Below are 223,687 nucleotides of genomic sequence, written 5' to 3'. Positions count from 1 at the left end.
GACCCTGACCGACAAGCTGTGTCTGCCCCTCGACACCGGCGGTGAGGTGTCCTGCCGCGTCGAGGACCGGGTGGTACTCAACGCGAAGCGCTGGATCTACGCGATCCCGGCGTACAACGGGAACGTGGAGATGTACCGCAGCTACCTGGTGAACCACGAGGTCGGGCACGCGCTCGGCCACGGCCACTCGACCTGCACGAAGGTGAAGACCCCCGCACCGGTGATGATGCAGCAGACGAAGGGCCTGGCCGGCTGCCTGCCGAACGCCTGGCCCACCATCAAAGCCACCTGAGAGACTGGGTACGACGGGAGGGAGCAGGCATGTCGTCACAGGACTTCCCGACGTACGGCCGGGACGATGAGCCCGAGCAGCAGCCCAGTGCGGACCAGCACCACTACGCCCCGCCGACGCCGTACGGCGGTGGCACCTACGGGTCCGGTCAACAGCCACCGGAAGCACCGGAGTACTACGCCGAGCCGCAGCGCTACGGCACGCCCCCCGGCCAGTACGGCGTCCCTCCTCAACCACAGCCACAGCAACAGCCGCACGGCCAGGGACAGATCACCGCGCCACACGCGCAGCCGCCGACCTACCGGCCCGGCACCCCGTACGGCGCCTCCGCGAGCCCCGAGCCGCACGAGCTCCCGACGTACGGCCGTGACGAACCTGCCGCACCGCGTGATCCGCGCGCCGCTCGGGTCGTCGGCCTCGCGACGGCGATCGCCGCGATCTACGGCCTGCTCGTCATCTCCGTCCAGCGGGTCTCGCTCCGCGACATCTCGCAGGCGCCCGGCTCGCCGCTCAACCATCCGCTGCGCACCGACGTGATCGACGCGGTCGGTCAGCTGCTGCTGCTCGTGGTCGGCGTGGTCGCGCTGGCGATGTGGATCCGCGACCTGCGGGCCCGGAGCCGGGCCGGTCAGCAGCCCGAGCCGGGCGAGGTGGTCGGACTGATCCTGGTCGCGGTCTCCGCGGTGCTCATCCTGGTCTGGCTGTTCATGGTGCTGTCCACGGGCCTGGGCGCCAACGACGAGTCGGTGCACCGGCTGCCGACGGCGTACGGCTGGGGTGGTTTCGGGCTGCTGGTCCTCGCCGCCGGCCTGTTCCTCGGGTACCGCGAGCTGAAGCCCGAGGTGCCGAACCCGGTCGTGCAGGGCCCGCCGGCCAAGGCTCCCTGGGAGTGAGCGCTCCTGTCGTCCTGGTGCCCGGCCTGGGTCTCGGCCCGGAGTCGTACACCAGGACGGTCGAACACCTGATCACGCCGTACCACGTGGTCACGCTGCCCGGGTACGGCGAACCCGCCGGCGCCCGTGAGGACCTGCACCCCCGTGCGCTCGCGGTGGGGCTGGCCGAGAAGATCCGCGAGCGGTCGGTGCTCGTCGGCCACTCGGCGAGCTGCCAGATCGTCGTCGAGACCGCGATCCGGTACCCCGAGTTGGCGCACGCCGTCGTCCTCGTCGCGCCGTCCGGTGACGCCCGAATGTCGAGCGTGGACCGAGCGGTGCGCTGGCTCGGGTCCGCCGTGCCCGACTCACCGAAGCTCCTCCGGGTCGTCACCCCGCAGTACGCCCGGACGACGCTGCCGACCATCGCCCGCGCCGGCGAGGCCTCCCGGCAGCACGACCTGGCGGCGGTGATCGCGCAGGTCAAAGCGCCGGTCCAGATCGTCCGCGGCCGGCACGACCTGCTGTCGACCGCCGAGTGGGTCGAGCGGCTCGCGACGCTCAGCAACGGCGAGTCCCGCACGCTCGACACCGGGGCCCACATGCCGATCGTCACCAACGGCCCGGAAGTCGCCGCTCTCATAGAACGAGCAGCCACTCTTCCCGAAGGTAGCTGACGCGTTAGAGTTGTCCCCGTCAAACCTATGCGGGAGCTCGCACCGACGTGCGCGGGCTGAGAGGGCGACAGCTGGGTCGCCGACCGCCTGAACCTGACCGGGTAATGCCGGCGTAGGGAGTGGGGTCACTCATGACCAGTACTGCTGTCCGTTCTGCGAGCACCACCGAGGCGCCGCTCGTCCTCACCACCGACGCGCCGCGGACGCTCGGGTTCTTCGACCAGTTCACGCTGTGGGGGAACTTCGGCATCTCGCTGTTCGGGCCGGTCACCGGTGCGCTGGTCGCGGCGTACACGGGCTCGCTCTGGCAGGGCCTGCTCGCGGTCGTGGTCGGCTGCGGGATCGGTGCGCTCGTCCTCGGCGGCGCGGCCGTGTTCGGCTCCCAGACCGGGGCGCCGGCGATGGCTTGTCTGCGCGGGCTGTTCGGCCGCCGCGGCTCGATCGCGCCGACCGTGCTGAACATCGCGCAGAACGTCGGCTGGGCGACGATGGAGATCATCGTGATCTCGCAGGCCGCGGTCGCGGTGACGAGTGAGCGCTGGCGCTGGGTGTTCGTCGTCCTCGCGGGAATCATCGCGACGACGATGGCGGTCCGGCCGCTCGGCAGCGTGAAGATCCTGCGGAAGTTCATGGTCTGGCTGGTCCTGGTCGCGTCGATCTACCTGTTCGTGCAGGTCCTCAGCAAGCCGGCGCATGCCTTGCCTCAGGACAACGTGTTCGGCTTCTGGCCGGCGGTCGACCTCGCTGCGGCCGGTGTCGTCTCGTTCGCCCCGCTAGCTGCCGACTACACGCGCCACTCGCGCACTAATAAGGCTGCGTTCGGCGGGTCTGCACTCGGCTACGGCCTGGCCGCGATCGGGTACTACGCCCTCGGTGTCGTCGCCGTCGCGACGCTGCAGACCAACAGCGAGGACGTGATCACCGCACTGGTCACCCTGCCGGCCGGCGCGATCGCACTGTTCGTCCTGCTGGTGGACGAGGTCGATGAGGCCTACGCGAACGTCTACTCGACCACGATGGCCGCCCACAACCTGATCGGCCACATCGACCGGCGGTGGATCTCGGTCGCGATCGGCATCATCGCCACCGGCATCGCACTGTTCATTGACCTGGGCAACTACACGCAGTTCCTTTACCTGATCGGCTCGGTCTTCATCCCGTTGTTCGCGGTCGCGATCGCGGACTTCTTCATCGTGAGCAAGATGAACTGGGACGTCTCCGATACGGCGAAGTTCCGCTGGCAACCGACCCTCGCGTGGCTGATCGGTTTCACGGCGTACCAGCTCGTCAACCCGGGCACCGTCGGCGGCTGGTCACCGTTCTGGACCGACCTTCAGCAAAGACTGTTCAACCACCAGCCGGTACCGACCTGGCTCGGCGCGACCTATACGTCGATCATCGTCTCGATGCTGGCCGCTGTACTTCTGGGCCGGATCGGTCGCCGACAGGCTGCCTGAGCAACACCAGCGCGACCGTTGGGAACACCAACACAGACAGCAACCCGGCGCAGACCAGGGCGGCGGCGGTGACCGGAGTCATCAGACCGGTGAGTACGCCGATCTGCGTCGCGGTGACGATGAACGGCAGCGATGTCGCCTGCAGCAAGGCCGTTGCGGCTGTCGCCCGGGATCCCAGCCTCCGGACCGCAAGGTACGCCGGTACTCCCCGGACCACGAGCAACGCGACCAGGAAGAGCGGGACGCGAACCAGCGCGGCCGGGTCGTCGAGCAGACCGCGAAGATCGAGACGCAGTCCGCTGGTCACGAAGAACACCGGAATCAGGAAGCCGTAGCCCAACGCCTCCAACTTGATCCGGAAACGTGGATGCGACTCGGCGTCGCGATCCACCAGACCGATCACCGCACCGGCCAGGAACGCGCCGAGGATCGTCTCCAGTCCGAACTGCTCGGCCAGCACCACGAAGGCGACCAGCAGCGCCACCGCGGCCCGGACCCGGATCTCCGCCGTCGTGTCCTGTAGTCGCAGCAACACTCCGCCGAGTCGCTGCGACCGTCCGGCGGTGGCGACGACCAGTCCGGTGACGACAACGAGCAATGCGAACAGTCCGACCATCACCAGCCGTTCGCCCGCGCTGCCGCCTTCGGTCGAGAACACCAGCGACAGCACCAGTACGGCGGCGAAGTCAGCAACTGACGCGGCGGCGATCGCGAACTGCCCGACGCTGCTCTCCGACTGGCCGGCATCCTTGAGCACCGGAACCACCAGCCCGAGCGAGGTCGCGGACAACGTCACTGCGAGCAGCAACGGGCTGTGCACCCACCCGGCCGCAGACAGGCCGAGTCCGGCGAGTGAACCGAGCAGCAGAGTCACGACGTACCCGAGGACCGCTAGCCGCAGTACCTGGCCGCGGAGCTTGTGTACGTCGATCTCCAGGCCGGCCAGGAACAGCAGGAAGCCGAGGCCCAGCACGGCGACGATCTGCACGGGCAGGTCGACCGCGACCAGTCCCAGTCCGTACGGCCCGACGATGATCCCGGCCACGATCTCCAGCACAACGGCAGGCACGCGGAGTCGCGGTGCGAGCCCGAGCAGCAGCGGTGCGAGCAACGCGATCACCGTGACCGCGAACAGATTGGTGAACTCAACGTGCGGCATACCGGATCAGTGCCGCCGCCGCGGCCGGACGTTACGCCTCAGCGGCGAGGAAAGCCGCGGAACGCGTCCATCAGGCCGTCGCGGGTCTCCGCGGATAGGTGCTGTGGCTCGACCTGACCGATCTCGGCGACGGTACGGCGGATCTGCTCGACGTAGATCTCGCAGCCGTCGCAGAGTTCGAGATGGTCGACGAATCGCTGCTCGGTCTCCGGGTCCAATGCATGGTCGAGGTACGCGGTGACCAGTTCGACCAGTTCGGCGCACGTCATGAGCCGGCTCCTCCGAAATAACGCTCGAGCCGGCCGCGGACGTTTACCCGAGCGCGGTGCAGCAGGACCCGCTGATTGGCCATCGAGATCTCCAGCAGGGCACATACGTCCTCGGCATCGTGGCCGTCGATGTCCCGGAGCGTCAGGACGACCTGCTGCCGGACCGGCAAGCCGTCGATCGCCGCCGCCACCGCCGCCCGGACCTCGTGTGCAAGGACCTCGGTCTCGGTGGTCGGCCAGCGCTCCGGGAACGTGCGCCACCCGCCCGGGTACTGGTCGCCGGCGCCCCGGAACCGCTTCGGGTCCATCGTCGGCCCGTGATCCGGGGCCAGGCTGGTCCACGGCACGGTGCGCTGCTCGCGGGCAGCCCGCTTCCGCGCGATGTTGACCAGGATCCGGTACACCCAGGTACGCAGTGTCGACCGGCCCTCGAAGCGCTCGATCCCTTCGAACACCGCCAGCCAGGTGTCCTGGACGACCTCCTCGGCGCTGGCCGTGGTCGACACGAACGACCGGGCCAGCCGCAGCATCGAGCCCGACCAGCCGTTCAGCAGACACGCGAACGTGTCCTCGTCCCCGGTACGCAGACCGGCGACGAGTACGTCGTCCGTCGGCACCACCACCCCCACAGGCCGACGGTACAACAGCGTGGTCAGCGGTACTCCGGGTTCTCGAAGTCGAATCGGCAGCCCGCATCCCACTCCGACCGCTGGTTGCCGTACGCCGGGATCCCGCCGGAATCCTTCATCATCCGGGCGAGATGCAGCAGGTTCCAGGTCATGAAGGTGGTGTTCCGGTTGGTGAAGTCGTTCTCCGGCCCACCCGATCCGGCATCCAGGTACGACGGCCCGGGTCCGGCCGCGCCGATCCAGCCGGCATCGGCCTGGGGCGGGATCGCGTAGCCGAGGTGCTGCAGCGAGTAGAGGACGTTCATCGCGCAGTGCTTCACCCCGTCCTCGTTCCCGGTGATCAGGCAGCCGCCGACGCGTCCGTAGTACGCGTACTGGCCGTGCTCGTTGAGAACCGACGAGTTGCCGTACAAGCGCTCGATCACCCGCTTGGTCACCGAGCTGTTGTCGCCCAGCCAGATCGGCCCGGCGATCACCAGGATGTCGGCCGCGAGCACCTGCTCCTGGATCGCGGGCCACGCGTCGACCGCCCAGCCGTGCTCGGTCATGTCCGGCCAGACCCCGGTCGCGATGTCGTGATCGACGGCCCGGATCACGTCGACCTGGACACCCTGTTTCTCCAGGATCTTCCGGCTGATGTCGACCAGGCCCTCGGTGTTGCTGACGGCGGGCGAGCGTTTCAGCGTGCAGTTGACGAACAGTGCGCGAAGGTCGGCGTACTCGGTCATCGGTGGCTCCTAAAGCAGTTCCGCGTCCTGCTCGATGCAGAGCAGGGCTGGTCCGGTGGCGGCGAACAGTTCGGTCATCGCGGCGTCCAGGTCCGCGCGTCGGGTGACCCGCAGGCCGGTCGCGCCGCAGAGTTCGGCGTACGACGCCCAGTCGGGGTTGTGCAGGGTCGTGTGCCAGACCGGGTAGTCGGCGGCGAGTTGTTCCTTGCTGATCTTGCCGAGCGAGTGGTTGTCGAGCAGGACGTGCTTGATCCCGATGCCGTACTTGACCGCGGTGGTGAGTTCGGCGGCGTACTGCCCGAAGCCGCCGTCGCCGGTGACCGCGACGATCGGCCGGCCGGGTGCGGCGGCCCAGGCGCCGAGTGCCGCCGGGTACCCGAAGCCGATCGACCCGAGGTAGCCGGACATCAGCACCGGTTGGCCCTTCGACTCCAGGTACCGGCCGAGCGAGTACGCATGGTTGCCGACGTCAACGGTCACGACGGCGTCCGCGGGCAGGTGCCTGGACAGCGCGTCGAAGATCGCGGCCGCCGACACGCCCTTGCCGCGATCGTCGGCGACCCGGCGCTTCTTCTCCGCCCGCCAGATCGCCCAGCGTTCGGCGAGGTCCGGCCGCTGGTCCTCGGCCTTGGTGTCGGCGAGCATCCTGGTGAGCGTGGCCAGCGCCAGTTGGGAGTCGCCCAGCACGTCCACGGCGACCGGGTCGAAGCGGCCGATGGCGGCGTGGTCGTCGTCGATCTGGACGATCGGCTTGTACGCCGCGATGCCGGTGTGGTTCGAGAACGAAGCGCCGACCACGATCAGCAGATCCGACTCGTTCATCAGCCAGCTCGCCACCGGCGTACCGCTGCGGCCGAGTACTCCGGCGCCGAGCGGATGAGTGTCCGGCACCAGCCCTTTGGCCTTGAACGTGGTCAGCACGGGTGCATTGAGACGCTCGGCCAGCTCGCGGACCTCGGTCTCGGCGCGGCGAGCACCGTGGCCGACGATCAGGACCGGCCGGCGGGCGTCGTGGATCATCGCGGCGGCCCGCGCCAGGGTGCCCTTGTCCGGCCGGATGAGACGCGGTGACAGCCGTCCGCCCGGGCGCGTGGCCGGTGCGTCGGACGGCTGGACCTGGACCTCGTCGGGCAGCACCAGGTGCGCGACGCCACGGCCGTCGATCGCGTGCTTGACCGCGAGCGCGGCCAGCTCGGCGTGATCACTGCCCGCGTGCACCGACGTACTCGAGACCGCGACGTCGCTGAAGACCGCGGTCAGATCGAGATCCTGGAACGCACCGCGGCCGCGCCACTTCGACGGCACCTGTCCGGAGACCGCGATCACGGGCGAGCCGTCGAGCTTGGCGTCGTACAGACCCGTGAGCAGGTTGGTCGACCCCGGGCCCGCGATCGCGAAGCACACGGCCGGCCGGCCCGTCAGCTTGCCGTAGGCGCTGGCCGCGAACGCTGCGGCGCCCTCGTGGCGGATCCCGATGTAGGTGAGTTCGCCGCGGTCCTCGGCGCGCCGCATCGCGTCGGCGAACCCGAGGTTCGAGTGCCCGACCATGCCGAAGACGTGCGTGATCCCGTGCGCCACCAACGTCTCGACCAGCACGTCCGCGACGGTCCGTACCTGCGTCGGCAGTTCCGGAAGCCGTACGTAGACGCCGTCGGCGCGCTCGTCCACGTCGTACGACGGAACGCCGTCGGAGAACCCCTCCGGTGGCTGACCGGTGATCGGGTCGTAGTCGTACCCGTGCCACGGACAGCGCAGCAGCCCCTTCTCGATCGAGCCCTCACCGAGCGGACCGCCCTGATGCGGACACTTGTTCTCCAGTGCGCCGAGTCGCGCCCCACAACGCGCCATCGCGATACTCCGACCGTCCACAGTGACGCTGCGGACCCGCCCTTCCGCCGGTACGTCGATGTCGTTCACCCGATGCCAATTCGCTGACATGTAACGTCTCCCGCCCCTCGCGACACAGACCGTCCAACAGATCAGTGCCGGCCACCGATCAGGCGTTACAGGAAGAGGGGCCACCATGGACGCACGTTCGCTCGCCGTAACCCGCCGATCCCTGCACGGCGTCGCCGAACTGCTGCTGGCCGGACCGCAGCACCGTCAAGGCCGCGGTATCAGGCTGCGCGTCGTACCCGGCGGCTTCGGCACCTTGGACGGCACGCTGCGGGTCGCCGGCGACTCGTTGGTCTCGCCGACGGTCTCGGTGCGGCTGACCGGCACGTACGCCGAACTCGCCGCGGCCGTCGGTGTCGAGGCGAGCCGACTCGACGACGAGTACTCCGGTGGTCCGAAGATCGCGCCGGACGACCACCTGGAGATCGAACCGGCGGCCACCCGGCTGCTCGAGGATGCCTTCGCCCGCGGTGACGCCGCGCTCCGGGACCTCGCGCCGGGTGAGACCCCGACGCTCTGGCCCGAGCACTTCGACGTCGGAGTCAGCATCGACAAGGTCAACTACGGCGTCTCACCGGGCGACGACCACCTGCCCGAGCCCTACGCGTACGTCGGGCTGCCGACGCCGCGGAGCGGTGAATTCTGGAACGCCTCGTTCGGCGCCGTGCGGCCGCTGTCCGAACTGGCCGAGCTCTCCGGCATCCGTGAGTTCTTCGGCACCGCGAGATCCCTGCTGGACAACTGACCCGGGGGTACCGGAATACTGACAGCATGCTGAATTCCGCACTGCGTAGCCGGGCCGAATATGCGGAACTCGGGGCCGACGGCCTGGCCGCGCGTACGACGCCGGAGCGGGACGCGCTGATCGTCAAGGCCGTCGAGGAGCTGCTCGCCGACCGGGAGACGGTGCTCGACCTCTGCTGCGGGTACGGCCGGGTCGCGCTGCCGCTGCGGCGGGCGGGCAAGGTCGTCCGTGCGCTGGATATCTCGCCGAACCTGATCGAGGCCGGCCGCGCCCGGGCCGCGGAGGACGAGCTCGCGGTCGACTGGGCGATCGGTTCGATGACCGACCTGCCGTACAAGTGGGACTCGTTCGACGCGGTGATCTGCCTGTGGACGGCGTTCCACGAGCTGTTCGCCGAGGACGAGCAGATCTCCACGATCTGCGAGATCTCCCGGGTGCTGAAGCCGGGCGGGATCGCGATCATCGAGGGCCCGGCCTGGGGACCGGCGACGGCCGCCGAGATCGCCAACGGCCTGCGGCAGGGACCCGAGCACCGGATCGTCACCACCGAGCACGCCGACGACACCAGCAGCGTGCATTTCATCCACGACGAGATCAGCTACGGACGGCTCTGCGCGGCCGCCGGAATCGACGACTACAAGGTCTACAAACGGGATTGGGGCGGTCGCCGCCGGCTGATCCTGGAGATCCACCAACCGTCGAATGACTGACGCGTCAGGAAATTCCGTCGCCCGCGCCGCCTGACCGGAAACAAGAAGCAGATCCCCACTCCACATTGGGGATCTGCTCCTTTGTGTATTCAGTCTAAATCCATTCCGGACGATTCCGGAAAACTCAGCTTTTTGCTTCGAGATTCAGCAAGAAGCGTTTCGCGTCGAGCCCACCGGCGTACCCCGTGAGGGCGCCGCTCGCGCCGACCACCCGGTGGCACGGCAGCACGACGCACACCGGGTTCGCCCCGAGGGCCGTCCCGACCGCGCGGGACGCCTTGGGTTTCGCGATGTCGGAGGCGACCGCGCCGTACGTCGTCGTGGCGCCGTAGCTGGTGTGGCTCGGGAGATCATTCAGGACCAACCGCTGGAACGGTGTCGCCAGCGTCAGGTCCACCTCGACGTCGAAGGCCCGGCGCTCGCCGGTCAGGTACTCGTCAAGTTGGCGGCGCAGGTCGTCCAGTGGGCGGGCCTGCCGCAGTACTCGCGGGGAGATCGCGCGGGCGAGCCGGTTGGTCATCGTCTCCTCGTCGCCGAAGGAGCTGGCCACCACCCGGCCGTGCGTGATCGCGAGCAGCAGGGTCCCGATCGGGGTGTCGTGCAGGGTGTAGGCGACGTCCGCCGCCGGGAGGATCGGTGGTTTCGGGTCGGGTGTGCTGAGCCGGGTCAGCCGGCTCTCGAGATCAGTCATCGTGTACTCCGAGTTTCGTGCGCAGGGTCGACAGCGCGTCGCTGACGAGCCGGCGCGACGCGGCGGGCGTGGTGTCCAGAGCGGCGGCCACGCCGTGGTGGTCCAGGTCGCCGACGTACTTGAGCGTGATCGCGAAGCGTTGCCGCTCCGGGAGTTGGTTGACCGCCTGCCACAGGTCGGGGTCCGGCCAGTCCGCGGCGTCCGGGCCCTCGACCGCGACCGGCGGCGCCTCGTCCAGGGGGCGCTGCGGTTTCCGCGCCCGGTAGACGTCGGTCGCGCACCGGGAGGTGATGGTGAGCAGCCAGCCGCGCAGGTTCTTCGCCGACGTCAGTGCCGGGTACGCCGCATACGCCTTCTCCCAGGCGCGTTGCGCGACGTCGTCGCCGTCCACCGGTCCGGCCAGCGCGCGCGCCAGCCGGCCCACGTCCCGCCAGTGCGCGTCGATCAGCGCCTGGAACGGCGGCAGTACGACCTTCTCCCGAGCCATCACGTAAGTAGAACGCATCACCGGTGGAGCGTGTGAGTCCGCATCACGAGATTGTCCACTTAGTTGGTAGACATTGATGCGAAGATATCTGACATGACGACGACCTTCCTCACCCGCCGTCGCGTCATCGATCTCCTGCGGACGGCGAGCGCCACCTGTCGGTGAGCCCTGTCCTCGTACTGCGCGTGGCTGTCCCGCTTCGCACTTCATGAGGCCTCTGCCTCTGTCTTCCGCCCGGTCACTGCTGCCGGTCGTCCCTGCCCCGATTCCGAGGGAGAGACATGTCTTTGCCTGCCCTGAACCGTCCTGCCCTGTCCGTCGTCCCCGACCATGCCCAGGAGCGGGTGGTGGACGCCGACGTCTACCGCACCGTCTTCCGTCGCCACGCCGCCGGTGTCGTGGTGATCACCGCGGACGCCGGTCACGGCCCGGTCGGATTCACCGCCACCTCACTCGTCTCGATCAGCCTGCTGCCGCCACTGGTCTCGTTCGCGATCGCGACCAGCGCCTCCAGCTGGCCGACCGTGAGTACGGCGTCCAGCGTGGTGATCAACTTCCTGTCCGCCGACCAGCACGGGATCGCCGGCCGGTTCGCGACCAGCGGGATCGATCGGTTCGCCGAGCCGACCCGATGGTCCCGACTCGACTCCGGCGAGCCCGTCCTCGACGACGCCCCGAGCTACCTGCGCGCGCACGTCGAGCACCGCTTCGCCGTCGGCGACCACTACCTGGTCGTCGCCCGCCTCGCCACCCATACCGAACGCCGTGAACACGAGCCGCTCCTCTACCACGACGGCCGTTACGCCACCGCCACCCCGAAAGCACACCATGCCTGAGATCCGTAAGTTCGCCGTCCTGACCGCTGCCCTCGCCGCCTTGTCCACAGTGGCCCTGCTGACCGGCTGCGGCGGTGATGCCAACGCCGGTGGCGACGCCGCCGCGAAGCTCTCGCTCGACGCGCCGCTGCCGACCACCGTCCCGGCCGGCGCCAAGATCGTGGTCGGTGACCCCGCCACCGAGGTCGCGCTGAAGCTCTCCGGTCAGTACGACGCGGTGTCGAAGTACGTCCAGTTCGCCAACCTGAGTGGCGGTCCGCAGACCACCGAGGCGTTCCGGGCGCATGCCCTCGACCTCGGTTCGGTCGCCGAGATCCCACCGATCAACGCGACCTGGACCGGGCTGCACGTGAAGATCGTCGCCTCCAAGTTCCGGCAGGACGCGATCAAGCACCCGATCTACAAGCTCGGGGTCGCGCCCGGGGTATCGGTGTCGACGCTCGGCGACCTGCGCGGCAAGAAGATCGCGTACAGCCCGGGTCAGGCGCAGGGCGCGCTGATCCTCAAGGTGCTGAAGAAGGCCGGGTTGACCAAGGAGGACGTGAAGCTGATCGAGCTGCCGAGCACCGGCGACGTGTACTCGAACGCGCTCTCCTCGAAGCAGGTCGACGTCGCCCCGATCGGCGGCGTCCAGATCAAGCGGTACCTGGCCAAGTACGGCAAGGACGGCGCGAGCGTGATCGACCACGGCCTGCGCGACGACGCCGGTCACCTCTACGGGCCGGTCGAGTCGCTGGAGGACCCGGGCAAGGCGGCCGCGATCCGCGCGTACGTCGCCGCCTGGGGGATCGCGCAGAACTGGATCGACAAGCACCCCAAGGAGTGGATCGCGGGGTACTACGTGAAGGACCAAGGCCTCAGCGAGGCGGATGGTCAGTGGCTGGTCGTCAACGCCGGTCACCCGGACATCCCGGCGGACTGGAGTGATGCGATCCAGCGGCAGCAGGAGACGATCGAACTGCTCGCCAAGGAGACCGGCAACCCGGTGATCCAGGCCAAGGACCTCTACGACCTGCGGTTCCAGACCGTCGCCGCGGACGCGATCAAGGGCGGCGCCAAATGAGCGCGACCACCCTGCCCGGGTTACGGACCCGGACCACCGCGAAACCCGTCGTACGCCGTCGGCGGCTCGGGCCCGGGAAGCCGATCAGGTTCGGGGCCGCGATCGGTCCGGTGCTGCTGCTGGTGATCTGGAGCATCGGATCCGCGGCTGGTTGGATCGACCAACGAATCCTGTCCGCGCCGTGGACCGTGGTGACCACGGCCGGCGACCTGATCGCGGACGGCCGGCTGCAGTCGAACCTGTGGACGTCGGCCCAGCGGGCGCTGGTCGGCCTCGCGCTCGGCATCGTACTGGGCGTCGTCCTCGCCCTGATCTCCGGCCTGTCCCGCCTCGGTGAGGCCGTCCTCGACGGGCCGATCCAGATCAAGCGGGCGATCCCGTCGCTCGCACTGCTGCCGCTGCTGATCCTCTGGCTCGGCATCGGCGAGTCGATGAAGGTCGTCACCATCCTGCTCGGCGTGTTCGTGCCGGTCTACATCCACACCCACAACGGCCTGCGCACCATCGACAGCCGGTACGTCGAACTCGCGCAGACGGTCGGGTTGTCGCAATGGCAGTTCATCCGCCGCGTCGTACTGCCAGGCGCCCTGCCCGGGTTCCTGCTCGGGCTGCGGTTCGCGGTGACCGGTGCGTGGCTGTCGCTGGTCGTCGTCGAGCAGATCAACTCCACCAGCGGAATCGGCTACATGATGGAGCTGGCCCGCACGTACGGACAGACCGACATCATCATCGTCGGCCTGGTCGTGTACGGCGTCCTCGGCCTGCTCTCCGACGCGGTCGTCCGCCTGATCCAGAGGAGGGCCCTGTCATGGCGCCGAACGCTAGCCTCGTGAGAACGGTCCAGGTCCGCGACCTGGTCCGCCGGTACGACGAACGCGCCGTCCTCGACGGTGTGGACCTGGACATCGAACCGGGCGAGTTCGTCGCCCTGCTCGGCAAGAGCGGTTCCGGCAAGTCCACGCTGCTGCGGGCGCTGGCCGGACTGGACTTCGACGTCGAGGGATCCGGTGACGTATCGGTCCCGGAGAACGTGTCGGTGGTCTTCCAGGACTCCCGGTTGTTGCCGTGGGCCAAAGTTCTCGACAATGTCGTGCTCGGGCTGCCCGACGCCGGCGAGCGTGGCCGGCAGAGTCTCGAGGAAGTCGGACTCGCCGGTCGGGAGAAGGCCTGGCCGAACGAGTTGTCCGGTGGTGAGCAGCAGCGGGTCGCGTTGGCGCGATCGCTGGTGCGGGAGCCGGAACTGTTGCTCGCGGACGAGCCGTTCGGCGCGCTGGACGCGTTGACCCGGCTGAAGATGCACGTGTTGTTGCGGAAGTTGTGCGCCGCGCACCAACCCGCCGTCCTGTTGGTCACGCACGACGTCGACGAGGCGATCGTGCTGGCCGACCGGGTGATCGTGCTCGACGCCGGGCGGATCGTCGCCGCGGAGACGATCGACCTGCCGGCGCCGCGGAGTGCGGCCGATCCAGGATTCGCCGCGGTCCGTGCGCGGCTTCTCGACGCCTTGGGAGTCTCGGTATGAGCAAGCAGTTGCACCTGAACGCGTTCCTGATGAGTACCGGGCACCACGAGGCGTCCTGGCGGCTGCCGGAGAGCGACCCGTTCGCGAACGTGAAGATCGAGCACTACCAGGAGCTGGCGCGGACCGCGGAGCGCGGGAAGTTCGACTCGATCTTCTTCGCCGATTCACCGGTGCTGATCGGGACCGTCGGCCGGCGTCCCGCGGGCGCGCTGGACCCGACGGTGCTGCTCGCGGCGCTGGCGGGCGTGACGTCTCGGATCGGACTGATCGCGACCGCGTCGACGACGTACAACGAGCCGTTCAACCTCGCGCGGCGGTTCGCCAGCATCGACCACGTCAGCGGTGGCCGGGCCGGGTGGAACGTGGTCACCACGGCCGGGCCGGAGGCGGCGCGGAACTTCAACCTCGCCGACCAACCGGCGCACGCGGAGCGGTACGAGCGGGCGGCGGAGTTCCTCGAGGTCGCGTACAAGCTGTGGGACTCGTGGCAGGACGACGCGGCGGTCGCGGACAAGGCCGAGGGGGTGTGGGCGGTGCAGGAGCGGGTGCTGCCGATCGACCATGTCGGCCGGTACTTCCAGGTGCGCGGGCCGCTGAACCTGCCCCGGTCGCCGCAGGGACATCCGCTGATCGTGCAGGCCGGGTCGTCGGAGGACGGCAAGGGCCTGGCGGCGCGGTACGCCGAGGCGGTGTTCACCGCTCAGCAGACGCTGGAGGACGCGCAGGACTTCTACCGGGACCTGAAGGCGCGCGCGCTCGCGCTGGGACGGGACCCGTCCGAGGTGAAGATCCTGCCCGGGATCGTGCCGGTGATCGGGTCCACGGTCGAGGAGGCGGAACGGCTGGAGCATCAGCTGGACGCGCTGATCCGGCCCGAGTACGCACGGCTGCAGCTCGCGAAGACGCTACGGGTGACGCCCGAGGACCTCCCGTTCGACCAGCAGTTGCCGGCCGAGTTGCCCGACGAGGACGAGATCGAGGGCGCGAAGAGCCGCTACACGCTGATCGTGTCCCTGGCCCGGCGCGAGCAGCTGACCGTGCGGGAACTGATCGGCCGCCTCGGTGGCGGACGTGGTCACCGGACCTTCACCGGTACGCCGGAGCAGGTCGCGGACGCGATCCAGCACTGGTTCGAGGCGGGTGCCGCCGACGGCTTCAACATCATGCCGCCGGTGCTCCCGTCCGGGCTCACCACGTTCGTGGACGAGGTGATCCCGATCCTGCAGTCCCGCGGCCTGTTCCGCACCGAGTACTCCGGTACGACGTTGCGCGACCACTACGGCCTGCCCCGACCGACCGGGCGTACGGCGGAACTCCAGGAGGCGACCGCCTGAGAACGTTGGGGGTCCCGTCAGGTGGCGGGACCCCCGACCCGCACCACCAGCTTCCCGACCGCCGTACCGTCCTGCATGATCCGGTGCGCCTCGCCGATCTCGTCCATCGTGAACACCCGGTCGATCCGGATCGGCAGCTTGCCCGCGGCCACGAGGTCGACGTACCGCTGGAACGCGGCCGCCGGGAGGTCCGAGCTCTCGCCGCCGTACGCCGTCAGCCGGACGCCGTTCGGGAGGTAACCGATCGGGTAGAAGTCCGGGATCGTCCAGGAATCACTCAGCATTCCGGTGAAACACACCGTGCCGTGGATCGCGGTCGCCTGCAGGGTGTCCGGAAGGACATTGGTGCCGACCAATTCGAGCGCCGCGTGCACGCCTTGCGGGAGAATCTCCCGGACCTTCGCCGCGACGTTGCCGTCGTCAACGATCGGGTGATCGACACCGAGCTCACGCAGTACGTCGGCCCGCTGCGGATTCCGCGTCGTCGAGAACACGGTCAGCCCGGCCTCCTTCGCGAGGACTGCGGCCGCCACGCCGACGGACGACGTACCGCCGCGGACGAGGAGCGACTGGCCGGGCTCGATCGCCAGCCCGGTGTGGAGCGATCCGTGGGCGGTCTGCAGCATCTCCGGCAGCGCGCCGAGCGTCGCCCAGTCCAGGTCGGTCGTCACCGGGATCACCGAGGACACGGGAACGACGGCGTACTCGGCGTACCCGCCGTCGAACTCGCGGCCCATCCCGCCCATCATCGCGACGACCTGCTGGCCTTCGGCGAACTCATCACCGGGCGCCAGGTCGATCGTCCCGGCCGCCTCGATGCCCGGGATGACCGGGAAGCGCGCGTTCGTCGCGAGGCCGGCCCGGAGGTGGTACTCCGACCGGTTCAGCCCGAACGCCTCGACCTTGATCCGCACCCAGCCCGGGCCCGGTTCGGGGACGGGGACCCGTCGCACCCGCAGTTCCTCCGGCTGCACCGGCCCGTCCAGCACGATCGCGCGCATGTCCATGGCGTGAGGGTATGTCTCGTCCCCCGATCCACCGGCATCGTGTGAAAGAGTTTCCTGCATGCGGAAGCTCCCGCGCGTCGTTGCCCATCGCGGCGCCAGTGCAGTCGATCCTGAACACACGCTCGCGGCGTACCGGCGGGCGATCGACGTCGGTGCGGACGGACTCGAGTGCGACGTCCGGCTGACCAAGGACGGGCATCTGGTCTGCGTGCACGACCGCCGGATCGAGCGCACCTCGAACGGCCAGGGCGTGCTGTCCACGATGACCCTCGAAGAGCTCGAGACCTACGACTGGGGCTCGTGGAAACACCAGGGGGCCGACGTCGACGAGGAGACCGAGCTGCCCGACCTCGACAGCCGGAAGGTGCTGACGCTCGACACGCTGCTGGCGACCGTCCGGGACGCCGGCCGCCCGGTCGAGCTGGCGATCGAGACCAAGCACCCGACCCGGTACGCCGGGCGCGTCGAGCGCCGCCTGATCGAGACCCTGGACCGCTACGGCTGGGCGCACCCGAAGCTCGGGACGGAGTCGCCGGCCCGGGTGATGAGCTTCTCCTGGCTGTCGCTGCGCCGGATGCGGGCGGCCGCGCCCGGGCTGCGCACCGTCCTGCTGATGGACCGCATCCCGCTGCGCTTCCGCGACGGCTCGCTGCCGACCGGCGTCTCGTACGCCGGCCCGAGCCTGGAGATCGTCACCGCGCACCCGGAGTACGTCGAGCGCGCGCAGAAACACGGGCACCAGGTTCATGTCTGGACCGTGAACGCCGAAGAAGACGTCCGGCGCTGCCGCGAGCTCGGTGTCGACGCGGTCATCAGCGACCGGCCGGACGTCGCGCTGCGGGTGCTCGCAGAAGGACCGGAAGATGTAGGACGCCGTACCTGACCTGCGGGTTTGTGACACTTCGGCACGGATTGTGTGGCTTGTGTCACGCTGGTATGGATACGTAGTGACGCGAATGCGGGCGGTTATTCTTAACGCTCAATCCGTCGATTTCATCACGGTTTCCCGGAGTTTAGGCGGGAACTCCGCGGTGGCTATGTAACGGAATACTTGCAGTGGTTTTCCGGGGCCGGATCGTGGGCAGATGTTCCTATGGCTGTTCCGATCATCGAGGAGACCCTGCTTGTCCTCAGCGACCTTGCCCGCCGACGTGAGCGTCGTGGACGTCGTACTCCCGCACGAAGTGTCCGCGGTAGCGGACGCACGACGCCGTCTGGCCACCTACCTGAAGCGGTACAGGGTGGCCGGAAATGCCTGTGAGGACGCCAAGCTCGTCCTCACGGAGCTGCTGTCGAACGCGATCCGGTACGCCCCGCCGCTGCCGTCGGGCGAGGTCCGTGCCGCTTGGTGGATCGACAAGGCCGGAATCCATGTCGAGGTCACCGACGGCCGTGGTGACACCGAACCGCAGCGCATCAGCGACACCCACCCGGAGTCGGTCGGCGGCCGCGGTCTGGCCATCGTCGAGATGCTCACCTCGGGCTGGGACGTCCGCACCGCCGCCCACCACCGCACGGTCCACGCTGTCATCCCGAACTGACCGGCGCCGGCAGCCCCGGGTGAGTTGGCTCCGGGGCGTGCTGGGCTGCAAGACTGCGTGGTTATGGGAAAGAAGTCGCGGCAGCGCGCGAAGAACACGACGACGACCGTCACGCTCGACCCGGCCGATCTGGTCGACGTCGGGCCGCGGGAACCCTGCCCGTGCGGTTCGGGCAAGCGGTTCAAGCAGTGCCACGGCAAGGACCGGGCGCAGGCGGCCGATGCGTTCGTGGTGCGGCCGTTCGAGGGGCTGCCGTCCGAGTGTGACCTGATCGCGTTCCGCGAGATCGTCCCGTCCGGCACCGTGCAGGTCGAGCTGGTCGGCGACAACGCCGGCAAGGTGGTCAACCTGGTCACGCTGCTGCCGATGGCGATGCCGGGTCTGGTGCGCGACGACGAGACGATCTGGATCGGCCTGCAGACGCACGCGTCGTCGGGTGACCCGAGCCGCGACCTCGGCCACGCGATCACCGCCGCGCTGCGGACCGAGCCCGGGAACCCGATCCAGCTCGGCGACCTGATGAAGGACGGACCGCGGCTGCAGGACCTGATCGACACCTCCAAGCCGCTGGAGATCAAGGTCCACGAGGGCTTCGACTACTGGGTCGGAGAGAACGTCGAGGACCCGACCGGTGAGGTCGCCGCCGGCCTGGAGCGCGCGAACGCCGCGGCCGCCCCGACCGTCCGGCTGGAGTCGGTGGACGCGGCGTACTGGACGCAGATCGGCGACCGCATCTACCTGCGCTGGGTGCTGCCGCACACCGAGGACACGGTGCTCGACGCGCTCGCCCGGCTGCACGCCGCCGGTTCGTCGGCGATCATCAACGGCAGCCGCCTGATCGGTTCCTTCCGCGCCCTCGGCGTACTGGCGCCGGTCTGGGAGCTCCCGGCCGGGACCGAGGCCACCGACGTCGAGAAGCCGGCCGCCGACTTCGCTGCCGCTCTGGAGAAGGCGCTCGCCACCGACGCGCCGCTCACCACCGACGAGCGCGCGGCCCGCGCCGGCCTGGCCAGCCGCCAGCTCACCATCCGCTGACCGCTTGAAACGACGAACGCCCACCCTGGCTGCTGCCGGGGTGGGCGTTTCGTTCACCCACAGTGGTCTAGGCCAACTGGCTCGATCTCACCGTGGAACGTGGACGGCCCAAGTCCTGCTGACGGGGGAGCAACAGGGCCTGGGCCTAGGCATGAAGAGTACTCAGGATGATGCCGGGCCACAAGCCCCGATTTCACTCCGCGTGTCGTTGGGCTTACGCGCCCACCGGTGCCCGCAGTACCGGGCACGACATACAGCGCGGTCCGCCGCGGCCCGAGCCGAGCTCGGAGCCGGAGATCCGGATGACCTCGATCCCGGACTCCTCGAGTCGTGCGTTCGTCTCCACGGTCCGTTCGTACGCGATGCACACGCGCGGCGCGACCGCCAGGGTGTTGTTCCCGTCGTCCCACTGCTCCCGCTCGGCCGTTACCGGGTCCAGCCCGGTGTCGATCCGGCGCAGCGTGTCGATGCCGAGTGCCTTTGCCGCCGCGACCAGGAACGGCTCCGGCTCCGCCACATGCAGCTCGGCGCCGTCGGTGGTGACCGCCAGCGCCCGCATCTCCTCGGCCATGTTCGGATACATCAGTACGGCGTCGGTGTCGACCATCGTGCACACGGTGTCGAGATGCATCGTCGCCCGCTGCTGCGCGATCGGTACGGCGAGCACGGTGTGCGCCAGCCGTTTCTCGAACACCCGCTGCGCCAACCGCTCCACACCGGCCGGAGTCGTCCGTTCGCCCACACCGACCGCGAGAACGCCGGGACCGAGCGCCAGTACGTCCCCGCCCTCCACGTGCTCCAACTGGTGGTCGTACACCTTGTCGGCGCTCGCGAACCGCGGGTGGAACGTGTAGATCAGCTCGGTCAGCTGCGTCTCGCGCATCCGGGCCGGCATCGCCAGTGAGGTGACCGCGACCGAGTCCCGGATCCAGACGCTGGAGTCCCGGGTGAAGAGCAGGTTCGGCAGCGGGTCGATCAGGAAGTCCTCGTGCGCCAGCAGCGACGTCACCAGCCCGCCCACGCGCACCTCGTCGTTCCGTACGCCGGCCATCAGCGCCTCGGCCAGCGCGGCCGGATCGAGCGCGCCGAGGGACGCCCGCAGGTAGTCGCGCAGGGTGTCGCCGAGGCGCAGGTCCTCGATGGCGCCCGCGACGGCCCGCGCCCGGGCCTCGGGATCGTTGAGCGCCTCCGTCAGCAGGTCGCCGAGGTACAGCACCTCGACGTCACGGTCCCGGAGGGCCTGGGCGAACGCGTCGTGCTCGTCCTGCGCCCGACCGACCCAGGGGATGCCGTCGAACAGCAGTTTGTCGTTGTTCCGCGGGGTGAGCCGACGGAGCTCGTTGCCCGGCCGGTGCAGCATCACCGTGCGCAGCGGGCCGACCTCGCTGTCGACGCCGTACGCCTTGACTCCGCCCGTCTCGGTCATCCGCCCAGCCCTTCTTCCGGTCGTGGTCTTCCACGCTACGGCACAGTCCGCCCAATCTGTCTGATTGTCCGACAATATGCCCCGGAGTGCCAACTTCAGGAGCGCACGCGGTCGTAGAGCAGGCAGAGCGCGCCGGACTCGGTCGGCGTCGCGTCGGTCAGCTTCCACGACGTGGCCGGCAGCCCGTCCTCGAACAGCCGGGCGCCGCCGCCGACCAGCTCGGGGTCCAGGGTGATGCTCAGCCGGTCGACCTCGTCCGCGGCCAGCAGCGCGCGGATCACGCTGGAGCTGGCCAGCACGATGATGTCGCCGTCCTCCTGGCCGCGCAGCTCCTTGACCACGTCCGCGGGCTCGCCCTCGGCGATCCGGGAGTTCTGCCAGGGGGCGTCGGTCAGCGTCGTCGAGAAGACCACCTTGTCGGTCTCGTTCAGCCAGCGTGAGAAGGCCCGGTCCTGCGGTGCCGCGGTCTCGTCATCGGCCACCGCCGGCCAGAAGCCGCCGAAGCCCTGGTAGTTCTTCCGGCCGAGCAGCACGGTGGTGGCCGGCTCGGTCACCCGGAGCATGTGGTCGCGGGCACCCTCGGTGATCGCGTGCGGCACGATCCAGCCCATGTCGAAGTCCCCGCCCGGTCCGTTCACCCGGCCGTCGAGCGAGAGCGAGATGTTGGCGGTCACTGTGCGAGTCATTTCGGTACCCCTTCGGTTCGGGTCGGCCGCTGCATCGGCCTGACACCAGAAATCCTGCCGCCGCGGGCGGACCGGAACATCTGCCACCTGGCTGATATCCGCGACCCGCCTGGCTGACCGGGCCGTCGTACGAAAGGACGAATATCCACAGGTGGACGGTACGGACGAGGTCGATCGGCTGGAGAGGAACTAGGCTGCGGTGCTGTGCCCGGTGATGAATTGTCCTCCGAACCGTTCGAGCGTGCCGTCGCCTGCGTGATCCCGGCGAAGGACGAGGCCGAGCGGATCGCGGCGACCGTCGACGCGGTGCACAAGATCATCGGTGTCGACCTGGTCGTGGTCGTCGACGACGGCTCCAGCGACGGTACGGCGGAATCCGCCACGCGCGCCGGAGCCGTAGTGGTCCGGCACGAGCGCAACCGCGGGAAGGCCGCCGCGATGGAGACCGGCGCGGCCGCGGTCGCGGAGCGCGACGGAGCCCGGCCGCGGCACCTGCTGTTCCTCGACGCCGACCTCACCGACACGGCGACCGCGGCGGGCCCGCTGATCCAGCCCGTGCAGACCGGGCGCGCGGACATGACCATCGGGACGCTGCCGGCCCAGGTCCGCACCGACGGCTCGAAGGCCGGCGGTCACGGGTTCGTGGTGCGCCTCGCGCGGGCCGGGATCCAGGAGGCGACCGGCTGGGCGCCGGAGCAGCCGCTGTCCGGCCAGCGCTGTCTGACCCGGGCCGCGTTCGACTCCGCCGTACCGCTGGCCGCCGGGTTCGGGGTCGAGACCGCGCTGACGATCGACCTGGGGCGGAAGGGCTTCCGGATCGTCGAGGTGCCGATCGAGGTCCGGCACCGCGCGACCGGGACGGATCTGCGCGGCCAACTGCACCGCGCGAAGCAGTACCTGCACGTCCGTCGTGCGCTCGCCGCCCGCAGTGCGCTGCCCGCGGACGGTGGTGGGCCGTCGCTGCGCAGTCTGTTCCCGCGGAAGACCGCGCAATGAGCACTGCTGACGCGCCCGACGTCGAGCTCGGCCGGAAGTACGGTCGCCGCGCCGTCGCTCTCTACCTCGCGTGTACGGCGCTGATCGTCGCGGTCGGGCTGCTCGGTCCGTCCGTGGTCGTGCTGACGCTGACCGGTCGGCACTCGTGGCTCCCGTCGTACTGGTTCACCACCAAGCCGAACGACTGGCTCGTATCGGTGATGATCTACGTCGCGATCCTGCTCGGCGGGTACGGCGTCTATCTCGCCACCAAGGCCCTGAAACACGGCTGGGCCCCGCGCATCGACCGTTTGATTGCCCTGGGCATCGGTACGACGGCGGCCGTCACGTTGGTACCCCCGATGGCCTCGGGCGACGTCCTGATCTATGCGGCGTACGGGCGGATCATGTCGCTCGGCGGCGACCCGTACACGGCGTCGCCGGCGGACACCATCCGGCTCGGGTACGACCCGGTGATCGCCGCGACCGAGCGGCCGTGGCAGGGCGCGCGCAGCGTGTACGGGCCGATCGCGACGTGGATCCAGTGGCTCTCGTCGGTGATCGGTGGCAACTCCGCGCAGCTCACCGTCTGGATGCTGCAGCTGTCGGTCGCGATCAGCCTGGTCGTCACCGGGCTACTGCTGCTGAAGCTGGTCGGCAAGGACCTGCCGGCCCGTCGGCGAGTGATCATGCTCAGCCTGGCGAACCCGTTGCTGCTCTGGGCCGTTCTCGCGGGCGCGCACAACGACGCGATCGCGGTGATGTTCGCGGTGATCGCGCTGGTGCTGTTCCGGCGGCACGTGTTCCTGGCCGGGATCATGCTCGGCGTCGCGGGCTGCACGAAGCTGTCCATCGGCCTGGTCGGCGTCGCGATGCTGTGGGCGCTGCGGGCCGACCGCCGCAAGTGCATCTGGTTCTGCGGTGGTGGTGCGCTCGCGATGGGCGGGCTGTACGCGATCGTCGGTCTGCAGGCGTTCCAGCAGGCGCGGTCGCAGACGTCGTTCATCTCCACGGGCACGCCGCACAAGGTGCTGCTGAGCTTCTTCACGCTGTTCCTGCCGAACGGCCTGGTGCGGACCGTCCTGGCGATCCTCGCGTGGGTCGGGCTGATCGTGGTCGCGATCCTCCTCACCCAGGTGATGCCGAAGTCGTTGGTGCCCCAAACGCATCCCGACGACCCGACCCCGGCCGCGATCCGCTACACCGCGATCTACGCGATCGCCTGGGTCCTCACCGCGATGTACTCCCTGCCCTGGTACGACGTGATCGCCTGGGTCGCCCTCGCCGCGGTCGCCGCGTCCAAGGTCGACGGACTGATGGTCGTGCGTACGACGATGCTCGCGATCGCCTACGTCCCCGGCCGGGACCCGAACGCGCGACAGGTCGCGGCGAGCCTCTCGGACTCGCTGGAGTTCTTCAGCGCGCGCCTGCGGGACACGATCTGCCCGGCGATCGAGCTGGGCGTGCTGATCGCGTTGATCGTCTGGGCCCGCCGCAACGGCGCCCAGTGGTGGCCCTACGACTGGCCCCGGCGCAAACCGAAGCCAGTCCCACAGAAGGCCGCCGAGGCGCACTAGCTCCAGAGGGACTCGGCGGCGGCGATCGCGCGGGCCAGGACGAGTTTGACCGGTTGGCCGAGTTCGGTGGCGGCGGCGACCACGTCGTCGTACTCCGGTTGCACGTTGACCACCTGACCGTCGTACCTGGCGATCTTCACGCTGATCGAGGTGCCGTCGAGCTTGATCGTGGTGAACTCGCGGTCGGCGGCGTGCTTGCTGATCGGGTACTCGCGCAGGCCGATCGCGGTCGTCTCGGTGAGGATCACCCGACGTACCGCGGCCGCGTTCTTGCCCGTGACCAGGACCGACAGGGTGTGGGCCGGGCGGCCCTTCTTCATCAGGATCGGTGTCAGCCAGGCGTCGGCGGCACCGGCGGCCAGCAGCTTCGCGAGGATCTGCGGCCACAACCGCGGGTCGAGGTCGTCGACGTTCGTCTCGTAGACCAGCTCGGTCGCGGGGCGGTCGGTGGACTCGCCGACGATGACGCGGAGGATGTTCGGCACCTCCACCGGGTCCCGCCCGCCGGCGCCGACACCGGTCGTGCTGACGCGCATCGGCGGCATCATCCCGTACTCGTCAGCCAGCGTGGCGAGCAGCGCGGCCCCGGTCGGCGTGGTCATCTCGTACGGCGCCGTACCGCCGATCACCGGCGCTTCGGCCTCGGCCACCAGGTGCAGGACCGCGGGGCCGGGAATCGGGATGCCACCGTGCTGCCCGCGGACCTGCGTCCCACCGCCCAGCGCGATGGTCGACACCACGACCCGCTCCAGCCCGAGACTCACCGCGGCCGCCGCGACCCCGACGATGTCCGCGATCGCATCCAGCGCGCCGACCTCGTGGAAGTGCACCGTCTCCGGATCCACTCCGTGAGCAGCCGCCTCGGCCCGAGCCAATCGCCCGAACGTGTCGAGCGCGCGAGCCCGCACCGGCTCGTCCAGCGCCGCCTCCTCGAGCAACCGCCGAACCTCAGCCCAAGCCCGCGTCGGCCCCGAATGCGTGTGCTGCGAGGAAGACCCCTGCCCGTCGTGCCCGTGCCCGGCGCCTTCCGCGTCACTCGCGTGGCCGTGCCCGTGCCCGGCGTCCTGCTCGTCGCCCGCGTGGCCGTGCCCGTGCCCGTGACCTGCGGCGTCGTCGTGACCGTGACCATGCCCGGCGTCGGGGAAGTTCTCCGGGTGTGGCGTGCCGTTGACCTCGACCGATGCCTTGGTGGCGGCGATCTGGTGGCGGGCGGTTGGGGCGACTGCGACGGCGAGCGACGGGTCGACGGCGGCGACCGCCGCGTTCACGTAGGCGAGGTCGGCGCCGGCCGAGAGGAAGGCGCCGAGGAGCATGTCGCCGGAGGCGCCGGCGGAGCAGTCGAGCCACGCGGTGCGCATCAGGCGTCCTTCGTCTCGCGCGGCACCGAACGACGCGCCACCCGGGCCGCGAAGACCCCGGCACCGAACCCGTTGTCGATGTTCACGACCGAGACACCGGGCGCGCACGAGTTCAGCATCCCGAGCAGCGCGGCCAGCCCGCCGAACGAAGCGCCGTACCCGACCGAGGTCGGCACCGCGACCAGCGGTACGCCGACCAGCCCGCCGACGACGCTCGGGAGCGCGCCCTCCATCCCGGCGACCACGATCAGGCAGTCCGCCGCGTCCAGCCGCTCACGGACCCCGAGGATCCGGTGCAGCCCCGCGACGCCGACGTCCGTGATCATCTCGACCTCGGCCCCGAACACCCGGGCCGTCGTCGCCGCCTCGGCCGCCACCGGCGCATCCGACGTACCGGCCGCCACGACCGCGACCCGCCCGCGCAGGGAGCCCGGCTCGCCGAGGACCGCCGTACGCCCGACCGGGTCGACGACCGCCTCCGGAAGCGCCGCGGTCACCGCCTCCTGCGCCTCGTCGGTCAGCCGGGTCGCCAGTACGGCGTGATCCGGGTGCGTGGCGTGCAGTGTGCGGAGCAGTTCCACCACCTGAGACGGCGTCTTACCGGCGCCGTAGACGACTTCGGCGTCGCCGGTGCGCTCCAGCCGGTCGGTGTCGAGGCGGGCGTAGCCGAGGTCGTGGACGCCCGGTTGTGGACCCTGATCAGGCAAATGTGTCACGCCGCGAATCTACGTTGCCGCGGCCCGAGGTACCGCATCCGTCCCGTCGACCACACGCTGTGCAATCGCTTGAATACTCAGGTATAACACCACATGCCTTAGGCTCTCGTGCGTGTCTTCGACGTTAGCCGGTGCCTTCGGGGTCGCCGCCCTGTTCGTGGCGGTGCTTGCCCTGGTGTTCGCGATCCAGGCCCTCCGGGCCCGGACTGACACGTCGGACCAGGTCTCACCCGCCGCACTCCCGGATCCGGCCCCGCAGCCGGAGCAACCCGAGGCGAAACCCGGCACGGTGAAGTCCGAGCTGCGCAGACTCGGCAAGGAACTCGACGCCACCCGCGGCGAGCTGAAGGAAACGCTGCAGCACCTCGCCGTCGTCCGGTACGACGCGTTCGGCGACACCGGCGGCAAGCTCTCCTGGTCGATGGCGATCCTGGACAGCAACGGCGACGGCGTCGTCCTCACCTCCATCAACAGCCGCGCCGACGCCCGCACCTACGCGAAGGAAATCCGCTCCTTCACCAGCGAGTCCAAACTCTCCCCCGAAGAACAAGAAGCCATCGACACCCTCCACAAAGAGTCGGGCCCAACGGTCGACTGACCACCCCGCCCGGGCCTGCGCCGGAGGAAAAACGGCAGCTCGACAGGATGTGTGCTCGGGATCGGGCCTGATGCCTGCCGCCGTGAGCGTGGCGAGCGGGCGGGAAAGCCGACACCTCCTGTCGAGATGCCGATTGTTCAGCGGCGTTTGGGGACTCGGGCGGTGAGGGCGCCGGGTTCTATCTCGGAGACCAGGTAGCGGCCGGGGCCGATGGGGTCTCCGTCGAGTTGGCGTTGGACGTCGACGGCGGCGTGGATCTCGACCTTTCGGCCGGTGAAGCGTTCCAGGTACATGTCGGTGCGGTTGGTGCGGGTCATCAGGCGCCAGACGACGATCGGCCACTGGGTCACCCGGCGGGGCGCGATCACCACGACGTCCAGCAGGCCGTCGTCTGGGCGGGCATTCGGGAGCAGTGGGATGTTCGCCTGCAACATCCCGACGTTGCCGACCACGACGGTCCGGACCCGACGCTCGATCGGCTCCGCGTCGTCGATGGTGAGCTGGACCCGCACCGACGGGTGGTTGATGTTCTTCGCCGCCGACACCAGGTACGCCGTCCACCCGATCTGCTTCTTCAGGTGCGGCGGCGCGTCCGAGATGATCGCGGCGTCCAGCCCCAGCCCGGCCATCACCGCGAACCGGTCGGTGTCCAGCTCGTCGCCGTACACCCGGACCAGGTCGATCCGCCGGTCCCGCCCTTCCAGGATCCGCTCCAGCGCATCATCCAGGTCCAGAGGAATGTGCAGGTTCCGCGCGAGCAGGTTCCCCGTCCCGGCCGGAATCACGCCGACCGGGATCCCGGTGTGCGCGAGCGCCGAGCACACCACGCGGACCGTGCCGTCGCCGCCCGCGACCAGGACGAGATCCGATTCGTTCTCGATCGCCTGCTTCGCCATCGCGTTACCGGCGTCGTCCTCGCGGGTCTCGAGCCAGAGCGGATCGTCGTACCCGCGGACCGCGAGCGCCCGGGTCACCTTGCGGCGGAACGCGACCCCGTCGCCGACCTTGATCGGGTTCACGATCACCGCGGCCCGCGGCGGAGCCGTCGTACCGTCGCCGTCGGACGGGGTACGGCGGCGGCGCCGGCGCAGGCCCGCACGCAGCCCGAACCCGATCGAGGTCGCGGTCAGGATCGCCAGCCCGAGCGCCCAGCCGCCGAGCACGTCCGACACGTAGTGCACGTTCAGCGCGATCCGGTCCGCGGACGCGATCCAGACCACCAGGAGCACCGGCAGCAGCACCAGCAGCCGGAACCGCCGCCGCCAGCCCCGCACCGACGGCAGCACGACCCCCAGCGCGCCTGCCATCACGAACGCGGCCGTCGCGTGACCCGAGACATACGAGAAGCCACTGGTCTCGACCAGCATCCCCGCCGGCCGATCGCGCTCGAAGATCGCCTTGACCACCTGGACCAGCACCAGCTCCGCGACCGCCGAGGTGAGCAGCCAGAACGTCAGCAACCGGGCCCGGCGCTGCCACAGGTACGCCGCCACGATCACGATCACCGCCCGCGACGTCCAGGGCAGGACGACGGCCCCGACGACCTGCCAGAAGTCGACGACGCTCTCGTGCGCGGTGCCGTACGACGCGGCGCGGGCGGCGACCGACTGGTCCCAGCGGGCCAGCGGTGACCAGTGCTCGAAGACCAGCAGGGTGATCACGGTGAACGGCAGCGCACCCAGAACGACCGTGAGCGCACGGCCGACCGGACTGGGTGGGTGGTGGTTCATCGCCCGCTCAGATCCCCCTCGACGATCGGCTGTTCACACCACATCATCCCGAATAGACTTCGCCGCCGCAGACACGCCCCGATACCCTCGTCGTGTGATTGACGCGAAACTGCTCCGTGAGAACCCCGACGTCGTCCGGGCTGCCCTGACCAAGCGCGGCGAAAGTACGGACCTGGTCGACCAGATCCTGGTGGCCGACGGGGAGCGTCGATCGTCCATCTCCGCCTTCGAGGCGCTCCGGGCCGAGCAGAAGACGCTCGGCAAGCAGGTCGCCCAGGCCAAGGGGGACGACCGGACCGCGCTGCTCGAGCGCACCAAGACGCTGGCTGCCGAGGTGAAGGCCAACGAGGCCGCCGCGAACGCGGCCGGGAACCGCTTCGACGAGCTGGCCCGCGCGCTGCCGAACCTGGTCTCCGACGAGGCCCCGGTCGGCGGCGAGGACGACTTCGTCGTGGTCGAGGAGGTTGGCAAGCCGCGCGACTTCGCCGCCGAAGGCTTCGAGCCCCGCGACCACCTCGCGCTTGGTGAGCTGCTCGGCGCGATCGACATGGAGCGCGGCGCGAAGATCTCGGGCTCGCGGTTCTACTTCCTCAAGGGCGTCGGCATGCTGCTCCAGCTCGGCATGCTGCAGCTGGCCGTCCAGCAGGCGGTCGAGAACGGCTTCACCCCGATGATCACCCCGACCCTGGTCAAGCCCGAGGTGATGGGCGGCACCGGCTACCTGTCGGCGCACGACGACGTCTACCGCCTCGAGGACCCCGAGCTCTACCTGACGGGTACGTCGGAGGTCGCGCTGGCCGGCTACCACATGGACGAGATCATCGACCTGTCCAACGGTCCGGTCCGGTACGCCGGGTGGTCGTCGTGCTACCGCAAGGAAGCCGGGTCGCACGGGAAGGACACCCGCGGGATCATCCGCGTCCACCAGTTCGACAAGGTCGAGATGTTCTCCTACTGCAGCCTCGAGGACGCGCCCGCCGAGCACCTGCGGCTGCTGGCCTGGGAGAAGGAGATGCTCGACAAGATGGAGCTGAGCTACCGGGTGATCGATACCGCCACGGGCGATCTCGGCATCTCGGCGTACCGGAAGTTCGACTGCGAGGCGTGGGTGCCGACGCAGGGCCGGTACCGGGAGCTGACCTCGACGTCGAACTGCACGGACTTCCAGGCCCGCCGGCTGAACATCCGGCACAAGGACGCCGACGGCAAGACGCAGGCGGTCGCGACCCTGAACGGGACGCTGGCGACCACCCGCTGGCTCGTCGCGATCCTGGAGACGCACCAACTGGCCGACGGCTCGGTCCGCGTGCCGACCGCGCTGCGGCCGTACGTCGGTGGCCGCGAGGTTCTCGAGCCGGTCGCCAAATGACGGCACTGATGCCACGACTCCGTCGTGGCGGGTCATGGGGCTGTAACTCCCGGCCTTCCCTCGTCGCTCCAGTCGCTACGCTCCCTCCGCTCCTCAGTCCAGGCCGGGAGGCCCCATGACCACAGGACCACGGCCGACGGCCGTTGCCCTGGACATCGATGGCACGCTGATCGATCACGACGAGAGATTGTCGCCTGCGGTCGTCGACGCGGTCCGGCGGGCCGCCGCGCAGGTGCCGGTCATCCTGGCCACCGGCCGGGCCTGGTCGACCACCCGGCCGGTGGCCGAGCGGCTCGGTCTGCCGGCCGGCGGTTTGGTTGTCTGCAGCAACGGCGCGCGCACGCTCCGCTACCCGGATGGCGAGGTCGTCGACGAGCGGACGTTCGACCCGTCGACGGTGATCGAATCGGTCCGCAAGTACGCCCCGAACGCCCGGATGGCGGTCGAGGAGTACGACGGCAGCTATCTGGTCACGGCACCGTTCCCGGACGGCGACCTCGGCCGGGACGCGCGGATCCGGGTGGTCGGCGACGAGGAGCTCGCGCCGCAACCCGTGACCCGGTTGATCATCCGCGACCCGGAGCAGTCCGAGAGCGATTTCGTCCACCTGGCGGAACGCCTGGGCCTGCACGGGGTCAGCTATTTCGTCGGCTGGACGGCGTGGCTCGACATCGCGCCCGAGGGCGTGGACAAGTCGACGGGCCTGAAGGTCGCGCTCGCGCAGTACGACCTGGACCCGTCCGGCCTGCTGGCGATCGGTGACGGACGCAACGACATCGAGATGCTCACGTACGCCGGTATCGGGGTCGCGATGGGATCGTCACCCGACGAGGTGAAGGCGGCCGCCGACGAGGTGACGAAGCCGGTCCAGGACGACGGTGCGGCCGCGATCCTCAACCGTTGGTTCTGATCGGGTCACCGCCCGACAACTTGCTGTCAGCAACAGAAAAGCCCAGGACCCCTGCAATTGCAGGGGTCCTGGGCTTTGGTCCCGATAGTCCGCTGGCGGGCCGAGTATCGGGTCAGGCGACGCGGGTACTACCGGTCCGGCGCGGCTGGGCGTGCTGGTGGTCGACCACGGTGTCGAACGCGTCCAGTACGGCGCCGACCTCGGGCCGCGGACGCGGCGTCTTGGCGGCCGGGCTCTGACCGCGGCGAGCACGGCGCAGGTGCCGCTTCACCGTGGACAGGGAGCATCCCAGTCGCATGGCCAGCGACTCCAGGCTGTCGTTCGGGTACTGCGTGCGCAGCCGCAGGACTTCTTCGTGGCTCACCGGCCGGCGCGTCCCCCGCGCGCCGGCAAGCTGGTCGAAGTCGTCCGCCTGCACCTCGACATCGAGCAGGTTGCGGATCGAACGCCGTTGCACCGCGGTGGTTCCGGCGACGAAGCCGCTCACGTCGTGTTCGGCGACGGCGCTGTACAGGCAGTCGGTGAACAGCGGGCACGAGGCGCACAACGTCTTGGCCTCGCGGGTCAGCTGTTCGTACCGCTCCCTGGTACGACGGGTCGCGGACGCGGGCGGCGGCTCTTCCATCAGGCGGTGCTGAAAGATGTCCGAGCGGGCGATGCAGCCGGTCATTGCCCCCTCCCTGCTGGAAGATGTGTCGACAGCCGCTCGGGAGCTATTGCCCCCCGGCCCCGCTAGATTGGCGCTGTTGACGGTCATCAAGGCTCCCCAAGTATCAAGACCTGAATGAATGAACAGTGAACGTCGTTCGTTCGCACAGATCCGCTAGCTGATGGACCTGCGAACTGTTGCCGGCCCACCGTTGTCGTCCCGGGCGCGGGACGCACCGATCCATAACTCTTGACGTCGCTGCCGAGGGTTTGGTTGCAGCCAATCCCACAACAGTTCTTCGACGTTTGTGTGTGCTTGTGCAGGTGGGGCGGATTCAGTCGCGCTGATCCAGAACACGCATACGACGCGGCCGAACAGCCCCCGGTTCCCCGCCAGACCTCCGCATGAAATCACGCACGCGCTGGGCGGCGCAGGGGAACTTGCTGCCTTTGCAGCATCCTGCCGTAACGGTCTGATGACGTTGTCAAAAGCTCAACGAGAAAAGTCAAAACCCGCTGAAACCGGTGTCGAACGGGTTGCGTCCAGGCCGTTGGGAGGAGTAATGCGGGACCGCCCACGACGAGGATACGGTGGCCTTGTGACGGCTTCGCAGTACCCCCGCCTGATTGCCACCGATCTCGACGGAACCCTCGTGCGTAGTGATGGAACCGTGTCCGACCGGACCTTGACCGCGGTGCGTTCGGCACAACGCGCGGGAAGTGTTTTCGTGATGGTCACCGCTCGTCCACCTCGCTGGCTGCACGACCTCACGGACCTGGTCGGCGAGCACGGTGTCGCGATTGTTGCCAACGGCGCCATTCTGTACGACGTCCCGCGCCGTAAGGCGATTCGGACCCGATTGATCGAACCCGCGGTCGCCCTCGAGGTCGCGCAGGCGATCCGCGCGGCGATCCCGGACGTGCAGTTCGCCATCGAGCGACCGGATCGCTACGGACAGGAACCGGTCTACCTGAACCGCTGGCCGAAACCTGACGACACGTTGATCGCAGCGGTCGAAGAACTGCTCGCGGAGCCGGCCGCGAAGCTGCTTGTCCGGCATCCGAGCCTGCACGCGGACGAGCTGCTCGCGCTGGTCTCACCGTTGGTCGGCCAACGAGTTACGGCCAGTCACAGTGGCGGGCACGGTCTGGTGGAGATCTCCGCGTCCGGAGTTTCGAAGGCCGCGATGCTGGCCGAATTCGCTGCGTCACAGGGGATCTCGGCATCTGAGACGATCGCCTTCGGTGACTCGGTCAACGATCTGCCGATGCTCGCCTGGGCCGGAACGTCGTACGGAATGGCGAACGCGCACCCCGATGTCCTCGCGGTGGTGGACAGAACGGCCCCGGCAAACGACGAGGACGGCGTCGCCGCCGTCCTCGAGGAGTTGTTCCAGCCTGTGAAATAAGGCGTTACAGATACATCCCGCCGCTGCCGGGGCCATCGGTCGTTCCGGCCTGTGGTGCACCGGGGAAGCCCGGGTGCTCGTCACCGGGGAGCTGCTGGCCGCCGGGCAGTGCGCGGCGCATCTGCTCCAGCTGCTGGCGCGCGGCCATCTGCTGCGCGAACAACGCGGTCTGGATGCCGTGGAACAGGCCTTCCAGCCAACCCACCAGCTGTGCCTGCGCGATCCGCAGCTCGGACTCGGTCGGCGTGCTGTCGTCGGTGAAGTCCAGGCTGAGGCGCTCCAGCTCCTCGACCAGCTCCGGCGCCAGGCCGCTCTCCAGCTCCTTGATCGACGCCTCGTGGATCGAGCGCAGCCGCGCCCGGGAGGCTTCGTCGAGAGGCGCCGACTTCACCTCTTCGAGCAGCTGCCGGATCATGTTCGCGACCCGCATCACCTTGGCCGGCTGCTCGACCAGCTCGGTGACCGAACGGGGTTCGTCGTCGTGCTCGTCGTGGTCGCCCTCGGAGCGCGGCGGTCCCTCGACGGCCATGCCGTCCGGCCCGACGATCAGCACCTTGCCGTCTTCGGTCCGCGCCCCGGCCATCGGTGTTCCCTGGCCCTCGCTGCTGCTCTCGGTCATCTCCCTATCGTAGGTCGAGCTCAACTGGTGCGGGCGCGGTGCCTCCGGACGGCATCGCGGTTGGCGCAGGCGGGGCTGCAGTACCGCTGACGGCCGGTGCGCGAGAGGTCGGCGTACACGTTGTCGCAGCCCTCGGCGGCGCAGCGTCCGAGCCTGCTGATGCCACGGCCGGCCAGGTGTAGCGCCGTACCGGTGCTGATCAGGGTCGCGACGAGGCGGCCGACCGGGACGTGGTCCGGCCGGTAGTGCATGTGCCAGCCGTCGCCCGCGTGGTTGGTGAGCCGCGGATGCTCGGTGTACTTCGCCAGCATCGCGTTCACCAGATCGACGCGGGTCTGCTCGTCCGTCGCGTCCACGACCGCGAGCCACTCGTCGAGCGCGACGCGGACCGCGGCCAGATCCGCGGCGGTGACATCCCGGTCGCGCACCAGGCGGTTCTCGACGCCGCTCTCCTCGCAGCGGTCCGCCAGCTCGGCCGGCGTGCTCGCGGGCCGGGTGGCCAGGTTCACCGCGAGCAGCACGGCATCGGCACCGTAAGGGTTGAGATGCATAATGCCATTACATCACGATGGATCCATGACAGATGCTCACCGGCACCGCTGGAGCGTGGTCTCCACCCATCAGGTCAGCGAAGGCCTGGTCGTGTACCAGCGGTGCGCCTGCGGCCGGTGGAGAGTCGCAAGCACACCGCCGTACCCCGTTGCCTATCCGGAGCTGGCCTTAGTCGATACGGCTGACCATCGGCAGGCGTGAGCGGGTGAGCAACCAGGCGAGCAGACCGGCGAACAGCGGTACGACGATCGCGATGCCGCCGATCTCCGCCCAAGGGACCGTGAAGTGCGGCGACCCGAAGGCGGCGTGGGCCGTGTAGCCGTACAGCGCGCCGACCCCCACGCCCAGCACGCAGCCCAGCTGACCGAGCACCCACGCCTGCGCGGCGGCCAGCGACCTCCGGCGCCGCGGTGGCGCACCGATCGCGGCGAGCGTCGCGAGATCGGCCCGTCCCTCGGCCGCCGACAGTGACACCGAGATCGCCACCCCGAGCAGCGTGACGACCGTCGCGGCCGCGAGGATCCCGATCAGGAACAGCCGCGCCGGACTCTGGTAGCCCTTCTCCACGCGCAGTTGCTCGTCGGAGCCGAGCATGCGGGCGACCGCGGCGAGCTCGTCCTTCGAGGGGTCCCTGGTCAGCTCGAAGTGCACCTCGGCGACCCGGATCGTGCCCAGTTTGCGGGCCGCGTCCTGGCTGATCAACGCCGTCTCCCGAAGGAACTGGACCTTCGGCGGTTGGCCCAGCGAGACCGCGTCCAGGTTCCGCAGGTAGTCCTGGCTGTCATCGTTGTGCATGGCAACTTTTTGCCCGGGCGTGAGGGCGACGTCCGGGAGCACCACCTGCCCGGTCCGGAGCGCGGCCGCCGCCTTCTCGCCGTACTCGCCGAAACGGGCGACGAACGCCGGATCGACCGCCTGCAGGATGAATCCGTTCATGCCTTCGGAGTTCTCCGGCGAGGCGACCGACAGTACCGGCGTGTAGCCGTACTGGTTGGGCTTGGCGTTCGGCAGCAGTACGTCGCCGAGCTCGTACCGGTGCCGGACCGGCAGCAGGCCAGTCAGCTGCGACACCACCTCCGGCGTGTACGAGACCGCGCCCGCGACGTCCTGGCCGAAGTGCAGTACGGCGTCACCGTGCCGACCGGCCGCGGTGTACTCCGCAGCGTCGGCCGCGATCGAGTTGGCTGCGGCGAACGAGACCGCGGCGGTACCGGCCACGGCCATCATGATCGCCGCGGTCGCGGGTCCCGTGCGGTGCCGGTGCCTTGCGGCGTCACGCATCGCCATCCGGCCGCTCAACGGCAGCACCCGGGCCAAGCCGGCGGTCTTGGCCACGAGACTCGGGAGCATCCAGACGAGCGCGGCGATCGTCGCCGTGATCCCGAGCAGCACCAGCGCGATCGCACCGGTCGGCGTCACGCTGGCCTGCTCACCCAATTGGCTCGACTGCCGAGCGTCCTTCAGCGCGACGCCGATCAGCGTGCTGCCGAGGAAGACGCAGAACAGTCCGGCGATCAGCAGTACGACGGTGGCGATTCGGATCCGCGCTGCCTTCGCGGTCACCGTGAACCGGCCCGCGAGCGCGGCCAGCGGCGCCTGCCGTCCCGCGCTGATCGCCGGTACGACGGCGGCGGCGAGCCCGGCGCCGAGCCCGAGAACCGCGATCCCGATGACTGTCCCCCACGGGACCTGCCACGCGGTGAAGATCGTGTCCGTCATCCGCTCCCACAACGGCTTCGCGCTGAACACCGCGATACTCGCGACGAGCAGACCGCCGGCCACTCCGACCAGTCCGGCGAACAGGCCTTGCATCGTGACGATCCGCCGTACGTCGCGCGGCGTACCGCCGGCGGCCATCACCAGGCCGAGCTCCCGGGTCTGACGCCGGGCGCCGACCGCGAACGCCGTACCGGCGAGCAGGACGATCTCGAGGACGCCGAAGCCGATCACCAGGGCCATCGCGGCGTACGCCCCGACTGCGCTGGGCTGGGTCAACGGGTCCGGCGGCGGGTCGACGATGGTTGCGCGGGGCAAGAGATAGAGACCCTGGTCGATCAGCTGCGCGCCGAGCTGGTCCGCGTCGACCGAGTCCGGCAGGTCGACGAGGTACTGGACCGTGCTTGCCGGATCGGTTTCGTGCAGCGTCGTGTCCGGTGTGGCGAAGACGGTCCGCGTGCTCTGCGTGGTGAGCATCCGGGCGATGCCGACGACGGTGTAGCTCTTCCCGCTGTCGCTCACCAGCGTGCCGTTCGGCCCGCTCAGTCCGACCTTGTCGGCGAGCGATGGTGAGATCGCGACCTCGTTCGCCGTTGCCGGGAGACGGCCCTTGTCGAGCTTGACGGTGCCTTCCGTCAACGGGTTCGAGCCGTCGCCGGTGACCAGGGTGACCGACGTCTTTCCGTCCTGACCGCGGACCTCGATCGGACCCGACTCGGCGAACTGACGAGCGAGCTTGGCGCCCGGCGGGAGCAGCGGTCGTGGATCGAACGTGGCCGGCGTCCGGACGGCCTTGTCCTCCCCGTCGGCCGGCGACGGTTCGCCGTACGTGATCTGACCGCCCTGCGGCATCTGGAGCTTGCCGTACTTCGTGACGTCCAGCTGCGCGTCCGCGCGGCCGATGGTGTTGTTGGCGAGCGTTTCGCCCTCAGGACTCTGGGTCTTGAGGATGATGCCCATCCAGGTCGCCGCCAGCACCGGCAGGCCGATCAGCGCCGCCACCAACAGCGTCCGGCCGAGCGACCTCCGCGTCGTACGGCGGGCGATACGCAGCGGCGGACCCCACTGGCCCATCAGCGGCTCTCCTGGAGCAGCGCATCGGCCTCGGACAACGGTCCGGACTGGCCGACCAGGACGCCGTCACGCAGGTAGACGACGCGGTCCGCCCATGCGGCATGCCGTGCGTCATGGGTGACGAGGACGCCGCCGATGCCATGCTGATCGCAGCGGTCCCGGAGCAGTCGGAGTACGGCCTCGCCGGTGTCGGAGTCCAGCGCGCCGGTCGGCTCGTCGGCGAGCAGCAGGCGGCGTTCACCGACGATTGCGCGCGCGATCGCGACTCGTTGCCGTTGGCCACCGGACATGTCGTCGGGGAACCGGTCGGCGAGGTCGTCGATCCCGACCTCCTGCAAAGCGGCGACGGCGGACTTGCGCGCCGCGCGGCTGCGGGTGCCGTCCAGCTCGAGTGGGAGCGCGACGTTCTCGGCCGCGGTCAGGGCGGGGATCAGGTTGAAGTCCTGGAAGACGTAGCCGATCCGGCGGCGCCGGAGTGCGGCGACCGCGTTCCGGCTGAGCGTCGTCAGGTCGTTGCCATCGACAAGTACTTCGCCGCTGGTCGGCCGGTCGAGACCGCCGGCGCAGGTGAGCAACGTCGACTTGCCCGATCCGGATGGGCCCATCACCGCGACCAGTTCACCGGGGGCGACCGCCAGGTCCACGCCGCGCAGCGCCTGTACGGCCTGTTCGCCCTGACCGTGCGTCCGGGTCAGCTTGCGGATGTCCAGGATCACGACCGCGCCTCCTGCTCATCCGGTACGTCGTACTTCTGCGGCACCGCCCGGGGCTTGCCGCGGTGGCGTAACAGCATCGACTCGCAGTGGTCGAGCCAGCGGATCTCGGCCTCGGCGCCGAAGATCATCGACTCGATGACCAGCTGCCAGGAGATCTCGCCGTCGGTGCTGTTGCGCTTCAGCCGGGTCAGTTCCTGCAGCGACTGCATGGTCGACATCCGCTGCCGCTGAACCACCGCGCTGACATCCACGCCGGGGACGGCGAGCGCCAGCGCGAGCTTGATCGCGAGCTCGTCCCGCGGCCGCGACTCGCGGGTCACCGGGGTCTCGAACCACTTCGCGAGCTCGGTCCGCCCGGCGTCGGTGATCTCGTACATCGACCGGCCGTCGCCCTCGGTGGACGCGGCCCGGACCAGTCCGTCGCGCTCGAGGCGCGTCAGCGTCGTGTAGACCTGCCCGATGTTCAGCGGCCAGGTGGCCCCGGTGGCGGCTTCGAACTCACCGCGGAGCTGGTAGCCGTACTTCGGTTCGTCTTGGAGCAGCGCCAGCAAACCATGCTTGATCGACATGAATACTGAGTATGCATACCCAGTATGCCAGCGTCAATCCTCACGGGTGAGCCGGCGGACCAGACGGGCGGTCGCCGCGTCGACGTCGTACGGGCGTCCGGTGCCGGGGGTGAGCTGGTCGAGGACGAGGCCGTCGATCGCGAAGTGCAGCAGCCGGATCTCCTCGGCGCCGCCGGGCAGGCCGGCGTGCGCGTTGTACGCGATGTCGGCGTCGAAGCCCTGCCGGAGGGTGCGCGACAGGATCTCGTGCAGGCCCGGGCGCCGGGCCGCTTCGAGGCGGAGCTCGAACAGGGCGAGCGAGAGTTCGGGGCGGCCGAGGAGGCGTTCGACGATGTAGCGCACGTAGTCGGTCATCAGGTCGACACCGGGTTCGCGCGCGACGAGTGGCTCGAGAACCGCCTCGTCCGGGGCGAGACGCTCGAAGATCCGCTCGCCGAGGGCGCCGAGCAGGGCGTCGCGGGTCTTGAAGTAGTTGGACGCCGTACCGGCCGGGAGTCCGGCGGCGGCGTCGACCGCGCGGTGGGTGAGGCCGCGGGCGCCGGCCTCCGCGAGCACGGTGAGACCGGCGTCGGCCAGCTGGGTACGGCGTTCCGGATTCCGGGGCATGTTGACAGGATAGCAGGCTTCCACTACAAATGTCGTACACAACAACGACAGTTGTAGTAGTCAGGAGAGCGTATGCAACCCGCAGTATTCGGCGCGACCGTGGTCACCGACCGGCCATCGGACGTCGCCGCGTTCTACACGCAATACCTCGACCTGCAGGTCGGGATCGATCTCGGCTGGTTCATCACGCTGCGCCGCGGCACGGCGGACTGGGAGCTCGCGGTCTGCGAGCGCGGCCATCCGACCGTTCCGGCGGCCGTGTCGGCGCTGACCGAGAGCTCGAACGTCTTCGGCTTCATCGTCGAGGACGTCGACAAGGTCGCCACCGCTCTGCGCGAGGGTGGCGTGCAACTGGAGAACGAACCGGTGACCGAGGTGTTCGGCCAGCGGCACTTCTTCGTCCGCGACCCGGCCGGCACCTGGATCGACGTGATCCAGCTCGTCGAACCCGACCCGGAATGGGTCGCGGCGAACCTGCCCACGGCGCCATGAGTCGTGGGTGCGGATCTCCAGCACTCACCAAGTCCGCCTGAGCGGTGCGTCCGCGGGTCGGCTGAGCGCGAGCCGCGGCCCGTGCGGCGGGTTGGTGAGTGTTGGGGGTCCGCCTCAGGTCGTGAGCAGGACTTTGCCGAGGTGGGTGGACTGCTCGACCGCCTCGTGCGCCATGGCCACGTCGGCCAGCGGGAACGTGGCGTGCACGACCGGGCGGACCTTCTTCTCCGCGATCAGCGGCCAGACGTGGCCGACGACCTCGGCCAGGATCCGGCCCTTGTCCTCGACCGAGCGGTACCGCAGGCCGGTGGCGATCACCGAGCCGCGCCGGCTCAGCAACCGGCCGAGATCGAGCTCGCCCTTCGCGCCGCCCTGCATCCCGATCACCACGAGCCGCCCGTCGAACGCGAGCGACTTCACGTTGTCGGTCAGGTACTTCGCGCCGATGATGTCGAGAATCACGTCGGCGCCCGCGCCATGGGTGGCCTCGTTGACCACCGACGGCCACTCGGCTTCCTTGTAGTTGATCGCGACGTCCGCGCCGAGCCGGGTGCAGAACTCCATCTTCTCGGCGCTGCCGACCGTCGTCAGCACCCGCGCGCCGTGGGCGACACCGAGCTGGATCGCCATCGTGCCGATCCCCGACGAGCCGCCGTGCACGAGCAAGGTCTCGCCGTCCTTGAGGTGCGCGGCCATGAACACGTTCGACCAAACGGTCGCCACCACCTCGGGCAGCGCGGCCGCGCTGACCAGGTCGACACCGTCCGGGACGGGCATCACCTGCGGTGCCGGTACGACGACCTTCTCGGCGTACCCACCACCGGCGAGCAGCGCGCAGCACTCGTCACCGACCGACCAACCCTCGACCTCGGCGCCGACCGCCGCGATCCGGCCGGACACCTCGAGCCCGATCGTGCCGGGCGCACCCGGCGGCGGTGGATAGAAGCCCTGGCGTTGCATCAGGTCGGCCCGATTCACGCCCGCGGCAACGACGTCGATCACGACCTCGTCGACGGCTGGTTGCGGGTCCGGGATCTCGCCGATCCCGAGAACGTCGATTCCGCCGGCTCCATCACACACGACAGCTCGCATGCTGCCCAACCTACCCTCAGCTCTCGACGAGCCGGACCATGTCCTGCGCGATCGAGTCGAGGTAAGTGGTCTCGCCTATCGACTGGAACCAGTCCCATAGTTCGAGCGAGTGGGAGAGCCGGTAGATGTCCATCCGGTCCGCCGGTACGGCGCCGTACCCGTCGGTGAGGCCCGCGAGTTTGCCGGCGTCGTCGTGGGCCGAGTACTGGATGGTCTTGGCGAGATCGATCAGCGGGTCGGCGGCGATCGCGTTCTCCACGTCGATGAAACCGGTGACGCGCCAGGTGCCGGTGTCGACGAGGATGTTGCCCTCGTGGAAGTCGTTGTGACACAGCACGGCCGTGGTGTTGTCCGCGAACAGGTGCGCGTGGTCGCGGACGTGCGTGGTGAGCTTGGCGTGCAGCTTCGCGTCACCACCGAGCTGCTCGAACTCCGCGAGCTTCTTGGCGAACTGACGCCGCATGTACTGGTCGTTGTCCGGCAGCGGGTCGAGGATCTGATCCGTCAGATAGCCGTACGTCGGTTGCGCGATGCGGTGGACGCGCTGCAGGAGCTCGCCGAGTTGGGTGTACATCGCTCGCCAGTCGGGCGGTTCGACCTCGGACAGCGGCGCACCGTCGAGCTTGGTGAGGATCGTGACACCGTCGCCGACGTGCACGACCCGGGGGATCGAGTCGCCGAGCTCGGGTTCGAGCATTCGGTAGACGTGCACTTCCTTGGCCTGTTTCCAGCGCCACTCGGGTGCGTAGACCTTGACGATGAGTGCGTCGCCGGAGGTGCGGACCTCGTACACGGTGCTGAGCTGGCCGCCGGTGCGTTCCAGCACCTCGACGACCTCGAGTCCGGCGACGTCGGACACCAGTTGGGCGACATCCATGGGTCGAACCTATGAGCGGCGTCCAGCGGTTTTCGTCTTCAGTTGTCGAGGTCGGACCAGGTGTCGACGTCGTCGCCGGCTCTGGTTGGTGGGGTCCAGGCGAGATCCAGCCCGGCGAGCGTCCGGCGTACCGACTTGTCCCGGGGGTCGCCCACCTGCCGGATCGCTTGCGCCAGGGCGGTGCGGCGGTAGGCCGTGGCGAGCTGCTGCTCCTGCCCGCCCGTGTCGCGCAGACCGAAACCGTCGTGCTCCCCGAGACCCTCCACCAGCGCCGTCACATCGTCACCAGTGATCCACGGCAGATCACAGCTCACCACGACAACCACCGGAGCCGTGCCCCGCGCCAACCCAGCCGCCAGCCCCGCTACCGGACCACCGGAGGGCGGATCCTCAACGGTCCAGTCCACCGAGCGGTACGTCGTACGCACCGGTCCGACCACCACTGTCGACGCCGCGGCGGCTGTCGCGGTCAGCACCCGGTCCAGCAACGAGACGCCGTCCAGCACGAGCATCGCCTTGTCCACACCACCGAACCGAGTGGACCCACCGCCCGCCAGCACCACCGCGTCGAAGTCCACGCTCGCAGTCTGCCAGCAATCGTCCTCTCAGTTCTCAGGCTGCGTGCGCCGCGTGGGGTTCAAGAGGTGGGGCACCATGGAGAGATGAGGATCGCCGTGGTGCAGACCGCCAGTAGTTACGACAAGGGCGCGAACCGGGACCTGGTCAGCCGCCTGGTCGCGGACGCGGCCCAGGGGCGGCCGGAGCTGGTCGTCCTGCCGGAAGCGATGATGTCGGACTTCGCGGTCGAAGGAGACTCGGTGGCCGAGGCCGCCGAGCCGCTGGACGGTGAGTTCGTCGAGACGCTGCGGAAGGCCGCGGTCGAGCACGGGGTGGCGATCGTCGCCGGCATGTTCGAACGCAGCTGTGACCAGCATCGTCCGTACAACACGCTGCTGGCCGTCGGCGCGGACGGCGCCCTGCTCGGGGCGTACCGGAAGATCCACCTGTACGACGCCTTCGGTTACAAGGAGTCCGACCAGCTGACGCCGGGAGACGTAGCGCCGGTAGTAGTGCAGGTCGGTGGCCACTCACTCGGTCTGATGACCTGCTACGACCTGCGCTTCCCGGAGCTGTCCCGCGCGCTCGTCGACGCCGGTGCCGAAGTGCTCGTCGTCCCGGCCGCCTGGGTCCGTGGACCGCTCAAGGAGCACCACTGGACCACGCTGCTCACCGCCCGCGCCGTCGAGAACACCTGCTACGTCGCGGCGGCCGCCCAGAACGGGAAGAAGTACTGCGGTCTCAGCCAGGTCGTGGACCCACAGGGCGTCGCGCTGGCGTCCGTAGGCGAGTCGGACGGACATGCGTTCGCTGAGGTCACCGCCGAGCGCCTGGCCGACGTACGCAAGCGCAACCCGTCACTGCAGAACCGCAGGTACTCCGTCACTCCACGGTGACCAGTGCGCGGACCGAGTGGTCCCAAAATCTCGCGGACCCGTTAGCCTCCTGGGCGTGGTGGATGGGTTTGATCTGGAGCATCACGGCGATCTCGAGGTCGGCGCTGGACTGGTCGACCTCGCTGTCAACGTGCGCGCGGGGACGCCGCCGGCCTGGCTGGTCGACGCGATCACCGCGAGCCTGACCGACTTGGCGGCGTACCCACGGCAGGACGCGGCGGTCGCGGCTGTCGCTGGGCGGCACGGTGTCGCGCCGGACCGGGTGCTGCTCACCGCGGGTGCGGCGGAGGCGTTCGTGCTGATCGCGCGGGCGTTCCGGCCGCGGCATCCGGTGGTGGTTCATCCACAGTTCACCGAACCCGAGGCCGCGCTGCGGTCGGCCGGGCACTTGGTCGACCGGGTCATCCTGCGCCCCGAGGACGGGTTCACGCTGGACCCTTCCGCCGTACCGGCTGATGCGGATCTTGTTGTCATCGGCAACCCGACCAACCCGACGTCGGTCCTGCACCGGGCCGACGACCTGCGGGAACTCGCGCGGCCGGACCGGATCCTGGTCGTCGACGAGGCGTTCATGGACGCCGTACCGGGGGAGCCCGAATCGCTCGCCGGGGCTTCGATCCCGGGGCTCGTGGTGGTTCGCAGCCTGACCAAGACCTGGGGACTCGCGGGACTTCGCGTCGGCTATGTGCTCGCGGGTGCGAGCTTGATCGAACAGCTCGCCGCGGTTCAACCGCACTGGCCGGTGTCCACTCCTGCGCTCGCGGCAGCAATTGCCTGCAGCAACGAGCGCGCCGTGACGGAGGCGGCTCAGGTGGCGTTGGACATCGACCGGCAACGTGACCATTTGCTTGACAGGCTGAGTACGGCGGGTGGACTTTCGACGTACGGCGTGGCGCGTGCACCGTTCGTACTTGTGCATGTCCCGGGTGCCGTGGAAGTTCGGGAATCCCTGCGTGTACAGGGATTTGCGGTTCGGCGTGGGGACACGTTCCCGGGGCTCGGGCCGGACTGGTTGCGGATCGCCGTGCGGCCCGAAGAGGTCACGGACGGGTTCGTGAAGGTGCTGTCCGACGTCCTGCGCTGAGTGGAGTTCTGCCGCTCAATCGAGTTGGCGCTGTAACGCGCGAGGGGTTTAGCTGAGGACGACTTTGCGCACAAGATGACCAGGTGCCCGTCTGCATTTGTCCCGGGCAACTTTCTGGCCATTCGTAAAGGAGCAGCGTCATGGGTCTCAGCGACGACGACATGAACACCTCGTCCGAAGGCGGCTTCGGGAACTCGGGCGGAGGCGGCTACTCGAGCGAAGGCAACGAGGGTTCGTCCGGCGGCGGGTACGGCTCTTCTTCTGAGGGTGGTTCCGGCGGCGGCGCGGGTGGCGGCGAAGGTCCGGCTGACGGTGGTGCGTCGCAGGGCTCGCAGGACGGCGGCGCTGACGGTGGTGCAGGCGGTGGCGGCTACGGCGGCGGCAACGGTGGCGGGGATGGCGGTTATGGCGGCGGCGACGGTGGCAACGGTGGTGGTGGCAACGGCGGCGGTTATGGCGGTGGCGGGGACGGCGGTGGCGGCGAGGGCCCGGCTGACGGTGGCGCGTCGCAGGGGTCGCAGGACGGCGGCGCCGACGGTGGTGCTGACGGCGGGTCCGGCGGCAACTACTCGGGTGGCTCCGGCGGTGACTCCGGTGGCGGCTTCGGCGATGATGGTGGGTCTGGTGGGTCTGGCGGCGGGAACTCGGGCGGCTCGGACAGTGGTGCCGATGGTGGCGCGGACCGTGGCGCCGGCGGGAACTCCGGAAGCTGGTGAGTGCCGTGCCGGAGGCCGGGCCCTTTCCCCAGAACTCGCAACCGCCGGCTGACGGCCGCGAGTCGCTGCGGAACGAACGCCCGGCACTCCGGCGCTGTGTAGCGGGAGACCTGGACGAGTTCGCCAACTTCCATTGGGGTTCGCGGGCGATGCTGTCCCACGCCCCCGACCTGCCCGCACCGTACGACGACCTGTTCAGCCTCGCGGCTGTGGACGAACTGCTGTCTCGCCGTGGACTGCGCACACCGTTCCTGCGGATCGCCAAGAACGGTTCGGTCGTCGGCGACAGTCAGTTCACCGGTCCAGCTGGTGCCGGTGCGGAGGTCGCGGACCAGGTGCGCGACGACAAGGTCGCCGCGTTGTTCGCGAGCGGACACACCGTCGTACTGCAGGCACTGCATCGCACGTGGCCTGCGCTCGTTGACTTCTCCACCCAGCTGGCGGCTGACGCGGGTCACCCGGTGCAGATCAACGCGTACATCACGCCCGCCGAGTCACAGGGCTTCTCGGCGCATTACGACGTACACGATGTGTTTGTGCTGCAGGTAGCGGGCGAGAAGCATTGGACTGTGCATGAGCCGGTGCATCTCGATCCGCTGCGCAATCAGCCGTGGACAGATCACTCCCAGGCCGTCGCGGCGGCGGCACGGGACCAGGCGCCGGTGATCGACGAGGTGCTGAGGCCGGGCGACGCGCTGTATGTGCCGCGCGGGTTCCTGCACTCCGCGAAGGCGCTGGGCGGCGTCAGCGCACACCTGACGATCGGACTGCACACTCTCACACGCTATCTCCTAGTCCAGGAGCTGGCCGCGCTGGCTGCAGACCAAGCGTCGCTGCGCACTGCTCTGCCGCTCGGTTTCGTCCTCGGCGACCCGGAACAACTGGCCGAGCTGCTGCCCGAGGTGGTCCAGCTCTTCACACAGGAGCTGCAGTCGGCGACGCCGGAAGAGCTGGCTGCTCGCCTCCGCCGCCGTACCTGGTCCAGCAACCGCCCAGCTCCGCTCCCTCCGCTGGCTCACGCTGCGTCGATCGCTTCGCTGGCGGTCGGTACGACGGTCCGGCTGCGCGCCGGTCTGCGCTGTCGAGTCGTTCCAGGCGACCCGGTCGTCCTGCAACTCCCGGACCGGACCATCACGTTCCCGCCCGTCACGGCAGCCGCAGTCGCCGAACTCGCCTCCGGCGCCGACTGCAAGGTCGGCAACCTCTCAGGCCTGGACGACGCCGACCAACTGGTCCTGGTACGCCGTCTGCTCACCGAAGCCGTGGTCGTCGCAACCGCACAGTGAGAGCGTCCGGATAGTTGAAGTGCGCAACAGTATCGTGAGGCGGTGTGGACCCAGGTGACGTCAGGTATCGACCGGAGACCGGCTGCGCAGCGCAGGCCGACCTCCGTCACGACTCACTGATCGCCACCGCTCCGCCCGCCGAGCGCTGGCTGCTCATCGAGTCGCACGTGGCATGGCCTCGTCAGGCACTCACCTCTCTCCAATCTGTCGGGGACGTCGTGACGCGCAGGTGCCGCGAGCTGGGGATCCGCCCGGTGTTGGTGCGTCGCTCTGGACGAGTGGATCGGACCAGGACTCGCCGCTGGGCCTTGGTGGACTGCCGGCCGGGGCGTGAGCTCGCACGCTGGGGTGACCTACCGACCGATGAGCATCTCCTCGAGGTCCTGGCCGGCAATGACGCCGGCGTGGTCAGTGATGAGCCGGTGTATCTCGTCTGCACGCACGGACGTCACGACGCGTGCTGCGCGGTCCGCGGACGCCCCGTCGCGGCGGCCCTCACCGCCGCGTACCCGGAACGAACCTGGGAGTGCAGCCACATCGGCGGCGACCGCTTCGCGGCGAACGTGGTCGTCCTGCCCCACGGGTTGTTCTACGGACACGTCCCACCGGCCCGCGCCGTCGAACTCGCGAAGCAGTACGACGAGCGTGCCGTCGTACCCGATCTCCTCCGTGGATCAGGTGCGCTCATCCCGCCCGTGCAGGCGGCTCAGCACTTCGCTCGCGCTGCCCGTCACTCGGCCCGCGTCGACAACCTCCTTCCGCAAACAGTCGAAGTCCTCGCTGAGCACCGCTGGCGAATCCTCCTCGCATCCACCAACGGACTGGTCGCAGTCGAGGTGTCGGCCCATGTCGACACGGTCGACGCCCGCCTGACCTGTGCGGGTTCCTCTCCCACGCAGGTCCGCCGGTTCGAACTCCACAGCCTGACCACGATCTGACCGCCCGCCTCACCATTCACCTGACCGCCCACCTGAGGGGTCAGGACGGGTCCACGGGCCGATCCGTTCCGTGCGCGCCGTAGTACGCCGACTGGCGCGCCATGATTTCGCGCATGGACGTGCCGCGGGGCACGCCGTACACCGTTCCCGGGAAGTCCAGCTCGCGTTGGACCTGCCACAGCTCTTCGTGCCGGTCAGGGGAGAAGAGCTGCGCCGGATCACCGGCCGCGATCCATCCGATCGGGAGGACCGCGCCTGCTTCCAGTCGCGAGTTCACGTGCAGCACGCTGTTGATCCGGAGCTCCGCGCCCGCGCAGGCGACGGAACCGGGGAACAACGCGGCGCCCGTGGCGATGAAGACTTCGTCCTCGACCGTGGCGCCGTTGACATGTGCATGGGGACCTACCAGGACCGCGTCGCCGATCAGCGCTGGATGGTCGGCCCGGCCTCGCACCAGGGCGTTCTCCATCACCACACTGTTCTCGCCGAGCCGGATGTCGCCGTTCTCCGCGGTCAGCACCGCACCGTGCAGAACTCTGCTGCCTTCGCCGAGTGTGACGGCGCCGCAGAGCACGGCCGATGGGGCGACGTACGCGGATTCGGGCACGACCGGTCGACGGCCGCGGTGTTCCATCAGCATGTGTCGGTGTCCTCTCCTAGCCTGATCACCTCCATTCTCGATGGCGTACCCGATCTGTGCGGACTCTCCACGGCCCGGGTCCTCACAACCCGGGCGGCGGTGTCCTCCGGGCCGTCCACGTCGAGGTGGGAGGCTCGGTCCGGCGGACAATCCGGGGTGGAGAACCGCGAACTGAGCCAACATTAGAACAGATGTTCGATCGAGTGCAACGCATCCTGACAGGTCAGGTACCGAGGGGTGGTGAGCGGTCAGATCCGCTCGGCGCTGAGCCGTGGCGCGACCCGCGCGAGGACGTAGATCGTCGCGCTGGCCACCAGCGCGACCACCGCGAGCGCCAGCCACGGCAGCTCGTGATGGACCTCGAAGAGCTGCGTGAAGAACGCCGGCGCCAGCACGCTCGCGAACGTGAACGAGTACTGCCAGTACGACAAGTACTTCCCGCGTCCAACGGTCGGCGCCACGGCCGCCGAGAGCGCGTTGTTCGTCGCCGCGTGCAGTACGTCGGCAAACGCATAACAGGCCGTCGCGAGCACCAGCACCGCCACGACCAGACCCGCCGGGATATGTACCTGCAGCGCCATCAGCACCGCCCACACCGCATAGGCGATCCCAGCGACCACCATGACGTTCGTACGGCGCCTGCGCTCGGTGTGCCGAACGACCAGCGTCTGACCGGTCGCCAGCACCAGCGCCGTCGCCGCGATCAGCACACCGACTAGCCACTTCGGTACAGAGAGCGCCTCGGTGACGTACACCGGTACGCCGACGCCGAGCATCATCGTGCAGAGCGCCAGCAACGTGTTGGCGCCGATCAGCACCAGGAACGTCTTGTCCTTACGCAACAGCGGCGCCGGCCCGGTGTCCTGTTTGGACCGCTCGTGGTGCGACGGATGCAGTCGCAGGAGCAGCAGACCGGCGGCGTAGAACGTCACTGCGTTCACAGCCATTCCGACCAGGAACGGTGCGTCGCCACCGATCGCCAGCAGCCAGCCGGCCGCCAGCGCGCCCAGTGCGACACCGCCGGCCTGCATCATCCCGCCCAGGCCGAACCACTTGTCTCGGTCGCCCTCGTCGGCGACGTCCGCGAGCAGACTGAAGATCGCCGACCAGAACACTCGCTGTCCGGTCGCCATCACCAGTGAGCACAGGAACAGCAACCAGACCGACCGGCCGAAGAAGAAGCCGGTGAACGCCAGCCCCTGGGCGAACTGTGCGCCCACCACGATGTTCCGCGGCCCGATCCGGTCGATCACCACGCCCACCGCGGCTGGGGCGGCGATGGAGAACAGCGTGGCGACAGTCAGGATCAGTCCGGCCGTCCCGAGCTCGATACCGGCGACCTTGTTGAAGAACAGCAGCAGGAGCGGACCGGCGCAGCCGCCACCGAACGAGTCGATCGCCAGACCGGCCAGGAGCGGTACGCGGCCCCGTACGTTCGGGAGGCCGAGTGACGCGGCTGCAGGCATGGCGAAGCGCTCCTATCGGTCGTCTCGGCGGCTGGCGAACACTAGCAAGCGTTCGCCAGCGCGCTCCAACCGATTTCAGTCTGTTGCGGACACCCGTCGTACCGCCACGTTCTGGAGGGGACGCCAGGCTGCCACTGTCATCACCACCATCGCCACAAAGGCAATCGCGAACGGGGCGGCCAGTCCGTAGCGCTGCGCCAGTACGCCGCCCAGCGCGGAGCCGACCGCTGCGCCGCCTACGGAAGCCAGCAGGTACACGCTGTTCACTCTGCCCATCAGGTTGTCAGGAGTGACCAGTTGACGCGTTGTAGTCGAGACGATGCCCCAAACCACCGCGTGGACGCCGAAAACCGCCATCGTCGCGCCGGCGACCCACGGGTTCCGGGTGAGCGCCAGGACGAGGTGAATCGTGGTCTCGATGACCAGTCCGGCACGCAGCATAGTCACCGAGCCAACCCGCGGCTCCAGGAAGTGGTACGCCGGCATACCGAGCACACCGCCCACGGCGCCGACTGAAACGAGCAGTCCGAACTGTGTCTCGGTCAGACCGAGCCGCTCGCGGGCAAACAACACCCAGGTGGCGAAAGCGGCACAGAACGTGATGTTCATGACCAGGATGGACAATGCGAGCGTCCGGACACCGGGGTGCTGCCACAGCCATCGGACTCCCTCCCGCACCTCGTGCAAGAGCGCTGCACGAGCGGCGTGGTCAGGCAGCGGTGGACGTACGGCGACCCGCGCGATGAGTACCGCAGCGGCGGCAAAAGTGACCGCGTCGAAGACCAGCGGGATACCTGCTCCTGCTGCGAACAGCAATGCGCCAAGCGGCGGACCGCCGAGTTGCTGGAGCACTGTGCCGCTGGCGAACAGCCGAGCGTTCGCTTTGCCGAGGTGGTCTTTCGGCACCGCACTGACGAGCAGTGCGCCAGACGCGTTGTCCGCAAGAGTTTCCGCCGTACCGAGGAGGAACAGTGCGAGGTAGACGGCCCAGAGCGGTGTGGTGCCGAGCAGTACGGCGACACCGAGGCCGGCCAGGACGATCGCGCGAAAGGTGTCGGCGGCAACGATCATCAGACGGCGGTCGAGCCGGTCGACCAGGACGCCGCTGAACAGCGCGAACAGCAACCACGGCAACTGCTGGACGAAGGCGGCCGCTCCCACCGCGGCCGGTTCGGTGGTGATCGAGGCGACGAGCAGGGGACCCGCGGCCAGTAGGGCGCCGTCGCCGAGGTTGGAGATGATCGAGGCCGGCCAGATCTTCCGAAAATCGGACCCGAGCTCGGCCGGGAACGCGAGTGCGTCGAGAGAACGCATGGAGGTGACTCCTGAGGGCATGACGGAACGACAGGACACCGGCGTACGCCGGCTCGTGCATCCGGTCAGTGCTTCTCAGCGCGTCAGCGTGCCGACCGGACGGTGTGTGCCATGACCTCGAAGGACCGAGACATTGCTCCCACCTCCGTCCGTACCCTCCGGCGGTCCATCCGCCGCTCCGGCGACCCTACCGGCCACTCCCCGCCCCCGCACTCCGATTCCTCCCGCCGCCCCTGCGCTATCCTCAACGCTCGGCGGCAACGCCAGGAGGGTTCGCATAGCGGCCGAGTGCGCTGGTCTTGAAAACCGGTATGGCGGGTGACCGTCATCGTGGGTTCGAATCCCACACCCTCCGCTCAAACTCCCCCGAAATTACGTCTGACCTGCGGAAACGCACACCTGTGCCCCGACGACCGGTTTGTCCGGCGGCGTACTGTCCTGGGCGGTCTCTTTCGGCTGACCTTGCAGAATGCGTGCAACGGTTCCCCGCAAAGTACGGGTGCGGTACGGGCAGAGACACGTCGGCGACGACTCGTACTGTCGCGACAGCTAGCGGGCAGGCGCATGCCAGCTCGAGACATCTCTCTCGGAGGACTGATGAAGGCACGTGCACTGGGGACACTGGTAGGAGCCGCAGCGATGCTGAGCGGGTTGTTGGTGGCAACTCCAGCGCAGGCCGCCACGACGTCGGTGTACTCGCCGGACGGCGGGGCGTTGGGACAGGTGTCCGTCGCGGCAAGCGGGACCGTCACCTTGATCGCCAGGGACAAGAGCTGTGACGGGCGAGGGGCGGTGCTGCACTTCAAGATCTCTGGCGTCCGGGGCACGCTCTCGGACGGCAGCTGCCACGGAGGCGCAGCGGTCCGTGGGCCCTTCATGCCGACCGGATCCCGGATCGACTTCTACGTGTGCAACACGAACACCCGCACCGGTTACAAGAGCTGCTCGTCGACGAAGACCGTCTACGCCTGAGCAACGCGACACCCGAAGCAATACGTGCAATGGTGACCGCATCGGAGTCTTGAGAAATTTCTGGCGGTGGGCTGTCGGATCTGGGGTGGGGCGTTCGTTGTAGGGGTGACGGGCGGCTAGCGAGAGGTCCCCGGACCGACAGAGAGGTGTGGCGGTATGCGGAAGCTGATCTATGGGATGAACTTGACACTGGACGGCTACGTTGCCGCGCCCGGGGACGACATCGGGTGGAGTACTCCGAGTGACGAATGGTTTCAGTGGTGGCTTGAGCAGGAGCTGGCGATCGGGCTGTTCTTGTACGGGCGCAGGCTGTGGGAGGGTATGAGTTCGCACTGGCCGACCGCCGACCAGCTGCCCGACGCCACCCCGGCGCAGATCGAGTTCGCGCGGAACTGGCGGGACACGCCGAAGGTGGTGTTCTCGTCGACGATCGACAAGGTCGACTGGAACGCCCGCCTGGTCACCGGCGACGCGGTCGCGGAGATCACCCGGCTCAAGACCGGCGACGGCAAGCCGATGCGGGTCGGTGGCGCCACACTCGCGGCTGCGGCCATGCGGGCTGGGCTGGTCGACGAGTACGAGATCGTCACTCATCCGGTGCTGGTGGGCGGCGGCAGACCGTTCTTCACCGCGCTGGACAGCTGGGTGAACCTGAACCTGGTGGAGACGCGGACGCTGCCCGGCGGCGTGGTCGTGACCAGGTACGAGACGAAGCGTTGAGCGCGATTCCCAGCACAAGCCACGAGAATTGTTTGTCCCGGGTGTCGGATCTGGCGGGTAGCGTTCGTGGGACGGGTGGAGGCGGTCGGGGAGCGGCCGTCGGACAAGGAGTGCTGAGATGGCGCATTACCTGATCTCGTTCGCGAACGGGGCGATGGACGTCCCCGTGGAAGAGCTGCCCGCGGTGGCCAAGGCCGGGCAGGCGGTGATCCAGGAGGCGAAGGACGCCGGTGTGTTCCGGTTCGCCGGTGGGCTGAACTACGGCGCCGAGGCCGCCACGGCGGACACCAACGGGGCGGTCACCGAAGGGCCGTTCGCGGAGAGCAAGGAGCAGTTGGGCGGCATCTTTGTCGTCAACGTACCCACCCGGGAGGCGGCTCACGAGTGGGCAGCGAAGGTGGCGGCCGCCTGCCGCTGCCCACAGGACGTCCGCAAGTTCATGGACGACCCGGAGTCCTGACCAGCCAACGGTCAGGTGGTTTCGCCCGACTCGATGGTGTCGAGGTCTCGGGTGGCGAAGCGGAGGTGTTCCCATTCCTCGCCGAGGATGACGCGCAGGCAGGAGCCGACCGTCTCGGCGTGCTCGGGTGAGTGCGGGTTCTTGCGGGTCTCTTCGAGGTCGGCCGGAGTGACCTTGGCGAGGTAGTCGCGGACCATCGTCAGGCGGCCGGCGCGGACCTCGAGGACCTCCGCGTACGTCGGGGTTGTCGAGGCGTCGGCGTCGCCGTACTTCAGGCCGATCGGGTGCAGCGGCTCGTCGAGCTCCAGGACGGAGCGGCCGAACCAGAGGTCGGTGGCGTGGACGAGGTGCCGCTGCGTCTGCGCGAACGACCACTCGCCGCCCACCGACACATCGACAGTGCCCTCCGGCATCGCGGCGGCGCGTGCCTGGGCGGCCGCCCACGCGTCCTCCACCTTCGCGTACGCCGCCCGGAGCCCCGCCGGATCCTGCGCCAGCCGCTCCGCCCGGCCCGGGAACCGCCGGTTGAGCTCGGCCTCGACGAGCGGCGCCACATCGACGCCGTTCACGATCAGGCTGCCGTCCTTCTCGGTCAGCCACGGCGAGTCGATGTCCGCACCTTGGATGTCGATGCCGCGCATCACCACGCCGGACAGGTCGGCCTCGGTGATCCGGGCGCCGCGCAGGTTCACCTCGTTGAACCGAGCCCCCTTCAGGTTCGCGTCAACGAACTCCGCGCCCTGCAAATCGTCGGTCCGACCGAACTTCGCCATGCCAACTCCCGTGGTTTCTCGATGTCGCGGCGAGCCTAGCCGTGACCTCGGACACAAAAGTCGTGCGCGCGGCACCCGGCCCGTGATGGGGTCGAAGGACCGGCGAAAGGAACTGGATATGGATGTCCTGGATGCGGCAGCACGGCTCGGCTACTCGGAGCGGGACCGGACACGGTTCGAGGGACTGCGGTACGGCGGCCTGCGGCTACCGGAGAACGCCGCGGACCTGATGGAGTACTGCGGAGTCGATCCGGCCGACCGCAAGGAGATGCTCGCCGCGCGGCCGGACCCGGAGCGCGAACCGGACTGGTGGGCGATCACCGCCGCGCTGGCCGGAGAGATCGAACGCGACGTCGACCTGCCCATTCCGCCCACCGGATTCCGCGGCTGGCCCGCCGTACCGCGGGATGCGTCCGCGGTGGGGTTGTTCGCGGCGGCGTGGGCATTGCTGGCCAGCCTGCCGCGGCTGCGCGAGCTGCACGCAAGGCGCGGTGTGCCGGAGTCGGTGACCAGAACGAGCGTCTCCGCGCTCGGAGGGCTGATGGGAACGCACCGGCACCTCTGCGGCCGTCCCGGAGTTGGACTGATGTCGATGTGGACGCCGCCGTTGCGGTTCCGTGGCGCCGACTACGAGTTCGGTCGCCACGCGTTCACTCGTACCCAGCTCGGCATGGGCGACGAGGTCTCCGGCCACGTCCTGTCTCTGCACATCCCACCGACCGGCCGGCTCGACGCGCAGGCGTCTGAAGAGTCCATTGCGACAGCCGTGGAGTCGTTCAAGCGCTGGTACCCCGAGGAGCCGGTGAGTGCGTTCGTGTGTCACTCATGGCTGCTGGACCCGCAGTTGGCCGAGTACCTGCGTCCGGAGTCCAACATCATGCGTTTCCAGAGTCGCTTCGACCTGCTGCCGTACCTCCCACCGGACGATCCCAGTGAGGGTGATCGCGATCTGATGCGGCTCGGGCTGCAGATCGCCGTACCAGACCATCCGCTGACCGAGGAGGACCTTTCTGCGGTCCCTCAGGAGACCACTCTGCAGCGTGCGTTCGTCGAGCACCTGCGCGCCGGTCGCCACTGGCACCACCGCACAGGCACCCTGAAGACATGGAGCTGAGGATCCCAGTCGGTCCGGACGAGGTCTGGGCCGACCATCTGGCCGGAGCCGGCGTACCGATCGTCCTGCTGCACCCGGAGACCGGGGACTCACAGGTGTGGGACCCAGTGCTGCCGGGGCTGAGCGGTCGACGCATGCTCCGGTACGACGCCCGCGGGTCCGGGCGCTCGTCGCGCCCAACCGGTGACTTCTCGCCGCTCGGTGACCTGGAGACCGTCCTGAGCCAACTGAACCTCGAGCGGGTGCTGCTGGTCGGCTGCTCAACCGGCGCTGGTACGGCGCTCAGTTTCGCGCTGGTGCACCCCGAGCAGGTCCACGGACTGGTGCTGTTGTACCCGGACGTGCCCGGCTTCCCGCGCCCCGAAAGCACGGGACCGGACGGGTTCGATGACGACGTGTACGACCAGCTGCACGAGCTCCGGGTGCCGTCCGTCGTGATGGTCGGTGACGAGGACAGCCCGGTCCACGCAGCCACGGCCGGTGCCGCCGCGGCGCGCATCCCCGGCTGCGAGTTCATCTGGACACCCGGCGCCGATCCGCTGCGCCACGCGGACACAGTGACCGACGCCGTCCAACGACTGGCCGGTGACTACGACGCCGGGTAGGACAGGTGCTGGTGGATCATCTGCCAGCCGGTTGCGGTCCTGCGGAACACACGGGTGGCTCGGGACGTGGTCTCGGTGCCGTTGGCGGTGATGTGGTCGATGGACCAGGCGACGGCGAGGTTGCCGGCGGACTCGATGATGGGGTTCGGGATGGTGAACGTGATCGGGTCAAGGCTGGACTTCAGGCCGGCCGCGCAGACCTCGCGGACGGCCGGCTTGCCGCTGTAGTTGCCGTCGATCTCGTACGAGACGACGTCCTCGGCGATCGGCTCCATCAACGCGTCCAGATCGCCGGCGGCGGTGTCCTCGCCCCACTTGTCGAGAACAGCGCCGAGGTCCGTCGCGTCGGCGTCCTCGTGCGGGAACGAGTGATGCTCGTGCGTGACGGTCCAGCGGTCGTCGATCTTGCGGAGCCCGATCGTGAGACGCAGGCGCTGGTCAGGATTGTCGTCCGGGGTGCCGCAGCGCAGCAATGCGAAGGCGAAAGCCACGTCCGAGCCAGCGGTCACGTCCAGCGACACCAGCTCGAACGACGCACCGGACCGCTGCCACTCGAAGAACCCGGGCCACGTCGCGCGGTACGCGTCCAGCCCGCGAACACCGTCGTACGGCGGGGGCACGTCGAACATCACCAGATCCGGGGCGTGGTCGGCCATCACAGTGTCCAGATCGCCCGCGTGCACCGCGGTGACCCAGTTCTCGATCAGCGTGCGGATCTCCTGCTCGTCAGTCATGTCTCTCCTCGGTCAGGCAGCTCGTCACCCTCTACAACCCGGGAGGATCCACAAACTCATCGGGCAGCCCGAAAGTCGGGAAATCCGCCTCCAGGTACGACACCACTTCGACGATGTCCGAGCCCCGCAGTACGACGACATCCAGCCCGCCGGGCACGTACCGGTCGCCCTTGAGCAGGTAGGTGCCGAAGGCGAGCTGACCGTTCGCGCGAGCAGGCAGGAACCGCCACTCGGAACGCAGCGGTCCGTCGAGCAGGAACGTCCGGATCGCGTCCCGACCGACGAACCAGTCCGGCAGCGGCGGCATCGAGTACTTCGCGTCCGCGGCCAGCATCGCCACGATCGCGTCGACGTCGCGGGCCTCCCACGCGGCCATGTAGCGCCGTACCAAGTCCCGCTCGCCTGACTCGCCCAGCGCGCGCAGAGTCTGCTGCTGACTCGGTACGGCGCTCACCACCGACCGTGCTCGCTGCAGAGCACTGTTGACTGCGGCAACCGACGTATCCAACAGCTCGGACACCTCACGGGCACTGAACGCCAGTACGTCGCGCAGCAGGAGCACTGCCCGTTGCAGCGCGGACAGGTGCTGCAGCGACGCGACGAACGCGAGCTCGACGGACTCCAGCGCCAGCAGCTGCGCCTCGGGAGTCAACGAGGCGGTCCACGTCAGTCGGCTCTCCGGATACGGATCGAGCGCCTCCTCGGCACGCCGTCCGCGGCGCTCGATCAGCGTCAGACATCGGTTGGTGGCGATCTTGTACAGCCACGGACGGATCGATCCGCGGTCCTCGTACCCCTGCAGGCTGCTCCACGCGCGGAGCAGTGTCTCCTGGACGGCATCCTCCGCGTCCGTGTCGGAGCCGAGCATCCGGTAGCAGTGCGCGTGCAGCTCACCACGCCACGGTTCGACCAGTTGTCCGAAGGCGTGCTCGTCACCCGCTCGCGCGGCAGCCAGCAGCTCTTGCATCACTGGCAGCTAACGACTGTCTGGTCCAGCGATCCAGCACCTGTGCCGCTCGACCACTGTCCACAGCCTCCACGCAGCGCGCAAAGCAGTCCGCCAGCGGTTCCAGCCCCCGTTCCAGCGTCAGCGTGGTCAGAGCAGCCGCAGCATTCAGCAGTACGACGTCCCGCACCGGACCGCGTTCTCCGTCGACCACGCCACGCATCAGCCGCGCATTGAACGCGGCGTCACCACCTCGCAGCTCAGCCAATGACGTCGGCCGCAGACCCAGTGAGCGAGGATCGAACATCACCTCCCTAGCAGAGCCGTCATGCACCACCCACAGCCGCGAATAGCCAGTAGTAGTGAGCTTGTCGAGGCCGTCGTCACCACGAGCGACCAGTGCGGACCTGCCTTGGTTGGCCAGCGCACCGGCCAGTACTGGCAGCATCTGCGGGTTGGCGACGCCGACTAGCTGGTGTGGCGGGTCAGCTGGGTTGAGCAGGGGCGCGAGCACGTTGAAAGCCGTGGGGACCGCGAGCTCACGGCGTACCACTGCGACTTGGCGGAGGGCTGGGTTGAAGCGCGGAGCGAACAGGTAGGTCAGTCCGACGTCGGTCGCCATCTGAGCGGCCTCTGTTGCGGACAGGTCGAGTGGGACGCCTAGGTGCTCGACCAGGTCGCTGGAGCCGGCTGCCGAGGAGGAGGCGGCGCGACCGCCGTGTTTGACGACGGTGACACCTGTGGCGGCTACGACCACTGAGGCCATCGTGGAGATGTTCGCTGCACCGGTGCGGTCACCGCCGGTCCCGACGATGTCCACGAACGTTCCAGGGATGTGGACCGGTGTGGCGTGCGAGCGGAGTGCGTCGGCCAGGCCGGTGAGTTCGTCGGCGGTCTCGCCCTTGGCGCGCAGGGCGATCAGGAAGCCGGAGATCTGGGCCGGTGACGCCTCGCCCAGCACCAGTTGGTCCATTGCCCACCCGGTGTCCGCCGCCGAGAGGTCGGAACCGGCCAGGAGCGCGGAGATCAGGCCGGACCAGGTCCGGAGCGTTGTTGCCATCGGCATTCCTCAGGGTGCGGGGCCGCCCACGAGGAGAACATGACAACGGCCGCCTCGCAGGAGACGGCCGGGTGGATGCGCGCGATCAGGCCGTCAGTTGACGGCCCACCACTGACTCACGCGCTGGAACATGACCCTGACAGTAGCGCAGGCAGTGCCTTGTCACATCATGGTGGGTCGATTCGTCAGAGCACTGAGGACAGGAACAGGAAGGGCTGCGGTGGACGGGCACGAGGAGCTGGCGGGGGAGTTCGAGCAGAACCGCGCGCATCTGCGTGCGGTCGCGTACCGGATGCTCGGATCGTTGGCCGAGGCGGAGGACGCCGTTCAGGAGGCTTGGCTGCGGCTGAGCCGGACCGACGTGAGTGATGTCGGCAATCTGGCCGGCTGGCTGACCACTGTGGTGTCCCGGGTTTGTCTGGACATGCTGCGCAGCCGCAAGTCGCGGCGGGAGGACTCGCTGGACACCTACGTGCCGGATCCGATCATCGGCCGGGTGGACGGGGAGTTGGGGCCCGAGGGCGAGGCCATCCAGGCGGATGCGATCGGGCTGGCGCTGCTCGTCGTCCTGGAGACGCTGTCACCGGCGGAGCGGCTGGCGTTCGTCCTGCACGACATGTTCGGCGTCGGGTTCGACGAGATCGCGACGATTGTGGACAAGTCGCCGGCGGCCACCAGGCAGCTGGCGAGTCGCGCCCGGCGACGGGTGCAGGGTGCGCCGGCGAGTGACGGGGACGCGAGCCGGCAGCGCGCGGTCGTCGAGGCCTTCATGGCCGCGTCGCGCGGCGGTGACTTCGAGGCGTTGCTCGAGCTGCTGGACCCGGAGGTGCTGCTGCGCGCCGACGCGGGTTCCGCGAGCGCGGAGTTCGCCGGGCCGGCGGTGTCCAAGCTCGTCCGCGGTGCGAAGGCGGTCGTCGAACAGGCGCTGCTGTTCAGCCGCATGGCGCCGTACAACCAGCTGGTGACCGTGAACGGTCTGCCGGGTGTGATCACCGTCGTCAACGACCGCCTGATGGGTGTCATGGCGGTCACCGTGGCGGACGGCAAGATCACTCAGATCGACATCCTTGCCGACGTCGAACGCCTGGAGATCATCCAGCTACCAGCCTGAGCACCCGCCGAGCCTGCGCCGCCGCGGTCCCCGGAGGATTGCGGTCGGCGCTGGGTCCGCCCGGCCCGATGAGCGTCAGCCAGAACCCGGCCCACAGACACCGCGCCGCCTGGAACCGCTCGGGGTCCACGGCGAAGCGCCGTACCAGTGGAGTCCAGTCGGTCGCGCGGCCCGACAGGTGCTCCACGAGGTTGGCGAGCTCGACAGCCCGGTCACCCAGCCCGGCGTCCTCGAAGTCGATGATGCGAACCCGGGCGCCGTCCCACAGGTAGTTGGCGACGTTGGGGTCGCCGTGCCCGACCACAGGATCCTGTACGTCGGTCACGTCCGCCGGCTCGTTCGCGAGCCAGGCGTGCGCAGCCGCGCCGACCACGCCGTCGATGCCCCGCAACGCGCTCAGCCCCGAGCGGGTGCGGGCGACGAGCGCCGGCAGATCAATGGGGGTCAGACCGGTGGGCGGGACCGACCACAGCGTCTCCAGCGCGTTGCCGAGGGCGGCCAACTGCGCGGCCGTGAGGTCAGCGGGCAGCGGTGCGCCGGGCAGGAGCGTCAGCGTCATCCACGGTGCGGGGTCGCCGGACGAGGTGAGTGGGGTTGGGACGAGCTCCGGGACGGCCTGCGAGAGCAGGGTGAGGGCGGCCCATTCGCGCGCCGGCTCGTCGCGTGACCAGGAGGCGTAGCGCTTCGTGACGGTGCCGCCGGTGACCTCGACCGAATGCGTCATCAGAAAAGTCTGGCCGGGGTGTCAATAACCGGCCTCCCTCTTCGACGTACAGGTAGAAGCAGCTACGTGAGGGAGCGGATCGGATGTCTACGCAGGCGATTGCAGCGGTTGCCACTAACGGCAGTGCCACCAGTGACATCGTGGCCGGGCTGTTGGGGGCGGGGTTCAACGGCGCCGTCCGGCTGCCGGGAGAAGCGGAGTACGACGAGCAGCGTCGGTCCGTGATCCCGTCGGTCGATTCGCGCCCTCTCGTGGTTGCTGAAGCGTTCACCCGGACCGACGTCCAGGCCGCCGTACGGACGGCCCGCGAGTACGGCCTACCGCTGGCCGTGCAGGCCACGGGGCACGGCACCCGGGTTCCGGCCGACGGCGGGATCCTGCTGAAGACCACCCCGATGACGGCGGTCCTGATCGACCCGGAGCGGCGGATCGCGAAGGTCGCGCCGGGTGCACGCTGGGGCGCCGTACTGGATGCGGCGCGGCAGTTCGGGCTCGCTCCGCTGTCCGGGTCGCACCGCGACGTCGGCGTCACCGGATACACGCTCGGCGGCGGGGTCGGCTGGCTGGCCCGCAAGTACGGGTTCGCGGCCGACAGCGTGATCCGCGCCGAGGTCGTCACCGCCGACGGTCGCACCGTCACCGCGAGCGCCGAGCAGCACCCCGAGCTGTTCTGGGCGATCCGCGGCGGCACCGGCAACTTCGGCATCGTCACGTCGCTCGAGTTCCGCCTGTACCCGGTCCGCCAGGTGCACGCCGGCATCGTGTACTACGGCATCGACCGCGCCACCGCGATCCTGCGCCGGTACCGCGACTGGACCGCCACGATCCCCAACGAACTCAGCACCGCGATCGTCCTGACTCGCATCCCCGGCACCGAGCAGCGCGCCGTCGCGATCAAGGTCCTGTATGCCGGCCCCGCGGACCTCGCCGAGCATCTCCTCAAGCCCCTGTTCGAGGTCGCCGGCCAACGCCTCGCCGGTGAGCTCACGACGATCGAGTACGCCGATGCCGCGATGGGTGGCACGCCCGCTCGGCACCTCGAGTTCCTGGACACGCTGACCGACGAGGTGATCGACGTGGTCACCGAACTCGAGGACGCGATGGTCGAGGTCCGGCACTGGGGCGGCGCGATGGCGCACCCCGGTCCTGGCGCCGGACCGGTCGGTCACCGCGGGGCGGCGTACTCGCTGATCGTTGACCGCGAGGTGGCCGGGCTGCCGAGCTCGGGACGGACGTTCGTGAACTTCCTCGGCGACCCGGGGCGCGCGGAGACGGCGTACGGCGCCGCGGACTTCGAGCGGCTGCGCGCGGTGAAGCGGAGCTACGACCCGGCGAACTTCTTCCACCTGAACGCCAACATCAGGCCATGAAGAAGCGGTCCGGTCCCCGGAAGGGCGGGGACCGGACCGCTCACAGCTAAGGCGCGTCTCCCAGTCCCCCGCCTACTGCGCGGGACTGGGAGACACACCCTAGGTCAGACCGTGCCGGAGTTCCCGTAGACGGTCACGTGCACGTGGTCGTAGTGGTTCGCGGTCGTGCTGCCGCGGTCCGGCATCGCGCGCCAGCCCTCGCTGCTGCGCTGGACCGTCCAGATGTGCTGCTGCCAGATCAGCTGGCTGACACCGAGCTTCTTGTAATTGGCCTTCAGCCAGTCCGCGACCTCCTGGCCCTCGGAGCCGCTGACCATGATGTCGAGTGCGTGGCCGGTCGAGTGCTCGGAGCCGCTGTCGCCGGACCGCATCCCGCCGTACGACGTGATGTCGGGGAACTTCGCGCAGATCGCCCGGTGCACCCGGATCGCGTCCTGGGTGATGCCGTCCTCGACGGCGGAACCCGACTTGCAGACCGTCTGGGAGATCGCCCCGACGACGGCCGCGACCGGCTTGGTGGCCGAGAGATACTGCGTCTTCACCCAGCGGGACTTGCCGTCGCTGACGACCTCGGCGTACAGGCCGTCGACCTTGCCGGTGACCGAGACCTTGGTGCCCTTCGGCAGCACGTCCAGCAGGATGCCGGTCAGTGGCAGGGTCCAGAGGTTCACGTCGGTGGTGGTGTACTTCGTGCCGGAGATCTTCGGCGGCGCCGCGTTCACCTCGGCGGAGGCGCGGGTCTTCGCCGCCGTCGGCTTCGGGATCGGAGCCTGCTTCTTGAGGTGCTTCGCCGTCGGGCTCGGCTTCGGCTTCGGCGTCGCGCTCGGCGTCGTCGACGGGGTGTTGATCGGCGGACGCAGAGCGTCGCGGCTGATCGTGGTGTCGCGCGACAGCTGCAGGGACGAGCTGGCGATCGACGGATCGAGGTTGACGTGCTGGCTGGGGAACGCGGCGGCCGAGCCGGTGGCCACCAGGGCTACTGCCGCTCCGGGGATCGCGACCTTCACGATGCCGGGCTGGATGCCCTTGAGGCGCGACTGCTTGTGCCGCGCCTGTCTATGCCGTCCTGCCACTTGTCACCCAATCTGCCGAGACCAAACCGTTATCGACCGGAGGAGTCAAGCACACATCGCTGCACGGGTTCGAATCGGCCTGGAGTCTTAACGCATTACGAACGTCCACAGGCGCGGCCGAGTCGTGATCTGCCCGGTATCCGGAAGTGATCGGTTCGAGATCAAACGCTTGGTGCAGGGACCGGCGTTGTGATCCAGGGCGCGGCGGTCACCGCGGTTCGTCTGGCATCCCCGATGAGATGAGCGTGCCGCGCAGCTCGACGCGGTCGCCCACAGCGGCCGACACCTGGCCGGCGATCGCCTGCGCCTGGTCGTCGTCGGCGGCGTCGATCAGGTAGAAGCCCGCCAGCTGCTCCTTCGACTCCCCGAACGGACCGTCGGTGACCACCTGCTCACCGTCCCGGATCTGCACGATCCGGCCGTCCTCGGGTGGTCGCAGCCCCTCGGAGCTGACCAGCTCACCGGACGCGGCCAGCTCGCGCTCCAACTGGATCAGCCGGGCCAGCGCTGCATCGTCCTCGACGGTCCAGACCCGGTCGAGACTCCGGAAGATCATCACGACGTACTTCATGGGGTCACCGTAACCAGCGGGACCGACAGAACCCCGCGAACCATCAAGGTTCGCGGGGCCCCGTGTGTTTCCTGCCAAGGCATCACTACCGAGGCATCAGTACCAGTGGCGTCGGCCACCGACCGCGCGGCCGGTCGCTCCGAGCAGCCACAGAACAGCTCCGACCAGGAGCAGGACGATGCCGATCGTCCACAGGATCGAGATGTGCAGCAGGAACCCGAGAAGCAGCAGGATCAGTCCGAGGACCAGCATGGAACCTCCTTCAACTGGGCCGCCTCACGGTGGCGGCCGCGGGCTCCCGGTTCCCACTCCCGGCCCCCTGAACCTCCAACAGTCGTTTGACCAGCAGGCATCCGGCCAGGCCGATCGCGATGAACAACCACACCGTCGCGAACGCGATCCGGTAGCCGTGCGTCAGTGCGGTCGGAGCGCTACCCGACGTGTTCGCGGTAGCCACGGCGGAGACGGCCGCGACGCCGACCGCGCCACCGATCTGGAAGCTGGCGTTCTGGAGTCCGGAGGCGACTCCAGCGTCCTCGCCGGCGACGTCGCTGAGCGAGGCGATCGAACCTGCGACCGAGCCGGCACCCAGTCCGGCGCCGAAGATCGTCAGACCCCAGAAGGCCAGCTCGAAGTACCCGGAGTCCACGGTCAGTCGAGTCATCAGCGTCGTACCGACTCCTGCGATCAGTAAGGACACAAAGGCGACCAGGCGCGGTCCGACGCGCGTGACGAGGTGCTGGCCGACCATGGACCCCACGACCGCTGCTGCCGCGAGTACTGCGGACATCAGGCCGTAGCGGATCGCGGACGCACCTAGAGCGAGCTGGGCGTACTGCGTGTACACGAAGTTGAGTCCGAACGCAGCCAGGCCCCAGGCGATCGTGATGAGGTTCCCGCCGACCAGCGTGCGCGATCGGAAGATTCGAAGCGGCACGAGGGGTGCTGCGGATCGCTTCTCTACAAGGACGAATAGAGCGAAGAGAACAGCCGAGAGCAGAGCTAGAAGAGCCGTCCGGATCGCTGACGACTCTGGTGCCTCGATGACGGCGTACACGAGGACGATGAGCGCAGCGGTGACAGTGGCGGCGCCTGCGAGGTCGAAACCGCGGCGTCCGGATCCACGGCTGTCCAGCAGCAGAACAGGCGCCAGTACAACGACAAGTAGGCAGACCGGCACGTTGATGAAGAAGATCCACTGCCAGCCGAGTCCGTCCGTGACCGGGCCGCCGACGAGCGAACCCGCCGTACCGCCGACCCCACTGGTCGCACCCCAGATCCCCAACGCCTTGTTGCGATCCGGTCCGGACGGGAACGTGGTCATCACGATCGACAGCGCGCTGGGCGCGAGTACGGCGGCCGCGGCGCCCTGCAGGCCGCGCGCGAGGACGAGAGCGTCACCACTCCACGCGAAGCCGCACAGCAGGGAGGACCCCGCGAAGAGCAGCAGTCCGGTGATGAAGACCCGTCGACGCCCCAGGAGGTCGGAGATCCGGCCGCCGAGCAGCAGCAGGCCACCGAACATCAGCGCGTACCCACTCGGCACCCACTGCACGCCACCGGTCGAGAACGTCAGCTCCCGCTCGATCGACGGTACGGCGACCAGCACGATCGAAGCGTCCAGGATGATCATGAACCCGGTCAGGCAGAGCAACGCCAGCGCGAGCCAGCGCTTCGATTCCGAAACCATCAGCCATCTCCAGTACGCCGGGACGCCCCGGCTGAGCGTCACTCGCCGGAGACGTCGGCGCCGACCTGGTGTACTTCGACATTCCGGAACTGTCGAAGTACGCCGGGTCTGTTTCGACGTACCTGTTAACTGGAGGTCACCGCGGCCTCCACTGGGGACAGGATGGTGTCTGTGAAGTACATGCTGCTGATCTACAGCAACCCCGAGAGCTGGGCGAGCCTGTCGGCCGAGCAACGCGACGGGCTGGTCGAGGCGCACGAGACGCTGTCCAGGGAGCTGACCGAACAAGGCCTGCTGGTCAGCGCGGCCGGTCTGGCCGACCCGATCACCACGCGGACCGTGCAGGTGCGGGACGACACCGCGACCACCACCGACGGGCCGTACGCCGAGGCGAAGGAACACCTGGCCGGCTTCTACCTGGTCGAGTGCGAGAACATCGACCAGGCGATCGGGTACGCCGCCCGGATGCCCGACGCGGAGTACGTCGCCGTGGAGGTGCGACCTGTGATGGACATGTCCGGGCTGGAAATGTGAGTAACTTCGACCTGCTGCTCCGGGAGCAGGCGCCGCAGGTGCTGAGTGCGCTGGTCCGGCACTACGGCCACTTCGACCTGGCCGAGGAAGCGGTCCAGGAGGCGCTGCTGGCGGCCGCGCAGCAGTGGCCGTCCGAGGGCGTGCCGGACAACCCGCGGGGCTGGCTGATCCGGGTCGGGTCGCGGCGGCTGACCGATCTGCTCCGCAGCGAGTCCGCGCGGCGGCGCCGGGAGGAGAACGCCGCGCAGCTCGCCGCTCCGGAGGAGTTCGTTGCCTCCGGCCCGGAGATCGACGATCCCGGCGGCCGGGACGACACGCTGACGTTGCTGTTCCTCTGCTGCCATCCGGCCCTGTCGCCGGCGTCCCAGATCGCGCTGACGCTGCGCGCGGTCGGTGGCCTCAGTACCGCGCAGATCGCGGCCGCGTTCCTGGTGCCGGAGGCAACCATGGCGCAGCGCATCAGCCGGGCGAAGCGGAGTATCAAGCAGGCGGGTAGTTCGTTCGAGATGCCGCCCGAGGCGGACCGGGACGAGCGGATGGGCGCCGTACTGCATGTGCTCTACCTGATCTTCAACGAGGGCTACACGGCGTCGTCCGGTACGTCGCTGCACAGTGCGGAGCTCACCACCGAGGCGATCCGGCTGGTGCGCGGCGTACGGAAGCTGCTGCCGGACGACGGTGAGGTGGCCGGACTGCTGGCGCTGATGCTGCTCACCGATGCGCGACGGCCGGCGCGGACCGGGGCTGACGGGACACTGATACCGCTGTCCGAGCAGGACAGAACCCTGTGGAACAAGACGCTGATCGTCGAGGGCGAGGCATTGGTGTCCGATGCGCTGTCCCGAACGCAGCTGGGTCCGTACCAGGTGCAGGCCGCGATCGCAGCGGTGCACGACACGGCTGCGCGCGCCGACGACACCGACTGGCGGCAGATCGTCGCGCTGTACGACGTACTCGAGCAGCTGGTCGACAACCCGATGGTGAAGCTCAACCACGCAGTCGCTGTCGGTATGGCGGTCGGACCGAAGGAGGGCCTCGCCGTGCTTGAGCCACTCGAGTCGGACGACCGCATGAACCATCGGCTGGAGGCTGTCCGCGCGCATCTGCTCGAGATGTCCGGGGACACCGCCGCTGCGCGCGAGAGCTACCTGCTGGCGGCCCGGCGTACGACGAGTGTGCCGGAGCGGAACTACCTGCAGTCGAAGGCGGACCGCCTGGACTGAAGTCGCGCTGGACCTCTGGATGTGTCAGGTTGGACGAGTGGATCTCACCAGGGCTTCACTCCTCCGGGAGATGCTGAGCGGCACCGAACTGGGTAGCCGCACCACCGAGTTCGGTTATGCGCTGCGGCGGTTCACCACCAGGCGCAGCGGCCTGATGTTGTTCGGACCGGTCGACGAAGAGCCCTGGCACCTGACCGCGCACCTGGACGACGAACTGCACCGCGCCGGCGTGGAGGACATGCGACCGTCCCTGGTTCGCTGGGCGCCGCCGCCGGATGCCCCGCCACACTTGGCGATTGGTCTGGACCGCCTACGGGACGCAGGTCGTGGTGAGTCGCTGCTGGTCGTGGCCGAAGAGAATCCGGCCACCACACTGCTCGAGCGGATCAACGACGTACGACGCCGCGGTACGACGATCTTCAGCATCGGGAACGGGGATCAGGAGCTGGCATCGCTCAGCCACGAGACGCTCGTCCCCGAGCTGCTGGTGCCGGACGGGTTCGGGTGGACGAGCCGGCCGATCGAGTACGACCACGACGAGCCGCAGTCGGCGCTGACCGAGGTGGAACCGCAGATCGCCGAGGGTTTCGAGACAGCGCAGCACCTGGTCAGCCTCGCCGCGGCGGACGAGGAGGCAGGCCGCTCCGGCTGGCGCAGCCGGCTGCGGAACGCCATCGAGCGACTTGGCGGAGAGCCGGCCTAAGCGTCCAGGTACAAGGCGGCGAGTCGCGGCAGGTGAGACTCGAGGTCGTCCGAGTCGTCGAAGTCGATCTCGTTGCCTGCGGGCAGATCCGGCGTGTCCGGCGCGTCCGCGTCGACCGCTTTCCAGTACGCCGCCGCGTCCCCGGTCACGTTCTTGTACGCGTGACTCCCGACGTGCAGGATCCCTTCGCCGTCGAACCCCTCGAAGCCCTCCGGCCGGTCCTCGTCCACCACGTCGGCGAGCGAGTCCGGGTCGGTCAGCGCGGCGTCCCACACCTCCCGGCCCTGGGCGATCAGCCAGCCACGGAACGAGTCGAACCCGTCCTCCGAGGCACCGGAGTTGATCAGGTACGCCGCCGCCCAGAGATCCCACCGGTACGACTCGACCTGCAGCCGCGCCAGCTCGACCCCGAACCCGGCGATCTCCCCGGTCGCGGCCAGTCCGAGCACCTTGGTCAACGCGTCCGCCACCCCGTCCGGATCCGCCACGGTGTCGTCCACCGTGGCCCGCGCATCCTCGACCAGCCCCCAGAAACCATCCCTGTCCACCCCCAAACCATCTCACCGACCCCGGGACAGCGGGAGCGCTGATCGCCGATGATTCTTCAGACGGACGGCTCGACCCTGATCGTCCAGTCCGTCGTCAGGCTTGGCACCGGCTGTTGAGGATTCTCTGGATCTGCCGGCAGCTCGCGCTGCTCGTCCTGCTGGACGGAACTCGGCTCCGATTCAGCTCCGTCCTGTGACGACAGCGCTGTGGACGTCAGCGAAGTTCGCTCATCCGGCTGCTCCGGGGCGTCGCGCAGCCGCGGCGGGGCGGCCGTCCACGTGCGCAGGTCCTGAACGATGTCACCGTAGAAGGCATTGATCGCGCCCTCGACCGAGTCGATGAACGACCCGCGGCCACGCCCCCGCTTGCTGCCGAGCGGTGATCCGAGCGCGACCCGGAACGAGCGCAGTTCCTTCTTCGGATCCTCGATCAGGAGCGCGGGTTGATCACGGACAGCACGCAGGAGTTCCGCAGTACCTGCCCCGCGACCGTGCATGACGAACGCCTCGATCCGGGTCGAGTCGGGTGCATGCCGGAGCTGGCGGAGCAGCCAGTTGACGCGCGTCGTGGCTCGGCCGTCGCGCGGCGCGGCGATGTCCACGTGACACGTGACAACGCCTGCTCGAAGGTCGGCCGTGACCCCGAGCGGGCCGACCGCGTTCGGGATGTTGATGGCGCCGTGCAAGGTTCCGTGCGTGCTCATCGCCTGTACCAGCGACTGTGAGCGCAGGGCGGGATCAGCCAGTTCCTTTCGGGACAGCGCGGGGGTCACGTCGTCACCCAGCTTCCGGCCGAGCTGCAGACTCACATACCTGAGCAAGGCGTCGAACCGGGCTGCGACCTCCGGTGCGCATTTGTCGCCGGGCCGGAGCGTGCCGGAGGCAACGGCCTCCCGGGTTGTCACCCAGGACGGGCCCATGTCGTCGAACTGCAGTGCACCGGACCGCGGGTGCTCGAGATACCGGATCAGCTCACCCAGGATCCACGCCTGGTCCGGGTCGGCGACGCCTCGATGTTCCTTCTGCAGTACCGCTTCCGCCAGGATCATCGACCAGGACCAGTGGTGCAACGCAACGCGCTTGAGCTTTCGCTTGTCGACCTTGGTGGGATGCAGACCTGCGACCGCCGGGATCTCGTTCGAGATCGTCACAACCGCGTCGAAGCCCTGTTCGCGAGCAATGTCGAGGTACGCCTCGAGTTGCTCGGCCTCCAGCGCGTTGACGCCGGTCTTGACCTCAACAAGCGCTGTCCACTCCTTCTGTCCCCGGCGAGCCCGCAGCAGGCCGTCCGGGTAGAGGCGCCGCTCACCCAGGTAGAACGGCACCTCTATGTAGGTCTCCAGCTGTCCAGCAGGTGCGCCGAGCGGTTGAGTCAGCACCCGGCCGAACTCCCGGACGGACGACATCACCGCGAGCAGGGCTGATGTCGCGCGACGCTCCTGCTCGTCGGCGCCGCTGATGCCCGAGGTCGGAATCAGGCGCGCCTGATGCCAGCTTTCTTCTGCCATCGCCATCCCCCACGGGCTTCGTCCCGGCAGACCCCCCACAGGTCCGCATCACCGTGATCACCCGTCGAACACGGCACCTTACGCCTCGCGTCACGCACCGTGAAGCACGGGACCGGATTCTGGTCTTTACCAGACCTCGTCGAGCTGGGTGCGCTGGTCGGGGGTGAGTGTGAGGCGGGTGCCGGAGAGGGCGGTTCGGAGGTATGCGGGAGTGCTGATGCCGACGATCGGGGTGATGGGTGGGGTGCCGGTGGTGAGCCAGGCGAGGACTACCTCGGAGCGGGTCACGCCGAGGGTGGTGGCGACGTCGGTCAGGGCCTCGAGGCGGCGGGTGGTGCCGGGGTGGTCGAAGGCCGGGTCGAGGGGACGGTCGGCGCGGTTCTCGTAGGCGCCCGACATCAGCGGGCTGTAGGCGAAGAGCTGCTGGTCGGGGTTGGTCGCGGCGTAGTCGAGGACCTCGTCGGTGATCCAGCCGAAGCGGTGGTCGTGGGCGTGGTCGCGGACGAAGGGCCGCGGCTGCAGGTACGAGTACCGCAGTTGCAACGCCGTCGGGCCCATTACGCCGAGGCCGGCGGCGATGCCGCGGAAGCGTTCGACGCGCCAGAGGGCGTAGTTCGAGAGGCCGATCCGGCCGATCGTTCCCGCCGCCGCGTGCTTCCCGAACGCGGTCGCGGTCTCCTCGAGTGGCGTCGCGCGGTCGTCGCGGTGCGCCCAGTACAGGTCGATGTGGTCGATACCGAGGCGGCGCAGCGAGGTCTCGAGCGCCGCGTCGATCGCCTTGGCGCCCAAGCCCTCCGAGTGCTCCGGGAAGCTACCGGGCCAGAGCGGCTCGCACCCGACCTTGGTTGCCAGCTTGACCCGGTCCCGTACGCCGGGACGCTGCGCGAACCACCGCCCGAGCAGCTCCTCGCTCTGTCCACCGTGACCGCTCGGGTGCTGCCAGAACGCGTAGCAGTTCGCCGTGTCGATCCACTCGCCACCCGCGTCGACGTACGCGTCCAGCAGCCGGAACGACGTCTGCTCGTCGATCCGGGTTCCGTACTCCATCGCCCCTAGCGCAAGGTTCGTCATGCGCCAGATTCAAACTGCTGGAGCGCGGTCTAGGTCAAGTCGGCAAACTCCCGGAGTACCGGTGCCAGCGTTGTCGGCTCGGTGCTGTGGTTCTCGCCAGGGACGACTCTCAGCGTGGCGGTCGGGAGGTGGGCAGCCATCGCCTCGGCGCCTGACGAGAGGGCGGGCCAGGTCTGGTCGCCGTGCAGGACCAGGACGGGGACCTTGACACCGGCCCAGCGGTCTTCCGGCAACGGGTTGCCGGACATGGTCGTGCCCATGATGCGGCCGTCGTACGCGATCGTGTGGGCGATCTCCTCGACGGGCGCCCAGTACGGCGACTGCTTCATCCCGGCGACTGCCTCGGTGGGCAGGCCGGCGGCCGCGGTCATGAACAGCTCGGCGGCGCGGTCGCGACGGCCCTCGGCGACGAACGCATCGAGCTGCTCGACGTAGTCAGCCGGCAGTGGCGGCCGGGCGTCGTCCACGACGACCGGCGGCTCGAACAGCACCAGCCCGGCGATCGGCAGCCCGGCGGCCGCGGCGTCCAGCGCCAGCAGGGCACCCGACGACCAGCCGAACACGATGGCCGGCTGCCCAGCGTCCGCGATCAGTGCCTCGATGTCCTCGATCTCCCGCTGGATCGCGTACGGCGCGGTGTCGCCGCTCGCGCCCCGCCCGCGCCGGTCGTACACGGAGGTCCGGAACGAGTCGCTCAGCAGCTTCCCGACCTCGGCGTTCGCCGGGTTGACGGCGCGGTGCGCGGTCGCCCCGTCGACCAGGATCAGCGGCCGGCCGGCGCCGTACGCGTCGAAGGCGATCGTCGTGCCGTCGGTGGATGTCACGGTGCTCATGATGGTTTTCCCTCCCTGAAGAACTAGACCGTACAGTACTCAATGGAGAACTGGACTGTCTAGTATGATTTCCGGATCCGATCGGAGGAGGGCTTCGTGGAGCAGCTGGAGACCGAGGGCCGGACGCCGCGCAAGCGCCGCGCCATCCTGGCCGCCGCGACCGAGGTGTTCCTGCAGCACGGGTACCTCGGCGCGAGCATGGACGAAGTGGCCGCGCGGGCCGGCGTCTCCAAACAGACCGTCTACAAGCAGTTCGAGAACAAGGAACGGCTGTTCGCCGAGATCGTCCTCGGCACCAGCGACCAGCTGATCGACGGCCTGCTCCAGGCGTACGTCGACACTCTCGACGGAGCCGACGACGCCCGGGAAGCCCTGCGTGCGTTGGCGTATCGCCTGCTCCAGAGCCTCACCGCCGACAGCGTTCTGCAGCTCCGCCGGCTCGTGATCGCGGAGGCGGACCGGTTTCCCGAGGTGTGCGGCGCCTGGTTCACCAGCGGTTTCGAGAAGTCCCTCGACGCGCTCGGGCAGGCGTTGGCGAAACTGAGTGACCGCGGTCTGCTCAAGGAGCTCGATGACCCGACGCTGGCGGCGTACCAGTTCGCCGGTCTGGTGATGTACAAGCCGATGAACCGGGCGATGTTCGCGGGCACCCGGCAGCGGCCGAAGCCGGACGAGCTGGACAAGCTCGCGGACCGGGCGACCGACGTGTTCCTCGCCGCCTACGGAGCTTGATCGCTACTGGTCGTCCACGGCGGACGGGGGCCGCTTCGCTCTCGACGGACGGGTGATGTGCAGATGGATGCGCCAGCCCGCCCAGGCGAACAGGCCGACCGGAATCGGCAGCCAGAAGGAGAACAGCCGATACAGCAGCGTCCCGATGAGCGCGGTGTCCGCGCTGACTCCGATCAGGACCAGTAGCGCGGTGAGACCGGCGTCGACGAAGCCGAGGCCGCCTGGCGTGATCGGGATCATCGCGAGCGCCTGAGCGACGACGTACGCCAGCAGCACCATGGACGGGCGGGCATGCGCATGGAGCGCGGCGAGCGCCGCGACGAGGGCGGCGTAGTCGAACATCCGGTTCGCGGCCGCCGACAGGGCCGCACCCCACCAATGGCCTTCGAAGGCCGCGGCCACGCGATCTCGCTGTGCGACCAGAGCAGCGGCGCAGCTGTCGGCGGTCACGCTCCGCTTGAGCACGTGGACGACGCGGCCGATCCCACGACCGACCAGTACGACGAACCGTTCCCAGGTCAGCGCGGTGAGCCCGAGGCCGACGATGACGATCGCCATGATCAGCGAGACCAGGACACCGAGCTCCAGTTGCTTCGCCGGCGGCGGGCCGATCAGTACGGCGGGCACCGTGAGGACCGGCAACAGCAGCAGCACGCCGGTCGTGATCAGGCCCATCGCGGTCAAGGCGGAGGTGACGACTGCCGCCGGCTGTCCGGCCTGGATCAGGAGTTTGCCTTGCAGGACTCCGCCGGTGGCCGGGCCGCCGGGGACGACCTTGGCGGCGGCGTTCCCGGCCAGTTGCGCCGTCGCGATCGTGCCCCACCCCGCGGGTGCCGGTGGCGGATCCTCGCTCGCGGGATGTGGGGCCAGAGCCAGTTTGGCGAGCCACCACAACGCGGCGAAGCTCAACGTTTCCAGGACGACGAGGACGGCGAACCACCACAGATCCACGTCCGCGAGGCGCGGCCAGGCACCGAAGAGGGACAGGATGCTCGGCGCGACGATGTACAGACCGACACCGGTGATGGCCAGGCCGACAGCGCGGCCGCCCCAACGCCGCACCAATCCCCCGAATCCCCCGCCAGCGACGCGCATCTCTCACCTCGCCCAGTGCACCACCCGCCTCGCCACCATACCGCGACCGGCTGAGCTCAGAGGGTGCCCCGGGTGGATGTCCGGACGACCAGCTCCGGTGTGAAGGTGACGCGCTGGTGCTCGTGGTCGGGGTTCGACGACTCGTCCAGCAGGAGTTCCGCGGCGGTGCGACCGAGCAACTGGCGCGGCTGACGCACCGATGTCAGCGGTACGGCGGCTGCCTCGGCGAACTCGATGTCGTCGTACCCGACGATCGCGAGATCCTCCGGGACGCGTAGCCCGAGGCTCACGCACTGTTGCAGCAGTCCCAGCGCCAGCAGGTCGTTCGCGCAGAACGCGGCGGTCGGCCGGCGGTCCGCGGGGAGGCCGGCGAGTCGTTGCCCGGCGCCCCTACCTTCGGCGACCGTGAGCGCGCCGGTGGTGAGCTCGACGAGATCCGTGGCGGGCTTGCCGGCTGTCCGGAGCGCGCGCCGGGCGCCGTCGCGCCGGTCGATGACCTGGCCGATGGTGTTCGGCCCGCCGACGTACGCGATCCGCTGGTGGCCGAGCTCGAGCAGATGCGCGATCGCGAGCTCCCCGCCGAGTACGTCGTTGACCGCGACCGAGCAGTGCTCCGCGTCGTCGATGGCCCGGTCCACCACGACCACCGGCGTACCGCGGGAGGGCAGTTTGCGCAGGCGGGACGAGTTCTGGTCGATCGGCGTGATCAGGATGCCCTGGACGCGCTGCTGCTCGAGCAGATCCAGGTACGCCGCCTCGCGGTCCGCGTCCTCGCTGCTGTTGCAGAGGAACACCGAGAGTCCGGCCGCGCGAGCAGCCTCCTCGACACCCTTCGCGACGTCGGTGAAGAACGGGTTGCCGGCGTCGAGCATCAGGTAGGCGAGGATCCGGCTGGAACCGGCGCGCAACTGCCGGGCCGACTCGTTGCGCACGAAGCCGAGCGAGGCCATCGCCGCCTCGACCTTCGCCCGGGTCAGCGGACTGACCACCTCGGGCCGGTTCAGCACGTTCGAGACGGTGCCCAGGGAGACGCCGGCCGCGGCGGCGACCGCCTTCACGCCGGCCGCGTGCGGCTTCGGGGCCCGGCGCCGCCGGGTCCGTTCGGGCAGGGCTTCGGCATCGTCCACGGACCCGAGACCTCCCTGCGCACTTGAAACGTCTTAGCTGCCGAAGAATACCCGGTGTCCGGCGAATCTCCGCAGCGCCGGTCCGGGATCGGCCGCAAAAGCTGGTCAGCCTCTTGACGGCTCAGGGGGCTCGCACTTAGCGTCAGGGGACGTCGTTGAAACCTTTCATCGACTCCGCCCGCCCCAGGTAGAGGTGACGCAGTGAATCGTTATTGCTTCTGCCTGCAGGTTCGGCCCGACCGCCTCGACGAGTACGTCGACCGGCACCGTGACGTCTGGCCGGACATGCAGGCGGCGTTGCGCGACTCCGGCTGGCACAACTACTCGCTGTTCCTCCGCGCCGACGGCCTGCTGATCGGGTACGTCGAGTCCGCGGACCTGGAGGCGGCGCAGCAGGCGATGGCGGCGACCGAGGTGAACACCCGATGGCAGGCGCAGATGACGGACTTCTTCAGCGGAACCGACGGCCGGCCGCCGGACGAGTCGTTCCAGCTGCTGCCCGAGATCTTCCACCTGTCCGCACAAGCTTCCTGAAGGGGACTGACACCATGACGACCGAAGCCGTGAAGGCCGCCCTCAGCCGCCAGGAGATCGAGCTGCCCTCGTGGGCGTTCGGCAACTCGGGCACCCGGTTCAAGGTGTTCTCCCAGCCCGGCGTCCCGCGGTCGCCGGAGGAGAAGATCGCCGACGCGGCCGTGGTGCACAAGTACACCGGGGTGGCGCCGAGCGTCGCGCTGCACATCCCCTGGGACAAGGTGGACGACTACGCGGCGCTGTCGGCGTACGCGAAGGAGCAGGGTGTCCGGCTCGGGGCGATCAACAGCAACGTGTTCCAGGACGACGACTACAAGCTCGGCAGCGTCACGAACCCGGATCCCGCGGTACGCCGGAAGGCCACCGACCACCTGCTCGAATGCGTCGACATCATGGACGCGACCGGGTCCCGCGACCTGAAGCTGTGGTTCTCCGACGGCACGAACTACCCGGGCCAGGACGACATCCAGGACCGCCAGGACCGGCTCGCGACCGCGCTGAAGGAGGTCTACGACCGGCTCGCTGACGACCAGCGGATGCTGCTGGAGTACAAGCTGTTCGAGCCGGCCTTCTACACCACGGACGTGCCGGACTGGGGTACGTCGTACGCGCACTGTCTCGAACTGGGGCCGAAGGCAACGGTCTGTATCGACACCGGGCACCACGCGCCGGGGACCAACATCGAGTTCATCGTGGCGTTCCTGCTGCGCACCAAGAAGCTCGGCGCGTTCGACTTCAACAGCCGGTTCTACGCCGACGACGACCTGATGGTCGGGGCGGCGGACCCGTTCCAGTTGTTCCGGATCATGAACGAGATCGTCCGCGGCGACGCGCTCGACCCGGACGCCGGGATCGCGTTCATGCTCGACCAGTGCCACAACATCGAGGAGAAGATCCCCGCGATCATCCGCTCGGTGATGAACGTCCAGGAGGCCACCGCCAAGGCGCTGCTGGTGGACCGGGACGCGCTGCGGAAGGCGCAGCAGGAAGGCGACGTCCTCGGTGCGAACGCGGCGCTGATGGATGCCTACAACACCGACGTCCGGCCGCTGCTCGCGGAGCTGCGCGAGTCCCAGGGCATGGACGCCGACCCGATCGCCGCGTACAAGCGCAGCGGCTACTTCGACCAGATCACCAAGGACCGTGCCGACGGTCAGCAAGCCGGATGGGGAGCCTGAACAGAGATGACCGACACGTCAGCCGAGCTCGTTGCGCGTAGCAACCGACTGGGTGCCGATCCACGCAACACCAACTACGCCGGCGGCAACACGTCGGCCAAGGGCACCGAGACCGACCCGGTCACGCAGCAGCCCGTGGACCTGGTGTGGGTGAAGGGTTCCGGCGGCGACCTCGGCACCCTGACGGCCAAGGGCCTGGCGGTACTGCGTCTCGACCGGCTGAACGCCCTGGTCGACTCCTACCCGGGCGTCGACCGCGAGGACGAGATGGTCGCCGCGTTCGACTACTGCCTGCACGGCAAGGGCGGCGCGGCGCCGTCGATCGACACCGCGATGCACGGGCTGGTCGACGCCCCTCATGTCGACCACCTGCACCCGGACTCCGGGATCGCGCTGGCGACCGCGGCGGACGGCGAGAAGCTGACCGCGGAGTGCTTCGGCGACCGCGTCGTGTGGGTTCCGTGGCGGCGCCCCGGCTTCCAGCTCGGACTCGACATCGCGGCCGTCAAGCGCGAGAACCCGCAGGCGATCGGCTGCATCCTCGGCGGCCACGGCATCACCGCGTGGGGCGACACGTCCGAGGAGTGCGAGGCGAACTCCCTCGACATCATCCGTACGGCGGAACGCTTCCTCGCCGAGCGTGGTGTCGCGGAGCCGTTCGGTGCCGTGGTGGCCGGCTTCGAACCGCTCGACCCGACGGAACGCCGCCTGAAGGCCGCTGCGCTGGCGCCGGTCATCCGCGGGCTGGCGTCGACCGACAAGCCGCAGGTGGGCCACTTCAACGACTCCGACGTCGTGCTCGAGTTCACCGCCCGGGAGAAGCTGGCCGAGTTGGCCGCGCTCGGCACGTCCTGCCCGGACCATTTCCTGCGCACCAAGGTCCGCCCGCTGGTCCTGGACCTTCCGGCCGCCGCGTCGATCGAGGACTCAGTCGCTCGGCTGAAGGAACTGCACGCCGCCTATCGCGAGGAGTATGCGGCGTACTACAACCGGCACGCCGAGGCGGACAGCCCGGCGATGCGGGGTGCGGATCCGGCGATCGTGCTCGTCCCGGGCGTCGGGATGTTCAGCTTCGGCAAGGACAAGCAGACCGCGCGGGTGGCCGGCGAGTTCTACGTGAACGCGATCAACGTGATGCGCGGAGCCGAGGCGGTCTCGACGTACGCGCCGATCGACGAGCGGGAGAAGTTCCGGATCGAGTACTGGGCGCTCGAAGAGGCGAAGCTGCAGCGGATGCCGAAGCCGAAGCCGCTGGCCACCCGGGTCGCGTTCGTGACCGGTGGTGGGTCGGGTATCGGCAAGGCGATCGCGCAGCGGCTCGCGGCCGAGGGCGCGTGTGTCGTGGTCGCGGACCTGGACCAGGCGGCGGCCGAAGCGGTCGCCAAGGAGATCGGCTCGTCCGACGTGGCGGTCGCGGTCGGCGCGGACGTGTCGTCGGCGGACGCCGTCGAGGCGGCGCTGCGCGAGGCCGTGCTGGCGTTCGGCGGTGTCGACCTGATCGTCAACAACGCCGGGCTGTCGATCTCGAAGTCGTTGCTCGACACAACGGACCGCGACTGGGACCTGCAGCACGACGTGATGGCGAAGGGCTCGTTCCTGGTCTCGCGGGCGGCCGCGCGGATCCTGATCGACCAGGAGATGGGCGGCGACATCGTCTACATCTCCAGCAAGAACGCGGTCTTCGCGGGCCCGAACAACGTCGCGTACGGCGCCGCGAAGGCGGACCAGGCGCACCAGGTCCGGCTGCTCGCGGCCGAGCTCGGCGAGCACGGGATCCGGGTCAACGGCGTGAACCCCGACGGCGTCGTCCGTGGCTCCGGCATCTTCGCCGGTGGCTGGGGAGCGAAGCGGGCCGCGGTGTACGGCGTACCGGAGGAGGAGCTGGGTGCGTACTACGCGCGGCGGACGCTGCTGAAGCGCGAGGTGCTGCCGGAGAACGTCGCGGCCGCGGTGTTCGCGTTGACCGGTGGCGACCTCACCCACACGACCGGTCTGCACGTGCCTGTCGACGCCGGCGTGGCTGCCGCGTTCCTGCGGTAGGAGCGCGGCCGTGAAGCGGGTTGCCGCGGTGGACCTGGGTGCGTCGAGCGGGCGGGTGATGCTCGGCGAGGTAGGTCCGCACGTCCTCGAGTTGCGCGAGCTCAACCGGTTCTGGAACGGGCCGGTCCGGGTGCGTGGGACGCTGCACTGGGACGTCCTGCACCTGTACCGCTCGATCCTCGAAGGACTGCAGCTGGCCGGCTCGATCGACAGCCTCGGGATCGATTCCTGGGCTGTCGACTACGGACTGCTCGACGCGTCGGGCGGCCTGCTGGGCAACCCCGTGCACTACCGCGACTCCCGCACCGACGGCGTGATGGACCAGGTCCTGCAGAAGATCCCCGCAGCGGACCTGTACGCCGCGACGGGCCTGCAGCAACTCCCGTTCAACACCATCTACCAGCTCGCTACCGAGACGCTGGACTCTGAAGACAGCCTGTTGATGATCCCCGACCTCCTCAGCTACTGGATGACCGGAGAGATCGGCGTCGAGCGCACCAACGCCTCAACCACCCAGCTGTACGACGTTCGCTCGCGGGACTGGAGTGACGACCTGATTTCGCGGATGGGATTGCCGCGCCGACTGTTCCCGGAACTGCGGGAGCCCGGTGATGTCGTCGGCACTGTGCTCCCCGACGAGACCGGGTTGGCGCCGGAGATCTCGGTCATCGCGGTCGGATCGCATGACACGGCATCTGCCGTGGTCGCTGTGCCGGCAGAGGGGGAGCGGTTCGCGTACATCTCGTCCGGGACCTGGTCGCTCGTCGGGCTCGAGCTCGACGCGCCGGTGCTGACCGACGAGGCGCGGGCGGCGAACTTCACCAACGAAGGCGGCGTCGACGGACGGATCCGGTTCCTGCGGAACGTGATGGGGCTGTGGATCCTCCAGGAGTGCCAACGGGTCTGGGGCGACGACGACGTCACCGGTCTGTTGCGCGCCGCGGCCGAGGCGCCGCCGTTCGCGGTGCTGATCGACCCGGACGCTCCCGAATTCCTTGCTCCTGGCAACATGCCGGCCCGGATCGACGAGCACTGCCGAGCGACCGGGCAGGAGCCGCCGCGGTCCCGCGGTGCCGTGGTGCGGTGCATCCTGGAGAGTCTCGCGCTGGCGTACCGCCGTACCCTGCGGTCGGCGCAGACGCTCGCGGACCGCGTGGTCGACGTACTGCACGTGATCGGTGGTGGATCGCAGAACGAGCTGCTGTGTCAGCTCACCGCCGACGCCTGCGGCGTACCTGTCCTGGCCGGACCCGTCGAGGCGTCCGCGCTCGGCAACGTTCTCGTCCAAGCTCGCGCCCTCGGCGAGCCGTTCCCGGATCTGCGCGCGATGCGTGCCCTGGTCCGGTCCACACATTCTCTGCGGCGCTACGACCCGCAGGGCAAACCGGCCGACTGGGACGCCGCCGAGTCCCGGATGTTCGGAACAAGGTGATTCGCATGACCGTCCTCCCCCAGGAACTCCGACCGCTCGCCCGCCGGGTACCGCCGCGCGAGATCAGCCACGACGACCTGCAGCTGCTCCGGCTGCTCGCCACCGGCCTCCCGGTCGACGGCGTCGCCCGCCGCCTCGACCTGTCCGAACGCACCGTCCGTCGCCGGACCCGCCTGATCTGTGACCGGCTCGGCTTCAGCACCGCCATCGAAGCCATCGTCTGGGCGGCCCGCCGCGGGCTCGTCTGAGGCAGGCGTTGGCTGCGGGGCGCCGGAAGCACGGCGTTTAGCGGGCGACGGCCTCCGGGTACCGGACGTTCTGATCATCGAGCCGAGGAGGACCGATGAACGGAATGACCATCGTCTGGATCGTCGTCGCCCTGGCCGTGCTGGTCATCGTGGTCGCGCTGATCGCCGGCACGATGTCGCGCAGGTCGCGGGATCGCGCCGAGCGGGCGGCGTACGAGCACGAGCAGCAGGCCCGCGCGAGCGCCGCGCAGGCCGAGAAACAGCAAGCCGTCGCCGACGAGGTGGACGCCCGGGCCCGCAAGGCGCAGGCGATCGCCGACGAGCAGGCGGCCGAGGCGCGCCGGCTGACCTCCGGTGCGAGCGAACACCGCGAGGCTGCCGCGCAGTCGCGCGCGGAGTCCGAGGAACACCGCGACCGCGCGCAGAACCTGTGGCCGGACGACAGCCGCGAAGAGACCGCGGAATCGCCCGACCAGCCGCCGAACTGGGACGACGGCAGTCACCCGCACGACCCGCGGCACGCGCGGCAGTCGCGGGCTGACTAGATCAGGTACCTGAACTCGGGGGAGTTCGGGTTGATGCGCTCGATGTCCAGCGGCGTGGCGGCCATCCGGGCCAGCAGGCCCGGGAGGTCGTCGCGGCTGCTGATCTCCAGGCCGACCAGCGCGACACCGGTCTCGCGGTTGTTGCGCTTCACGTACTCGAAGAGCGTGATGTCGTCGTCCGGGCCGAGCGCGTCGTCGAGGAACGTGCGCAAGGCGCCGGGCTCCTGCGGGAACGTCACCAGGAAGTAGTGCTTGAGGCCTTCGTACACCAGCGATCGCTCGAGGATCTCGCCGTACCGGCTGACGTCGTTGTTGCCGCCGGAGAGCAGGCAGACGACGGTCTCGCCGGGGCGCACGTCGAGACCGTTGCCCAGGGCACTGGTCGACAAGGCGCCCGCGGGCTCCGCGATCAGCCCGTCGGTCTGGTAGAGCGCGAGCATCTCCGAGCAGACCAGCCCCTCGGGTACCGACATCAGCTCGACACCCGCCCGCCGTACCAGCGGAAGTGGCACTTCACCAACACGTCGTACGGCGGCGCCGTCCACGAAACTGTCGAGCTGCGGCAACGTCACCGGCTCACCGGCCGCCAGCGCGGCCGCCATACTCGCCGCGCCACCGGGCTCGACGCCGACGATCCGTACGCCGGGATGCCGCTCGGCGATCCACGTTGCAACCCCCGCAACGAGACCGCCACCACCAACAGGGACGACGAGTACGTCGGGCGCGTGCCCGAGCTGCTCCACCAACTCGACGGCCACCGTCCCCTGCCCGGCCACAGTGCGCGGATCGTCGAACGCGGGCACCATCGTCGCCCCGGTCGCCGCACTCTCCGCGAGTGCCGCGGCGGCCGCGTCGTCGTACGTGTCGCCGGTGACGATCACCGTGATCTGCTTGCCGCCGAGCGCCGCGATCCGGTCCCGCTTCTGCCGCGGCGTCGTACGTGGGACGTAGACCTTGCCCCGGACGCCGAGGATGTGGCACGAATACGCCAACCCCTGACCATGGTTGCCAGCACTCGCGCAGACGACACCGGCGGCCTTGGCCGCGTCGTCCAGCTGGGCGATCAGGTTGTACGCGCCGCGCAGCTTGTAGGAACGCCCGATCTGCAGATCTTCGCGCTTCAGCCAGACCTGTGCGCCGGTGCGCTCGGAGAGCCGGAGGTTGCGCTGCAACGGGGTCCGGACGGCGACGCCGTCCAGGCGCTTGATGGCGGCCTCGATCGCCGCGGCGTCGACCCCGTCAACGAGCTCCGGAGGGGTTGGTCGAGCGCCTGAACTGCTGCCCTGCATGACGTTCCTTCCCGTGCATTTGCACGATCTTCGCCGATTCGCTCGCTGCACAAGACGATTCGCGTCCAGAGTCCGGACCGGTGGATAGCTTTGCGTATCAGACTCTTGCACCATGCGTGAAAGGGTCCTTCACTGGGCAGTCTAGTTTTCATACGCTCACTCGGTGTAACGACCAGGGCCTTGGAAGAGATGAGCAGTTCAAAGCCGGTCTAGTGAGGACTGGAGGGCACAGATGGAACTGATTCCGTTCAGTCTGTGGGGAGACGCGTTGTGGTGTGGTCAGGAAGTCGTGCGGGAGGCCCCGCACGAGCAGGCGATCCGTAGCCTGTTCCCGGACCCCATCCCGGCGCGTGGCGCAGATCTGGACACCGAGGCGGACCTCGTCCCGGAACCGCACAACCGTTTCGACCCGCGGTCGATCGCCGTCCGGGTGCAGGGCAAGGTTGTCGGCTATCTGCCGAGGGACGACGCGCACCGGTACCACCCGGTGCTGTCAGGACTGGTGGAGCAAGGCCTGCGACCGCAGGTGCCGTGCCACTTGTGGGTGAGCGAATGGGAGCCGGCGGACTGGGACGGCAAGGGCACCCAGGGCACCGAGTTCCACGCGAACGTCGCGGTCGCCCTCGGGCAGCCGCACATGCTCGTCCCGGTGAATCTGCCCCCGCCAGGCAGTTTTCACCTGCTACCGCCCGGCAGCGGCATCGTCGTCCCGGGCAGCGAGGTGCATCCCGACGTCCTGGCGCCGTTCTTCCGCGCGGAGGGCGAGTGCTGGGCGTACGCCACCATGCACGCGATCGAGGAGGAGGACAGCATTCAGGACCGGCACCGGATCGTGGTCGAGATCCGGCTCGACGACGAACCCGTCGGCCGGCTCAGCCCGCGGCTGAGCGCCGAGTTCCTGCCGGCGATCCACTACCTGTCCGACATGCGTGCCGAGACCGCCGCCCGCGTCGCCGTGCGCGGCGACCGGATCGCATCGGAGGTGATCCTCTACGCGGCACGGAGTCACGACCTGCCGGCCACCTGGCCGGACGGCCTGGCCCGCTCCCCAGTCGCGTCCCCGCAATGGCACTACTGGGCCACCAAGGAAGCGAACTAAGGCGGCTGCGCAGTACTGACCATGCCTCACCAGGCCGGTACTGCGGAGCTACTTCGACGAGGACAGGCCGACCGTGTCGGCGCACGCGAGATCAGGCTTCGCGAGCGCCGGAGCGGTCGGCTTTCGTTGCATCCAGGCGGTGGTCCAGACGCGGGTCGCGCGCGCCCGTCGACGTACTGTCCGGTCGTCCGGAACCGCCGGCCGGCGCGCCGGCGGCTGAGGCGACGCCCGACGAGGCGGCGGCCTGCGCGGTGTGGACGTCGACGGCCGGCGACACCAGCGGCTGGCCGGTCGGCGCCGGCGGATGCGCCATCCGGTCCACGGCCACGATGCCGGCCTCGGCGATGTCGCCGCCGAGCCTGCGCGTCTCGTCCAGAGTCTGCTCGAACGGGCGTGACGGGAGCCCGGAGTGTCCGAAGAGGTCCCGGGTCGTGTTGTCGAGCATCCTGGCCTCGTTCTCCATCGCCAGTTGGATGCTGGAGATCGCGTTCTGGTGCTGCTCGGGCGGGATCATGGCCTGCGCCTGCGGCGACGACTCGAAGAGCATGGTCGCGGCGGTCCGGATCGGGGTGGTCTGCGGTCCTGCGCCGCCCGATTCCGACAGGATGTGCCGGGCGACGGCCGGGGCGCCGGGGCTGTTGCCGAGATGGTTGCCGAGGGCCTCGGTGAAGCCGACGGCCGCGACCTGCCGGACAGTGTCGCGGATGTCGGCGGGCTGGGGCTCGCCGGCCGCCCGCTGATCGAGAATCGCTCGGTCGGCGTCGGGGACCTTGCTGGACGCGATCATGTTGTCGACATCCTGCACGGCCACCTGCCTGGCCATTCCCCGGACCAGACCCACATGCCTGAACTCCCCGGCGTAGACGTCGGCCATGGCGTCGCAGACGGCGGATCGGAGCACAGCCGGGTCGGAGCCGTGGAAGCGGTTCGCGTCGTCGCGCAGCGGGCGCCCGGTGTAGTTCTGCACCATCCTGGACATCCGGTCCCACCACTGACCACGGGCGTCCGCCGCCTTCTGCTCGGCCGACCTGAACCCGAAGAGCCTTGCCACAACCATCTCCCTTACCTCCGCCGACCCTCTGGCGGGCGAACCTCGATCGTACGTCGGCCGGGGTTGACGTACTTTGGCCGTATGGCGAACGCAGCGGAGTGCCCGGTCTGTGGACAACAGGGAGTGCCGATCCTGTACGGCCTGCCCACGCAGGTCGCGCGCAACGCGGCCGCGGCCGGCAAGGTTCGCTTGTTCGGCTGTGTGATCCCGCCGGAGCCCGACCAGTGGATGTGTGCGGAGCAGCACACCTGGCGCGGCAACGACGACCAGGCCCTGACCGCCGCCATCGACGCCGCTCTCCAGGACGCCAGGTGATCCAAGGCCACGTGATCCGAGCTTGGTGATCCGCGGCCGGTGAAGGATAGGCGGATGAGGCAACGGTGGAACCACAACATCCACTACCACCCGCGAATCCTCCAGGCCGTCCCGCCCGGCGCCGAGCGAGCGCTCGACATCGGCTGCGGCGAGGGCATGCTCGCGCGCGGGCTGCGCCGCGTCGTCCCCGAGGTCACGGGAATCGACCTCGATACGCCGAGCCTCGAGTTGGCGCGGGGATTCGGAGACGACATCCAGTACGTCGAGGGTGACTTCCTGCAGTACCCATTGGAGCCCGCGTCGTACGACGTGGTCGCGTCGGTCGCGACGCTGCACCATGTCGACGCGCGCGAAGGGCTGCTGCGGATGGCTGAGTTGCTGCGTCCCGGTGGAGTCCTGGCAGTGGTCGGACTCGCGCGCGAGACGCTGCCGAAGGATCTTCCGTACGCGATCGCGGGCGTCGCCGTCAGCCAGGCGCACCGAGCGGTCAAGGGCAACTGGCAACATCCCTCGCCGATGGTGTGGCCGCCGCCGGTGACATATCCGGAGATGCGGTCGCTGGCGAGCGACGTGCTCCCGGGGTCGACGTACCGTCGCCATCTGATGTTCCGCTACTCGATCACCTGGAGGAAGTGAGATGGTCGAGGTCGTCGTCCCCGATGCGGAACTGCTCGCGCGCGCCGTCCGCACCTTCCAGAACGGCGACGCCGACGTCGACTACCTGGACGCCGCCGGCACGCTGATCTTCGTTGCCACCGTGGACGACCAGGTCGCCGGCTGGTGCTGGGGATACCGGCTGCCGCGCCCCGACGGCGCGTCGATGCTCTACCTGCACAACCTCGCGGTCGTCGAATCCTTGCGCAGCCAGGGCATTGGGCGCTCTCTGGTGACCGCGTTCATCGGTGCGGGCCGGTCGGCCGGCGCGACGAAGATGTTTCTCACCACCGGCGCCGACAACGTCCCGGCCCGCAGGCTGTACGACGCCTTGGGTGGCGGGCTCGCCACCCAAGGCGCAACCGTCAACTACTGGTTCCTGCTGTAGTCGTCGGCCGGATGTTCTGGTTGAGGTTGAACAGGTTGGTCGGGTCGTAGGTGTTCTTCACCGCGACCAGCCGGTCGTACGTCGCCTTCGGGTACGACGCCCGCACGATGTCCTCGTTGGTCTCACCCGTGAAGTTCACGTACGACGCCGCGTCCGGGCCGAGTGATCCGGCGGTGGAACGGGCCCACTGGACTGCCTCGTCGTACCCCTCGGCATCGGGTGTCCGGGCGACGACGTTCAGGATGAACTCGTGGTCCCGCGTGCCGAAGGCGGTGGCGTCCGCGGGAACCCGGCCCATCGCGCCGCCGAGATGGTGGACGTGCACCTCGGACACGCCGTTGGGCACCTGGGCGTGCGCCGCGACGAGGGCGTCGACGGTCGTCGGCCCGAGATCACCGAAGAACGCGGAGCGGAAGTAGTTCCGCATGCCGCGCGGGAACAGCGGGTCGAGCAGCGTCTGCATCGCGGTGTACGGCATCGGCCCGAACAGATCGGCCACCACCGGAGCGAGTTCGCGGAACGGCTTGGTCGCCGCGTCCCCGTCCTCGGTCCGCCCCGAGTACATCCCGAGGACGGCGACGATCGGCTTGCCGTGGATCTCCTCGGGGAGGAACGGCAACGGAGGCGCGGTGGTCAGGTTGATTGCCAGCGACAACTCGTCCGGTGCGGATCCCGCCGCCGCACCGAAACCACGCAGTACCTGGGCTGCTTGGTCGCCGGGGTAGAAGACCAGGCCGGCGTGGACCATCGGACCGACCTCGTGGGCGCGGAACTCGAAGGACGTGACCACTCCGAAGTTTCCGCCGCCGCCCCGCAGCGCCCACAGCAGTTCGGGGTTCTCGTCCTCGCTGGTGTGCAGGTACCGGCCGTCCGCGGTGACGATGTCTGCGCCGACGAGGTTGTCGCAGGCGAGGCCGGCACGCCGTACGAGCCAGCCGATCCCGCCGCCGAGCGTGAAGCCGGCGACCCCGGTGGTCGACACCAGACCGCCGGTGACCGCGAGCCCGAATGCCTGCGACTCGGCGTCGACGTCGCCCCAGGTGCACCCGCCCTGCGCCACGATCCGGCGTCGGTCGGGGTCGATCCGGACGGTGTTCATCGGCGACAGGTCGATCACCAGGCCGCCGTCGGTCGTCGAGAAGCCGGGGATGCTGTGCCCGCCGCCGCGGACCGCGAGCGCCAGTCCTTCACTGCGCGCGAACTCGACCGCGCGGATGACGTCGGCGGCCCCGTGGCACCGCACGATCAGCGCGGGCCGTTTGTCGTGCGCGGCGTTCCAGATCGACCGAGCTTCGTCGTACGACGGATCGGTCGGGCGGACCAGCTCGCCACGGAGACCCTCTGCGAACTCACCGAGCGTGGCCTCCCCGAGAGCGTCCTGTCGCGCTTGCGTCGTTGTCATATCCACTCCTAAGCGTCGAACCAGGTTTTTCCTGGACACCAACGACGCTAGGAACGCCGCCTTCGCGGTGGCTTAGCGTGACTTAGCGGGCCATCAACGCCGCCGTCCGGGGGATCCCGATCCGGCAGCCCAGCCTCGTGAACAGCTCGGCGGCAACCCGCCCGTGGTTATCGCGTGCCTGGGTGTCACCGTCGTCCGCGGCGAGTTCGGCGGCCATCAGCCGCCCCCACGCCTCGAGCCGCAGGTAGCCCTGCGGGCGGAAGGCCGCGACGGCCTGCTCCACGAGCGCCCGAGCGGTACGGCGTTCGCCCGCGAACAGCTCGACGACGACCAGGTCCAGCAGTGCGCCCGCGGCCCCGGGACGGTCGTCGACCGCGTCGCCGCGATCGACGGCGATCCTGGTGAGGCGCCGGCCCGATTCGAAATCACCCGCGGCGGCGGACAGCAGACCGAGGTTCGCGAGGGTCAGATTCTCGCCCCGGCGATCTCCCAGCTGTTCGCGCATCCGCAACGCCTCGCGGAGATGCTCCTCGGCCGGGTCGAACAGGCCCTGATCACGCTCGATGCAGCCCAGGTGGTTGAGCGCGTGCCCGAGCCCGGCGGCGTCGTCGACCGCGGCGAAGGCGTCGACGGACCGCCGTACGGCGTCGAGCGCGCCGCCCAGGTCACCGGCCAACCGATGGGCGTCCGCGAACGCGGACCAGGCGTAGCCGCGGCCGCGCAACGCACCGACCCGGCGGCCGAGCAGGAACGTCTCCTCGAACACCGGAACCATCGACCCGGCCACCGGAGCCAGCGGCAGACACATCGTGACGGCCGGGAAGAACGGCGCCACCGCCGCGTCGATCAGGCTCAGTCGCCGCAAGCATTCGGCGAAGCGTCCCTGCGCGAGTACGCCGTCTTCGCGGAACAGGGCAACCATCGCGGCGAGCCCTGCCGCGGTGGCGGCCACGGCCGCGGCACCCAAGGCGTCGGCCTCGTCGAGCGCATCCGCGGCGGTCCGTTCGATCTCGTTCAGGTCGCCGCTGCCGAGCAGGAGCGTGCCTCGCAGTACCCGGGCGGACACCAGGTCGACCGGTTCGCCGGACTGTTCGGCGACCGCGACCGCCCGGTCGCCGAGGCCGGGCAGTCGGTCGCTCAGGCCGCTCCGTGCGTCGAGGATCGCGAGGACGAAGATCGCCCGGGTCCGTTCGCGGGACGGTTCGACGGCCACCGCGAGAATGCGTTCGAGCCAATGGGCGCCCTCGGCGAAATGACCGCGCGCCAGCCAGTACTGCGACAGGCCGAGCCCGAGCAGCAAGGCCTGGTCGTGATCGTTGCGCAGGGCCCAGCCGAGCGCGGCCCGGAGGTTGTCGTGGTCGACGTCGAGCAGTTGCGGTCGTTCGACGACGCCGGCCCGCTCGGGGTCCTGGTCGAGCGCCAGTTCCAGGAAGTGCCGGCAGTGCGCGGCCGCGAGTTGCTCGAGCTCCCGCGCCGCGACGAGCCGCTCCCGGGCGAACTGCCGAATGGTCTCCAGGAGGCGGTAGCGGGAGCGCGGACCGTCGTGATCGACCTGCAGCAAGGACTTGTCGACCAACCGGCCGAGGTGATCCAGCACTTCCGCGGCGGGAATCCGCTCGTCCGCGCACACCTCCTCGGCCGACCGGAGCGCGAAGCTGCCGGCGAAGACCGCGAGCCGCCGAAGTACCACCTGCTCGTCGTCCGACAGCAACGCGTGACTCCACTCGAGCACGGCCCGCAACGTGGCGTGCCGGGTGATCTCGCCGTGCCGAGTGAGCAGCGGGAGGGCGTCACCGAGGCGTTCCGCGATCTCCGCCGGCTCCAGGTGGGACGCGCGGGCCGCAGCCAGTTCGAGCGCGAGCGGGATGCCGTCGAGGCACCGGCAGATCTCCACCACGGCCGCGGCATTGTCCGCGGTGAGGACGAATCCGGGGCGCACGTCGCGGGCCCGCTCGACGAAGAGCCGGACCGACGCGAAGGTCTCCAGCCGGACCGGATCCGCCGCGTCGTCGGGCTCCGGGAGTTCGAGCGAGGGCACCCGGAACGTCACTTCGCCCTGCGCGTGCAGGGGTTCCCGGCTGGTCGCGAGGATCGTGATGCCGGGACAGGTCCGCAGTACGGCGCCGGCGAGTTCGGAACACGCGGCGAGCAGGTGTTCGCAACTGTCGAGCACCAGCAGAAGGTTGCGGCGGGCAAGGCGGGTGGTCAGGATCCGCAACGAGTCCGAACCCGCGGCGGGATCGAGCCCGAGTGCCGCCGCGACGGTGTCCGCGACCAGCCGGGGATCCGCGACCGGCACCAGGTCCGCGATCCAGATCCCGTCCGTGTACGAGTCGAGCAGCCGGCGCGCCGCCTCCTCGGCGAGCCGCGTCTTGCCGGCACCACCCACGCCGGTGAGGGTGACCAGCCGGCCCCGCTCCAGCAGGCGATGCACGTCCGCGATCTCCCGCTCGCGACCGACGAAGCTCGTCAACGCCGGCGCAAGGTTGTGCCGCGGTACCGTCGACGGCTCCTCGACGCTGCCGGTCAGCAGATCGCGATAGAGCCGCTGCGTTTCCGGATCCGGATCGGTGCCGTACGTCGTCCGCAGTTCGCCACGCAGTCGCTCGTACTGCGCCAGCGCCTCGGACGACCGCCCCATCGCAGCCAGCCGGCGCATCAGGCTCCGAACGCCACGCTCGTGCAGCGGATCGATGCCGAGCGCCCGCTGCAGAGCGTCGTACGCCTCCACCTCGTGTCCATCCGCGGCAGCCGCGTCGGCGAACTCGACCAGCAGATCGCTGAAGCTCGCCCGCAACTCCTCCCGCGGCCGCGTTGCCCAGTCCTCGAACCGATCCTCCGGCAGCAGGTCACCGCCGTACGCACCCACCGCCGCGCGCAGCTCGGCGAGCCGGCCACTCGCCCGCGCGGCCACCGCCAGCCGCTCGAAGGTCCGTACGTCGACCTCGACCGGCTCACCGGCCCGCAGCACGACGAATTCGTCCCGCAACTCCAGCAGGCCGTCGTTCGGGGCGTCACCCGCAAGCACCCGGCGGGCGACGTGCAAGGCCTGATGCAGGTTGTTCACTGCCGAGGCAGGGGGCCGATCCGGCCACAACTCCTCGATCAGCAGGTCCCGGTGCAACCGCTGATCGGGAGCCAACGCCAGCATCTTGACCAGCGTCCGGGCCTTCCGCAGCCGCCAGGCGCGGCCGTCGACCGGCACGCCGCCGCGATCGATCCCGAATCCCCCGAGCAACTGAATGCGCACAACACCCTCCCCCGACGAGGGTAAACCGGGTCAGCGCGCGGAGGGACGTGTCGCGCACACCAGAGCGACGAGGGCCATCAGGCCGAACGGGATCGCCTGGATCTCCTGGAACGCGATGAGTTTGAACGCCGTGAAGTAAATCATCCACGTCGCGTAGAGGATGACGCCCGGACGGCCGAGGCGGTGGCCGCGCAGGAACGCTGCCACGGCGACCAAGCCGGTCAGGGTCAGGAACTCGTACGCGACGACGAAGCTCTTCGCGATGCCGTCCCAGCCTTCCAGGCCGGTGAAGTAGATCGCTCCGTAGCCGCCGACCAGCGCGATCAGCCCGAGCAGGACCGAGGCGGTGACGACGGCCGCGGACGGCCGCCGGCGAGTAGTGGATCGTGTGCTTGTCATGGTGGTCATGGGGGTTGTCATCGGAGTACTCGCGGTGCTCGCCGGACTGGTGGGCGCCGGCCTGCATGCGGTGAACGCGGCGGCAGGGCGCGCGATGGGCCCGTCGTTCTGGTTGATGGAAGTGGCGGCCGCGGTCACGTACGGCCTCGTCTGCGTCGTGCTGCGGCGGGCCGATACTCGCCGGATCCAGATCGTGCTGGGTGGCGTCGCGCTGACTCAGGGTGTGGCCTTGCTGTGCTCCGAGATCGGGGCGCTGTCCGGCGACAACTGGACGACGTGGATCGGTGCCTGGCTGTGGGCGCCCGGTTACGTCGCGATCGCAGTCCTGCTCCCGGTCCTCCTTCCGGACGGTCGGCCGCAGTCGCGGTTCGCATTCCTGCTGAACGCGAGCGCGGTTGGCGTCATCACGGTGATCTGGGCGCTCACGCCGTACAACTCGCAGGACTTCCCGGAGGCGCTGCGGGGTGCGCGGAATCCGTTGGCCGTGCCGGCGGTCGGCGAACCTGTCACCGCGGCGATCGCCGGCGTGCTTCTCGTCGTCGCTGTCGTGACCGGCTTCGTCGCGCTCGTCGTCAGGTGGCGGCGGGCCGCGGATCTGGAACGGCAGCAGCTGAAGTGGGTCCTCGTCGGCTACGCGTGCACGGTGGTCCTCTTCGGTGTTGCGCGGCTGCTCCCGAACGCGAGTACGGGTGCCGTCGCCGCACTGGCCATGCTGCCGCTTCCGATCGCCATCGGCATCGCCGTACTGCGCTACGGCCTGTGGGACGTGGACATCGTCATCTCCCGAGCCTTGGTGTACGGCGGGCTGTCGACACTCGTCGTGGCCCTGTACGCCGTCACGGTCTGGCTGGTCGGCGATCGGCTCGGAGCCACCACCGGTACGCCGATCCTCGCGACAACGATCGTCGCGCTGGCGGCGCTGCCGTTGCGGTCCTGGCTGCAACGACACGTCAATCGGCTGGTCCACGGTGACGTCGACGAGCCGTACGCCGTACTCGCGCGACTCGGGGCCCGACTCGCGGCAGCCACCACGCCGGACGACCTGTCCGAGCGGGTCCTGCCATCGGTGGTCGAACAAGTCGCGCGATCCCTGCGCGCGCAGCGGGCCACGATCGCGCTGCGAGACGGATCGATCACGTCGTACGGCGGAGGCTCGCGGACTGGGACGACCGTCGCACTGGAGTACGCCGGGGAACGGTTCGGTGCGCTCACCGTCACTCGGTCGGCCGAGTTCGACGGCCACGAGCTCCGCGCGCTCGACGAACTCGCAACGCAGGCTGCCGTCGCGGCGCACACAGTCCTGCTCGCACGAGAAGCGCAGCGCGCTCGCGAGGCCGTCGTCGTCGCGCGGGAAGAAGAACGCCGGAGGTTGCGTCGCGATCTGCACGACGGCATCGGTCCATCGCTGGCGGCGCTGGCCCTGCATGTCGAGACCGCCCGCGACCTCGCGCCGGACGACCCCGAGGCCGCGGGCCGGTTGCTCGACCGTCTCGTGCCCCGGCTGAACGCGGCGGTCGCGGACGTGCGGGCGCTGGTGCACGAACTGCGGCCCCCGATGCTGGACGAACTCGGGCTCGCGGCCGCGGTCCGGGAACTCGGCGATCGGTTGTCCACGGCAACGACAAGGGTTCACGTCGTCACGGACGAGATCGCCGGATTGCCTGCTGCCGTTGAGGTTGCGGCGTACAACATCGCCGGTGAGGCGATCGGGAATGCGGTCCGGCACTCGGGCGCGGACTCGGTGGGCGTCCGGGTGTGCGACGCGGACGGCTACCTGCGGATCGAGGTCGTGGACGACGGTCGCGGCCTGCCTGATCGACCACGACCAGGTGTCGGTACGTCGTCGATGCGCGAGCGGGCCGAGGAACTCGGGGGACAACTGCTGATCGTCTCCGGGCCGCCGGGAACGACCGTGACCGCGCTGCTGCCGAAGGAGGCGTCATGACGGTTCGGGTGCTTGTCGTCGACGACCATCCGCTCTATCGCGAAGGACTCGTGACCGCGATCTCGACGATGCCCGGCAAGGAAGTGGTCGGCGAGGCCGCGGACGGCGAGCAGGCGGTCCGGCTGGCCGGTGAGCTGGTGCCGGACGTCGTCGTGATGGATCTGCACATGCCGGTGCTGAACGGCGTCGAGGCGACCCGCCGGGTGACCGAGCGGCATCCTCAGATCGCCGTACTGGTGCTGACGATGCTGGAGAACGACGAATCGGTGTTCGCCGCGGTGCGAGCCGGCGCCCGGGGCTACCTGCTCAAAGGCGCCGACCGTGCCGAGATCGGCCGGGCGCTGGACGGGGTGTCGCACGGCGAGGTCGTGTTCTCCTCCGCGATCGCCGGCCGCGTGCTGGCGTACTTCGCCGCCGGCCGCCCCGGCCCGGAAGTCGCGCCGTTCCCCGAGCTCACCGACCGCGAGCGCGAGATCCTGGACCTGGTCGCCCGCGGCCTGACGAACGCCGCGATCGCCCGGCAGTTGGTGGTCAGCGACAAGACCGTCCGCAACCACGTGTCGAACGTGTTCAGCAAACTGCACGTCGCCGGCCGGGCCGAAGCCTTCTCCCGCGCCCGGGACGCCGGCCTGGGAACCCGGACGGCGTCAGAGTTTGGCGCCGATTAGCTGGTAGATGTCGTCGTGCGCGCCCGGCAGGTCGTCGTGGCCGAAGTCGGGGTACTGGCGGTACTCCTTGACGGACTGGATCTTGTTGTACGCCGCGAACTGCGTCGACGGCGGGCAGATCTGGTCCTCCAGCCCGACGAACAGCGTCACCTCGCCCCGGATCCGCGGCGCGAGGTGCTGCACGTCGATGTATCCGAGGGTCGTGAACACCTCGTCCTGCCGCAGGTGCCGCGGGTCGCGCTTGCGGAACCAGGTGACGATCTCGTCGTACGGGCCGGTCTCCAGGTTGAGGTCCCAGGTCCGCTGGTAGTCGCACAGGAACGGGTAGACGCTGGCCGTGTACTTGATCGTCGGCGTCAGCGCGGCCGCCACCAGCGACAACCCGCCGCCCTGGCTCCACCCGGTCGTCGCGATCCGCGCCGCGTCGACCTCGGGCAGCGCGCCGATGATGTCGGCGAGCCGGCGGGTGTCCAGGAAGACGTGCTTGTACAGCAGTCCGTCCGGTCCGGCGTCGAGTCCGTGCACCAGGTGGTGCTGCAGCGAGAAGCTGTTGGCCTCCTGCGACGGAGTCCGGAACCCGACCTGCTCGCGCACGTCCAGCGCCGCCACGGTGAACCCGCGCGCCGCGTAGGGGAGCAGCTCGACCCACTTCGGCTGCTCACCGCCGTACCCGTGGAACAGCAGGACCGCGGGGCCGGTCGGCTCCGCGGGCCGCAGTACCTTCGCGTGCACGCGGTACCCGCCGGTCCCGGTGAAGTAGACGTGCTGGGCGACGGCGGTCGTCAGCGGGAAGTCGGTGGCGTCGACGAACTCCTCATCGGCCGGGACCGACTCGAGGTCGAGCAGCGCCTTGTCCCAGAACGCGTCGAAGTCCGCCGGTCGCGGATTCGTGCCCTGGTACGCCAGCAGCTCGTCGTACGACATCTCGAAGGACAGCACCCGGAACTCCTCACCTAGAACGCAGCTGACTCATTCTGCGCTGTCGGTGTCGTCCGGTGCAGTGCCGTCCCAGATGGTGTACCCGTGCGCCGCGTTCAGCTTGTCGCGCAGCGTGTTCTCCAGCGACGTGACCTGACCGGGCACCAGCCAGGAGACCGGCAGCAGGATCGGGTGCTCGGGCTGCTTGGTGCGCAGCACGATCGCCTCGCCGTGGGTGGTCTCCACCCGGCCGACCTCGGTGACGTCGGTCCAGGGGGTGCGGACGCCGCGGACCTCGATGTCGGTGTCGCGGAGCCGCGCGACCTTCGGCGGCCGGGCCAGGATGTACAGCCCGGCGATCGCGATCATTCCGCCGAGGGTGACGAACACCGACACCGCGACCGAGGGCAGCCCCAGTGCCCAGAGCACCGCGGCCACCCCGAGAATGATCAGCCCGGCAGCCAGGATCCCGAGGAACCGTCCTGCCCGCATCCGGTACGTCGTACGCATCGCCACAGGATCTCATCCAGCCCGGGCGGCCGGTTCAGAAGGCGTCGGTCTCGGACGTCGTCGCGTTGCCGAACGGCGTCTTCGACAGGCTGATCGTCCAGACGTAGCCGCTGTCCAGGCGCCGGTCGAACTTCGAGTACGAGCAGTCCTCGGTGAACCGGTGGTACTTCGCGTCCCAGTTCGTCCCGGTCTTGTAGTAGACCCAGAACGACCCGCGGATCCCGTTCAGGGTCGCGGACTTGTTCGCCCGGACGTAGATCGAGGCCTGCGGTGTCTTCGGGCTGCTCGCGGTCACCACGATGACCGCGTCCGCGCCCGCGTTGTTGATCTTGAGCGTGTTCGACCCGCGCGAACCGGACCGCTGGAACACGTCACCGTTCTCGCCCCGGCCGCCGATCACCGCCGGCGCCGAAGGCTTGGCCGGCACCGACACCGCGCCGAACTTCACACCGCGGCCGATCGACGTCTGCACGCTCTGCGCGAGCCCGGCGAACGCCGTCCGCACCCCGTCCTTCGCCTCGTACAGCCGCACCTCGGGGCCCTTCGGCAACCCGCACCCGGTGCGCGTCTCGCCGGCCTTGCCCAGATTGGTACTGACGTCCCCGGCATAGGCGTCGAAGGCATCCAGTACGGCGGGATGCGCCGACACCAGGCCGCTCGGCGGAGTGATCTTCGCCAGCTCGTTGCGCTCGATCAGGACGGCGCTCGCGAGCTGCGCGCGGGCCGCGTCGAAGGCCGCGACGGTCTGCGCGTTCATCACCCGCGCGACGGACGGCTTGAGGACCTTCTCGACGTTCGTCAGCGCGCGCTGGTACATCGGGACCGACAGCGCCACCGGGGTCGGCGTCGGCGTCGGGGTGGGTGCCGCCGACGAGGGTGGTGCACTCGACTGGGTCGTCGTACCGCCTGCTGCCGGCGCTTCGCCGCTCTCCGCCTTGCTCCCGCAGCCCGCGCAGGCCAGGACCGCAACTCCGACCACGACCGCCATCGAACGCCTCACAGCCACCCCCAGGTGTGACTCATCTTCACTTTGTCCCAATCCTTCCCCCGGAAGGGTTCACTTCGGGGGAAGGGCGGGACGTCAGTTGCCGGTCTGGCTGGGGTTGTAGGCGCAGGCGTCGGCCAGGTTCTCCGCGGCCCCCGGCGTCACGGTCGCCTTCGGCGTGGTGGGCTTCTTCGTGGAGGTGCTGGTGGTCGGCTTCGTGGTCGGCTTGGTCGTCGGCTTGGTCGCCGCCTTCGGGGCGATCGCCTTCTGGATGATCTGCCGCATCGCCGTGTAGTCCGGGTTCTTGCCGGTCGGGAAGTTCTTGTTCTTGTCCAGGTCGATGTTGGTGACCTTGGCGTTCTTCACCTTCAGGCCGAGCTGGATGAACGCGCCCAGGATCTCCTGCGGGATGTCGGTGCGCAGCAGCTCCTTGCCGGCCGCGGCGATCTGCTGGTACTTCGTCACCAGCGTCGCCGGGTTGGCGCTGCTCACCAGGGCGTGGATCGTGCAGCGCTGACGCTCCTGCCGGGACGGGTCACTGAGGCCGTAGCGGCCTCGCGCGAACCACAGCGCGTGGTACCCGTCGAGCTTCTGGTTCGGCCCCGGCTCGATGTAGCTGCTCGGCTTCTTCTCGCTGTTCGAGCCCGGGCCGGCGCCGTAGTCGCCGCCGATCGGGACCCGGTAGTTGACGTTCACGGTGATGCCACCGATCGCGTCGATGATCTGCTTGAAGCCGGCCAGGTTGACCTGCATGTAGTAGTCGATGTCCAGGCCGAGCGCGGCGCTCGCGGCCAGCTTGACCACGTCCGCGCCCTCGTTGTCGGTCTGGCCGAGGATGCCCGGGTGCTGCCTCGGGACGTTGTCGTACATCGCGTCCAGGTAGAACTCCGGCTGCTCGGTGTTGCCCTTGCTCGAGTCCCAGAAGCCGTCCGGGTACACCTTGTGCAGCGGCGAGTCCGCCGGGAACGGCATCCGCATCCAGTTCCGGCTGAGCGAGATCAGCGCGGTGTCACCGGTCTTGGTGTCAATACTCGCGACGATCACCGTGTCGGTCCGGACACCGGTCCGGCCGACGCCGTCGTCGGCACCGAGCAGCAGCAGGTTCAGCCGCGGGGTCTTCGCCCACGGGTCACTCGCGTTGCTCACCTTCGGCCGGGTCGCGGACTTCGAGTTGCCCTCGGACTGGAACACGCTGCCGACCAGGTCGCGCTGCGCCATCACGGTCTGCGCGGCCACGGTCGTCGGTACGGCGATCGCGAAACAGAGCAGTCCGACGAACATCGACCCCGCGAGCCGGCCGGTGTAGCTCATGCTCACCGGCCGGATCAATTTGTGGGAGGCGACCACCACCCAGATCCAGGCGACACCGAGCAGCACGACGGCCCCGGTCGCGATCAGCAGCTGGCGCGGCGAGACCGCCAGCGCGAGCACCGAGTCGCGATGCGTGAGACCGACGTACGCGGCGATCAGCAGCAGGCCGGCGCTGATCGTCAGGACGAACGCGCCGAGCTTCTTCCGGCCGCCGAGCAACAGTCCCGACCCCGGGAGCAGGGCACTGACCAGGGTCAGGCCGATGGCCTTCGACGCGGTGCGGGCCCGGTGCGAACGGGGGCGGGACCGGTTGGCACGAGGTGCCGCCCTCCGGCCGGCTGCGCGAGTGCTCCGCGACATGGCTCCGTTTCCCTGATCGACGACGTGACGACCTTTCCGCCGGCCGCACGCAGCGACCCACGGTAACTCAGACGCCCACGGCACCCAGTTGGTTGACGTGAAGCAGACGACCCCCGTCGATTGGTCGCCAGCGTACACATCCCCCGGTCGACACACCCAAGAATCCACTCGCCACGCACAGCAACCACCCGCGACAGCACCACAACCGGTCAGCGCTCACCGGCGGCCAAGGGGCATCCACGCGCGTTTGGGGGGTCCGGGGGGCGAAGCCCCGCCGGGCGGGTTCTGGGGGTTGCACCCCCAGAAAGCAACCGGAGCTCCCGGTCCGCGCTTTCTGCGGACGGGGAGCTCCCAGGAGCGGAGGCGGCGGGATTTGAACCCGCGAGAGGGGATTACCCTCAACCCGCTTAGCAGGCGGGCGCCATCGACCGGACTAGGCGACGCCTCCTCCGACGATCCCCCGGAGGGGACACGACGACGGCCAAGACTATCCGTTCGACCCGGTCGCCTGCAAAAGCGGGGTCAACTGGTCACAGATTGCCTCGCCGCGGCGATCAGTTCGACCGTCCGGGGCGTCATCGGCTCCGGCGAAATGATCACGTGCTCGACCCCCAGATCCTGGTACGCCGCCAGCGCCGCGGGCAGGTCCCGGACCTCGATCGCCTGCGGGGTGGGCTCTGTCACAGGCTGGTCCGGATCGCGGACGATGATCCCCACCGTCGCGGCGACCGACCCTTCCGGTCTGCCTGCCGTGTCAACAGCTTGGCGCAGTGTCTCGAGCCGTTCCTCGACCTGCTCGTTCGGAGCGCCGTACCAGGCCGTGTTCCAGGCGTCGGCCCATTCCGCGGTCAGCCGCATCATCCGCGGCCGCCTCCCGGCGATCAGGATCGGGATCCGGTGTGGCGGCGCGGGGTCGAGATTCGCCTCCTGGACCCGGTAGTAGGTGCCGTCGAAGGTGACGGTCTCGCCGCGCACCATCCGAGCGACGATCTCCAGCCACTCCGCGAACCGGCCGACCCGATGATCGGTGGGCAGCCCGAAGGCGTCGTACTCCGGGTCGTGCCAGCCGGCGCCGACGCCGAGGATCAGCCGGCCGCCGGACACCTCGTCCAGCGTTGCGGCCATCTTCGCGGTCAGTCCCGGGTCCCGGAACGATGCGCAGAGCACCATGTTCCCGAGCTCGACCCGGGAGGTGACCGCGGCCACAGCGGTGAGCAGGGTCCACGACTCGTGCATCCCGTAGACCTGGCCCTGCGGGTCCCGGTAGAGGAAGTGGTCCGCGAGCCACACCGAGTCCAGGCCGCCCTGCTCGGCCGCCTCGGCCACCGCCCGGACGTCTGCCCATTTGGGCATCGCGCCACCGGGGCCGTCGCCGGCGCCCAGCGGGAGCATCACACCGATCTTCAGGCCCACGGTCCGACACCGCCGATCGAGTCGACGGTGATGTGCGTGATGTAGCCGGGCGGCGGCGTCGCGCCGGGGAAGAACTCCGCGTCCGGCCCGATGTACGTCTTCGCGAGGTCACGCAGTACCTCGACCGCGCCACCCTCCGTGATCCGGGCGGTGCCGTTGATCAGCAGGTACTCCGTGAGACCCATCTCGTTCATCCGGTCGGTCTCGAGGGTGAGTGCCACCCGTCCGTCGCGCCGGATGTTGCGCACCTTGCGGTTGTTCGGGATGTGCGCGGCGATGATCTCGTCACCGTCGAGGCCGACCCAGACCACCGAGACCTGGGGGCTGCCGTCGGGGTTCAGCGTCACCAGATGCCCGAGGGCGTTGGATTCGAGCACGGTTCGCGCGCTCTCAGGGATTCGCATGCGGCCAAGGTAGTTGGATCATGGCGCCATGAGGAGGCCGTACCCGGATCGGGCGGCCGCCGGTGTGGCCGTGGCCGAGGAGCTCGGTCCGGTCACCGGAGCCGTCCTGGTCCTCGGGCTCGCACGCGGCGGCGTACCGGTCGCGGCGCCGGTCGCGGACGCCCTGGACGCGGACCTCGACGTCCTGATCGTCCGCAAGCTCGGCCTGCCCGGTCAGCCGGAGCTGGCGATGGGCGCGATCGCCGGCGTTGGTGAGGAACTGCGCGTGGTCCGGAACGAGCCGATCGCGGCCGAAGTCGATCCGGAGACCCTGGAAGCGGTCCGCCGCCGCGAGGTCGACGAGCTGCGCCGCCGCGAGCGCGAGTACCGCGGCGACCGCCCGCGGCTCGACGTCCGGGACCGGGTCGTGGTGCTGGTCGACGACGGCCTCGCGACCGGCTCGACGATGCGGGCGGCCGTCGAAGCGGTACGGCGCCAGCGGCCGGCCCGCGTGATCGTCGCGGTACCCGTGGGTGGGATCGAGAGCTGCCGTCGACTGTCGCGGGTCGCCGACCAGGTGGTGTGTGCGTGGATCCCGCGGTACTTCAGCGCGGTCGGCCAGGCCTACCGGGACTTCTCGCCGGTGAGCGACGACGAGGTCCGGCGGGTGCTCGCCGACAGCACAGCGCGGCGCCCCGGCGGATGACCCGGGGCGCCGCGCTGTCGTCCGGCCACTGGCTTCCGAAACAGCGGCCGGCGTTCGTCAGCCCAGACGGGCCTTCAGGTTGTCCAGCTCGACCTTGAGCGTGGCCGGGACGGTGTCGCCGAGCTTGGCGAACCACTCCTCGATCAGCGGGATCTCGGCCTTCCACTCCTCGGCGTCGACGCCGAGCGCGATCTCCAGGTCCTGGGCGGTCAGGTCCAGCCCGCTGACGTCCAGCGCGTCCGCCGCCGGCACCCGGCCGATCGGGGTCTCGACCGCGTCCGCCTGGCCCTCGAGCCGCTCGATGACCCACTTCAGCACCCGGCTGTTCTCACCGAAGCCCGGCCAGACGAACTTGCCCGCGTCGTCCTTGCGGAACCAGTTCACGTAGAAGATCTTCGGCAGCTGCGCCGCATCGTGCTGCTTGCCGACCGTCAGCCAGTGGTCGAAGTACTGGCCGGCGTCGTACCCGAGGAACGGCAGCATCGCCATCGGGTCGCGCCGGACCACGCCGACCTGACCGACCGCGGCCGCGGTGGTCTCCGACGACAGCGTGGCGCCCATGAAGACACCGTGCGCCCAGTCCCGGGACTCGGTCACCAGCGGGACCGTGGTCGCGCGGCGGCCGCCGAAGATGATCGCGGAGATCGGTACGCCGTTCGGGTCGTCGTACTCGTCGGCGATGATCGGGCACTGCTTGATCGGCGTGCAGAACCGGCTGTTCGGGTGGCTGGACAGCTCGCCGCTGTCCGGCGTCCACTCGCGGCCCTTCCAATCGGTCAGGTGGTTCGGCGGGGTCGGCGAGTAGCCCTCCCACCAGACGTCACCGTCGTCGGTCAGCGCGACGTTGGTGAAGACCGAGTTGCCCTTCTCGATGGTGCGCATCGCGTTCGGGTTGGTCTTCCAGCCGGTGCCGGGGGCAACACCGAACAGACCGAACTCCGGGTTCACGGCGTACAGCCGGCCGTCCTTGCCGAACCGCATCCAGGCGATGTCGTCGCCGAGCGTCTCGACCTCCCAACCCTCGAGCGTCGGGTCGAGCATCGCCAGGTTGGTCTTGCCGCAGGCGCTCGGGAACGCGGCCGCGATGTAGTGCACCTGCTTCTCGGGCGAGATCAGCTTGAGGATCAGCATGTGCTCGGCCAGCCAGCCCTCGTCGCGGGCCATCGCACTCGCGATCCGCAGCGAGTAGCACTTCTTGCCGAGCAGGGAGTTGCCGCCGTACCCCGATCCGTACGACCAGATCGTCCGCTCCTCAGGGAACTGGACGATGTACTTCTCGTCGTTGCACGGCCACGGCACGTCCTGCTGCCCCGGCTCGAGCGGCGCGCCGACCGAGTGCAGGCAGGGGACGTACGACGCGTCGTCGCCCATCTTCGCGAGTACTTCGGCACCGGTGCGAGCCATGATCCGCATCGACGCGACGACGTACGCCGAGTCCGTGATCTCGACACCGAACATCGGCTTGTCCGCCGTTAACGGGCCCATACAGAACGGGACGACGTACATCGTCCGGCCGCGCATCGAGCCGCGGTACAGCTCGGTCATCAGCGCCTTCATCTGCGCCGGGTCCATCCAGTTGTTGGTCGGACCCGCGTCCTTCTCCTCGACGGAGCAGATGAACGTGCGCTGCTCGACCCGGGCGACGTCGGAGGGGTCCGTGCGTGCCCAGAACGAGTTCGGCTTCTTCTCGTCGTTCAGCCGGACCATGGTGCCGGCGGCAATCAGTTCGTCGGTGAGCTTGGTGTACTCGGCGTCCGAGCCGTCCACCCAGTGGATCCGGTCGGGCTGGGTCAGTGCGGCGACCTCGGCCACCCAGGCCAGCAGGCCGGTGTGGCGGGTCGGGGCGTCGGTCAGGTCGGACGGCGCGGGGGCAGCGCTCGGGAGGGGGTCCGGGGTGTTCTGCGGTGCGGTGTCGGTATGGGTCGGGCTGGCGGTGGTCGTCATTCGCGGCTCATTCCCTCTCGGCTGGTCGGCCCGGCGCTCGTCCGGCCCTTCGACACTGAAAGGCGGTACGGCGACGGCCGCCGGGGTCTCCGGCGGTTCGATCGGCTGACTGGCGGTGTGATGTCTCGCAGACCAGTAGTTCCAGTGGATACATACCAGTGTGCAAGTGGTACTACGGTACGCGACGCCACCGGGGTCTGGGAACCGCCAGCACGTGAACCCGGTCACAAAGTGTTCGCGACAATCGCTTTCCGCTGTCGCTTGTGAAAAGAGAACGGCCCGCGCTGGTCAGCGCGGGCCGTTCAGGAGATTTTCCGGTGGATCAGCTGGTCTGCCGCCAGATGTCGTTGACCAGCCGCTGGATGTCCGGCGCCTCGACCGGCTGGCCGTAGGCCATCACGCCGACCAGCCACCACTGACCGCCGCTCTGGAACGCCCGCGTCATCGTGATCGTGTACGGCGCCTTCGTCGACACCGACAGCCAGGTCCGCGAGTCCTTCGCGGTCGCCGGCGCGGTCGTCTTGTAGGTCTTCGTCCACTCCTGGTCGAACGTCAGCCGGTCGGCGAGGCACTGCGCCAGGCTGACGCACGGGTGCAGCGCGATCTGCGCGCGGAACGCGTTCTTCAGACCGTTCGGGTCGTAGTCGTTCTTGGTCACGATGCGCCGCAGGATCAGCTGCGACGACTCACCCAGGAAGTCCACCTGCGGCGGACGCGGCCAGCCGATCGCGAACGGCAGCTCCGCGTTCGACACCACCTGGAGGTCGGTGCCGGCCGCATACGTCGCGCCGAAGATCCCGGGGGATCCGTCCGGCCGCTTGTACGGCGCCGTCGTCACGCGGTTGACCGGCGGCAGCAGCACGGTCTTCGGGATCGCCTCCGGACTGACCGCCGCTGCCGGGCCGGCCGCGGCCGGCTCGTCCTTGACCGCGCTGCCGATCGCGGTGCCGATCGAGTACGTGATGCTGAAGATGATCAGCACGACGATCGCGACAACGCCGTAGACCCATGCGCCGATCTTGCGGCGGTACTGCCGGGCCACGTCGATCTTCGACTGCGGTTGTCCTTGTTGTTGCCCTTGTGCTTGCGTCGCCGCGGGCTGCGCCGGGTGGTCGACGTACGACGGCATCGCCATCCGGCTCCGCTCGTGGTCGACCTCGGGGAGCGTCGGCGGCACCGCGCCGTACTGGCTGAGTTGCGCGCGGACCGCCTGCAGCGACTCGTCGTCGTTGCCGAGGATCCCGTCGAGCGGATCGATCAGCCGCTCCGCGCCGGTCTGGCCGGGGACCAGCTGCGTGATCGCGTACGGGCGGCCGGAGTTGAAGTTGGCCGCCCACAGCGGCGTCTCCTGCTGCCCCGGCACGAGCGCGGCGTCGCGGCTCGCGCGGGTCAGCCGGTCCACGACCGTCGGGTCCTGGGCGCCGTCCTCGCTCAGTACGAGCGCGACGATCTCCATCCCGGTGAACGTGCGGCCGTGCCACAACTCAGCCAACGGGTGCTGAAGCAGTCGCTGGTCCAGCTGGTAGCCGGGGATCTCCGGCGTACTGTTACTCACTTGCTCTCCCAGATCGCGCGATCCGCCAGCGCCAGCGCGGCCTGCTGCGCCACATCCGCCTGCACCGGGTTGGCCGTGTAGTCCACCAGTACGACGATGTCCGCGCGCTGCACCAGCACTCGCACGTTCCACGATTCGCCGGCCAGCCCCTTCGCCCTCTGGTCGACCTTCGTCGGGTACGGGCGGCTCTCGGTCAGCGCCTTCATCGGCGACCGCGTGAACGCCTTCTTCGCCGTCTGGTCCGGCGTGAACGGCGCATTGCCCGCGCCCGCGTCCTGCCCGGCGTACGGCGTGATCGTCACCTTCACACCCGCCGACGTGTACGCCCGTACCTTGGTCCGCGAGCTACCCGCCTGACAGGTGACCTCCGAGCTCCCGCCCTGGATCATCGTCGTCGGCCCACTCGATGCCTTCGGCAACAGCTGGGACACGTCCCCGATCCGCTGGCACAGATCCCCCGCCAGCGCCCGGGCCGGCACGACATCCTCGGGCGTCACCGGCTCGCCGACCGCGAACCCGATCCCACCCCCCGCGAGCGCGGCCACCCCGCACCCGAGCGCCGTACCCCGAACCAGTCGACTAGCCATGCCCGCGACCTTAGCCACGCGAAGGTCCTCCCTCTGCCATCCCCCTCCGACGCGTCCCCCCCACGCCCGGTTCCCACCAATCCCGCGAGCTTCTCCCGGGACCGTGCACACGCATTGGTGGCCTCGAACAAGCAATAACCTGTCCAAGGCAACCAAAGGGTGTCCACAGTCCCCACGCCGAGCCCCGGCGTACGGCGGTTGGGTCGGGCGTCGACGCCCGCGGCGAGCTCCGGCGTACGGCGGCTGGGGTCAGCTGAGGAGGGTCTGGACCGATCCGCCGGACTCGGTGAGCTTGCTGCCGAGACCCTTGAGCGCATCGCCGACGGTGGCGAGAATTCCGGACAGATCCTCCAGGTTGCCGGCCAGGCTCTCGATCTCGGTCGCGACCCCACCCACCTGGCCGCTCCCTTCATTCAGCCTCTTCGCCGCGGCGTCACCGATCCCAGGAATCTTGTCCAGCTCGCCCGCCAGCCCCGACAGCATCCCGGCCGCGTCATGCAACCGATCCTTCGCCGCGTTCATCGTCCCGGCACTCCCGGTCAGCGCCTTCCGCGCGCCACCTTCGCCGTCTTCCCCGACCAGCGCCCCAGCCGCCTTCGCCGCCTGCTCACCCGCCTCCGCAAGCCCCGACCCGATCGTCTTCAGCAACTCCGGCAACTTCCCGATCATCCCGACCGCATCGTCCGGCAACCCCCGCACCAGATTCAGCACCTTCTGAAAGTCGTCCGAGTTCTCCATCACGAACCCGACGGCCTTCTTCACATCACCCAGATCCCGCCCACCCAACATCTCCTCAAGTCCCATCCGCGGATCGTAGGGCTCCGCCCCACCCCACCCCGGTACGCCGCACCGCCAGTAACCACCCCACCCCAACCAGTCGCCCCGCCCCCACCCACCACCGCCAACCCCCCTCGCCCCAACCCCGCCTTTCGCGCCCCCGAACCAGCCCTCCACATCCCCGAAAACCCTCGCCCCGGAACCCCCGCCGTACCCTCCGCCAACCCCCTCAACGAGCCGATTGGCATACACGGCCCCCCGCCATGTATCGTTACTCGACGTTGTCCAGCGCTCGTAGCTCAACGGATAGAGCATCTGACTACGGATCAGAAGGTTGGGGGTTCGAATCCCTCCGAGCGCGCAAACCAAAAGCCCAGGCAGAGCATCTCTGACCTGGGCTTTTGCCTTCCCGGAGCCACCAGCGACTGTCGTGCTCGCCGCCCTCCCGGTCCCCCACGATTGACCCCCAACGTCACCCCGTCTGACTCCTCGAACAGGAACCCGAGCTCGTCCACGGCCTGGCATTGCAGCTCCCCGGCCACGTCGACGTAGATGACCTTCGTTGTACGGGGTCGGCGTGCTCGAGAATGTCCTGAATCTCCGGGGCCACTGGCGTGCGGTCTCACTGATGGAAGCCTTCTCTGCGCGGGGAGCGTAGATCCAAGCTCAACCCGCAATCGGTGCATGCGGCACCGCCGCAGGTCACCGGGCGTCGCACATCACCTGCCGGAGGACACCCGAGAGCCGTGCCCCTCTGCAGGATTGACCTCTATGGATCAAGGGCGCGCCTTCGGCGCGGACGGGCGAGCCCGTGCGGCCTGCCGGCCGAACCTCGCCCGCCCGCGCGTCGTTGGTTGCTGAACGGTTGGGTTCATGAGGTCACGGGCGAACTCAACCGGTCATGCCTCCGCCGCGTCGGGTCTTAGCCGACGAACGCGATTGCGTTGCCGTCTGGGTCTCGCACGATGAAGTCCGTGCCGCCCCACGCTTGTTTGGTCAGCTTTTGCACGATCTCGGCGTCAGCGGCCAGATATTCCGTGTACAGCTCACGCACGTTCGGCGTATCGACGAACGCCATGATGAGTTCTTCTCGTTCCGCGGCACCGGCCGCGAACACCGGCTCGTGTACGAGCTTCAGGTGCAAGGTCGCGCCGTCGCGCGACACCGATCCGTAGAACGGCGGGTTGCCGTGCAAGAAGTCGATCCGGAAGCCGAGCTGGTCCCGATAGAACGTGGCCGAGGCGTCGACGTCGGCGACGTACAGCACCGGTTTGGCGCTCGCGACTGCCGTGTCCTGAGTCTCCGGCTGCTCGCCGGTGGGCGCGGCCGCTTCCGTGCTCGTCTTGAGTTCGGCCCAGTTGGCGCAGCCCGCTTCGAGGGCGATGACCTCTTGGGCTTCGGTGAGTGGAAACTTCAGCGCGAGGGCTTCGCGGTCGGACAACGTGCGATAGCGCTCGAGCTGTCGGATGCGACCGCCGATCGAGAAGTTTCCTTCGCGGTGCCAGCGAACCAGCAGTTTCGCCTGTTTCTTGTAGGTTTCGAGCTTGGGCATGGCGCTCCCTCTTCGGTCTTGAAGTAGGTGGGCCTTGCCCTTTCGGCTTGTATGCCGTTGCGCCCTACGACCGGGGTTGAACCCGCGCCTGCGAGATTGAGATTACCACAGCGAATTGTTGGCCGGCGGCGCAACTGACGCGCTCGGCCGTGACTCCAGTCTGACTCGAACGGGCTCCTAACGAGCAGGGTGAGCTTCGGCGGGTAGAAACCCGTTGTCACCTTCAGCGTCGTACACAAAACTGCACGGGGAGGTGGTCACATGGCCGCAGTCGTACTTGATCTGACCGTCAGAGATCTCGCTCATGCCGATTTGGCCGCGTGCGGTTTTGCCGGCAGCAAACTGCACCTGACGCAGGTTGCCAAGGAACTCGACCGAGCGCGTTCTGGGGACGTTGACTACCTTGCAGTCTGCACAAAGACCGACGTACCCGTAGCTATCGGCGGGGTCGACTATTTGCCGCATCCGGGTGCAGGTTCGCTGTGGCAATTGTCCGTGCATCCGGCGTTGCAGTCCTGTGGGATCGGGACGGTGCTCATTGGAGCCGCTGAGCGGCGGATCTTGGCCCGAGGCCTTGATCGTGCCGAGATCGGTGTCGAGCTGAATAACCCCAGAGCCCGTGCCCTGTACGAGCGGCTGGGCTACGTCGCATACGACGAGGTGCTCGAAGCTTGGGACCAGCAGAACCCCGACGGCTCAATCACGCGGTACGAGACGATGTGCGCTCAGATGCGCAAGGTGCTGAGTTAGAGCTGCGGATCAGAAGTTGTGAGTTGGCACAGGCGGCGCCGCACGTATTTAGCGCGCTTCCAGGTCGAAGAACAGGAAGCAGATGAATGAGCGGCCGTCCGCGTTGGGGAGTAGTTCCGCCGGAGCGTTGGCTGCGGGCGGCGGCTCGGTGACCGTCTTGATGCCGAACCCCGCGGCGATGAACGTGTTGATGACGTCCTGCAGGGGGCGATGCCAGTAGGTCATCCACACGGTTCCTTCGCCGAAGTCGTAGTCCTCGGAGTACTGCGTCAGGGCGAAGTAGTCGGCCTCCGGGTACACCACCGCGTAGACCGTCGGATGGATGATCGAAACGATGAGCCGGCCGCCTGGCTTGAGCACACGTCGCAGTTCGGCCAGTGCCGAGGCCCAGTCCTCGATGTAGTGCAAGGACAGCGATGCGACGACGCGGTCGAACGCGTCGTCGGGATAGGGCAGGGGCGCACCAAGGTCGGCGACTTTCAGGTCCGCCTCCTGACCCAGCCTTTCGCGGGCGAGTTCGACCATGGCGGGGCTCAGGTCGAAGCCGGACACGATCGCGCCCTTGCCGCGCAGAGCGTCCATCAAGGGACCCGAACCACAGCCGGCGTCGAGAATCGCCTCGCCCGCGACGTCGCCCGCGAGACGAATCATCTCCGGACGCGCGTAGTACGCGTTGAAGAGGTTGTTCTCGTTGCTGGCCGAGTACGCCGCCGCGAAGCCGTCGTAGTCAGCGACAGGAGCACCGGACTTGCTCACCGAATCGGGCATGCCAGGTTTCTACCCCGAGGGCGGATGCACGCGCCAACCTGCCGGCTTCAAAACCGTGTGCGAGCGGGCCGAGTGCCCCATACCCTCCGGACATGGACCTTCGGGAAGAACTGCCGGCTGACAGGCAGGCCGTGCGGAACGTGCACATGCGGGCGTTCGGCGATCATGGCCTTGTCGTAGCCGACCTGGTCGACACCTTGCGGAACACCCTGGCCTCCGATGACGGTCTCTCGCTGGTCGCCGAGCAGGACGGACAGCTCGTCGGCCATGTCACGTTCACGCGCAGTCTCCTGGATGCCCCTCGACAACTGGTGGACGTGCAAGTCCTCAGTCCGTTGGCTGTACTGCCGGACCTCCACAAACGCGGCATCGGCTCCGCCCTTGTCCGGCACGGTCTCGAGATCCTTGCCGAGCGGGACGTACCCCTCGTCTTCCTGGAGGGCGACCCGGGCTACTACTCGCGCCTCGGCTTCGTGCCCGGTGGTGATCTGGGCTTCCGCAAGCCATCCCTGCGAATCCCGGACGCTGCCTTCCAGGCCGTAAAACTCCCGGCGTACGAGTCATGGATGACCGGGACGCTTGTCTACGCCGAAGCGTTCTGGCGGCACGACGCCGTCGGCCTCCGCGACCCCAACGCTCAGTGAAGCCGTCGCAGGCATGGGACGCAGATTCCAGCGAGTAGACCACGCAGTGCATGAGCCGCGCCGATGCCCGAGTACGCCGTATGTCGGCGTTGACGTACGCGAGCTTCGTCGTACGGGTGTCTGTGGGTGTCGCTAGCATCGGGGGATGGCTGCGACGGCGTCTGGGGTGTTCCGGCGAACTGCGATCGAGCGGGCCGATCAACGGGTTTCGTGGGAGCGGACGGATCAGGCGTTCTTCTCTAGCGGGGCGTGCCACGTGCTGGCCTGGACGTGTAGGGAGTTCTATCCCGATCAGGAGCTCGCCCTGGCGGCTTTGTACATGGCTGACTACGAGCATCCGCTGCACGTGTACGCGAAGTGGGGCACGTGGGCGTTCGATGCGTCGGGTTGGAACCCCGAGGCCGAACTCCTGCAGGTCAACAGCGACTTCGAGGGGCTCCCCGTCCGTGAGGTGGAGACGATCAGCAGCGACCTCCGGGAGTTCTGCGAAAAGCACGTGCATCGCCAACCGCACCAGTACTGGGCAGACCCGACAGAACGCGCTCGGGCCTACGTGTCCCAGTACACCCCGCCCTGGCGCTAGCCCCTTCGATCGTACGAACCGACGTGTGCCCATGACATCCGAGTGGGTCGGATGTCGCACGCATAGGCTGACGCCCATGCCCCAGGTGCAGAGCACAGATGACGACTTCCGAATCTGCGCGATCTCGCTTGATGAACTGGCGGAACTCCAAACCAACGCGGAGCAGAACGCCTTCTCGACCCGCTGGACATCCGTCGATGCGCTGCGCCGTCAGGTTCTCGATGCGCCCATTCTGCTCATGACCTTTCTTCGCGAGGAGCGCTTTGAGGCGTTGCGCGCGTACAGGTGTTTCTTGCTGTTCGAGGCGACGGCCGCGCACGCCGGGCCAGCGCTGGTCACGTTGGACATCGCTCCGGAGCGACTTGCAGGACTTCCCAGACTCGACCGCGAGGCCGACGTACGTGCCGCGTTGGTCCACACTTTCGAGATGGCGATCCGGTCGCACGACGTCGCGACGAAGGGCTAGAGCATGGCTGATGCCCCGGGGAAGGTTGATCAGTACTGCTACTTCTGGATCGTGAGCGACGTTCTTACCGCTGCAGACATCGGTGACGCGCTCGGCGTACTTCCTGATCGGATCAGCGTGATGGGGATCCGACGAACCTCGCCGCGGAATGTGCCGGCGGAACATCGGTGGGAGATCGTGTGCGACAGGCACGGTCGGATCGACGAGCAGGCGTCCGTGCTGCTGGCGCGTCTCGAGCCAGTTGCCGCCAGAGTGCGGACCCTCGTCGAGCGGGGCGACGTACGCGCCGGCCTGATGATGGTTCGGTACTTCGACGACGCGGCCGGCGGCTACGGCGCGATGAGCTGGTCTCTTTCGCGTCAGCAGGTCGCGCTGCTCGCGGACCTGGGTGCTGTGATCGACTCGGACGAATACGCAGGTGATTTCACTGCCCATTCGCCGGGCTAGGACTTGGCGGGTTGCAAGGGAGGGTCAGCCTTCGGTCACCTTGTAGTGCAGGCGTACGGGGCCGTTGGGGTCGGTGTGGACGGAGAGGAGTTGCAGCGGGGTTGGAGACTCGCCGACGGAGAGCGGTGGGCCGTCCATGACTGAGGGTGTGCCGAGTCCGCCGATTAGAGCGGGCGCCAGGGTTAGGTGGAGTTCGTCGATCAGGCCGGCCCGGAGTAGTGCGCCGTTCAGTCCGCCGCCTGCTGTGGACAGTACGCAGGTGATGCCGAGCCCGGTGCCCATCGCGGAGATCGCTTGGGTCAGGTCGACGCGGTCCTCGCCGACGACGAGGTAGCAGATGCGTTCTCGGCGGAGATAGCTGAGGTAGTCGGCTGGGGTTGATCGCGCCACCAGGACCAGGGCGTCCCAGTTCTCGTGTTTCTCGGTCCAGCGCACCCTTCCGCGGCTGTCGACGACCGTGAACCACATGTGCGGCGGGGATGGCTGTGCGGTGATGTCCGGCGGGAGGAAGTGCTGGTAGAGCTCGGCGATGTCACCGTCGTACGCCGGCAGCTCTTCCGGGATCGTGTCCTCGGTGACCAGGCTGCCGCTGCCCTCCAGGATCGCGTTGCAGCCGTACTGCTGCCGGAGCACCTCGAGGACGTCGAACGACGCCGGATCGGCGGCAGGCGGCGTCATCGCGGCCCACAAATCCGAACTCGGCTGGTGCATCAAGAGCGCGTCCCGGGCAAGCGCGACCTTCCCGTCGACACTGGCTCCCACACTGACCACCACACGCGGTCGCTTCGACATCGAAGCCTCCTTCGGCTGGCTGCACGACGGAAACCAGATCTACCAGCACCCACCGACAACGCCCGCAGGCCAACTCGGCGCAAAGCACATGACGACCTCAGGCGACCCGAGCACAATGGTCGCGATGACGGAGGAGTTGGGGGAGACGCCCACGCCGGCGCTGGTTGCCGCGTGGCTGGCTCTGGACATGCTGCGGCCGGAGTCTGTGCCGCTATGGGCAGCCGACTGGCTTGTCCAGGGATATGACGGTACATCGTTGGCGGAGCTCGCCGGCCTCAGCGGGCGGGACCCGGGTGAGGTCCGCGACCTCCTCCCGGCAGCTCTCGCGGACACGGGCTTTGCTCCTTTGTCCACGAGGCAGGCCGCCCTCAAGGTGGCCTACGACCACATCGCCACCATGCATCTCACCGGCAGGGTCCGCTGGACCTGGGCCGTCAACGAGGTCGCGGGACTTGTGATCGCCAACGGGTACGCCGAAGAGGCCTTCCAACAACCCCTGGGTGATCTGTGGTACGTCGACGATGAACTGGGCGAACCATGGAGCCGGTCGGAAGACGAGCTAGCCGGGATCGTGCGTCGGGCGTGCATCGAGCAGGTGCGGCAATGAAGGATTCGAAGCACTCCAAGCATCCAAGCGACCGTGCTACCTGTCTCTTGACGCCCACCGGGCTGCATCGTGGGCGAGGCGTCGTCGCAGGGCGATAACCCGGCGACGTCGGGGGTTGGTCTCGCCATACTGGGCGGCCATGGATGAGGTCAGCGTTGTGGTGGCGCATGCTGAGCGGGCGACGTTGCGGGTCGGGGATGTGTTTCTGAAGGTGGATGCTGATCAGGCGCGCATTGATCGTGAGGCTGAGGTGATTGGCCTGGTGCCGGTGCCGGCCCCGGAAGTCCTGTGGCGTGAGGCGTGTGTGCTCGCGATTTCCGCCGTACCGGGGACTGTGCTCGGGCGGTTGGGTACGCCGTCGACCGCATCGCCGACGGCGTGGGCCGCGGCCGGTGCTGCGATCCGGAGGTTGCACGACGCGCCGGTGCCGCCCTGGCCGGGTCGTGGCGGTCAGGGCCTGGAGGAGTTGACGGCGGAACTCGATGACGAGTGCGAGCGACTCGTCGCGTACGGCGTCTTGCCCGCCGACCTGGTCGCTCGCAACCGCGAGGTCGCAGAGGCCGCGCTTCGGCCGTGGACTCCGGTGTTCACGCATGGGGACCTGCACATCGCCCACGTATTCGTCGACGGGGACGAGCTCACCGGCATCATCGACTGGTCCGAGGCGGGCCAGGGCGACGCCCTGCGCGACCTCGCCACCGTGACGCTCGGACACCCGGACCGCCTTGACGATCTCGTCGCCGGCTATGGCACCGACGTCGACCTCGAGGTCATTCAAGCGTGGTGGTCGCTGCGAACCCTGCTAGGCGTCCGCTGGCTGATCGACCACGGCTACGACCCGTTCACACCAGGCGGCGAGGTCGACGTACTCAGAGCCCGGATGTAGGACCTGGGTTTCAGGCCTCTCGACGGCCGCCGTTTTCGGACAGGGCCGCGCGCCAGGGATGACTCGGGGCGGTGAGAGCGAGGGACTCGTCAAGCCATCGTCGCGCCTCGGAATCCAGTAACGGGAGGACGGCGGCGAAGTCGATCTCGTCTTTCGGCAGCTTGCGCTTCGACTTGTAGAACAACTGCACCTCCGGCGCCAGAACCGGTATCCCTCGATCGGTGCGAATGCCCAGCGACGCGACCGGTCGATGGATCCGAGCATCGCGGCGAGACGTCCACTCGCCACCATCGGCCTCGTCCAGCATCACCTGGATTCGCCAAGGACCGTCAGGGTGCTCCCGACACCAGATGTCCTGGATCCCGAACGGCAGCCACTCTCCCGCCGGCCACGGCCGAAGGGTGCCTGGAGGGTCGGCCGCCTGGATATCCCAACCGTCCAGGACCTCGTGCACGATCTGCTGGTCGCGCCGCAGGAGCAGGACATCGATATCGCCGTGGGGCCGAAGTGGGCGCCCCGCGAGCAGTTCGATCGCATATCCGCCGGCGATCCACCACGGCGTCGTCAGCCGGCCGAACAGCCCCGTGACCGACTCCGGGGAGAGCGGGTCCCAAGCCCCAAGATCGCTACTCATCCTGCGAGCATGCCCGAGAACGGTCCATCCCGCCTGGTAATTGGTGGCCCCACCGAGTGCGCACATCGGTCGTTTCCCGTGGCGTCAGCTTGCGAGGGTGGAGATCTTGGATAGGTAGGTGTGGGGGATTTCGGCGCGGGAGTGGAGTTCGATGGGGTCGGCGTGGGGGATTAGGCGGCGCCACGAGATGAGTTGGTGTACGCCGACGAGCGCCCCGGCTGCGTCGAGGTCTTTGCGGAGGATTTGGGGGTCGGCGTCGAGGTGATCGCGCCAGACTGTCAGATAGATGTCGATTAGTTCGTTGTGGTCCGCGCGGGACAGGGGTGCTCTGGTCCATTCGACGACCGATTCGAGGAAACCGTGCAGTGAGACGAACGGGTGGCCCCAGAGCGCGTTGCCGAAGTCGAAGAATCGCGGGCGGAGTACGCCGGTCGAGCGGTCGGCGAAGATGTTCGCGGGATACACGTCGTTGAGTTCCAGGTCGAGTGGAACGGTGTCGCTGAGGGACGCCGTACGTCGATCCAGTACTGCGGCGGCGGTCTCGGCTCGCTTCAGTAGTTCTGGCTCGGGGCGCAGCGGATGGCCGGGGTGCAGCGACGCCCAGTCCTGGACCACGTCGCGCACTCGATCGCCGGCAATGGTCGGCGGCAGGTCGATGATCCCTGGGTGCTCGGTCGGGTTGAGGCGGCCGAGGAGCGTGCATTGAAGGCGGGCCAGCGCGCGTACGACGATGCGACGCGTCGGCTGATCGCGTACGTCGGGATGCGTGAGCGTCGTTCCCTGATCGTCGGTGAGCAGCCAACTGCGCTCGCGATCTACCGCGATCGGCTCGATCACGTCCGCCGGGGCGAGTTGCGCCAGTACGGCGACCAATCCAGCCTCGAAGCGGTGGCCCGGATTGTTCTCCTTGAACCACACGAGTCCCTCGCCGGACGGATAGCAGCGGTTCACTGACCAGAAGCGGGCGCGGTACGTCACCGGTATGCCGCTGATCCGGCGGCCGCGCTCGGCGAGGCGAGCGCCAACCCACGCGTCCGCGGTCCGCGTCCACTCGGGTGATGTCCAGCGGCGGACCCATTGGCCCGCAGCGTCCGGTCCGAGCGGCCTCGCCGGCGGCGCGTAGTGCGGCATCCACGAGACGCTAGCCCGTCGTTCCGACAACCACGCGACACTTGCAAAACGCGCCGTACGAAAGACCCCGGCCGAGCGGTGTCAGCGGCTTGTATGTCGCTTACGCGCTCGCGCCGTCGAGGTACGCCAAGGCTTCCGTGACGCACTGTTCCAGTGGGCGGGTCGTGTCGAGGCGGAGGTACGTGTCGGGGCGCTTCACCTTCGCGATCCACTCGGTGAACAGCTCCGTACCGCGCTCCGGCTCAGTCCCCAGGTCGATCGGTGGAAGGTCGACGGCCGGCCGTTGACTGCGCAGTGCGGGTCGCGACCGCAAGCGGGTGTCGAGCAGGCCGATGTCCTCGGTGAAGCACTCGATGTAGCGGTACTCGACGCCGTGTTTGGCAGCGATCGCCTGCCCAGCCGCCAGCAACTCGTCGTAATAACACGGGCTGTCGATGATCACGCCGATTCCCTGCGCCAGTACGTCGTCAGCCATAGCCTTCACCACGTTGTAGCTGGAAACGCGGGCGAAGGCGAAGCTGTCGTCCTGCTCCAGATTGGCTCCGCCGTCAGTGTCCATCAGCGCGGTCAGAATCACGTCCCGGTCGACCGCGACGAACCGCCGACGGCGCACCAACTCACGAGCAATCGTCGTCTTCCCGGCACCCGGCGGACCCGACATCTGAACCACCGCGACATCACTCATACGACTCCCATCCAATCGACACACCAAAACCCGTAGCCGAGAACCTAGCGCGAGCAGGTTCAAGGTTGAAGGTAGGTACTAGCTCCGTTCGTGCGACGTGCCGCGGTCCCGACGACGTACGGCCGCCGCCTCGGTGTCCGCGCCTGGCGTCGTCGGCGTCGATCTGGATTGATGATTCGCCAGCATTTGTTCAGCCCTGGTTGCCAGGAGATGCACTTCGCGATTGGTGTCGTTGCCGTCCAAGATGAACTCGAGTGATTCCTCGTCGGTGTAGTACCGGCAGATCAGCTGTTCGAGGTCGTCCGAGGATGCGTTCTCCAGGTGCAGGCGTTTGGTGAGCGTGATGATGTCGCCCGCATCCTTGCGCCGTTGGGCGATCAGCTTGGTCGCCAACAGGAATTCGTCACTGGCGTAGGTGATGTGCAGACCGGGTACGTCGCTGTGACGCAGCGCTCGGTCACGCGGTCACCAGGTCTCGGGCTGGGATGAAGATGTTGGCCTTGGCCAGGTACTCCGGAGTTTGCGCGATGATCTCGTCGCGGTTCAGGAATGGGTGTTCGGGGATCCATGGTTCCGCGAGGGGCTCGACCTTGGTCCATTCGGGTGGGTCTTCGCCTGCTGCCTCGAATTCGTGCGCGGTCAGGACGGCCAACAGGGTGTCGAAGCCGGCCTGACCGGTCGTGCCCGGCGCGGCCTCCCACGCGGCTTCGGAGCCATCGTGACGGCGGAGCAGCAGGCACAGGTGGTCGCGGCCCTGAAGCACCATGCGCCACGCCCAGTCCTCGTCATTCGCGTCGCGAATAGCTGTCGCCGTTGCCGGCGCCGTCATGATCCGATGCTCGCGCGCGCCCTGAAGGGCATGGGCAATCCGTCCGGCCCGCAGCAAGAACTGCGCCGTCGGCTTGGTCCTGCCGGAACGGTAGGTGGAGAAGCGGGAAGCAGATGTCCCGAGCGCAGTGGCGAACGCGGCCTGCGACAGTCCGCTGTCGGCAAGCGCGTGGTTGAGCCTGTCGCTGACCGCCTGACTGTCCTTGTCCATCTCAACACTCCTCGACCCGTTATCTAATCAGATAATAGTCCGAGCTGACCGCCGAGCGGAATAACCGGTTGTCGGGCGTTACGCCGTCGTTGAGACTCACGGCGTATGGATGATGGTGAGCTTGGGGAATTGTTGCGGAATGGGCGGTATCCGCGGTCTGCGGCGTACGCGGGGCGGTGGATGGTTGATGGGGGGATGGGGCCGAACCCGGTCTGGGAGGCTGAGGCCTTGGCGGGGCTGATGACGCTGGAGCCGGGGATGCGGGTGCTCGACCTGGGGTGCGGGACGGCTCTGAGCTCGATCTTTCTGGCCAAGGAGTACGGCGTCGAGGTGTGGGCGACCGACCTGTGGGTCAAGCCCGACGAGAACCTGCGTCGCGCGGCCGACGCGCAGGTGGCGGACCGGGTGCATCCGATCTACGCGGAGGCCCACGCGCTGCCGTTCGCCGAGGAGTTCTTCGACGCGCTCGTCAGCATCGGCGCGTACCACTACTTCGGCACCGACGATCTCTACCTCGGCTACGTCTCCCGTTTCGTGAAACCCGGCGGCCAGATCGGCATCATCCAGCCCGGTCTCGACCAGGAGTACGAGACGCTCCCGCCGCCGAACCTCGAGCCGTACTGGAAGTGGGACTTCTGCGCCTGGCACAGCCCGGCGTGGTGGCGGCAGCACTGGGAGAAGACCGGCCTGGTCACCGTCGAGGTCGCCGATCGCCTGCCTGACGGGTGGCGCGACTGGCTGCAGTGGAACGACGCCTGCGACCGCGACAACGGTACGCCGGATCAGGAGGAAGCCCAGATGCTCCGCACCGACAACGGCCGCACCCTCGGCTTCTCCCGAGTCATCGCCCGCCGCGCCGACTAACTGTCGGACGGCGGCCGATAGAGCTCTTGTACGGCGGCGTCGATGTCGGACCCGCCCTCCTCGACAGGCTCCATGTACAGCCGCGCCCAGGTGATCTTGTCATCGCGTACGCCGAGCACGGTCACGCCTCGCATCTCGAACGGGGAACCGTCCCGATGGGCGCCGTACCAGCGCATTTCCGCCCAGACCGCGCCCTCGGACGCGGCCGACGAGATGCGCTCGGCGGCGAAGTCCGGGACGCCTTCGAAGACCGAGGTCCAGTTCGCCAGCACCTGACTGCTGCCGCCGAAGCCGCGGTTGGGGTGCAGCGGCTGCTCGCTGCGATAGTCGGCGGCGAAGAATCCCGCGACCGCCGCCGCATCGTGGCGGTTCATCGCCACGATCAACCGTTCGATGATGTCGTTCATGATCGGCCCCCTCCCCACTCCATCATGTGCCCGCCGACCCGGAGTACGCCACGTGGATGTGGACGGTGGGCAGGGCATGATGTCGGGGATGGAAGCCGAAGAAGTCCTGACGGGTGGGAATGTCGCCGCGCAGGTCGTCCGGGTCGGTTCGACTGTTCGGAAGCCCGCCCTGCCTCAGACGGCCGCGGTCGAGGCAGTGCTCACTCATCTGGCCGAGAGCGATTTCAACGGCGCGCCTGGGACTCTGGGGCGAGACGACCAAGGTCGACACGTCCTCGAGTACATCCCCGGCACCCTCGCCCACACGATGCCGCCGCTCTCGCTCGACGACCTCCACCGAGTAGGGCGGCTCATCCGCGAACTCCACGACGTGATGGAGACCTTCGAACCACCAGCAGACGCCGCCTGGCAGTCACTCGTCCCCGATCCAGCCGGCGGCACCTTGATCTGCCACAACGACCTCGCACCCTGGAACCTGGTCTGCAACGACGAGCGTTGGGTCTTCATCGACTGGGACAACGCGGCGCCCTCGTCCCGCCTGTGGGATCTCGGGTACGCCGCCACCGCGTTCCTTCCGTTCGTTCCCAAAGGCACCGTCGCGACCGACGCCCCGCGTTTGCGCGCGCTCGTGGACGGCTACGGACTCGACCAGGAGCAGCGCCTCGCCCTCCCCGCACAGATCGCGGCCCGCACCTGGGGATCGTACGAACTCCTGGTTCGCGGCCACGAGACCGGCGAGCAACCGTGGGCGCGGATGTACGCCGAGGGTCATGGGGACTACTGGGGCCCAACCGCCGAGTACGTCGAGCGCCACCACGACGCCTGGATCGACGCGCTCACGAGAACATGAGGTGGTTGGAGGCGGGGTCCGCTGAGGCGGTCGGCGCGGCGCTCCGGCAGGTCGCGCCCGAACTGACCGACGAACCGATCGCGGTTCGCGGAGGTCTGGGGGAGACCGATCCGCGGTGGTGGGCGGGGAGCGCCGTGGTTGGTGGGCGCTTTGTCGTGAAGTTCGCCTGGTCGCAGCCCGCCGCGGTTCGGTTGGCGCATGAGATTGCCGTCCTCGAGGCGTTGGGGCCCGTACTGCCGTACCTGCCCGATGTAGTTGCCAGCAGCACCGATCCGCTGCTGCTGGTGACGAGGCTCGTGCCCGGGTCTGCGCTCTTCGACGTCGTGGACTCTCTCGATCTCGACGACGCCGGCCGGCAACTCGCTCACTTCCTGGGTGCGCTGCATGATCCGGCGACCCGGGAGCGTTTCGAGACCCCGGCGACTCTCCAGCCCGCCACGACCGACACCTTGCGTGCCGGTTTTCCGAAGTGGGCACGTGCGGATCAGCGGTCCGCCGTACTGCGGTGGTGTGACTGGGCGGACGACGTACTGGCGACGCCGGGCCCGGGCGTGTTGGTGCATGCGGATTTGCACGGCGGCAATCAAGTGTGGGACGGCGGGCAGCTCCGCGTGGTCGTCGACTTCGAGACGGCCGGCCTGCACGAGCCGGAGTACGACCTGCGCTGCTTCCCCGGAACGGGACCGGGCGTCGAACTCGCCACGGCCACCATCCGTCACTACCAAACCACGACCGGGCGGCAACTGTCCGTCGACCGCGTGATGGCCTGGCATCTCCGTACCGCGCTGGGCGATGCCCTCTGGCGCAGCGAGGCAGGCGTGCCGCTCCCGGACCATCGAACTCCACCGGAATGGGTCGACGACCTCGCCGGCCGGTTCGCCGCCTTCGGTATCAAGTGACCCCGTTCGGACGCGAGGATGTGCGGACGAACTCGAAGCAATGACGGGGACTGCGGGTATGGCGAAGGCGCTCGGTGCGTGGCTTGTTCTCGGGGCGGTGCTGACGGCCGGTGTTGCCACGGGCATCGGAATGAACTGGCCGTTCCGGATCGACAGAGCCGGCGGTTTGACGGTGCCGTTCGTGCTACTCGGCCTGTGGTTCCTGATCTACCTGGTGCTCGGGATCGTCGTCGTCGGTGACGCGGTCCGATTGGTTCGGCGGCGCGACCTCAACGCGCTGCAGGACTCGGCGAACCTCGTGAAGCTCATCGCCGTTCCGTTCTTCGTGCTGAACTTCATCGCCCTGGCGGAAGTCGTCACGCTGGTCGGGTCGAACGATCAGGACCGGTTCGGTCTCGACGGGTTCCTGGTGGCGCTGCTGTTCGTCGTCCTCACGTACGTCGTGCTGCTGCCGACCTCGGCGTACGGCGTCGGCTGTCTCGTGGTGCTCAAGCGGGGTGACGGGATCGGGCCGATCACCTTCGGTCTCAACATGGTGCTGCACTTCCTGTACGTCGTCGACGTGCTCAGTGCGATCGTGGTGGTCGAGATCGCCCGGGACCGCCTCGGGATCGCGCGCCCACCGGGGCCGCTCTCCCGGAACCTGCTCGCCGGCGTGCTGATCGTGGGCTCGTCCCTCGCGGCGGTCTGGCTGGTGTTCACCGGGACCTTCTACTCGTTCCATCCGCTCGGAATCCCGATGCCGTACGGGATCAATCTCCTCGGCCTCACGTCGTCCGCCGAGTTCTTCCTGCTGGTGGTCGTCCCGGTGGCGCCGCTCGTGACGTTCCGGACGGCTGTTCGCTTCTATCTGGCCGAGGACGTCGATGCGCTGGCGCGGTCGGCCCGCCTCGTGAAGCTCGGCATGATCCCGCTGTTCATCCAGAACTTCGTGCTCTGCACAGCCGTCGTACTGGCACTGACCTTGATCCCGATCGCGATCTCGCGGGGGGCCGTACTGTTCTTCATGGGCCCAGGCGGCTACGCGCTGGTCGGCGCGTTCACCACCGCCGGGCTCGTCCCCGCCGTCATCGGCACGTACCTGATGCTGCTCCCGACCTCGATCTACGGTCTGACCTGCCTAGCCCTCCTGATGCGCCAACGCGCCATCACCCCCCGCTTCTGCGCCCTCCACGCCGCACTACAACTCATCTTCATCGCCGACATCATCAGCACCCTCGCAATCGCCCATCAGGTAAAACACCCGAACCGGTACGCCGTCAGTCCGGTGTGACCCAAGTCAGTCGAGCGGCGCGGGCCACGCGTTCTCGGGCAGGAGCGCGCTGAGCGGCGACGTACGGTCCCGACCCAGGACGACCTCGGTGGCGAGGTTGGCCGGATCGATCTGCCGAATGAACTCCCGACACCGCCCACACGGCGGCAGAACGTAGAGCCGGCTCTCGTCACCACAAACCGCGACAATCTTCGCGATCTTGTACTCCCGAGCCGTCACCATGGCTGCGATCGCCGCATGCTCGGCACAGAATCCCGTACCCGACGACGTGTCGATACAGACCCCGACGTACACGTTCCCAGCCTTGGTAACCAGCGCCGACGCCACATCCCCGAACACCCGCTCGTCCACATGATGAGGATGCAAAACAGCCGCAGCCGCCTCAATCAACCCGTCATTGCTCGGTGCATTCACCCTCGCGAACCTAGCAACCCGACCCACCACAGGTCACCGGACTTACCGCTACGCCGCGGCTCGGGCAGACTGCGACGATGGGCGAGTCAGGTGTGGTGCTCAACGGCATTCGGCACTGGGTCCGTGTCGTGGGCGATCTACGGGCGGGGACACCGCTGGTCGTCGTCCACGGCACCTCGACGTACCGCGGATGGTCTTGCTGGGGATCTCGTTCGGCGGCGATCTCGCGGCGGAGTATGCCGTCGCCTACCCAGAACGCGTCGACCGCCTGATCATTCAGGGCACCGGTCTGGCTGGGCCGCTCACGCCGTCGCCGTGGGCAGCCGGCTTCGAGGCAGTCGCCGCGAATGACGACATGCGTACGGCGATCCGGGCTGCGGTCGCCAGGTCGGGTCCACGCGCGGTCTGGGATGTTGCCGATCGGGAGACAACCGACCGTTTCCTCTTCCACCAGTCCGCGACCGCGAAGCTCGTGCGCGGGCTGTGGGAAGAGAGCGGGCTCGTCAACACAGGTGACATGTCCGCAGCGCTTGCCAAGCAGCCGTCGCGGCCGGTGCCTCTCGTCGACGAACTGGCCGGCCTCGATATTCCCATGCTGGTGCTGGTCGGTTTGTGGGATCGCAACGCAGGCGTCGACGCCTGCCGCGACCTGGTCACCCGTCTGCCGCGTGCCGTCCTCCGGGTGTTCGACAACAGCGCCCACTTCCCCAACGTCGAGGAACCCGACCGCTACATCACCGAGATTGCAGACTTCCTCGGGTAGCTCTGCAGTCAGTGAAGGGTTTCCTCGACGAGGTCGAGGTATGCGCTGGTGGCTGCGCGCGCCTTGGCATCGGGGAGCTGGGGGAGGAGTTCGCGGAGCGCGGCCAGTTGAGTGCTGCGATCGGCTTCGGGGAGGGGAGTGCCGGTGAGGAAGTGGATGGTTTGTGCGGCTGCTGGCGAGTGGCGGGCTACCTGCTTGCCGGCGATTGGGATTAGGGCGAGTCGGAGGGCCGCCTCTTCCTCCGGGGTTTTGGGGGTCGGCGGCTCGTGGTGGTCGTGGGTGGTTCGAGCTTGAGGGATGCCGTGGCGGTCGAACAGGACGGTGCTCTCGGGCGGCCAGGTCGCGAGGGAGAGTGGGACGACGTGCCAGTCGACCCACAGCGGTAGACCGTCGACGACGTACTGCGCGCTGAGCGCCCGAGTGCCGAGTGGGCCGTTGTGGCGGGCGTCGATGGTGAAGGTCCGATCGCCGGGCGGGAGATGGTCAGCGGTCGCGTGGCTGTTCAAGTGGGCGTCGTTGACGACGACGAGCAGGTCCACGTCGCTCCAGTCGTCGGCTCGGTCGGCGCCCAACGATCCGGTCAGGGCGGCGCCGAGTACGAGCGGGTCGTTGCGGAGGTCAGTCGTTGCAGCGCTCAACCAGCGGTCGCGGATCGCGGCCAGTCGGGGTGCGGGCGGACTGTTCACGCCGAGGACCTTAGGCGGTCGTGGAAGGCAGAATCCATGGAAATACCTGAGGTCGGTGGCGAGCGCTCACCGTTTCGGAGCCGGACCCGCTGCGTGAGGCAGGAACGGAACCGCGTCCCGTCGTACGGCGTGGTTCAGGTTGATCTCTCGTATGCCGCAGTGCTCGATGCCCTGCTGCTCGGTGAGGGACTCGATCAGCATGCCGTGGCAGACGGCGATGAAGGGGTCGGCGTCGAGGGCGGCCTGGCGGTGTAGCGCGTCGAGCGCGCGTCGGCGTACCGAGGACTGCGGTTCCCACGTCCGCGTTTCGCCGGCCGGCCACTCGCCGTCGTGTCGATGGAAGTCGTCCGCAGCGGCGAAGGCCTCGGCCGAGCGCCAGGACAGCGTCGAGTCCGGGAGCCATTCGCGCAGGTCGACCTCGACCGCGGTCAGTGGGAGCTGCGTCTCCGCGGCGATCAGGCTCGCGGTCTGCAGCGCCCGGGTCATCGGCGAGGCGACGATCCGCCGCGCCCCACTCCCGCGGAGCCGTCGGCCGACCTGCCGCGCTTGCTCGGCCCCAACCGTCGACAACGGCGCGAAGTCCCTCGCCGGACCCCACCAACCCTCGGCGTCGAGTTGCTCGCCGTCGACAGCGCCATGCCGAACCAGCAGTACCCGCGTCACTCTTCCCCCGAGAAGCGTTCCCACGCGGACTGCCGGCTGACCCCGAGCGCTTCGCCGATGCGCGCCCACGTGACGGAGCGGGAGCGGAGCCGTTGCACACGGTCCTGCACGGCCAGTTCCACCTGCCCGCGGGAGGCGTCGAGTCGCGCCACGTCGGCCAGCAACTCGTCGTCGCTCTTCCCGTCCAACGGCGGGAAGGTCGGGATCGGCTGGTCGGTCAACACGCGTTCGCACAGCCCCACGCACTCGTTGCAGATGAAGACCCCCGGCCCGGCGATCAGCTGCTGCACCTCGTCCCGCACCTTCCCGCAGAACGAACACCGCAACACGTTGTCAGCCATCACTCTCCTCCATTTCTGTCAGGTCCTCCCTGACACGCTTGTCAGGCTAGCCCTGACGCGAAGCGAAGGTCAAGGACTCGGTCGGCCGGTAGCGGGGCAGAATCGGCGCGTGAACGCTGAGGGGTATGTGAGGTACCAGAGTCCGGTCCCGGATCGGCGCGGGCGGCGGATCGGGATCTTCGGGCTGGTGAACACGTTGGGGCACCGTGGGCTGCTGAGCGCGGCGGAGGAGGAGTTCCGGCGTACGACGAACGCGTGGTACGACGCGGCGTACCTGAATCCCTCGACCGTCGACCCGGCGGTCTACGACCGGGACGTCAACCCGCACGCGGCGGCCTGGTTCAAGACGTCGGCGGTGCGGTTGTTCGAACCGATCCCGCAGTACCTGGCGATCCTTGCCGCACACAACCTTCCGTGCGAGCGCTACACCTCGGCCGCGCCCGGCCGGGTGATCTACGAGGACGAGGACCAGGTCGTCGTCGTGCCGCACCACCCGGACGATCCCGAGCAGTCAACCACCATCCTGTGGTTGCCCCCGGCCCCGAAGTGACGTCGACATGGTGACCTGGGCGTCGTACGACGACGCGTACGGACCGGCGGGGTACGTCGCGGCGCTGCACCTAGCCTCCGCGATCGTGTCGTCGGTCGACAGGCCCCGGGACGCAGGTGATGTACGGCCGCAGTACGCGCGCGAGATCGGCGTACTGCGGGATCTCGCGGAGCGGAATCTCGCTCTGGCGGAGTCCGACACCGAGTTCGTCTACGCGCTGCAGGCGTTGCTGGCTTTCGAGAATGGGGGCGTGTGGCAACGGAATCTGGACAGCATCGCGGCCGGCGAACTGTCGCTGCAGTGCCCGAACTGTGCTGAGGATCTGCTGCTGTCGCTGGACGAGTTCACGACCGGCACGTGGGGCGACGAGCGGCCCACCACGGTCGAGCCCGGCGATGCCCGTGGAAGCCGGATGCTCGAACTCGCGGACCGGCATGGCCGCCGGGAGGTCGCGGCGCAGATCCCGTACCTCCTCGGCCGCACCACCTGTCCTGCCTGCCGGCGCGAGATCTCCATTCCCACTGCGGTGATCTAGACGCATGGGATTGGTGCTGGTCAACGGCTCGTCGGGGGTCGGGAAGACCGCGGTCGGGGATGAGCTGCGGCGGCGGGGTACGGCGTTTTCGACGTCGATGGCGACCGCCTCGCGCGGTGGTTCGACAACGGGTCGGGCATTGAAGTGAGCATGCCGTCGTACCGGGATGACGCGTGGTTCGCGGAGCATACGTATCGGTTGCCGGTGGACACCGTACGGCGGGTCGCGGGTGCGGCCGGTGGCCTGACGTTCGTCTGCGGGACGGTGGGGAACGAGGGCGAGATCTGGGACCTGTTCGATGCGGTCGTGAGCCTGAGCGTCGACGCGACGACGTTGCGCCGGCGACTCGCGGGTCGGTCCGGCGGGTTCGGTTCGAGCCCTGCCGAGTTGGAGTGCGTCCTCGCCTGGCACGCCAACGTCGACGCCGACAACGCGCGGTACGGCGCCCTCCTGGTCGACGCAACCGGCACGATCCCCGAAGTCGCCGACCTGATCCTGACCACCCTCGCCGGGCAGACTCCCTCACATGATCAATGACTGGGAAGCGTCCGACCTACCGCGCGGGATCGTCGATTTGCTGCAAGTGCCGCAGTCGCTGACTGACTTCGCCGACGCGCTCGAGGTGACCGACGCGCGCGTCCTCTGGTACCTCGGAAGGCTCCGCGACACCGGCCGGGTCGAAGAGGATGCCGGCGTATGGCGTCGTACCCCAGCCGGCGCGGAGCTCGCACGGACGCCGGCGCCTGAGCGTGGCCCGCAGACCGACCTGCCCGGGTCGAGCGTGCAGGACTACGTGCAGGCCTATGCGGATGTGGCGGCCGGGATGTTCGGCACCGGCTTCGTGCAGGACAGTGGAGAGCATGCGGGTCGGGTGCCGGGGGAGCGGGTGGCGGAGTTTCACGAGCGGTTGTTGAGTCTGGTCGACGAGTACTTCGCGCCGGGCAAAGTGGACCGCACCGCAACGCCGAAGTACGGGTTCCGGTGGGTGCTCACTCCGGTTGATCTGCACCCGCTCGAGGCGGGCCGCGCCGGGTGAGGTGAAGTGGGCTGGTGGATCACTTACCGTGATCCCCATGGCGTTTGCTGCGAAGGGGAGCAAGGGGGAGTCGTTCCTTGCCGTGGTGGTCGGTGGCGGGTCGGCGTTCGGGCTCGTGGTGGTCACGTCGCGGGCGTGGAAGGCGTGCCGCGTGGACATCGCCGGGAGCATGCCGAACGGGCTGACGCTGCTGTTCCTCGGCCTGCCGCTCGCGTTGATCGTCAACCTGGTGCTGTTCACCGTGGTCTTCCGGTACGCCGGGAAGGCGTTCCTGTTCTCGCTCGTCGCGGCCGCCATCGCGCTCGCGATCGCCGACCTCGCCCTGTTCTCATGGCAAGGCACCCCGGCCTCCTCACCCGGGATCTGCCCGGGCAACGTCCCTCCGTGGTGGCCAGCCTGGATCCCGACCTGATCCGCGGCCGATTGCGCGCCCGGACCGGCGGCCGTTTCTCCAGGCCATCACAATCGGCCGTCGGCTGCCTGGCCAGGCGTGAGCGCGCGCGGTTCCGGCGATTGTGATGGCCTGGAGGTCCGGCACCCGCGGCTTCCGGCCGCTGCGGAACCTGAACCGCCCGCGTCTAGATCATTCGCAGCAGGGCAGCCGCGCGTTCCGGGTCGCCGATGGTGGCGGCGGCCGGGAAGAGCCGGCCCCACGAGCCCGCGCGGGTCAGCTGACCGAGGCGCCGGGCGAGCTCGGCCGCCCGCCGCAGCTCCGGCAACGCGTACCCGTCCGCCGTCCACGGCTCGAGATACGCGTCCTCCAACCGCGAGACGACGTCCGCGCCGTGCTCCTCGGCCGCCCGGTCGAGCGCGACCAGCAGGCTGCAGAACGGATGACCCACGTTCGCGTCACCCCAGTCGAAGAACGTGTACCGCCCGGCTCCCGCGACCAGGATCTGACCATCATGCAGATCCGCATGATCCAGCGAATCCGGTACGCCGATCTCCGCGAACTCCTCGCACCACGCCACCAACCGCGGCCGGAACCGCCGCAACCGCTCCCGATCCGCCCCGCTCAGACTCCGGTTGCCGTCCAACGTGGCATCGAAGAGACGTGGCAGCGCCGCAACTCGCGCATCAGGTACGCCGAGCGCCAGCAAATCCCCCGCCCGCGCGACGAGACCCCGCTGCAACTCGGCGTACTGCGGTAAGACCTCGAACCAGTGCCGAACATCCACCGGCTGGGTGCGAAGCATCGGCCCGCCGTCCGGCAGCAGTGACCAGCCGCGGGCAGTGTCCACGGCGTACGGCGTGAGCACCTGCCCGGGCGTCCATCGGGCGAGTGCCTCGGCGAGCGCGGGCTCGAAGGCGCTCCCGGGTGACGCCGCCTTGAACCACACCGGTCGCTCCGCCTCGACCCGGATGATCACCGACCACGGCCGGAGCCGGACCCGCCGCGGACCGGTCTCGCCGACGCCGAGCGCCGCCAGCTCCCGGTCCAGCCAGTCGAGCGCCGCCGCTCGCCACGCCGGTTCCTCCCAGGGGGTCTGCGCCTCCGGATAGGAACCGCGGTCGATCTTCAAGGTCATAATCGGAGGATGGCACAGTGGCCGGACACCCCGTACCGAGTCGGGATCTCCGGCTGGCGCTATCCGCCGTGGCGCAAGGTGTACTACCCCGAGGGCCTCCCGCAGCGCGCCGAGCTCGAGTACGCGTCCCACCGCCTGAACTCGATCGAGCTCAACGGCTCCTTCTACGCGCTCCAACGCCCGACGTCCTATCAACGCTGGTACGACGAGACTCCCGACGGCTTCGTCTTCTCGGTCAAGGGACCGCGCTTCGTCACGCACCTGAAGCGACTGGCCGACGTGGACGCTCCGCTGGCGAACTTCTTCGCCTCCGGTGTCCTTGCGCTGGGCAACAAACTCGGCCCGGTCCTCTGGCAACTACCGCCGAACTTCCAGTACGACGCCGATCGCTGCGCGGCGTTCTTCGCGCAGTTGCCACGCACCACGGTCGCGGCGGCCGAGCTCGCCAAAGGTCACGACGAGCGGATGAAGAACCGCGCGCTGCTCGAGGCGAAGGTCGACATCCCGCTCCGGCACGCGATCGAAGTACGGCACGACAGCTTCAAGACGCAGGACTTCGTCGAGCTGGCGAGGGCGCATGACATCGCCGTGGTCTGCGCGGACACGGCCGGCAAATGGCCGATGTTCGACGACGTGACCGCCGGCTTCGCGTATGTCCGGCTGCACGGCGCCGAGGAGCTCTACGTCAGCGGGTACGACGACAAGTCGCTCGACCGCTGGGCGCGCAAGATCCGCTCCTGGAAATGCGACACCTATGTGTACTTCGACAACGACGTGAAGGTGCACGCGCCGTACGACGCGGAGCGGTTGGCCGGCCGCCTCGGGATCGGTTCGGCCGCGACCGAAGCATGACGGCCTTAGCGTCAGCGGCATGAACCCTGGAGAGCTCGTCGAGCAAGCGGTGGAACGGTCGCTGAAGCTGGTCGTCACCTGGCCGGCGTGGGACGGCGTACCGCGGATTTCCGACGACGGTCGGACCTTCACGCCGCACAAGGCGGTCCGCCGGATCGCCGACCACATGATCGATCACCTGGCCGAGGTCGAGGCGCTGCTGGCCGGCGTTCCGACGCAGCCCGACGAGTGGCACGCGAGTGCGCTGCTGTCGGCCGCCGACCTCGCGCCGTTCGCCCCCGAGGACGTCCGCGAGGCCGAGCAGCGCCTCTGCCGACTCGGCCGCACGTTCACTCTCCGGTACGCCGCCCTCGACCGGGCCGAGTGGGACAAGGACCGCAGCCCCAACTGGACACTTCGCCAGATCGCGGAGCACCTCACCGAGCTGGACTGGTACGCCGAGCAGGTCGGCGACCTGAGCTGACGGGCGGACCTCCACCACTCACCAACCGCGACCCGCGGTCCTGCGGCACGCTCGCCGACGGTCAGCCGGGGCCCGCCCGCGCGAGTTGGTGAGTGGCGGAGGTCCGGTCAGAACAGCCGCGCTCCGACCGGCTGCTCGATGTCGAGCAGGAACTGCTTCCGCTTGAGCCCGCCCGCGTACCCGGTGAGCGACCCGTTCTTCCCGATCACCCGGTGGCACGGGATCACGATCGACAACGGGTTCTGCCCGACCGCCTTCCCCACCGCCTGCGCCATCTGGGCCGGCTCCCCGAGCCGCGCCGCGATCTCGCCGTACGTCGTGGTCTCGCCGTACGGGATCTCCTCGAGCACAGTCCACACCCGACGCTGGAACTCGTCACCCGCCAGCCGGGTCGGCAGGTCGAACGACACCCGCCGACCGGCGAAGTACTCCTCCAACTGCTCGACGACGAGCGTGATGAGCGGGTCGGTCGACTCGACCCGCTCACCCAGCGTCTCAACCGTCGGCTTCACCCAGTGGTGCGGAAAGTAGACGCCGACCAGCACGTCCCCCGACACCACCACCGTGAGCTCCCCGATCCGGGTGCTGACCACCGCATGCCTGTTCATACCGATAGAACGCGGCAACACCCGGACGTGTGAGTCCTACGACCCGATCCGCTCCCGCGTCCGCTGCCGGAACGCCCGCCCGACCTGCGTCGCCTCGACGTGATGCAGATCGGTCACGGCCAGCTCCGGTGATCCCTCCTTCGGCACCTGAGCCACCCACTCACCGCGAGGGTCGACCACGCCGGAGGTCAGCCCGTCGTCCGGGTTGGCCGGCACGGCGAAGCTGATCCAGCAGGTGTTGTTCACAGCGCACCCACGGGCCTGCACCCCCACGTGCTCGTGGTGCGAGACTCCGTGCGTCGCGTACGACACCAGCACGCCGTCGGCGCCGAGCTGGTCGTACTCCGTGAACAACTCCGGGAACAGCACGTCCAGCCCGAGCGCGAGCCCGAACCGGAACCCGTCCACGTCGAACGTCACCGGCTTCTTGCCCGCCGAGTACATCCACGTGACCTTGGTTGTCGACAGCGTGCGCTCGTCGTACCGTGCGACCACTTTCCCCTGGTCGGACACGACATACATGCTGTTGTACGGGCGACCCTCCGGCTGCTGGTGCACCGAGGGGATCACCACCCAGATCCCGAGCTCGGCGGCGAGCGCGTTGATCTTGTCGAGCTCGGACTGCAGCACCGACCACTCGGCCTTGGACCAGTCGGACGCGCCGATCTCCTCCGGGCCGAGCTCGGACAGCACCTGCTTGCTCGGGAAGCAGATCGCGCCCTCGGTGAAGTGCACCAGACGGGCCCCCGCGGCGGCGGCCTGGCGGATGAAGTCGCGGATCTCGGCGCCGGCCTCGCGGAGCTCGTCGGCGTTCGTCGGGTCGCGGTGCATCGACGTCTGGGCGACGGCGAACCGCAATGTCGTTTCTTCCGGCATGTCTTCTCCTGTCGGAGTCGGACGGAAGTGCCGGAGGGCAGTCGTGTAGGACTCGCCGGTTTTGGCGGCGCGGGCGCGAACCCGCTGTTTGAAGTTCCTGTGCGCTGTCATCTGGCCTTCCACGCACTCGCACGCGATCCCCCAGCGATCCGTCCGAGGCGACTGACCAGGACGAGCGGCCCGAGACAGGAAGTCCCTTTGCCTTCTCGTTGTGACCGAGCTGGGGCCGGTCGACGAAGGTGAGGCGCGGGCCGCGCCGGACCCACATCCTCGCCGAGCCGCCCGGCCGAGTCAATCAGCCTCGCGGCGCTTGTCGCGAGTCGTCTCGGGTCCGTGCGTCAGCGGCCCGCGAGTCAGCTCAGGCCCGTGCGTCAGCGGCGCAGGACATCGTCCGCGGCGTCCATGGCGACTCCGATCAGCTCCGGGTTGAGATCGACGACCGTGTTCCCGTCGGAGTCCAGTTTCCCGGTCTCGGTGATCGACAGACCGATCAGCGCGAGCGCCCCGGCACGCTGCCGCTGCAGGCGTGCGAACGTGTCCTCAGGACCCGCCGGGGTGCTCGTGTCGTCGTGCTCCCAGGCGGAGACGGCCTGCTCGGCGAGGGCGGCCGGCACCGTCACGCGGATCGCCGGCAGTCCGGCCGCGCGGAACGTCGTACCGATCAGGCCCAGCACTCGTGCGTCGTTGGCGTACACAGCCCTCGATGGTAGCGACCTCGGGCGGCATAAAGTCAGACCGTGACGCGGTTGTCATGGGGAGTACGCGAAGATGACGTTGGGAGCAGAGGGTGAGCATTCGAGTCGGGTACAAGGCGTCGGCGGAGCAGTTCGGGCCGCGGGACCTGGTGGAGTACTCCGTCCGGGCCGAGGAGCTCGGGCTCGACAGTGTGACCGTGTCGGACCACTTCCTGCCGTGGCGGCACGAGGGTGGTCACGCACCGTTCGCGCTGGCCTGGATGGCGGCGGTCGGTGAGCGGACCAACCGGGTGCTGCTCGGTACGTCGGTGCTGACGCCGACGTTCCGGTACAACCCGGCCGTGATCGCGCAGGCGTTCGCCACGCTCGGCGAGCTGTACCCGGGCCGCGTGATGCTCGGCGTCGGCACCGGCGAGGCGCTGAACGAGATCGCGGTGTCGGGGATGGAGTGGCCCGAGTTCAAGGAGCGGTTCGCCCGGCTGCGGGAGGCCGTGCAGCTGATCCGCGACCTGTGGACGAAGGACGGCGTCAGCTCCGAAGGGCCGTACTACAAGACCGTTGACGCGTTCATCTACGACCGCCCCGAGACCCCGCTGAAGGTGTACGTCGCCGCGGGCGGGCCGCTGGTCGCGAAGTACGCCGGCCGCGCGGGCGACGGGTTTATCGCGACGTCCGGCAAGGGCATGGAGCTCTACACCGACAAGCTGATCCCCGCCGTGAAGGAAGGCGCGGAGAAGGCCGGGAAGAAGTTCGAGGACATCGACCGGATGCTCGAGGTCAAGGTCTCCTACGACCGCGACCCGGCGGCCGCGCTGGAGAACACCCGGTTCTGGGCGCCGCTGTCGCTGACACCGGAGCAGAAGCACAGCGTGACGAGTGCGACCGAAATGGAGCGGCTCGCCGACGAACTGCCGATCGAGCAGGTGGCGAAGCGGTGGATCGTGGCGTCCGACCCCGAGGAGGTCGTGAAGCAGTTCCAGCCGTACGTCGACGCCGGGTTCAACCACTTCGTCGTCCACGGTCCGGGGCAGGATCAGGAGCGGTTCCTGACCCAGTTCACCGAAGACGTTCTGCCGTTGCTGCGCAAACTGTCTTGAGCCTGACGGTCGGGCGCCGGACAATCGGCAGGTGCCCGACTTTCAGATCGTTCGCGATGACGACCCGCGGTGCGCCGAGCTCGAAGCAGCCGGCTACCGCGTGGTCGGCGAGTCCTGGGCCGTGCGGTTGTTCGACCCGGACCGCGAGCTGCTGGAGTCCGCCGTACGCCGGGTGAGCGCCGGCGGACTGACTGTTCGGGAGCTCGGTCCCGAGTCGGCTCCGGTCCTGCACGCGCTGGAGAAGGCGAACGAGGAGGACTATCCGTACACGCCGGCGACGCATCGGGTGGTCGGTGAGCTCGCCGACGTCCAGGCGCTTTGGCCCGAGCACCGGGTCTTCGGAGCCTTCGACGGCCACCGGCTGGTCGGCGCCACCGTGATCCGCGACCACGACGGCTACGGCGACACCGCCTTCACGTCGGTGCTGACCACCCACCGCCGCCGCGGGGTCGCCCAAGCCGTCAAGGCGGCGTCGATCCTCGCCTTCCTCGACATCGGCATCACCCGCTTCAGCACCGGCGGAGCCGCCGCCAACCAGGCCAGCCTCCAAACCAACCAGTCCCTCGGCTACAAACTCACAGAACAGTGGCGAACCTACGCCCCCCAGTAGTCCCTCACCCACGGGCACCTGCCTCGCCTGCGCGGCGCGCCCCGCGCCACAACTCGGGACCTGAGACCGGCACTGGGGACCTGAGACAGGCAATAACAGGTCCCCTCCCACGATTGCCTGTCTCTGGCTCCGACAACAGGCGAGTGTCGGTACGACGGCGTACGGTCAGGCGCATGATTCGGCGGAGCCCGCAGCGCTACTCACACGGCGAACTGGTCGTGGTGGTGGATGTGTCGGACCTCGACCGGGCTGCGGTGTTCTGGACCGGTGTGCTCGGGTATGTCCGCGAGAGTGAGGCGGTGGGGACGTATCTCAGCCTGACGCCTGCGGACAGGCTCGGGGTGGAGGTGCTGCTGCAGCAGGTGGATGACCGGAAGCACACGAAGAACCGCGTGCACTTGGACCTGCGGACCGCGGATCTCGACGCCGAGGTGGCGCGGGTCCGAGGGCTAGGCGCGCAGCAGGTGACCGCCGTGCCGGTGACCGAGGCAGGTTGGCGATGGCACGTGCTCGCCGACCCCGACGGGAACGAGTTCTGCGTACTCCAGATGCCGGCCCCGAGCTAGTGGAGGTCCTCGGAGAGGGATTTGGCGGCTTGGGTTAGGAGGGGGACGGCGCGTTCTACGAGGTCTTCGGTCATGCGGCCGGCGGGGCCGGAGATGGAGATGGCGAGGTGGGTGGGGGCGTCGGGGACGGCGACCGCGACGCAGCGGACGCCGACCTCCTGTTCGCCTTCGTCGGTCGCGTAGCCGCTGTCGGCCGCCTGATGGAGCTGGGTGGTGAAGGCTTCGGGGGTGGTGAGCGTGTTGCCGGTGTGCTGGGGCATGCCGGTGCGGTGCAGGAGTTCGCGGACCTCGGCGTCCGGGAACTGGGCGAGGATCGCCTTGCCGACCGCGGTGCAGTGTGGGAGGACCCGGCGGCCGACCTCGGTGAACATCCGCATGGAGTGCCGGGACGGGACCTGCGCGAGGTACACGATCTGGTCGCCGTCGAGCATCGCCATGTTCGCGGACTCGCCGAGCTCGTCGACCAGGTGGGCCAGATGCGGCCGGGCGAACACACTGAGCATGTGCGACGAACTCTCCCCGAGCCGGATCAGCTTCGGCCCGAGCACGTACTGGCGCGACGGCTCCTGGCGCAGGTACCCGAGGTCGACCAGGGTCCGGACCAGCCGGTGGATCGTCGGCAGCGGCAGGCCGGAGGCCGTGGCCAGCTGGGACAGGCCCATCATCCCGCCCGCGTCGGCCATCGTCTCGAGCAGCCCGAACGCACGCTCGATCGACTGCACGCTGCCGGTGCGCGGCTTGCCGCCGTTCGTCTCCGCCATTGAAGCCCCTTTCCGGATGACGGAAGTTTAGCGCCAGATCCCGGAAGCGCGAATGCTTGTGCCTTCCGCAAAGTAGATATTAGTCTCCACAATACGGAAAGCTGAGGAGGCGGCCGCATGAGCCTGAATGACCCGTACGACCTGGCTGATCTGGTGACCGAGCTGGACCGGCGTTTGGCGGCCGCGGACGCGGCGCTGGCCGCGGACTACCGCGGCGATCGAGGGGTCCGCCAGCCGATCCACACTGTCTACGTCCCAGCCGATCGCTACGACGCGGGCACGGTGGCCGACTGGGGCGCCCAAGCGCGGGCGGCGCTCGACGAGCACGCCGGGTCCGCGGCAGCGTTCGCGAAAGTGCTCGACCTTCCGGCCGATCTGGCGGACGAGGTCTACGACCGGATCCGCGCGAAACTCGAGCGCGAGCCGATCGAGGACCTGCGCGTCGACTTCGAGGACGGCTACGGCAACCGGCCGGACGATGAGGAGGACGCCGCCGCGATCGCCGCTGCTCAAACGTTCTCCGCCCAGACGCCGTGCTACGGTCTGCGGATCAAATCGTTGGAGGCGCCAACCAGACGCCGCGCCGTCAGAACGCTCGACCTCGTCATCAAGAACCTCGGCACGATCACCGACGGCTTCGTCATCACGCTGCCGAAGGTGACCTCGGTCGAGCAGGTCGAGGCGATGGTGTTCGTCCTCGAAACGCTCGAGCGCGCCTACGGCGTACCGCAGTTGAAGTTCGAGATCCAGGTCGAGACGCCGCAGGCGATCCTCGGTGCCGACGGGACCGCGTTGATCGCCCGGATGATCAAGGCCGGCGGCGATCGCGTCACCGGTCTGCACTACGGGACCTATGACTATTCCGCGTCGCTCGGCGTCGCGGCGGCGTACCAGAGCATGGAGCACCCGGTCGCGGACCACGCCAAGGACGTCATGCAGCTCGCCGCGGCCGGCACCGGTGTCTTCGTGTCCGACGGTTCCACCAACGTCCTCCCGGTCGGCGACGCCGTCCACGACGCCTGGCGCCTGCACTTCCGGCTGGTACGGCGCTCACTCGCGCGCGGCATCTATCAGGGCTGGGACATGCACCCCGCCCAGCTCCCGACCCGCTTCGCCGCGACGTACCTGTTCTATCGGGAAGGGTTCGAGCAGGCCGCGCTACGCCTGCGGGCGTACCTCGGCGACGGTGAGTCCGGCTACCTGGACGAGCCCGCGACGGCGGCCGCGCTCGCCGGTTTCGTCCTGCGCGGCATCGAGTGCGGAGCGATCGACACGACCGAGTTCGACACCACCGGTCTCGCCAAGCTGGCCCGCCGAGCAGTGCCGGAGAGTTAGCCTCGCGGCATGCGACTGGTTGCGGAGTTCACCACGGAACCCTTCGAGGTCGAGGGTTCGCCACCCGCGCACGCCACCGAGGCGTTGCGTGCCGCCGAGGAGGCCGGGCTCGACTGTGAGTTCGGCCCGCTCGGCACACAGGTCAGCGGCGAGCAGCACCTGCTGCTGCCCGCGCTGCCGAAAGTGCTCGAAGCCGCGTTCGCCGGCGGCGCGAGCCAGGTGACGCTGCAGGTACGCCGCGATGCCTGAGCCGCACCCGCTGGTCCAGGCGATCGGCCCGTTGATCGAACGGCTGAACGCGGAACTCGTCGACCCGGCCGACGCCCGCGCGGACGACGTACCGCTGGCGTGGGACGGGGAGCCGGTGGTCGCGGTGCGGCTGCCGGCCAAGGGTGGGGTGCAGGGGCTGCTCGCGGAGGTGGCGGACGAACTGGGCGGGCCGCTCAATGAGCTCCCCAGGTCGCGGAAGCAGCAGGCGGTGCTGATGCTGGAGGCGCGCGGCGCGTTCGAGTTCCGGAAGTCGGCGGAGATCGTGGCCGAGGCGCTCGGCGTCACGCGCTTCACCGTCTACAACTACCTGAACCGCGCCCGCTGATTTTCAACAAACTGTTGACGACGAGCGGGGTGGGTGTCACGCTCTCGTCATACGGAAAGTCGATTTCGGGATTCGAGAAGGTGTGACCGTGGATCTGTTGGAGTTCAACTCCGCTCCGACCGACCGGCTGCGGCCGGAGCTGGCGGCCTGCTGTGACGTGCCGCGCTGGGTCGACGCGATCCTGGCCAAGCGGCCGTGCGGCGACATCGCCGCGCTGACCGCGGTCGCCGACCAGGCGCTCCGGGAGCTCGACGACGACGAGGTCGATCGTGCTCTGCAGGCGCACCCGCGGATCGGTGACCGGCCGCAGGGCGCGAGTACCGAGGCGGCCTGGTCGCGCACGGAACAGTCCGGTGTCGACCAGGACTCCCGGGAAGCTCTTGCCGAGGGCAACCGTCAGTACGAGGACCGGTTCGGCCGGGTGTTCCTGATCTGCGCCACCGGGCTGTCGGCGGCACAGATGCTGAGCAGTCTGCGGGAACGTCTGACGCACGACGACGCGACCGAAGCGGCCGTCGTCAACGAGGAGTTGCGCAAGATCGCGCTGCTCCGGCTGGCGAAAGTGGTGACCGCATGAGCAGCCTCAGTACGCACGTCCTCGACACCGCGCTGGGACGGCCGGCCCAGAACGTCCAGGTCCGGCTGTACCGCGGCGACGTCCTCGAAGCCCGCGGTACGACGGACCAGGACGGCCGGATCGGCGAACTCGCGCCCGAGCTCGAGCACGGCACGTACCGGCTCTGGTTCGACGTCGCGGCGTACGCGGAATCCACCGGCCAGGACATCTTCTTTCCCGAGGTCTCCGTGACCTTCACGGTCGCCGATGAGCGGCACTACCACGTCCCCCTGCTGCTCAGCCCGTTCGCGTTCTCCACCTACCGAGGGAGCTGATCCCGATGGCCATCCACCTGGGAGCCAACCAGTACGGCAAAGCCGAGAGCCGCGTCGTCCGCATCTACCGCGACACGCCTCGCCACCAGATCCGCGACCTCAACGTGTCGACCGCGCTGCGCGGCAACTTCGAGGCCGCGCACACCACCGGCGACCAGAGCGACGTACTGCCGACCGACACCCAGAAGAACACCGCCTTCGCGTTCGCCAAGGAGAAGGGGATCGGCGCGATCGAGGACTACGCACTCACCCTCGGCGCGCACTTCCTGGACGCGTCGGCCGCCGCGGAGGGTGCCCGGGTCGAGGTCGAGGAGTACGCCTGGGAGCGGATCCAGGTCGACGGCCAGGGCCACGACCACTCGTTCGTGCGCTCCGGCGGTGGCGTCCGGAACACGGTCGTCAACGTCGAGGGCCGCGGCGCCGACCGGAAGGCGTACGTCGTCTCGGGGATCAGCGACCTCGTCGTCCTGAAGTCGACCGGGTCGGAGTTCCACGGGTTCCTGAAAGACAAGTACACGACGCTGCAGGAGACGAACGACCGGATCCTGGCCACGTCACTGGTTGCGCGCTGGCGCTACGACCACACCGACGTCGACTGGGACAAGTCGTACGACGAGATCAAGGGACTGCTGCTCGAACAGTTCGCGAAGATCCACAGTCTCGCGCTGCAGCAGACGCTCTACGGGATGGGTCAGGCGGTGCTCGAGCAGCACCCGGAGGTCGCCGAGATCAAGTTCTCGGCGCCGAACAAGCACCACTTCCTCGTCGACCTCTCGCCGTTCGACGTCGAGAACCCGGGTGAGGTGTTCATCGCCGCGGACCGCCCGTACGGGCTGATCGAGGCGAGCGTGACCCGCGACGACGCGAGCGACGCCGGCAGCGCGTGGCACGCCGTACCAGGGTTCTGCTGACGCCATGGCGAGGATCGTGATCGAGGGCGCGCACGTGGCGACCCTCGATCCGGCCCGGCGCGAGTTCGTCGGGCATGTGGTTGCTGACGGCAATCGGATTGCCGCGGTCGGGCCGGGACCCGCACCGACGTACGACGGGGCTCGGGTGGTGGACGGGACGGGGTGCCTGGTCACACCCGGGTTCGTCAACACGCATCAGCACCTGTACCAGTGGGTGACGCGCGGGCTGGCCGTGGACTCCACGCTCTTCGGCTGGCTGACGACGCTCTACCCGGTCTGGTCCCGGATCACCGAGGAATCCGTGGACGTCGCCGCGCGGGCGTCGCTCGCCCAACTCGCGCGGACCGGATGCACGACCGCGGCCGATCATCACTACGTCTTCCCGCGCGGCGGTGGCGACATGCTCGCGGCCGAGATCACCGCGGCGCAGGAGATCGGTCTGCGCTTCCATCCCGCCCGTGGGTCGATGGATCGCGGCCAGAAGGACGGTGGCCTCCCGCCCGACTCGGTCGTGGAGGACCGCGACGAGATCCTCGCCGCGACCGAAGCCGCGATCGACCGCTGGCACGACCCGTCGCCGGACTCGATGCTGCAGCTCGTCGTCGCACCGTGCTCGCCGTTCAGCGTCAGCGGCGAGCTGATGCGCGAGTCGGCCGAGCTCGCGCGACGTCGCGGCGTACACCTGCACACGCATCTCGCCGAGACCATTGACGAGACCGAGTGGTGCCGGGCGACGTACGGCTGCACACCACTCGAGTACGCCGATCAGCTCGGGTGGACCGGCCCCGACGTGTGGTTCGCGCATGGAATCCACTTCGACGACGCCGAGATCAAGCACCTCGGCAGGACCCGCACCGGCGTGGCCCACTGCCCCAGCTCGAACGCCCGCCTCGGCGCCGGCATCGCCCGCACCGCCGACCTCCGCGCCGCCGGTTCCCCCGTCGGCCTCGGCGTCGACGGCACCGCCAGCAACGAGTCCGGCAGCCTCATCGAGGAACTCCGCCACGCCCTCCTCTTCGCCCGAGCCCGCGGCGGCCCCCAAGCCCTAACCGTCCGCGCCGCCCTAGAAATGGCCACCCTAGACGGCGCCCAAATCCTCGGCCGCGCCAACGACCTCGGCTCCCTGGAACCCGGCAAACTCGCAGACCTAGCCGTCTGGAACCTCAACACCCTGGACCACGCCGGCATCCCCGACCCCATCGCCGCCCTGGTCCTAGGCACACCCCCGCCGCTATCGCTCCTCCTGATCAACGGCCGCCCCGTCATAGAACACGACGTACTCCAAACCGCCGACCCGGATGCGCTGGCGAGCGAGGTCGCGCGAGTGCAGGCCCGTCTGACCGCGGACATCCGCTGAAGACCTCGGACAAGCTATTGGCTGTCCGAGGTCCGCGGGGGTTGTCCACAAACTGCCGAATCGGTCGTTCGGGGGTGGTGTGCTCGGTGCATGTTCTCCGGCATGAACAGGAGATTGGCAGTAGTCGCCGCCGCGCGGGGCGGCTGGTTCACCCGAGCCGACGCGCTCGCCGCCGGGTACAGCGCCAGCGGGCTGGAGCACCGGTTGCGCACACGGCAGTGGCGGCGGCTGGCCTACAACTCGTACGTCGAGCCTCGGGACTGGCCGTCGGACGAGCCGCCGTGGGAGCGCTCGCTGCGTCTGCATCGGTTGAGCGTGCGGATGGCCTACGAGCGCCTGCGTGATGTTGTGGTCAGCCATCAGTCGGCTGCGGTGCTTCATGGCTTGCCGATCTGGGGGATCGATCTCGCGAAGGCGCACTTCACCCGCCCGGTGACGGGTCGTGGGCGAGCAGGACGACACGTGCAGCTGCATCGGTCGCCGGTGGCCGCGGACGAGGTCGTCGAGTGCGCCGGTCTGCGAGTCACGCGGGTCGAGCGAGCGATCGTGGAGACGGTGGGCGGCACGTCGTACGAGGTCGGTGTGGTGCTGGCCGACGCGGCGCTTCGGCTCGGTCTGACGACACCGGAGCAGCTCGAAGCCGTCGTACGGCGTCATCGGCACTGGTCAGGTACGGCGGCGGCGCGTGCGGCTGTCCTGTTCGCGGACGGGCTGAGCGAGTCGGTCGGTGAGTCACGACTCCGCGTACTGATGGCGAACCACGGTCTGCCCGCGCCGGAGCTACAGGTCGAGATCCGTGACGAGACCGGCCGCCTGATCGGTCGCGTCGACTTCCTGCTCGCCGGGGTCCTGGTGGTGGAGTTCGACGGAGCTCTGAAGTACGACGCCGGCGCAGACGTCGTTCGCGCCGAGAAATGGCGCGAGGACCGTCTCCGCGAGCGCGGCTACGGCATGATCCGCGTCGGCTGGTCCGACCTCGACCAACCCCGCCGTACCGCTGACCGGCTCTGGCGGGGACTGCGTGGACAGGCGGCGAGGACCTCGGACACCCAATAGCTTGTCCGAGGTCCGCAATGGGGGTTCGTGGTCAGTGGTGGAGGAGCTGCCCATCGATCCAGACCGCCTGGACGTCGGCGGGGGTGCCTAGGGTGAAGATTCGGGCTAGGGCTTCTTCGGTGTCCTCCGCGTGGGTGATGGCTATGGACAACGGGGAGCCGTCGGTGGGGCGGAGGAGTTGGGCGTCGAAGCGGTGGCCGATCGAGAGGTGGCCGACGTCGGGGAGGTCGAGGACCTCGGCGCCGGCGGCTGTGGACAGGTAGAGCAGGTGCGCGGCGGTCAGCGGGCGGCCCTGGTCGCCGAGGAGTTGCTGGCAGAAGTACGCCTGCAGGCCCTCCTTGAGCAGGGAGAAGCCGGTGCCCGCGCCGACGTCCGAGCCGAGAGCGACGCGTACGCCGTGCTGGAGGTGCCGGTGCAGCGGGAACAGGCCGCTGCCGAGCGCCGCGTTGCTCGTCGGGCAGTGCGCGACCGCGGCTCCGGCGGCGCCGAGCAGCTTGAGTTCCACGTCGGTCGGGTGCACGTTGTGCGCGAGCACGGTACGGCGGTTCACCAAGCCGTGCCGGTCGTACGTCGTCACGTAGTCGCTGCCGCCGAACAGGTCGGCCACGCTCGCGATCTCGGCCTCGTTCTCGTTCACGTGTGAGGTGAACAGTGCGCCGGGGATCGCGTCCATCAGTTCGCGGCAGGTCGCGAGCAGTTCGTCGGTGCACGAGAGCGAGAAGCGGGGAGTCACGGCGTACCGGTTGTGGCCGACGCCGTGCCAGCGGTTCGCGAGCGCGAGCGACTCGGCGTACCCGCGGACCGGTGTGGTGAGCAGTTCGGGCCGGAGCAGGCGGTCACTCAGCACGAGGCCTGACGTGATGCGGAGGCCGACCTTCGACGCGGCGCTGAAGAGCGCGTCGACCGCGTCGGCGTAATGCGCGCCGAACACGAGCGCCGACGTGGTCCCGGCGGCCGCGAGCCCGCGGACGAACTCGTCGGCCACGCTCGCCGCATAGGACGTGTCGGCCATCCGCGCCTCCTCCGGGAGCGCGTACCGGTCGAGCCACTCGAGCAACGGCAGCCCAAGACCCCCGACGGCGCGGATCTGCGGGAAGTGCACGTGCGTGTCGACGAAGCCGGGCAGTACGACGCCGTCCCGCAGGTCCACGACCTGCTCGGCCGGGTGTGCCTGCCGGATCTCCAGGAACGGGCCGCGGGCAACGATCACGCCGTCCTCGACCAGTACTCCGGCGTCGACGGCGACCCGCAGGCCGGCGCCGGCGAACGGGTTCTCCGGGGTGTCGATGAACGTGCCACGGTAAAGAGTCATGCCTTCGCCTCACGATGAGCCGAGGTGGGGCGACGCTCGGCGGTGAACAGTTCGAGCAGCCAGGCAGCGACGCCGACCGCGATGACAGCCGGCTCTTTGCCGGTCACGCTGGGAATCCCGATCGGCGTGGTGATCCGCGCGATCGCCTCCGGGGAGTTGCCGTCCTCGGCGAGCTTGCGCTGGAACCGGGTCCATTTCGCGCTGGACCCGATCAGCCCGATCGTCGCGAGCTTCTCGTTGCGGATCGCGGCGTCGCACAACGCGGCGTCCTCGGCATGGTCGTGGGTCATGATCAACGCGTGCGTCCCGGGCGGCAGCTCCCCGACGACGAGCTCCGGCAGGACCGGCACGTTGTGGACGTGGACCTGCGCGATCGCGTCGTCGAGCACGGTCAGCCGATCGGCCGTCAGCTGATCCGGCCGCGAGTCGACGAGATGCAGTTCGATGTCGTGCCGCGAGAGGATCCGGGCGAGCTCGAGGCCGACATGCCCGACCCCGAAGATCGCTACCGAAGGCACCACCGGCAACGGTTCCAGCAACAACTTCACCTCACCCCCACAACACTGAACCCCATGCTGGTACGGCGCTTTGTCGGACAGCGCGGCCGTCAGCTCCTCGGGAACCGACACACCGCCCGCGATCATCGCCCGGGACCGCTCGACCGCCAGCGCTTCCAGATTGCCACCGCCGACCGTCGCCCAGACGTTGTCGGAAGCAACAACCATCTTGGCGCCGGCCTCACGCGGCGCATGCCCGCGCACCGACGTCACGGTGACGAGCACCCCAGGCCGACGCCCGGTCCTCAGCAGCTGGATCGCTTTTACCCACTCCATGACACACCGCCTCGTGCGCGATCGAGAGCCCAGTACACGGCCTCGGGTGTGGCGGGAGACGGCAGATCAACGCTCGTACCCGCCGGGCCGAAGGCCGCCGCGGCCTGCCGCAACGCCTCGCGGACCGAGAACGCCAGCATCAACGGCGGCTCGCCCACCGCCTTCGAGCCATAGACGGCGCCTTCCTCGTGAGCCTTCTCCAACAAGTGGACGTTGAAAATCGAAGGCATCTCCGAGAAGCTCGGCAGCTTGTACGTGCTCGCGGCCTGTGTCGACAGCCGTCCGCGCCGATCGCCCTGGCTCTCGTCCCACCGCAGGTCCTCGAGCGTCAACCAGCCGGACCCCTGGACGAATCCGCCCTCGATCTGACCGATGTCGATCAGCGGGCTCAGGCTGTCCCCGACGTCGTGGACGATGTCGACCCGGCGCAGCGTGTAGGAACCGGTGAACCCGTCGACCTCGACCTCCGACGCGGCAACGCCGTACGCGAAGTACTTGAAGGGTTCGCCGCGCATCGCGTTCGCGTCCCAGTGGAGTCCTTCGGTCCGGTAGAACCCGGCTGCCCACAGCTGCACGCGCTGCATGTAGGCCATCCCCACGACTTCGTTCCAGGCGAGCCCGTCGCCGGACAACCCGCGCACGATCCCGTCGGCGAACCGGACGTCGGACGGGCTGATCCCGAGCCGCCCGCCGGCGACCTGCGCCAGCCGCTCCCGAATCTGCTCGCAGGCGTTCTTGATCGCGGCGCCGTTCAGATCGGCGCCGGACGACGCGGCAGTCGCCGACGTGTTCGGCACCTTGTCGGTCCGCGTCGGCGCCAGCCGCACCCGCGACAACGGCAGCCCGAGCGTCGTGGCAGCGACCTGCAGCATCTTCGTGTGCAGCCCCTGCCCCATCTCGGTGCCACCGTGGTTGATCAGCACCGACCCGTCCTTGTAGACATGCACCAGCGCGCCGGCCTGGTTGAAGGCCGTCAGGTTGAACGAGATCCCGAACTTCACCGGCGTCATCGCCAGCCCGCGCTTCACATGCGCATGCGCGGCGTTGAACTCGGCAATCTCCGAAGCCCGCGCGTCGACCTCACCAAGAGCAAGCACCTGCGACCAGCAGGACTCCAGCCGGTCCGCGTGCCGCACCGGTTGCCCGTACGGCGTGGAGTCGCCCGGCTGGTAGAAATTGCGCCGGCGCAACTCCAGAGCGTCGTACCCGAGGAGGGGAGCGCAGCGACCGAGGATGTCCTCGATCACCAGCATTCCCTGCGGGCCGCCGAAGCCGCGGAACGCGGTCTGTGAGGTCTTGTTCGTCTTCGCGATCTGGCCTTCGACCCGGATGTGCGGGACCTCGTACGCGTTGTCGATGTGGCACATCGCCCGCGCCAGCACCGGCTCCGACAGGTCGAGACTCCACCCGCCGTCCGCGGTCAGAACAGCGTCCAGCGCCACCAGCTTGCCATCGTTGGAGAAGCCAACGGTCCACGACGAGTGGAACCCGTGCCGCTTGCCCGACATGGTCATGTCCTGCGTCCGGTTCAGCCGCAACCGCACCGGCCGCCCGGTCAGCGTAGCGCCGAGTGCGGCGATCGCGGCGAACCCGTGCGGCTGCATCTCCTTGCCGCCGAACCCACCGCCCATCCGCAGGCACTGCACCGTGACCGAGTGACTGGCCAGCCCGAGCACGTGCGCGACGATCTCCTGCGTCTCGGACGGGTGCTGCGTACTGGACTGCACGAAGATCTGCCCGTACTCGTCCACCAGCGCCAGCGCCGCGTGCGTCTCCAGATAGAAGTGCTCCTGCCCGGCGAACTCGAACTCGCCACTGAACACCTGCGCCGCGCCCGCCAACGCCTCTTCGACGTCGCCCCGCTCCAGGTGCCGCCCGATGCCCTGGAAGCTCTCGGCCTCGATCGCCTCGCGAACAGTCACCAATGACGGCAGCGGCTCGTACTCGACCTCCACCGCCAACGCCCCGAGCCGCGCCGCCTCCAGCGTCTCCCCGAGCACCCAGCACACCGCATGCCCGTTGAACATCACCTCACCCGGGAACAACGGCTCGTCGTGCTTCACCCCCGCGTCGTTCACCCCCGGTACGTCGTCCGCCGTCAACACCCGCACCACACCCGGTACGTCGTACGCCGGCTTCACGCGCAGCGCGGTCACGCGGGCGTGCGCGTGCGGCGACTGCACCGGCCACGCGTGCAGGACATCCCGGGTCCGCATCACCAGATCGTCGGTGTACAAGGCTGCTCCGGTGACATGCAGCGCGGCGCTCTCGTGTGGCAGTGGTACTCCGACCAGCGCGGCAGCCGGCCGTTCCGACAGCGAGCTCATGCGCCCACCCCCTCGAAGTAGAAACGCAGCAACGACTGACCGAGCATCGCCGAGCGGTACGACGAACTCGCGCGGTGATCGTCCATCGGCGTACCCTCCGCGGCCATCACGCCGGCGGCGATCCGTACCGTCTCCTCGGTCCACGGCCGGCCGATCAGGGCCGCCTCGGTCGCGCGGGCGCGCAATGGGGTCGCGGCGACCCCACCGAGTCCGATCCGGGCGTCCCGGACCACACCGTCGACGACCTCGACGGCGTACCCGATCGCGACGCTCGAGATGTCGTCGAAGCGGCGCTTGGCGATCTTGTGGAACGCCGTCATCGGTGCCAATGGCAACGGAATCACGATCGTCCGGATCAGCTCGTCGACCGCCTTCACGGTCTGCCGGTAGCCGGTGAAGTACTCCGCCAGCGGTACGACGCGCTCGCCGCGGCGCGAGGACAGGACCAGCGCGGCGTCGAGCGCGAGCAGCGCCGGCGGGGTGTCGCCGATCGGGGACCCGGTGCCGAGGTTGCCGCCGATCGTCGCGCCGTTCCGGATCAGCCGGGACGCGAACTGCGGGAACAGTTCAGCCAGCAACGGCACCCGGCCGGCCAGGCGGCGCTCGATCTCGCTCAGCGTCAGCGCGGCACCGAGCCGAACCTCGTCCGGCCCGAAGCTGAACTCGCGGAGTTCGGCCAGCCGGTCGATGGCGATCGTCAGCGGCGGGCGGGAACCGAAGATGTTCACCTGCACACCCAGATCGGTCGACCCGGCAACGATCTGCGCCTCCGGTCGCTCGGCCAGCAGATCGAGTACGCCGTCGAGCGACGCGGGCCGGACGAACTCGCCCTCGTCCGAGACCAGTCCGGTCGTTGCCGGGGCCGGAGGCGGCGAGTCCCGGCGTACCGCCAGGGCGTCGTTCTCCGTCGGGTCCTCCAGGGCGTAGGCGGCGTCGCGGATCGGGCGGTAGCCGGTGCAGCGACAGAGGTTGCCGCTGAGCGAATGCAGGTCGAATCCGTTCGGCCCGTGCTCGTGATCGCTCTCGCCGCCTGCCCGCCCGGGGCGGTAGTACTCCGCCGCCATGCTGCAGATGAAGCCCGGCGTGCAGAATCCGCACTGGGAGCCGCCGCGGACGGCCATCTCCTTCTGGACCGGGTGCAGCTCGGCCGGAGAACCCAGTCCCTCCGAGGTGATGAGTTCCTGGCCGTCCAGCGACGCGATCGGCAGCAGGCACGCGTTCACCGCGGTCCACTCGGTCGGCGCGTCGGTCCCGGGCCGGGCGACGAGCACCGAGCAGGCGCCGCACTCGCCTTCCGCACACCCTTCCTTGGCGCCGGTCAGGCCACGGTCCCGCAGCCAGTCCAGGACGGTGGTGTGCACCGGTACGTCGCCGATCGCGGTGACTTCACCGTTCACGGTCAGGGCAGAGGTACGAAGGGCTTGCGTGGTCATCGGTTGCTGCTCCAACGGGTACGGGCGCTGTGGATCGGGTTGGCGTCGGAGACGAAGTCGTCGAACCGATAGCCGGCGATCTTCGCGATCTCGAGCAGAGCCGCGGCGTGCTCCTGGTTGTCGCAGTTGCCGAGCCGCTCCCGGCCCTGCTCGACGATCCGTTCGAACGACTCCGCGTCCCGGACCGAGATCACCAGCGGGAAGCCGAACCGCTCGCGGTACGCGTCGGTGATCGTGGTCAGCTCGTCGCGCTCCGGCTCGCCGAGGAACGTGAGGCCCTTGTCGGACTGGTCCCGCAGCGACGCCTCGCCGTTCAGGCCGTCGGCGACGAACTGCGATCCGAGCTGCGGGTACGCCTGGATCAGTTCCAGTTGCTCGTCGCGGGACCCGGAGAACAGGGCCTCCTGGAACGACCGCCGGAGCGCGTGCGTGTCGGCGTACGGGCGCATGTCCCAGGCCCGCTCGACGGCCCAGCGCGGACCCTGGAACAGGCTGCCGAACGTCTCGACGAACTCCTCGCGGGTCATCTTGTTCACCTGGTCCAGCCGGATGGTGTCACCCGGTTGCCCCGCCACCGCCGGGCCGAAGTTCTTGCCGACGTGGTGGAACAGGATGTTCAGGAAGATCGCGGTCAGGCTGCCGAGCGTGATGCCGCTGCCGAAGATGATCTCGGCCCAGTGCGGCACCGCCTGCGAGACCTGCGGCTGTGCGGTCACGTACATCGCCAGGCCGACGCTGGTCGCCACGATCACCACGTTCCGGTGGTCGTGGAAGTCGACCTTGGCGAGCGTCTGGAACCCGACCACGGCCACCGTCGCGAACATCGCCAGCGCCGCGCCACCCAGAACCGGGTGCGGTACGCCGGCCACGATCGCACCGGCCTTCGGGACCAGCCCGATCAGGATCATGATCCCGCCGGCCGCTGCGACCACCCAGCGACTGCGGATCCGGGTCAGCCGGACCAGGCCGACGTTCTCGGCGAAGCAGGTGTACGGGAACGAGTTGAAGACGCCACCGATCGTGGTCGCCAGGCCGTCGGCCCGCAGCGCCCGGGCGATGTCCTCGCGGCCGATCCGCTTCTCGACGATCTCGCCGGTCGCGAACACGTCACCGGTGGTCTCCACCGCGGTGATCAGCATGACCACGACCATCGAGATGATCGCCGCGATCGAGAACTTCGGCCAGCCGAAGTAGAACGGCTGGGTGACGCCGACCCAGGACGCGTCGCTGACCGCGCTGAAGTGCGCGTCGCCGAACGCCCAGGCCACCAGCGTCCCGGCCACCAGCCCGACCAGGACGGCGATCGTCGCCATGAACCCCTTGAAGACGCGCTGGATCAGGACGATCAGCGCCAGCGTGCCGAGTGCGTAGGCCATGTTCTTGCCGCTCGTCGGAGCGGCATCCGGGCCGGCGCCGCCGACCGCGTCCCCGGCCGCGACCGGTAGCAGCGCCAAGCCGATGATCGTGATCACCGAGCCGGTCACCACCGGCGGGAAGAACCGGATCAGCTTGCTGAAGAACGGTGCGATGAAGAACGTGGCCAGACCGGCGACCAGGACGGCGCCGTAGATCACCAGCAGACCGTTGGTCCCGCCGCCGGCCGCGAGACCGATCGCGATCATCGGCGACACCGCGGTGAACGTCACGCCCTGCAGCAGCGGCAGCCGGACGCCGACCTTCCAGAAGCCGACCGACTGGATGATCGAGGCGATCCCGCAGGTGAAGAGGTCCGCGTTGATCAGGTGGATGAGCTGCTCGGTGCTGAGCCCGATCGAACCGGCCAGCAGGATCGGTACGATCACCGCCCCGGCGTAGAACGCCAGGACGTGCTGGGTGCCGTAGACGGCCAGCTTGCCGGGCGGCAGCACCTGATCGACAGGATGGCGGCTGGCGCGGCGGGACGGTCGCAGGACTGTCTTCATCGGGACACGCTCCTCGGGTTTGACCTGCCCCGAGCATCGGCTTCCTACGGCCCCGATGGCACCCGATGAACGTCCGAAGATGAACCGCTCATGAACTCCGGCTTTGTGCGATCACACAATCAGAGCGACTTGAGCGCCAGAAACACGTCCACCCGGTCCTCGAGGCTCGACAGATCGCGTCCGGTCAGTTGCTGAACGCGTTCGATGCGGTAGCGAACGGTGTTGACGTGCAGGTGCAGCGCCTCCGCCGTACGGGTCCACGAGCAGGAGCAGGCGAGGAACGCCTGGAGTGTGCTGAGCAGGTCGGCGTTGGTCCGGCGGTCGTGCTCGAGCACCGCCCCGAGGACACGGTTGGTGTAGGTACGCCGTACGTCGTCGGGCAACGTGGCGAGCAGGAGGACGTGGGAGGCGACCTCGTCCGAGGTCACGACCGAGACCGGGGCCCGGCCGGCGCCGGCGGCGCGTTGCGCGAAGCGGGCCTCTTCGAGCGCGCCCGCGAGCGCGTCGATGGCCGTCTCGCCGCTGACCCCGACAGCGAGCCGCGCCCGCTGGAGACCGGATCCGAGCCGGCCGAACGCCCGCCGGAGGTGCTCGGGAAGGCCCGGCGTGTACGGCAGGAAACCGACCAGCAGACCGTCCCGGCCGGGCGCGACGACGGCCGGCCCGACCGTCAGCGCGACGTCCTCCAGCAGGCTCAATGCGACCTCGCTCGGGCCGTCGTCCCGGAGCTCGGCGACCGCGACGGCCATCGGGCGTTCCGAGTGCGCACCCGCCTGCCGGAGCCGCGCGGCGACCTCGGCCTGTGGCGCGCCCGACTCGACCAGGGCCAACGCGTCGGCGACCAGCGGCCGCAGCGCGCGGCGGCCCTCGTCCCGCCGGGCCCGGTCCAGAGCGGCGATCGCGCACAACTCGTGCACGGCCTCGACATGGTCCCGCGACCACTCGGTGTGGTCACCTTCGATCACCAGCACCCACGCCGTCAGCCGGTTGCCCAGCCCCGACCCGACTGGGAACAGGCTGTACGACGCATCGATCGTCAGCGCGAGCGCCGGCGTACGGTCCGCGGTCAGGAACTTGCGCGTCACCGCGTCGACGTCCGCCGCATCGAGCTCACCAGGCCCCGGTACGACGTGGCGCCCGGTCGGAGTCAGCACGCGGCAGTCGTGCCCGATCTCGGCGGAGATCCGCGCCGCCAACTCGTCGAGACTGCGGCCGGCCGCGATCGACGACAGCAGTTGCCGCTGCCGCACCAGGCTCGCCGAGAGGCGCGCCCCGGTCTCGGCCGAGCCCGCCGCAGCGACGTACTCCGTGACGTCCGCGAACGCGATCTCGACCGGCACCTCGATCAGCGTCACCTCGTGCCGCTGACACGCCTGCACCAGATCCGCCGGTACGTCGCCGAGTTGCGCCTTCCCCGCGAGGATCGTGGTCGCGCCGCGCCCCGCCATCGAGCTCACGAACACTTCGCTGTCCATCGGCCGCCGCCGCCAGACGAGCCCGGTCAGCACCACCTCGCCGCCGTTCAGGTACCGCCCCGGCTCCAGCAGGTCGGTCGTCACCAGCCGCCCGATCGGGCGGTCCAGGGTCCCGCCGGCCGAGTGCAGCAGCCGCAGCCCGAGCTCCGGCGCATCCAGCAGTTCCGCCAGTAACACGCCGTACCTCCGAGCTCGGTCGCTTTAGAGGAACGTACAACGCGCGCGCTCGCGTAGGACAGGCCTCGACGCCGGCGGCCGGTCTTGACGGTCACTCGGCGCCCGCTTATGGTCATTTCGCAGAACAGAAACAAGATTCCGCAATACGGAAATTGGAGTCGGGATGAGTCACCATCTGCGGTTCACGGTGAACTGTTCGTTGCTGTTCACCGAGTTGCCCCTGCTGGAGCGGCCGGCCGCGGCTCGGCGGGCCGGGTTCGGCGCGGTCGAGTTCTGGTGGCCGTTCGTCGAGGCGGTGCCGCCGGACCGGCAGGTCGACGCGTTCGTCACCGCGGTGACCGACGCCGGCGTCCAGCTGACCGGCCTGAATTTCTTCGCCGGCGACATGCCCGGCGGCGACCGCGGCCTGGTGTCCTGGCCGAAGCGGTCCAGCGAGTTCCGGGACAACGTCGACGTCACCGTCGGCATCGGCGAGCGTCTCGGCACCCAGGGCTTCAACGCCCTGTACGGCAACCGGGTCGACGGCGTCGCCGAGCAGGAGCAGGACGACCTCGCGGTCGAGAACCTCGCCCTCGCCGCTCAGGCCGCCGCCCGGATCGGCGCCACCGTCCTGGTCGAGCCGGTCAGCGGTGCCGACCGCTACCCGCTGAAGACCGCGGCCGACGCTCTGACCGTGATCGATCGCGTCCAGGCGGCGTACGACGTACCGAACGTCGGACTGCTCGCGGACCTCTACCACCTCGCGGTCAACGGTGACGACGTCGACCGGGTGATCGCCGAGCACACCGACCGGGTCTCCCACGTCCAGATCGCCGACGCCCCGGGCCGCAACGAGCCCGGCACCGGCACGCTTCCGCTCGACCACCAGCTCACCGCCTTGGAGACCAACGGCTACGCCGGCTGGGTCGGGCTCGAGTACAAACCGTCCACCACCTCAGAAGCAAGCTTCGGCTGGCTGCCGTTCGAGCGCCGCTGACCTTTCCTAGGAGACGACGAAATGACGAATATCGCCTTCATCGGCCTCGGCATCATGGGCAACCCGATGGCCGTCCACCTCGCCAACGCCGGACACTCCGTGGCCGGCCTGGACCGCAGCCCGGAGCGCGCCGAGGCCCTGATCGCCGCCGGCGGCCGCGCGGCCGGCTCGATCGCCGACGCGGTCAAGGGCGCCGACGTGATCTGCGTGATGGTGCCCGACTCGCCCGATGTCCAGGACGTCCTCGAGGGTGAGAGCGGGGTCTTCCAGAACGCCGAGACCGGCGCGCTGATCATCGACTTCTCCAGCATCCGGCCCGACGTCACGCAGCAGCTTGCCGAGCAGGCCCGCGCGCTCGGGTTCCGGCTGCTCGACGCACCGGTCTCCGGTGGTGAGGCCGGCGCCAAGAACGCCGCGCTGTCGATCATGGTCGGCGGCGAGGCGGACGACTTCGCGGTCGCCAAGCCGCTGTTCGACGCGGTCGGCAAGACCGTCGTCCACGTCGGCCCGAGCGGTTCCGGCCAGACGGTGAAGGCCGCGAACCAGCTGATCGTGGCGGCGAACATCCAGGCGGTCGCCGAGGCGGTCGTGTTCCTGGAGGCGTACGGCGTCGACACCAAGGCCGCCCTCGAGGTCCTGGGTGGTGGTCTCGCCGGGTCCACCGTGCTGAACCAGAAGAAGGAGAACATGCTGTCCCGCTCCTTCGAGCCCGGGTTCCGGATCGATCTGCACCACAAGGACATGGGCATCGTCACCGCGGCCGCCCGCGAGGCGGGCGTCGTCGTACCGCTGGGTGCCCTGGTGGCGCAGCTGGTCGCGTCCGCGCGGGCGAACGGTGACGGCAAGCTCGACCACTCGGCGCTGCTCCGCGGTGTGGAGCGCCTGTCCGGAAAGGCGAACTCATGACCCGGATGCGCGCGGTCGACGCCGCGGTACTGATCCTGGAGAAGGAAGGGTCGACGCAGGCGTTCGGGCTGCCCGGCGCCGCGATCAACCCGTTCTACAGCGCGATCCGCGCCCATGGCGGCATCAAGCACGTGCTGGCCCGCCACGTCGAGGCCGCGTCGCACATGGCCGAGGGGTATACCCGGGCCGCGGCCGGCAACATCGGCGTCTGCATCGGTACGTCGGGACCGGCCGGCACCGACATGATCACCGGCCTGTACTCCGCCTCCGCGGACTCGATCCCGATCCTCTGCATCACCGGCCAGGCGCCGGTCGCGAAGCTGCACAAGGAGGACTTCCAGGCCGTCGACATCTCCGCGATCGCCAAGCCGGTCGCGAAGTGGGCGGTCACCGTGATGGAGGCCGCGCAGGTCCCGGGCACCTTCCAGAAGGCGTTCCAGGTGATGCGCGAAGGCCGTCCGGGTCCCGTCCTGATCGACCTGCCGCTGGACGTACAGCTCGCGCAGATCGACTTCGACATCGACACCTACGAGCCGCTTCCGGTCTCGCGCCCGGCCGCCACCCGCGCCCAGGCCGAGAAGGTACTGACGATGCTGAACGAGGCCGCGCAGCCGCTGATCGTCGCCGGGGGCGGGATCATCAACGCCGACGCCGCGGACCTCCTGGTCGAGTTCGCGGAGGTCACCGGAGTTCCCGTCGTACCGACGCTGATGGGCTGGGGCGCGATCGGCGACGACCACCCGCTGAGCGCCGGGATGGTCGGTCTGCAGACGTCGCACCGGTACGGCAACGCGACCATGCTGGCCTCCGACCTGGTCCTCGGGATCGGGAACCGGTGGGCGAACCGGCACACCGGCGGGCTGGACGTGTACCGCGGCGAGCGGAAGTTCATCCACGTGGACATCGAGCCGACGCAGATCGGCCGGGTGTTCGCGCCGGACTACGGTGTCGTGTCGGACGCCCGCGCCGCCTTGCAGGTGTTCGTCGAGGTCGCGCGCGAGTGGGCGGCCGAGGGCAAACTGGCCGACCGTACGGAGTGGGCCGCGGAGTGCCGCGAGCGCCGTACGACGTTGCAGCGCCGCACGCACTTCGAGAACACCCCGATCAAGCCGCAGCGCGTGTACGAGGAGATGAACCGCGCGTTCGGGCCGGACGTCCGGTACGTCAGCACGATCGGGCTGTCGCAGATCCAGGCCGCGCAGATGCTGCACGTGTACCGCCCGCGGCACTGGATCAACGCCGGTCAGGCCGGCCCGCTCGGCTGGACCGTGCCGGCCACGCTCGGCGTCGCGGTCGCGGATCCGGACAGCACCGTGGTGGCGCTGTCGGGTGACTACGACTTCCAGTTCCTGATCGAGGAGCTCGCGGTCGGGTCGCAGTTCAACATCCCGTACATCCACGTGGTGGTGAACAACTCGTACCTCGGCCTGATCCGGCAGGCGCAGCGGAACTTCGACATGGACTACTGCGTGCAGCTGTCCTTCGAGAACATCAACAGCCCCGAGGTGAACGGGTACGGTGTCGACCACGTCAAGGTCGTCGAAGGCCTGGGCTGCAAGGCGTTGCGAGTGTCCGAGCCGGACGGGATCCTGCCGGCGCTGGAGCAGGCCAAGAAGCTGATGGTCGAGCACCAGGTCCCGATCGTCGTCGAGGTCATCCTCGAGCGGGTCACGAACGTCTCGATGGGGGTCGAGATCGACAACGTGATCGAGTTCGAGGACCTGGCGGTGTCACCGGCCGACGCCCCGACCGCGCTCGCGTTGCTGGACTGATGACGGCCCCGACGTTCGAGGGGTTCGGCGTCCGGATGGTCGTTGCCTCGGACAAGTTCAAGGGGACGCTGACGAGCACCGAGGTCGCGGCAGCGGTCGGCGCCGGGGTACGACGAGTCTGCCCCGACGCCACCGTGATCTCGGTCCCGGTGGCCGACGGCGGCGACGGCACACTCGCCGCCGCCGTCGCCGCCGGGTATCAGTTGGTGCCGGTGGTCGCGTCCGGTCCCACCGGGCAGCCGGTGTCCTCCGGGTACGCGCGGTCCGGTGACACCGCGGTCGTCGAACTCGCGGACGTCTCCGGGCTGGTCCGTCTCCCGGACGGCGTCCCGGCCCCACTCACCGCGACGTCGTACGGCACCGGCGAGGTGATGGCATCCGCGATCGACGCAGGCTGCACCCGCATCGTGCTGGGCATCGGCGGGAGCGCGTCAACAGACGGCGGCACCGGCCTGATCCAAGCCCTCTGCGGCGCAGACCACCGGGCCGAATGGACCTTCGATCTGGCGATCATTCGCCGCCGGCTCCGGGGTGTGCAGGTGGTTGTTGCGTGCGACGTGGACAATCCGTTGACCGGGCCGCGGGGAGCTGCTGCTGTCTACGGACCGCAGAAGGGGGCGACGCCGGAGCAGGTGGGCGAGTTGGACCGGCGGCTGACGCGCTGGGCCGACCTGGTGGCCGAGGCGACCGGCAAGGACCTTCGCGATGTACCCGGCGCCGGAGCCGCGGGTGGTGTGGGGTTCGCAGCGCTCGCGCTGCTCGACGCCGAGCTCCGGCCCGGCATCGACCTCGTCCTGGACCTCGTCGGTTTCCGTGAGCAACTGATCGGCGCCGACCTGGTGATCACCGGCGAGGGTGCGCTCGACGAGCAGACACTGCACGGCAAGGCGGTCGCGGGCGTGGCGTCGGTAACAGCCGGAATTCCAGTTATCGCTGTGTGTGGCGTCAACCAGCTGGAACCCTGGCAGCTGCGGGAGATCGGGGTGATCGCGGCGCACGCGCTCACCGACCTGGAGCCGGACGTCCAGCGGTGTATCGCCGACCCGAAGCCGTTGCTCGAACAGCTCGGGGAACGGATCGCAGTGCAGCACCTTACGATGACACGGAGCGAGAGAGGCATCGCATGAACGCTGTGGATCTGGTGATTCGGGCTCGGCGGGTGGTGCGGGCCGTGGGGGAGCAGGCGTGTGCGGTCGGCGTCCGGGACGGGCGGATCGTCGCGATCTCGCCGTACGACGCCGAGCTCGACGCGGCCGTGGAGTTGCGGCTCGCCGACGACGAAGTACTGCTGCCGGGGCTCGTTGACTCGCACGTGCACGTCAACGACCCGGGCCGGACCGACTGGGAAGGGTTCACGTCCGCGACCAAGGCAGCGGCCCGCGGCGGCGTCACCACGATCATCGACATGCCGCTCAACAGCATTCCGCCGACCTGCGACGCGCCGGCCCTCGCTCTCAAGCGCAAGACCGCCGAGACCCAGGCGTACGTCGACGTCGGGTTCTGGGGCGGCGCGATCCCGGGCAACGTGCCGGACCTCCGCCCGCTGCACGACGCCGGCGTGTTCGGGTACAAATGCTTCCTGCTGCACTCCGGCGTGGACGAGTTCCCGCCGCTCGACACGGACCAGCTCGCGGCAGCGATGGCCGAGATCGCGAGCTTCGACGGCCTGCTGATCGTGCACGCCGAGGACGCGCACCGCATCGACGAGGCGACCCCGCCGAACGGCGCGAACTACGAGGCCTTCCTCAACTCGCGCCCACGCGCGGCCGAGAACGAGGCCGTCGCGCAGGTGATCCGACTGGCCCGCGAGTACGACTGCCGCGTGCACATCCTGCACGTCTCCAGCGCCGACGCCCTGCCGCTGATCGCCGACGCCCGCGCGTCCGGCGTACGGATCACCGCCGAGACCTGCCCGCACTACCTGAGCTTCGCGGCCGAGGACATCCCGGACGGCGCGACGCAGTACAAGTGCTGCCCGCCGATCCGCGAGGGCGCCAATCGCGAGCTGCTCTGGGAGGGCCTGCGGGACGGCACGATCACCCTGGTTGTGTCCGACCACTCGCCGTCGACGATCGACCTCAAGCACCTCGACACCGGCGACTTCGGCACCGCCTGGGGCGGCATCGCCTCCCTCCAGCTCGGTCTGCCCGCCGTCTGGACCGAGGCCCGCCGCCGCGGGTTCACGCTGGCCGACGTGGTCCGCTGGATGTCCACGGCCCCCGCCGAGCAGACCGGCCTGCGCACCAAGGGCCGGATCGAGGTCGGGTACGACGCCGACCTCTGCGTGCTCGCCCCCGACGAGACCTTCACCGTCGACGCGCACCAACTGCAGCACAAGAACGCCATCACGCCGTACGACGGACGCACGCTCACCGGCGTCGTCCGGAGTACCTGGCTCCGCGGCGCACCCGTCGACATCGACGTCGACCCACGCGGCCGCCTGCTGACCCGAGGAGAGCGATGAGTTTCTACGCGCCGAAGGGCGGCCTGCCCCCGCAGACCGACCTCACCACCGACCGCGCGGTCTTCACCGAGGCGTACGCCGTCCTGCCTCGCGGCACGATGCGGGACATCGTCACCAGCCGGCTGCCGTTCTGGGACGACACCCGGTTGTGGGTGATCGCGCGGCCGCTGTCCGGGTTCGCGGAGACGTTCTCGCAGTACATCGTGGAGGTCGCGCCGGGCGGTGGCAGCGACAAGCCGGAGACCGACCCGGCGGCCGAGGCCGTGCTGTTCGTTGTCTCGGGCAACCTTGTGCTGACGGTCGCGGGCGAGAAGCACACGCTGACCGAGGGCGGGTACGCGTACCTGCCGCCGGGTGGCGACTGGACGGTGCGGAACACCAGCGACGCGGCGGTGACGTTCCACCTGGTGCGCAAGGCGTACGAGCGGGTCGAGGGGATCGACGTACCGCCGGCGATGGTGACGAACGAGGCGGACGTCGAAGGCCGCGAGATGCCGGACACCGAGGGGCGGTGGAAGACGCAGCGGTTCGTGGACCCGGACGACGTACGGCACGACATGCACGTCAACATCGTCAGCTTCGAGCCGGGTGGGGTGATCCCGTTCCCGGAGACGCACGTGATGGAGCACGGGCTGTACGTGCTGGAGGGCAAGGCCATCTACCTGCTGAACAAGGACTGGGTGGAGGTGCAGGAGGGCGACTTCATGTGGCTCCGCGCATTCTGCCCGCAGGCCTGCTACGCCGGCGGGCCGGGGCGGTTCCGCTACCTGCTGTACAAAGACGTCAACCGGCACCCGAAGCTGACGCTCTAAACGCTGATCGTCACCGGGCGCTGGGGAGCGACGAGCGGGTCGGTGGCCAGGCGGGCGTGGCGTTCCACGTCGTACCGGGTGCCGTCGAAGGCGAGGCGTTCGCGTTCGATGCCCTCGGAGAGGAAGCCGGCGCCGGCCGCGACCGCGCACGAGGCCGGGTTGTTCAGCCGGTGCCCGAGCTCGAGCCGGTACAACCCGGCGTCGTGGTGCGCCCAGCCCGCCAGCGCGCGCAGAGCATCTCGCGCGACGCCGTGGCCGCGGACGTCGTGCAGCGTCCAGTACCAGGTCCAGCCGACCCGGTGCCGGTCGATGTTGGTGACCCCGACGCAGCCGATCGGGTGATCGTCGGCATCCGCGACGGCATACACGTGCCCGTTGTCGAGGTCCGCGACCCGCCCGATCCAGTCCACCGCGGACGCCCGGTCCACGATCCCACCCTGATGCGCCATCTCCGGATCGTCGTGCGCAGCGGCCAGCCGCAACGCATCACCCGTCCGCCACTTCCGCAGCCCCAGCTCCCCGAGCGCGTATCCCATCCCTCGAAAATACCCCCGCGGCCGTCACCCGAGCCCGTCCCTCGGCGCGTTCCCACCGGTCCCGATCGACTGGGAGAGGATAGGGCCCATGGGATATCTGGATTTCAGGGATCAGGTTGTCGTGGTGACCGGGGCCAGTAGCGGGATCGGGGCCGCGGCGGCGGTGGGCTTCGCGGAGACGGGAGCCACGGTCGCGCTGCATTACCACCGCAACTCCGACGGCGCGAAGCACACCGTGGGCGCGGTGCAGACAGCCGGCGGTGCGGCGTCCCTGCACCAGGCGGACCTCGCGGACCCGAAATCCGCCGACGCGTTCATCGACGAGGTACTCGCGCAGCACGGGCGGATCGACGTGCTGGTGAACAACGCCGGCGACCTGGTGAACCGGTCCGCGATCGCCGACGTACCGGACGAGGAGTTCCACCGGATCCTGGACGTCAACCTGACCTCGGTGTTCGCGCTCAGCCGGCGGATCGTGCCGGTGTTCCGCGCGCAGGGCAACGGGTCGATCATCAACGTCACCTCGATCGCCGGGCGGACCGGCGGCGCCGGCGGGTCGGTCGTGTACGCGACCTCGAAGGGCGCGGTCAGCACGTTCACCCGCGGTCTCGCCAAGGAGCTCGCCGCGGAGGGTATCCGGGTGAACGCGATCGCGCCCGGCGTGATCGCGACCCCGTTCCACGACCGCCACACCGCCGACGCCCAGATGCAGGCGATGCTGGCCACCATCCCGATGGGCCGTACCGGCACCCCGCACGAGTGCGTCGGCACGATCCTCTTCCTCGCCTCCGACCGGATGGCGTCGTACGTCACCGGTCAGATCATCGAGATCAACGGCGGCCAGCTGACGCCGTGAGCAGCGGCTGTCCGCCTACCGCGAGAGGGTGCGGAAGCGGTGGGCGGACAGTGGCAGGAAGACCGCGGTCAGCAGCAGCGGTCCGATGACCGCGGCCAGGCCGGCGTGGGTGCCGATCCAGGTCGCGGTGGCTGACGGATCAGGGTTGCCGAACAGGGACCGGGCCGCGGTGGCCGTGGCCGAGAGCGGGTTCCACTGGGCGATCGTGCCCAACCAGGCGGGCATCGTCGACGTCGCGACGAACGCGCTGGAGAGGAACCCGATCGGCCAGACCACGACCTGCACCATCGTGACGCTCTGCGCGTTCTTCACCGTCAGGCCGATGAAGATCCCGACCCACAGCAGCGCGAACCGGAGCAGGAGCAGCAACCCGAACGCCGCCAGCGCGGACGGCAGCCCCTCGTGCCAGCGCCACCCGAGCGCGAGACCGGTCCCGACCAGCACGACCAGCGTCACCGCCGAGTCCAGCATGTCGGCGATGCACCGCCCCAGCACCACGGCCGCCGAACTCATCGGCAACGACCGGAAGCGATCCGTCACGCCCTTCGACACGTCGGTGGTGACCGCGGTCATCGTGCCCTCCAGCCCGAAGAGCATCGCCAGCGCGAAGATCCCGGGCACCAGCAACTCGTAGTACGACGAACCCTCGGGGGACTCCATCGCTCCGCCGAGCAGCGCGCCGAACATCAGCAGCATCAGCACCGGGAAGAACCACTGGAACACCACCAGCCACGGCTGCATCCGCCAGTGCGTCAACGTCCGCCGCGCGATCGTCCAACTGTCCGCGAGCGCGTACCCAAGCCCCGTCATGCCGCCACCTCCGCTCCGGTCAGGTGCAGGAACACCTCGTCGAGCGTCGGCCTCCGCAACGTGATGTCCTCCGGTTCGATCTTTGCCTCGTGCAACGAGTTCGCCATCACTACCAGCGCCTTCGTCCGGTCCTTCACCGGCACACTCACCCGTACGTCGGCCACCCGGATCTCGCCGTCCGCCAGCGATCCCGCCAGCTCGACCACCCGCCGTACGTCGGCCGGATCGGCGAGCACCAGATCGAGCCAGTCCGACCCGAGCTGCGTCTTCAACTCGTCCGGTGTGCCCTCCGCGACGACCTTTCCCGCCTTGAGCATCGAGATCCGGTTCGCCAGCTGATCCGCCTCCTCCAGGTACTGCGTCGTCAGCAACACCGTCGTACCGCCGTCGACCAGCTGCCGTACGGCGTTCCACACCTCGATCCGCGCCGCCGGATCGAGCCCCGTCGTCGGCTCGTCCACGAACAGCACCCGCGGCGCCACGATCAGACTCGCCGCGAGGTCGAGCCGTCGCCGCATGCCGCCGGAGTACTTGCTCACCGCCTGCCCGGCCGCCTCGGTCAGGCTGAACTGCTCGAGCAGTTCGTCCGCCCGGCGCCTCGCGTTCTTCAGATGGTTCAACCGCCCGAACATCACCAGGTTCTGCCGCCCGGTGAGTACTTCGTCCACAGCCGCGTACTGCCCCACCAGCCCGATCCGCCGCCGTACCTCCGCTCCTTGCCGGCGTACGTCGTACCCCGCGATCGTCGCCGTACCGGAATCCATCTCCAGCAGTGTGGACAGGATCCGCACCGCCGTCGTCTTGCCGGCGCCGTTCGGGCCGAGCAGGCCCGTCACCGTGCCGGCCGTGACCTCCAGGTCGAAGCCGTTCAGCCCCGCACCCTCCGTGCCGCCGCGGTAGTTCTTCCGGACACCGGCGGCCTCGATCACTCGTTCCGTCGTCATTCCCACCTCTCGGGTCGTTGAGCCGTAGAGTGTACCGTACAATGTACGGCTCAGGTACGATGCGGTCAACGACGAGCGGCGGAAGAAGGTTCCGGTGGCGGGAAGAAAGGCGGCGGCGCCCGATCCGGCGCGCAGTCTGGCGCTGCTCTGGGGCAGCCACGCGAAGCCCGGCCGGTCCGGTCTCACCGTGCGCGCGATCGTGGACGCCGCGGTCGAGCTGGCGGACGCCGAAGGCCTCGAGGCGCTCTCGATGCGGATGGTCGCCGAGCGGCTGAAGGTCGGGACGATGTCGCTGTACACGCACGTCCCCGGCAAGGGCGAGCTGACCGACCTGATGTTCGACGAGGTGTACGGCGACCTGTACGCCGACGTCGACGAGCCGGCCGGTCAACCCGGCGGCTGGCGCGGCGCGCTCGAGTTCATCGCGCGCCGCAACTGGGAGACCCTGGCCGCGCACCCGTGGATCCACGAGGTCCCGACGATGCGGAACGCGTTGGGTCCGAACATCACCCGCAAGTACGAGGCCGAGCTCCGCCCGCTCGACGGTCTCGGCCTGACGGACGTCGAGATGGACTCGGCGCTGGCGCTCGTCCTCACCCACGTCCAAGGCACTGCCCGGGCCGGCGCCGAGCAACTCAGGCTCCAGCGGGACTCAGGCCTGAGTGACGAGGAGTGGTGGCGTCAGATCTCGCCGACCCTCACGACGGTGATGTCCGGCACGCACTTCCCCACCGCCGGCCGAGTCGGCACGGCGGTGGGCGAACACTTCCAATCCGCCCTCGACCCGGCCCACGCCCTCACCTTCGGCCTGGCTCGGATCCTGGACGGGATCGCCCTACTCATCGACGAGCGGGCCTGAGGATCCCCAGGCCATCACAATCGCCCGAATGCGGCGACGCCCCGCTCACCTGCGGTCGAGTGCTGGGATTGTGATGGCCTGGCGGTCCGCCTATCCGTTGAGCAGGTCCTCGAACGGGGTCGGGTTGGCGAACGGGTCCGTCTGTGCGGGCGTCTCGTTGTGCAAGGCCGCGACCAGCTCGCCGGCCGCCTGGCTGATGCGGGTGCGCAAGCCGCTGGCGTTCGGGCCCCAGTCGGTCGACGCGGCGTACACGGCGGTCGCGACCGGGAGCGCCTTCAGGTAGGCGAACAGCGGGCGCAGTGCGAACTCCAACACCAACGAGTGCCGCTCGGTCCCGCCGGTCGCGGCCAGCAGGACCGGCTTACCGGCCAGCGCCTTGTCGTCGAGCACATCGAAGAACATCTTGAACAGACCGGAGTACGACGCGCTGAACGTCGGGCTCACCACGATCAGTGCATCCGCGCCGGCGACTGTCTCCAGCACCTCGCGCAACGCGGCCGACGGGAAGCCGGTGAGCAGGTTGTTCGTCAGGTCGTGGGCGTGATCGCGAACCTCGATCAGCTCGATCCGCGAGTCGATCCCGCGCCCGGACAGCTCGTCCCGCACTGCGTCCGCCAGCTGGTCGGCGAGCAGCCGGGACGACGACGGCGTCGTCAGCCCGGCCGTCACGACGGCAATGACCTTCTCGTTCATCGGGTCCGCTCCTCGGCGGTCGGCTCGGCCACGGCCGCCGGCTCCGCGATCGTCTCCAGGTCGCGGGCCCGTTCGGCCGCGGCCTTCAGTGAAGCATGCGTCGGCGCGTCCGGTACGTGCGCCGGCTTCAGCGCGGCGAACTCCTTCCGCAGTACCGGAACGACCTCTTCGCCCAGGATGTCCAGCTGCTCGAGCACCGTCTTCAACGGCAACCCGGCGTGGTCCATCAGGAACAGCTGCCGCTGGTAGTCGCCGACGTGCTCCCGGAACCCCAGGGTCCGCTCGATCACCTGCTGTGGGCTGCCGACGGTCAACGGCGTCTCCCGGCTGAAGTCCTCCAGTGAGGGCCCGTGCCCGTACACCGGCGCGTTGTCGAAGTACGGCCGGAACTCGCGGACCGCGTCCTGGGAGTTCTTCCGCATGAAGACCTGACCGCCGAGTCCGACGATCGCCTGGTCCGCGGCGCCGTGCCCGTAGTGCTCGAAGCGGCGACGGTACAGGTCGATCATCTGCTTGGTGTGCGACATCGGCCAGAAGATGTTGTTGTGGAAGAACCCGTCCCCGTAGTACGCCGCCTGCTCGGCGATCTCCGGCGAGCGGATCGACCCGTGCCAGACGAACGGCGGTACGTCGTCCAGTGGCCGCGGCGTCGACGTGAACCCCTGCAGCGGCGTACGGAACTTGCCTTCCCAGTCCACAACGTCCTCACGCCAGAGCCGGCGGAGCAGCGCGTAGTTCTCGACGGCCAGCGCGATCCCGTTGCGGATGTCCTGCCCGAACCACGGGTACACCGGACCGGTGTTGCCGCGGCCCATCATCAGGTCCACCCTGCCGTCGGCCAGGTGCTGCAGCATCGCGTAGTCCTCGGCGATCTTCACCGGGTCGTTGGTGGTGATCAGGGTCGTCGACGTGGACAGAATGATCTTCGACGTCTGCGCCGCGACGTACCCGAGCTGGGTGGTCGGTGACGACGGCACGAACGGCGGGTTGTGGTGCTCACCCTGCGCGAACACGTCGAGCCCGACCTCTTCGGCCTTGAGCGCGATCGCGACCATCGCCTTGATCCGCTCACCCTCACTGACCGTGACCCCGGTCGTCGGGTCCTCAGTCACGTCCCCAACGCTGAACACCCCGAACTGCATCCGTCTCTCCTCGCCTAGGTAGTTCACTATTAAACTACTGATGCCACCCAGAACGCCAATCCCCGCCCCGGCATTCCGCCGGACCCCCACCACTCACCAAACACCAACGCCGACCCAACGCCACGCGGGGGCGCGGCGGGGTCGGCGTCGATTCGAGCGGTTACTGAGTGCCCGGGGTCCGGCTCAGTGCGGCTGGAGCAGTTCGTCGTCGCCGGTGAGGGCGGCGGCGATTCGGCGGTGTTTGGTGGCGTTTTCGGGGCGGGACTGGCGTTCGAAGGTTCGGGCCAGCATGAGGTGGGCGTAGTACTCCGTGGGTTCGCGGTCGATGATCTCGAGGAGGTGTTCCTCGGCGGGCTTCAGGAGCGCCGCGTGGTAGTAGGCCCGGGCCAGGAGCAGCCGCGTGCCGACGTCGTCCGGGGTCTCGTCGACCACCGGCCGCAGCGCGCGAATGGCGCCCCGGTAGTCGCGCTCCTCGAAGTACTGCCGGCCGAGGCCGTAGCTGAGTGCACGCATGTCTTCCATGCCCGCCTCAACGCGGCCCCGGCCTCAGTTATGCCGGGGCCTCGGTCCGGCCGGGGCCTCGGTCAGCCGCTGCTTCGCTCAGGCCGCGTCGAGGGTGGCGACCTGGTCGGGGGTCAGCGTGAAGTCGATCGCGCTGTACGAGTCGCGGATGGTCTCCGGGCGGCTGGAGCCGGGAATCGGGATGACGTACGGCGACTTCGCCAGCATCCACGCCAGGGTCAGCTTCTGCGGCGAGACGCCCAGCTCGGAGGCGAGGGTCTGGAAGGCCGGGTACTTCGCCCCGAGCTCAGCGGCGTTCGAGATGCCGCCGAGCGGCGACCACGGGAGGAACGCGATCCCGAGCGAGTCGCACAGTTCGAGTTCGGGCTCGCTCGACCGGAACTTCGGCGAGAACTGGTTCTGCACCGAGACGAGCCGGCCGCCGAGGATCTCGTTGGCCTGCTTGATCTGCGACGGGTTCGCGTTCGAGATGCCGGCCATCCGGATCTTCCCGGCGTCGAGCAGGTCCCGGATCGCGCCCATCGAGTCCTCGTACGGCGTCTTCGGGTCCGGCCGGTGGAACTGGTACAGCCCGATCGCGTCGACGCCGAGCCGCTTCAGCGACGCCTCGGCCGCGGCGGCCAGGTGCTTCGGGGAGCCGTCCTGCGTCCAGCTGCCGTCGCCGGGGCGGAGGTGGCCGCCCTTGGTCGCGACGAGCACGTTCGACGTGTCACCGCCGTACGACGACAGCGCCTTGGCGATCAGGGTCTCGTTGTGACCGTCGTCGGTCGCGGTCAGGTGGTACGCGTCGGCGGTGTCGATCAGCGTGATCCCGGCGTCGAGCGCGGCGTGGATGGTCGCGATCGACCGGTCCTCGTCCGGACGCCCCTCGATCGACATCGGCATCCCGCCGAGCCCGATCGCGGACACCTCGACGTCACCGATCCGGCGGGTCTTGTTCGTGTCAGCCATGGGCCCAGCCTTGCGCGACCGAACTCAGTACACCAACAGGAAAACTCAATCGCCCCGATCGGTGCGGCTTCTGAATCGCCGAGCCACGTCGCGTGACCCGGACAGCATGGCACCCTACCGGCGACCTCCCCCCGACTCGAAGGAAGCCGATGACGCAAATGCAGGACGGCCCGGCAGCGTCCGACCGGCCAACCGTCAAGTGGTGGCGGTCCATGCTTCGCGATGCGGCGGCCAAGGTCGCCGACCGTGGACCGGATCAGACCGGAGGGATTTCCTGGTACCCGGACGCGGTGCTGAACGCCAGCGCCGCCTTGCGAGCCGGTACCGGGCCTGACGAACTGCTCTACCTGCCCCACGCGGTCAGCGAGGTGTCTCGCGGTTTCGCGGAGGGACTCTCTCGGGACAGCTACGAGCACTGGGCGCCGATCCAGGATCAGATCGACCACGGCCGACTCATGACCACACTGGCCACGGGCCCCGTCGACGAGACGTTGGATCGCGCCGCAAACCTGATCGCCGAGGCCGCCGACCGAGCGGACGGTCGACTGGACGTGGCGCCTGATCCGGAGGTTGTCGCGCAGGTGCGGGGCCGGATGAAGTACACGATCGAGCAGGTACAGCTGGGGACCCAGAATGGCGGGCCGGCTCGATAAGTCAAGGGCTTACAAATCGCAGGGTGGTTACGTAAGAATATGGCGAAACTCGCCTGAGGAACGGAGCCGCCCGTGCCGTCCCGTCGTACCTTCCTCCAGTTGACCGGCCTGAGTGCCGCCTCGGTCGCGCTCGGCGTCGCCGCGCCGGCCAGTGCCGACGCCACGCCGGCCCGCCCGATCCCCGACGGCGCCTTCGCCCTCGGTGTCGCGTCCGGCGATCCGCGTCCGGACGGTTTCGTCCTGTGGACCCGGCTCGCCCCGAACCCACTCGCCACCGACGGCCACGGCGGGATGCCGGCCGCCAACGTCCCGGTGCAGTACGAGGTGGCCGAGGACGATCGTTTCCAGCACGTCGTACGGCGTGGGCTCGCGATCGCGACGCCTGACCTGGCGCACGCCGTCCATCCCGAGGTGCGTGGCCTCCGCCCGGGCCGCGAGTACTTCTACCGGTTCCGTGTCGGCAGCCAACTCAGCCCGGTCGGCCGCACGAAGACCCTGCCGACGAGCGGCGATCAGTTCACCTTCGCGACCGCGTCCTGCCAGGCCTGGTACCACGGGTACTTCGCGGCGCACCGCGACATCGCCCGCCGAGCGCCGGACGCAGTGTTCTTCCTCGGCGACTACATCTACGAGTACGGAATCGTTGCCGGGGACAACTTGTGGCGCGCGGGTGTCACCGTCGGCCCCGAGCACGGCGTCGAGATCGAGACGCTCGAGCAGTACCGCCTGCGCTACAGCCTCTTCAAGACCGACCCCGATCTCCAGGCGGCGCACGCGGCCGCGCCCTGGTTCCTGGTCTGGGACGACCACGAGGTGCAGAACAACTACGGCGCCGCCAACTCGCTGTACGGCGTCCCGCCCGAACTCTTCGTTCACCGCCGCGCGGTCGCGTACCGCGCGTACTACGAGAACGTCCCGATCGCCCTCGACAGTCTCCCGAACGGCCCCGACGGCCGGATCTACCGCCGGTACGACGTGGGCTCGCTGGCCCGGGTCCACCTGCTCGACACCCGCCAGTACCGCGACCCGCTCCCCGTCGACGAAGCCGACCGCGTCTCGGAGCAGCGCACGATCATGGGCGCCGAGCAAGAGGCCTGGCTGTACGACGGACTCCGCACGTCGCAGGCGCCGTGGAACATCGTGGCGGGCGGTGTCGTCCTGAGCGCCGTCACCGACGACCGCACCGAGCAGTGGGACGGCTACCCGGCCAACCGCCGCCGCGTGCTGGAGGCGATGAGCGGCGCCGGGACCTCGGTGATGCTCACCGGCGACATCCACCGTCATGTCGCGTCCGAGCTGCAGCTGAACGACCGCACGGTCGGCGTGGAACTCGTCTGCTCGTCCGTCGGCTCCAATGGCGACGGCACCGACACGGACACGTACGCCAAGGACTGGCTGCAGCACCCGTACATGAAGCTCTACAACGCCCGCCGCGGCTACGTGCACAGCACGATGATGCGCTCCGAACTGACCACCGAGTTCGTGAACTTCCCTTATATCCAAGCCGATGCGAACGCTCAGCCGAACGTGCTGGCGCGTTTCCGGACCGCCGTTGACGCTCCCAGCCTGGAGGCACTGTGACCACCCGTCCGCCGGCGATCACCGGCCTGCACGGCACCGGCTCCATCGGCATCGTCACCCTCGATTGGAAACCCGTCTCCTGGGCCACCGTCGTCGACCACTACGCGGTGTACGCCGACGGCGCGCTGATCGGCAAGACCGTCTACCCACACTTCGTCCACCGCGGCCTCGGCTTCACCGGCGTCACCAGGTCCTACGCGATCGTCACCGTCGATGCCACAGGCAACAAATCCGCCCGCTCCCGCGCCGCCGCGGTCGCCAACCAGACCTCGGTCACCGTCTCCGGTACGCCGGTCGCGACCGTCGGCACCTTCGACGGCAAGGGCTCGGAGCTGGCCCTCTCGCCGAAGGGCTACGCGCAGTACCCGACCGTCTTCCCGTCCGACGTCGACTACACGGTCGGTACGTCGACGCCCGCCGCCGACTGGTCCTACCTGCTGCCCGGGCCGGCCGACAAGTGGGCCGGGACGAAGAATCACCGCGCGACGTTCCGCTTCGACCTGCCCGCCGTACCGGAACAGGATCTCGACCTGGCGCTGTGGCTGATCGACAGTCATGCCAGTCTCGCGGCGTCGGCGCTGCTCACGGTCAACGGCACGGAGTTCGGCCGCCTGACGTTCGCGAACGGCGCGACGAAGGGGTCCACGATCGCGGACAGCACGTACCCGGGGTCGCCGCTGAAGCCGTCGTACCTCGAGGTGCCGTTGCCCAGGGCACTGTTCCGCGCCGGTCAGAACGTGCTTGAACTGTTCAAGGACCAGGGATCGTGGATCGCCTACGACGCGCTGGGGATCTTCGCGAGACGGTGAGGGTCAGCCGGGGAGGTCGAGCCGCTGGGTCCCGACGACGGACAGCAGGCGGAGCGCCTCCTCGGACGGGGAGCCCGGGGTCGCGGTGTAGATGATCAGCTGCTGGTCGCAGTCGGGGATCGCCAGGGCGTCGCAATTCACCGTGACCAGCCCCACCAACGGGTGCTGGAAGGACTTGCACAGCATCGGCTCGGCCGCGATCTCATGGGCCGCCCACCGCTCCGCGAACTCCGGGCTGCCGGCCAGCAGGTCGGCGATCAGCTCGCGGATCTCCGGATCGTCGGGGTACCGCGCGGCGGTCGCGCGCAGGTGGTTGACCGCGCTCCGGGCGAAGCGCTCGCCGTCCACCACGGAGTACACGTGCCTGTCGCCGCTGAGGAATGAGCGGCGGAGCAGGTTCCGCTCGGGGCGGGAGCGGGTCGAGAAGTCCTCCATCAGTGCCGCCGCGAGGTGGTTCCAGGCGATCACCTCGTAGGACGCCGAGAGCACGATCGCGGCCGCGTTCGGCAGCCTGTCGAGGAGGTCGAGGATGGACTGCCGCACCTCCCGCGGAGGTCCGACCGGCCGTACGGGTGGCGCGCCGGCCAGCTGGTGTAGATGGTCGCGCTCGGCATCGTTCAGCCGGAGCGCCCGCGACAGTCCGGCGAGGACCTCGCTGGACGGATGCGGCGCGCGGGCCTGTTCCAGTCGGGTGTAGTACTCCGTGGAGATGTACGCGAGTTGCGCGACCTCCTCGCGCCGCAGTCCCGGCGTACGGCGTCTGCGGCCGGCGGGCAGGCCGACGTCGCCAGGGGTGACCCGCTCCCGTCGGCTGCGGAGGAATGCCGCCAGTCCGGTCTTGTCCACGTCTTCCAGTGTGCCCGGTCGGGACGGCTCAACCAGGTACAACCGATGCCTGGTTACCGGTCCGCGGGACGCCAAGGCTCGAAGGCATGGACAAACTTCTCGACAACAAGGTCATCCTCGTCACCGGCGCCGGCCGCGGGATCGGCGCCGCGGCAGCCCGGCTGTTCGCCGCCGAAGGCGCGCAGGTGATGCTCGCCGCCCGCACCGAATCCGAGATCGCGGCCGTCGCCAAGGAACTAGACGCGCGGTACGTCGTCTGCGACCTCGCCGACCCGGACTCGGTCCGCGCCGCGGTCGACCGGACCGTGGCGGAGTACGGGCGTCTGGACGCCGCTTTCAACAACGGGGCCATCGGTCAGCAGCCGGGCCCGATGGACGGCCTCGGCCAGGACGCACTCGACCAGGTGTACGCCGTGAACTTCCGCGGCCTGTGGACCGCGATGGTCGCCGAGATCGCCGCGATCCGGGCCGGCGCCGGGCACGGCAGCATCGTGAACACGTCGAGCGTCGGCGCCTTCGCCGGCAATCCCGCGCTCCCGGCGTACGGGGCGCTGAAGCGGGCGGTGAACAGTCTCACCGAGTCGGCCGCGATCACCTACGCCCCGGAGAACATCCGGGTGAACGCGATCGCGCCCGGCACGACGCTGACCGAGATGCTGCAGGACTGGGACCGCGCGACGCCCGGCGTGATCGACGGGCTGATCGCGCAGACACCGCTCGGCCGCGGTGCCGAGCCGATCGAGGTCGCCCAGGCCGCCGCCTGGCTGCTCAGCGACCGGGCGTCGTTCGTCACCGGTGCCGTGCTGCGCGTGGACGGCGGCCTGGGCGTCTGACTCACATCTGGTGCACGTTGGCGCGGCGGTCCTCCACGACGTACGTCGCCCGCGTGCTGATCGGGGCGTTCGGCGTCTCGACATACGGGAGCACACGGAAGTCGGAGCGCCACTGCTTCTGGTCGACCGTGACCCGGACGTACCCGCGCTGCGAGTTGAAGAACTTCAGGTGCGGGTTCGCGGCCAGGAACTGCTGCCCCTGGTCGGTCGTGTCGGCACCGTTGCCGCCGCTGGTGACCGACGTCCCGACGAACTCGGTGCCGACCGTGGCGGAGTCCGGGTTCGCGAAGTCGCGCTTCAGCTCGAGGGCGTAGTTCTGGTGCCGGTCGCCGGTGATGACGACCAGGTTCCGGACGCCGCTGTCCTGCGCGGCCGCGAGCACCTTGTTGCGCTCGGCAACATAACCGTCCCACGGGTCCAGCCAGACGTGCGTCTCCGGGCCGGGCGTCCAGTCGGTCTGACCCATCGGGGTCTGGTTGCCGATCACCTGCCAGCGGGCCTTCGACTGGCGGAACCCGTCCAGCAGCCAGGCGCGCTGCTTGCCGCCCAGCATGGTGTTGTCCGGGTTGAAGCGGTCGTCACAGGTGGACGAGTCGCCGTCGCCGCACGGCTGGTCGGTGCGGTACTGGCGGGTGTCCAGGATGGTGAAGTCCGCGAGCCGGCCGTACGGGAGCCGCCGGTGGTAACGGATCTCCGGCCCGTTCGGCATCTGCTCGTGCCGCACCGGCAGGTTCTCGTACATCGCCTGGAAGGCCTGTGCGCGACGCAGCCGGAACACAGCCGGGTCCTGGTCCGGCTCGGTGTCGATCTGGGAGATGTCGCCGGCCCAGTTGTTCTCCACCTCGTGGTCGTCGAAGGTGTGGATCCACGGGTGTGCCGCGTGCGCGGCCTGCAGCGGCGCCTCGGTCTTGTAGAGCGAGTACTGCAGGCGGTACCGCGCGAGGTCGAACGTCTCGGTGTGGAACCGCGGGTCGGTCGTGACGCCACGCTTGTTCGTCTTCACGCCCGACTCGTAGATGTAGTCGCCGAGGTGGACGACGAGATCGAGGTCCTCCTGAGCCATGTGCTCGTACGCCGTGAAGTACCCGTCCTGCCACGCGTTGCACGACGCGAACGCGAACCGCAGCTCGCGCGGCGACGTCAGCGGGTGCGGTGTGGTCCGGGTCCGGCCGGTCGGCGACACCTCACGCCCGGTGCGGAAGCGGTAGTAGTACACGTGGTCGGGCAGCAGGCCGCGAACCTCGGGGTGCACCGAATGCCCGAGCTCCGGGGTCGCGATGACGCTGCCCCGCCGTACGACGTGCCGGAACGCCTCGTCGTACGCGACCTCGTACTCGACGCGGACCGGGCGCGCGGGCATCCCGCCCTTCCCGTCGACGGCGTACGGGTCGGTGGCGAGGCGGGTCCAGAGCACGACCCCGTCGTACTGCGGATCACCCGAGGCGACGCCGAGCGTGAACGGGTTGCCGGTGCCGGCCGGAGCGGCGTACGTGGTCGAGGCGTCCCAGACCCCGGTGCCGAGCAGTACGGCGGCCGAGCCCGCACCCCCGTAGCCGAGGAAGCGGCGGCGTGACAAGGACATGGTTCCTCCAGATGAAGGGCGGTCAGGTGGGGGAAAGCGCTGTCAGTGTTCAGTCGTCGAGTGGCGAGAAAGTTAACGGACGACGCCGGTGAATTAACGAATGGCGATGTTACGAAGGGGGTCTTCGCTAGGGTGGTCCGAATTGCTCGCTACCGGGGAGTCACCTCATGGCCTACGAACCGTGCCGCTACGCCCAACGCTGGCCGGATCTGTTCGACCAGCTCGACGACGACCAGAAGCAGCGCGTCAGCGACGCGTTGGCGAACAACCCGGTGGAGAACTGGGAGCCGGAACGCGACGACGTCGTCGACCTCGTCGACCGCGAACTCGGCCGCATCGACACCGCGGAGTACATCCGCCGCACGATGTCGAAGGTCACCCGCGGCGTGTGACGTCTACCTGTCCCACGCCGGGGCTGGAGCCGTGAGCCGCAAGGCAGGATAGGGCGCATGCAGATCGACGAACGGATTCGCCGTGCCCGGCTGGAGGACATCCCGGCGCTCGTGGAGCTGGTGTACGCGCTGGCGGAGTACGAACGGGCTCCGGAGGAGTGCCACCTGACCGAGGACCAGCTGCGGACCGCCCTGTTCGGCGACAGCCCCGCTGCCTTCTGCCACGTCGCGGAGCACGAGGGCCAGGTGGTCGGCTGCGCCATCTGGTTCCTCAGCTTCTCCACCTGGCGCGGCGTCCACGGCATCTACCTCGAGGACCTCTTCGTCCGCCCCGAGATCCGCGGTACCGGCCTCGGCAAGGCCCTCCTCACCGCACTGGCCCAGGAGTGCGTCAGCAACAACTACGAACGCCTCGAGTGGTCCGTCCTGAACTGGAACACCCCCGCCATCGACTTCTACAAGTCCCTCGGCGCCAAACCCCAGGACGAATGGACCGTCTACCGCCTCACCGACGAAGCCCTGACGAAGCTGGGTTCGTAAGGCGATCGGCAGCTCGACAGGAGGTGTCAGGTGCTGAGGTAGTGCACCTGAGCGTGATTGCTCTCCTGCGTACAGCGTCTCGCTGGTGCACTACCTGTCGAGATACCGACGGTTCGCGAAGAACTCCCGACGCAGCTCGTCGAGTAACCGCTGCTTGTCCGCGAACGGTCCGGTGGCCAGCCAGATCGTCTCGACCGCGGACTTGAACGGGTCCTCGGAGAAGGTGGAGGTGACCACCGTCGAGGTGTTCTCGAAGGAGTCGCGGTCGCCGAACCACCCGTGCATCCGGGCGACGAACTGGGAGGATGCACGGATCTCGGCCCCGGGTTCGACCGGCGGTTGCGGTCCGTTGAGTGTGTCGAGCCAGTCGGCGCCGCTGTCCATCCGGTCCAGGACGCCCGCGATCCGTTCCTCGGCGGCGTACCCGGCCTCCTCGCACGCGCGGCGCGCCGCCCAGCGCGCCATGTCGCGGAGGGTCGTCGGCTCGGTCTGCTCCAGGGCATCCACGAATGCTCGGTCCAGAGCCGACAGATCCAGGCCGTGCCTGGTGTTCTCGATCCGCTGGGTCGGCAGTGCACCGCCGTACGCCGCCGCCAGCTCGACGAGCCGCTGCTGTTCGGCCTCTCGAGCCTTCTGCTGTTTGCGTTCGGCGAGCTGCGCCGGGGTGGGCTGTTCCCGAGCGAAGCCGTGCCAGTACGCCGCCTGCCGGCTGGTCTGCTTCACCACTCGATCGGGTGCCGGCTGCGCGGGCCAGAACTGCAGCAGGTAGCGGTCGACCAACGGCTCGTCGTCCATCGGCGGTCCGGCCTGGTGGCCCGCATCCATGCCCCAGCCGGAGTACCGGACCCGGTAATCCACGAGGTCGAGTGGAAGCATCCACCAGTCGTTCGAGTCCAGCCCCGACAAGGTCGGTGGCTGAGCCGGTCGGTACGACGCCTCGACGATGTCCTCCCACGTGTCGTCGATCGCCGGTTCCTGATCGTGCAGCTCGGCGGTGAAGTCGACCTCGCCGGTGTGCAGCCCAGTCATCAGGGTCAGCCTGCCGGCGACCGCGGCACCACACAGTCCGTTCTGCTGTCCGCCGAAGCACTCGCCGAGATCGGCGAAATCTCCGCCGCTCTCAACGTAGATCTGTCCGTACGAGAGCCAGACCGGCCCGGTCATGAGTGTGCGCATTGAGACGTTCCCCCAGGTCGTTCGATTGCGTCCTTTCAATCACATTCAGCTGGACAGCACCAGGCCTGTGTTCCTACGGCCGGCGGTGTTTGGCGGCGTACATTGCTTGGTCGGCCTGGTGGAGGAGGGCGTCGAGGTCGCGGGTGGTGGGGGTGATGGCGACGGTGCCGACGCTGGTGGTGACCTTGACCGCGATGTTCGGGAGCGGGCGGCTGACGGCGGACTCGAGGCGGGTGATGAGGGCCGTGAGGTCGTCACCGGCGATGTCCTCCGCGAGAACGGCGAACTCGTCGCCGCCGAGGCGGGCCACGGTGTCCCCGTGCCGGACGGTCGCGCTGAGGCGGTTGGCGATCTCGCGGAGCGCGCGGTCGCCGGACTCGTGGCCGTAGCCGTCGTTGACGAGTTTGAAGTGGTTGAGGTCGCAGAACAGCAGCGCCCCGGGCCGACCGGTGACGCGAGTGCGCTCGAGCACCTTGGTAAAGCGGTGCTCGAGGAGCCGGCGGTTCGGGAGGCCGGTGAGCGGGTCGTGCGCGGCGTGGTGGCGGAGCTCGCGTTCGGCGTCCTTGCGGGCGGTGACGTCGTCGATCTGGACGAGCAGGATCCGCGGCTGTCCGCTGCCTTGCTCGACGAGGGCCGCCGTGCCGCCGAGCCAGATCTCGTTGCCGCTCGGCTGGGTGAAGATCCGCTCGAAGCGGTACGTGCCGCTGCTCGCGGCGAGGTCCTCGAGTTCGTGTCGGGTCTGGTCGGGCTCCTGGTCGCGGAGGAACGTCGCCATCCGCGCCCCGAGCAACTGTTCCGCGGCGTACCCGGTGATCCGGCAGAACGCGTCGTTGACCCGGAGGATCCGCCCCAGCTCGGGACCGTCGAAGGCGATCGTCGCCATCCCGTTCCCGGCGCCCTCGAAGACCAGCCGGAAGGTCGCCTCGCTGGCCTCCAGCCGGGTCTTCTCGGCGCGCAGCTGATCGGTCAGCCGGGCCCGGTCGATGGCCAGCCCGGCCTGGGTGGCGAAGATCTCCAGCAGCTCGCGGTGCACCGGACCCGGCCGCCGCTGGTCCTCCGGCAGGTCGACCGCCAGCATCCCGACCAGCTCACCGTCGGAGGAGTACAGCGGCGCGAACAGGGCGTCCAGCGGGTGCCAGGCGTCCGGGTCGTCGGACACCGGTACGTCGGGCACCCAGCCGGTCACCTCACCTTCCGGTAGCCGCTCGTGGGGCACGAACCGGAGCTTGCCCCACGCGTCCGCGATCGCGAACTCGGTATCGAAGATGTCCGGAGCGCTGATCCGGCCGAGCAACGCCGACCGGGCCTCCGGTGAGCCGGCCACCGCGATCACCTCGAACTTCCCGTCCGGGTGCCGCAGGTTCAGGACCGCGATCCCGAAGCCGAGGCCGTTCACGACCCCGTCGACGACCGCCTGGAGGGTCTCGGCCAGGCTCCGCCCGGCACCCATGCGGGTGCTCACCTCGTACAGGCGCCGGACGGCGGTCAGCCGGACCGTGGGATCGATCTGCACGGATCGAGCTTAGGCCGGTCTCACCGGGTGTGAGCCCCAGATCACAAAAAATGACCCGGTTAAGCGCGCGTTCTCACATCCTCGAGAGATTTCAGTACCGGAGTTCGGTCAGCCCGCGGTAGCTGCGTTCGGCCGACGTCCAGGCGTCGGTCGGCTTGTCGTGCTCGACCAGGTACTGCTCGACGCCACCCGACTCGGCGTGCGCGAACATCGCGCCGAAGTCGAGTTTCCCGGCGCCGACGTCCTCCCACGAGCCGTCCTCGGCCATGTCCTTGACGTGCAGCGCGGGGAACCGGCCCGGGTGGTCCTGGAACAGCTTCGCCGGGTCGTGCCCGCCGTCGACCGCCCAGTACAGGTCCAGCTCGAACCCGAGGAGTTCCGGATCCACCCCGAGCAGGATGTCGTACAGCACCTGTCCGTCGATCTCGTCGAAGTCGTGGCCGTGGTTGTGGAACAGCAGCTTCAGCCCGGCGTCCCGCGCGGCCTTGCCGGCCTCGGTGAACGCGGCCGCCGCGGTCTTGAAGCCCTCGACGGAGTGCAGATCACCCGGGATCGACGGTACGACGGCCCACTGCGCACCCAACGTCTTCACATCGGCGAGCGCACCCGCCCAGTCGTCACTCATCCGCGCGTACCCGACGTGCTCGAGCACGATCGCGAGCCCGGCGTCGTCGGCGAAGCCACGGATCTCCTCGGCACTGTGGTCGAACCGTCCGCTCACCCCCACCGTGCGGTAGCCGATGTCCGCGAGCCGCTTCAGCGTGCCCGGGTAGTCCTCGGCCAGTACGTCGCGCATCGTGTAGAGGTGCATCCCGATACCGTCGGCGGGAAGGGTTCGGTCTGTCATAGGTTCAGTCAGCTCCTTTAGATGACGTGTTCCTGGTACCTCGCCAGCGCCAGGTCGAAAACCTCCTGTCCCGGCGCGTCCCACAGCTTCTGGTTGAAGATCTCGACCTCGATCGGCCCGTCGTACCCGGCCGTGTCGCAGGCCTCGCGCAGCCGGCGCAGCTCGATCGCGCCGTCGCCCATCATGCCGCGCCCGAGCAGCGTGTCCTCCGGGAGCGGGACCACCCAGTCGCTCACCTGGTAGGACAGGATCCGCGCACCGGCGCGCTCGATCTGGCCGTACACGTCGGCGTCCCACCACAGGTGGTAGGCGTCGACGATCACGCCGACCTGCTCGACCGGGAACTGCTCGGCCAGGTCGAGTGCGCCGCCGAGCGACGACACCACGCATCGGTCCGAGCAGAACATCGGGTGCAACGGCTCGATCCCGAGTCGCACCCCCCGTTCGGCCGCGTACGGCGCCAGCTCGGCGAGCCCGTCCCGCACCATCGCGCGGGCGCCGTCGAGATCCCGCGAACCGGTCGGCAGGCCGCCGCTCACCAGTACGAGTACCGACGTACCGATGGTTGCGGCCTCGTCGATCGCGCGGCGGTTGTCCTCGATCTTCGCTGCTCGCTCGGCCGGGTCCGTCGCGGTGAAGAAGCCGCTGCGGCACAGCGACGACACCTTCAGGCCGGCGTCCGCGACCAGCCTGGCGGACCGCTCGACGCCGTACTCCTGGATCGGCTCCCGCCACAGGCCGATCCACTCCAGCTCGGCCTTCGCGCTGGCCGCGACGACATCCTCGAGCGGCCAGTACTTCGTGGTTGCCTGGTTCAAGCTGTACCGGTTCACGCTTCGATCCCACCCACGCTCAGGAGCTGCCGGAATCGCTCGACCGCCAGCTCGGGGTTCGTCAGTACGCCGGCCTTGTCGGCCAACCGGAACGTATCGGCCAGATGCGGCAGCGACCGTCCCGTCTGCAGCCCGCCGACCATCGTGAACCCGGGCTGGTGCCCGTTCAGCCAAGCCAGGAAGGCGATTCCGGTCTTGTAGTAGTAGGTCGGCGCCGAGAAGATCTGCCGCGCCAGCGGGACCGTCGGCGCGAACACCCGCTCGTAGGTGTCGAGATCGCCGTCGTCGAGCGCCTTCAGGGCCGCCGCCGCGGCCGGGGCGATCGCGGCGAAGATACCGAGCAGCGCGTCGCTGTGGGCGTCGCCGTCGCCCCGGATCAGTTCCGGGTAGTTGAAGTCGTCGCCGGTGTACAGCCGCACGCCCTCCGGCAGACGCTTGCGCAGCGCAACTTCCTTCGCCGCGTCGAGCAGCGAGATCTTGATCCCGTCGACCTTGTCGACGTTGTCGTTGATCAGACCAACGACCGTCTCCACGGCCGACTCGAACGATCCGCTGCCCCAGTAGCCTTCCAGAGCGGGGTCGAACATGGGGCCCAGCCAGTGCAGGACGACAGGCTTGGTGGACTGGGTGAGTAGACGGTCGTACACCTTGCGGTAGTCGTCAGGGGACTCGGCCGCCGCGCACAGCGCCCGACTCGCCATCAGAATCGGCTGCGCACCCGCGTCTTCCGCGACCGCCAGCTGCTCCTCGTACGCGGCAACAGCCGAGTCCAAGGTGTAGTTGCTGGTGGCAAGTTGATCGGTGCCGACTCCGACGGCGATCCGGCCGTCGGGTGCTTCAGCCGCCGAGCGCCTGATCAGTTCCTGCGTGGACTTCCAGTCCAGGCCCATCCCGCGCTGGGCCGTGTCCATCGCCTCCGCGACCGACAGCCCCAGCGACCACAGGTGCCGGCGGAACTCCAGCGTGTGCTCCCAGTCGATGACCGCGGGCGCGCCCGGCGAGTTGTCGCCGAGCGGATCCGCGACCACGTGCGCGGCCGCGAAGGCCAGCCGCGAGTTCGCCGGCGCATAGTTGCCCGACGCAACCGGCGTACCGGACAGCCGATAGTTCTCGAGCTGCCCGCCGCCGACCGGAAGTCTCAGGTCCATCAGTTGTCCTTCAGGCTCAGCTCGGGGACCTCGAGCTTGCGGCCCTCGTGCCAGGACTTCAGGCCGAGCTCGGCCAGCTGGACGCCCTTCGCCGCCTCGACGAAGTCCCAGGTGAACGGCGCGTCGTCGACGACGTGCCGCAGGAACATCTCCCACTGCACCTTGAACCCGTTGTCGAAGTCCTCGTTGTCCGGCACCGTCGCCCACTGGTCGCGGAACTTCTCGGTGACCGGCAGGTCCGGGTTCCACACCGGCTTCGGCGTCGCCGACCGGTGCTGCGCGTGGCAGTTCCGCAGGCCCGCGACCGCGGAGCCCTCGGTGCCGTCGACGTGGAACTCGACCAGCTCGTCGCGGAACACCCGCGTCGTCCACGACGAGTTCAGCTGCGCGACGATCCCGCCCTCCAGCTCGAACACGCCGTACGCCGCGTCGTCCGCGGTCGCGGTGTACTTGTCACCGTTCTCGTCGACCCGGGTCGGGATGTGCGTCGCGCCCTGGCAGTACACGGACTTGACCTCGCCGAACGTCTGGTCGAGCACGTACCGCCAGTGGCAGAACATGTCCAGGATGATGCCGCCGCCCTCTTCAGACTTGTAGTTCCACGACGGCCGCTGCGCCTCCTGCCAGTCGCCCTCGAAGACCCAGTAGCCGAACTCGCCGCGGACCGAGAGGATCCGGCCGAAGAACCCGCCGTCGATCAATCGTTTGAGCTTGCGCAGGCCAGGCAGCGAGAGCTTGTCCATCACGACGCCGTTCTTCACGCCGGAGCCGACGACCAGCTTGGCCAGGTCGACGGCGGCGTCCAGGTTCTCGGCGATCGGCTTCTCGCAGTAGATCGCCTTGCCGGCCTCGACCGCGGCGCGGACGCCCTTCTCCCGCAGCTGGGTGAGCTGCGAGTCGAAGTAGATCTCGACGTCGGGCTGGGCGAGCGCCTCGGCGAGGTCGGTGGTCCACCGCTCCAGGCCGTACCGCTCGGCGATCCGGCGCAGCTTGGCCTCGTTGCGGCCGACCAGGATCGGTTCCGGGATGATCATCGTGCCGTCAGCGGCGGGCAGTCCGCCCTGCTCCCGGATCGCCACGATGGAACGCTCGAGGTGCTGGCGCAGGCCCATCCGGCCGGTGACGCCGTTCATCACGATGCCGATGCGTCGCTCGTTCACAGTCTTGCCTCTCACGCTCGGGTCATGCTTGGGTGTCGTAGATGTCGAGGTGGCCGCACATGCCGTGGCGGCCGGCCTCGGTGGGTGTCGGAAGGTGGTGCAGCTCGGCGTCCTGCAGGTGCGGCGCGGTGCCGGCCTCCAGTGCGTCGAGGGCGGCGCCGGTCTGGTCCGCGAGTCGCCGGGCCCCTTGCTCCCAGCGTGCGCGCCAGTCGGCGAGTTGTGGCCGGACGATCCGGATCGCCGCTGCGAAGAAGTCATCCAGCGCCGACGGACCGTCGGCTTCGTACCGCTCCCGCAGTACGGCGTAGCCCTGCAGGGCAAGGTCGCGCCGGGCGATCGCGGACGCCGTCCGGTCCGGGCCTGTACCGGTGAGGGCGGTCGCCGTCAGGTACGTCGCTCGGTCGGCCAGGTGCTCCGGTGGCAGCGTCATCACCGCGTCGCCGGCCTCGGGGAGACCGGAGTTCGCCATCAGGGTGAGGATCTGCAGCTCGCCGTCGTTGACGAGCCGGTGGATCGTGCCGGGTTCGAACCAGACGACGGCGCCGGTCCGGAGCGCCGTCTCGGTGTAACCCTTCGTGGTCAGGGTCTGGACCGAGCCGGTCCCCGCGACCACGACGTACCCCTCGGAGCAGGCCAGGTGCACGTGGGGAGTACCGCCGGTGCGGCCGTCCGGAGCCTCGGCGTCGTACACCGTGAGCTTCGAGATGCCGATCCCGCCGGGCAGCGCCAGCGCGGCGCCGGACTCGAGCTCGCACATGTCGCCTCCCCTCGTTCGGGCTGGGAAAGGGCTTTCCAAGCCTGTGACGGGAAGCTTAGGTGCGGCATCACAACCAGTCAACCTGCAACGGAAAGCGATCTCCGCACGGTCTGGCCACCGTGGTACCGCGAGCGGGTGATGGCGCGCCGCGCCAAGCTCGCGCTGTTCTGGATCAAGCCGGCCGGACGCGCACCCCTGCGACGGCGGTCGCCCACTCGGCCCGGCGCCGAGCACGCTCGGTGTCGTCGAGGCTGGGATCGAAGCTGCGACTCGTCCGTTTCTGGGCCCAGCCGGTCGTTTCGCCAAGCGTCGTCCACGCCAGTTCGGCCGCGCCGAGCGCCGACACCTCGGCGACCTCAGCGGCCTGTACCGGCGCTCCGAGCAGATCCGCCTGCGTCTGCATCAGGAGCCCGGACACCGTCGCCCCGCCATCGGCGCGCAGACTGCCCAGTGATCCGGGGATCGTGTCGGCGATGTCGCAGATCTGATGCGCGACCGCGTCGACCGCAGCCCGTGCGATGTGCGCCCGGGTCGTCGAGCTGCTCATCCCGGTGAGCGCCGCCCGCGCCTCGCGATCCCAGTGCGGCGCGCCCAGCCCCGCGAACGCCGGCACGAGTACGACGCCGTCCGCCGACGGCACGCTCGCGGCCAGTTCGACCAAGGCGCCGACATCGGGCAGTCCGAGCATCGTCGCCGTCCACACCAGCGCCGCGCCCGACGAAACGATGTTCCCCTCGAGTGCGTAGACCGGCCGATCCGTCAACCAGGCAAGGGTGCAGCCGCTCGCGACGAACCCGTCCACCGGCGTCATCACCGACGACCCGGTCCCGTACGTCGCCTTCACCATCCCCGCCTGGGTACATCCTTGCCCGTACATCGCCGCATGCGAATCCGCGAGTACGGTGACGATCGGAAGCCCGTCGCGCAGCCCCGGAACGCCTTGTGTGACACCGAATCCGGCGTTGGAGGCACGCACGTCGGCCAAGGCGGACCGCGGTACGCCGAACGCGTCCAGCAGCTCGTCTGACCAGCCCAGCTCGACCGTGTCGTAGAGCAAGGTGCGAGAGGCGTTGCCCGCCTCGGTCAGGTGCTCACGGCAACCAGTCAGGCGATGGATCAGCCAGGCATCGACCGTCCCGACCAGTGCGTCGGAGGAGTGGTCCAGGAGCCAGCGCATCTTCGGCGCCGAGAACATCGCATCGACTCGCAGTCCGGTTCGGCGGCGTGCTAGGTCGTCGACACTCGGTGGGAGCTGGTCGCACCACTCGCTCGTCCGGACGTCCTGCCAGCCGAGCACCGGTCCGACCGGTTGACCGCTGCGGTCCCACCCGACGACGGACTCACGTTGCGTGGACAGCGCAATGCCCACGACATCGATGTCAGGGGCGCGGCAGGCCGAGATGGCCCGCAACACGCTCTGCCACAGATCTTCGGCGTCCTGTTCGACCCAGCCGGGCCGCGGTGTGGACAACCCGACCGGCGCCGAGCCGGTCGCCAGCACGCTCCCGTCGGCGCCCACCAGCACCGCCTTGGAGTTCGTCGTGCCTTGGTCGATCGCCAGTACCGCCTGGACCATTCGCCCTCCAAGTTTCAACCGAACTCTTGACGGGACTGTAGCGCCGTGGCGACACTCAGGGCGACAGGCTATGCACTACTGAATATCTATTCGTCCGAAGGACCGGAGGAGAGCCGCGTGAAGCCGAGCAGACGCCGGGTGATCATCAACACCGATGCCAAGAACGAGGCGGACGATCAGTTCGCGATCGTCCACGGGCTGTTGTCGCCGACCTTCGACGTCCGCGGCCTGATCCCCGCGCACTTCGGCACCCACCGGTCGAACCGGAGTATGGAGGAATCCCGCGAGGAGATCGATCTGCTCCTGGACCTGCTCGACCTGACCGGGAAGGTCACCGTCGCGAACGGCGCCGCCACCGGCATCCCGGACGAACAGACCCCGCTGGACTCACCCGGCGCGCGGCTGATCATCGACGAGTCGAAGCTGGCCGGCGATAACGACCCGCTGTTCGTGTCGTTCCTCGGCCCGCTCACCGACATGGCGTCGGCGCTCCTGCTGGACCCCGAGCTGGCGCACCGGAACGTGATTGTGGTCTGGATCGGCGGTCGCGGCTACAACGGCTACGCGGCCGACCACCGGATGGAGTTCAACCTGTCCAACGACGTCCACGCCGCCAATGTCGTGTTCGGCTCCGGGATCACCGTCTGGCAGGTCCCCAGTGACGTCTACACCAAGGTTTCGGTCAGTTACGCCGAGCTCGAGGAGAAGATCGGCGACGCCGGTCCGCTCGGCAAGTACCTGATCGAGCAGTTGATCGAGTGGAACGCGACGTACCACGGCGAGCCCATCGAGTCCCGCTCCCTCGGGGACTCGCCGGCCATCTCCTTGATGCTCTACCCGCACAGCGGCAACTTCCGGACCCGTCCGGCGCCGCGTTTCGGTGTCGACGGGTGGTACCTGCCCGGCACCGACAACCCCATCCAGGTCTGCGAGCAGGTCGACGTGCGCTTCCTGCTGGAGGACATGTTCGCCAAGATCCGCCGCTTCGCCCGCCAAAGGAGCAACACATGAGTTCGTTCAGCCGCCGGGGATTCCTCGGCCTCACGTCCGCCGCCGCGCTCGGCGCCGGTCTGTCCGCCTGCACCGGCGGTGGTACTTCGACCGGCGGGGGAGCCACTCAGGCGGCATCGAACAATCTGCGCCTGTTCACCTACGAGGACGACTCGACGATCGGCCTGCTGAAGGCGCAGGTGAAGAAGTTCGACGAGGCCAACGGTACGACGACCACGGTCGACAGCCTGCCCGGTTCGGGGGCCGCCGTGTACCCGGACAAGCTGCGCACCGAGCTGCTCGGTGGCAAGGGCCCGGACGTCTGGCGGATCTGGGGCGGGCAGATCGGCAGCCCGTTCGCGAAGGCGAAGCAGGCGCTCGACCTCTCGCCGTACTACTCCAAGTACGGCTGGGAGTCGAAGCTCAACACCACGGCGATCGCCGGGATGACGTTCGACGACGTGAAGTCCGGCGTACCGTTCGTGCAGCTCGGGTTGGGGGCCTGGTACAACAAGTCGCTGTTCGCCAAGGCGGGGGTCAGCGCGCCGCCCACGACGTACGCCGAGCTCGAGGCCGTGAACGACAAACTGGTGGCTGTCGGTGTCACGCCGTGTGGACTCGGAGGCAAGTACGGCTGGGACATCATGCGGCTGTTCGAGTACCTGCTCGAGCACACCGCCGGGCCGGACCTGCACGACAAGCTGCTGACCGGTGACGAGAGCTGGGACCGGCCCGAGGTGGTCGAGGCGTTCACGCTGTTCAAGAAATGGCAGGACAAGAAGTGGCTGCCGCAGGGTGCTCTCGGTCTGGACCCGTCCGACGTCGAGCCGTGGTACGTGCAGGGCAAGACGGCGTACACGATCGCCGGGCAGTGGACCGAGGCCGGCGCGATCCTGTCGGCGAAGAAGAGCCCGTCCGGCTTCGGGAACTTCGAGCTGCCGACCGACAAGTCCCCCGCGCGGCACTCGGGCTTCGTCGAGGGGTACATGATCAACGCCAAGACCGGGAACGCCGACAAGGCGGCCGCGCTGATCGACTTCATCGTCCAGCCCGCGAGTCAGAAGGCGATGAACATCACCGCCTCGACCGTGAAGGGCGCCGAGCCGGACCCGAAGGCGCTGCCGCTGTCGGCGGAGTGGTCGCAGAAGTACGGCAGCAACCCGTTCTACACGATCCAGGACCAGGCGTTCCCGAAGAAGCAGGCCGACCAGTACTTCAGCGTGCAGAGCGACCTGCTGCAGAGCAAGGTCGCCCCAGACGCGGCGGCGAAGAAGATGCAGGAGATCGTCTCCGCCTGGGCGAAGAGCTGAGCGCATGGCCACGACAGTCGCAGTAGCCAAGCCGAAACGTGGAGGCCGTTGGTCCCCCTGGTTGTTCGCCATCCCCGCACTGGCGGTGTACGTCGCGTTCCTGGTGTACCCGGCGTTGTCGTCACTGTGGTTCAGCCTGACCAACTGGGACGGCCTGAGCGCGACGTACAAGTTCGTCGGGCTGGACAACTACTTCAAGCTGCCCAGTGACCCGGTCGTGGTGACCGCGGTCCGGAACAACCTGATCTGGACCGTGGTGACGATCGCCGTCCCGACCGTGATCGGTCTGCTGCTGGCGATCGCGCTGAACGGCAAGGTGCACGGCAAACCGATCCTCCGGCTGGTCTTCTACACGCCCGCGGTGCTGCCGCTGGTGTCCATCGCGAGTATCTGGGGCTGGCTCTACAACCCGCAGTACGGCGCGATCAACTCGTTCCTGCGGATGATCGGGCTCGACGGGCTGGCGCAGGCGTGGCTCGGGCAGGACTCGACCGCGTTGTGGGCCGTGATGGTGCCGGCGATCTGGTTGCGGACCGGCTTCCCGATGCTGCTGTACCTGGCCGCGCTGCAGGGCATCCCTCGGGAGCTCTACGAAGCCGCGACGGTCGACGGCGCGACCAAGTGGCAGCAGTTCTGGCACGTGACGATGCCGAGCCTGCGGCCCGCGCACTACATCGTGCTCGCGCTGTCCCTGATCGACTCGTTCAAGGTCTTCGACATGATCTACGCGATGACGTACGGCGGCCCCGGTACGTCGACGCAGGTGATGGGGACATGGATGTACTTCAACGTCTTCCAGTACTACCAGGCCGGCTACGGCACCGCGATCGCCGTCGTGATCACGCTGGTGGCCATCGCCGTCGGCATCCCGTACGTCCGCTCCCAGACGAGGGAGGCGTCATGACCCTCACAGCCCAAGCCCCGGTCGAGCTGCCTGTGGAAACCATCAACTCCACCAGTTCTGGGCCCAAAGGACGTCGAGGCCTGGTAACAACACTCGTTCTGGCCGTCATAGCCCTCTTCTGGATCTCACCTCTTGCCCTCCTGGTGATCACTGCCGTCCGTCCGCTCGCCGACTTCATCGGGAACGGCCCGTTGTCCTGGCCCGCTCAGCTGACCTGGTCGAACTTCAAGGACGCGTGGGACATCGGCAACTTCGCCACGACGTACAAGAACAGTGCCGTGCTGGCGATCATCAAGGTGCCGCTCGGCGTCCTGGTCTCGGCGATGCTCGGGTTCGCGCTGGCCAAGCTGCGGATGAAGTTCCGCCGGACGGTGATGTTCTCGGTGTTCCTCGGGCTGACGATCCCGATCTACATCACGATCGTCCCGGTCTTCATCATGATGCGCTCGGCCGGTGCGACCGACAGCATCTTCGGGTTGATCGGGCCGTACCTGGCGTTCGGCATCCCGTTCGAGGTGCTGGTGCTGCAGTCGTTCTTCCGGCAGATCCCGGACGAGATCATCGAGGCGGCCAAGGTGGACGGCGCCGGCGACTGGCGGGTGTTCTTCATGATCATCCTGCCGCTGTCCGTGCCCGCCCTGGTCACGGTGGCGATCCTGGACGCGGTCGCGACCTGGAACGAGTTCCTGTTCGCGCTGATCCTGCTGAACTCCGACGCGCACAAGACGATCCCGGTGGGACTGCTGAACTTCCAGGGCCAGTTCGCGAACAACAACACCGGCCTCGCGGCGGGCATCCTGATCGCGGTGGTGCCGATCCTCATTGCCTACACCCTGCTTCAGCGCTGGATTGTCGGTGGCCTGACCGCCGGCTCTCTCAAGGGCTGACCTCACCGCCCCACACCAAGGAGATAGGAAACCATGACTGACCTACCGGTCTTCGGCGCAGGCATCTGGCACTTCGCCACCTACAAGGACCGCTATGCGACCGACGGGTACGGCGAACCCGTCGGCCTGCTCGAGCAGATCGACCGCGCCGGTGCGGTCGGCGACCTCTCGGTGGTCGACCTGAACTGGCCGTTCGCCGGGTACGACGGGACGCTCGACGAGGTGAAGGCCGCGCTGCAGCGGAACAACCTCAAGGCGATCGCGATCACGCCGGAGATCTACACCCGCGACTTCGTCAAGGGGTCGCTCACCAACCCGAACCCGGCGAAACGCAAGCAGGCCCTCGAACTGTTGCACCAGGCAACCGAGCTCGCCAAGGACCTGGGCTGTTCGTACGTGAAGCTGTGGCCGGGGCAGGACGGCTGGGACTACCCGTTCCAGGTGAACTACCACGACATCTGGAACCTGGCGCTGGACGGGTTGAAGGAGCTGGTGTCCGCGCACCCGGACATCAACTTCGTGATCGAGTACAAGCCGCGCGAGCCGCGGGTGAAGATCATCTTCCCGAACGTCGCCCGGACGCTGCTCGGGATCGAGAAGATCGGGCTGCCGAACCTGGGCATCCTGCTCGACTTCGGCCACTCGCTGTACGGCCAGGAGACGCCGGCCGACGCGGCGCAGCTGGCGATCGACTACGGCCGGCTGTTCGCGATCGACGTGAACGACAACCTGCGTGGCTGGGATGACGACATGGTGGTCGGCTCGGTGCACCTGGTGGAGACGTTCGAGTTCTTCCACACACTGCGGAAGAACAACTGGGAGGGCGTCTGGCAGCTCGACCAGTTCCCGTTCCGCGAGGACAGCGTGCAGGCCGCGAAGCAGGCGATCACCTTCCTGAAGGCGGTCTACCACGCGCTCGACGTACTGGACGAAGAGGCCCTGGCCGCGGCACAGGCGTCGCACGACGCGCTGGCCGCCCAGAAGCTGGTCCAGAAAGTCCTGCTGAGCTCGATGGCAGAGATCGCATGACGCTGACCATTGATCATGCGACGATGCCGGTGCTCGGCCGGCTGCCCGTGCATGCGGGACGATCCGAGCAGATCGCGCACATCGCCGAGGCCGCCAAGCAGATCCGGATCCAGGACCTCAAGCTGGTGCACCACGCCGGCGCCGGGCACATCGGTGGCGACTTCTCCGCGATCGACATCCTGGCGACCTTGTACGGCGCGGTGCTCGACATCACGCCGGAGACGGTGAACGACCCCGAGCGGGACCGGTTCATCCTGAGTAAGGGGCACGTCGCCGGAGCGCTGTACACGACGCTGGCCGCGTTCGGGTTCCTGCCGGTCGAGGAGCTCGCCACGTTCCTCAAACCGCTGTCCGCGCTGAACGGGCACCCGAACCGGAACAAGGTGGCCGGCGTCGAGGCCAACACCGGCCCGCTCGGTCACGGGCTGCCGGTCGCGGTCGGGCACGCCCTGTCGGCCAAGCTCGACGTCTCGCTGCGCCGCACGTACGTGCTGGTCGGGGACGGCGAGCTGCAGGAGGGGTCGAACTGGGAGGCGATGATGGCTGCCTCGCAGTACCAGCTGGACCGGCTGACCGTAATCGTCGACCGGAACCGGCTGCAGCAGGGTGCGACCACCAAGGAGACCAACGATCTCGACCCGCTGCCGGAGAAGGCGGCGGCGTTCGGGTTCGCGGTGGTCGAGGTGAACGGTCACGACCACGGCGAGCTGCTCGACGTGCTGTCCGCCGTACCGTTCCGGCCCGGGAAGCCGACGTTCGTGATCGCGCACACGCACAAGGGCCACCCGATCTCGTTCATGAGCAACAACGTCGCGTGGCACCACCGGGTGCCGGACGCGTCCGAGTACCAGCAGGCCCTGAAGGAGTTGGCATGACAGTGGTGGAGACCCGCTCGATCGCGGACCAGCCGCGGTACGACTGCCGGGACGCGTACGTCGAGACGCTCGCGCAGCTCGCCGAGGCCGATCACCGGATCGTTGGTGTCGTCAACGACTCGGTCGGGTCGAGCAAGCTGAACAGCTTCCGCAAGGCGTTCCCGGACCGGCTGATCAACGTCGGGATCGCCGAGCAGGACATGGTCGGCGTCGCGTCCGGGCTGGCGAACGGCGGCCGGATCCCGTTCGTGTCTGCGGCGTCCTGCTTCCTCACCGGGCGCGCGCTCGAGCAGATCAAGGCCGACGTCGCGTACTCGAACACCAACGTGAAGCTCTGCGGCATGAGCCCCGGTGTCGCGTACGGCGAACTCGGGCCGACGCACCACTCGATCGAGGACGTCGCCTGGCTGCGGGCGATCGCGGGGATCCGGATCATCGTGCCGGCCGACCCGATCGAGACCGCGGCGGCGCTGCGCTGGGCGGCCGCGACGGAGGGGCCGGTGTTCATCCGGGTCAGCCGGATGAGCGTGCCGAAGGTGTATCCGGAGGACTACGAGTTCCAGCTGGGCAAGGCGGTCACGGTCCGCGAGGGCAACGACGTGACCGTGATCAGCAACGGGACCGTGCTGTGGCGCGCGCTCGCCGCCGCCGAACGGCTCGCCGAGGAAGGGATCTCGGCGCGCGTGCTGTCGATGCCGACGGTGCAGCCGCTCGACACCGACGCCGTGGTCGCGGCCGCGCGGGAGACGGCCGGCATCGTGACCGCGGAGGAGGCCGTGCGGGGCGGTGGTCTCGGCGGGGCGGTCGCCGAGACCGTCGTACAGCAGCATCCGGCGCGGGTGTCGATCCTCGGGTTCGGCGAGTTCGCGCCCACGGGGTCGGCCGGCTACCTGCTGGACCGCTACGGCCTGTCCCCCGAGGGCATCGCCGACGCGGCCCGCAAGCTGGTCACGTCAGGTAGCTGACGAGATCCGCGATCGAGATCATCGCGAAGCCATGAGCGTCGGCGAACGCGCGCAGGTCGCTTCCGGTCATCAGCGTGCCGTCGTCGTTCATGAGCTCGCCGATCACGCCGACCGGCGGCAATCCGGCCAGCCGGACGAGTTCGACAGTGGCCTCGGTGTGACCGGGCCGCTGCCGGACTCCGCCGTCGACGGCGCGCAGCGGCAGGATGTGACCGGGCCGGATCAGGTCCGTGGGGCGGGCCGAAGGATCGGCCAGCACCCGGACGGTCCGCGCCCGGTCCGCTGCGGAGATCCCGGTCCCGACGCCGGTCGCCGCGTCCACCGACACGGTGTACGCCGTCCGCAGGCTGTCCTGGTTGTCGGGGACCATCAGCGGCAGCCGCAGCTGGTCCAGGACCTCCGGTGCGGCGGGCGCGCAGACGTAGCCGCTGGTGTGGCGGACGAGCAGCGCCATCAGTTCCGGTGTGGCGAGGCTCGCGGCGAAGGTCAGGTCGCCTTCGTTCTCCCGGTCCTCGTCGTCGACGACCACGACCGGGCGTCCGGCGGCGAGCTCGGCGACGGCGTGTTCGATGGTGTCCAGGCTGGTGATGGTGTTCACGATCGTTGTCCTCTCGGCTGTGAAATCACCAGCACTCCGGGGCAACGACAAGCCTCACGTCCCCCGTCAGGGAACGTGCGGCTGCCACGTGCGTCTTCCCATCCGGACTTTCACCGTCGGTCCCGGAGTTCCACCAGGTCAACCGCTTCTTCTTGCGAAGTCACGGGTCGCGGACTGTCACCGCCGGCTCGGAATTTCACCGACCCCAGAGCACGTGTGTTCTTCTCGTCCTCAGCTTAACGGCAACCAGCACCCCGGGAGTGTCATGTCCATCTCATCCGTCTGGCGGGAGATCGAGCTGCCCGCCACCACCGAGTGGGCCGAGTTCGCGCACGAGACCGGCGTCGTCCTGCGGCGGCCGACCTTCCTCGACGGCGACGCGGGCCGGAAGGTCCGCTTCGCCCCGCCGCTTCCTGGTCTGTGGACGTGGTCGGGCGGTGAGTTCGAGGTTTCGGTCGCCGAGGACGAAAGCAACCCGTTCTACGCGCACGGGTTCTGGAAGATGTCGCCGGGCTGCCGCAGCCTCGTGCACGCGGACGGCACGCCCGCGGTGCTGGTGGCCGACACCGCCTGGGCGCTGCCCTGGCGTGCCACCCCCGACCAAGTGCGTGAGTACGCCGCCGACAGACAGGCGAAGGGGTTCAACGCCGTCCTGCTGATGTCGGTCCAGCCGGACATGCGCGCCGTCGGCCCCCGCGACCGGACGCAGGACGAAGGCTTCGGCGTGGGCTTCGAGGACCTCGCCGACGGGCACCTGCTGCAGCCGAACACCGAGTACTTCCAGTACCTCGACGTACTGCTCCGGATCCTCGTCGACCACGGCATCGTCCCGGTCCTCCAGCCGGTCTTCCACGGCTTCGGCTGGAAGGGCCTCGACGTCGCCGGCACGGTAGTCCCACCCGAGGAGTACGCCGCCTACTGCCGCTATCTCGTCGCGCGGTACGGCGCTCAGCCGGCGATCTACCTGGTCGGAGCGGATGGCGCGGGCACCGAGCCGCAGATCGCAGCGGGCGGCGCAGAGGTCCAGGCCGTGGACTGCTACGAGCAACCGACAGGCATCCACTACCGGCCGCACATCCGGCCGGCGGCGCATCAGGACGCCGACTGGCTGGACTTCCAGTGGTGCCAGACCGGACACACCGGCGAGCACGTGCCCGAGCGGGTCGCGGACATGTGGCGCAACCAGCCCGTGAAGGCAGTCGCGAACGGCGAACCGACGTACGAGCACACCGGCCGGACCGGGGTCGCGGAGGGCTGGTGGCAGGGGCACGAGGCGTGGAGCAACCTGTGCGCGGGCGGCACGATGGGCGTCGTCTACGGGGCGGGCAGCCTGTGGCAGTGGCGCCTGCACCCCGAGGAGCCGGGCCACTCGGAGTTCTTCCTCGCCCCGGGCGCGGGCTGGCGCGAGGCGGTCGGCTTCGAGGGATCGGCGTACGTCGGACTGCTCGGGAAGATCCTCGCCGGCCTGCCGACGACGGACATGGTCCCGGACTGGACCCGGGTGATCTCCGGCCGGGCGCTGCGCGGAGCGAACGGGATGCTGATCGTGTACCGCGACACCGGCGGGCCCGTGATGGTGTTCGACGACAGCGTCCCGCTGGGCTACACGATCGTCGACCCACGGGACGGTTCGGTGGTCGCGAGCGGCGTACGGGACACGCCGGGAAGTCCGCTGCCTGACGCGGGTGGCGCGCCGCGGGTCTACATCTGCCTATAGTCCAGTCTGATCGTTCTCGTGAAGGGGGAGCCGGTGAACAGCAACCGCGCGGTGCGCCAGCCCGGGCTGGACGAGCTGCGGCTGCTCGCGAAGGTGGCCCGGATGTACCACGAGAAGGGCATCCGGCAGCCGCAGATCGCCGCCGAGCTGAACCTGTCCCAGGCGCGGGTGTCCCGGATGCTCAAGCAGGCCGTCGAGGTCGGCATCGTGCACACCGTGGTGACCATGCCGAGCGGCGTGCACAGCGACCTCGAGGACGAACTGCAGGGCAAGTACGGGCTGCGCGACGCAGTGGTCGTCGACACCGCCGGGATCGGCGACGAGGTGCTGCCCGCGCTCGGTTCGGGCGCGGCGGCGTACCTGGACATGACGCTCACCGGCGGGCACGTAGTCGGGATCTCGTCCTGGAGCGAAACGCTGATCAGCGCCGTCGACCGGATGCCGCGCAAGAGCGTGCCGGTGGTCGACAAGGTGGTCCAGATCGTCGGCGGTCTGGGCGACGCCGCGGTGCAGATGCAGGCCACCCGGCTGACCGCGCGGTTCGCCGAGCTGACCGGCGGGATGCCGGTCTACCTGCCCGCGCCCGGCCTGGTCGGGACGCCGGGCGTCCGGCGGGCGATGATGAACGATGTGTCCGTTCGGGACGTTCTGGGCACCTGGGGACAACTCACCGACGCCCTGGTCGGGATCGGCAGCCTGGAGCCTTCACCGCTGCTGCAGCGCAGTGGCAACGCGGTCGCGGAGGCGGACCAGGACGAACTGCGCCGACTCGGTGCCGTCGGGGACGTGTGTTTCCGGTTCTTCGACGAAGAGGGAAAGCTAGTGCGCTCGACGTTCGACCAGCGGGTCATCGGGGTGACCGCGAAGGAGTTGCTGGCGGTACCGCGGCGGATCGGGGTGGCGGGTGGCGACCGCAAGCACTCGGCGATCCGCGCTGCCCTGCTCGGTGGCTGGGTGAACATCCTGATCACCGACCTGGCCATGGCACACCGGTTGCTCGAAGAGTAGATGGAACCTGAAGAGCAGCGGGAGGTCTACGCCACCATCGACCTGGCCTTGCGGGTCGGTGAGGTGCTGCTGTCGAGCGGCGCCGGTACGGCGGACGCGACCGCGACGATCCTCGGTGTCACCGCGGCCGGCGGACTGCGCGGCTGCGAGGTCGACATCACGTTCACCTCGATGGCCGTCTCGTACCAGGAGGCGCCCGACGTCGCCCCCGAGACACACATCCGCCTGGTCCGGTACCGCTCGCAGGACTTCTCCCGGCTGACCGACGTCGACCGGCTGGTACGCCGGTTCGCCCGCGGTGACGTGACGCGCGAGGAGGCTTCCCGCGAGCTGGCCCGGCTGACGTCCGCGGGTCCGCCGTACCCGCGGTGGAGTGCGGTGCTCGCGTGGGGCGTGATGGCCGGTGGCGCGACGCTGCTGCTCGGTGGCGGCTGGCTGATCACGGCGGTGGCGATCCTCACCGCGGTCGTGATCGACCTGAACAACCGCTGGTTCAACCGGCAGCGACTGCCCGCGTTCTACCAGCAGGTCGCGGGCGCCTTCGTGGCGACCGCCGTCGCGCTCGTCCTGTACGCCGTGCACGCGCCGGTGAAACCGTCCCTCGTCGTTGCCGCCGGCATCATCATGTTGCTGGCCGGGATCGCCCTCACCGGTGCCGTCCAGGACGCCATCACCGGGTACTACGTGACCGCCGCGGCCCGAAGTCTCGAGGCCATGCTGCTCACCGGCGGCATCATCGCCGGTGTCTCGCTGGGCCTCGCGCTCGGGCTGAAGTTCGGTATGAACGTCGGAATCGAGCCCCAGACGATCCAGCTGGCGAACCTGCCGATCATGGTGATCTCCGGCTCGGTGATGGCCGTCGCGTTCGCCTACGCGTCGTACGCACCGCTGCGCGCTTTGTTGCCGGTCGCCCTGATGGGTGCACTGGCTTCGCTGGTCTTCACGTTGATGACCAGGGCCTCGTTCGGTCCGGCCTGGTCCACTGCCGCCGCTGCCTTCGTCGTAGGGTTAGGCGGCTACTCCAGCGGCCGGCGGACCGGCGTACCGCCTCTGGTCGTGGTTGTCGCGGGCTCGATCCCGCTGCTGCCGGGGCTGACGATCTACAAGGGCCTCTACGAGCTGATGGCCGTCGGCCAGTTGATCGGCATCGTCAGCCTCACGACCGCGGTCGCGATCGGCGTCGCCCTCGCCTCGGGCCTGATCCTCGGCGAGTACGTTGCCCAGCCCATCCGCCGCGAGGCGCGTCGTCTCGAGGACCGCCTGGCCGGTCCCCGCCTCGTCGGCCCTCGCCGCCCGGTACGGCGCCGTACTGCACGAACCACCCGCCGCCGGCGCCGCGCGAGCTAACGCCGCTCGACCCGCCAGATCTGCGGCTGGAGGTCGTTGCAGGTCCAGACCTGGACGTTGGCGCCCGGGGCGGTCGAGCCGCCGGCGACGTCCAGGCAGAGGTTGCTGTTCTGGCCGACGAACTTGAAGTACCCGCGGCCGACGTTCACCGCCTTCCAGCGCTGCCAGCCGCCGTCCTGGCAGGTCCATTGCTGAACGTTCGCACCGGGGGTGGACGAGTTGCTCGCGACTTCCATGCAGAGCTGGCTGTTCTGACCACGGAACCGGAAGAATCCGTTGCCCTCGGACGTCAGCTGGAAGTTCTGCGGACCGAGGTTGTTGCAGGTCCACTGCTGGATGTTCCCGCCCGGCTCCCGGGAGTCCGCGGAGACGTCGAGGCAGTTCGCGCTCTGCGCACTGACCAGCCGGTACGTCGCATCGGTCAGACCGCCCGCGTCCTGGGTGCCGATCGTGGACCCGGTGGCGAAGTACGTCTTGCAGACCGTGCCGTCGTAGTCGGAGGCGAGTTCCAGGACGCTGGTGCCATCGGGTGAGACGAGCATCGGCGAACTGTAGTTCGGGCAGTAGTTGTTGTAGGGGTTGGTGACCGCGACCGGCGCGGGCAGCTCGTACCAGTTGCCGTTGCCGCCCTCGGTGTTGGTGAGGATGGTGCGGCCGTTGTCGGCGGCGACGGATCCGTCGGCGTTCTGCAGGATCTGGCCGATCAGCAGCAGCTTGCCGTTCGGCGCCAGGGCGATCGTCGGGGCATGGGTGAAGTACTTGCCGTCGACCGTCTGCGCGCGGAAGCCGAGATCGGACGGCGAACCCCAGTTCCAGCCGTCGGTCGATTGGCGGGTGTGCGCCGCGCAGTCGTACTGCCCACCGAGACCGCAGATCTCGTACGACATCACGTACGTCCCGCTCGGCAATCGCCGTACGACGGGCATGCCGGGACGGTGCCCGAACGTCGGACTGGACACGGTGGGCGACGGGTCGGTCCAGGTGACACCGTCGGTACTGCGCACTTCCATCAGCTTCTGGCTGTGGGCCGAGTCGGTCTCGTCGGAGTAGTGGCAGACGAGATGGCCGTCGGCCGACACGGAGAACTCAGGCTCCCAGAGTCCCTTGGTGGTGGTTGTGGTCGCGCAGCTGGAGAGGTAGCTCCAGGTGCGGCCGACGTCGTTGCTCTTCCAGATCCGGAGCGACATCGGGCGCGCGTCGGCGCCGACCGATGCGGCCCACAGGAGCGTGCCGGCCGGTAGGGCGCCGACTGTTTGAGGGAGTTCGAAGAGGGTCGCGCAGCACAGGCCCTTGCCCGCTGAGGCTTGTGGGTCGGCGACAGTTCCGATCTGGGTGAAGCTGGTGCCGTTGGTGGTGCTCTCGTAGATCGCGCCGAGACCGTTGTTGCCGCTGAACGTCACGACGCTCGCGAGTACCCGCCCGTTCGCCGTACCGCTGTGCTCGAGGCGGATCGCGCGCGGGTAGAGGCCGGTCTCGTCGCGGAGCAGTTGGCCGGTGGCCGCTTGGGCTGTGGTTGGAGCTGTCAGGGCGCTGACGATGATCAGCAGGGCCAGCAGTAGTCGCTTCATCGGACCTCCTCCAGCACCACGTCATCGAGTTGCAGCCAGACATCCTGACCGTGCCCGAAGAAGCCTGCGTACACCTGGACCAGCGATTCCTTGCCGGAGTCGAAGTCGACGCTGACCTTCGTGTACTGCGGATGGGCGCCGCCGGTCTGCTGCGCAATCGTTTGTCCACGCAGTGTTCGGACCCCGAGCATCGTCTCGGAGTCGTTGTCAGTGGTCCGGATCCAGGCGGACAGCCGATAACGGTGATTGGGGCGCACTGCCACGGTCTGCTGGAGCTGGTGGGTGCCGATCGAGTCCCGGACGAATGCGTTGTTCGTTCCGCTGTGGCCGAGGTTCGTGCGGTCGATGCCGCCGGTGCCACTCAGTTGCCAGGGCGCGGACGGCGTACCGCTGGTCTGGGCCTCGAAGCCGGGATCGGTGATCAGGTTGGCCGGCTGGGCGTCGTCGGTGAGCTTGGTGTGCATCAGGAACACGTTGTACGGATCCCACTGCGCCATCGTGAAGTAGAGGTCCGATCCCGACGACCACGGGTGCATGAAGGATCCGTAGAGGCCCGGATAATCGGTGCCCTTGACAACGATCTGCTCGCCGCTCCAGGGGCCGGTCAGGTCCTCGGCCGAGCGCAGGACGAGCGCGGCGCGGTGCTCGTCGAGGTACATCATCAGCCACTTGCCGGTGTAGGCGTTCCACTGCACCGAGACCTCGCCGACCGGGCCGACCGCGATCGGTACCGCGGCCGCCTCCTGCGGCGACCAGGTGCGACCGTCCCAGTACCGCCAGGCCTTCTTCTGCAGCACCTGCCGTTCCGGGACCCTGGCGAGATACGCGCTGCCGAACCGGCCGTTCGGCGTACCGACCATGTAGACGTAGCCCTTGTCCTTGGCCAGCGCCGTCATCTGGAAGTTGTCGTCCCAGGCCTTGGTGTTCTGCCAGCGGGCCTCTGGGTCCTTGGTCCAGGTCTCGCCGTTGTCGTCGGAGTAGGCGAAGCCGGAGTAGTTCGTGAACCAACTGCCGGCCGGGCCCCAGTAGTTGACCGACATGTACTGCACATACTGCCGGTGGCCGACGGAGATTCCGGCGGTCGGGATCACGGTGTGCTCGTCGCGGTCGACCTTCTTGCAGGGCAGGAACTCCTTGGCGTGACCGGGCTTGTCCTCGGCCGCCGAGTCGAGCGTCATACCGTCGGCCAGCGCGCGGTCCTTGCTGCGGAACAGCAGGTTGCAGCGCCAGTCGATGGTCGCTTGGTCGCCGGCGCCGCCGCCCGGCCCGGTCCAGCCGCTCCCGTAGCTGTCGCCGAACGCGGTGAGGATCTCGCCGGACCCGTTGTCCCAGAGAATGCCGAGGTCGGTCGCCTTCAGTGCGAACCGGGCCTCGGTGTCGTTGATCGACTGCGGGCCGGTGAGTTTCGCGACGCGTTGCACCGGCGAGGGAGTGGGCGCTGCCTGGGCGGGAGTTGACCGGTCGGCGGGCACCACGGCCGCTGTGATCAGGGCAGGCAGGACTAGCAACCATCGTTTCCGCATCAGGGTCTCCTAGGGCGGTGGTCAGAGAGCCGGTCGAGAAATCGATTGCTCGCCACCGTAACCGCGGCTGTCGGCAGGGTCAACGGGTGGCGTGTGGTTTACTGCCGGGTGGTGCGATTCCACGGTGTGACGGTGGGAAGCGAACTGCTTCCGGGCCCGTCGGCTCTGCCGGAAGGCGGAGTGACCCGGTGCTACCGGGGCCATGCGGTGATACCCCGCTTCAGCTCGGACTCCGGTGCCCCGTCGGGCACCCGGGCGGTCCCTGGCCATGATCGAGTGGCGGAGAGCGAAGCATGTTCACAGGACGAATCGAGCACGTAGGCACCGTCGCCGAGGTCGCCGGCGACCTGCTCCGGGTGACGTCGGAGGTGCCGGTCGCGCCCGGTGGCGCGGTGTGCCTGGACGGGATCAGGTTCACTGCCGAGCCCGGTGACCCCGGCGAGATCCGGGTCGTGGTCACCGACGAGACCCGACGGCGTACGACGCTGGATCGGGTCGCCGGCGGGATGGCGGTGCATGTCGAACTGCCGGTGGCGATCGGCGACCGGATCGACGGGCATCTGATCCAGGGCCATGTCGAGGGTGTCGGCAAGGTGTTGCGAGTCGACGTTGAGCCCGGCGGGCATCGGGTCTGGATCAAGCCGCCGGAGCGGTTGCTGGCGCGGTTGGTGGCCAAGACCTCGGTTGCTGTCGACGGGGTGAGCATCACTGTCGCGGAGGTGTTGAAGGATCGGTTCACCGTGGTGCTGGTGCCGAACACGTTGTCCAAGACGAAGCTCGGTGGGCTCGTTGCCGGCGACCGGGTGAATCTCGAGAGCGACCTGTTGGTTCGGATGGCGCGGGACGGGCAGGGGGCCGAGCTGATGCGCGCGGTGGCGCAGTTGCCGTGGGCGGGGCAGTTGAGCGGGCAGGCCGGCGTACAGAAGGTGGTCGCGCAGATCGCGGCCGGTGGTGGGGTCGTCGTGTGGGATCCGACGGCTGAGGGCGAGGGGGATGTCGTGTTCGCCGGTGAGCGTTTCCGGCCGGAGGCGATGCGTTTCCTGCTCACCCAGGTTTGCGGTCACACCACGGTTCCGTGCGATGCCGACGTACTCCGGCGGTTGGCGATCGGCCCGATCCCGGGCGGCGGGGACCGTCAAGGCACCGCCATGCATGTTCCTGTCGACCTGGCGGCTTCTGGGGGGACTGGGGTGTCTGCGATTGAGCGGGCTGCGACCGTTCGGCGGTTGGCTTCGCCTGAGGCGGTGGCTGGTGACTTCTTGCGGCCTGGGCATGTGTTTCCGCTGGCGGCTCGGCCTGGGTTGCTGGCGGAGCGGCAAGGTCACACCGAGGCGACCGTTGCTTTGTGTAAGGCGGCCGGACTCGCTCCGGTGGGCGTCTGCTGCGAGGTGATGCGTGCCGACGGGGTGATGGCTGGCGCTGCCGACCTGGAACAGTTCGCCCTCCGCTGGGAGCTGCCGATGATCGACATCCACGACCTGGAGCGGTCGCTGTGAACGGCGCGGAGCTGTACGACGACCCTGCTTTCCTGCGCGGCTACCGCGAACTGCGCCGAACAAGCCAAGGCATCAACGACGCTTTGGAAATTCCCGCAATGAACGCGGCCTTACGCCAACTCTCAGTCGCGGGGGCCGCGGCCGCCGCGGACGGTGCGCTCGGTGCGGGCGACGTTCCAGCGTTGGCTGGGGTTCGGGTGGTGGATTTGGGGTGTGGGGAAGGGGGGTTGGGGGTTCGGCTTGTGGAGGCGGGGGTTGGTGAGGTGCTGGGGGTTGATGGGTCGGAGCAGATGTTGGCGGCGGCGGCTCGGCATCCTCGGGTGCGGTATCAGCGGGCCGATCTCGCCACGTTCGACCTCCCGCCGGCTTCCGTGGACCTCGTGGTCAGCAGCATGGCGCTGCACTACGTCGAGGATTTCGACGGCCTGGTCGCCCGCGCGGCCCGCTGGCTCCGCGGCTCGCCTGGGCGTGCCTCGAGTGGGCCTGGTTCGAGTGGGCGCGGCTCGAGTCGGCGTGGTTCGTGTGGCCGTGGTTCGAGTTGGCCAGGCGCGTTCGTGTTCACGATCGAACATCCGGTGATGACGGCTCCGCGAGTGGGCGCCGACTGTGTGGTTGACGACTACGCCGACGAGGGCCGCCGCGAGCGGACCTGGTTCGTGGACGGCGTCGTGAAGTACCACCGCACCATCGGCTCGATCGTCGCCACCCTCCGCCGGCACGGCTTCCACCTCGACCTGATCGACGAACCCGTCCCCACCCCGGCCCAGGTCGCCGCCCACCCGCACCTCGCCATCCACCGCCGCCGCCCACCGATCCTGCTCGTCTCGGCCCGCGCTTGACAGAAATTTAGCCACCTGAGTAACCCTTCACCGCGTGGCCGGCAATGCGGCGCACATCCCCGCGGCGAGGATCGTGGTGCGCCCGGACGGGTATGTGCAGTGGGCAACGGACGAAGTACCGCCGATTTCTGGTGTTTGCGACCTCCGGGTGACCGCGGCGGGCACGAGCCGCTAGAGTTACCGACTGGAAACATCGGCGGATCGCCGGGGTGGCCCGGCGGGCACCGTGCCGACGAGGAGGATCGACGTGGCACTGGGTAGGACGTCCCCACGGGACCTGCCGCTGTTCGCGGATCTGTCCGGACGAGACATCCGGGACATCTTCCGCGCCGGCGAGGAAGTCTCGGTACCGGCCGGGTGGTCGCTGATTCTGGAGCAGACCCCACCGGACGCGGCGTACCTGATCCTCAGCGGTACGGCGGCGGTTCGCGAGAAGGGCCAGGAGATCGCCGAGCTCGGACCCGGTGACATCGCCGGTGAGGTCGCGGTCCGGAAGAACACGTTGCGGACGGCAACCGTGACGGCGAAGTCTCGGCTGCAGCTGCTGCACTTCACCCGGGAGAAGTTCGACGACCTGACGCGTCGGCTGCCCGCGTTCCGGGACGCGATCGACGCCACCATCGCCGAGCGTCGTGGGACGTCCTGACCCTGCGGTCCGCGGACGACGGCGCAGGCGGCTGGGGGACACGTGGGCGTGAGCGCGTCCGATGAGCCTGCCGGCGAGCAGGTTGCCGCGGGACAGGTGGACCTGGGCGCGCTGTCGCGGGAGTTCGAGCAGACGCTGCTGGGCGGCGAGCGGAAGTTCACCCGGGTGCAGGTGTCCGAGCGGGCCGGGATCTCGATCCAACGGGCCGAGCGGATGTGGCACGCGCTCGGGTTCGCGACGGTGCCGGACGACGAGGTGGCGTTCACCGACGACGACGTCGAGGCGTTGCGGCTGGTCGCGGCGCTTGAGGACGACGGGTTCATCGAGCCCGAGATGGAGTCCTCGCTGGCCCGGAAGCTCGGCCAGACCCAGTCCCGGCTGGCGTCGTGGCAGTCGGCGATGTTCCTGGAGTTCCTCGGCGGGACCAAGCTGTCGGCGGACGAGGCGATCGAGGTCGCTGGCCAGCTGTTACCCGCGATGGAGCGGTTGCAGACCTACGTCTGGCGCCGGCACCTCGCCGCGGCCGCCGGACGGGCGGTCGCGGGGTCGGACGAGCTCGCGCGCGGTGTGCGAGCGGTCGGGTTCGCGGACATCGTCAGCTACACGCGGTTGACGCGGCGGTTGACCGAGGCCGAACTCGGGGAGCTGATCGAGCGGTTCGAGGGCATGGCCGCCGACGTGGTCGCGCTGAACGGCGGCCGGGTGATCAAGTCGATCGGCGACGAGGTGCTGTTCGTCACCGACACCGCGGCGCAGGGTGCCGCGGTCGCGCTGGCGCTCCAGGATGCGGTGAGCGCGGACGAGGAGCTGCCCGAGCTGCGGATCGGCCTCGCGTACGGGACCATCCTGATCCGCCTCGGCGACGTGTACGGCGAGGTCGTCAACCTCGCCGCCCGCCTCACCACCGAGTGCAAACCCGGCCGCGTGCTCGCTGACCGCGAACTCGCCGCCGCCCTCGACGGGCACCCCGCCTACGCCCTGCACCGCCTCCGCCGAGTCTCCGTCCGCGGCTACCGCCACCTCACGCCGTACGCAGTGCAGCGCGCCGACGGGTAGGTGGCGGACCGCCAGGCCATCACAATCGCGCTGCAGGCGCGGCACGCACGCTCAGCACCGCGGTGACTCGCGGATTGTGATGGCCTGCAGATCCGCATCGGACCTGCACCACTCAGCAAGGCCCGGCCGATCGCTGCCGTGTCAGGGGGCTGGCCTAAGGTTGAGCGTGTGCGTGAGATCGATGCGCCGGCTCAGCTGGAGTTGGTGAGTGGGGGCGATCCGCTGATCGCTTGGGCGGCTCAGGGATTCGCGGCTGGCGTGCGCGTTTGGTGCGAAGGGTCCTCGGTGGCGGTGGCCTCGCCGGAGGTGTCGAAACACGATCGGCTGGCTGTGGTCGGCTCGATCGACGACGCGGCGCGGTTGACGACGAGCGTGCTGGCCGAGGTCGGGCCGTCGTACCGACCGTTCGGCGACGAAGAGTTGATCCGCGGGCTGGCCGAGCGTGTGCCGGGGCTGGAGTTCGCGGCGGCGTTCGGGTGGATGGATGCGTCCGAGATCCCGGAGGTCACCACGACGGCCGCCTGGCTGGACGGGGACGCCGGCGTCGAGGCGTTGCTCACCGAGGCGTCGCCGTCGTCGTACGCGTGGCCCGGGCATCCCGGCGTACGGCGATGGGCCGCGGTGACGGGCGATCGTGGTGAGCTGCTGAGTATCGCGGCGGATGCGTGGAGCGCGCCCGGGGTCGGGTTCCTGGCCGGGGTGGCGACGCATCCTGTTGCTCGCGGCAAGGGATTGTCGCGGCAGGTATGCGCGTTCGTGACGGCCGAGCTGGTCAAGCGGCACGGGCGGGTCGCGTTGATGGTGAACGGTGACAACGCGGCCGTGATCGCGGTGTACGAACGGTTGGGCTACAGGTACCGCCGGGTGGCGGCGGCGCACCTGTAGCCGTTCACCGGGTGGGTTCGACGGTGAGCGTGACGCCGGGCTTGGAGGTGGCCGCGGTCGGAGGCCTGCTCGTCGTCGGTCCGGAGCTGGGCTTGCCCGTTGGGGTCGCGCTCGGGATGGGTGACGTGGTGATGGTCGCCGGCGCCGGCGGTGGGACGAACGGGGCCTTGGTGGTGTCCTTGCAGCTTTCCTGATCGACGGTGCCGTTCTCGTCCGGGGTGACCACGGCGAGCGGGAACAGGTTGGTGGTGGTGTCCCGCCGAGTGTTCGCGAAGTTGGCCGAGCAGTCCTGCAGGTCGAGGCTGATCGGGTTCCCTTCCTGGTCGTACAGCCGGACCGGGACCTGCTTGCCCTGGGCATCGAACGGGTAGATGTTCGTGACCTCGGTCCCGTTCAGCGTCAGGCCGTTCGACGGCGGGTTGTAGTGCGAGGTCCGGCCGCGGTAGTCGTTGTAGTTGCTGAGGAACCCGAACGACTGCCCGGCGTACGCCGCCGCCAGGAACGACGGGACCGCGATCGCCGCGACGACGTTCAGCGGTACGACGTACCACAGCCAGCGCCGGTCCTGCTGGGTCCGGCGGCCGATCCAGATCGACACCGCCGCGCCCGCGACCGACCCGACCACGGTCACCGACGCCGCGCCGAACAACGCGAAGAACCCGCCCGCGCCGATCACGCCGCGCGCGACCCACCAGACCGGCTGGCCGATCGTCGCCAGTTCGCGCCGGATGTGCGGCGGGATCTGGTCGATCCAGCCGCGGATCGTCTCCGCGCCGCGAGCCCCGCGCGGGGTGTCCAGGACGATCCGCGGGTCGTTCCCGCGCAACGCCCGGATGCCGAGGAACGCCGCCACGAACAGCACACCGAACCCGAGCAGCCCGAAGAACGCGGTCTCGTCCCGCGACCAGGCGAAGATCCCGATCGCGATGAAGAACGGTCCGACGGTGGCAGCGACCAGGCCCCAGCGCAGCGCCTTCCAGCCCGCGTCGGAGTGGCTCTGGCTGACGGGCGCGGGACGGGCCGGGTAGCCCGCGGCGGTGCGCAACTGGTCGGCGTACTGCCGCGGAGTGCCGAGGCGCTCCTGCAGGTCGGTGACGGTCGGCTCGGTGCCGAACTCGGCCGCCACCTCGGTGAGGTGACCGCTCACGTCCTCCAGCACGTCCTCGAGTTCACCCGGCGGCAGGTCGCTGAGCTCGGCCCGCACCTGGGCCAGGTAGATCGCGACCGCTCCGGTCAGGGTGCTGTTCACGCGGCCTCCTCCTCCAGCAGGACCGACATCGTGTCGGCGAAGTGGTTCCAGGTCTTGGTCGATCGGGCCAGCAGTTCCTGGCCGGTCTTGTTCAGCCCGTAGTACTTCCGGTGCGGGCCTTCCTCGCTCGGTTGCACGTACGACGTCAGCGCGCCGGCCTGGAACAGTCGCCGGAGGGTGCCGTACACGGATGCGTCCGCGACGTCCTCCAGGCCCGCGGCGCGCAGGCGGCGCAGGACGTCGTACCCGTAGCCGTCGGCGTCCCGCAGCACGGCCAGCACCGCGAGATCCAGTACGCCCTTGAGCAGCTGGCTCGTGTCCATCAGACCTCCTCCGGCACCGGTCACGCTCCCGGTGTTCCGCGGAGAACACTACTACATATTGCGGAGTACTCCGCTAACCAGTCAGAGGTTCCGCAATTTCGATCAAGTCGGAACGTCGCGAGTGGGGGCACAGTGGTGGGCATGGCGGATGTGTTCGAGGAGTTCGTGGGAGCGGTGGCGACGGGACTGGCCGGGCCGTGCGAGTCGGTGAACGGCACCGATCTCGCCGGGCGGGCGCATCTGTCGCGGTTCCACTTCGACCGGGTGATCGGTGCGGTGGCCGGCGAGTCGCCGTTCGCGTTCCGGCGCCGGGTGTTGCTGGAGCGGGCCGCGTACCGGTTGCTGGCCGAGCAGGTCGCCGTACTCGATGTTGCCGTCGAGGCCGGGTACGGGTCGAACGAGGCGTTCACGCGGGCGTTCGCCAGGGCTTACGGAATGCCGCCACGGGAGTGGCGGCGGGAGGCGTCGCGGGTGTTCTTCCTCGAGGCGCCGAGTGGAGTGCATTTCCAGCCGCCGGCCGGGTTACGGCTGCCGGCCCGACGAAAGGTGAGAGGGATGGACGTACTTGTCAGGATGGTCGAGCATCACGTCTGGCTGACCGGTGAGCTGATCGAACGCGGCGCCCGCCTGGACGCCGCCACCCTGGACCGCCCGATCGAACTGTCCGTCGAAGGTATCGACGACGACATCTCGATCAGGTACCTGCTCGACCGGCTGGTCTGGCAGGAGGAGATGTGGCTGGCCTCGGTCGAGGACCGCCCCTTCCAGGTCCCCGAATGCGGCCGGCAGGTCGTCACGCCGATCCCCGAACTCCGGGTCCGGCACGCCGAAGCCGGCGCCCGCTTCGTGGCCCTGGTCAACCAGTTGAACGAGGACGGCCGCTTCGACGAAAGCTTCGTCGACACCACCTGCGAACCCCCACGAGTCTTCACGTACGGCGGCATGGTCGCGCACGTCCTCACCTTCGCCGCCCACCGCCGCTCCCTCCTCGTCGGCGCCTTCCACACCGCCGGCATCACCGACCTGGCCTTCGGCGACCCCATGAACTTCGTAGCCGAAAGCAACTAATCCTTCGAGTCGTGGAATTTGGCCAGGATCGTCAGCCGATTCTCACGACTCGGCCTGGGGGCCGGGAGCCAAACGCCACGACTCGGCGGAACGATCATGCGGCGAGACGGGGATGGCGGCGGGTGCGGAGGTCCTCGGAGATGCGGGCGACGACGGTGCCGGGGGTCTGCAGGAGTTCGTACGCCGTGATGACGCGGACCAGCCAGCCTTCGCGTTCCAGGTTCTCCCGCCGGCGGATGTCCTGCCGCCATTGACGGGCGTCGCCGAGATGGTGCTGACCGTCGTACTCGATCGCGACCTTGAGCTCCGGGTAGCTCAGATCCGGCCGCGCAATCCAGCCGCCCGCGGAGTCAGTGACGACGTGACCGATCCGCGGCTCGGGCAGACCGTTGAGAACGATGATGAGCCGCAGCCGGGATTCCATCGGCGAGTCGACGCCCGACCGGACGAGCGCAGCCGCTTCGCGAGCGAGCCGGATGCCCCGAACGCCGATCGTCGCGGCCGCCAACTCGATCAGGTGCTCCGGCCGGAGATCGGACCGCCGTACAAGGGAATCTCCCGCTGAGACCAGCTCGACGAGATCGCAGTACGGCGCGAGGTCGAGGAACGTTCGCCCTGGCGGAGTCGTCAGCAATCCATCTCGCAGTACCCGCTCGAGGTGCTGTACTTCGTGAACGCGCAGGCCGCGCACTCGCGGAAGGCTCACCCGCGGATGGCGCTCGACAGTCACATGTACGACGGCGCCGGCGCGGTCGTCACCTGTCCACAAACTCAGTGCGGTCTGGTGGCTCGCGACGGCGCCGGGCGTCAGCAACAGCGCGGCCTCGGCCTGCACCCGGGACGTCACCGCGAGGTCCGCGCCGACGTACACCGACCCCAACACGCGCCGGTAATGCACTCCGCGCAGCACACCCCGAGACATTCCCGCGGCTCGAGCCTCCGCTGCCGTGACCAACACCCCACCATTGTCCAGATTTCTCCGACCGCGTGACTTCCGTTATCCACAACCCGCCGAGTCGTGGCGATTGGCTTCTGCCCCAAACCCCGAGTCGTGGATCGCGGCAGATGTTCAGAGCCGATTTTCACGACTCGGCGGGAGGGGCTAGTTCTTGGGGTCTCGGAGGTCGGGGCGTTGGGTGGGGGTGGTGATGTTCACGTCGATGGGCTGGATCTTGGTGGGGGCGGTGATCTTGCCGCCGGTGACGGGGATGTTGAGTTTGCTGCCGGCCAGGTCGATGTCGATGGTGGCGCCGGTGTCGTTGGGGCTGGTCCACTCGGTGTCGGACAGGGTGATCGCGAGGCCGAGGACGCGGCCCTTCGGGATGACCTGGTCCTGGGCGCGCAGCGGGACGTTGACCGTGGTCCACTGGCCGGGGGTGAGCGACGTCGGCTTGGACAGCGACTTGCTGTGGGCGGCGTCGATCCAGCCGCGGCTGACGATGCCGTGGTCGCTCTGGGTGGTCTGCTTCTCGACCGAGTAGTAGCAGCTGTCGTCGTAGTCCGTGCTCGAGCCTTCACACGTGCTCTCGTCGGTACGCCGAACTCCGGAGTACCGCTGCGCATCGCCGTACTCGACCAATCGCGCGGTCAGCGGCGTCGTCGCCGAGTCGGACTTCAGCCGCAGCGTCACCGACGACGTACCGCTGATCCGCATCGCGGCGCTCAACGGGGCGGACAGGAACATCTGCCGTCCGGCGATCACCTGGGACGGGTCCGCGACGATGTCGTCCTCGGTGAGGTCGGGGTCGTCGGTGATCTGCACCGAACCCTTGCCCGCGGCACCGAGTTTGCCGGCGGTCAGCGGGACCGCCACCGGACGGTTCACGGCCGGCCAGGTCTTGTAGTCGCGCCACACGTCGGGCGACGTCTCGATCGAGACCGCCGGCTCCTTCATCACACCGTTCTGCAGGCCCTGCAGCCAGTAGTCGAACCATTGGTGCAGTTCGTCCACCCACTCGTCGCGCCGGAACTCGAACGGGTCCACGTGGTCCTCGAGCCCGAGCCACAGCTTGCGCGGCACGTTGTTGCGGGACAGCGCCGACCACCACTGCGAGAAGTGGTTGGTCTGCACGTTGTAGTCGCTGAGGCCGTGCGTCATGAAGACCGACGCCTTCACCTTCGACGCGTTCTTCGTGTAGTCGCGCTCGGCCCAGAACGCCGTGTAGTCGCCGGTCTCGTCGTCGTCGTTGTCACCGAGCTCGCCGCGCACGTTGTCGCATGCCGGGCTGTCGTGGCCGACGTAGCCGCCGAGCCAGGGCATGTAGTCGTCTGAGTACGGGACGCCGCCGGAGCGGGTGTAGTCGTACCAGGACGAGATCGCCGAGATCGGCACGATCGTCTTCAGGCCCTTCACGCCGGTCGCCGCGACCCCGTTCGCGAGCGTTCCGTCGTACGACTTCCCGATCATGCCGACGGCGCCGGTGGTCCAGGACGCGCTCACCTTCTGCCCGTCGGCAGTATGTGCGGTGTTGCGTCCGTTCAGCCAGTCGATCACGTCGACGACGGACTGGATCTCGTCGCGGCCGCCGACGTCACCGCAGCCGGTGGAGCGGCCGGTGCCGACGATGTCGACGCCGACCATGGCGTACCCGCGGGGGACGAAGTAGTTGTCGTAGAACAGCGGCATCTTCCGGATCACGCCGTCGCCGTCGTAGGTCTTCTTCTCGTTCTCGTTCCCGCGTCCGCAGCAGGAGTAGTACGGCGAGGCGTCCATGATCACCGGGATCTTCGTCCCGGTGAGCGCGGGTTCGCTCGGCCGGACGATGTCGACGGCGATCACGTCGTTCTTGCCGTCGGAGTCGGTGTCCATCGTGGTGTCGACGTACACCGATTCGCGGATCGCTCCTGCGTAGTCGTAGACCGGCTGCGTGCTCTTGGTGCGCGCGTCGACATGCTGCGGCACACTGGGAGCTGCCGGGGCGGTTGCACCGGGCCCGTCCGGGAGCGGAGCAGCCACGGCGGGACCGGTGACGGTCGCGAGGCTGAGCACGGCGGACGAGACCAGGATCGTCACCCTGGCGCGGACGGTCGTCATGGCTGGGAAGGCTAGTCACTCGCGCGCCGCAACGCCAGGTTCTGCCGAGATTGGCAGCGACCTGCCCGATACTCAGCGTGAGGACGGCGTGAGGACGGGTGGTTCGATAGGGTGACCGCCACCGCCCACGGGGGGACGCACGAAAGGGTAGGCCAGTGAATCTGCGAGTACCAGTGACGTTGCTGGACGTTGCACAACGAGCGGGGGTCTCGGTCGCGACCGCCTCCCGCGTGCTGAACGGCGGGGACCGCGTGCCCCGTCCAGAACTGCAGGAACGGGTCAAGGCGGCCGCCGACGAGCTCGGCTACACGCCGAACGCGCAGGCCCAGGCGCTGGCCAAGTCGTCGACCAACCTGGTCGGCATCCTGGTGCACGACATCGAGGACCCGTACTTCGCCGCGATCGCGAACGGCGTGATGCGCGCCGCCGACGAGCGCAACCTGCTGGTGATGATGGCCAGCACGTTCCGCGACAACGAGCGCGAGATCGCTTACCTGTCGTCGTTGCGGGCGCAGCGCGCGCGGGCCGCGGTGATGATCGGTAGCCGGCGGACCGACACCGAGAGCCTGTCCCGGACGGCCACCGAGGTGGAGAGTTTTCTGAACTCCGGTGCGGGTCTCGCGCTGGTCAGCCAGTCCGGCATGCCGGCCCACACCGTCGAGCCCGACAACCGTTCGGGGTCGGCCGACCTGGCGCGGGAGCTGGTCAAGCTCGGGTGGCGGAAGTTCGCGGTACTGGGTGGTCCGGAAGGACTCGCGACGGCGCGGGACCGGCGCGACGGGTTCCTCGCCGGACTGGCCGAGGCCGGGTTGCGGCCGGTGGCTGTCGAGAACGGTGACTTCACCCGCGACGGTGGGTACGCCGCGGCGGAGCAACTGCTGGATCGCAAGACCGACGTCGACTGTGTGTTCGCGGTGAACGACGTGATGGCGGTCGGCGCGATGTCGGCGTTGCGGGCGCGAGGTGTCGACGTACCGGGGCAGCTCGGTGTGGCCGGGTTCGACGACATCGCGACGCTGCGTGACGTATGGCCGGGGCTGACGACCGTGCGGCTGCCGCTGGAGCAGATGGGCCGCCGGGCGCTGGAGCTGGCCGTCGAGGGCGGCGACATCGCGACCGAGACCTTCAAGGCCGAAGTAGTACTGCGGGAGAGCACGGCCAAGCGCTGAAATATGCTCTCGGGGTGACTGTCTCCGAGATCTTCGACCCTTCGGCCTGGAAGCAGGTGGACGGCTTCGAGCTGTCCGACATCACCTACCACCGCGCGGTCGACGCCGGTGTGGTGCGGATCGCGTTCAACCGTCCCGAGGTGCGGAACGCGTTCCGGCCGCAGACGGTCGACGAGCTGTACCGCGTGCTGGACCACGCCCGGATGTCGAGTGACGTGGGCTGCGTGTTGCTCACCGGCAACGGCCCGTCGCCGAAGGACGGTGGGTGGGCGTTCTGCTCGGGTGGTGACCAGCGGATCCGTGGCAAGGACGGTTACAAGTACGCCGAGGGTACGACGGCCGACACGATCGACCCGGCGAAAGCGGGGCGGCTGCACATCCTCGAGGTACAGCGACTGATCCGCTTCATGCCGAAGGTCGTGATCTGTGTCGTCCCCGGGTGGGCCGCGGGCGGCGGGCACAGCCTGCATGTGGTCGCGGACCTCACGCTGGCATCGGCGGAGCACGCGCACTTCAAGCAGACCGACGCGGACGTCGCGTCGTTCGACGGCGGGTTCGGATCGGCGTACCTGGCCCGTCAGGTCGGGCAGAAGTTCGCGCGGGAGATCTTCTTCCTCGGTGACGAGTACTCCGCCGAGGACGCGTACCGGATGGGCATGGTGAACAAGGTCGTCCCGCATGCCGAGCTCGAGGCGGTCGCGCTGGAGTGGGGCAAGAAGATCTGCGCCAAGTCGCCGACCGCGCAGCGGATGCTGAAGTACGCGTTCAACCAGATCGACGACGGTCTGGTGGGCCAGCAGTTGTTCGCCGGCGAGGCGACCCGGCTCGCCTACGGCACCGACGAAGCCGCCGAGGGCCGCGACTCGTTCCTGGAGAAGCGGCCAGCCGACTGGTCAGGGTACCCCTACGCCTACTAAGTGTCCTGAGTCGGAAGTTCGACGGCGCTTTCGGCGCCCAGGCACGCACCTCACGGCACGTGCCCAGCGCCCACGATGCTCCGCATCGAGGCCACTGACCACGCACCGCGATGCACGCACCTGACCACCGAAATCACTCGCCCAACTTCCGACTCAGGACACTAGGGCTTGTGCCACTTCTGGTTGGCGCCGCCGCTGCAGCCTCGTAGCGTGAGCTTGCCGCCGTTGCCCGGGGCATCGGCCGTGACGCACTTGCCAGAGCTGGGGTTGACCAGCTCGTGCTGGTTGCTCAGGGCAAACTTCTGCGCCCAGCCGCCGTTGCAGTTGACCAGCTGGACCTGAGTGCCGTCGGCGGTCGACGCCCAGGCGAGGTCCATGCACAGGCCCATCGAGCGGATCGTGCTGTCGGGCTGGAAGACCCATTCCTGGTTGGCGACTCCCTTGCAATCCCAGACCTGCAAGGGAGTTCCGTCCCGGCCGACGCCGTCGGTCGAGTTCTGTACGTCGATGCACCGGTTGGTGCTGTCGCTCTTCAGAACGGCGGGCGCCGCGGCCACTGCCGGCGGCCCTTGCGTCGTCGCGCCGCGCGGCTGCGTGGTCTTGACCGGCGGCTTCGTGGTCACGGTCGTAGTCGTCCGTGTCGTCGTGGTCGCCGTAGCCGTCTTCGTTGCGGTAGTGGTCGCGGTGGCCGTCGTGGTCGCGGTGACGGTCGCGGTCGGCGGCTTGCCGGCCAGCGGCGGTTTCGCGGTGACCGTGGTCGGCGGCAACGTGATCGTGACGCCCGGCATCACGACCGTCTTCACCACCTGCTGCGGGTCGCCCTTGACCGTCATCGTCTTGGTCGGGCCGGCCACCTTCTCGGGCGTCGGCGTCAGCGTGACTGTTGGTGTGACCGTCGGCCGGCTCTGCGGCACATAGGCCACATCGGTCGTGTACGTCGGCCCGGAGCCGCCGCCCGTGATGGCGGTCGCACCGATCGCGATCCCGCCCACGAGAGCAGCGACGACCACGGTCGTGGACCAGGCCCGCCGATCGGGCATCCGGGTGATCCGGGGTACTCCGGGGCGGCTGGCGAAGGTGTCCGCGAAACGGGACGAACCGGTGGATCGGCGTCGCACGTCTGCTCCTGTGCTCTGGGACGGAAGGGGCGTTGCGCGTGTCTGAGGCCGAGGATCACCCGGCCACCCCACTGACGTCAAACGTTGCGCGAAAAGGTGACACCGATCACCGCATGAGATCGAATTGTTGCTGAGAGTTCATCCATTGGCGTTGTCATGAGAGCGTTCTCAACCTATTTTGAAGCGCAGCCAGGTTCTCCACTTTGCGTCGCCCACGAGGGAGATCCATCATCGACGAGCGAGTCCGCCGGACGACCGTCATCGAACTGTGTCTGGCCGAACGGGAAAGCCTTCGCCGGTATGTCACCAGCATCCTCGGCCAGGACAGCCATGCCGTCGAGGACGTGGTCCAGGAGACGCTGCTGCGGGCCTGGCAGCTCGCGGAGCGGATCGAGTGGCAGGACCGGCCGGTGCGGATGTGGCTGTTCCGGGTGGCCCGCAACCTGGTCGTCGATCACCATCGCCGGTCCGGTCGCGCGGTCCCGGTCGGCCTCGGCGCGGGTGAGTTGCAGGGCTCCGTCAGTCAGCCGGACCCGTCCGAGCAGGTGGTCGACCGGCGGGTGCTGGTCGAGGTACTGCGCGGTTTGTCGCCGGCGCATCGCGAGGTCATCGCCCGGGTGCACCTGCTCGGGCACGCAGGCGAGGAGGTCGCCGCGGTGCTCGGCGTACCGGTCGGGACCGTCAAGTCGAGGGCGCACAACGCCGTCCGGCAGATCAGGGCGGAGCTCAGCCGCGTGGACTGGGCCGGAGTCGCAGCATGAACTCGGCGTTCGGGGGCGGCGGCGGTGTCCGCGGCGTGCTCGGCTACATCGGCATCGCCCTGCTGGTGATCATCCTCATCAACCTCGTCGTACGCCGGCTCGGTGGCTGGAAGAAGCTGTTCCGGTTCATCAAACGCGAGACCAAGCGCACCGTGCGGGCCTTCACGGAGCCGATCGCGGCCCGCCGGCGGTACAAGCGCCGCCTGCGGCTGCTGACCTCGGTACTGCGGGATCGCGAGCGCTGGACCGATGCGGAACGTGCGATCGTGGCCGCCGCCGCGGTCACTCCGGGAATGGCGCCGTACGCCGTCGCGCTGGCGAAGGAGCGGATCGGCGTACTGCTGGCCGGCGCCTCGGATCTCGAGCCGCCCGCGCCCTGGAAGGCCGACCCACAGGATCCGCGGCTGTGGTGGATCGCGCGCGCCGACGTACCGGAGACCGGGTCGGTGCGGGAGCTGCCCTTGCTGGTCTGTGCCGGAATCGACACCGGCGGCACGACCGTGATCATGCTCGACCTGCTCTCCGGCCCGCGCATCCTGTCCGTGTACGGCGTCGATCGGACCGCCCGCGCGGTGGTCCAGGCGATCGCCGCCCAACTCGACGTACGGCTGCCGGTCGGCGCGATCGAGGTTGCCGACGGCATCCATCCGCGGCACGACGGACTGCCGCTGGAGGAGGCCGCGCGCCGGCTCGGCGCGTGGTTCGTGGTCGGTGCCGGCCCGTTGTCCGGGCCGCTGCCGGCCGGGCGGCGGATGGTCAGCCTCGGGGTCGCGCGCGGTTCGAGCCGGTTGCTGGAGGCGCTGCCCGACCAGACGCTGCGGCTGCACGGCGGCGCGCCCTGGCTGCGGATCGATCCGTTGCCGTTGGCAAAGGCCGTCGCGCGCTCGATCCGGCGGCTGCCACCGCACGAGTTCGAGAGCGGCGTGCCGTTCGGCCCGGAGACCACCGCGACCGAAGACCTCGGCGACCTCGAGCTGCCGGCCGGATCGGTCGGCGTCTCGGCGCTGACCGCGGACGAGACCGCCACTGACCGGAAGGCCGCCTCGTGGAGCTGAACCTGACCACGGTCGACTCGCGCTCCGGCGCCCGGGCCGACAAGATCGTCCGGGTTCCGCGCGGCCTGTCGGTCGCCGGTCTCGCCGACGGCCTCGGCAAACCGGGTACGACGCTCTTCCTCGGCCGTAAACGTCTCGACCCGGGTGTGCCGCTGGCGAGGTCCGGGGTTCGTGAAGGTGGCGTGATCGGAGTCGGCGGGCCGGTCGACGTACCCGATCTGCTGCAGAGTGCGCCGAAGGGGCATGCGCCGGTCGTCGTCGAGCTGCACGCCGTGTCCGGTCCGCAGGCCGGGCGGGTGTGGCGGGTCGGGCCGGGCAGTCACGAGATCGGGGCCGATCCGCAGTGCGCGATCCGGCTCGAGGGGGACGACGTTCCCGCCCGCGGCCTGTGGGTCACGGTCGGGGCGAGCGGCGAGGCGTACTGGCACCGGACCGAGGACGTCGGCGGCGACGTACTGAGTCGGCGGATCGGACCGCCGGAGGACGACGCGGCGACCAGTGCGATCCGGCCGCAGGACGACGAGACGATGCCGGACCCGCAACCGCAGCAGCGGGTCGTCGATCCGGCGACGGCGCCGGTCGGTGAGGTGCGGTCCTGGCCGGCCGACGAGGACCTTGTGGTCGGCCCGATGCTGCTGCGGTGCAGCGGTGAGATCGAGCCGATCGCCGCGATCCGGGTCGCCGACGACGGGTTCGGGCTGGACTACAACCGGCCGCCGCGGCTCGCGCCGCACCTCGACGAGGAGAAGCTCCGGCTGCCCCCGCCGCCCCCGCCGCCGCAGAACCGGCCGTTCCCGTGGCCGGTGGTGCTGATGCCGCTGGTGCTCGGCCTGGTCATGGTCGGGTTGTTCAACTCCTACTACTTCCTCGTCTTCACGTTGGTCAGTCCAATGATGATGGGGATGAACTTCTTCTCCAGCCGGAAGTCCAACCGGCTCGACCACATCAAGGCCCGGCAGCTGTACTTCGCCCGGCAGGCGGCGCTCGACGAGGAGATCGCGGTCGCGGTCGCCCGCGAACGGGTGATCCGGAACCTGACCGCACCGGATCCGGTCCGGATCGCGCAGCTGGCGACCCGGCCGGGCAGCCGGCTGTGGGAACGCCGCCGGCACGATCCGGACTACCTGCTGCTGCGCGTCGGTACCGCGGACCAGGCGTCGCTGAAGGAGCTCGACGACCAAGGCCGTGAGGAGAACCACCGGACCATCCGATGGACGATCCCGGACGCGCCGATTGCCGTACCGCTGCGCAGTCATGGGGTGCTCGGGATCGCCGGCGAGGCGCCGACCGTGCGGGGACTGGCACGCTGGCTGACGATCCAGGCGGCCGTGCTGCATTCGCCGCAGTCGCTACGGATCGTCGTACTGGCCGAGTCCGACGACGCCGAGGACTGGGACTGGGTGCGGTGGCTGCCGCAGCTGCGTCCGGACAAGGGTCCGGCTGCGGTCCTGATCGCGAACGACGAGGCGACCACGGCGGCCCGGATCGGCGAGTTGGTGTCGCAGGTCCAGGGACGTCATCGGCGGGCGGAGGCCTCCAGCGAGCGCGAGACGGTGGTGGACTACGAGGTGATGGTGATCGCCGACGGGTCCCGGCGGCTGCGCGACGTACCCGGGTTCGTGCAGGTGCTCAACGAAGGGCCCGCGGTCGGTGTGTACGCCGTCTGTCTGGACAAGGACGAGCGGCTGTTGCCCCAGGAGTGCAGCGGGGTCGTGCTGGCCGAGGACGAGACGTTGCTGGTCCGGCGGCCCGGGATCCCGGACCAGAAGAACGTGCGGGCCGACCTGGTCTCGCCGCAGTGGTGCGAGCAGATCGCCCGCTCGCTGGCGCCGGTGCGCGACGTCAGCCCGGACCACGACGCCGGCCTGCCGAAGATGGTGAAGCTGCTCGACGAGCTCGGTCTCGAGCCGCCGGAGCCCGCGGACATCCTGACCCGCTGGGGACGCCGTCCGGCGAGTACGTCATTCGTGCTCGGCAGCGACTTCGACGGGAAGTTCACCGTCGACCTGGTCACCGACGGCCCGCACGGCCTGATCGCCGGTACGACGGGATCCGGGAAGTCGGAGCTGTTGCAGTCGATGGTCGCGTCGCTCGCGGTCGCGAACCGGCCGGACGAACTGACCTTCGTGCTCGTCGACTACAAGGGCGGCAGTGCGTTCAAGGAGTGCGCGGGCCTGCCGCACACCCTGGGCATGGTGACCGACCTGGACGCCCACTTGGTCGAGCGGGTGCTGGAATCGCTGGAGGCGGAGCTGCGGCGGCGCGAGCGGATCCTTGCCGCGGCCGACGCGAAGGACCTGCCGGACTACCAGGCCAAGCGGGTCGCGAACCCGGAACTGGCGCGGTTGCCGCGGCTGCTGCTGGTGATCGACGAGTTCGCCGCGATGGTGCGCGAGATCCCGGACTTCGTGCCGGGGCTGATCGGGATCGCGCAGCGCGGCCGGTCGCTCGGCATCCACCTGATCCTGGCCACGCAGCGGCCGGCCGGTGTGGTCACCGGGGACATCCGGGCGAACACCAACCTGCGGATCGCGCTGCGGGTGACCGACCAGTCCGAGAGCCAGGACGTGGTCGACGTGAACGAGGCGGCATCGATCAGCCCGGGGATCCCGGGGCGGGCGCTGATCCGGCGTGGGCCGCGGCTGGCGGATCTGTTCCAGACCGCCTGGGTCGGGGCCGAGCGGACCGAGGAGCAGGAGGAACCGGCCGGTCCGGTCGATCCGGCCGCCGTCCAGGTCACCGAGCTGCCGTGGACGGAGCTCGGCAAGACCGTTGACCGGGACAACGACCCCGAGCCCGAGGCCGACCGGCGCGCACCGGCGCCGACCGACTTGCAGGCGCTGGTCCAAGCCTTGCGTGCGGCGGCCGGCGAGTTGCCGGACTTCGCCGCCCAGCCGCAGCCCTGGAAGCCGGCGCTCGGGCCGCAGATCCTGCTGGACGAGCTGCCCGACACGAGCGACACACCGATGTTCGCGCCGTACGCGCTGGAGGACATTCCGGCGCTGCAGCAGCAACGAGTCGCCGGCCTCGACTTCGAAACCTTCGGGCATCTCTACGTGATCGGAGCGCCGCGGTCCGGCCGGACGCAGACGCTCCGCACGATGGCCGGCTCGGCGGCGAAGTACCTGAGTGTCGCCGATCTGCACATCTACGGGATCGACGCCGCCGGTGGTGGTCTCGCCCCGATCGAGAAGCTGCCGCACTGCGGTGCGGTCGTCTCGCGGCACGACATGGAGCGCATGACGCGGCTGCTGCGGCGGCTGAACCAGGAGCTGAGCGAGCGGCAGGAGCTGGCCGGGAAGCACAACGCGACCGGGCTGAACGAGCTGCGCAAGGTGTTGCCGAAGAACGAGCGACCCGCGCACGTGCTGGTGTTCGTCGACGGTTGGGACGCGCTGTCGGCGACGTTGGACGACAGTGACCACAGCCACCTGCTGCAGGACATCACGCGGCTGCTCCGTGAAGGCGCCGGTCTCGGCATCCACGTGATCGCGACGTCCGAGAGGTCCCTGCTCGGTGGGCGCCTAGCGTCGCACAACGACCACAAGCTGCTGCTCCGGCAGGCCGACCGGACCGACTACCAAGGGGTCGGTCTGCGGGTGAAGATCCCGCCGATCGTGAACCCGGGCCGCGGCTGGCACGTGCTGACCGGGACCGAGACGCAGGTCGCCGTACTCGCGACCGGCGGTGGCGCTGAACAGGTGGACGCGATCAAGGCGATCGCTGCCGAGGCCGTGCAACGGGACGCGAAGGTCCCGGCCGCGCGGCGGCCGTTCCAGATGGCGGAGCTGCCGTCGTCGATCGAGTTCGCCGAGGCGTACGAACGGGTGGCGGAGGCCGACCGGCGACCGCAGTGGGGCCTGATCGGCATCGGTGGGGACGAAGTCGGTCCTGTCGGCGTCGACCTGGGCGGCGTCGGATCGTCGTACGCCGTCCTCGGGTCGCCCGGGTCGGGTCGGAGCAACGCGCTGTCGTGTCTGGCTGTCTCGTTGCTGGCCGGTGGTTCCTCGCTGGCCGTGATCACGCCCCGCGAGTCGCCGCTGCGGATGCTGGCGCGGCATCCGCACGTGCTGCTGATGGAGCAGGCGGACCCGGCCGAGGACGTACTGCGGGGCGCGCTGGAGCAACTCCCGCACGGTCCGAAGGTGGTCGTGATCGACGACGCCGATCTGGTGATGACGGCGGCCGCGGACAAACTGCTGAAGGACATCGTGGTGTCGGGGCGCGACCAGGGGCTCGCGTTGGTGTTCGGCGCCACCACCGACGGCTTCCAGTCCGGCATGAGCGGCTGGGCCGGCGCGGCCCGGCGCGCACGACGCGGACTGTTGCTGGAGGCCCGTTCATTCAGCGACGGCGAGTTGATCGGCGTCCGCCTCGGCGCCAACATCACCCGAGCCGCCCCCCGCCTGGGCCGAGCATGGACCACCGGCCCTGGCGCCCAACCCATTCCCGTCCAGGTCCCCCTGACAGTCCTAAAACTCCAGCAATAGAGGACAGGACAGCGAAAGGTGCTCCAGGCTTTTGCCTGGAGCACCGCGTGGGGCGCGTGCGGTTACTTCTTCTGGTTCAGGCTGTCGCTGATGCCCTTGTCGAACTCCTCGGCGTTCTTCATGATGCTGTTGAACATCTCCTTGAAGTCCTCGATGCCCTTCACGGCGAGGTTCAGGCTGGTGTCGAACTGGTTGTAGGTGTTCCGGATGACCTCGCTGGACTGCTTGAAGACCAAGCCGTCCTCGACCAGGTGGTTCACCTTGTTGCGCAGGTTGACGATCAGCGGAACGATTTGCTCGTGGGCGTTGTGCAGGAGGTTGGCGACCTCGGTGATCTTGCCGTACTCGAGGTTGATGCCGTCGTACGCCATGACTGCGCTGCCTTTCAGTAGGTAACCGGGATGTAGGTGTCGTCCGGGGTGTTCTTGTCGATGCTCTCCTGCGTCTCGACCCAGTCGGCCGAGGTTCCGTCGGAGTTGTCCGGCCCACGGGTGTAGTCGTGTGTGGTGCCGTCGCTGTCGGTCGAGTGCTTCGTTCCGCTGCCGTCGGACTTCAGGGCGATGTCGGCGGTGTCCTTCTTGCCGTCGGAGTCGGTGCTGGTCGTGGTCGTCGTACTGCTGCCGTCGTCCTTCAGGTGCGTGTCGTCGTGCACGGTGCTGCCGTCCGGATACGTGCTGTCGGTGATCATGTGGTTCTTGCCGTCGTGCGTGGTCACCGACGTGTACGTCTTCCCGTCGTACGTGACCGTGGTCTCCTCCTTCACCACGTTGCCCTTGTCGTCCAGGGTCAGGTGGGTGTGGATGTTGCCGCGGTCCGTCGTGATGGTCTGGTCGAGCGGCTGCTGCCCGGGGTCCTTGGCGCTGCAGAAGTCCGGCGCCTTCTGGCCGGCCGGGATGTTCTCGCACTCGCTCTTGTGGGACTGGTAGTAGTCCCACTGGTCCTTCTGGTGCTGCCAGTTCGACAGCGCCAGGTTGGTGTTCGTGACGTTCATGCCCTGGGCGATCTCGGCGTCGAACTGCAGGAACGCCTCGCCGACCGACCCGAACGAGGTGGCCAGCTCCTTCAGGCCCTTCTCGGCCTTGGTCATCGTGCCTTGCGCGTTCGTGTGCAGGCTGGTGATCGCGGTGTCGATCTCGCTGCTGCCGAGAATGCTCGAACTGTCCTGCCCCGCCAGCGTGCTGAACAGGCTGTCGTTCAGGGTCGGCTCGATGTTGTTCGCCAGTTCTTCCAGGTTCCGCTTGGCGTCGTTCAGCAGGTTGTAGTTCATCTTCAGTTTGTCCGGCACGGCGTTGCCTCCTCGAACGCGACGGCTCCACCCTGACCACGCTCCAGCCCCGCCCGGGGTTCATTCCGATCATTCGAATGAACCTGACGGCCCGCTGCGGCGTGGTCAGGGTGGGAGAACGGATCACCAGGGAGGGTGCATGCCTCGGCCGACCGACTGGGACGCGATCGGACTCGGCAGCGACCCGACCCCGGGAGAGCCCGAGACGATCGGGCAGCTCGCCGAGGTGCTGCAGAAACTCGGCGGCAAGGCGCGGGACATCTTCAACGCCATCCAGTCGGTGATGAACACCAACAACGACAGCGTGTTCGTCGGTCAGGCCGCGGACGCGTTGCGCGGCAAGGTGGACGACCGGTTGCGCGGGCATGTCGAGGACGTGGCGAACGCGTTCGAGACCTCGGCGCAGGCGCTGCGGGACTGGCGCGGTGTGGTCGAGGAGCAGCAGCGCAAGGCCGACGCCGCGCTCGCCGCCGGGCGTGGCCTCAAGGAGGACGACCCGGAGCGGGACACCCAGAAGGGCATTGCGGAGCAGGCCGGTAAGGACCAGTCCGACCAGGCCTCGACGTACTCCGGACGGATCAACGGGGTCTCCGACATCCAGCTGCCGATCTCGTCCTGCGAGGCGTTCTGGGAAGCGTTCAAGTGGCTGGCGATCATCCTGATCATCCCGGCGCTGATCTTCGGCGGCCCGATCGCGCTGCTCGCCCTCGGCGTGAACCTGGCGCTGTTCATCAAGACCATCGTCGACGTCGCGAACGGTGACGCCAGCTTCCTCGACCTGTTCCTGGCCGGCCTCGGCCTGATCGCGCCGACCACCAAGGCACTGCCGATCTTCAGCATCATCAAGGGCATCGCGAGCGGGATCGGCGCCGGCGTCAAGGGCGTCGCGAACGCCTTCCGGAACATCTTCAGCAAGGACTTCCTGTTCAAGGCGATGACCGAGCTGAAGGGCCTGCCGTTCATCGCCACGCTGTCGATCAAGGAGACCGGGCTGTTCGTGGTCTCGAACATCCGGAACTTCGGCATCTCGGTGGGGAACTTCGGCGCCAACTTCGGCAAGATCTCACTCGGCGCCCTCGGCAAGTTCGGTACGGCGTTCACGCAGCTGCCGGCCACGATCGTCAGCGGCTTCAGCGCCCTCGGCAAGGGCATCGCCACGGTCTGGAACGGCAGCAAGCAGTTCATCTCGGCGCACTTCGGCGGCCTGCAGTGGACCCGGCTGATCCTGCCGGTCGCGGCAGACGAGATCCGGGCCTTCAAAGCGCTCGGTATGACGGACTTCCAGGCCTTCACCCAGGCTCTGAAGGTCGGCGTGTTCGGCCGCGGGATCGCCGGTCAGCACGTGTTCGGCCTGCCGATGGTGAGCGCGCTCGGCCACACGGTCAGCGCGATCCCGATCAACACCCCGAAGCTCAGCTTCATGGGGAACGTGAAGTCGTTCTTCGACGGCATGATGAAGCCGCCGCCCCTCGAGCCGGCGGTGCACGTCAACGGCTTCGGGCTGTCCATCGAGTCCGGGTTCACCGCCGGCAAGGCGTTCCAGGACCTGCACATGCCGCCGATGAACGAGTTCAACGGCAACATCATCGGGCAGAGCGTGAACCCGCCGACCGTGGTCACACCGGGCGGCGTACACCTGCCCGCGACCGCCGGGACGAACGGCTTCGCCACCAACATCCCGTCGCCGCACATCGGCCAGCCGTCGGTCAACGGGGTCAACGGCCTCAACGGGGTGCAAGGCGTCAACGGCGTCCAGGGGATCCACGGGCTGGTCGAGAACCTCCCGGCCGGTCACGTCGGCGTCCCCGGCGCGACCAACGTCTCAATCCCGGGTACGGCGATCTCGACCGCGCACCTGAACGGCGGCGTACACGTGAATCCGCCGGCCACCAACGTCGGCTCGCTCCACGTCTCGACGCCGCAGTCCACGAGTGTCAGTGACCTGGTCAGCTCCGGACTGCGGAACAACACCCCGACCATCTCGACGCACTTCGCGACCTCGATCAACGAGGGTGTCTCGCACGGCTTCCAGGCCAACCACCTCCGGCTCTCGCTGGACGAGCTGACCCGCCCGCCGACGCCGTCCGCGACCACCGGCGGCCACACCGTGAGTCCGCCGACCGTCGACCGGGTGAACGCTGCGCTGGACCTGGTCACCGGTGGGCCCGCGGACCTGAAGATCGGTGCCCCGGGCAACCTGCGGGCCGACGTACCGACGTTCAACGGGGTGCAGAACGTCGCGACGCCGCCGACGGCCCATGTCCAGCCGGTGACGCTGCCGAAGACCGACGTACCGATCCAGACGCAGATGCAGCCGGGGCACTCGTTCGCCACCGGCAAGACCGAGATCCCGCTGAACGGGCTGCCGGACCACCCGGGCCTCGCGGTGAAGGTGGAGCGGTTCGAGGGTGGGGTGACCCAGTTCAACCTGCACGGCGGCGGGCCGAACGGGCGCCTGGACCCGCTGAACGGCGGCGGGTTGCGGTTCACCGACACCTCGACCGGTGTCACCACCCGGTTCGACAGCAACGGGATCGTCGTCGACCACGGGGTGCGGCTGACCAAGGCCGACGGCCTGGCGCGGATCGACGACCGGGTGCTGATCAAGCAACCCGACGGTGGGTTCCGGATCACGAGCCTGGACGGCAGCGCCGTACCGGACCAGCTGACCATCAAGGCGCTCGACACCGGCGGCGTCAACGTGCTCGGCAAGGACGGCATGTCCTGGCACTACAACGCCAACGGCAAGCTCGAGAGCCAGTCGGTGAACGCGTCCTGGAACAGTGACCTCGCGGCCAAGGCCGGAGTCTTCCGCAAAACGGGCGACACCGACGCCGCCGTGAACGCCAAGATGGACGATTTCACCGGCGTCCAGCAGGCGCAGAAGAACCTCGACATCGCCCACGAGAACGTGGCGATCCACGGTGACCGGGTGGACGGTCCGTCGAACGCGCCCTCGGTCGGCGACCAGGTGCACATCGATCTGCACGGCGCGCAACACGATCTGGACCTGGCGAAGAACGCGTTCCAGGACAAGCACGGCCTGAGCGTCGACGGTCTGCAGAAGCAGCTGGACGACCTGACGACGGAGTCGCTGAACCTGCGCCCCCGGTTGCTCGGTTCGGGCCGGACGATGACGTACGACGTACCTGGCAACGCCGGTGTGAAGTTCGACATCAGCGGTGGTCAGGTCACGGTGCACGGTCCCGGCTCGGAGGAGTTCACCTCGTCGGTCGCGGGCAAGGCGCTGACCATCACCAATACCTCGACGGGAAACAGCTGGACGTACAGCCTCGGATTCGGTGGTCGCGCCAACCATGTGGGCGAGTCGTTCTCACTGCACGGCGGTCAGTTCAACGGCAAGCCGGTGTCGCTGGAGGGCAAGCTCGGCGAGTTCCATAGCGGAGTCGTGGACGGCAAGTTCCCGGTCAAGGTGACCGACGACGGGCTCGTGGTCGCGTCACCGCACGGCCCGATGAACTACACCCGCGACGGCGAGTTCCACAGCATCGGGTCGACGGCGACCGGCGACATGACGCGCCCGGTCCCGCCGCCGCACCTCGAGGGCGCCGACCTGGCCCGGTGGAACGCGCAGGTCGACCTGTCCCGGACGCACCTCACCGAGGCCGCGGGCAACAAGGGTGTCGAGACCCTGATGAAGGACGTGATGGGTGGTTCCTTCACGTCCAAGCGCGGCTTCGGCGGGTACGTGAACCCGACCGCGCTGGCCGACGGCACCCTGGTCGCGAAGGTGAAGACCTTCGACACCATCGCCAAGGACCTGCAGTTCAAGGGCGCGACCGACAACATCACCGTGTACCGCGGGGTGTCGATGGACCCGGCCAGCGCCCAAGCGGACGAGTTCCTCGAACGGCTGCCGATCTCGACCTCGAGCACGCTGAAGTTCCAGGACGACTGGGCGAAGAACGGCGTGGACTCGAACCGGGTCGTGTTCAAGATCGACTCCCCGCCGAACCACAGCAAGCTCTCGATGTCGTACCCGGAGGGCTACCACCCGGGTGGCACCGAGGCGAAGGCGTGGAACCAGGACCAGTGGGAGATCACCCTCGGGCCCGCCAAGTTCACCCGTACCGGCCCGGACTTCTTCGAGAACGGGCACCGGATCATCCCGGTCAAGGCCGAGCCGATCCCGGCCGGCCGGTTCGACGAGGTGATCACCGAGAAGTGGCCGGGGCTGTCCTCGGAGACCGCGTTCGGCGACTTCGTGAAGGCCTTCGACGCGCCGAACCTGCGGGGCTTCGAAGGGCTCGAGGACATCACCACCCGGGCCACCACCAGCGTCGACGGGCTGTCGCACACCGTCCACGTCGGCAAGCCGGGTTCCGTGGACGAACTGACGATCTCGGTACTGCGGGATCCGCAGACCGACTCGGTCCGGGTGATCTGGACCGTCGACGGGGCGAACAAGTTCGACAAGACCTGGAGCGGGCAGCAGTTCTCGAACCTGGCCACCGACCTGCGGGGCGGCGTACTGCACAACAACGACCAGTTCGTCGGGATGCCGAAGCCGGCGGCCTGGGACCAGGTGCCGGGCAAGGGCAAGGGGATCGCCAAGGCCTGGGACGACGACTTCGCGGCCCGGTTCGAGGTGTTCCGGTCGCCGGGCGACACCGACGCGATGGTCGGCGCGAAGATGGACGACTTCGTGAACGTCCAGAAGGCGCAGGCGAAGGTGGATGCCGCACTGCAGGACGTGCGGACGTACGGTCACCGCGCCGACGGTCCCTCGGACGGGCCGCCAGTCGGGGCGAAGATGTTCGTCAACCTGTGGAAGGCGCAGGACCAGCTCACCCAGGCGAAGGCGACGTTCGACGCCAAGTACGGGCTGAAGGCGGACGACCTCCAACTCCAACTCGGCAAACTCCTCGACCAGTCCCTGAAGGACCGCCCCCGCCTCGTCGGCGGCATGGACGGCCGCAGTACGCCGGACCTCACCGACACCACCGTCCACACGCCCCCGCCCACCACCCACACCACACCCACGCCCCTCACGACGCACGGTGGTGCGCCGCAGCCCAACACGCATGGGGCTGTGCCGGATCCTGCGGCTCCCGGTGCGCCTCCGCCGCCTGCTCCGCCTCTGGCGGCGCACCTTGCGCCGCCGCCTCCTCCGCCGCCTGTAGTGCACAGCGGGGGTTCTGGGCACGGAGCACCGCCGCCTCGCCCGCAGCGGGTGGTGGCGCCGGAGTTTCGGAAGGAGTTCGACAGCGCGTCGTTCGGGACCGAGAGCGAGCTCGGTGGGTTCGTGGTCGCGATGCCGGAGGGCACGCACCGGGTGTTCGCGTTCGTGAAGAAGGTCGACACCAACGAGTCGCTGGTGATGGTGACCAAGGACATGAACAACGGCGTCTACCGGAACCCGGGCGACCTGCCCGGTGCCCGCGCCGGCAACTGGACGACGCACACCGTCGAGCTGGTCAACTACCCGTCCCGCGTCGCCGACCAGACCGGTATCGCGCTCCGCGACGACGCCACCCAGTTCTTGCTGGACACGTTCAAGAGCCGCCTCTCCGGCGCGAACCACCACCCGCTGGAGTCGGTGGTCAGCCCCGACGGCCGCTTCAAGCTGGAGATCACGAACGGCCGCCACGTGATCGCCGGCGGCAACGGGATGAACCTGGACGACGTCGGCTCGGTGAAGATGCCGCTCGGCGGCCAGCAGATCACGGTCGGCGTGAAGGCGACGGACTTCGGCAGCGACCTGACCACCGAGCTGCGGCTGCTCCGCGACAACCCCTGGTACAACGCCGAGTTCCGCACCGACGACGCCGTACGGAACCTGGATCGCGGCACGCTCGACAATCCCGAGGCGGTCGAGTCGGCGTACACCTATCTGAAGTCGATCATCAGCTTCACGGCGAAGCAGGTGGACAAGCACAGCATCCCGATCGGCGCCTACCCGGGCGCCGCGCCGTTCCACAGCCTGACCGACCCGGTGGTGAAGAACGGCTGGTCGGTGCTGCCGCGGACCCGGCCGAACATCGTCCTGGAGGGCCTGTCGGACGTCGACAAGGCCGCGACGCTGAAGCTGCTCCGGGAGATGCCGGAGATCGGCGACGGGACGATCTGGCGCGAGTCGAAGTCGTACATCCTGGGCGGTGGCGAGGTCGCCGGGCACGGGATCAACGACGCGGTGATCGGCGGCCAGAAGGCGCTGCTGTTCGAGTTCCGCGAGGTCCCGGACGGCCTGAAGCACCTGGTCCCGACGCACAAGCTGCCGACCACGTCGATCACCGACCTGCTGGCCGATCTGGGCGGCGGCCGGCCCGCCGCGGTCCGCAACATCAACGGCTTCATCGGCAACGCGGACAACAGCGGCGACTTCGCCGGCTGGTTCCGGGACAAGTTCCCGAACCACGCGACGAAGACCGACCAGCGCGTGATCACCATCTCCACGGTCCAGCAGAAGGCCGAGTGGATGATGACGCACCAGCCGCAGGCCTGGGACCAGGTCCTGGCCGGGCAGGAGCCGGTGATCGTGCGGACCGTGCAGATGCCGCAGATCCAGCAGCACCCGCTCGGCGGGGCGTTCGACAACCACGTGGTCGTCCGGCCGGAAGGCGGTACGCCGCACGTCACCGGCCCGAATGCACAGCACCTCACGCTCAACGACTTCGGCGACGACGGCTTCCGCATGGTCGGCCCCGACGGACGGACCCAGCGGTACGACGGGAACGGCGTACTGCTCGGGGACGGGATCCGTCTGCAGCACCCGCAGGGCAACCACTTCACCGAAGACATCCCTGGCGGCGGTACCCGCCTGGTCGACGAGCACGGCGTACAGATCCCGAACACGCAGCTCGAGCGGTTGCCGGACGGACGGTTCGTGGTCACGGACGGCCGGAACGGGCTCGGTTTCGGTGCCGACGGCAAGCAGCTCGACGTACGAGTGCAGGTCGGCGGCAGGTTCGGCGACCAGTGGGTGGTGCACCCGCTCGAGGGTCGTCCGCACGTTGCCGGTGACAACCAAGGGCTGTACCGCGTGCTCGACCTGCCGGACAGTGGTTTCCGCCTGATCGGCCCGCGCGGCCAGATGGCGCGGTACGGCGCGGACGGCGGCCATCTCGTCGACGGGACGATGCTCAACGACCCGTTCCACGTCCGCGGCTCGTTCTTCACCGAACTCGACGGCGCCGGCGGACTCCGAGCGGTCGACCTGCACGGTACGCCGCTCCCGCACACCACCGTGGACCACCTGCCGAACGGTCAGTTCCGCGTCGCGGACAACGCGCTCGGCGACGTGCGCTGGTACGGCCAGGACGGCCTGTACCGCGGCTCCGGCATGCGCGTCGCCGACCCGGCGCATCAGGGCCAGGTCTTCCTGTACCACGGTCTCGGTCGCGATCCGGAGCTGCTCGACAACGCCGGCGCGCACCTGCCCGGCACCGTCACGACGCTCGAGGGCGGCGGCTTCCGGGTCACCGAGGCGAACGGGATCGCCCGGACCTTCGACGACGCGGGAATCTATCTGGACCGGCGAATTCCCATCGGGCATGAGGTTGTCGTCCACGACGCCAACAACCACCTCACCCTGCACAACCCGACCGGCCCCGGCCGGACGGTCGAACACGTCCAGGGCGGCGGCTACCGAGTCGTTGACGGCGGCAACTACCACGTGTACGACGCCGACGGCGCGTTCCAGGCGCACGGTCACACGGTGAACCTGCCGGGCCAGACAGGCTTCCTCGAGATCACGGGGACCGGCGCACAGCGGCTCGACGTCACCTACCAGCCGATCCCGGGCCGCAACGTCACGTTCGACGCGGCCGCCGGCGAGATCACCGTGACGCGCACCGGCGGTCACGACGTCTTCGACCTGAACGGCGGCCTGCTGCGCGAGGTCACCGACCTCGACGGTCACGGGCTCGGCGCCGGGCTCACGCGGGTCACCCGCGACCAGAACGGCGCGGTCACCTGGACCGACCGGAACGGCGTACCGGTCCCGACACCGCACCGGGTCACGGTCGACGCGCAGGGCGGCGTACGGCTGGAGATCGACCTGCCGGGCGGCCCGCGGAACGGGGAGTTCCACGTGTTCTCCCGCGAGGGGAACCTCACCGAGCAGGGCTTCCCGGTGGTCCGCAACGGCCAGGCCACCGAGTTCACGTACGTCGTCAACCGGACCGGCAACACGTGGCGCCGGGTGGACGGCGCGAACGTCGACGGGACCGGCGGCTTCCAGCACGGCAAGGTCGACATCGCCGGCCTGGACAACGGGCGGATCCGGCTGCAGAGCTCGACCGCCAAGGAGGTCGAGGTCTTCGAACGCCGGTGGCTGCCGGACGGCACGGTCCTGGACAGCTTCCGCAAGACCGACACCCTCGGGTACGGCTGGTTCGACCGGCGCACGACGTGGGCGACGTACGACGCCAACGGCGCGCTGACCAACTGGGGCAAGCGGCAGATGGACACCGGCGGGTCGGCGTGGCGCGACTACGACCACCACGGGAACACGGTGCGCGACTACCAGCAGGGCCTGCAGAAGTACGCGAACCCGATCGCCGAGCAGCCGACACCGCTGGGGAAGGCCGACAAGGAGATCACCGGTCACGTGCTGGCGATCAAGGACGGCCGGAACTGGACCTGGCACCGGTACGACGCGCAGGGCCTGCACGTCGCGCAGGGCGGCCGCACCCTGGAGACGATCGGCGACGGCTGGACCGACACCGTCCGGGTCATGGAGAACGGCAACGAGGTCTCCAAGGTCGCGCAGCAGAAGTGGGGTATGTGGCACGGCCCGGACAAGGCGCGGCAGTATCAGGAGTTCAAGCTCGAACCTGGCGCGAACCACCCGACCCGCTCGGGCGAGTTCGAGGTCCAGTCGCCGCAACTGAAGTCGGTCGGCAAGGGCGAACTGCTGGACAGCGGCGCGCTGCTGACGACCGTCCGGCAGGGTGACCAGCGGCCGCCGATCTGGGTCCGGCAGAACTTCCTCGACAACCCGCCGACCACCGGCAGCGTCGCGCACATCTCCGGCGACAACCGGTTCCAGGTCTTCCGTTGGCAGACCAGCGGCGACGGCATCGACGCGGGCCAGGGGGTCCGGTACGTCGGCACGGACGAGTCGATCGTCGACGTGACCATGAACGGCGACTTCGTCCGCTTCAAGGGCAAGCTGCACGACGGCACCGAGCTGAAAGTCGGCGACCAGGCCACCGCCCCGGGTACGGCGCACCCGACGTCGACGACACCGTGGACGGCCGGTGACCTGAACGGCTGGCGGGTGTTCGACAACAACAACGGCTGGCGGGACGTCGCGGAGGTCGACGGGCTCCAGGGCTGGACCGTGGTCCGGGAGAGCCACCCGGGCGGCATCGTCCGCGAGTACACGCAACCGGCCGACCGCAACATCTGGGTCCAGCGGGACGCGCACGGCAACCTGGTCGGCAGCTCGCACCAGACCCCGGCCCCGGTCGGCGGCAACCATCGGTACGTCGTGGCTACCGGCGACGCCGACTCCTCGCGCTGGCGCTGGCAGGAGCTCGACCACAACGGCGTACAGATCGCCGGCCGCGAAGGGGATCGGTTCCACTTCAAGGGGTCCAGGGACGAAGGGATCAGCTGGGACAACTCGTTCCGCGACTTCGATGCCGCGGGCAACCTGATCCGCGACCGGCACCTGCTGGACGAGCGGCGATTCATCGAGTCCTGGCAGGACGGGAACCAATGGCGGGTTGCGGAGTTCGACAAGACCGGCGCCGAGGTGGCCGGCAGCACCCGGCTGGACCGGCAGTGGCGCGCCGCGGACGGGACCTTGCAGCAGAACTGGACCCCCGGCGCGCAGCACTTCCGCGACAGCCTGCCGCAGAACGGCCAGGTCGGGCCGCAGGTCGTCCGCGAGACGCCGCCGCACGTCGGCGACGGGCGGCCGATCCGGGTCCGCGAGTACAAGGTCGAGAACGGGCAGAGCGATCTCGCGCAATGGAAGGAGTTCGACTTCGACAAGGTCGTCCGCGAGCGGGTGAAGTCGGGGGACAACTTCCTCGAGACCGACAAGGTGCACGGCCAGTGGAAGCTGTACGACGAGCACGGCGCGGTGATCGGCGAACGCTCGGACAACGGCCTGGTCTTCGAGATGCGGGATGGCAAGCTCACGCTGACCGGCAACGAGTTCGACTTCCGGGGCGCGATGACGGAGTACCGCGGCTGGAACACGCGGATCGGTGACACCCAGCGGCAGCCGTGGTTGATGCAGTCCGACTGGACCCTCTCCGACAGGACGCTGACACCGGGCGGCAACGCGTTCCGCGAAGCGAACTACGCGCCACTCTCGCGGCTGCTGACCCAGAAGGTGCTGATCCAGGCCGGGACCGAGTTCATCCTCGACTACGCGGCCAGTCTGATGATCGCGGGCATCATCGCCGAGGCGCAGA

General features: G+C 68.9%; 223 protein-coding genes, 3 tRNA genes, 1 pseudogene and 2 riboswitches (2 of these 229 cut by a window edge). Of the genes and pseudogenes, 119 read left to right on the top strand and 108 right to left on the bottom strand.

What is annotated here, in order from left to right:
- From AC0662_RS21610 to AC0662_RS21595, 4 genes are all read left to right on the top strand, one after another.
- Positions 1-292, top strand: the 3' portion of a protein-coding gene (locus AC0662_RS21610; RefSeq protein ID WP_452199111.1) for a DUF3152 domain-containing protein. The gene continues 581 nt to the left of window position 1, outside the view; 292 of the gene's 873 nt are visible here — the last part of the coding sequence; the start codon falls outside the window, past its left edge; it ends in the stop codon at positions 290-292.
- A 29-nt stretch (positions 293-321) separates the two neighbouring features.
- Positions 322-1,185 (top strand): hypothetical protein, encoded by an 864-nt coding sequence (locus tag AC0662_RS21605; protein WP_478302715.1) that lies wholly within the window; start codon positions 322-324, stop codon positions 1,183-1,185.
- Positions 1,182-1,841, top strand: a complete 660-nt coding sequence (locus AC0662_RS21600) for an alpha/beta fold hydrolase (RefSeq protein ID WP_452199108.1) — start codon at positions 1,182-1,184, stop codon at positions 1,839-1,841. The genes AC0662_RS21605 and AC0662_RS21600 overlap by 4 nt, the downstream gene beginning before the upstream one ends.
- Positions 1,842-1,860: 19 nt before the next feature.
- Positions 1,861-1,977, top strand: a riboswitch (TPP riboswitch).
- A complete protein-coding gene (locus AC0662_RS21595) occupies positions 1,973-3,298 on the top strand; it encodes a purine-cytosine permease family protein (RefSeq protein ID WP_478302712.1) in 1,326 nt (441 codons plus the stop codon). It overlaps the preceding riboswitch by 5 nt.
- Here AC0662_RS21595 and AC0662_RS21590 read toward each other — a convergent pair.
- From AC0662_RS21590 to AC0662_RS21570, 5 genes are read right to left on the bottom strand one after another with little or no spacing between them, the layout of a single operon-like run.
- The gene (locus AC0662_RS21590; RefSeq protein ID WP_478302710.1) at positions 3,237-4,457 is read right to left on the bottom strand and encodes a cation:proton antiporter; all 1,221 of its coding nucleotides are present in this window, start codon (positions 4,455-4,457) and stop codon (positions 3,237-3,239) included. The genes AC0662_RS21595 and AC0662_RS21590 overlap by 62 nt on opposite strands.
- A gap of 38 nt (positions 4,458-4,495) precedes the next feature.
- Positions 4,496-4,726 carry an anti-sigma factor family protein gene (locus tag AC0662_RS21585; RefSeq protein WP_452199102.1) on the bottom strand — a complete coding sequence of 77 codons (231 nt, stop codon included), beginning with the start codon at positions 4,724-4,726 and terminating at the stop codon, positions 4,496-4,498.
- Positions 4,723-5,355, bottom strand: coding sequence for an RNA polymerase sigma factor (locus AC0662_RS21580; protein WP_478302708.1), 633 nt, complete (start codon positions 5,353-5,355; stop codon positions 4,723-4,725). The genes AC0662_RS21585 and AC0662_RS21580 overlap by 4 nt, the downstream gene beginning before the upstream one ends.
- A 23-nt stretch (positions 5,356-5,378) precedes the next feature.
- Complete coding sequence (locus AC0662_RS21575) at positions 5,379-6,083, bottom strand: flavodoxin family protein (RefSeq protein ID WP_478302706.1); 705 nt, start codon at positions 6,081-6,083, stop codon at positions 5,379-5,381.
- A 9-nt stretch (positions 6,084-6,092) separates the two neighbouring features.
- Positions 6,093-8,021 (bottom strand): thiamine pyrophosphate-binding protein, encoded by a 1,929-nt coding sequence (locus AC0662_RS21570; RefSeq protein ID WP_478302704.1) that lies wholly within the window; start codon positions 8,019-8,021, stop codon positions 6,093-6,095.
- Between the two features lie 85 nt (positions 8,022-8,106).
- Between AC0662_RS21570 and AC0662_RS21565 the strand changes: the two genes are divergently transcribed.
- Both AC0662_RS21565 and AC0662_RS21560 read left to right on the top strand, forming a co-directional pair.
- Entirely contained in the window at positions 8,107-8,724 is a 618-nt protein-coding gene (locus tag AC0662_RS21565) for a hypothetical protein (RefSeq protein ID WP_478302702.1), read from the top strand.
- A 26-nt stretch (positions 8,725-8,750) separates the two neighbouring features.
- Positions 8,751-9,434 (top strand): class I SAM-dependent methyltransferase, encoded by a 684-nt coding sequence (locus tag AC0662_RS21560; protein WP_452199092.1) that lies wholly within the window; start codon positions 8,751-8,753, stop codon positions 9,432-9,434.
- A gap of 124 nt (positions 9,435-9,558) precedes the next feature.
- Here AC0662_RS21560 and AC0662_RS21555 read toward each other — a convergent pair whose 3' ends face one another.
- A complete protein-coding gene (locus tag AC0662_RS21555) occupies positions 9,559-10,125 on the bottom strand; it encodes a methylated-DNA--[protein]-cysteine S-methyltransferase (protein ID WP_478302700.1) in 567 nt (188 codons plus the stop codon).
- Positions 10,118-10,630, bottom strand: a complete 513-nt coding sequence (locus AC0662_RS21550; protein WP_478303425.1) for an RNA polymerase sigma factor — start codon at positions 10,628-10,630, stop codon at positions 10,118-10,120. Before AC0662_RS21550 ends, AC0662_RS21555 begins: the two co-directional genes overlap by 8 nt.
- Before the next feature lie 75 nt (positions 10,631-10,705).
- Between AC0662_RS21550 and AC0662_RS21545 the strand changes: the two genes are divergently transcribed.
- The 6 genes from AC0662_RS21545 (at position 10,706) to AC0662_RS21520 (ending at position 15,367) form a co-directional block, all read left to right on the top strand.
- The gene (locus AC0662_RS21545) at positions 10,706-10,777 is read left to right on the top strand and encodes a putative leader peptide (RefSeq protein WP_387771715.1); all 72 of its coding nucleotides are present in this window, start codon (positions 10,706-10,708) and stop codon (positions 10,775-10,777) included.
- 116 nt (positions 10,778-10,893) lie between these two features.
- Positions 10,894-11,448 (top strand): flavin reductase family protein, encoded by a 555-nt coding sequence (locus AC0662_RS21540; protein WP_452199088.1) that lies wholly within the window; start codon positions 10,894-10,896, stop codon positions 11,446-11,448.
- On the top strand, positions 11,441-12,511 hold the full coding sequence (locus AC0662_RS21535) for an ABC transporter substrate-binding protein (protein ID WP_478302697.1): 1,071 nt from the start codon (positions 11,441-11,443) through the stop codon (positions 12,509-12,511). Before AC0662_RS21540 ends, AC0662_RS21535 begins: the two co-directional genes overlap by 8 nt.
- A complete protein-coding gene (locus AC0662_RS21530) occupies positions 12,508-13,344 on the top strand; it encodes an ABC transporter permease (RefSeq protein ID WP_478302696.1) in 837 nt (278 codons plus the stop codon). Before AC0662_RS21535 ends, AC0662_RS21530 begins: the two co-directional genes overlap by 4 nt.
- On the top strand, positions 13,341-14,033 hold the full coding sequence (locus AC0662_RS21525; protein WP_452199083.1) for an ABC transporter ATP-binding protein: 693 nt from the start codon (positions 13,341-13,343) through the stop codon (positions 14,031-14,033). The genes AC0662_RS21530 and AC0662_RS21525 overlap by 4 nt, the downstream gene beginning before the upstream one ends.
- Positions 14,030-15,367, top strand: a complete 1,338-nt coding sequence (locus tag AC0662_RS21520; protein WP_478302693.1) for an LLM class flavin-dependent oxidoreductase — start codon at positions 14,030-14,032, stop codon at positions 15,365-15,367. Before AC0662_RS21525 ends, AC0662_RS21520 begins: the two co-directional genes overlap by 4 nt.
- A gap of 17 nt (positions 15,368-15,384) precedes the next feature.
- Here AC0662_RS21520 and AC0662_RS21515 read toward each other — a convergent pair whose 3' ends face one another.
- Entirely contained in the window at positions 15,385-16,374 is a 990-nt protein-coding gene (locus tag AC0662_RS21515) for a zinc-binding dehydrogenase (protein ID WP_452199080.1), read from the bottom strand.
- A 58-nt stretch (positions 16,375-16,432) separates the two neighbouring features.
- Between AC0662_RS21515 and AC0662_RS21510 the strand changes: the two genes are divergently transcribed.
- From AC0662_RS21510 to AC0662_RS21500, 3 genes are all read left to right on the top strand, one after another.
- On the top strand, positions 16,433-17,257 hold the full coding sequence (locus tag AC0662_RS21510; protein WP_452199078.1) for a glycerophosphodiester phosphodiesterase: 825 nt from the start codon (positions 16,433-16,435) through the stop codon (positions 17,255-17,257).
- 241 nt (positions 17,258-17,498) lie between these two features.
- A complete protein-coding gene (locus AC0662_RS21505) occupies positions 17,499-17,915 on the top strand; it encodes an ATP-binding protein (protein ID WP_452199076.1) in 417 nt (138 codons plus the stop codon).
- A 63-nt stretch (positions 17,916-17,978) separates the two neighbouring features.
- Positions 17,979-18,950 (top strand): DUF5926 family protein, encoded by a 972-nt coding sequence (locus AC0662_RS21500; RefSeq protein WP_452199074.1) that lies wholly within the window; start codon positions 17,979-17,981, stop codon positions 18,948-18,950.
- 214 nt (positions 18,951-19,164) lie between these two features.
- On the opposite strand, the gene AC0662_RS21495 is transcribed toward AC0662_RS21500, so the two are convergent.
- A complete protein-coding gene (locus tag AC0662_RS21495) occupies positions 19,165-20,376 on the bottom strand; it encodes an arginine deiminase (RefSeq protein WP_478302690.1) in 1,212 nt (403 codons plus the stop codon).
- Positions 20,377-20,471: 95 nt separating this feature from the next.
- Positions 20,472-21,062 (bottom strand): dihydrofolate reductase family protein, encoded by a 591-nt coding sequence (locus AC0662_RS21490; protein ID WP_452199070.1) that lies wholly within the window; start codon positions 21,060-21,062, stop codon positions 20,472-20,474.
- A gap of 204 nt (positions 21,063-21,266) precedes the next feature.
- Between AC0662_RS21490 and AC0662_RS21485 the strand changes: the two genes are divergently transcribed.
- Positions 21,267-22,058, top strand: a complete 792-nt coding sequence (locus tag AC0662_RS21485; RefSeq protein ID WP_452199068.1) for a glycosyltransferase family 2 protein — start codon at positions 21,267-21,269, stop codon at positions 22,056-22,058.
- Positions 22,055-23,614 carry an MptA/MptB family glycosyltransferase gene (locus AC0662_RS21480; protein ID WP_452199066.1) on the top strand — a complete coding sequence of 520 codons (1,560 nt, stop codon included), beginning with the start codon at positions 22,055-22,057 and terminating at the stop codon, positions 23,612-23,614. Before AC0662_RS21485 ends, AC0662_RS21480 begins: the two co-directional genes overlap by 4 nt.
- On the opposite strand, the gene larC is transcribed toward AC0662_RS21480, so the two are convergent.
- Positions 23,611-24,972 carry a nickel pincer cofactor biosynthesis protein LarC gene (gene larC, locus AC0662_RS21475; RefSeq protein ID WP_452199064.1) on the bottom strand — a complete coding sequence of 454 codons (1,362 nt, stop codon included), beginning with the start codon at positions 24,970-24,972 and terminating at the stop codon, positions 23,611-23,613. The two genes, AC0662_RS21480 and larC, sit on opposite strands and share 4 nt — an antisense overlap.
- Positions 24,972-25,688 (bottom strand): nickel pincer cofactor biosynthesis protein LarB, encoded by a 717-nt coding sequence (gene larB, locus AC0662_RS21470; protein WP_452199062.1) that lies wholly within the window; start codon positions 25,686-25,688, stop codon positions 24,972-24,974. The genes larC and larB overlap by 1 nt, the downstream gene beginning before the upstream one ends.
- 112 nt (positions 25,689-25,800) lie before the next feature.
- On the opposite strand from larB, the gene AC0662_RS21465 reads away from it, so the two are divergent.
- Positions 25,801-26,286, top strand: a complete 486-nt coding sequence (locus AC0662_RS21465; protein ID WP_452199060.1) for a DUF4446 family protein — start codon at positions 25,801-25,803, stop codon at positions 26,284-26,286.
- Positions 26,287-26,423: 137 nt separating this feature from the next.
- Here AC0662_RS21465 and AC0662_RS21460 read toward each other — a convergent pair whose 3' ends face one another.
- Positions 26,424-28,016 carry a bifunctional phosphatase PAP2/diacylglycerol kinase family protein gene (locus AC0662_RS21460; protein ID WP_478302685.1) on the bottom strand — a complete coding sequence of 531 codons (1,593 nt, stop codon included), beginning with the start codon at positions 28,014-28,016 and terminating at the stop codon, positions 26,424-26,426.
- Between the two features lie 94 nt (positions 28,017-28,110).
- Between AC0662_RS21460 and serS the strand changes: the two genes are divergently transcribed.
- Both serS and AC0662_RS21450 read left to right on the top strand, forming a co-directional pair.
- Positions 28,111-29,385, top strand: coding sequence for a serine--tRNA ligase (gene serS, locus AC0662_RS21455; RefSeq protein WP_478302683.1), 1,275 nt, complete (start codon positions 28,111-28,113; stop codon positions 29,383-29,385).
- Between the two features lie 115 nt (positions 29,386-29,500).
- A complete protein-coding gene (locus AC0662_RS21450) occupies positions 29,501-30,295 on the top strand; it encodes an HAD family hydrolase (protein ID WP_478302681.1) in 795 nt (264 codons plus the stop codon).
- A gap of 112 nt (positions 30,296-30,407) precedes the next feature.
- On the opposite strand, the gene AC0662_RS21445 is transcribed toward AC0662_RS21450, so the two are convergent.
- Positions 30,408-30,965 (bottom strand): WhiB family transcriptional regulator, encoded by a 558-nt coding sequence (locus tag AC0662_RS21445; RefSeq protein ID WP_452197370.1) that lies wholly within the window; start codon positions 30,963-30,965, stop codon positions 30,408-30,410.
- A gap of 577 nt (positions 30,966-31,542) precedes the next feature.
- On the opposite strand from AC0662_RS21445, the gene AC0662_RS21440 reads away from it, so the two are divergent.
- A complete protein-coding gene (locus tag AC0662_RS21440; protein WP_452197371.1) occupies positions 31,543-32,352 on the top strand; it encodes an HAD family hydrolase in 810 nt (269 codons plus the stop codon).
- A gap of 4 nt (positions 32,353-32,356) precedes the next feature.
- Here the strand turns inward: AC0662_RS21440 and AC0662_RS21435 are convergent, their stop codons facing one another.
- From AC0662_RS21435 to AC0662_RS21410, 6 genes are all read right to left on the bottom strand, one after another.
- Positions 32,357-32,971, bottom strand: a complete 615-nt coding sequence (locus AC0662_RS21435; protein ID WP_478302679.1) for a bacterial proteasome activator family protein — start codon at positions 32,969-32,971, stop codon at positions 32,357-32,359.
- Positions 32,972-32,991: 20 nt separating this feature from the next.
- Positions 32,992-33,522, bottom strand: a complete 531-nt coding sequence (locus AC0662_RS21430) for a CGNR zinc finger domain-containing protein (protein ID WP_452197375.1) — start codon at positions 33,520-33,522, stop codon at positions 32,992-32,994.
- A 169-nt stretch (positions 33,523-33,691) separates the two neighbouring features.
- On the bottom strand, positions 33,692-36,313 hold the full coding sequence (locus AC0662_RS21425; RefSeq protein ID WP_478302677.1) for an FtsX-like permease family protein: 2,622 nt from the start codon (positions 36,311-36,313) through the stop codon (positions 33,692-33,694).
- Positions 36,313-37,029 carry an ABC transporter ATP-binding protein gene (locus AC0662_RS21420; RefSeq protein ID WP_452197379.1) on the bottom strand — a complete coding sequence of 239 codons (717 nt, stop codon included), beginning with the start codon at positions 37,027-37,029 and terminating at the stop codon, positions 36,313-36,315. The genes AC0662_RS21425 and AC0662_RS21420 overlap by 1 nt, the downstream gene beginning before the upstream one ends.
- Positions 37,026-37,598: a helix-turn-helix transcriptional regulator gene (locus AC0662_RS21415; protein ID WP_452197380.1), complete on the bottom strand. Its 573-nt coding sequence runs from the start codon at positions 37,596-37,598 to the stop codon at positions 37,026-37,028. The genes AC0662_RS21420 and AC0662_RS21415 overlap by 4 nt, the downstream gene beginning before the upstream one ends.
- Positions 37,599-37,631: 33 nt before the next feature.
- Positions 37,632-38,204: a TetR/AcrR family transcriptional regulator gene (locus AC0662_RS21410; protein ID WP_478302675.1), complete on the bottom strand. Its 573-nt coding sequence runs from the start codon at positions 38,202-38,204 to the stop codon at positions 37,632-37,634.
- 72 nt (positions 38,205-38,276) lie between these two features.
- On the opposite strand from AC0662_RS21410, the gene AC0662_RS21405 reads away from it, so the two are divergent.
- Positions 38,277-38,696: a VOC family protein gene (locus AC0662_RS21405; protein WP_452197384.1), complete on the top strand. Its 420-nt coding sequence runs from the start codon at positions 38,277-38,279 to the stop codon at positions 38,694-38,696.
- A 114-nt stretch (positions 38,697-38,810) separates the two neighbouring features.
- Here the strand turns inward: AC0662_RS21405 and AC0662_RS21400 are convergent, their stop codons facing one another.
- Genes AC0662_RS21400 through mobA form a run of 3 tightly spaced genes read right to left on the bottom strand, consistent with a single transcriptional unit; the run spans position 38,811 to position 41,243 of the window.
- Positions 38,811-39,788 (bottom strand): NAD(P)H-quinone oxidoreductase, encoded by a 978-nt coding sequence (locus AC0662_RS21400; protein ID WP_478302673.1) that lies wholly within the window; start codon positions 39,786-39,788, stop codon positions 38,811-38,813.
- 16 nt (positions 39,789-39,804) lie between these two features.
- Positions 39,805-40,665, bottom strand: a complete 861-nt coding sequence (locus AC0662_RS21395; RefSeq protein WP_478302671.1) for a phosphotransferase family protein — start codon at positions 40,663-40,665, stop codon at positions 39,805-39,807.
- Between the two features lie 38 nt (positions 40,666-40,703).
- Positions 40,704-41,243 (bottom strand): molybdenum cofactor guanylyltransferase, encoded by a 540-nt coding sequence (gene mobA / locus AC0662_RS21390; protein WP_478302669.1) that lies wholly within the window; start codon positions 41,241-41,243, stop codon positions 40,704-40,706.
- Between the two features lie 84 nt (positions 41,244-41,327).
- Between mobA and AC0662_RS21385 the strand changes: the two genes are divergently transcribed.
- The 5 genes and pseudogenes from AC0662_RS21385 (at position 41,328) to AC0662_RS21365 (ending at position 46,143) form a co-directional block, all read left to right on the top strand.
- On the top strand, positions 41,328-42,119 hold the full coding sequence (locus AC0662_RS21385; protein ID WP_452197393.1) for a carbon-nitrogen hydrolase family protein: 792 nt from the start codon (positions 41,328-41,330) through the stop codon (positions 42,117-42,119).
- Between the two features lie 70 nt (positions 42,120-42,189).
- Positions 42,190-43,203: pseudogene (gene cobC, locus AC0662_RS21380) on the top strand (Rv2231c family pyridoxal phosphate-dependent protein CobC); the annotation flags it as partial.
- A gap of 140 nt (positions 43,204-43,343) precedes the next feature.
- Positions 43,344-43,919: a hypothetical protein gene (locus AC0662_RS21375; protein WP_478302667.1), complete on the top strand. Its 576-nt coding sequence runs from the start codon at positions 43,344-43,346 to the stop codon at positions 43,917-43,919.
- Positions 43,916-45,205 (top strand): cupin domain-containing protein, encoded by a 1,290-nt coding sequence (locus AC0662_RS21370; protein ID WP_478302665.1) that lies wholly within the window; start codon positions 43,916-43,918, stop codon positions 45,203-45,205. Before AC0662_RS21375 ends, AC0662_RS21370 begins: the two co-directional genes overlap by 4 nt.
- Positions 45,206-45,249: 44 nt before the next feature.
- Positions 45,250-46,143: a sucrase ferredoxin gene (locus AC0662_RS21365; protein ID WP_478302663.1), complete on the top strand. Its 894-nt coding sequence runs from the start codon at positions 45,250-45,252 to the stop codon at positions 46,141-46,143.
- 40 nt (positions 46,144-46,183) lie between these two features.
- Here AC0662_RS21365 and AC0662_RS21360 read toward each other — a convergent pair whose 3' ends face one another.
- The 3 genes from AC0662_RS21360 to AC0662_RS21350 all read right to left on the bottom strand — a co-directional run bounded on the left by AC0662_RS21360 (position 46,184) and on the right by AC0662_RS21350 (position 49,563).
- The gene (locus AC0662_RS21360; protein WP_452197402.1) at positions 46,184-46,783 is read right to left on the bottom strand and encodes a gamma carbonic anhydrase family protein; all 600 of its coding nucleotides are present in this window, start codon (positions 46,781-46,783) and stop codon (positions 46,184-46,186) included.
- A 248-nt stretch (positions 46,784-47,031) separates the two neighbouring features.
- A complete protein-coding gene (locus AC0662_RS21355; protein WP_452197404.1) occupies positions 47,032-48,249 on the bottom strand; it encodes an MFS transporter in 1,218 nt (405 codons plus the stop codon).
- 75 nt (positions 48,250-48,324) lie between these two features.
- A complete protein-coding gene (locus AC0662_RS21350) occupies positions 48,325-49,563 on the bottom strand; it encodes an MFS transporter (protein WP_478302661.1) in 1,239 nt (412 codons plus the stop codon).
- A 266-nt stretch (positions 49,564-49,829) separates the two neighbouring features.
- Here AC0662_RS21350 and AC0662_RS21345 point away from each other — a divergent pair.
- From AC0662_RS21345 to AC0662_RS21330, 4 genes are all read left to right on the top strand, one after another.
- Positions 49,830-49,918 (top strand) — tRNA-Ser (locus AC0662_RS21345).
- A 242-nt stretch (positions 49,919-50,160) separates the two neighbouring features.
- Positions 50,161-50,535, top strand: a complete 375-nt coding sequence (locus AC0662_RS21340) for a hypothetical protein (protein WP_478302659.1) — start codon at positions 50,161-50,163, stop codon at positions 50,533-50,535.
- Positions 50,536-50,691: 156 nt separating this feature from the next.
- Positions 50,692-51,255: a dihydrofolate reductase family protein gene (locus AC0662_RS21335; protein WP_478302657.1), complete on the top strand. Its 564-nt coding sequence runs from the start codon at positions 50,692-50,694 to the stop codon at positions 51,253-51,255.
- Between the two features lie 118 nt (positions 51,256-51,373).
- Positions 51,374-51,715, top strand: coding sequence for a YciI family protein (locus AC0662_RS21330; protein WP_478302655.1), 342 nt, complete (start codon positions 51,374-51,376; stop codon positions 51,713-51,715).
- A gap of 11 nt (positions 51,716-51,726) precedes the next feature.
- On the opposite strand, the gene AC0662_RS21325 is transcribed toward AC0662_RS21330, so the two are convergent.
- Positions 51,727-52,488, bottom strand: coding sequence for a DinB family protein (locus AC0662_RS21325; protein WP_478302653.1), 762 nt, complete (start codon positions 52,486-52,488; stop codon positions 51,727-51,729).
- Positions 52,489-52,606: 118 nt separating this feature from the next.
- Between AC0662_RS21325 and AC0662_RS21320 the strand changes: the two genes are divergently transcribed.
- Both AC0662_RS21320 and AC0662_RS21315 read left to right on the top strand, forming a co-directional pair.
- Positions 52,607-53,602: an acyltransferase domain-containing protein gene (locus AC0662_RS21320; RefSeq protein WP_478302651.1), complete on the top strand. Its 996-nt coding sequence runs from the start codon at positions 52,607-52,609 to the stop codon at positions 53,600-53,602.
- Positions 53,593-54,207, top strand: coding sequence for an alpha/beta fold hydrolase (locus tag AC0662_RS21315; protein ID WP_478302649.1), 615 nt, complete (start codon positions 53,593-53,595; stop codon positions 54,205-54,207). Before AC0662_RS21320 ends, AC0662_RS21315 begins: the two co-directional genes overlap by 10 nt.
- On the opposite strand, the gene AC0662_RS21310 is transcribed toward AC0662_RS21315, so the two are convergent.
- The 3 genes from AC0662_RS21310 to trpD are packed head-to-tail and all read right to left on the bottom strand — an operon-like array spanning position 54,192 to position 56,947.
- Positions 54,192-54,941, bottom strand: coding sequence for a YybH family protein (locus tag AC0662_RS21310; RefSeq protein WP_478302647.1), 750 nt, complete (start codon positions 54,939-54,941; stop codon positions 54,192-54,194). The two genes, AC0662_RS21315 and AC0662_RS21310, sit on opposite strands and share 16 nt — an antisense overlap.
- A 31-nt stretch (positions 54,942-54,972) precedes the next feature.
- On the bottom strand, positions 54,973-55,908 hold the full coding sequence (locus tag AC0662_RS21305; RefSeq protein WP_452197421.1) for a sigma-70 family RNA polymerase sigma factor: 936 nt from the start codon (positions 55,906-55,908) through the stop codon (positions 54,973-54,975).
- On the bottom strand, positions 55,874-56,947 hold the full coding sequence (gene trpD / locus AC0662_RS21300; RefSeq protein WP_478302645.1) for an anthranilate phosphoribosyltransferase: 1,074 nt from the start codon (positions 56,945-56,947) through the stop codon (positions 55,874-55,876). Before trpD ends, AC0662_RS21305 begins: the two co-directional genes overlap by 35 nt.
- 220 nt (positions 56,948-57,167) lie before the next feature.
- On the opposite strand from trpD, the gene sigJ reads away from it, so the two are divergent.
- A complete protein-coding gene (gene sigJ / locus AC0662_RS21295) occupies positions 57,168-58,058 on the top strand; it encodes an RNA polymerase sigma factor SigJ (protein ID WP_452197424.1) in 891 nt (296 codons plus the stop codon).
- Here the strand turns inward: sigJ and AC0662_RS21290 are convergent.
- A complete protein-coding gene (locus tag AC0662_RS21290) occupies positions 58,039-58,782 on the bottom strand; it encodes an aminoglycoside phosphotransferase family protein (RefSeq protein WP_452197426.1) in 744 nt (247 codons plus the stop codon). The genes sigJ and AC0662_RS21290 overlap by 20 nt on opposite strands.
- 83 nt (positions 58,783-58,865) lie before the next feature.
- Here AC0662_RS21290 and AC0662_RS21285 point away from each other — a divergent pair, with 83 nt between their 5' ends.
- Positions 58,866-60,152 carry an FAD-binding oxidoreductase gene (locus AC0662_RS21285; RefSeq protein WP_478302643.1) on the top strand — a complete coding sequence of 429 codons (1,287 nt, stop codon included), beginning with the start codon at positions 58,866-58,868 and terminating at the stop codon, positions 60,150-60,152.
- A 104-nt stretch (positions 60,153-60,256) separates the two neighbouring features.
- On the opposite strand, the gene AC0662_RS21280 is transcribed toward AC0662_RS21285, so the two are convergent.
- From AC0662_RS21280 to AC0662_RS21265, 4 genes are all read right to left on the bottom strand, one after another.
- On the bottom strand, positions 60,257-61,225 hold the full coding sequence (locus AC0662_RS21280; protein WP_452197430.1) for a VldE C-terminal domain-containing protein: 969 nt from the start codon (positions 61,223-61,225) through the stop codon (positions 60,257-60,259).
- 208 nt (positions 61,226-61,433) lie between these two features.
- Complete coding sequence (locus AC0662_RS21275) at positions 61,434-61,796, bottom strand: YciI family protein (RefSeq protein ID WP_478302641.1); 363 nt, start codon at positions 61,794-61,796, stop codon at positions 61,434-61,436.
- 96 nt (positions 61,797-61,892) lie between these two features.
- Positions 61,893-62,048: a DUF6131 family protein gene (locus tag AC0662_RS21270; protein WP_387767782.1), complete on the bottom strand. Its 156-nt coding sequence runs from the start codon at positions 62,046-62,048 to the stop codon at positions 61,893-61,895.
- Between the two features lie 10 nt (positions 62,049-62,058).
- Entirely contained in the window at positions 62,059-63,486 is a 1,428-nt protein-coding gene (locus AC0662_RS21265; protein ID WP_478302639.1) for an MFS transporter, read from the bottom strand.
- Between the two features lie 180 nt (positions 63,487-63,666).
- Between AC0662_RS21265 and AC0662_RS21260 the strand changes: the two genes are divergently transcribed.
- From AC0662_RS21260 to AC0662_RS21250, 3 genes are read left to right on the top strand one after another with little or no spacing between them, the layout of a single operon-like run.
- The gene (locus tag AC0662_RS21260) at positions 63,667-64,020 is read left to right on the top strand and encodes a YciI family protein (protein WP_452197833.1); all 354 of its coding nucleotides are present in this window, start codon (positions 63,667-63,669) and stop codon (positions 64,018-64,020) included.
- The gene (locus tag AC0662_RS21255) at positions 64,017-65,243 is read left to right on the top strand and encodes an RNA polymerase sigma factor (RefSeq protein WP_452197437.1); all 1,227 of its coding nucleotides are present in this window, start codon (positions 64,017-64,019) and stop codon (positions 65,241-65,243) included. The genes AC0662_RS21260 and AC0662_RS21255 overlap by 4 nt, the downstream gene beginning before the upstream one ends.
- A 37-nt stretch (positions 65,244-65,280) precedes the next feature.
- Entirely contained in the window at positions 65,281-65,946 is a 666-nt protein-coding gene (locus AC0662_RS21250; RefSeq protein WP_452197439.1) for a hypothetical protein, read from the top strand.
- Here AC0662_RS21250 and AC0662_RS21245 read toward each other — a convergent pair.
- From AC0662_RS21245 to AC0662_RS21230, 4 genes are all read right to left on the bottom strand, one after another.
- Positions 65,943-66,494, bottom strand: a complete 552-nt coding sequence (locus AC0662_RS21245) for a DUF4240 domain-containing protein (RefSeq protein WP_452197441.1) — start codon at positions 66,492-66,494, stop codon at positions 65,943-65,945. The two genes, AC0662_RS21250 and AC0662_RS21245, sit on opposite strands and share 4 nt — an antisense overlap.
- 56 nt (positions 66,495-66,550) lie before the next feature.
- A complete protein-coding gene (locus AC0662_RS21240; protein WP_478302637.1) occupies positions 66,551-68,002 on the bottom strand; it encodes a hypothetical protein in 1,452 nt (483 codons plus the stop codon).
- A gap of 126 nt (positions 68,003-68,128) precedes the next feature.
- Entirely contained in the window at positions 68,129-69,073 is a 945-nt protein-coding gene (locus tag AC0662_RS21235; protein WP_478302635.1) for an aldo/keto reductase, read from the bottom strand.
- Positions 69,074-69,102: 29 nt separating this feature from the next.
- On the bottom strand, positions 69,103-69,906 hold the full coding sequence (locus AC0662_RS21230) for an alpha/beta fold hydrolase (protein ID WP_478302633.1): 804 nt from the start codon (positions 69,904-69,906) through the stop codon (positions 69,103-69,105).
- A gap of 96 nt (positions 69,907-70,002) precedes the next feature.
- Here AC0662_RS21230 and AC0662_RS21225 point away from each other — a divergent pair, with 96 nt between their 5' ends.
- Positions 70,003-70,638 (top strand): TetR/AcrR family transcriptional regulator, encoded by a 636-nt coding sequence (locus AC0662_RS21225; RefSeq protein WP_452197444.1) that lies wholly within the window; start codon positions 70,003-70,005, stop codon positions 70,636-70,638.
- Positions 70,639-70,641: 3 nt separating this feature from the next.
- On the opposite strand, the gene AC0662_RS21220 is transcribed toward AC0662_RS21225, so the two are convergent.
- Both AC0662_RS21220 and AC0662_RS21215 read right to left on the bottom strand, forming a co-directional pair.
- Complete coding sequence (locus AC0662_RS21220) at positions 70,642-71,733, bottom strand: lysylphosphatidylglycerol synthase transmembrane domain-containing protein (RefSeq protein WP_452197446.1); 1,092 nt, start codon at positions 71,731-71,733, stop codon at positions 70,642-70,644.
- A 56-nt stretch (positions 71,734-71,789) separates the two neighbouring features.
- Positions 71,790-72,860 (bottom strand): LacI family DNA-binding transcriptional regulator, encoded by a 1,071-nt coding sequence (locus tag AC0662_RS21215; RefSeq protein ID WP_452197448.1) that lies wholly within the window; start codon positions 72,858-72,860, stop codon positions 71,790-71,792.
- 201 nt (positions 72,861-73,061) lie between these two features.
- On the opposite strand from AC0662_RS21215, the gene AC0662_RS21210 reads away from it, so the two are divergent.
- The 6 genes from AC0662_RS21210 (at position 73,062) to AC0662_RS21185 (ending at position 78,837) form a co-directional block, all read left to right on the top strand.
- Positions 73,062-73,394, top strand: a complete 333-nt coding sequence (locus AC0662_RS21210) for an L-rhamnose mutarotase (protein ID WP_452197449.1) — start codon at positions 73,062-73,064, stop codon at positions 73,392-73,394.
- Between the two features lie 14 nt (positions 73,395-73,408).
- A complete protein-coding gene (gene rhaI, locus AC0662_RS21205) occupies positions 73,409-74,572 on the top strand; it encodes an L-rhamnose isomerase (protein WP_452197451.1) in 1,164 nt (387 codons plus the stop codon).
- Positions 74,573-74,578: 6 nt separating this feature from the next.
- Complete coding sequence (locus tag AC0662_RS21200; RefSeq protein WP_478302630.1) at positions 74,579-76,612, top strand: bifunctional aldolase/short-chain dehydrogenase; 2,034 nt, start codon at positions 74,579-74,581, stop codon at positions 76,610-76,612.
- Positions 76,613-76,622: 10 nt separating this feature from the next.
- Entirely contained in the window at positions 76,623-78,044 is a 1,422-nt protein-coding gene (locus tag AC0662_RS21195) for a rhamnulokinase (RefSeq protein WP_478302628.1), read from the top strand.
- Between the two features lie 5 nt (positions 78,045-78,049).
- Entirely contained in the window at positions 78,050-78,292 is a 243-nt protein-coding gene (locus AC0662_RS21190; RefSeq protein ID WP_130386717.1) for a helix-turn-helix domain-containing protein, read from the top strand.
- Between the two features lie 95 nt (positions 78,293-78,387).
- Positions 78,388-78,837 (top strand): hypothetical protein, encoded by a 450-nt coding sequence (locus AC0662_RS21185; protein WP_478302625.1) that lies wholly within the window; start codon positions 78,388-78,390, stop codon positions 78,835-78,837.
- Here AC0662_RS21185 and ilvA read toward each other — a convergent pair.
- Positions 78,834-80,126 (bottom strand): threonine ammonia-lyase IlvA, encoded by a 1,293-nt coding sequence (gene ilvA, locus AC0662_RS21180; protein WP_452197458.1) that lies wholly within the window; start codon positions 80,124-80,126, stop codon positions 78,834-78,836. The genes AC0662_RS21185 and ilvA overlap by 4 nt on opposite strands.
- 232 nt (positions 80,127-80,358) lie before the next feature.
- Here ilvA and AC0662_RS21175 point away from each other — a divergent pair, with 232 nt between their 5' ends.
- On the top strand, positions 80,359-81,225 hold the full coding sequence (locus tag AC0662_RS21175) for an HIRAN domain-containing protein (protein WP_478302623.1): 867 nt from the start codon (positions 80,359-80,361) through the stop codon (positions 81,223-81,225).
- A 91-nt stretch (positions 81,226-81,316) separates the two neighbouring features.
- Here the strand turns inward: AC0662_RS21175 and AC0662_RS21170 are convergent, their stop codons facing one another.
- Positions 81,317-82,276 carry a hypothetical protein gene (locus AC0662_RS21170; RefSeq protein ID WP_478302621.1) on the bottom strand — a complete coding sequence of 320 codons (960 nt, stop codon included), beginning with the start codon at positions 82,274-82,276 and terminating at the stop codon, positions 81,317-81,319.
- Between the two features lie 81 nt (positions 82,277-82,357).
- Here AC0662_RS21170 and AC0662_RS21165 point away from each other — a divergent pair, with 81 nt between their 5' ends.
- The 3 genes from AC0662_RS21165 to AC0662_RS21155 are packed head-to-tail and all read left to right on the top strand — an operon-like array spanning position 82,358 to position 83,633.
- The gene (locus AC0662_RS21165) at positions 82,358-82,591 is read left to right on the top strand and encodes a hypothetical protein (RefSeq protein WP_478302619.1); all 234 of its coding nucleotides are present in this window, start codon (positions 82,358-82,360) and stop codon (positions 82,589-82,591) included.
- Positions 82,592-82,645: 54 nt separating this feature from the next.
- The gene (locus tag AC0662_RS21160; RefSeq protein WP_452197465.1) at positions 82,646-83,227 is read left to right on the top strand and encodes a class I SAM-dependent methyltransferase; all 582 of its coding nucleotides are present in this window, start codon (positions 82,646-82,648) and stop codon (positions 83,225-83,227) included.
- Position 83,228: 1 nt separating this feature from the next.
- Entirely contained in the window at positions 83,229-83,633 is a 405-nt protein-coding gene (locus AC0662_RS21155; RefSeq protein WP_478302617.1) for an N-acetyltransferase family protein, read from the top strand.
- On the opposite strand, the gene AC0662_RS21150 is transcribed toward AC0662_RS21155, so the two are convergent.
- The 3 genes from AC0662_RS21150 to AC0662_RS21140 form a co-directional block, all read right to left on the bottom strand.
- Positions 83,611-85,035 (bottom strand): FAD-binding oxidoreductase, encoded by a 1,425-nt coding sequence (locus AC0662_RS21150; RefSeq protein WP_452197469.1) that lies wholly within the window; start codon positions 85,033-85,035, stop codon positions 83,611-83,613. The genes AC0662_RS21155 and AC0662_RS21150 overlap by 23 nt on opposite strands.
- Before the next feature lie 82 nt (positions 85,036-85,117).
- Positions 85,118-88,285, bottom strand: a complete 3,168-nt coding sequence (locus AC0662_RS21145) for a BTAD domain-containing putative transcriptional regulator (RefSeq protein ID WP_478302614.1) — start codon at positions 88,283-88,285, stop codon at positions 85,118-85,120.
- 30 nt (positions 88,286-88,315) lie between these two features.
- The gene (locus tag AC0662_RS21140; protein WP_452197473.1) at positions 88,316-88,684 is read right to left on the bottom strand and encodes a hypothetical protein; all 369 of its coding nucleotides are present in this window, start codon (positions 88,682-88,684) and stop codon (positions 88,316-88,318) included.
- A gap of 7 nt (positions 88,685-88,691) precedes the next feature.
- Between AC0662_RS21140 and AC0662_RS21135 the strand changes: the two genes are divergently transcribed.
- Positions 88,692-90,629 carry a sensor histidine kinase gene (locus AC0662_RS21135; RefSeq protein ID WP_478302612.1) on the top strand — a complete coding sequence of 646 codons (1,938 nt, stop codon included), beginning with the start codon at positions 88,692-88,694 and terminating at the stop codon, positions 90,627-90,629.
- A complete protein-coding gene (locus tag AC0662_RS21130; protein ID WP_478302610.1) occupies positions 90,626-91,297 on the top strand; it encodes a response regulator in 672 nt (223 codons plus the stop codon). The genes AC0662_RS21135 and AC0662_RS21130 overlap by 4 nt, the downstream gene beginning before the upstream one ends.
- On the opposite strand, the gene AC0662_RS21125 is transcribed toward AC0662_RS21130, so the two are convergent.
- From AC0662_RS21125 to AC0662_RS21095, 7 genes are all read right to left on the bottom strand, one after another.
- The gene (locus AC0662_RS21125; protein WP_452197478.1) at positions 91,277-92,236 is read right to left on the bottom strand and encodes an acetylxylan esterase; all 960 of its coding nucleotides are present in this window, start codon (positions 92,234-92,236) and stop codon (positions 91,277-91,279) included. The two genes, AC0662_RS21130 and AC0662_RS21125, sit on opposite strands and share 21 nt — an antisense overlap.
- A 30-nt stretch (positions 92,237-92,266) precedes the next feature.
- A complete protein-coding gene (locus tag AC0662_RS21120; protein ID WP_478302608.1) occupies positions 92,267-92,725 on the bottom strand; it encodes a hypothetical protein in 459 nt (152 codons plus the stop codon).
- 34 nt (positions 92,726-92,759) lie between these two features.
- Positions 92,760-93,725 (bottom strand): hypothetical protein, encoded by a 966-nt coding sequence (locus tag AC0662_RS21115; RefSeq protein ID WP_478302606.1) that lies wholly within the window; start codon positions 93,723-93,725, stop codon positions 92,760-92,762.
- A gap of 81 nt (positions 93,726-93,806) precedes the next feature.
- Entirely contained in the window at positions 93,807-95,381 is a 1,575-nt protein-coding gene (locus AC0662_RS21110; RefSeq protein WP_452197483.1) for an LCP family protein, read from the bottom strand.
- A 358-nt stretch (positions 95,382-95,739) separates the two neighbouring features.
- Positions 95,740-95,829 (bottom strand) — tRNA-Ser (locus AC0662_RS21105).
- Positions 95,830-95,903: 74 nt separating this feature from the next.
- Positions 95,904-96,794 (bottom strand): LLM class flavin-dependent oxidoreductase, encoded by an 891-nt coding sequence (locus AC0662_RS21100; protein ID WP_452197485.1) that lies wholly within the window; start codon positions 96,792-96,794, stop codon positions 95,904-95,906.
- The gene (locus AC0662_RS21095) at positions 96,785-97,198 is read right to left on the bottom strand and encodes a TIGR03618 family F420-dependent PPOX class oxidoreductase (protein ID WP_452197487.1); all 414 of its coding nucleotides are present in this window, start codon (positions 97,196-97,198) and stop codon (positions 96,785-96,787) included. Before AC0662_RS21095 ends, AC0662_RS21100 begins: the two co-directional genes overlap by 10 nt.
- Before the next feature lie 28 nt (positions 97,199-97,226).
- Here AC0662_RS21095 and AC0662_RS21090 point away from each other — a divergent pair, with 28 nt between their 5' ends.
- A complete protein-coding gene (locus AC0662_RS21090; protein ID WP_478302603.1) occupies positions 97,227-97,883 on the top strand; it encodes a phosphoribosyltransferase in 657 nt (218 codons plus the stop codon).
- 57 nt (positions 97,884-97,940) lie between these two features.
- Here AC0662_RS21090 and AC0662_RS21085 read toward each other — a convergent pair whose 3' ends face one another.
- From AC0662_RS21085 to AC0662_RS21070, 4 genes are all read right to left on the bottom strand, one after another.
- Complete coding sequence (locus AC0662_RS21085) at positions 97,941-99,827, bottom strand: phosphoenolpyruvate carboxykinase (GTP) (RefSeq protein ID WP_452197491.1); 1,887 nt, start codon at positions 99,825-99,827, stop codon at positions 97,941-97,943.
- 322 nt (positions 99,828-100,149) lie between these two features.
- Entirely contained in the window at positions 100,150-101,382 is a 1,233-nt protein-coding gene (locus tag AC0662_RS21080; protein ID WP_452197493.1) for a hypothetical protein, read from the bottom strand.
- Positions 101,379-101,969: a hypothetical protein gene (locus AC0662_RS21075; RefSeq protein WP_452197494.1), complete on the bottom strand. Its 591-nt coding sequence runs from the start codon at positions 101,967-101,969 to the stop codon at positions 101,379-101,381. The genes AC0662_RS21080 and AC0662_RS21075 overlap by 4 nt, the downstream gene beginning before the upstream one ends.
- Positions 101,970-102,218: 249 nt before the next feature.
- Entirely contained in the window at positions 102,219-102,773 is a 555-nt protein-coding gene (locus AC0662_RS21070; protein ID WP_452197496.1) for a hypothetical protein, read from the bottom strand.
- Between the two features lie 261 nt (positions 102,774-103,034).
- Here AC0662_RS21070 and AC0662_RS21065 point away from each other — a divergent pair.
- Positions 103,035-103,107: transfer RNA gene (locus AC0662_RS21065), tRNA-Arg, on the top strand.
- Between the two features lie 561 nt (positions 103,108-103,668).
- Here AC0662_RS21065 and AC0662_RS21060 read toward each other — a convergent pair.
- Positions 103,669-104,298: a glyoxalase superfamily protein gene (locus tag AC0662_RS21060; protein WP_478302601.1), complete on the bottom strand. Its 630-nt coding sequence runs from the start codon at positions 104,296-104,298 to the stop codon at positions 103,669-103,671.
- 261 nt (positions 104,299-104,559) lie between these two features.
- Here AC0662_RS21060 and AC0662_RS21055 point away from each other — a divergent pair, with 261 nt between their 5' ends.
- Positions 104,560-105,048 carry a GNAT family N-acetyltransferase gene (locus tag AC0662_RS21055; protein ID WP_478302599.1) on the top strand — a complete coding sequence of 163 codons (489 nt, stop codon included), beginning with the start codon at positions 104,560-104,562 and terminating at the stop codon, positions 105,046-105,048.
- 48 nt (positions 105,049-105,096) lie between these two features.
- Here AC0662_RS21055 and AC0662_RS21050 read toward each other — a convergent pair whose 3' ends face one another.
- Positions 105,097-105,816, bottom strand: coding sequence for a class I SAM-dependent methyltransferase (locus AC0662_RS21050; protein WP_478302598.1), 720 nt, complete (start codon positions 105,814-105,816; stop codon positions 105,097-105,099).
- Positions 105,817-105,908: 92 nt separating this feature from the next.
- Between AC0662_RS21050 and AC0662_RS21045 the strand changes: the two genes are divergently transcribed.
- From AC0662_RS21045 to AC0662_RS21030, 4 genes are all read left to right on the top strand, one after another.
- Positions 105,909-106,460, top strand: coding sequence for a GNAT family N-acetyltransferase (locus AC0662_RS21045; RefSeq protein WP_478302596.1), 552 nt, complete (start codon positions 105,909-105,911; stop codon positions 106,458-106,460).
- A gap of 145 nt (positions 106,461-106,605) precedes the next feature.
- Positions 106,606-107,043, top strand: a complete 438-nt coding sequence (locus AC0662_RS21040; RefSeq protein ID WP_478302594.1) for a hypothetical protein — start codon at positions 106,606-106,608, stop codon at positions 107,041-107,043.
- Between the two features lie 76 nt (positions 107,044-107,119).
- Positions 107,120-107,509 carry a hypothetical protein gene (locus AC0662_RS21035; RefSeq protein ID WP_478302592.1) on the top strand — a complete coding sequence of 130 codons (390 nt, stop codon included), beginning with the start codon at positions 107,120-107,122 and terminating at the stop codon, positions 107,507-107,509.
- A 3-nt stretch (positions 107,510-107,512) separates the two neighbouring features.
- A complete protein-coding gene (locus tag AC0662_RS21030) occupies positions 107,513-107,956 on the top strand; it encodes a DUF4279 domain-containing protein (RefSeq protein ID WP_478302590.1) in 444 nt (147 codons plus the stop codon).
- 24 nt (positions 107,957-107,980) lie between these two features.
- Here AC0662_RS21030 and AC0662_RS21025 read toward each other — a convergent pair whose 3' ends face one another.
- Positions 107,981-108,748: a RibD family protein gene (locus AC0662_RS21025; protein ID WP_478302588.1), complete on the bottom strand. Its 768-nt coding sequence runs from the start codon at positions 108,746-108,748 to the stop codon at positions 107,981-107,983.
- Between the two features lie 124 nt (positions 108,749-108,872).
- On the opposite strand from AC0662_RS21025, the gene AC0662_RS21020 reads away from it, so the two are divergent.
- Together AC0662_RS21020 and AC0662_RS21015 are read left to right on the top strand one after the other, a co-directional pair.
- Positions 108,873-109,355, top strand: a complete 483-nt coding sequence (locus AC0662_RS21020; RefSeq protein ID WP_478302586.1) for a hypothetical protein — start codon at positions 108,873-108,875, stop codon at positions 109,353-109,355.
- Positions 109,356-109,494: 139 nt separating this feature from the next.
- A complete protein-coding gene (locus AC0662_RS21015; protein WP_478302584.1) occupies positions 109,495-110,241 on the top strand; it encodes a phosphotransferase family protein in 747 nt (248 codons plus the stop codon).
- Between the two features lie 10 nt (positions 110,242-110,251).
- Here AC0662_RS21015 and AC0662_RS21010 read toward each other — a convergent pair whose 3' ends face one another.
- The 5 genes from AC0662_RS21010 to AC0662_RS20990 form a co-directional block, all read right to left on the bottom strand.
- Positions 110,252-110,875, bottom strand: coding sequence for a nucleotidyltransferase domain-containing protein (locus AC0662_RS21010; protein ID WP_478302582.1), 624 nt, complete (start codon positions 110,873-110,875; stop codon positions 110,252-110,254).
- Positions 110,876-110,959: 84 nt separating this feature from the next.
- Positions 110,960-112,006, bottom strand: a complete 1,047-nt coding sequence (locus AC0662_RS21005; protein ID WP_478302580.1) for an aminoglycoside phosphotransferase family protein — start codon at positions 112,004-112,006, stop codon at positions 110,960-110,962.
- A gap of 100 nt (positions 112,007-112,106) precedes the next feature.
- Entirely contained in the window at positions 112,107-112,691 is a 585-nt protein-coding gene (locus tag AC0662_RS21000; RefSeq protein WP_478302578.1) for a P-loop nucleotide/nucleoside kinase family protein, read from the bottom strand.
- A 78-nt stretch (positions 112,692-112,769) separates the two neighbouring features.
- Positions 112,770-113,084, bottom strand: coding sequence for a hypothetical protein (locus AC0662_RS20995; protein WP_478302576.1), 315 nt, complete (start codon positions 113,082-113,084; stop codon positions 112,770-112,772).
- 64 nt (positions 113,085-113,148) lie between these two features.
- Positions 113,149-113,730, bottom strand: coding sequence for a helix-turn-helix domain-containing protein (locus AC0662_RS20990; RefSeq protein WP_478302574.1), 582 nt, complete (start codon positions 113,728-113,730; stop codon positions 113,149-113,151).
- Positions 113,731-113,910: 180 nt separating this feature from the next.
- Between AC0662_RS20990 and AC0662_RS20985 the strand changes: the two genes are divergently transcribed.
- Complete coding sequence (locus AC0662_RS20985) at positions 113,911-114,594, top strand: SAM-dependent methyltransferase (RefSeq protein ID WP_478302572.1); 684 nt, start codon at positions 113,911-113,913, stop codon at positions 114,592-114,594.
- Here AC0662_RS20985 and AC0662_RS20980 read toward each other — a convergent pair.
- On the bottom strand, positions 114,591-115,001 hold the full coding sequence (locus AC0662_RS20980; RefSeq protein ID WP_452197524.1) for a nuclear transport factor 2 family protein: 411 nt from the start codon (positions 114,999-115,001) through the stop codon (positions 114,591-114,593). The genes AC0662_RS20985 and AC0662_RS20980 overlap by 4 nt on opposite strands.
- Positions 115,002-115,089: 88 nt before the next feature.
- Between AC0662_RS20980 and AC0662_RS20975 the strand changes: the two genes are divergently transcribed.
- Genes AC0662_RS20975 through AC0662_RS20965 form a run of 3 tightly spaced genes read left to right on the top strand, consistent with a single transcriptional unit; the run spans position 115,090 to position 118,023 of the window.
- Entirely contained in the window at positions 115,090-115,851 is a 762-nt protein-coding gene (locus tag AC0662_RS20975) for a phosphotransferase enzyme family protein (RefSeq protein WP_452197526.1), read from the top strand.
- Positions 115,848-116,750 carry a phosphotransferase family protein gene (locus AC0662_RS20970; protein ID WP_452197528.1) on the top strand — a complete coding sequence of 301 codons (903 nt, stop codon included), beginning with the start codon at positions 115,848-115,850 and terminating at the stop codon, positions 116,748-116,750. The genes AC0662_RS20975 and AC0662_RS20970 overlap by 4 nt, the downstream gene beginning before the upstream one ends.
- A 40-nt stretch (positions 116,751-116,790) precedes the next feature.
- Positions 116,791-118,023 carry a DUF6652 family protein gene (locus AC0662_RS20965; protein WP_452197530.1) on the top strand — a complete coding sequence of 411 codons (1,233 nt, stop codon included), beginning with the start codon at positions 116,791-116,793 and terminating at the stop codon, positions 118,021-118,023.
- Between the two features lie 6 nt (positions 118,024-118,029).
- On the opposite strand, the gene AC0662_RS20960 is transcribed toward AC0662_RS20965, so the two are convergent.
- Positions 118,030-118,374, bottom strand: coding sequence for a cytidine deaminase family protein (locus tag AC0662_RS20960; protein WP_478302568.1), 345 nt, complete (start codon positions 118,372-118,374; stop codon positions 118,030-118,032).
- A 46-nt stretch (positions 118,375-118,420) separates the two neighbouring features.
- Here AC0662_RS20960 and AC0662_RS20955 point away from each other — a divergent pair, with 46 nt between their 5' ends.
- Positions 118,421-119,200, top strand: coding sequence for an alpha/beta fold hydrolase (locus tag AC0662_RS20955; protein WP_478302566.1), 780 nt, complete (start codon positions 118,421-118,423; stop codon positions 119,198-119,200).
- Between the two features lie 8 nt (positions 119,201-119,208).
- On the opposite strand, the gene AC0662_RS20950 is transcribed toward AC0662_RS20955, so the two are convergent.
- The 3 genes from AC0662_RS20950 to AC0662_RS20940 form a co-directional block, all read right to left on the bottom strand.
- Positions 119,209-119,886: a hypothetical protein gene (locus AC0662_RS20950; protein WP_478302564.1), complete on the bottom strand. Its 678-nt coding sequence runs from the start codon at positions 119,884-119,886 to the stop codon at positions 119,209-119,211.
- A 66-nt stretch (positions 119,887-119,952) separates the two neighbouring features.
- Entirely contained in the window at positions 119,953-120,549 is a 597-nt protein-coding gene (locus tag AC0662_RS20945) for a histidine phosphatase family protein (protein ID WP_478302562.1), read from the bottom strand.
- On the bottom strand, positions 120,546-120,890 hold the full coding sequence (locus tag AC0662_RS20940) for a ClpX C4-type zinc finger protein (RefSeq protein WP_452197540.1): 345 nt from the start codon (positions 120,888-120,890) through the stop codon (positions 120,546-120,548). The genes AC0662_RS20945 and AC0662_RS20940 overlap by 4 nt, the downstream gene beginning before the upstream one ends.
- A 109-nt stretch (positions 120,891-120,999) precedes the next feature.
- On the opposite strand from AC0662_RS20940, the gene AC0662_RS20935 reads away from it, so the two are divergent.
- From AC0662_RS20935 to AC0662_RS20915, 5 genes are all read left to right on the top strand, one after another.
- Positions 121,000-121,440, top strand: coding sequence for a hypothetical protein (locus AC0662_RS20935; protein ID WP_478302560.1), 441 nt, complete (start codon positions 121,000-121,002; stop codon positions 121,438-121,440).
- Positions 121,441-121,447: 7 nt separating this feature from the next.
- Positions 121,448-121,975 (top strand): hypothetical protein, encoded by a 528-nt coding sequence (locus tag AC0662_RS20930; protein ID WP_478302558.1) that lies wholly within the window; start codon positions 121,448-121,450, stop codon positions 121,973-121,975.
- Between the two features lie 204 nt (positions 121,976-122,179).
- A complete protein-coding gene (locus AC0662_RS20925) occupies positions 122,180-122,512 on the top strand; it encodes a hypothetical protein (RefSeq protein ID WP_478302556.1) in 333 nt (110 codons plus the stop codon).
- The gene (locus tag AC0662_RS20920) at positions 122,502-123,011 is read left to right on the top strand and encodes a hypothetical protein (RefSeq protein WP_478302554.1); all 510 of its coding nucleotides are present in this window, start codon (positions 122,502-122,504) and stop codon (positions 123,009-123,011) included. Before AC0662_RS20925 ends, AC0662_RS20920 begins: the two co-directional genes overlap by 11 nt.
- A gap of 37 nt (positions 123,012-123,048) precedes the next feature.
- Complete coding sequence (locus AC0662_RS20915; protein WP_478302553.1) at positions 123,049-123,423, top strand: hypothetical protein; 375 nt, start codon at positions 123,049-123,051, stop codon at positions 123,421-123,423.
- 166 nt (positions 123,424-123,589) lie between these two features.
- Here AC0662_RS20915 and AC0662_RS20910 read toward each other — a convergent pair whose 3' ends face one another.
- Complete coding sequence (locus AC0662_RS20910; RefSeq protein ID WP_452197551.1) at positions 123,590-124,540, bottom strand: phosphotransferase; 951 nt, start codon at positions 124,538-124,540, stop codon at positions 123,590-123,592.
- A 9-nt stretch (positions 124,541-124,549) separates the two neighbouring features.
- Between AC0662_RS20910 and AC0662_RS20905 the strand changes: the two genes are divergently transcribed.
- Positions 124,550-125,392 (top strand): DUF72 domain-containing protein, encoded by an 843-nt coding sequence (locus AC0662_RS20905; RefSeq protein WP_478302551.1) that lies wholly within the window; start codon positions 124,550-124,552, stop codon positions 125,390-125,392.
- 19 nt (positions 125,393-125,411) lie between these two features.
- Positions 125,412-125,855, top strand: coding sequence for a hypothetical protein (locus AC0662_RS20900; RefSeq protein WP_478302549.1), 444 nt, complete (start codon positions 125,412-125,414; stop codon positions 125,853-125,855).
- 107 nt (positions 125,856-125,962) lie between these two features.
- Here AC0662_RS20900 and AC0662_RS20895 read toward each other — a convergent pair whose 3' ends face one another.
- From AC0662_RS20895 to AC0662_RS20885, 3 genes are all read right to left on the bottom strand, one after another.
- Positions 125,963-126,463, bottom strand: coding sequence for a methylated-DNA--[protein]-cysteine S-methyltransferase (locus AC0662_RS20895; RefSeq protein ID WP_452197557.1), 501 nt, complete (start codon positions 126,461-126,463; stop codon positions 125,963-125,965).
- A 36-nt stretch (positions 126,464-126,499) separates the two neighbouring features.
- Positions 126,500-127,339: a carbon-nitrogen hydrolase family protein gene (locus AC0662_RS20890; protein WP_478302547.1), complete on the bottom strand. Its 840-nt coding sequence runs from the start codon at positions 127,337-127,339 to the stop codon at positions 126,500-126,502.
- A 371-nt stretch (positions 127,340-127,710) separates the two neighbouring features.
- Positions 127,711-128,034 carry a hypothetical protein gene (locus tag AC0662_RS20885; protein ID WP_452197560.1) on the bottom strand — a complete coding sequence of 108 codons (324 nt, stop codon included), beginning with the start codon at positions 128,032-128,034 and terminating at the stop codon, positions 127,711-127,713.
- A 92-nt stretch (positions 128,035-128,126) separates the two neighbouring features.
- Here AC0662_RS20885 and fgd point away from each other — a divergent pair, with 92 nt between their 5' ends.
- From fgd to AC0662_RS20870, 3 genes are all read left to right on the top strand, one after another.
- A complete protein-coding gene (gene fgd, locus AC0662_RS20880) occupies positions 128,127-129,131 on the top strand; it encodes a glucose-6-phosphate dehydrogenase (coenzyme-F420) (protein WP_452197562.1) in 1,005 nt (334 codons plus the stop codon).
- A 31-nt stretch (positions 129,132-129,162) separates the two neighbouring features.
- Positions 129,163-129,741: a GNAT family N-acetyltransferase gene (locus AC0662_RS20875; RefSeq protein WP_452197564.1), complete on the top strand. Its 579-nt coding sequence runs from the start codon at positions 129,163-129,165 to the stop codon at positions 129,739-129,741.
- A gap of 173 nt (positions 129,742-129,914) precedes the next feature.
- Positions 129,915-130,307, top strand: a complete 393-nt coding sequence (locus AC0662_RS20870; protein ID WP_478302544.1) for a VOC family protein — start codon at positions 129,915-129,917, stop codon at positions 130,305-130,307.
- Here AC0662_RS20870 and AC0662_RS20865 read toward each other — a convergent pair.
- Positions 130,304-131,068: an IclR family transcriptional regulator gene (locus tag AC0662_RS20865; RefSeq protein WP_452197566.1), complete on the bottom strand. Its 765-nt coding sequence runs from the start codon at positions 131,066-131,068 to the stop codon at positions 130,304-130,306. The genes AC0662_RS20870 and AC0662_RS20865 overlap by 4 nt on opposite strands.
- Positions 131,069-131,185: 117 nt before the next feature.
- Between AC0662_RS20865 and AC0662_RS20860 the strand changes: the two genes are divergently transcribed.
- The 8 genes from AC0662_RS20860 to AC0662_RS20825 all read left to right on the top strand — a co-directional run bounded on the left by AC0662_RS20860 (position 131,186) and on the right by AC0662_RS20825 (position 137,213).
- Positions 131,186-132,403, top strand: coding sequence for a DUF6986 family protein (locus AC0662_RS20860; protein WP_478302542.1), 1,218 nt, complete (start codon positions 131,186-131,188; stop codon positions 132,401-132,403).
- Between the two features lie 9 nt (positions 132,404-132,412).
- Positions 132,413-132,652: a thiamine-binding protein gene (locus AC0662_RS20855; protein ID WP_387767607.1), complete on the top strand. Its 240-nt coding sequence runs from the start codon at positions 132,413-132,415 to the stop codon at positions 132,650-132,652.
- Positions 132,645-132,998 (top strand): helix-turn-helix domain-containing protein, encoded by a 354-nt coding sequence (locus AC0662_RS20850; RefSeq protein ID WP_478302539.1) that lies wholly within the window; start codon positions 132,645-132,647, stop codon positions 132,996-132,998. The genes AC0662_RS20855 and AC0662_RS20850 overlap by 8 nt, the downstream gene beginning before the upstream one ends.
- An 88-nt stretch (positions 132,999-133,086) precedes the next feature.
- Positions 133,087-133,575 (top strand): 2-oxo-4-hydroxy-4-carboxy-5-ureidoimidazoline decarboxylase, encoded by a 489-nt coding sequence (uraD, locus tag AC0662_RS20845; RefSeq protein WP_478302537.1) that lies wholly within the window; start codon positions 133,087-133,089, stop codon positions 133,573-133,575.
- Positions 133,572-133,889: a hydroxyisourate hydrolase gene (uraH, locus tag AC0662_RS20840; protein ID WP_478302535.1), complete on the top strand. Its 318-nt coding sequence runs from the start codon at positions 133,572-133,574 to the stop codon at positions 133,887-133,889. Before uraD (AC0662_RS20845) ends, uraH begins: the two co-directional genes overlap by 4 nt.
- A gap of 5 nt (positions 133,890-133,894) precedes the next feature.
- On the top strand, positions 133,895-134,800 hold the full coding sequence (gene pucL / locus AC0662_RS20835) for a factor-independent urate hydroxylase (RefSeq protein ID WP_478302532.1): 906 nt from the start codon (positions 133,895-133,897) through the stop codon (positions 134,798-134,800).
- Positions 134,801-134,804: 4 nt separating this feature from the next.
- Complete coding sequence (locus tag AC0662_RS20830; RefSeq protein ID WP_478302530.1) at positions 134,805-136,157, top strand: 8-oxoguanine deaminase; 1,353 nt, start codon at positions 134,805-134,807, stop codon at positions 136,155-136,157.
- A 102-nt stretch (positions 136,158-136,259) separates the two neighbouring features.
- Positions 136,260-137,213 (top strand): type IV toxin-antitoxin system AbiEi family antitoxin domain-containing protein, encoded by a 954-nt coding sequence (locus tag AC0662_RS20825; RefSeq protein WP_478302528.1) that lies wholly within the window; start codon positions 136,260-136,262, stop codon positions 137,211-137,213.
- A 31-nt stretch (positions 137,214-137,244) separates the two neighbouring features.
- Here AC0662_RS20825 and guaD read toward each other — a convergent pair whose 3' ends face one another.
- The 6 genes from guaD to AC0662_RS20795 form a co-directional block, all read right to left on the bottom strand.
- Positions 137,245-138,525: a guanine deaminase gene (gene guaD / locus AC0662_RS20820; RefSeq protein WP_452197580.1), complete on the bottom strand. Its 1,281-nt coding sequence runs from the start codon at positions 138,523-138,525 to the stop codon at positions 137,245-137,247.
- The gene (xdhC, locus tag AC0662_RS20815; protein ID WP_478302526.1) at positions 138,522-139,358 is read right to left on the bottom strand and encodes a xanthine dehydrogenase accessory protein XdhC; all 837 of its coding nucleotides are present in this window, start codon (positions 139,356-139,358) and stop codon (positions 138,522-138,524) included. Before xdhC ends, guaD begins: the two co-directional genes overlap by 4 nt.
- Positions 139,346-141,685, bottom strand: a complete 2,340-nt coding sequence (xdhB, locus tag AC0662_RS20810) for a xanthine dehydrogenase molybdopterin binding subunit (protein WP_478302524.1) — start codon at positions 141,683-141,685, stop codon at positions 139,346-139,348. The genes xdhC and xdhB overlap by 13 nt, the downstream gene beginning before the upstream one ends.
- Complete coding sequence (locus AC0662_RS20805) at positions 141,682-143,118, bottom strand: xanthine dehydrogenase small subunit (RefSeq protein ID WP_478302522.1); 1,437 nt, start codon at positions 143,116-143,118, stop codon at positions 141,682-141,684. The genes xdhB and AC0662_RS20805 overlap by 4 nt, the downstream gene beginning before the upstream one ends.
- Complete coding sequence (uraD, locus tag AC0662_RS20800; protein ID WP_478302519.1) at positions 143,115-145,040, bottom strand: 2-oxo-4-hydroxy-4-carboxy-5-ureidoimidazoline decarboxylase; 1,926 nt, start codon at positions 145,038-145,040, stop codon at positions 143,115-143,117. The genes AC0662_RS20805 and uraD (AC0662_RS20800) overlap by 4 nt, the downstream gene beginning before the upstream one ends.
- A 119-nt stretch (positions 145,041-145,159) precedes the next feature.
- Positions 145,160-146,692 (bottom strand): PucR family transcriptional regulator, encoded by a 1,533-nt coding sequence (locus AC0662_RS20795; RefSeq protein WP_478302517.1) that lies wholly within the window; start codon positions 146,690-146,692, stop codon positions 145,160-145,162.
- Positions 146,693-146,855: 163 nt separating this feature from the next.
- On the opposite strand from AC0662_RS20795, the gene AC0662_RS20790 reads away from it, so the two are divergent.
- From AC0662_RS20790 to AC0662_RS20765, 6 genes are read left to right on the top strand one after another with little or no spacing between them, the layout of a single operon-like run.
- Complete coding sequence (locus tag AC0662_RS20790) at positions 146,856-147,668, top strand: hydroxypyruvate isomerase family protein (protein ID WP_478302515.1); 813 nt, start codon at positions 146,856-146,858, stop codon at positions 147,666-147,668.
- A 21-nt stretch (positions 147,669-147,689) separates the two neighbouring features.
- Positions 147,690-148,574, top strand: coding sequence for a 2-hydroxy-3-oxopropionate reductase (locus tag AC0662_RS20785; RefSeq protein WP_452197593.1), 885 nt, complete (start codon positions 147,690-147,692; stop codon positions 148,572-148,574).
- On the top strand, positions 148,571-150,346 hold the full coding sequence (gene gcl / locus AC0662_RS20780; RefSeq protein ID WP_478302512.1) for a glyoxylate carboligase: 1,776 nt from the start codon (positions 148,571-148,573) through the stop codon (positions 150,344-150,346). The genes AC0662_RS20785 and gcl overlap by 4 nt, the downstream gene beginning before the upstream one ends.
- On the top strand, positions 150,346-151,473 hold the full coding sequence (locus tag AC0662_RS20775; RefSeq protein ID WP_478302510.1) for a glycerate kinase: 1,128 nt from the start codon (positions 150,346-150,348) through the stop codon (positions 151,471-151,473). Before gcl ends, AC0662_RS20775 begins: the two co-directional genes overlap by 1 nt.
- Positions 151,470-152,810, top strand: a complete 1,341-nt coding sequence (gene allB, locus AC0662_RS20770) for an allantoinase AllB (protein ID WP_478302508.1) — start codon at positions 151,470-151,472, stop codon at positions 152,808-152,810. The genes AC0662_RS20775 and allB overlap by 4 nt, the downstream gene beginning before the upstream one ends.
- Positions 152,807-153,622: a bifunctional allantoicase/(S)-ureidoglycine aminohydrolase gene (locus AC0662_RS20765; RefSeq protein ID WP_452197600.1), complete on the top strand. Its 816-nt coding sequence runs from the start codon at positions 152,807-152,809 to the stop codon at positions 153,620-153,622. Before allB ends, AC0662_RS20765 begins: the two co-directional genes overlap by 4 nt.
- Here the strand turns inward: AC0662_RS20765 and AC0662_RS20760 are convergent.
- On the bottom strand, positions 153,619-154,158 hold the full coding sequence (locus AC0662_RS20760; RefSeq protein ID WP_452197602.1) for a GNAT family N-acetyltransferase: 540 nt from the start codon (positions 154,156-154,158) through the stop codon (positions 153,619-153,621). The two genes, AC0662_RS20765 and AC0662_RS20760, sit on opposite strands and share 4 nt — an antisense overlap.
- A gap of 88 nt (positions 154,159-154,246) precedes the next feature.
- Here AC0662_RS20760 and AC0662_RS20755 point away from each other — a divergent pair, with 88 nt between their 5' ends.
- A complete protein-coding gene (locus AC0662_RS20755; protein ID WP_452197603.1) occupies positions 154,247-155,014 on the top strand; it encodes an SDR family NAD(P)-dependent oxidoreductase in 768 nt (255 codons plus the stop codon).
- Between the two features lie 15 nt (positions 155,015-155,029).
- On the opposite strand, the gene AC0662_RS20750 is transcribed toward AC0662_RS20755, so the two are convergent.
- Both AC0662_RS20750 and AC0662_RS20745 read right to left on the bottom strand, forming a co-directional pair.
- Entirely contained in the window at positions 155,030-155,824 is a 795-nt protein-coding gene (locus AC0662_RS20750; protein ID WP_478302505.1) for an ABC transporter permease, read from the bottom strand.
- On the bottom strand, positions 155,821-156,768 hold the full coding sequence (locus AC0662_RS20745; protein WP_478302503.1) for an ATP-binding cassette domain-containing protein: 948 nt from the start codon (positions 156,766-156,768) through the stop codon (positions 155,821-155,823). Before AC0662_RS20745 ends, AC0662_RS20750 begins: the two co-directional genes overlap by 4 nt.
- A gap of 94 nt (positions 156,769-156,862) precedes the next feature.
- Here AC0662_RS20745 and AC0662_RS20740 point away from each other — a divergent pair, with 94 nt between their 5' ends.
- Entirely contained in the window at positions 156,863-157,627 is a 765-nt protein-coding gene (locus AC0662_RS20740; RefSeq protein WP_478302501.1) for a TetR/AcrR family transcriptional regulator, read from the top strand.
- Positions 157,628-157,717: 90 nt separating this feature from the next.
- On the opposite strand, the gene AC0662_RS20735 is transcribed toward AC0662_RS20740, so the two are convergent.
- The 4 genes from AC0662_RS20735 to AC0662_RS20720 all read right to left on the bottom strand — a co-directional run bounded on the left by AC0662_RS20735 (position 157,718) and on the right by AC0662_RS20720 (position 160,935).
- Positions 157,718-158,320, bottom strand: coding sequence for an FMN reductase (locus AC0662_RS20735; RefSeq protein WP_452197610.1), 603 nt, complete (start codon positions 158,318-158,320; stop codon positions 157,718-157,720).
- Positions 158,317-159,462 carry an LLM class flavin-dependent oxidoreductase gene (locus AC0662_RS20730; protein ID WP_478302499.1) on the bottom strand — a complete coding sequence of 382 codons (1,146 nt, stop codon included), beginning with the start codon at positions 159,460-159,462 and terminating at the stop codon, positions 158,317-158,319. The genes AC0662_RS20735 and AC0662_RS20730 overlap by 4 nt, the downstream gene beginning before the upstream one ends.
- Positions 159,463-159,645: 183 nt before the next feature.
- A complete protein-coding gene (locus AC0662_RS20725) occupies positions 159,646-159,975 on the bottom strand; it encodes a tetratricopeptide repeat protein (protein WP_478302497.1) in 330 nt (109 codons plus the stop codon).
- Positions 159,976-160,062: 87 nt separating this feature from the next.
- Positions 160,063-160,935 (bottom strand): aldo/keto reductase, encoded by an 873-nt coding sequence (locus AC0662_RS20720; RefSeq protein ID WP_478302495.1) that lies wholly within the window; start codon positions 160,933-160,935, stop codon positions 160,063-160,065.
- A 212-nt stretch (positions 160,936-161,147) separates the two neighbouring features.
- Between AC0662_RS20720 and AC0662_RS20715 the strand changes: the two genes are divergently transcribed.
- The 3 genes from AC0662_RS20715 (at position 161,148) to AC0662_RS20705 (ending at position 163,978) form a co-directional block, all read left to right on the top strand.
- Positions 161,148-161,588: a hypothetical protein gene (locus AC0662_RS20715; protein ID WP_478302493.1), complete on the top strand. Its 441-nt coding sequence runs from the start codon at positions 161,148-161,150 to the stop codon at positions 161,586-161,588.
- 99 nt (positions 161,589-161,687) lie between these two features.
- Complete coding sequence (locus AC0662_RS20710) at positions 161,688-163,169, top strand: alkaline phosphatase D family protein (protein WP_478302491.1); 1,482 nt, start codon at positions 161,688-161,690, stop codon at positions 163,167-163,169.
- Positions 163,166-163,978, top strand: a complete 813-nt coding sequence (locus AC0662_RS20705) for a polysaccharide lyase family protein (protein ID WP_452197621.1) — start codon at positions 163,166-163,168, stop codon at positions 163,976-163,978. The genes AC0662_RS20710 and AC0662_RS20705 overlap by 4 nt, the downstream gene beginning before the upstream one ends.
- 3 nt (positions 163,979-163,981) lie before the next feature.
- Here the strand turns inward: AC0662_RS20705 and AC0662_RS20700 are convergent, their stop codons facing one another.
- Positions 163,982-164,824, bottom strand: a complete 843-nt coding sequence (locus AC0662_RS20700) for a helix-turn-helix transcriptional regulator (RefSeq protein ID WP_478302488.1) — start codon at positions 164,822-164,824, stop codon at positions 163,982-163,984.
- An 86-nt stretch (positions 164,825-164,910) separates the two neighbouring features.
- Between AC0662_RS20700 and AC0662_RS20695 the strand changes: the two genes are divergently transcribed.
- Positions 164,911-165,657, top strand: a complete 747-nt coding sequence (locus AC0662_RS20695; RefSeq protein WP_478302486.1) for an SDR family NAD(P)-dependent oxidoreductase — start codon at positions 164,911-164,913, stop codon at positions 165,655-165,657.
- A 1-nt stretch (position 165,658) separates the two neighbouring features.
- Here AC0662_RS20695 and AC0662_RS20690 read toward each other — a convergent pair whose 3' ends face one another.
- Entirely contained in the window at positions 165,659-167,239 is a 1,581-nt protein-coding gene (locus AC0662_RS20690; RefSeq protein WP_478302484.1) for an alkaline phosphatase D family protein, read from the bottom strand.
- Positions 167,240-167,406: 167 nt separating this feature from the next.
- On the opposite strand from AC0662_RS20690, the gene AC0662_RS20685 reads away from it, so the two are divergent.
- Positions 167,407-167,631, top strand: coding sequence for an antitoxin VbhA family protein (locus tag AC0662_RS20685; protein WP_452197628.1), 225 nt, complete (start codon positions 167,407-167,409; stop codon positions 167,629-167,631).
- A gap of 57 nt (positions 167,632-167,688) precedes the next feature.
- On the top strand, positions 167,689-168,171 hold the full coding sequence (locus tag AC0662_RS20680) for a GNAT family N-acetyltransferase (protein ID WP_452197630.1): 483 nt from the start codon (positions 167,689-167,691) through the stop codon (positions 168,169-168,171).
- Between the two features lie 90 nt (positions 168,172-168,261).
- On the opposite strand, the gene AC0662_RS20675 is transcribed toward AC0662_RS20680, so the two are convergent.
- From AC0662_RS20675 to AC0662_RS20640, 8 genes are all read right to left on the bottom strand, one after another.
- On the bottom strand, positions 168,262-169,347 hold the full coding sequence (locus AC0662_RS20675) for a hypothetical protein (protein WP_478302481.1): 1,086 nt from the start codon (positions 169,345-169,347) through the stop codon (positions 168,262-168,264).
- Positions 169,348-169,420: 73 nt separating this feature from the next.
- On the bottom strand, positions 169,421-170,860 hold the full coding sequence (locus AC0662_RS20670; RefSeq protein WP_478302479.1) for a diguanylate cyclase domain-containing protein: 1,440 nt from the start codon (positions 170,858-170,860) through the stop codon (positions 169,421-169,423).
- A gap of 91 nt (positions 170,861-170,951) precedes the next feature.
- A complete protein-coding gene (locus AC0662_RS20665) occupies positions 170,952-171,707 on the bottom strand; it encodes a sugar phosphate isomerase/epimerase family protein (RefSeq protein WP_452197635.1) in 756 nt (251 codons plus the stop codon).
- Positions 171,708-171,724: 17 nt separating this feature from the next.
- On the bottom strand, positions 171,725-172,540 hold the full coding sequence (locus tag AC0662_RS20660) for a sugar phosphate isomerase/epimerase family protein (protein ID WP_452197637.1): 816 nt from the start codon (positions 172,538-172,540) through the stop codon (positions 171,725-171,727).
- A complete protein-coding gene (locus AC0662_RS20655; RefSeq protein WP_478302477.1) occupies positions 172,537-173,688 on the bottom strand; it encodes a dihydrodipicolinate synthase family protein in 1,152 nt (383 codons plus the stop codon). The genes AC0662_RS20660 and AC0662_RS20655 overlap by 4 nt, the downstream gene beginning before the upstream one ends.
- Positions 173,688-174,863 (bottom strand): Gfo/Idh/MocA family protein, encoded by a 1,176-nt coding sequence (locus AC0662_RS20650; protein WP_478302475.1) that lies wholly within the window; start codon positions 174,861-174,863, stop codon positions 173,688-173,690. The genes AC0662_RS20655 and AC0662_RS20650 overlap by 1 nt, the downstream gene beginning before the upstream one ends.
- Before the next feature lie 7 nt (positions 174,864-174,870).
- Positions 174,871-175,605, bottom strand: coding sequence for a cupin domain-containing protein (locus tag AC0662_RS20645; RefSeq protein ID WP_478302473.1), 735 nt, complete (start codon positions 175,603-175,605; stop codon positions 174,871-174,873).
- 172 nt (positions 175,606-175,777) lie between these two features.
- The gene (locus tag AC0662_RS20640; RefSeq protein ID WP_478302471.1) at positions 175,778-177,181 is read right to left on the bottom strand and encodes an FGGY family carbohydrate kinase; all 1,404 of its coding nucleotides are present in this window, start codon (positions 177,179-177,181) and stop codon (positions 175,778-175,780) included.
- Between the two features lie 117 nt (positions 177,182-177,298).
- On the opposite strand from AC0662_RS20640, the gene AC0662_RS20635 reads away from it, so the two are divergent.
- The 7 genes from AC0662_RS20635 to AC0662_RS20605 are packed head-to-tail and all read left to right on the top strand — an operon-like array spanning position 177,299 to position 184,141.
- Positions 177,299-178,192, top strand: coding sequence for a nucleoside hydrolase (locus AC0662_RS20635; protein WP_478302469.1), 894 nt, complete (start codon positions 177,299-177,301; stop codon positions 178,190-178,192).
- On the top strand, positions 178,189-179,481 hold the full coding sequence (locus tag AC0662_RS20630; protein WP_478302467.1) for an ABC transporter substrate-binding protein: 1,293 nt from the start codon (positions 178,189-178,191) through the stop codon (positions 179,479-179,481). Before AC0662_RS20635 ends, AC0662_RS20630 begins: the two co-directional genes overlap by 4 nt.
- 4 nt (positions 179,482-179,485) lie before the next feature.
- A complete protein-coding gene (locus AC0662_RS20625) occupies positions 179,486-180,385 on the top strand; it encodes a carbohydrate ABC transporter permease (RefSeq protein WP_452197651.1) in 900 nt (299 codons plus the stop codon).
- Positions 180,382-181,272, top strand: coding sequence for a carbohydrate ABC transporter permease (locus AC0662_RS20620; protein ID WP_478302465.1), 891 nt, complete (start codon positions 180,382-180,384; stop codon positions 181,270-181,272). The genes AC0662_RS20625 and AC0662_RS20620 overlap by 4 nt, the downstream gene beginning before the upstream one ends.
- A 33-nt stretch (positions 181,273-181,305) precedes the next feature.
- Positions 181,306-182,301, top strand: coding sequence for a sugar phosphate isomerase/epimerase family protein (locus AC0662_RS20615; protein ID WP_478302463.1), 996 nt, complete (start codon positions 181,306-181,308; stop codon positions 182,299-182,301).
- Entirely contained in the window at positions 182,298-183,176 is an 879-nt protein-coding gene (locus AC0662_RS20610) for a transketolase (RefSeq protein ID WP_452197657.1), read from the top strand. Before AC0662_RS20615 ends, AC0662_RS20610 begins: the two co-directional genes overlap by 4 nt.
- A complete protein-coding gene (locus AC0662_RS20605; RefSeq protein ID WP_452197659.1) occupies positions 183,173-184,141 on the top strand; it encodes a transketolase family protein in 969 nt (322 codons plus the stop codon). Before AC0662_RS20610 ends, AC0662_RS20605 begins: the two co-directional genes overlap by 4 nt.
- Here the strand turns inward: AC0662_RS20605 and ribB are convergent.
- On the bottom strand, positions 184,125-184,739 hold the full coding sequence (gene ribB, locus AC0662_RS20600; protein WP_452197660.1) for a 3,4-dihydroxy-2-butanone-4-phosphate synthase: 615 nt from the start codon (positions 184,737-184,739) through the stop codon (positions 184,125-184,127). The genes AC0662_RS20605 and ribB overlap by 17 nt on opposite strands.
- 84 nt (positions 184,740-184,823) lie before the next feature.
- Positions 184,824-184,957, bottom strand: a riboswitch (FMN riboswitch).
- A 47-nt stretch (positions 184,958-185,004) separates the two neighbouring features.
- Here ribB and AC0662_RS20595 point away from each other — a divergent pair.
- Genes AC0662_RS20595 through AC0662_RS20585 form a run of 3 tightly spaced genes read left to right on the top strand, consistent with a single transcriptional unit; the run spans position 185,005 to position 188,811 of the window.
- Positions 185,005-186,456: an apiosidase-like domain-containing protein gene (locus AC0662_RS20595; RefSeq protein ID WP_478302460.1), complete on the top strand. Its 1,452-nt coding sequence runs from the start codon at positions 185,005-185,007 to the stop codon at positions 186,454-186,456.
- 33 nt (positions 186,457-186,489) lie between these two features.
- Positions 186,490-187,464: a sugar-binding transcriptional regulator gene (locus tag AC0662_RS20590; RefSeq protein WP_452197664.1), complete on the top strand. Its 975-nt coding sequence runs from the start codon at positions 186,490-186,492 to the stop codon at positions 187,462-187,464.
- Entirely contained in the window at positions 187,465-188,811 is a 1,347-nt protein-coding gene (locus AC0662_RS20585; RefSeq protein ID WP_478302458.1) for a threonine/serine exporter family protein, read from the top strand.
- On the opposite strand, the gene AC0662_RS20580 is transcribed toward AC0662_RS20585, so the two are convergent.
- Positions 188,808-190,379: an RICIN domain-containing protein gene (locus AC0662_RS20580; protein ID WP_478302456.1), complete on the bottom strand. Its 1,572-nt coding sequence runs from the start codon at positions 190,377-190,379 to the stop codon at positions 188,808-188,810. The genes AC0662_RS20585 and AC0662_RS20580 overlap by 4 nt on opposite strands.
- On the bottom strand, positions 190,376-191,902 hold the full coding sequence (locus AC0662_RS20575; protein ID WP_478302454.1) for a DUF4185 domain-containing protein: 1,527 nt from the start codon (positions 191,900-191,902) through the stop codon (positions 190,376-190,378). The genes AC0662_RS20580 and AC0662_RS20575 overlap by 4 nt, the downstream gene beginning before the upstream one ends.
- Before the next feature lie 293 nt (positions 191,903-192,195).
- Between AC0662_RS20575 and AC0662_RS20570 the strand changes: the two genes are divergently transcribed.
- From AC0662_RS20570 to AC0662_RS20550, 5 genes are all read left to right on the top strand, one after another.
- On the top strand, positions 192,196-193,398 hold the full coding sequence (locus AC0662_RS20570) for a 3,4-dihydroxy-2-butanone-4-phosphate synthase (protein WP_452197671.1): 1,203 nt from the start codon (positions 192,196-192,198) through the stop codon (positions 193,396-193,398).
- A 98-nt stretch (positions 193,399-193,496) separates the two neighbouring features.
- A complete protein-coding gene (locus AC0662_RS20565; protein ID WP_452197835.1) occupies positions 193,497-194,237 on the top strand; it encodes a class I SAM-dependent methyltransferase in 741 nt (246 codons plus the stop codon).
- Between the two features lie 247 nt (positions 194,238-194,484).
- Entirely contained in the window at positions 194,485-194,883 is a 399-nt protein-coding gene (locus AC0662_RS20560) for a cyclic nucleotide-binding domain-containing protein (protein WP_452197673.1), read from the top strand.
- Between the two features lie 48 nt (positions 194,884-194,931).
- Positions 194,932-195,939: an adenylate/guanylate cyclase domain-containing protein gene (locus tag AC0662_RS20555; RefSeq protein ID WP_478302452.1), complete on the top strand. Its 1,008-nt coding sequence runs from the start codon at positions 194,932-194,934 to the stop codon at positions 195,937-195,939.
- A gap of 168 nt (positions 195,940-196,107) precedes the next feature.
- Positions 196,108-196,824, top strand: a complete 717-nt coding sequence (locus tag AC0662_RS20550) for a GNAT family N-acetyltransferase (protein WP_478302450.1) — start codon at positions 196,108-196,110, stop codon at positions 196,822-196,824.
- Between the two features lie 4 nt (positions 196,825-196,828).
- Here AC0662_RS20550 and AC0662_RS20545 read toward each other — a convergent pair whose 3' ends face one another.
- A complete protein-coding gene (locus AC0662_RS20545) occupies positions 196,829-198,073 on the bottom strand; it encodes a DUF1700 domain-containing protein (protein WP_478302448.1) in 1,245 nt (414 codons plus the stop codon).
- A complete protein-coding gene (locus tag AC0662_RS20540) occupies positions 198,070-198,396 on the bottom strand; it encodes a PadR family transcriptional regulator (protein ID WP_387767423.1) in 327 nt (108 codons plus the stop codon). Before AC0662_RS20540 ends, AC0662_RS20545 begins: the two co-directional genes overlap by 4 nt.
- Before the next feature lie 141 nt (positions 198,397-198,537).
- Here AC0662_RS20540 and AC0662_RS20535 point away from each other — a divergent pair, with 141 nt between their 5' ends.
- Positions 198,538-199,464 carry a helix-turn-helix domain-containing protein gene (locus tag AC0662_RS20535; RefSeq protein ID WP_452197681.1) on the top strand — a complete coding sequence of 309 codons (927 nt, stop codon included), beginning with the start codon at positions 198,538-198,540 and terminating at the stop codon, positions 199,462-199,464.
- Between the two features lie 94 nt (positions 199,465-199,558).
- Here AC0662_RS20535 and AC0662_RS20530 read toward each other — a convergent pair whose 3' ends face one another.
- Both AC0662_RS20530 and AC0662_RS20525 read right to left on the bottom strand, forming a co-directional pair.
- Positions 199,559-200,347: a DUF559 domain-containing protein gene (locus tag AC0662_RS20530; protein WP_478302446.1), complete on the bottom strand. Its 789-nt coding sequence runs from the start codon at positions 200,345-200,347 to the stop codon at positions 199,559-199,561.
- Between the two features lie 219 nt (positions 200,348-200,566).
- Positions 200,567-202,498: a Xaa-Pro dipeptidyl-peptidase gene (locus AC0662_RS20525; protein WP_478302444.1), complete on the bottom strand. Its 1,932-nt coding sequence runs from the start codon at positions 202,496-202,498 to the stop codon at positions 200,567-200,569.
- A gap of 155 nt (positions 202,499-202,653) precedes the next feature.
- On the opposite strand from AC0662_RS20525, the gene AC0662_RS20520 reads away from it, so the two are divergent.
- Both AC0662_RS20520 and AC0662_RS20515 read left to right on the top strand, forming a co-directional pair.
- Complete coding sequence (locus AC0662_RS20520) at positions 202,654-203,667, top strand: LacI family DNA-binding transcriptional regulator (RefSeq protein ID WP_478302442.1); 1,014 nt, start codon at positions 202,654-202,656, stop codon at positions 203,665-203,667.
- Between the two features lie 14 nt (positions 203,668-203,681).
- Positions 203,682-204,584 (top strand): 1,4-dihydroxy-2-naphthoyl-CoA synthase, encoded by a 903-nt coding sequence (locus AC0662_RS20515; protein WP_452197689.1) that lies wholly within the window; start codon positions 203,682-203,684, stop codon positions 204,582-204,584.
- 161 nt (positions 204,585-204,745) lie between these two features.
- Here AC0662_RS20515 and AC0662_RS20510 read toward each other — a convergent pair whose 3' ends face one another.
- Positions 204,746-205,702 (bottom strand): ricin-type beta-trefoil lectin domain protein, encoded by a 957-nt coding sequence (locus AC0662_RS20510; protein WP_478302440.1) that lies wholly within the window; start codon positions 205,700-205,702, stop codon positions 204,746-204,748.
- 203 nt (positions 205,703-205,905) lie between these two features.
- On the opposite strand from AC0662_RS20510, the gene AC0662_RS20505 reads away from it, so the two are divergent.
- From AC0662_RS20505 to AC0662_RS20495, 3 genes are read left to right on the top strand one after another with little or no spacing between them, the layout of a single operon-like run.
- Positions 205,906-206,463 carry a sigma-70 family RNA polymerase sigma factor gene (locus tag AC0662_RS20505; protein WP_452197693.1) on the top strand — a complete coding sequence of 186 codons (558 nt, stop codon included), beginning with the start codon at positions 205,906-205,908 and terminating at the stop codon, positions 206,461-206,463.
- Positions 206,460-207,518, top strand: coding sequence for a hypothetical protein (locus AC0662_RS20500; RefSeq protein ID WP_478302438.1), 1,059 nt, complete (start codon positions 206,460-206,462; stop codon positions 207,516-207,518). The genes AC0662_RS20505 and AC0662_RS20500 overlap by 4 nt, the downstream gene beginning before the upstream one ends.
- Positions 207,509-212,008: an FtsK/SpoIIIE domain-containing protein gene (locus AC0662_RS20495; protein ID WP_478302436.1), complete on the top strand. Its 4,500-nt coding sequence runs from the start codon at positions 207,509-207,511 to the stop codon at positions 212,006-212,008. Before AC0662_RS20500 ends, AC0662_RS20495 begins: the two co-directional genes overlap by 10 nt.
- Positions 212,009-212,070: 62 nt before the next feature.
- Here the strand turns inward: AC0662_RS20495 and AC0662_RS20490 are convergent, their stop codons facing one another.
- Positions 212,071-212,379 (bottom strand): hypothetical protein, encoded by a 309-nt coding sequence (locus tag AC0662_RS20490; protein WP_387767393.1) that lies wholly within the window; start codon positions 212,377-212,379, stop codon positions 212,071-212,073.
- 14 nt (positions 212,380-212,393) lie between these two features.
- Positions 212,394-213,293: a hypothetical protein gene (locus AC0662_RS20485; protein ID WP_452197699.1), complete on the bottom strand. Its 900-nt coding sequence runs from the start codon at positions 213,291-213,293 to the stop codon at positions 212,394-212,396.
- 139 nt (positions 213,294-213,432) lie between these two features.
- Here AC0662_RS20485 and AC0662_RS20480 point away from each other — a divergent pair, with 139 nt between their 5' ends.
- Positions 213,433-223,687 carry the 5' portion of an actin cross-linking domain-containing toxin gene (locus AC0662_RS20480; RefSeq protein WP_478302433.1) on the top strand. It continues 635 nt past the right edge of the window, so only the first 10,255 of its 10,890 coding nucleotides appear in the window; its start codon is at positions 213,433-213,435; its stop codon lies beyond the right edge, outside the window.

It is taken from the genome of Kribbella sp. NPDC043289 (assembly GCF_056436705.1).
Note: the sequence above shows the minus strand (reverse complement) of the source record. Positions and strands in the feature narration are given on the sequence as shown.

Excerpts from the sequence above, each read along its gene's own strand:
- AC0662_RS21160 (WP_452197465.1), top strand. The coding sequence starts at position 82,646 with ATGAGGCAACGGTGGAACCACAACATCCACTACCACCCGCGAATCCTC.
- xdhB (WP_478302524.1), bottom strand. The coding sequence starts at position 141,685 with ATGAGCTCGCTGTCGGAACGGCCGGCTGCCGCGCTGGTCGGAGTACCA.
- AC0662_RS21590 (WP_478302710.1), bottom strand. The coding sequence starts at position 4,457 with ATGCCGCACGTTGAGTTCACCAATCTGTTCGCGGTCACGGTGATCGCG.
- AC0662_RS20865 (WP_452197566.1), bottom strand. The coding sequence starts at position 131,068 with ATGGCGGAGACGAACGGCGGCAAGCCGCGCACCGGCAGCGTGCAGTCG.
- AC0662_RS21410 (WP_478302675.1), bottom strand. The coding sequence starts at position 38,204 with ATGCCCCGGAATCCGGAACGCCGTACCCAGCTGGCCGACGCCGGTCTC.
- AC0662_RS20735 (WP_452197610.1), bottom strand. The coding sequence starts at position 158,320 with ATGAACGAGAAGGTCATTGCCGTCGTGACGGCCGGGCTGACGACGCCG.
- AC0662_RS21340 (WP_478302659.1), top strand. The coding sequence starts at position 50,161 with ATGAAGGCACGTGCACTGGGGACACTGGTAGGAGCCGCAGCGATGCTG.
- AC0662_RS21305 (WP_452197421.1), bottom strand. The coding sequence starts at position 55,908 with ATGCAAGAGCTGCTGGCTGCCGCGCGAGCGGGTGACGAGCACGCCTTC.
- AC0662_RS20850 (WP_478302539.1), top strand. The coding sequence starts at position 132,645 with ATGCCTGAGCCGCACCCGCTGGTCCAGGCGATCGGCCCGTTGATCGAA.
- AC0662_RS21500 (WP_452199074.1), top strand. The coding sequence starts at position 17,979 with ATGGGAAAGAAGTCGCGGCAGCGCGCGAAGAACACGACGACGACCGTC.
- AC0662_RS21120 (WP_478302608.1), bottom strand. The coding sequence starts at position 92,725 with ATGCGTACGACGTACCGGATGCGGGCAGGACGGTTCCTCGGGATCCTG.
- AC0662_RS20970 (WP_452197528.1), top strand. The coding sequence starts at position 115,848 with ATGAGGTGGTTGGAGGCGGGGTCCGCTGAGGCGGTCGGCGCGGCGCTC.
- AC0662_RS21360 (WP_452197402.1), bottom strand. The coding sequence starts at position 46,783 with ATGCTGATGGAACACCGCGGCCGTCGACCGGTCGTGCCCGAATCCGCG.
- AC0662_RS20535 (WP_452197681.1), top strand. The coding sequence starts at position 198,538 with ATGGCGGATGTGTTCGAGGAGTTCGTGGGAGCGGTGGCGACGGGACTG.
- guaD (WP_452197580.1), bottom strand. The coding sequence starts at position 138,525 with ATGACTCTTTACCGTGGCACGTTCATCGACACCCCGGAGAACCCGTTC.
- AC0662_RS21325 (WP_478302653.1), bottom strand. The coding sequence starts at position 52,488 with ATGGCGAAGTTCGGTCGGACCGACGATTTGCAGGGCGCGGAGTTCGTT.
- AC0662_RS20900 (WP_478302549.1), top strand. The coding sequence starts at position 125,412 with ATGAACCCTGGAGAGCTCGTCGAGCAAGCGGTGGAACGGTCGCTGAAG.
- AC0662_RS21190 (WP_130386717.1), top strand. The coding sequence starts at position 78,050 with ATGACCGTCCTCCCCCAGGAACTCCGACCGCTCGCCCGCCGGGTACCG.
- AC0662_RS21430 (WP_452197375.1), bottom strand. The coding sequence starts at position 33,522 with ATGCATCTCAACCCTTACGGTGCCGATGCCGTGCTGCTCGCGGTGAAC.
- AC0662_RS21030 (WP_478302590.1), top strand. The coding sequence starts at position 107,513 with ATGGCTGATGCCCCGGGGAAGGTTGATCAGTACTGCTACTTCTGGATC.
- AC0662_RS20695 (WP_478302486.1), top strand. The coding sequence starts at position 164,911 with ATGGACAAACTTCTCGACAACAAGGTCATCCTCGTCACCGGCGCCGGC.
- AC0662_RS21290 (WP_452197426.1), bottom strand. The coding sequence starts at position 58,782 with ATGACGCATTCGGTCGAGGTCACCGGCGGCACCGTCACGAAGCGCTAC.
- AC0662_RS20585 (WP_478302458.1), top strand. The coding sequence starts at position 187,465 with ATGGAACCTGAAGAGCAGCGGGAGGTCTACGCCACCATCGACCTGGCC.
- AC0662_RS21445 (WP_452197370.1), bottom strand. The coding sequence starts at position 30,965 with ATGACCGGCTGCATCGCCCGCTCGGACATCTTTCAGCACCGCCTGATG.
- AC0662_RS20720 (WP_478302495.1), bottom strand. The coding sequence starts at position 160,935 with ATGGCTGACACGAACAAGACCCGCCGGATCGGTGACGTCGAGGTGTCC.
- AC0662_RS20570 (WP_452197671.1), top strand. The coding sequence starts at position 192,196 with ATGTTCACAGGACGAATCGAGCACGTAGGCACCGTCGCCGAGGTCGCC.
- AC0662_RS21575 (WP_478302706.1), bottom strand. The coding sequence starts at position 6,083 with ATGACCGAGTACGCCGACCTTCGCGCACTGTTCGTCAACTGCACGCTG.
- AC0662_RS21240 (WP_478302637.1), bottom strand. The coding sequence starts at position 68,002 with ATGGCAGAAGAAAGCTGGCATCAGGCGCGCCTGATTCCGACCTCGGGC.
- AC0662_RS21070 (WP_452197496.1), bottom strand. The coding sequence starts at position 102,773 with ATGGGACTTGAGGAGATGTTGGGTGGGCGGGATCTGGGTGATGTGAAG.
- AC0662_RS20990 (WP_478302574.1), bottom strand. The coding sequence starts at position 113,730 with ATGGACAAGGACAGTCAGGCGGTCAGCGACAGGCTCAACCACGCGCTT.
- AC0662_RS20490 (WP_387767393.1), bottom strand. The coding sequence starts at position 212,379 with ATGGCGTACGACGGCATCAACCTCGAGTACGGCAAGATCACCGAGGTC.
- AC0662_RS20915 (WP_478302553.1), top strand. The coding sequence starts at position 123,049 with ATGGCGTTTGCTGCGAAGGGGAGCAAGGGGGAGTCGTTCCTTGCCGTG.
- AC0662_RS20765 (WP_452197600.1), top strand. The coding sequence starts at position 152,807 with ATGAGTTTCTACGCGCCGAAGGGCGGCCTGCCCCCGCAGACCGACCTC.
- AC0662_RS20830 (WP_478302530.1), top strand. The coding sequence starts at position 134,805 with ATGGCGAGGATCGTGATCGAGGGCGCGCACGTGGCGACCCTCGATCCG.
- AC0662_RS21150 (WP_452197469.1), bottom strand. The coding sequence starts at position 85,035 with ATGACAACGACGCAAGCGCGACAGGACGCTCTCGGGGAGGCCACGCTC.
- AC0662_RS20675 (WP_478302481.1), bottom strand. The coding sequence starts at position 169,347 with ATGCGCACACTCATGACCGGGCCGGTCTGGCTCTCGTACGGACAGATC.
- AC0662_RS20725 (WP_478302497.1), bottom strand. The coding sequence starts at position 159,975 with ATGCGTGCACTCAGCTACGGCCTCGGCCGGCAGTACTTCGAGGAGCGC.
- AC0662_RS20760 (WP_452197602.1), bottom strand. The coding sequence starts at position 154,158 with ATGGGATACGCGCTCGGGGAGCTGGGGCTGCGGAAGTGGCGGACGGGT.
- AC0662_RS20655 (WP_478302477.1), bottom strand. The coding sequence starts at position 173,688 with ATGGACCTGAGACTTCCGGTCGGCGGCGGGCAGCTCGAGAACTATCGG.
- AC0662_RS21335 (WP_478302657.1), top strand. The coding sequence starts at position 50,692 with ATGCGGAAGCTGATCTATGGGATGAACTTGACACTGGACGGCTACGTT.
- AC0662_RS21110 (WP_452197483.1), bottom strand. The coding sequence starts at position 95,381 with ATGTCGCGGAGCACTCGCGCAGCCGGCCGGAGGGCGGCACCTCGTGCC.
- AC0662_RS20790 (WP_478302515.1), top strand. The coding sequence starts at position 146,856 with ATGAGTCACCATCTGCGGTTCACGGTGAACTGTTCGTTGCTGTTCACC.
- AC0662_RS20890 (WP_478302547.1), bottom strand. The coding sequence starts at position 127,339 with ATGCCGGAAGAAACGACATTGCGGTTCGCCGTCGCCCAGACGTCGATG.
- trpD (WP_478302645.1), bottom strand. The coding sequence starts at position 56,947 with ATGGCAACAACGCTCCGGACCTGGTCCGGCCTGATCTCCGCGCTCCTG.
- AC0662_RS20575 (WP_478302454.1), bottom strand. The coding sequence starts at position 191,902 with ATGCGGAAACGATGGTTGCTAGTCCTGCCTGCCCTGATCACAGCGGCC.
- pucL (WP_478302532.1), top strand. The coding sequence starts at position 133,895 with ATGGCCATCCACCTGGGAGCCAACCAGTACGGCAAAGCCGAGAGCCGC.
- AC0662_RS21200 (WP_478302630.1), top strand. The coding sequence starts at position 74,579 with ATGACCGACACGTCAGCCGAGCTCGTTGCGCGTAGCAACCGACTGGGT.
- AC0662_RS21235 (WP_478302635.1), bottom strand. The coding sequence starts at position 69,073 with ATGACGAACCTTGCGCTAGGGGCGATGGAGTACGGAACCCGGATCGAC.
- AC0662_RS20620 (WP_478302465.1), top strand. The coding sequence starts at position 180,382 with ATGACCCTCACAGCCCAAGCCCCGGTCGAGCTGCCTGTGGAAACCATC.
- AC0662_RS20775 (WP_478302510.1), top strand. The coding sequence starts at position 150,346 with ATGACGGCCCCGACGTTCGAGGGGTTCGGCGTCCGGATGGTCGTTGCC.
- AC0662_RS20630 (WP_478302467.1), top strand. The coding sequence starts at position 178,189 with ATGAGTTCGTTCAGCCGCCGGGGATTCCTCGGCCTCACGTCCGCCGCC.
- AC0662_RS21450 (WP_478302681.1), top strand. The coding sequence starts at position 29,501 with ATGACCACAGGACCACGGCCGACGGCCGTTGCCCTGGACATCGATGGC.
- AC0662_RS21260 (WP_452197833.1), top strand. The coding sequence starts at position 63,667 with ATGCTGCTGATCTACAGCAACCCCGAGAGCTGGGCGAGCCTGTCGGCC.
- AC0662_RS20645 (WP_478302473.1), bottom strand. The coding sequence starts at position 175,605 with ATGTGCGAGCTCGAGTCCGGCGCCGCGCTGGCGCTGCCCGGCGGGATC.
- AC0662_RS21230 (WP_478302633.1), bottom strand. The coding sequence starts at position 69,906 with ATGAGCACCGTGACATCCACCGACGGCACGACGATCGCCTTCGACGCG.
- AC0662_RS20500 (WP_478302438.1), top strand. The coding sequence starts at position 206,460 with ATGAACTCGGCGTTCGGGGGCGGCGGCGGTGTCCGCGGCGTGCTCGGC.
- ilvA (WP_452197458.1), bottom strand. The coding sequence starts at position 80,126 with ATGCAGGGCAGCAGTTCAGGCGCTCGACCAACCCCTCCGGAGCTCGTT.
- AC0662_RS21130 (WP_478302610.1), top strand. The coding sequence starts at position 90,626 with ATGACGGTTCGGGTGCTTGTCGTCGACGACCATCCGCTCTATCGCGAA.
- AC0662_RS20750 (WP_478302505.1), bottom strand. The coding sequence starts at position 155,824 with ATGACGGGGCTTGGGTACGCGCTCGCGGACAGTTGGACGATCGCGCGG.
- AC0662_RS20730 (WP_478302499.1), bottom strand. The coding sequence starts at position 159,462 with ATGCAGTTCGGGGTGTTCAGCGTTGGGGACGTGACTGAGGACCCGACG.
- AC0662_RS21045 (WP_478302596.1), top strand. The coding sequence starts at position 105,909 with ATGGACCTTCGGGAAGAACTGCCGGCTGACAGGCAGGCCGTGCGGAAC.
- gcl (WP_478302512.1), top strand. The coding sequence starts at position 148,571 with ATGACCCGGATGCGCGCGGTCGACGCCGCGGTACTGATCCTGGAGAAG.
- AC0662_RS21510 (WP_452199078.1), top strand. The coding sequence starts at position 16,433 with ATGCGGAAGCTCCCGCGCGTCGTTGCCCATCGCGGCGCCAGTGCAGTC.
- AC0662_RS20910 (WP_452197551.1), bottom strand. The coding sequence starts at position 124,540 with ATGACCTTGAAGATCGACCGCGGTTCCTATCCGGAGGCGCAGACCCCC.
- AC0662_RS21400 (WP_478302673.1), bottom strand. The coding sequence starts at position 39,788 with ATGCGAGCTGTCGTGTGTGATGGAGCCGGCGGAATCGACGTTCTCGGG.
- AC0662_RS20605 (WP_452197659.1), top strand. The coding sequence starts at position 183,173 with ATGACAGTGGTGGAGACCCGCTCGATCGCGGACCAGCCGCGGTACGAC.
- AC0662_RS20715 (WP_478302493.1), top strand. The coding sequence starts at position 161,148 with ATGCTTCGCGATGCGGCGGCCAAGGTCGCCGACCGTGGACCGGATCAG.
- AC0662_RS21140 (WP_452197473.1), bottom strand. The coding sequence starts at position 88,684 with ATGACAAGCACACGATCCACTACTCGCCGGCGGCCGTCCGCGGCCGTC.
- AC0662_RS21155 (WP_478302617.1), top strand. The coding sequence starts at position 83,229 with ATGGTCGAGGTCGTCGTCCCCGATGCGGAACTGCTCGCGCGCGCCGTC.
- AC0662_RS21520 (WP_478302693.1), top strand. The coding sequence starts at position 14,030 with ATGAGCAAGCAGTTGCACCTGAACGCGTTCCTGATGAGTACCGGGCAC.
- AC0662_RS20565 (WP_452197835.1), top strand. The coding sequence starts at position 193,497 with ATGAACGCGGCCTTACGCCAACTCTCAGTCGCGGGGGCCGCGGCCGCC.
- AC0662_RS21075 (WP_452197494.1), bottom strand. The coding sequence starts at position 101,969 with ATGGCTAGTCGACTGGTTCGGGGTACGGCGCTCGGGTGCGGGGTGGCC.
- AC0662_RS21385 (WP_452197393.1), top strand. The coding sequence starts at position 41,328 with ATGAGGATCGCCGTGGTGCAGACCGCCAGTAGTTACGACAAGGGCGCG.
- AC0662_RS21330 (WP_478302655.1), top strand. The coding sequence starts at position 51,374 with ATGGCGCATTACCTGATCTCGTTCGCGAACGGGGCGATGGACGTCCCC.
- AC0662_RS21050 (WP_478302598.1), bottom strand. The coding sequence starts at position 105,816 with ATGCCCGATTCGGTGAGCAAGTCCGGTGCTCCTGTCGCTGACTACGAC.
- AC0662_RS20825 (WP_478302528.1), top strand. The coding sequence starts at position 136,260 with ATGAACAGGAGATTGGCAGTAGTCGCCGCCGCGCGGGGCGGCTGGTTC.
- AC0662_RS21490 (WP_452199070.1), bottom strand. The coding sequence starts at position 21,062 with ATGACTCGCACAGTGACCGCCAACATCTCGCTCTCGCTCGACGGCCGG.
- AC0662_RS21530 (WP_478302696.1), top strand. The coding sequence starts at position 12,508 with ATGAGCGCGACCACCCTGCCCGGGTTACGGACCCGGACCACCGCGAAA.
- AC0662_RS21395 (WP_478302671.1), bottom strand. The coding sequence starts at position 40,665 with ATGGATGTCGCCCAACTGGTGTCCGACGTCGCCGGACTCGAGGTCGTC.
- allB (WP_478302508.1), top strand. The coding sequence starts at position 151,470 with ATGAACGCTGTGGATCTGGTGATTCGGGCTCGGCGGGTGGTGCGGGCC.
- AC0662_RS20595 (WP_478302460.1), top strand. The coding sequence starts at position 185,005 with ATGTCCATCTCATCCGTCTGGCGGGAGATCGAGCTGCCCGCCACCACC.
- uraD (WP_478302519.1), bottom strand. The coding sequence starts at position 145,040 with ATGAAGACAGTCCTGCGACCGTCCCGCCGCGCCAGCCGCCATCCTGTC.
- AC0662_RS21375 (WP_478302667.1), top strand. The coding sequence starts at position 43,344 with ATGGGTCTCAGCGACGACGACATGAACACCTCGTCCGAAGGCGGCTTC.
- AC0662_RS20665 (WP_452197635.1), bottom strand. The coding sequence starts at position 171,707 with ATGACAGACCGAACCCTTCCCGCCGACGGTATCGGGATGCACCTCTAC.
- AC0662_RS21095 (WP_452197487.1), bottom strand. The coding sequence starts at position 97,198 with ATGCGAATCCCTGAGAGCGCGCGAACCGTGCTCGAATCCAACGCCCTC.
- AC0662_RS21435 (WP_478302679.1), bottom strand. The coding sequence starts at position 32,971 with ATGACCGAGAGCAGCAGCGAGGGCCAGGGAACACCGATGGCCGGGGCG.
- AC0662_RS21020 (WP_478302586.1), top strand. The coding sequence starts at position 108,873 with ATGACGGAGGAGTTGGGGGAGACGCCCACGCCGGCGCTGGTTGCCGCG.
- AC0662_RS20755 (WP_452197603.1), top strand. The coding sequence starts at position 154,247 with ATGGGATATCTGGATTTCAGGGATCAGGTTGTCGTGGTGACCGGGGCC.
- AC0662_RS21315 (WP_478302649.1), top strand. The coding sequence starts at position 53,593 with ATGGAGCTGAGGATCCCAGTCGGTCCGGACGAGGTCTGGGCCGACCAT.
- AC0662_RS21025 (WP_478302588.1), bottom strand. The coding sequence starts at position 108,748 with ATGTCGAAGCGACCGCGTGTGGTGGTCAGTGTGGGAGCCAGTGTCGAC.
- AC0662_RS21320 (WP_478302651.1), top strand. The coding sequence starts at position 52,607 with ATGGATGTCCTGGATGCGGCAGCACGGCTCGGCTACTCGGAGCGGGAC.
- AC0662_RS20975 (WP_452197526.1), top strand. The coding sequence starts at position 115,090 with ATGGAAGCCGAAGAAGTCCTGACGGGTGGGAATGTCGCCGCGCAGGTC.
- AC0662_RS21220 (WP_452197446.1), bottom strand. The coding sequence starts at position 71,733 with ATGCGCGTCGCTGGCGGGGGATTCGGGGGATTGGTGCGGCGTTGGGGC.
- AC0662_RS21060 (WP_478302601.1), bottom strand. The coding sequence starts at position 104,298 with ATGCCCAAGCTCGAAACCTACAAGAAACAGGCGAAACTGCTGGTTCGC.
- AC0662_RS20965 (WP_452197530.1), top strand. The coding sequence starts at position 116,791 with ATGACGGGGACTGCGGGTATGGCGAAGGCGCTCGGTGCGTGGCTTGTT.
- AC0662_RS21310 (WP_478302647.1), bottom strand. The coding sequence starts at position 54,941 with ATGACTGACGAGCAGGAGATCCGCACGCTGATCGAGAACTGGGTCACC.
- AC0662_RS21055 (WP_478302599.1), top strand. The coding sequence starts at position 104,560 with ATGGCCGCAGTCGTACTTGATCTGACCGTCAGAGATCTCGCTCATGCC.
- AC0662_RS20625 (WP_452197651.1), top strand. The coding sequence starts at position 179,486 with ATGGCCACGACAGTCGCAGTAGCCAAGCCGAAACGTGGAGGCCGTTGG.
- AC0662_RS20615 (WP_478302463.1), top strand. The coding sequence starts at position 181,306 with ATGACTGACCTACCGGTCTTCGGCGCAGGCATCTGGCACTTCGCCACC.
- AC0662_RS21185 (WP_478302625.1), top strand. The coding sequence starts at position 78,388 with ATGAACGGAATGACCATCGTCTGGATCGTCGTCGCCCTGGCCGTGCTG.
- AC0662_RS20580 (WP_478302456.1), bottom strand. The coding sequence starts at position 190,379 with ATGAAGCGACTACTGCTGGCCCTGCTGATCATCGTCAGCGCCCTGACA.
- AC0662_RS21135 (WP_478302612.1), top strand. The coding sequence starts at position 88,692 with ATGGGGGTTGTCATCGGAGTACTCGCGGTGCTCGCCGGACTGGTGGGC.
- AC0662_RS21270 (WP_387767782.1), bottom strand. The coding sequence starts at position 62,048 with ATGCTGGTCCTCGGACTGATCCTGCTGCTTCTCGGGTTCCTGCTGCAC.
- AC0662_RS21405 (WP_452197384.1), top strand. The coding sequence starts at position 38,277 with ATGCAACCCGCAGTATTCGGCGCGACCGTGGTCACCGACCGGCCATCG.
- AC0662_RS20540 (WP_387767423.1), bottom strand. The coding sequence starts at position 198,396 with ATGGACACGAGCCAGCTGCTCAAGGGCGTACTGGATCTCGCGGTGCTG.
- AC0662_RS20525 (WP_478302444.1), bottom strand. The coding sequence starts at position 202,498 with ATGACGACCGTCCGCGCCAGGGTGACGATCCTGGTCTCGTCCGCCGTG.
- AC0662_RS21560 (WP_452199092.1), top strand. The coding sequence starts at position 8,751 with ATGCTGAATTCCGCACTGCGTAGCCGGGCCGAATATGCGGAACTCGGG.
- AC0662_RS21085 (WP_452197491.1), bottom strand. The coding sequence starts at position 99,827 with ATGACGACCACCGCCAGCCCGACCCATACCGACACCGCACCGCAGAAC.
- AC0662_RS21535 (WP_478302697.1), top strand. The coding sequence starts at position 11,441 with ATGCCTGAGATCCGTAAGTTCGCCGTCCTGACCGCTGCCCTCGCCGCC.
- AC0662_RS21565 (WP_478302702.1), top strand. The coding sequence starts at position 8,107 with ATGGACGCACGTTCGCTCGCCGTAACCCGCCGATCCCTGCACGGCGTC.
- AC0662_RS20680 (WP_452197630.1), top strand. The coding sequence starts at position 167,689 with ATGCAGATCGACGAACGGATTCGCCGTGCCCGGCTGGAGGACATCCCG.
- AC0662_RS21265 (WP_478302639.1), bottom strand. The coding sequence starts at position 63,486 with ATGGTTTCGGAATCGAAGCGCTGGCTCGCGCTGGCGTTGCTCTGCCTG.
- AC0662_RS20985 (WP_478302572.1), top strand. The coding sequence starts at position 113,911 with ATGGTTGATGGGGGGATGGGGCCGAACCCGGTCTGGGAGGCTGAGGCC.
- AC0662_RS21550 (WP_478303425.1), bottom strand. The coding sequence starts at position 10,630 with ATGCGTTCTACTTACGTGATGGCTCGGGAGAAGGTCGTACTGCCGCCG.
- AC0662_RS21355 (WP_452197404.1), bottom strand. The coding sequence starts at position 48,249 with ATGCCTGCAGCCGCGTCACTCGGCCTCCCGAACGTACGGGGCCGCGTA.
- AC0662_RS21015 (WP_478302584.1), top strand. The coding sequence starts at position 109,495 with ATGGATGAGGTCAGCGTTGTGGTGGCGCATGCTGAGCGGGCGACGTTG.
- AC0662_RS20940 (WP_452197540.1), bottom strand. The coding sequence starts at position 120,890 with ATGGCTGACAACGTGTTGCGGTGTTCGTTCTGCGGGAAGGTGCGGGAC.
- AC0662_RS21035 (WP_478302592.1), top strand. The coding sequence starts at position 107,120 with ATGCCCCAGGTGCAGAGCACAGATGACGACTTCCGAATCTGCGCGATC.
- AC0662_RS21285 (WP_478302643.1), top strand. The coding sequence starts at position 58,866 with ATGTCTACGCAGGCGATTGCAGCGGTTGCCACTAACGGCAGTGCCACC.
- AC0662_RS21010 (WP_478302582.1), bottom strand. The coding sequence starts at position 110,875 with ATGAGTAGCGATCTTGGGGCTTGGGACCCGCTCTCCCCGGAGTCGGTC.
- AC0662_RS21165 (WP_478302619.1), top strand. The coding sequence starts at position 82,358 with ATGGCGAACGCAGCGGAGTGCCCGGTCTGTGGACAACAGGGAGTGCCG.
- AC0662_RS21605 (WP_478302715.1), top strand. The coding sequence starts at position 322 with ATGTCGTCACAGGACTTCCCGACGTACGGCCGGGACGATGAGCCCGAG.
- AC0662_RS21460 (WP_478302685.1), bottom strand. The coding sequence starts at position 28,016 with ATGAACCACCACCCACCCAGTCCGGTCGGCCGTGCGCTCACGGTCGTT.
- AC0662_RS20920 (WP_478302554.1), top strand. The coding sequence starts at position 122,502 with ATGATCAATGACTGGGAAGCGTCCGACCTACCGCGCGGGATCGTCGAT.
- AC0662_RS21495 (WP_478302690.1), bottom strand. The coding sequence starts at position 20,376 with ATGACCGAGACGGGCGGAGTCAAGGCGTACGGCGTCGACAGCGAGGTC.
- AC0662_RS20855 (WP_387767607.1), top strand. The coding sequence starts at position 132,413 with ATGCGACTGGTTGCGGAGTTCACCACGGAACCCTTCGAGGTCGAGGGT.
- AC0662_RS21350 (WP_478302661.1), bottom strand. The coding sequence starts at position 49,563 with ATGCGTTCTCTCGACGCACTCGCGTTCCCGGCCGAGCTCGGGTCCGAT.
- AC0662_RS20690 (WP_478302484.1), bottom strand. The coding sequence starts at position 167,239 with ATGTCCTTGTCACGCCGCCGCTTCCTCGGCTACGGGGGTGCGGGCTCG.
- AC0662_RS20640 (WP_478302471.1), bottom strand. The coding sequence starts at position 177,181 with ATGGTCCAGGCGGTACTGGCGATCGACCAAGGCACGACGAACTCCAAG.
- AC0662_RS20905 (WP_478302551.1), top strand. The coding sequence starts at position 124,550 with ATGGCACAGTGGCCGGACACCCCGTACCGAGTCGGGATCTCCGGCTGG.
- rhaI (WP_452197451.1), top strand. The coding sequence starts at position 73,409 with ATGACGACCGAAGCCGTGAAGGCCGCCCTCAGCCGCCAGGAGATCGAG.
- AC0662_RS20930 (WP_478302558.1), top strand. The coding sequence starts at position 121,448 with ATGGTGACCTGGGCGTCGTACGACGACGCGTACGGACCGGCGGGGTAC.
- AC0662_RS21555 (WP_478302700.1), bottom strand. The coding sequence starts at position 10,125 with ATGACTGATCTCGAGAGCCGGCTGACCCGGCTCAGCACACCCGACCCG.
- AC0662_RS21040 (WP_478302594.1), top strand. The coding sequence starts at position 106,606 with ATGGCTGCGACGGCGTCTGGGGTGTTCCGGCGAACTGCGATCGAGCGG.
- AC0662_RS20685 (WP_452197628.1), top strand. The coding sequence starts at position 167,407 with ATGGCCTACGAACCGTGCCGCTACGCCCAACGCTGGCCGGATCTGTTC.
- xdhC (WP_478302526.1), bottom strand. The coding sequence starts at position 139,358 with ATGGAGTGGGTAAAAGCGATCCAGCTGCTGAGGACCGGGCGTCGGCCT.
- AC0662_RS21585 (WP_452199102.1), bottom strand. The coding sequence starts at position 4,726 with ATGACGTGCGCCGAACTGGTCGAACTGGTCACCGCGTACCTCGACCAT.
- AC0662_RS20805 (WP_478302522.1), bottom strand. The coding sequence starts at position 143,118 with ATGACCACGCAAGCCCTTCGTACCTCTGCCCTGACCGTGAACGGTGAA.
- larC (WP_452199064.1), bottom strand. The coding sequence starts at position 24,972 with ATGCGCACCGCGTGGCTCGACTGCTCCGCCGGCGCCTCCGGCGACATG.
- AC0662_RS21175 (WP_478302623.1), top strand. The coding sequence starts at position 80,359 with ATGGAACTGATTCCGTTCAGTCTGTGGGGAGACGCGTTGTGGTGTGGT.
- AC0662_RS21595 (WP_478302712.1), top strand. The coding sequence starts at position 1,973 with ATGACCAGTACTGCTGTCCGTTCTGCGAGCACCACCGAGGCGCCGCTC.
- AC0662_RS21570 (WP_478302704.1), bottom strand. The coding sequence starts at position 8,021 with ATGTCAGCGAATTGGCATCGGGTGAACGACATCGACGTACCGGCGGAA.
- AC0662_RS21480 (WP_452199066.1), top strand. The coding sequence starts at position 22,055 with ATGAGCACTGCTGACGCGCCCGACGTCGAGCTCGGCCGGAAGTACGGT.
- AC0662_RS20860 (WP_478302542.1), top strand. The coding sequence starts at position 131,186 with ATGAGCCTGAATGACCCGTACGACCTGGCTGATCTGGTGACCGAGCTG.
- AC0662_RS21415 (WP_452197380.1), bottom strand. The coding sequence starts at position 37,598 with ATGTCGATCAAGCATGGTTTGCTGGCGCTGCTCCAAGACGAACCGAAG.
- AC0662_RS20745 (WP_478302503.1), bottom strand. The coding sequence starts at position 156,768 with ATGACGACGGAACGAGTGATCGAGGCCGCCGGTGTCCGGAAGAACTAC.
- AC0662_RS21005 (WP_478302580.1), bottom strand. The coding sequence starts at position 112,006 with ATGCCGCACTACGCGCCGCCGGCGAGGCCGCTCGGACCGGACGCTGCG.
- AC0662_RS21540 (WP_452199088.1), top strand. The coding sequence starts at position 10,894 with ATGTCTTTGCCTGCCCTGAACCGTCCTGCCCTGTCCGTCGTCCCCGAC.
- AC0662_RS21000 (WP_478302578.1), bottom strand. The coding sequence starts at position 112,691 with ATGAGTGATGTCGCGGTGGTTCAGATGTCGGGTCCGCCGGGTGCCGGG.
- AC0662_RS20785 (WP_452197593.1), top strand. The coding sequence starts at position 147,690 with ATGACGAATATCGCCTTCATCGGCCTCGGCATCATGGGCAACCCGATG.
- AC0662_RS21275 (WP_478302641.1), bottom strand. The coding sequence starts at position 61,796 with ATGAAGTACGTCGTGATGATCTTCCGGAGTCTCGACCGGGTCTGGACC.
- AC0662_RS20870 (WP_478302544.1), top strand. The coding sequence starts at position 129,915 with ATGATTCGGCGGAGCCCGCAGCGCTACTCACACGGCGAACTGGTCGTG.
- AC0662_RS20610 (WP_452197657.1), top strand. The coding sequence starts at position 182,298 with ATGACGCTGACCATTGATCATGCGACGATGCCGGTGCTCGGCCGGCTG.
- AC0662_RS20980 (WP_452197524.1), bottom strand. The coding sequence starts at position 115,001 with ATGAACGACATCATCGAACGGTTGATCGTGGCGATGAACCGCCACGAT.
- AC0662_RS21425 (WP_478302677.1), bottom strand. The coding sequence starts at position 36,313 with ATGGGCCAGTGGGGTCCGCCGCTGCGTATCGCCCGCCGTACGACGCGG.
- uraH (WP_478302535.1), top strand. The coding sequence starts at position 133,572 with ATGAGCAGCCTCAGTACGCACGTCCTCGACACCGCGCTGGGACGGCCG.
- AC0662_RS21090 (WP_478302603.1), top strand. The coding sequence starts at position 97,227 with ATGAGGAGGCCGTACCCGGATCGGGCGGCCGCCGGTGTGGCCGTGGCC.
- AC0662_RS20895 (WP_452197557.1), bottom strand. The coding sequence starts at position 126,463 with ATGAACAGGCATGCGGTGGTCAGCACCCGGATCGGGGAGCTCACGGTG.
- AC0662_RS21515 (WP_452199080.1), bottom strand. The coding sequence starts at position 16,374 with ATGGACATGCGCGCGATCGTGCTGGACGGGCCGGTGCAGCCGGAGGAA.